183 protein-coding genes, 1 tRNA gene and 12 pseudogenes (1 of these 196 cut by a window edge) are annotated in these 230,686 nt (G+C 70.6%); 65 read left to right on the top strand and 131 right to left on the bottom strand.

Annotated elements, in window-relative coordinates; all coding sequences use genetic code 11:
* Nucleotides 1–606 precede the first annotated feature (606 nt).
* The 3 genes from F4558_RS06595 to F4558_RS06585 all read right to left on the bottom strand — a co-directional run bounded on the left by F4558_RS06595 (nt 607) and on the right by F4558_RS06585 (nt 3,715).
* Nucleotides 607–1,575 (bottom strand): ScyD/ScyE family protein, encoded by a 969-nt coding sequence (locus F4558_RS06595; RefSeq protein ID WP_167943520.1) that lies wholly within the window; start codon nt 1,573–1,575, stop codon nt 607–609.
* 53 nt (nt 1,576–1,628) lie between these two features.
* On the bottom strand, nt 1,629–2,426 hold the full coding sequence (locus F4558_RS06590) for a hypothetical protein (protein ID WP_167943519.1): 798 nt from the start codon (nt 2,424–2,426) through the stop codon (nt 1,629–1,631).
* Between the two features lie 62 nt (nt 2,427–2,488).
* Nucleotides 2,489–3,715, bottom strand: a complete 1,227-nt coding sequence (locus tag F4558_RS06585; protein ID WP_167943518.1) for an FAD-dependent oxidoreductase — start codon at nt 3,713–3,715, stop codon at nt 2,489–2,491.
* A 202-nt stretch (nt 3,716–3,917) separates the two neighbouring features.
* On the opposite strand from F4558_RS06585, the gene F4558_RS06580 reads away from it, so the two are divergent.
* Nucleotides 3,918–5,588: a B12-binding domain-containing radical SAM protein gene (locus tag F4558_RS06580; protein WP_167943517.1), complete on the top strand. Its 1,671-nt coding sequence runs from the start codon at nt 3,918–3,920 to the stop codon at nt 5,586–5,588.
* Nucleotides 5,589–5,600: 12 nt separating this feature from the next.
* Nucleotides 5,601–6,803, top strand: coding sequence for a pyridoxal phosphate-dependent aminotransferase (locus F4558_RS06575; protein ID WP_167943516.1), 1,203 nt, complete (start codon nt 5,601–5,603; stop codon nt 6,801–6,803).
* Nucleotides 6,804–6,923: 120 nt separating this feature from the next.
* Here the strand turns inward: F4558_RS06575 and F4558_RS06570 are convergent, their stop codons facing one another.
* The 7 genes from F4558_RS06570 to F4558_RS06540 form a co-directional block, all read right to left on the bottom strand.
* Nucleotides 6,924–11,852 carry a non-ribosomal peptide synthetase gene (locus tag F4558_RS06570; protein WP_167943515.1) on the bottom strand — a complete coding sequence of 1,643 codons (4,929 nt, stop codon included), beginning with the start codon at nt 11,850–11,852 and terminating at the stop codon, nt 6,924–6,926.
* 11 nt (nt 11,853–11,863) lie between these two features.
* Nucleotides 11,864–12,073 carry an MbtH family protein gene (locus tag F4558_RS06565; RefSeq protein WP_167943514.1) on the bottom strand — a complete coding sequence of 70 codons (210 nt, stop codon included), beginning with the start codon at nt 12,071–12,073 and terminating at the stop codon, nt 11,864–11,866.
* 35 nt (nt 12,074–12,108) lie between these two features.
* Nucleotides 12,109–13,344 carry an acyl-CoA dehydrogenase family protein gene (locus F4558_RS06560; RefSeq protein WP_167943513.1) on the bottom strand — a complete coding sequence of 412 codons (1,236 nt, stop codon included), beginning with the start codon at nt 13,342–13,344 and terminating at the stop codon, nt 12,109–12,111.
* A gap of 107 nt (nt 13,345–13,451) precedes the next feature.
* On the bottom strand, nt 13,452–16,694 hold the full coding sequence (locus tag F4558_RS06555; RefSeq protein ID WP_167943512.1) for a non-ribosomal peptide synthetase: 3,243 nt from the start codon (nt 16,692–16,694) through the stop codon (nt 13,452–13,454).
* Nucleotides 16,691–18,019 carry an aminotransferase-like domain-containing protein gene (locus F4558_RS06550; RefSeq protein ID WP_209273198.1) on the bottom strand — a complete coding sequence of 443 codons (1,329 nt, stop codon included), beginning with the start codon at nt 18,017–18,019 and terminating at the stop codon, nt 16,691–16,693. Before F4558_RS06550 ends, F4558_RS06555 begins: the two co-directional genes overlap by 4 nt.
* Complete coding sequence (locus F4558_RS32085) at nt 17,998–19,308, bottom strand: enoyl-CoA hydratase/isomerase family protein (RefSeq protein WP_209273197.1); 1,311 nt, start codon at nt 19,306–19,308, stop codon at nt 17,998–18,000. Before F4558_RS32085 ends, F4558_RS06550 begins: the two co-directional genes overlap by 22 nt.
* 2 nt (nt 19,309–19,310) lie before the next feature.
* Nucleotides 19,311–19,718: an SgcJ/EcaC family oxidoreductase gene (locus F4558_RS06540; RefSeq protein WP_167943511.1), complete on the bottom strand. Its 408-nt coding sequence runs from the start codon at nt 19,716–19,718 to the stop codon at nt 19,311–19,313.
* A 197-nt stretch (nt 19,719–19,915) separates the two neighbouring features.
* Between F4558_RS06540 and F4558_RS06535 the strand changes: the two genes are divergently transcribed.
* Complete coding sequence (locus F4558_RS06535; RefSeq protein ID WP_167943510.1) at nt 19,916–21,280, top strand: extracellular solute-binding protein; 1,365 nt, start codon at nt 19,916–19,918, stop codon at nt 21,278–21,280.
* A 49-nt stretch (nt 21,281–21,329) separates the two neighbouring features.
* On the opposite strand, the gene F4558_RS06530 is transcribed toward F4558_RS06535, so the two are convergent.
* From F4558_RS06530 to F4558_RS06520, 3 genes are read right to left on the bottom strand one after another with little or no spacing between them, the layout of a single operon-like run.
* A complete protein-coding gene (locus tag F4558_RS06530) occupies nt 21,330–22,148 on the bottom strand; it encodes a class I SAM-dependent methyltransferase (RefSeq protein WP_167943509.1) in 819 nt (272 codons plus the stop codon).
* Nucleotides 22,145–23,314, bottom strand: a complete 1,170-nt coding sequence (locus F4558_RS06525) for an epoxide hydrolase family protein (protein ID WP_167943508.1) — start codon at nt 23,312–23,314, stop codon at nt 22,145–22,147. The genes F4558_RS06530 and F4558_RS06525 overlap by 4 nt, the downstream gene beginning before the upstream one ends.
* Before the next feature lie 16 nt (nt 23,315–23,330).
* Nucleotides 23,331–24,704, bottom strand: a complete 1,374-nt coding sequence (locus F4558_RS06520; RefSeq protein ID WP_167943507.1) for an FAD-dependent oxidoreductase — start codon at nt 24,702–24,704, stop codon at nt 23,331–23,333.
* A 250-nt stretch (nt 24,705–24,954) separates the two neighbouring features.
* On the opposite strand from F4558_RS06520, the gene F4558_RS06515 reads away from it, so the two are divergent.
* The gene (locus F4558_RS06515) at nt 24,955–25,725 is read left to right on the top strand and encodes a helix-turn-helix transcriptional regulator (RefSeq protein WP_167943506.1); all 771 of its coding nucleotides are present in this window, start codon (nt 24,955–24,957) and stop codon (nt 25,723–25,725) included.
* A gap of 62 nt (nt 25,726–25,787) precedes the next feature.
* Here the strand turns inward: F4558_RS06515 and F4558_RS06510 are convergent, their stop codons facing one another.
* The 12 genes from F4558_RS06510 to F4558_RS06455 all read right to left on the bottom strand — a co-directional run bounded on the left by F4558_RS06510 (nt 25,788) and on the right by F4558_RS06455 (nt 41,189).
* Nucleotides 25,788–26,582, bottom strand: coding sequence for a TIGR03084 family metal-binding protein (locus F4558_RS06510; protein ID WP_167943505.1), 795 nt, complete (start codon nt 26,580–26,582; stop codon nt 25,788–25,790).
* 20 nt (nt 26,583–26,602) lie between these two features.
* Entirely contained in the window at nt 26,603–28,240 is a 1,638-nt protein-coding gene (locus tag F4558_RS06505; protein ID WP_167943504.1) for a GMC family oxidoreductase N-terminal domain-containing protein, read from the bottom strand.
* Nucleotides 28,237–28,797: a DUF5987 family protein gene (locus F4558_RS06500; RefSeq protein ID WP_167943503.1), complete on the bottom strand. Its 561-nt coding sequence runs from the start codon at nt 28,795–28,797 to the stop codon at nt 28,237–28,239. Before F4558_RS06500 ends, F4558_RS06505 begins: the two co-directional genes overlap by 4 nt.
* Before the next feature lie 10 nt (nt 28,798–28,807).
* Complete coding sequence (locus F4558_RS06495; protein ID WP_167943502.1) at nt 28,808–29,254, bottom strand: SCP2 sterol-binding domain-containing protein; 447 nt, start codon at nt 29,252–29,254, stop codon at nt 28,808–28,810.
* Complete coding sequence (locus F4558_RS06490) at nt 29,251–29,817, bottom strand: carboxymuconolactone decarboxylase family protein (protein ID WP_167943501.1); 567 nt, start codon at nt 29,815–29,817, stop codon at nt 29,251–29,253. The genes F4558_RS06495 and F4558_RS06490 overlap by 4 nt, the downstream gene beginning before the upstream one ends.
* A gap of 74 nt (nt 29,818–29,891) precedes the next feature.
* A complete protein-coding gene (locus F4558_RS32080; RefSeq protein WP_167943500.1) occupies nt 29,892–30,635 on the bottom strand; it encodes a 4'-phosphopantetheinyl transferase family protein in 744 nt (247 codons plus the stop codon).
* Nucleotides 30,632–31,627, bottom strand: a complete 996-nt coding sequence (locus tag F4558_RS06480; protein ID WP_167943499.1) for an enediyne biosynthesis protein — start codon at nt 31,625–31,627, stop codon at nt 30,632–30,634. The genes F4558_RS32080 and F4558_RS06480 overlap by 4 nt, the downstream gene beginning before the upstream one ends.
* Nucleotides 31,624–33,582, bottom strand: coding sequence for a CRTAC1 family protein (locus F4558_RS06475; RefSeq protein WP_167943498.1), 1,959 nt, complete (start codon nt 33,580–33,582; stop codon nt 31,624–31,626). The genes F4558_RS06480 and F4558_RS06475 overlap by 4 nt, the downstream gene beginning before the upstream one ends.
* Nucleotides 33,583–33,709: 127 nt before the next feature.
* Nucleotides 33,710–34,213: a flavin reductase family protein gene (locus tag F4558_RS06470; RefSeq protein ID WP_167943497.1), complete on the bottom strand. Its 504-nt coding sequence runs from the start codon at nt 34,211–34,213 to the stop codon at nt 33,710–33,712.
* Between the two features lie 19 nt (nt 34,214–34,232).
* The gene (locus tag F4558_RS06465) at nt 34,233–34,655 is read right to left on the bottom strand and encodes an acyl-CoA thioesterase (RefSeq protein WP_167947277.1); all 423 of its coding nucleotides are present in this window, start codon (nt 34,653–34,655) and stop codon (nt 34,233–34,235) included.
* 6 nt (nt 34,656–34,661) lie between these two features.
* Nucleotides 34,662–40,199: a type I polyketide synthase gene (locus tag F4558_RS06460; RefSeq protein ID WP_167943496.1), complete on the bottom strand. Its 5,538-nt coding sequence runs from the start codon at nt 40,197–40,199 to the stop codon at nt 34,662–34,664.
* Nucleotides 40,200–40,202: 3 nt separating this feature from the next.
* The gene (locus tag F4558_RS06455; protein WP_167943495.1) at nt 40,203–41,189 is read right to left on the bottom strand and encodes a DUF1702 family protein; all 987 of its coding nucleotides are present in this window, start codon (nt 41,187–41,189) and stop codon (nt 40,203–40,205) included.
* 320 nt (nt 41,190–41,509) lie between these two features.
* Here F4558_RS06455 and F4558_RS06450 point away from each other — a divergent pair, with 320 nt between their 5' ends.
* From F4558_RS06450 to F4558_RS06430, 5 genes are all read left to right on the top strand, one after another.
* Nucleotides 41,510–43,120 carry an FAD-binding oxidoreductase gene (locus F4558_RS06450; RefSeq protein ID WP_167943494.1) on the top strand — a complete coding sequence of 537 codons (1,611 nt, stop codon included), beginning with the start codon at nt 41,510–41,512 and terminating at the stop codon, nt 43,118–43,120.
* Between the two features lie 941 nt (nt 43,121–44,061).
* Nucleotides 44,062–44,292: a response regulator transcription factor gene (locus F4558_RS06445; protein ID WP_167943493.1), complete on the top strand. Its 231-nt coding sequence runs from the start codon at nt 44,062–44,064 to the stop codon at nt 44,290–44,292.
* Between the two features lie 97 nt (nt 44,293–44,389).
* Nucleotides 44,390–44,863 carry an acyl-CoA thioesterase gene (locus F4558_RS06440; RefSeq protein ID WP_167943492.1) on the top strand — a complete coding sequence of 158 codons (474 nt, stop codon included), beginning with the start codon at nt 44,390–44,392 and terminating at the stop codon, nt 44,861–44,863.
* Nucleotides 44,860–46,227: a cytochrome P450 gene (locus tag F4558_RS06435; RefSeq protein ID WP_167943491.1), complete on the top strand. Its 1,368-nt coding sequence runs from the start codon at nt 44,860–44,862 to the stop codon at nt 46,225–46,227. Before F4558_RS06440 ends, F4558_RS06435 begins: the two co-directional genes overlap by 4 nt.
* 82 nt (nt 46,228–46,309) lie before the next feature.
* The gene (locus tag F4558_RS06430; RefSeq protein ID WP_167943490.1) at nt 46,310–47,275 is read left to right on the top strand and encodes a DUF1702 family protein; all 966 of its coding nucleotides are present in this window, start codon (nt 46,310–46,312) and stop codon (nt 47,273–47,275) included.
* A gap of 30 nt (nt 47,276–47,305) precedes the next feature.
* Here F4558_RS06430 and F4558_RS06425 read toward each other — a convergent pair whose 3' ends face one another.
* The 8 genes from F4558_RS06425 to F4558_RS06390 all read right to left on the bottom strand — a co-directional run bounded on the left by F4558_RS06425 (nt 47,306) and on the right by F4558_RS06390 (nt 55,371).
* The gene (locus F4558_RS06425) at nt 47,306–48,163 is read right to left on the bottom strand and encodes a MaoC family dehydratase (protein ID WP_167943489.1); all 858 of its coding nucleotides are present in this window, start codon (nt 48,161–48,163) and stop codon (nt 47,306–47,308) included.
* A gap of 39 nt (nt 48,164–48,202) precedes the next feature.
* Nucleotides 48,203–48,895 (bottom strand): enoyl-CoA-hydratase DpgB, encoded by a 693-nt coding sequence (gene dpgB / locus F4558_RS06420; RefSeq protein WP_167943488.1) that lies wholly within the window; start codon nt 48,893–48,895, stop codon nt 48,203–48,205.
* The gene (gene dpgA / locus F4558_RS06415; protein WP_209273195.1) at nt 48,892–49,977 is read right to left on the bottom strand and encodes a 3,5-dihydroxyphenylacetyl-CoA synthase DpgA; all 1,086 of its coding nucleotides are present in this window, start codon (nt 49,975–49,977) and stop codon (nt 48,892–48,894) included. Before dpgA ends, dpgB begins: the two co-directional genes overlap by 4 nt.
* A gap of 120 nt (nt 49,978–50,097) precedes the next feature.
* Nucleotides 50,098–51,366, bottom strand: a complete 1,269-nt coding sequence (locus F4558_RS06410; protein WP_167943486.1) for an MFS transporter — start codon at nt 51,364–51,366, stop codon at nt 50,098–50,100.
* A 109-nt stretch (nt 51,367–51,475) separates the two neighbouring features.
* On the bottom strand, nt 51,476–52,657 hold the full coding sequence (locus F4558_RS06405) for an acyl-CoA dehydrogenase family protein (protein ID WP_167943485.1): 1,182 nt from the start codon (nt 52,655–52,657) through the stop codon (nt 51,476–51,478).
* A gap of 104 nt (nt 52,658–52,761) precedes the next feature.
* Nucleotides 52,762–54,081 carry a condensation domain-containing protein gene (locus tag F4558_RS06400; protein ID WP_167943484.1) on the bottom strand — a complete coding sequence of 440 codons (1,320 nt, stop codon included), beginning with the start codon at nt 54,079–54,081 and terminating at the stop codon, nt 52,762–52,764.
* A gap of 19 nt (nt 54,082–54,100) precedes the next feature.
* Entirely contained in the window at nt 54,101–54,382 is a 282-nt protein-coding gene (locus F4558_RS06395) for a phosphopantetheine-binding protein (RefSeq protein ID WP_245241282.1), read from the bottom strand.
* A 479-nt stretch (nt 54,383–54,861) separates the two neighbouring features.
* The gene (locus F4558_RS06390) at nt 54,862–55,371 is read right to left on the bottom strand and encodes a pyridoxamine 5'-phosphate oxidase family protein (RefSeq protein WP_167943481.1); all 510 of its coding nucleotides are present in this window, start codon (nt 55,369–55,371) and stop codon (nt 54,862–54,864) included.
* A gap of 393 nt (nt 55,372–55,764) precedes the next feature.
* On the opposite strand from F4558_RS06390, the gene istB reads away from it, so the two are divergent.
* From istB to F4558_RS06375, 3 genes are all read left to right on the top strand, one after another.
* Nucleotides 55,765–56,535, top strand: coding sequence for an IS21-like element helper ATPase IstB (gene istB / locus F4558_RS06385; RefSeq protein ID WP_167943480.1), 771 nt, complete (start codon nt 55,765–55,767; stop codon nt 56,533–56,535).
* 151 nt (nt 56,536–56,686) lie between these two features.
* Entirely contained in the window at nt 56,687–57,022 is a 336-nt protein-coding gene (locus tag F4558_RS06380) for a hypothetical protein (protein WP_245241281.1), read from the top strand.
* A complete protein-coding gene (locus F4558_RS06375; RefSeq protein ID WP_209273194.1) occupies nt 57,022–57,585 on the top strand; it encodes a copper resistance protein CopC in 564 nt (187 codons plus the stop codon). Before F4558_RS06380 ends, F4558_RS06375 begins: the two co-directional genes overlap by 1 nt.
* A 148-nt stretch (nt 57,586–57,733) precedes the next feature.
* Here F4558_RS06375 and F4558_RS06370 read toward each other — a convergent pair whose 3' ends face one another.
* The 3 genes from F4558_RS06370 to F4558_RS06360 form a co-directional block, all read right to left on the bottom strand.
* Nucleotides 57,734–58,009 carry a hypothetical protein gene (locus F4558_RS06370; RefSeq protein WP_167943478.1) on the bottom strand — a complete coding sequence of 92 codons (276 nt, stop codon included), beginning with the start codon at nt 58,007–58,009 and terminating at the stop codon, nt 57,734–57,736.
* Between the two features lie 340 nt (nt 58,010–58,349).
* Nucleotides 58,350–58,907, bottom strand: a complete 558-nt coding sequence (locus F4558_RS06365; RefSeq protein ID WP_167943477.1) for a dihydrofolate reductase family protein — start codon at nt 58,905–58,907, stop codon at nt 58,350–58,352.
* A 125-nt stretch (nt 58,908–59,032) separates the two neighbouring features.
* Complete coding sequence (locus F4558_RS06360) at nt 59,033–60,046, bottom strand: LLM class F420-dependent oxidoreductase (RefSeq protein ID WP_245241280.1); 1,014 nt, start codon at nt 60,044–60,046, stop codon at nt 59,033–59,035.
* A 141-nt stretch (nt 60,047–60,187) separates the two neighbouring features.
* On the opposite strand from F4558_RS06360, the gene F4558_RS06355 reads away from it, so the two are divergent.
* Nucleotides 60,188–61,831 carry a condensation domain-containing protein gene (locus F4558_RS06355; RefSeq protein ID WP_167943476.1) on the top strand — a complete coding sequence of 548 codons (1,644 nt, stop codon included), beginning with the start codon at nt 60,188–60,190 and terminating at the stop codon, nt 61,829–61,831.
* Between the two features lie 60 nt (nt 61,832–61,891).
* Here F4558_RS06355 and F4558_RS06350 read toward each other — a convergent pair whose 3' ends face one another.
* From F4558_RS06350 to F4558_RS06325, 6 genes are all read right to left on the bottom strand, one after another.
* Nucleotides 61,892–63,154, bottom strand: a complete 1,263-nt coding sequence (locus F4558_RS06350) for an IS256 family transposase (protein ID WP_167943475.1) — start codon at nt 63,152–63,154, stop codon at nt 61,892–61,894.
* 68 nt (nt 63,155–63,222) lie between these two features.
* A complete protein-coding gene (locus F4558_RS06345; protein WP_312877279.1) occupies nt 63,223–63,399 on the bottom strand; it encodes a LysR family transcriptional regulator in 177 nt (58 codons plus the stop codon).
* A 174-nt stretch (nt 63,400–63,573) separates the two neighbouring features.
* A complete protein-coding gene (locus tag F4558_RS06340) occupies nt 63,574–64,434 on the bottom strand; it encodes a hypothetical protein (protein ID WP_167943474.1) in 861 nt (286 codons plus the stop codon).
* A 153-nt stretch (nt 64,435–64,587) separates the two neighbouring features.
* Nucleotides 64,588–64,917 carry a GNAT family N-acetyltransferase gene (locus F4558_RS32315; RefSeq protein ID WP_376767591.1) on the bottom strand — a complete coding sequence of 110 codons (330 nt, stop codon included), beginning with the start codon at nt 64,915–64,917 and terminating at the stop codon, nt 64,588–64,590.
* Between the two features lie 224 nt (nt 64,918–65,141).
* Nucleotides 65,142–65,990 carry a sulfurtransferase gene (locus F4558_RS06330; RefSeq protein ID WP_167943470.1) on the bottom strand — a complete coding sequence of 283 codons (849 nt, stop codon included), beginning with the start codon at nt 65,988–65,990 and terminating at the stop codon, nt 65,142–65,144.
* A 362-nt stretch (nt 65,991–66,352) separates the two neighbouring features.
* The gene (locus tag F4558_RS06325; RefSeq protein ID WP_167943469.1) at nt 66,353–68,254 is read right to left on the bottom strand and encodes a peroxidase family protein; all 1,902 of its coding nucleotides are present in this window, start codon (nt 68,252–68,254) and stop codon (nt 66,353–66,355) included.
* Between the two features lie 507 nt (nt 68,255–68,761).
* Between F4558_RS06325 and F4558_RS06320 the strand changes: the two genes are divergently transcribed.
* The 4 genes from F4558_RS06320 to F4558_RS06305 all read left to right on the top strand — a co-directional run bounded on the left by F4558_RS06320 (nt 68,762) and on the right by F4558_RS06305 (nt 72,428).
* The gene (locus F4558_RS06320) at nt 68,762–69,631 is read left to right on the top strand and encodes an SDR family NAD(P)-dependent oxidoreductase (RefSeq protein ID WP_167943468.1); all 870 of its coding nucleotides are present in this window, start codon (nt 68,762–68,764) and stop codon (nt 69,629–69,631) included.
* Between the two features lie 226 nt (nt 69,632–69,857).
* Nucleotides 69,858–70,325 carry a sigma-70 family RNA polymerase sigma factor gene (locus F4558_RS06315; RefSeq protein WP_167943466.1) on the top strand — a complete coding sequence of 156 codons (468 nt, stop codon included), beginning with the start codon at nt 69,858–69,860 and terminating at the stop codon, nt 70,323–70,325.
* Between the two features lie 64 nt (nt 70,326–70,389).
* Complete coding sequence (locus F4558_RS06310) at nt 70,390–71,298, top strand: alpha/beta fold hydrolase (protein WP_245241279.1); 909 nt, start codon at nt 70,390–70,392, stop codon at nt 71,296–71,298.
* 38 nt (nt 71,299–71,336) lie between these two features.
* Nucleotides 71,337–72,428 (top strand): hypothetical protein, encoded by a 1,092-nt coding sequence (locus F4558_RS06305; RefSeq protein WP_157552220.1) that lies wholly within the window; start codon nt 71,337–71,339, stop codon nt 72,426–72,428.
* A 3-nt stretch (nt 72,429–72,431) separates the two neighbouring features.
* Here F4558_RS06305 and F4558_RS06300 read toward each other — a convergent pair whose 3' ends face one another.
* The 10 genes and pseudogenes from F4558_RS06300 to F4558_RS06260 all read right to left on the bottom strand — a co-directional run bounded on the left by F4558_RS06300 (nt 72,432) and on the right by F4558_RS06260 (nt 83,701).
* Nucleotides 72,432–72,752 carry a YbaB/EbfC family nucleoid-associated protein gene (locus F4558_RS06300; protein ID WP_167943465.1) on the bottom strand — a complete coding sequence of 107 codons (321 nt, stop codon included), beginning with the start codon at nt 72,750–72,752 and terminating at the stop codon, nt 72,432–72,434.
* Nucleotides 72,730–73,947 (bottom strand): annotated as a pseudogene (locus tag F4558_RS06295) (right-handed parallel beta-helix repeat-containing protein); the annotation flags it as partial. The gene F4558_RS06300 and the pseudogene F4558_RS06295, both read right to left, overlap by 23 nt.
* A 37-nt stretch (nt 73,948–73,984) precedes the next feature.
* Nucleotides 73,985–75,058: a LysM peptidoglycan-binding domain-containing protein gene (locus F4558_RS06290; protein ID WP_167943461.1), complete on the bottom strand. Its 1,074-nt coding sequence runs from the start codon at nt 75,056–75,058 to the stop codon at nt 73,985–73,987.
* An 11-nt stretch (nt 75,059–75,069) separates the two neighbouring features.
* Nucleotides 75,070–75,684 (bottom strand): helix-turn-helix transcriptional regulator, encoded by a 615-nt coding sequence (locus tag F4558_RS06285; RefSeq protein WP_312877278.1) that lies wholly within the window; start codon nt 75,682–75,684, stop codon nt 75,070–75,072.
* A gap of 352 nt (nt 75,685–76,036) precedes the next feature.
* Entirely contained in the window at nt 76,037–77,263 is a 1,227-nt protein-coding gene (locus F4558_RS06280) for a CapA family protein (RefSeq protein ID WP_167943457.1), read from the bottom strand.
* Nucleotides 77,264–77,395: 132 nt separating this feature from the next.
* Nucleotides 77,396–77,902 (bottom strand): cytochrome P450, encoded by a 507-nt coding sequence (locus tag F4558_RS31205; protein WP_209273193.1) that lies wholly within the window; start codon nt 77,900–77,902, stop codon nt 77,396–77,398.
* A gap of 150 nt (nt 77,903–78,052) precedes the next feature.
* A complete protein-coding gene (locus F4558_RS31200; RefSeq protein WP_209273192.1) occupies nt 78,053–78,640 on the bottom strand; it encodes a cytochrome P450 family protein in 588 nt (195 codons plus the stop codon).
* Nucleotides 78,641–78,721: 81 nt separating this feature from the next.
* Nucleotides 78,722–81,637, bottom strand: a complete 2,916-nt coding sequence (locus F4558_RS06270) for an AfsR/SARP family transcriptional regulator (protein ID WP_167943455.1) — start codon at nt 81,635–81,637, stop codon at nt 78,722–78,724.
* 400 nt (nt 81,638–82,037) lie between these two features.
* Complete coding sequence (locus F4558_RS06265) at nt 82,038–82,721, bottom strand: class I SAM-dependent methyltransferase (RefSeq protein WP_167943453.1); 684 nt, start codon at nt 82,719–82,721, stop codon at nt 82,038–82,040.
* Nucleotides 82,718–83,701 (bottom strand): alpha/beta hydrolase, encoded by a 984-nt coding sequence (locus F4558_RS06260; protein ID WP_312877277.1) that lies wholly within the window; start codon nt 83,699–83,701, stop codon nt 82,718–82,720. Before F4558_RS06260 ends, F4558_RS06265 begins: the two co-directional genes overlap by 4 nt.
* A 501-nt stretch (nt 83,702–84,202) precedes the next feature.
* On the opposite strand from F4558_RS06260, the gene F4558_RS06255 reads away from it, so the two are divergent.
* A complete protein-coding gene (locus F4558_RS06255; RefSeq protein WP_167943451.1) occupies nt 84,203–84,718 on the top strand; it encodes a ferritin-like domain-containing protein in 516 nt (171 codons plus the stop codon).
* On the opposite strand, the gene F4558_RS06250 is transcribed toward F4558_RS06255, so the two are convergent.
* The 4 genes and pseudogenes from F4558_RS06250 to F4558_RS06235 all read right to left on the bottom strand — a co-directional run bounded on the left by F4558_RS06250 (nt 84,705) and on the right by F4558_RS06235 (nt 89,931).
* Nucleotides 84,705–87,461, bottom strand: coding sequence for an AAA family ATPase (locus tag F4558_RS06250; RefSeq protein WP_209273191.1), 2,757 nt, complete (start codon nt 87,459–87,461; stop codon nt 84,705–84,707). The genes F4558_RS06255 and F4558_RS06250 overlap by 14 nt on opposite strands.
* 152 nt (nt 87,462–87,613) lie before the next feature.
* A complete protein-coding gene (locus tag F4558_RS06245; protein ID WP_167943449.1) occupies nt 87,614–88,513 on the bottom strand; it encodes an AraC family transcriptional regulator in 900 nt (299 codons plus the stop codon).
* Nucleotides 88,514–88,818: 305 nt separating this feature from the next.
* Nucleotides 88,819–89,416, bottom strand: a pseudogene (locus F4558_RS06240) (transposase family protein); the annotation flags it as partial.
* A gap of 203 nt (nt 89,417–89,619) precedes the next feature.
* Entirely contained in the window at nt 89,620–89,931 is a 312-nt protein-coding gene (locus tag F4558_RS06235; protein ID WP_157552217.1) for a hypothetical protein, read from the bottom strand.
* A 311-nt stretch (nt 89,932–90,242) separates the two neighbouring features.
* Here F4558_RS06235 and F4558_RS32310 point away from each other — a divergent pair.
* Nucleotides 90,243–90,464, top strand: a pseudogene (locus F4558_RS32310) (MBL fold metallo-hydrolase); the annotation flags it as partial.
* A gap of 223 nt (nt 90,465–90,687) precedes the next feature.
* Here the strand turns inward: F4558_RS32310 and F4558_RS06225 are convergent.
* Nucleotides 90,688–90,936 (bottom strand): AraC family transcriptional regulator N-terminal domain-containing protein, encoded by a 249-nt coding sequence (locus F4558_RS06225; protein WP_053652650.1) that lies wholly within the window; start codon nt 90,934–90,936, stop codon nt 90,688–90,690.
* A 10-nt stretch (nt 90,937–90,946) separates the two neighbouring features.
* Between F4558_RS06225 and F4558_RS31420 the strand changes: the two genes are divergently transcribed.
* On the top strand, nt 90,947–91,168 hold the full coding sequence (locus F4558_RS31420) for an alpha/beta hydrolase family protein (RefSeq protein ID WP_231639900.1): 222 nt from the start codon (nt 90,947–90,949) through the stop codon (nt 91,166–91,168).
* Between the two features lie 163 nt (nt 91,169–91,331).
* Here F4558_RS31420 and F4558_RS06220 read toward each other — a convergent pair whose 3' ends face one another.
* The 5 genes and pseudogenes from F4558_RS06220 to F4558_RS06200 all read right to left on the bottom strand — a co-directional run bounded on the left by F4558_RS06220 (nt 91,332) and on the right by F4558_RS06200 (nt 95,636).
* The gene (locus tag F4558_RS06220) at nt 91,332–92,216 is read right to left on the bottom strand and encodes an SMP-30/gluconolactonase/LRE family protein (protein ID WP_053652649.1); all 885 of its coding nucleotides are present in this window, start codon (nt 92,214–92,216) and stop codon (nt 91,332–91,334) included.
* A 132-nt stretch (nt 92,217–92,348) separates the two neighbouring features.
* Nucleotides 92,349–92,768: pseudogene (locus F4558_RS06215) on the bottom strand (SDR family NAD(P)-dependent oxidoreductase); the annotation flags it as partial.
* A gap of 263 nt (nt 92,769–93,031) precedes the next feature.
* The gene (locus F4558_RS06210; protein ID WP_167943445.1) at nt 93,032–93,436 is read right to left on the bottom strand and encodes an ester cyclase; all 405 of its coding nucleotides are present in this window, start codon (nt 93,434–93,436) and stop codon (nt 93,032–93,034) included.
* A gap of 13 nt (nt 93,437–93,449) precedes the next feature.
* Nucleotides 93,450–94,211 carry an SDR family oxidoreductase gene (locus F4558_RS06205; protein ID WP_167943443.1) on the bottom strand — a complete coding sequence of 254 codons (762 nt, stop codon included), beginning with the start codon at nt 94,209–94,211 and terminating at the stop codon, nt 93,450–93,452.
* 279 nt (nt 94,212–94,490) lie between these two features.
* Nucleotides 94,491–95,636, bottom strand: a pseudogene (locus tag F4558_RS06200) (IS3 family transposase).
* A gap of 300 nt (nt 95,637–95,936) precedes the next feature.
* Here F4558_RS06200 and F4558_RS06195 point away from each other — a divergent pair.
* Nucleotides 95,937–96,431 (top strand): cupin domain-containing protein, encoded by a 495-nt coding sequence (locus tag F4558_RS06195; RefSeq protein ID WP_053652676.1) that lies wholly within the window; start codon nt 95,937–95,939, stop codon nt 96,429–96,431.
* 207 nt (nt 96,432–96,638) lie between these two features.
* Here the strand turns inward: F4558_RS06195 and F4558_RS06190 are convergent, their stop codons facing one another.
* Both F4558_RS06190 and F4558_RS06185 read right to left on the bottom strand, forming a co-directional pair.
* Nucleotides 96,639–97,730, bottom strand: a complete 1,092-nt coding sequence (locus tag F4558_RS06190) for an IS630 family transposase (protein WP_312877276.1) — start codon at nt 97,728–97,730, stop codon at nt 96,639–96,641.
* A gap of 95 nt (nt 97,731–97,825) precedes the next feature.
* Nucleotides 97,826–98,269, bottom strand: a pseudogene (locus F4558_RS06185) (integrase core domain-containing protein); the annotation flags it as partial.
* A 665-nt stretch (nt 98,270–98,934) separates the two neighbouring features.
* On the opposite strand from F4558_RS06185, the gene F4558_RS06175 reads away from it, so the two are divergent.
* Nucleotides 98,935–99,726 carry a hypothetical protein gene (locus tag F4558_RS06175; RefSeq protein ID WP_167943441.1) on the top strand — a complete coding sequence of 264 codons (792 nt, stop codon included), beginning with the start codon at nt 98,935–98,937 and terminating at the stop codon, nt 99,724–99,726.
* On the opposite strand, the pseudogene F4558_RS06170 reads toward F4558_RS06175, so the two are convergent.
* From F4558_RS06170 to F4558_RS06150, 5 genes and pseudogenes are all read right to left on the bottom strand, one after another.
* Nucleotides 99,702–99,893, bottom strand: a pseudogene (locus F4558_RS06170) (IS5/IS1182 family transposase); the annotation flags it as partial. The gene F4558_RS06175 and the pseudogene F4558_RS06170 overlap by 25 nt on opposite strands.
* A gap of 24 nt (nt 99,894–99,917) precedes the next feature.
* Entirely contained in the window at nt 99,918–100,544 is a 627-nt protein-coding gene (locus F4558_RS06165; RefSeq protein WP_053652642.1) for a DUF6461 domain-containing protein, read from the bottom strand.
* Between the two features lie 210 nt (nt 100,545–100,754).
* Nucleotides 100,755–101,536, bottom strand: a pseudogene (locus tag F4558_RS06160) (transposase family protein).
* A gap of 313 nt (nt 101,537–101,849) precedes the next feature.
* Nucleotides 101,850–102,791 carry a TIGR01777 family oxidoreductase gene (locus F4558_RS06155; protein WP_167943439.1) on the bottom strand — a complete coding sequence of 314 codons (942 nt, stop codon included), beginning with the start codon at nt 102,789–102,791 and terminating at the stop codon, nt 101,850–101,852.
* Between the two features lie 437 nt (nt 102,792–103,228).
* On the bottom strand, nt 103,229–103,675 hold the full coding sequence (locus F4558_RS06150; protein ID WP_167943437.1) for a hypothetical protein: 447 nt from the start codon (nt 103,673–103,675) through the stop codon (nt 103,229–103,231).
* An 81-nt stretch (nt 103,676–103,756) separates the two neighbouring features.
* Here F4558_RS06150 and F4558_RS31415 point away from each other — a divergent pair.
* A pseudogene (locus tag F4558_RS31415) lies at nt 103,757–103,876 on the top strand (IS3-like element ISAar45 family transposase); the annotation flags it as partial.
* Here the strand turns inward: F4558_RS31415 and F4558_RS06145 are convergent.
* The 3 genes and pseudogenes from F4558_RS06145 to F4558_RS06135 form a co-directional block, all read right to left on the bottom strand.
* Entirely contained in the window at nt 103,860–104,066 is a 207-nt protein-coding gene (locus tag F4558_RS06145) for a hypothetical protein (protein ID WP_053652639.1), read from the bottom strand. The pseudogene F4558_RS31415 and the gene F4558_RS06145 sit on opposite strands and share 17 nt — an antisense overlap.
* Before the next feature lie 277 nt (nt 104,067–104,343).
* Nucleotides 104,344–105,237, bottom strand: coding sequence for an SDR family oxidoreductase (locus F4558_RS06140; protein ID WP_167943436.1), 894 nt, complete (start codon nt 105,235–105,237; stop codon nt 104,344–104,346).
* Between the two features lie 24 nt (nt 105,238–105,261).
* Nucleotides 105,262–105,997: pseudogene (locus F4558_RS06135) on the bottom strand (SDR family oxidoreductase).
* Nucleotides 105,998–106,092: 95 nt separating this feature from the next.
* Here F4558_RS06135 and F4558_RS06130 point away from each other — a divergent pair.
* Nucleotides 106,093–107,025, top strand: coding sequence for a LysR family transcriptional regulator (locus F4558_RS06130; protein WP_167943435.1), 933 nt, complete (start codon nt 106,093–106,095; stop codon nt 107,023–107,025).
* Nucleotides 107,026–107,498: 473 nt separating this feature from the next.
* Nucleotides 107,499–108,302 carry an inositol monophosphatase family protein gene (locus F4558_RS06125; protein WP_053652636.1) on the top strand — a complete coding sequence of 268 codons (804 nt, stop codon included), beginning with the start codon at nt 107,499–107,501 and terminating at the stop codon, nt 108,300–108,302.
* A 38-nt stretch (nt 108,303–108,340) separates the two neighbouring features.
* On the opposite strand, the gene F4558_RS06120 is transcribed toward F4558_RS06125, so the two are convergent.
* Nucleotides 108,341–108,517: a tyrosine-type recombinase/integrase gene (locus tag F4558_RS06120; RefSeq protein ID WP_197281411.1), complete on the bottom strand. Its 177-nt coding sequence runs from the start codon at nt 108,515–108,517 to the stop codon at nt 108,341–108,343.
* 117 nt (nt 108,518–108,634) lie between these two features.
* Nucleotides 108,635–109,522: a LysR family transcriptional regulator gene (locus F4558_RS06115; RefSeq protein WP_053652635.1), complete on the bottom strand. Its 888-nt coding sequence runs from the start codon at nt 109,520–109,522 to the stop codon at nt 108,635–108,637.
* Between the two features lie 84 nt (nt 109,523–109,606).
* Here F4558_RS06115 and F4558_RS06110 point away from each other — a divergent pair, with 84 nt between their 5' ends.
* Entirely contained in the window at nt 109,607–110,920 is a 1,314-nt protein-coding gene (locus F4558_RS06110) for an aspartate aminotransferase family protein (RefSeq protein WP_053652634.1), read from the top strand.
* A 1,077-nt stretch (nt 110,921–111,997) separates the two neighbouring features.
* Nucleotides 111,998–113,166, top strand: a protein-coding gene (locus tag F4558_RS06105; protein ID WP_167943434.1) for an IS3 family transposase whose coding sequence is annotated in 2 segments (ribosomal slippage) — nt 111,998–112,282 and nt 112,285–113,166 — 1,167 coding nt in all. Because the reading frame shifts where the segments join, the coding sequence is not laid out codon by codon here.
* Nucleotides 113,167–113,594: 428 nt separating this feature from the next.
* On the opposite strand, the pseudogene F4558_RS32305 reads toward F4558_RS06105, so the two are convergent.
* The 3 genes and pseudogenes from F4558_RS32305 to F4558_RS06090 form a co-directional block, all read right to left on the bottom strand.
* A pseudogene (locus F4558_RS32305) lies at nt 113,595–113,735 on the bottom strand (kinase); the annotation flags it as partial.
* Nucleotides 113,736–114,150: 415 nt separating this feature from the next.
* Entirely contained in the window at nt 114,151–114,414 is a 264-nt protein-coding gene (locus tag F4558_RS06095) for a DUF1883 domain-containing protein (protein WP_167943432.1), read from the bottom strand.
* Between the two features lie 33 nt (nt 114,415–114,447).
* A complete protein-coding gene (locus F4558_RS06090) occupies nt 114,448–115,284 on the bottom strand; it encodes an IS5 family transposase (RefSeq protein WP_167943430.1) in 837 nt (278 codons plus the stop codon).
* Nucleotides 115,285–116,266: 982 nt separating this feature from the next.
* Here F4558_RS06090 and F4558_RS06085 point away from each other — a divergent pair.
* Nucleotides 116,267–117,511 carry an IS256 family transposase gene (locus F4558_RS06085; RefSeq protein WP_167943428.1) on the top strand — a complete coding sequence of 415 codons (1,245 nt, stop codon included), beginning with the start codon at nt 116,267–116,269 and terminating at the stop codon, nt 117,509–117,511.
* A gap of 793 nt (nt 117,512–118,304) precedes the next feature.
* On the opposite strand, the gene F4558_RS06080 is transcribed toward F4558_RS06085, so the two are convergent.
* The 6 genes from F4558_RS06080 to F4558_RS06055 form a co-directional block, all read right to left on the bottom strand.
* Nucleotides 118,305–118,901: a hypothetical protein gene (locus F4558_RS06080; protein ID WP_167943426.1), complete on the bottom strand. Its 597-nt coding sequence runs from the start codon at nt 118,899–118,901 to the stop codon at nt 118,305–118,307.
* Nucleotides 118,832–119,392 carry a hypothetical protein gene (locus F4558_RS06075; RefSeq protein WP_167943425.1) on the bottom strand — a complete coding sequence of 187 codons (561 nt, stop codon included), beginning with the start codon at nt 119,390–119,392 and terminating at the stop codon, nt 118,832–118,834. The genes F4558_RS06080 and F4558_RS06075 overlap by 70 nt, the downstream gene beginning before the upstream one ends.
* Nucleotides 119,389–120,390, bottom strand: coding sequence for a nucleotidyltransferase (locus tag F4558_RS06070; RefSeq protein WP_167943424.1), 1,002 nt, complete (start codon nt 120,388–120,390; stop codon nt 119,389–119,391). The genes F4558_RS06075 and F4558_RS06070 overlap by 4 nt, the downstream gene beginning before the upstream one ends.
* A gap of 322 nt (nt 120,391–120,712) precedes the next feature.
* Nucleotides 120,713–121,804, bottom strand: coding sequence for a tyrosine-type recombinase/integrase (locus F4558_RS06065; RefSeq protein ID WP_245241276.1), 1,092 nt, complete (start codon nt 121,802–121,804; stop codon nt 120,713–120,715).
* Complete coding sequence (locus F4558_RS06060; protein WP_167943422.1) at nt 121,801–122,280, bottom strand: hypothetical protein; 480 nt, start codon at nt 122,278–122,280, stop codon at nt 121,801–121,803. Before F4558_RS06060 ends, F4558_RS06065 begins: the two co-directional genes overlap by 4 nt.
* A gap of 137 nt (nt 122,281–122,417) precedes the next feature.
* A tRNA-Leu gene (locus tag F4558_RS06055) sits at nt 122,418–122,504 on the bottom strand.
* A gap of 30 nt (nt 122,505–122,534) precedes the next feature.
* Here F4558_RS06055 and F4558_RS32300 point away from each other — a divergent pair.
* Nucleotides 122,535–122,909, top strand: a pseudogene (locus tag F4558_RS32300) (hypothetical protein); the annotation flags it as partial.
* On the opposite strand, the gene F4558_RS06050 reads toward F4558_RS32300, so the two are convergent.
* A complete protein-coding gene (locus F4558_RS06050; RefSeq protein WP_167943420.1) occupies nt 122,808–123,119 on the bottom strand; it encodes a hypothetical protein in 312 nt (103 codons plus the stop codon). The pseudogene F4558_RS32300 and the gene F4558_RS06050 sit on opposite strands and share 102 nt — an antisense overlap.
* Nucleotides 123,120–124,388: 1,269 nt before the next feature.
* Between F4558_RS06050 and F4558_RS32075 the strand changes: the two genes are divergently transcribed.
* The 5 genes from F4558_RS32075 (at nt 124,389) to F4558_RS06025 (ending at nt 132,827) form a co-directional block, all read left to right on the top strand.
* Nucleotides 124,389–125,378, top strand: a complete 990-nt coding sequence (locus tag F4558_RS32075; RefSeq protein WP_312877275.1) for a hypothetical protein — start codon at nt 124,389–124,391, stop codon at nt 125,376–125,378.
* Between the two features lie 225 nt (nt 125,379–125,603).
* Entirely contained in the window at nt 125,604–128,228 is a 2,625-nt protein-coding gene (locus F4558_RS06040; protein ID WP_167943419.1) for a fibronectin type III domain-containing protein, read from the top strand.
* A gap of 27 nt (nt 128,229–128,255) precedes the next feature.
* Entirely contained in the window at nt 128,256–129,251 is a 996-nt protein-coding gene (locus F4558_RS06035; RefSeq protein ID WP_053652626.1) for an AAA family ATPase, read from the top strand.
* A 13-nt stretch (nt 129,252–129,264) separates the two neighbouring features.
* Nucleotides 129,265–130,446, top strand: coding sequence for a DUF58 domain-containing protein (locus F4558_RS06030; protein WP_167943418.1), 1,182 nt, complete (start codon nt 129,265–129,267; stop codon nt 130,444–130,446).
* An 86-nt stretch (nt 130,447–130,532) separates the two neighbouring features.
* Complete coding sequence (locus F4558_RS06025; protein ID WP_167947263.1) at nt 130,533–132,827, top strand: transglutaminase TgpA family protein; 2,295 nt, start codon at nt 130,533–130,535, stop codon at nt 132,825–132,827.
* Nucleotides 132,828–132,872: 45 nt separating this feature from the next.
* Here the strand turns inward: F4558_RS06025 and F4558_RS06020 are convergent, their stop codons facing one another.
* Entirely contained in the window at nt 132,873–133,664 is a 792-nt protein-coding gene (locus F4558_RS06020) for an SDR family oxidoreductase (RefSeq protein ID WP_167943417.1), read from the bottom strand.
* Complete coding sequence (locus F4558_RS06015; RefSeq protein ID WP_167947261.1) at nt 133,661–134,644, bottom strand: LLM class F420-dependent oxidoreductase; 984 nt, start codon at nt 134,642–134,644, stop codon at nt 133,661–133,663. Before F4558_RS06015 ends, F4558_RS06020 begins: the two co-directional genes overlap by 4 nt.
* Before the next feature lie 171 nt (nt 134,645–134,815).
* On the opposite strand from F4558_RS06015, the gene F4558_RS06010 reads away from it, so the two are divergent.
* The gene (locus F4558_RS06010) at nt 134,816–135,679 is read left to right on the top strand and encodes a DUF1028 domain-containing protein (protein ID WP_167943416.1); all 864 of its coding nucleotides are present in this window, start codon (nt 134,816–134,818) and stop codon (nt 135,677–135,679) included.
* A gap of 38 nt (nt 135,680–135,717) precedes the next feature.
* On the opposite strand, the gene F4558_RS06005 is transcribed toward F4558_RS06010, so the two are convergent.
* On the bottom strand, nt 135,718–136,605 hold the full coding sequence (locus F4558_RS06005) for a phosphatase PAP2 family protein (protein ID WP_197281409.1): 888 nt from the start codon (nt 136,603–136,605) through the stop codon (nt 135,718–135,720).
* A 164-nt stretch (nt 136,606–136,769) separates the two neighbouring features.
* Between F4558_RS06005 and F4558_RS06000 the strand changes: the two genes are divergently transcribed.
* Nucleotides 136,770–137,477, top strand: a complete 708-nt coding sequence (locus F4558_RS06000) for a DUF3159 domain-containing protein (RefSeq protein WP_053652672.1) — start codon at nt 136,770–136,772, stop codon at nt 137,475–137,477.
* A 320-nt stretch (nt 137,478–137,797) separates the two neighbouring features.
* Here the strand turns inward: F4558_RS06000 and F4558_RS05995 are convergent, their stop codons facing one another.
* The gene (locus F4558_RS05995; RefSeq protein ID WP_167943415.1) at nt 137,798–140,707 is read right to left on the bottom strand and encodes a glycoside hydrolase family 48 protein; all 2,910 of its coding nucleotides are present in this window, start codon (nt 140,705–140,707) and stop codon (nt 137,798–137,800) included.
* Between the two features lie 842 nt (nt 140,708–141,549).
* On the opposite strand from F4558_RS05995, the gene F4558_RS05990 reads away from it, so the two are divergent.
* On the top strand, nt 141,550–142,893 hold the full coding sequence (locus tag F4558_RS05990) for a GH1 family beta-glucosidase (protein WP_167943414.1): 1,344 nt from the start codon (nt 141,550–141,552) through the stop codon (nt 142,891–142,893).
* A 77-nt stretch (nt 142,894–142,970) separates the two neighbouring features.
* On the opposite strand, the gene F4558_RS05985 is transcribed toward F4558_RS05990, so the two are convergent.
* From F4558_RS05985 to F4558_RS05975, 3 genes are all read right to left on the bottom strand, one after another.
* Nucleotides 142,971–143,393 (bottom strand): roadblock/LC7 domain-containing protein, encoded by a 423-nt coding sequence (locus tag F4558_RS05985; RefSeq protein ID WP_053652618.1) that lies wholly within the window; start codon nt 143,391–143,393, stop codon nt 142,971–142,973.
* Nucleotides 143,390–145,891, bottom strand: a complete 2,502-nt coding sequence (locus F4558_RS05980; protein ID WP_312877274.1) for a nitrate- and nitrite sensing domain-containing protein — start codon at nt 145,889–145,891, stop codon at nt 143,390–143,392. Before F4558_RS05980 ends, F4558_RS05985 begins: the two co-directional genes overlap by 4 nt.
* A gap of 132 nt (nt 145,892–146,023) precedes the next feature.
* Nucleotides 146,024–147,436 carry an FGGY family carbohydrate kinase gene (locus F4558_RS05975; protein WP_167943413.1) on the bottom strand — a complete coding sequence of 471 codons (1,413 nt, stop codon included), beginning with the start codon at nt 147,434–147,436 and terminating at the stop codon, nt 146,024–146,026.
* Nucleotides 147,437–147,697: 261 nt separating this feature from the next.
* On the opposite strand from F4558_RS05975, the gene F4558_RS05970 reads away from it, so the two are divergent.
* The gene (locus F4558_RS05970; protein WP_167943411.1) at nt 147,698–149,614 is read left to right on the top strand and encodes an anthranilate synthase family protein; all 1,917 of its coding nucleotides are present in this window, start codon (nt 147,698–147,700) and stop codon (nt 149,612–149,614) included.
* 90 nt (nt 149,615–149,704) lie between these two features.
* Here the strand turns inward: F4558_RS05970 and wrbA are convergent, their stop codons facing one another.
* The 4 genes from wrbA to F4558_RS05950 form a co-directional block, all read right to left on the bottom strand.
* Nucleotides 149,705–150,322 (bottom strand): NAD(P)H:quinone oxidoreductase, encoded by a 618-nt coding sequence (wrbA, locus tag F4558_RS05965; RefSeq protein WP_053652614.1) that lies wholly within the window; start codon nt 150,320–150,322, stop codon nt 149,705–149,707.
* Nucleotides 150,323–150,442: 120 nt separating this feature from the next.
* Nucleotides 150,443–150,811: a DUF3037 domain-containing protein gene (locus F4558_RS05960; protein WP_053652613.1), complete on the bottom strand. Its 369-nt coding sequence runs from the start codon at nt 150,809–150,811 to the stop codon at nt 150,443–150,445.
* Complete coding sequence (locus F4558_RS05955) at nt 150,808–151,566, bottom strand: HipA family kinase (RefSeq protein ID WP_167943409.1); 759 nt, start codon at nt 151,564–151,566, stop codon at nt 150,808–150,810. Before F4558_RS05955 ends, F4558_RS05960 begins: the two co-directional genes overlap by 4 nt.
* A 76-nt stretch (nt 151,567–151,642) precedes the next feature.
* Nucleotides 151,643–152,035 carry a DUF4190 domain-containing protein gene (locus F4558_RS05950; protein WP_053652612.1) on the bottom strand — a complete coding sequence of 131 codons (393 nt, stop codon included), beginning with the start codon at nt 152,033–152,035 and terminating at the stop codon, nt 151,643–151,645.
* A 121-nt stretch (nt 152,036–152,156) separates the two neighbouring features.
* Here F4558_RS05950 and F4558_RS05945 point away from each other — a divergent pair, with 121 nt between their 5' ends.
* Nucleotides 152,157–153,293, top strand: a complete 1,137-nt coding sequence (locus F4558_RS05945) for a winged helix DNA-binding domain-containing protein (RefSeq protein WP_245241274.1) — start codon at nt 152,157–152,159, stop codon at nt 153,291–153,293.
* Between the two features lie 57 nt (nt 153,294–153,350).
* Here F4558_RS05945 and malQ read toward each other — a convergent pair whose 3' ends face one another.
* The 5 genes from malQ to F4558_RS05920 form a co-directional block, all read right to left on the bottom strand.
* Nucleotides 153,351–155,393 (bottom strand): 4-alpha-glucanotransferase, encoded by a 2,043-nt coding sequence (gene malQ / locus F4558_RS05940; protein WP_167943407.1) that lies wholly within the window; start codon nt 155,391–155,393, stop codon nt 153,351–153,353.
* Between the two features lie 113 nt (nt 155,394–155,506).
* Nucleotides 155,507–156,715 carry an ABC transporter ATP-binding protein gene (locus F4558_RS05935; RefSeq protein ID WP_167943405.1) on the bottom strand — a complete coding sequence of 403 codons (1,209 nt, stop codon included), beginning with the start codon at nt 156,713–156,715 and terminating at the stop codon, nt 155,507–155,509.
* A 10-nt stretch (nt 156,716–156,725) separates the two neighbouring features.
* The gene (locus F4558_RS05930; RefSeq protein WP_053652608.1) at nt 156,726–157,562 is read right to left on the bottom strand and encodes a carbohydrate ABC transporter permease; all 837 of its coding nucleotides are present in this window, start codon (nt 157,560–157,562) and stop codon (nt 156,726–156,728) included.
* 1 nt (nt 157,563) lies between these two features.
* Complete coding sequence (locus F4558_RS05925; RefSeq protein ID WP_053652607.1) at nt 157,564–158,544, bottom strand: carbohydrate ABC transporter permease; 981 nt, start codon at nt 158,542–158,544, stop codon at nt 157,564–157,566.
* Nucleotides 158,545–158,658: 114 nt separating this feature from the next.
* Nucleotides 158,659–159,948, bottom strand: a complete 1,290-nt coding sequence (locus F4558_RS05920; RefSeq protein ID WP_053652606.1) for an ABC transporter substrate-binding protein — start codon at nt 159,946–159,948, stop codon at nt 158,659–158,661.
* Between the two features lie 339 nt (nt 159,949–160,287).
* Here F4558_RS05920 and F4558_RS05915 point away from each other — a divergent pair, with 339 nt between their 5' ends.
* From F4558_RS05915 to F4558_RS05905, 3 genes are all read left to right on the top strand, one after another.
* A complete protein-coding gene (locus tag F4558_RS05915; RefSeq protein WP_053652605.1) occupies nt 160,288–160,992 on the top strand; it encodes a VOC family protein in 705 nt (234 codons plus the stop codon).
* A 184-nt stretch (nt 160,993–161,176) separates the two neighbouring features.
* Nucleotides 161,177–161,608, top strand: coding sequence for a RusA family crossover junction endodeoxyribonuclease (locus tag F4558_RS05910; protein WP_053652604.1), 432 nt, complete (start codon nt 161,177–161,179; stop codon nt 161,606–161,608).
* A gap of 47 nt (nt 161,609–161,655) precedes the next feature.
* Entirely contained in the window at nt 161,656–161,934 is a 279-nt protein-coding gene (locus F4558_RS05905) for a hypothetical protein (RefSeq protein ID WP_053652603.1), read from the top strand.
* A 422-nt stretch (nt 161,935–162,356) separates the two neighbouring features.
* Here F4558_RS05905 and F4558_RS05900 read toward each other — a convergent pair whose 3' ends face one another.
* From F4558_RS05900 to F4558_RS05890, 3 genes are all read right to left on the bottom strand, one after another.
* Entirely contained in the window at nt 162,357–163,067 is a 711-nt protein-coding gene (locus F4558_RS05900; protein WP_167943403.1) for an HAD family hydrolase, read from the bottom strand.
* 85 nt (nt 163,068–163,152) lie between these two features.
* Nucleotides 163,153–163,731 (bottom strand): TetR/AcrR family transcriptional regulator, encoded by a 579-nt coding sequence (locus tag F4558_RS05895; protein WP_231639897.1) that lies wholly within the window; start codon nt 163,729–163,731, stop codon nt 163,153–163,155.
* Nucleotides 163,732–163,792: 61 nt separating this feature from the next.
* Entirely contained in the window at nt 163,793–164,653 is an 861-nt protein-coding gene (locus F4558_RS05890) for an SDR family oxidoreductase (RefSeq protein ID WP_167943401.1), read from the bottom strand.
* Nucleotides 164,654–164,775: 122 nt separating this feature from the next.
* Here F4558_RS05890 and F4558_RS05885 point away from each other — a divergent pair, with 122 nt between their 5' ends.
* Nucleotides 164,776–165,393, top strand: a complete 618-nt coding sequence (locus F4558_RS05885; protein WP_167943399.1) for a TetR/AcrR family transcriptional regulator — start codon at nt 164,776–164,778, stop codon at nt 165,391–165,393.
* Nucleotides 165,394–165,628: 235 nt separating this feature from the next.
* Here F4558_RS05885 and F4558_RS05880 read toward each other — a convergent pair whose 3' ends face one another.
* Nucleotides 165,629–168,334: an MGH1-like glycoside hydrolase domain-containing protein gene (locus tag F4558_RS05880; protein WP_053652598.1), complete on the bottom strand. Its 2,706-nt coding sequence runs from the start codon at nt 168,332–168,334 to the stop codon at nt 165,629–165,631.
* 42 nt (nt 168,335–168,376) lie between these two features.
* On the opposite strand from F4558_RS05880, the gene F4558_RS05875 reads away from it, so the two are divergent.
* From F4558_RS05875 to F4558_RS05825, 11 genes are all read left to right on the top strand, one after another.
* Nucleotides 168,377–170,320, top strand: coding sequence for an amylo-alpha-1,6-glucosidase (locus F4558_RS05875; RefSeq protein ID WP_167943397.1), 1,944 nt, complete (start codon nt 168,377–168,379; stop codon nt 170,318–170,320).
* Between the two features lie 137 nt (nt 170,321–170,457).
* Nucleotides 170,458–171,792 (top strand): glycosyltransferase family 4 protein, encoded by a 1,335-nt coding sequence (locus F4558_RS05870; RefSeq protein WP_167943395.1) that lies wholly within the window; start codon nt 170,458–170,460, stop codon nt 171,790–171,792.
* 134 nt (nt 171,793–171,926) lie between these two features.
* Entirely contained in the window at nt 171,927–173,687 is a 1,761-nt protein-coding gene (locus F4558_RS05865; protein WP_167947255.1) for a serine/threonine-protein kinase, read from the top strand.
* 119 nt (nt 173,688–173,806) lie between these two features.
* Complete coding sequence (locus tag F4558_RS05860; protein WP_167943394.1) at nt 173,807–175,480, top strand: serine/threonine-protein kinase; 1,674 nt, start codon at nt 173,807–173,809, stop codon at nt 175,478–175,480.
* Nucleotides 175,481–175,582: 102 nt separating this feature from the next.
* Nucleotides 175,583–176,392, top strand: coding sequence for a metal-dependent hydrolase (locus tag F4558_RS05855; protein WP_053652594.1), 810 nt, complete (start codon nt 175,583–175,585; stop codon nt 176,390–176,392).
* Nucleotides 176,393–176,693: 301 nt separating this feature from the next.
* Complete coding sequence (locus tag F4558_RS05850; protein ID WP_209273788.1) at nt 176,694–177,734, top strand: LacI family DNA-binding transcriptional regulator; 1,041 nt, start codon at nt 176,694–176,696, stop codon at nt 177,732–177,734.
* Between the two features lie 86 nt (nt 177,735–177,820).
* Nucleotides 177,821–179,125, top strand: coding sequence for an ABC transporter substrate-binding protein (locus F4558_RS05845; protein WP_053652592.1), 1,305 nt, complete (start codon nt 177,821–177,823; stop codon nt 179,123–179,125).
* Between the two features lie 67 nt (nt 179,126–179,192).
* Complete coding sequence (locus F4558_RS05840; RefSeq protein WP_053652591.1) at nt 179,193–180,155, top strand: carbohydrate ABC transporter permease; 963 nt, start codon at nt 179,193–179,195, stop codon at nt 180,153–180,155.
* A 1-nt stretch (nt 180,156) separates the two neighbouring features.
* Complete coding sequence (locus F4558_RS05835; RefSeq protein WP_167943392.1) at nt 180,157–181,044, top strand: carbohydrate ABC transporter permease; 888 nt, start codon at nt 180,157–180,159, stop codon at nt 181,042–181,044.
* A complete protein-coding gene (gene yicI, locus F4558_RS05830; RefSeq protein ID WP_167943391.1) occupies nt 181,041–183,281 on the top strand; it encodes an alpha-xylosidase in 2,241 nt (746 codons plus the stop codon). The genes F4558_RS05835 and yicI overlap by 4 nt, the downstream gene beginning before the upstream one ends.
* Nucleotides 183,278–184,687, top strand: a complete 1,410-nt coding sequence (locus F4558_RS05825) for a GH1 family beta-glucosidase (RefSeq protein WP_053652588.1) — start codon at nt 183,278–183,280, stop codon at nt 184,685–184,687. The genes yicI and F4558_RS05825 overlap by 4 nt, the downstream gene beginning before the upstream one ends.
* 84 nt (nt 184,688–184,771) lie before the next feature.
* On the opposite strand, the gene F4558_RS05820 is transcribed toward F4558_RS05825, so the two are convergent.
* Both F4558_RS05820 and F4558_RS05815 read right to left on the bottom strand, forming a co-directional pair.
* Nucleotides 184,772–185,365: a nucleotidyltransferase family protein gene (locus tag F4558_RS05820; RefSeq protein WP_053652669.1), complete on the bottom strand. Its 594-nt coding sequence runs from the start codon at nt 185,363–185,365 to the stop codon at nt 184,772–184,774.
* Nucleotides 185,366–185,536: 171 nt separating this feature from the next.
* Nucleotides 185,537–187,246: a bifunctional 3'-5' exonuclease/DNA polymerase gene (locus F4558_RS05815; protein ID WP_167943385.1), complete on the bottom strand. Its 1,710-nt coding sequence runs from the start codon at nt 187,244–187,246 to the stop codon at nt 185,537–185,539.
* Nucleotides 187,247–187,383: 137 nt separating this feature from the next.
* Between F4558_RS05815 and F4558_RS05810 the strand changes: the two genes are divergently transcribed.
* Together F4558_RS05810 and F4558_RS05805 are read left to right on the top strand one after the other, a co-directional pair.
* A complete protein-coding gene (locus tag F4558_RS05810) occupies nt 187,384–189,174 on the top strand; it encodes an ABC transporter transmembrane domain-containing protein (protein WP_209273785.1) in 1,791 nt (596 codons plus the stop codon).
* Nucleotides 189,175–189,224: 50 nt separating this feature from the next.
* The gene (locus F4558_RS05805; protein WP_167947253.1) at nt 189,225–190,928 is read left to right on the top strand and encodes an ABC transporter ATP-binding protein; all 1,704 of its coding nucleotides are present in this window, start codon (nt 189,225–189,227) and stop codon (nt 190,926–190,928) included.
* 108 nt (nt 190,929–191,036) lie between these two features.
* Here the strand turns inward: F4558_RS05805 and F4558_RS05800 are convergent, their stop codons facing one another.
* Genes F4558_RS05800 through F4558_RS05780 form a run of 5 tightly spaced genes read right to left on the bottom strand, consistent with a single transcriptional unit; the run spans nt 191,037 to nt 196,062 of the window.
* Nucleotides 191,037–191,963: a carbohydrate ABC transporter permease gene (locus tag F4558_RS05800; protein ID WP_167943382.1), complete on the bottom strand. Its 927-nt coding sequence runs from the start codon at nt 191,961–191,963 to the stop codon at nt 191,037–191,039.
* Nucleotides 191,963–192,871 (bottom strand): carbohydrate ABC transporter permease, encoded by a 909-nt coding sequence (locus tag F4558_RS05795; RefSeq protein WP_053652583.1) that lies wholly within the window; start codon nt 192,869–192,871, stop codon nt 191,963–191,965. The genes F4558_RS05800 and F4558_RS05795 overlap by 1 nt, the downstream gene beginning before the upstream one ends.
* A gap of 18 nt (nt 192,872–192,889) precedes the next feature.
* On the bottom strand, nt 192,890–194,326 hold the full coding sequence (ngcE, locus tag F4558_RS05790; protein WP_053652582.1) for an N-acetylglucosamine/diacetylchitobiose ABC transporter substrate-binding protein: 1,437 nt from the start codon (nt 194,324–194,326) through the stop codon (nt 192,890–192,892).
* Nucleotides 194,327–194,353: 27 nt separating this feature from the next.
* The gene (locus F4558_RS05785; protein ID WP_053652581.1) at nt 194,354–195,103 is read right to left on the bottom strand and encodes a sugar isomerase domain-containing protein; all 750 of its coding nucleotides are present in this window, start codon (nt 195,101–195,103) and stop codon (nt 194,354–194,356) included.
* Complete coding sequence (locus F4558_RS05780; protein WP_167943381.1) at nt 195,100–196,062, bottom strand: MurR/RpiR family transcriptional regulator; 963 nt, start codon at nt 196,060–196,062, stop codon at nt 195,100–195,102. Before F4558_RS05780 ends, F4558_RS05785 begins: the two co-directional genes overlap by 4 nt.
* Before the next feature lie 192 nt (nt 196,063–196,254).
* Between F4558_RS05780 and F4558_RS05775 the strand changes: the two genes are divergently transcribed.
* Nucleotides 196,255–197,241: an N-acetylglucosamine kinase gene (locus F4558_RS05775; RefSeq protein ID WP_053652579.1), complete on the top strand. Its 987-nt coding sequence runs from the start codon at nt 196,255–196,257 to the stop codon at nt 197,239–197,241.
* A gap of 334 nt (nt 197,242–197,575) precedes the next feature.
* On the opposite strand, the gene F4558_RS05770 is transcribed toward F4558_RS05775, so the two are convergent.
* The 4 genes from F4558_RS05770 to F4558_RS05755 all read right to left on the bottom strand — a co-directional run bounded on the left by F4558_RS05770 (nt 197,576) and on the right by F4558_RS05755 (nt 202,488).
* Nucleotides 197,576–198,475, bottom strand: coding sequence for a carbohydrate ABC transporter permease (locus tag F4558_RS05770; protein WP_053652578.1), 900 nt, complete (start codon nt 198,473–198,475; stop codon nt 197,576–197,578).
* Complete coding sequence (locus tag F4558_RS05765) at nt 198,472–199,380, bottom strand: carbohydrate ABC transporter permease (protein WP_053652577.1); 909 nt, start codon at nt 199,378–199,380, stop codon at nt 198,472–198,474. The genes F4558_RS05770 and F4558_RS05765 overlap by 4 nt, the downstream gene beginning before the upstream one ends.
* 60 nt (nt 199,381–199,440) lie before the next feature.
* A complete protein-coding gene (ngcE, locus tag F4558_RS05760; RefSeq protein ID WP_053652576.1) occupies nt 199,441–200,853 on the bottom strand; it encodes an N-acetylglucosamine/diacetylchitobiose ABC transporter substrate-binding protein in 1,413 nt (470 codons plus the stop codon).
* A 336-nt stretch (nt 200,854–201,189) separates the two neighbouring features.
* Nucleotides 201,190–202,488 carry an aspartate aminotransferase family protein gene (locus F4558_RS05755; RefSeq protein WP_167943380.1) on the bottom strand — a complete coding sequence of 433 codons (1,299 nt, stop codon included), beginning with the start codon at nt 202,486–202,488 and terminating at the stop codon, nt 201,190–201,192.
* A gap of 169 nt (nt 202,489–202,657) precedes the next feature.
* On the opposite strand from F4558_RS05755, the gene F4558_RS05750 reads away from it, so the two are divergent.
* On the top strand, nt 202,658–203,623 hold the full coding sequence (locus F4558_RS05750; protein ID WP_306270514.1) for a hypothetical protein: 966 nt from the start codon (nt 202,658–202,660) through the stop codon (nt 203,621–203,623).
* On the opposite strand, the gene murD is transcribed toward F4558_RS05750, so the two are convergent.
* The gene (gene murD / locus F4558_RS05745; RefSeq protein WP_167943379.1) at nt 203,611–204,969 is read right to left on the bottom strand and encodes a UDP-N-acetylmuramoyl-L-alanine--D-glutamate ligase; all 1,359 of its coding nucleotides are present in this window, start codon (nt 204,967–204,969) and stop codon (nt 203,611–203,613) included. The genes F4558_RS05750 and murD overlap by 13 nt on opposite strands.
* An 82-nt stretch (nt 204,970–205,051) precedes the next feature.
* On the opposite strand from murD, the gene F4558_RS05740 reads away from it, so the two are divergent.
* A complete protein-coding gene (locus F4558_RS05740; RefSeq protein ID WP_167943378.1) occupies nt 205,052–206,392 on the top strand; it encodes a MurL-like N-terminal domain-containing in 1,341 nt (446 codons plus the stop codon).
* 46 nt (nt 206,393–206,438) lie between these two features.
* Here F4558_RS05740 and F4558_RS05735 read toward each other — a convergent pair whose 3' ends face one another.
* Both F4558_RS05735 and F4558_RS05730 read right to left on the bottom strand, forming a co-directional pair.
* On the bottom strand, nt 206,439–208,325 hold the full coding sequence (locus F4558_RS05735; RefSeq protein WP_446685544.1) for a PucR family transcriptional regulator: 1,887 nt from the start codon (nt 208,323–208,325) through the stop codon (nt 206,439–206,441).
* A 53-nt stretch (nt 208,326–208,378) separates the two neighbouring features.
* Nucleotides 208,379–209,281 carry a TrmH family RNA methyltransferase gene (locus tag F4558_RS05730; RefSeq protein WP_370469112.1) on the bottom strand — a complete coding sequence of 301 codons (903 nt, stop codon included), beginning with the start codon at nt 209,279–209,281 and terminating at the stop codon, nt 208,379–208,381.
* A gap of 26 nt (nt 209,282–209,307) precedes the next feature.
* Between F4558_RS05730 and F4558_RS05725 the strand changes: the two genes are divergently transcribed.
* Complete coding sequence (locus F4558_RS05725) at nt 209,308–211,155, top strand: thiamine pyrophosphate-requiring protein (RefSeq protein ID WP_167943376.1); 1,848 nt, start codon at nt 209,308–209,310, stop codon at nt 211,153–211,155.
* 23 nt (nt 211,156–211,178) lie between these two features.
* On the opposite strand, the gene F4558_RS05720 is transcribed toward F4558_RS05725, so the two are convergent.
* From F4558_RS05720 to F4558_RS05705, 4 genes are all read right to left on the bottom strand, one after another.
* The gene (locus F4558_RS05720; protein ID WP_245241272.1) at nt 211,179–213,380 is read right to left on the bottom strand and encodes a transglycosylase domain-containing protein; all 2,202 of its coding nucleotides are present in this window, start codon (nt 213,378–213,380) and stop codon (nt 211,179–211,181) included.
* 184 nt (nt 213,381–213,564) lie between these two features.
* Nucleotides 213,565–214,332 carry a hypothetical protein gene (locus tag F4558_RS05715; RefSeq protein WP_053652570.1) on the bottom strand — a complete coding sequence of 256 codons (768 nt, stop codon included), beginning with the start codon at nt 214,330–214,332 and terminating at the stop codon, nt 213,565–213,567.
* A gap of 150 nt (nt 214,333–214,482) precedes the next feature.
* Nucleotides 214,483–215,589 (bottom strand): SPFH domain-containing protein, encoded by a 1,107-nt coding sequence (locus F4558_RS05710; protein ID WP_053652569.1) that lies wholly within the window; start codon nt 215,587–215,589, stop codon nt 214,483–214,485.
* A 4-nt stretch (nt 215,590–215,593) separates the two neighbouring features.
* Complete coding sequence (locus tag F4558_RS05705; RefSeq protein WP_053652568.1) at nt 215,594–216,067, bottom strand: NfeD family protein; 474 nt, start codon at nt 216,065–216,067, stop codon at nt 215,594–215,596.
* A gap of 109 nt (nt 216,068–216,176) precedes the next feature.
* Between F4558_RS05705 and F4558_RS05700 the strand changes: the two genes are divergently transcribed.
* Nucleotides 216,177–217,490: a serine hydrolase domain-containing protein gene (locus F4558_RS05700; RefSeq protein WP_167943374.1), complete on the top strand. Its 1,314-nt coding sequence runs from the start codon at nt 216,177–216,179 to the stop codon at nt 217,488–217,490.
* A 58-nt stretch (nt 217,491–217,548) separates the two neighbouring features.
* On the opposite strand, the gene F4558_RS05695 is transcribed toward F4558_RS05700, so the two are convergent.
* The gene (locus F4558_RS05695; protein ID WP_053652566.1) at nt 217,549–218,361 is read right to left on the bottom strand and encodes a DUF3097 domain-containing protein; all 813 of its coding nucleotides are present in this window, start codon (nt 218,359–218,361) and stop codon (nt 217,549–217,551) included.
* A gap of 282 nt (nt 218,362–218,643) precedes the next feature.
* Between F4558_RS05695 and F4558_RS05690 the strand changes: the two genes are divergently transcribed.
* Nucleotides 218,644–219,438, top strand: a complete 795-nt coding sequence (locus F4558_RS05690; protein WP_053652565.1) for an Rv1486c family protein — start codon at nt 218,644–218,646, stop codon at nt 219,436–219,438.
* 182 nt (nt 219,439–219,620) lie between these two features.
* Here F4558_RS05690 and F4558_RS05685 read toward each other — a convergent pair whose 3' ends face one another.
* From F4558_RS05685 to F4558_RS05655, 7 genes are all read right to left on the bottom strand, one after another.
* A complete protein-coding gene (locus F4558_RS05685) occupies nt 219,621–220,400 on the bottom strand; it encodes an HAD-IIA family hydrolase (protein ID WP_053652564.1) in 780 nt (259 codons plus the stop codon).
* Between the two features lie 37 nt (nt 220,401–220,437).
* Complete coding sequence (locus tag F4558_RS05680) at nt 220,438–221,466, bottom strand: ferrochelatase (protein ID WP_167943373.1); 1,029 nt, start codon at nt 221,464–221,466, stop codon at nt 220,438–220,440.
* A 126-nt stretch (nt 221,467–221,592) separates the two neighbouring features.
* The gene (gene fabI / locus F4558_RS05675; RefSeq protein ID WP_053652562.1) at nt 221,593–222,360 is read right to left on the bottom strand and encodes an enoyl-ACP reductase FabI; all 768 of its coding nucleotides are present in this window, start codon (nt 222,358–222,360) and stop codon (nt 221,593–221,595) included.
* Nucleotides 222,361–222,386: 26 nt separating this feature from the next.
* Nucleotides 222,387–223,091, bottom strand: coding sequence for a 3-oxoacyl-ACP reductase FabG (fabG, locus tag F4558_RS05670; RefSeq protein ID WP_167943372.1), 705 nt, complete (start codon nt 223,089–223,091; stop codon nt 222,387–222,389).
* A 618-nt stretch (nt 223,092–223,709) separates the two neighbouring features.
* A complete protein-coding gene (locus F4558_RS05665) occupies nt 223,710–224,660 on the bottom strand; it encodes a VWA domain-containing protein (protein ID WP_167943371.1) in 951 nt (316 codons plus the stop codon).
* On the bottom strand, nt 224,657–225,658 hold the full coding sequence (locus F4558_RS05660) for a DUF58 domain-containing protein (protein WP_082377191.1): 1,002 nt from the start codon (nt 225,656–225,658) through the stop codon (nt 224,657–224,659). Before F4558_RS05660 ends, F4558_RS05665 begins: the two co-directional genes overlap by 4 nt.
* Nucleotides 225,637–226,743 (bottom strand): AAA family ATPase, encoded by a 1,107-nt coding sequence (locus F4558_RS05655; protein ID WP_053652558.1) that lies wholly within the window; start codon nt 226,741–226,743, stop codon nt 225,637–225,639. Before F4558_RS05655 ends, F4558_RS05660 begins: the two co-directional genes overlap by 22 nt.
* A 241-nt stretch (nt 226,744–226,984) precedes the next feature.
* Here F4558_RS05655 and F4558_RS05650 point away from each other — a divergent pair, with 241 nt between their 5' ends.
* The 3 genes from F4558_RS05650 (at nt 226,985) to F4558_RS05640 (ending at nt 229,661) form a co-directional block, all read left to right on the top strand.
* Nucleotides 226,985–227,215, top strand: a complete 231-nt coding sequence (locus tag F4558_RS05650; RefSeq protein WP_053652557.1) for a hypothetical protein — start codon at nt 226,985–226,987, stop codon at nt 227,213–227,215.
* A 282-nt stretch (nt 227,216–227,497) separates the two neighbouring features.
* Nucleotides 227,498–228,100 carry a PH domain-containing protein gene (locus F4558_RS05645; protein WP_369814760.1) on the top strand — a complete coding sequence of 201 codons (603 nt, stop codon included), beginning with the start codon at nt 227,498–227,500 and terminating at the stop codon, nt 228,098–228,100.
* Between the two features lie 43 nt (nt 228,101–228,143).
* A complete protein-coding gene (locus tag F4558_RS05640) occupies nt 228,144–229,661 on the top strand; it encodes a PH domain-containing protein (RefSeq protein WP_245241271.1) in 1,518 nt (505 codons plus the stop codon).
* A gap of 45 nt (nt 229,662–229,706) precedes the next feature.
* Here the strand turns inward: F4558_RS05640 and F4558_RS05635 are convergent, their stop codons facing one another.
* Nucleotides 229,707–230,686: the 3' portion of a phosphatase PAP2 family protein gene (locus F4558_RS05635; protein ID WP_245241270.1), read on the bottom strand. 100 nt of this gene lie beyond the right edge of the window; 980 of the gene's 1,080 nt are visible here — the last part of the coding sequence; its start codon lies off the right edge, out of view; the stop codon is at nt 229,707–229,709.

Below are 230,686 nucleotides of genomic sequence, written 5' to 3'. Positions count from 1 at the left end.
CGCGGGTTCACGCCCCCTGATGGGTGAGACCGATGGCGTTAGGTGGCGGAGCGGGTTCCGATCGCGGAGCAACGCATGCTGTATCAGCTCGCCGGCAACATGTGCGCGTTCGCGCGTGCCGTCGGGAGCTGACAGCCGCAACTACCGAGCAGCACGGGTTCGTGGGCTTCAGCCAAGTGACGCTTCGTTGCCGACAGCCTGCAAGAAAGATGTGGTTCTCCGCGCAATCATCAACGGTGGCGGTCGCGTCGGCCTCCCGGGCGATCAGCACGGGGTGATGATCGCGTGCAGGTTGCGGAACTGCCGGCGCAGGTCCAGGCGGGGCCCGAGGCGGCCTGCCCGAGTTCCGCTCCGAGATCCTGGAACACGACCGCGTCGTCGTGATCCTGCGCCACGGCCTGCGGCGGGTCCTCGCGTCGGTCGGCACCATGCTCATCGTGAGCCGCAGCCACGCCGTCCTGACCGCGCCGGAGGCCGCTCGTCACGACACCGACGCCGCCCACGCCTGGCTGCACGCCCAGGTCCGTCCGATCGCCGGTTCCGGTTGGGAACCGGGCGCGGCCCAGCCGCGCGAGGCTGGCCGGGCCGCGCGGTGCAAATGTCCGGTCAGAGGCGAACGGTCCAGATCTCGCCGTTCAGCGTGACGATGTAGGCGGTGTTGCCGACGATCTGGAGCGCGGTCGGCTGGTTCAGGCCGGTGGCGACGACGGCGAACGTGCCGTCACGCTCGGCCCGCAGCAGCTCTCCGGTGTTGGGCAGGGCCGGCGACCCGTGCGGGTTGCCGGGCGGGAAGAAGCCCTGGGCCAGTGCGTAGAGGTCGTTGCGGCCGTACCGGACGTCGACCAGCAGGCGCCCGCCCGACGCGACCTCGTGCGGTCGCGGCGACCGGGGGTCGAACGCCACGATCTTGCCATCCTCGGGCAGGTTCGGGGCCGGACCGGCCTGGGCCAGGACCACCGTGTCGCGTCGGATGTCCATGCCGGTCGGGACGATGTTGGGGAACGCGACCACGATCGAGATCTGCCCGGTACGGGTCACGCGCAGCACCCGGTTGTGGTGGGCGTCGGTGACCAGGAAGTCGCCGCCGTACGGGATCATCGCGTACTGCATCCCGCTCGGCACCACCCATTCGGTGTCCGACGGATGCGCGATGGTCCAGGCGCCGATGTCGGCCACGACGGTGAACGTGCTCGGGCCGTCCATCCGGTAGAGGCCGACGACGCTGGTGCCGCCGATGTCGGAGCCGACGAGCGTCACGAGGACGTACGCCTTCCCGCCGAGGAACTCGATGTCCATCGAGCCGCCCGGTTCGCCCAGCGGGAGCGGCAGGCCGGTGGCATAGGTGGTGACGGCGCCCGTGTGGCGGTCCACCCGCGAGATCTCGCCGGACAGCCGCTCGGTGACGTAGAGCGCCCCGTCCGGGCCGATGGTGCTGCCGGCGCCGCCGGACAGACCGATGGCGAGCCGCTGGGGCCCGCTGTGCCGATCGGGCGGGGCCGCGCCGGCCACCGTCGGGGTGACGAGCAAGAGCAGGGCGGCGACCGCCGCCAAGAACAGCTTCCGATGCAGGTTCAACTTAGCCCTCCATGGCATGGATTTTCTATAGTGGACAACCACACACGGGCCGGTCAGCGGGGCGCGACGTAGGCGGCGACGTGCCCGGCCAGCTCGGGCGTGACCGGGCCGGCCGGTTGTGGCGACGGCAGCGCCACGATGTCGTACGCGGTGCGGTCGAGGCCCTTGACCTCGACGGTCGACGGCGAGTCGGACAGCACCGTCACCGCCGCCCGCCCGCCGGTCCGCCCGACCTCGACGTCGTTGCGGCAGGCCAGCAGGAACGCAAGCCAGCCGCGGTACCACACGAGCAGGTCGCCGAACGCGCCCATCGCGTCGGTGAGGTCCCGGCCGGCGGCCAGCCCGCTCATCTCGTCCCGGAAGATCTGCTCGATCTCGGCGACCACCAGCTCGGGATCCGCGTCGAGATCGGGGCACGGCCGGGCCGTCCGGCCGAACTTGCCGGCATATTCGGCGAACTTGCCGGCCACGAGCTCATCGTCCGGCCAGGCCGGCTGCAGCAGCACGGCGGTGACCGGGCGGTCGGCCGCCAACAGGTCCGCGACCCGCAGGGCGAGCGCCGAGGCGCTGCAGTGCCCGACGACAAACATGTGCCCGTGGTCGGCGCCGGACTTCCGGAACTGCTCGGCACAGGTCTCGGCCAGCTCCGGCAGCGACGCGTAGCGACACTCCCCCATGAGCACGCTGATCGGGTCGATCTGGAACACCGGCCTGTCCCCGACGCTCTCACTGAGCATTTCGCTCATGCGCGGGGCCAGCGACAGCGCCTGGAAGTCGGCGACCAGGATGGGGTCGGAGTCGCCGGCGCTGAGCCGTCGGAGGATCAGTTCGTCGAGATCTGAAGTGGTCATGTTGCCCCTGTCCTCTCACGCCGGCGCTGCTGACCATCGTGGCCCGGCGGCCTGGCGAAGTCTTATCTGCGCGTGCCGTCCAGCATGGACAGCTGGGCGAGCAGCTCGCGGGTGTAGAGCTCGTCCGGCGGTCGGATCCCCGCGACCACGCCCAGGTAGCGGTCGGTGAGGTCGGGCGAGTCCTGCACGACGCGCAGCGTGGCGATCCGATCGGGGGGCGAGTCGAGGCGCGCGGTGAGCAGGTTGGTTCGGTAGTTCGGCGTCATCAGCGCGTCACGGGCGGCGGCGAAGCGGGCGAGGGCGGCGTCCACCCGGGCACCGTCACCGAGATTCCCGCGGAGGTCGCCGCCGAGTTCGCCCGCCAGCAGTTCGGCCTGGACGAACGAGTCGGTGATGCCATGGGCGTTGATGGAGTCCTTGTGGTGCCCGGCGTCGCCGACCAGGGCCCAGCCCGGCCCGTACGCCTGCCGGAAGAAGTTGCGTTGGTCGCCGGTACCGTACAACCGTTCGGCGGGGGTCGCATCGGTCAGCTGCTGCCACAGGGCGGGCGCGGTGGTGGCGACCGTGGCCCGGTAGGCGGCAGGAGCGTCCCGCCGGACCCGGTCGAACTGGTCCTGCGGCAGGTAGGCGGCGACCAGCATGAGGTCGTCGTGGCTCCGCAGCCCGGCCACCCAGCCTCCCGGGCGCTCGTAGATCTGGAAGTCGGCCCCGGTCACACCGGCCCAGAACGTGTAGTAGACGCACGTGAGGTTGGGGTGGTGGGCGTAGCGCGGCGCGTCGACCAGCCTGGCCACGGTGGAGCGCATCCCGTCGGCACCGATGACGAGGCGGGCCTTCTCGGTCACTTCGGTGCCGCCGTTCGCGCGCAGGCGCACGCCGGTGACCCGGCCGTCGTCGTCAGTGGTCAGCCCGGTGACGGACGTGCGATCGCGTAGGTCGGCGCCGCCCGCCGCGGCCGCCTCGGCCAGAATCGTGTCCAGCACGTACCGGCGGGGCGCATAGGCGCCGTCCACGCCGGGCAGCGTCGGCGCGGGACCGCTCACGCGGACGTCAGCCACGTGGTAGCTGACGGTTCGCAGCGGCGGGCAGCCGGACGCGCGGATCCGGTCGAGCAGGCCCCAGCGGGCGAGCCGCTCGACGCCGGGCTGGTGGATGTACAGGCCGGACAGGGTGTCGCTCGGGATCGGGGCGCGGTCCACCAGGAGCACCCGGTGGCCGGCCCTGGCCAGCAGTAGTGCCGTGGGCGCGCCAGCGCATCGCGCCCCCACTACGACAACGTCATACGTCACCGCCTCATGGTTGGTCCGCGGGCATTGCCCGAGCCAACTTCCATCGTGCCCAAGACCGGATCCCGGCGCACAGGCCGCAAGTTCCGAGAGGCACCGCACTCCCCGCCGCGTCAACGATGGCCTTGGTCAGCACTAAGGAGATCGAGACGATGAGTACGCCCGGAGTTCTTCCGCGAACGGCCCCGGACGGAGGGTGCCCAGGATGAAGATGAGCCTTCAGCCCCTGCAAGAACTCGTCGGCGCCGACCCTCGCTACCAGTGGGACTACTCGCGCCGGGGAACGCCGAACCCGCTGCGCCGGGTCGGCTCGGTCTGGTATTTCGGGCTGCCGCTCACGTCCGCGCACCGCGACGCCCACAATGCCGGCGACGCCATGGCCGCGGATGTGACCGCCGAGCAGCGCTACCGCAACGAGGGATCGGTGTATCCGCACGCCAGCCTGGTCGAGATGATCACCTATCAGCAGGCGTGGTTCCCGGACGCCGACTGGCGCTACATCGACATGACGCACGTGCCGTGGCCGGAGGTCCGGGCCGCGATCAACGAGAACCCGCCGGACGTGGCGGCCTTCACGGTCTACACCGCCACCACGCTGTGGGCGATGATCGTGGCGGCCGAGATCAAGCGGGTGAACCCGAAGGCCGTCGTCGTGTTCGGCAACGACCACGCCGGCATCCTGTACAAGGAGACGCTGACCGGCAAGTACGGCAGCCGCCTGGTCGACTTCGTCAGCACCGGAAACAACGGCCCGTTCACGCTCATGGGTCTGCTGACCCACCTCGAGGGCGGCGTCGACCTGACGAAGGTGCCGTCGCTGGCCTACCGGACGAACACCGGCGAGGTCGTCAACCAGGAGGCGAGCACATTCCCGCTGAACCGGCGGATCCTGCCGGACTACCGGCTGATCCTGGACAAGCTCGAGCAGCACTACGACCCGGCGTTCAGCGTCTGGTACGCCAGGCACTACGACCTCAAGCGCATGGTCACGGTCCCGCTCGACGGCGGCTGCACGTGGGGCAAACGGCCGGGCCGCCGGTGCATGCACTGCTCGATCCAGGGTCTGACGCCCAAGACAGTCGACGTCCCATCGGCGATCCCGGTGCTCGAGACCATCGTCGGGGACATCGGTGCGAACGTGTACGCGTGCGGCGACTCGACGCTCGGCTTCTCGCGCGAGCAGTGGGACGGCAGCATCTCGTACCTCAACGACATGGCCGAAGCGTGCGCCGCGTCGCCGATCCTGCGGAAGCAGCGCTTCATGCTCGCGTACGGGCTGGTGTACGAGTTCCTCGACTCCGCCGAGTTGTGCAAGGGCTTCGTGCGTACGTGGAACGTGGGGCTCGAGGCGTTCGACCCGAAGCTGCTCAAGGCCGACTCCAAGGGCATCAACAAGGGCCCGGAACGGATCGGGGAGGCGCTGGAGCTGGCCCGGTCGCTCGACTACAAGCTGTTCGCCTCGGGCATCATGGGCCTGCCCGGCACGACGTTGAAGAACCTGCGCGGCGAGGTGGACAGCTGGCTGGCCATGGCCGCCGAGTACAAGGACCTGATCACCAGCATCTCGGTCGCGGCGCCCGGCATCATCCCCGGCTCGCGCATGTACTGGGACAGCTACAACACCCATTCCCAGGTACGCGCCTGGCACGGCGAGATCCTGCCGGCGCGCCGGCTCACCGAGCTCTACATCCGCGAAAACACCGAGGTCCAACTCGAGGACGTCGAGGCCGCGATCTCCGACCTGCGCAACGGCATCATCGAGCTGAATGGGCCCATGGAGCACATGAAGTTCGGCTACTACATGCTCGGCGGCCGGGACGAGGACGAAGCTCTGGAATACCGCATCCTCGACGAGATCTGCGACCAGCTCGACTAGGAGGTACCGATCATGTCGGTCACGCCGGACCTGCGACACGTGGTCAGGGCGCCCGCGAACATTCCGGCCGGCGAGTCGGTGATCCGCGGGATGACGCGCGCCTGCCTGGCCGCGAACGCCGTCAACCTGTCCCAGGGGATCCCGAGCTATCCGCTGCCTTTGGCCTTGGAGGAGGCCGCCGTCGCCGCCATCCGATCGCACGACAACCAGTACACCTCGCCGCGCGGCAGCCAGCCGTTCCTGCAGGCGATCAGCGCGTTCGAGCAGCACCGCTGGGGCCTGCCGGAGCCGTACGACCCGGAGACGCAGATCTGTGTGACATGCGGGGCGACCGAGGGCATGCTGGCCGCGCTGATGGCCGTGGCCGAGCCCGGGTCCAACGTCGTCGTCATCGAGCCCGCGTACGAGTCGTACGCGATCAACCTCCGGCTGATCGGCGTGGAGCCCCGCTACGTGCGGCTGAGCGGCCCCGACTGGCAGCTCGATCCGGCCGCCGTGGCCGCCGTCGCCGACCGCGACACCCGCGCGGTCGTCCTGAACTCGCCGCACAACCCCACCGGCCGGGTGTTCTCGGCCGCGGAGATGCACGGCCTGGCCGACGTGTGCCTGCGCCTCGGCATCGTCGCGATCCACGACGCCATCTACGACGAGCTCTACTTCACGGCCGAGCGGCCGGTCCGGATCGCCGACGTGCCGGGCATGGAACAGCAGTCCATCACGGTCAACGCGCTGTCGAAGATGTTCTCCGTCACCGGCTGGCGGGTCGGCTGGGTGACCGGGCCGGTGCACCTCATGGAGCGCGTCGCCCGGGTGCACGACTTCCTGACGATCGCCGCCCCGACACCGTTCCAGGCGGCCGGGGCGGCGGCGCTCTCGCTGCCGGCGGGCTACTTCGAGGAACTGCGTTCCGTCTACGCGCGGCGCCGGGATATCCTGGTGACCGGGCTCGAGAAGTGCGGCGTCGCGTTCGAGCAGCCGGCCGGCGCCTACTACGTCATGTGCGACGCCTCGTCGTTCGCGCGTCCCGGCGAGAGCGAGGACGACATCGCGAGCCGCCTGCTGCACGAGGGCGGCGTCGGCGTCGTACCCGGCCACTGCTTCTACGGCTCCGCCGGCCGGGCCGGCGCGCCGCAGATCCGGATCGCGTTCGCGAAGGACGACGAGACCGTGGCCGAGGGCGTCCGCCGCCTCGGCGCGTACCTCGGCACGGCCTGACGCCACAGAGCCGGGGCTGGGTGGCCCGTACGGGCGGCCCAACCCCGGCTCTTCGCGTGCCGTGACAGCGACGAGGGGCACGTCCCGTACGGGACGTGCCCCTCGCCAGCTCCGGGAGACCTATCCGGCCAGGACCGCCTGGCGGAGGACCCCGTTGACGCTGGGGTTGGTGAGGAACGTTCTGAGGGTCACCTTGATGTCGTGTTGATCCTCCAGCCGGGCCAGCAGGATCGCGGCGAGCAACGAGTGCCCACCGAGGTCGAAGAAGTTGTCATCGACCCCGACCCGCTCGACGCCGAGCGCCGACGCGAACAGCTCACAGAGCACAACCTCGCGAGGCGTGACCGGATCCTGGCCGCCGGTCGCGGCGCCGTAGTCCGGAGCCGGCAGCGCCCTGCGGTCGAGCTTGCCGTTGACCGTCAACGGCAGCGCGTCGACCACCATCACGGCCGCCGGCACCATGAAGTCCGGCAGGGCGTCGGTGGCCGCCTGTCGCATCGCCACCGGGTCGACCCGGCCGCCCGGCTCCGGCACCACGTAGGCGACCAGGCGGCGGTCGCCGGGCCGGTCCTCCCGGGCCAGCACCGCGACCTGGCCGACGCCGGGCTGCGCGATCAGCAGCGCCTCGATCTCGCCGAGCTCGACCCGGAAGCCCCGGATCTTCACCTGGTGGTCGGTGCGGCCCACGAAGACGAGAACGCCGTCCGCGGTCCACTGCACCAGGTCGCCCGTGCGGTACATGCGTTCCCCGGTCTGGAACGGGCACGCCACGAACCGCTCGGCCGTCAGGCCGCGCCGGTTCAGGTAGCCCCGGGCCAGTCCCGAGCCGGCGATGTAGAGCTCGCCCGTGGCCCCGACCGGGACCGGCTGCAGGGCGGTGTCGAGCACGTACACCTGCATGTTGGCCATCGGGCCGCCGATCGGCACCGGACGCGCCGCCTGTTCCTCGGTGAACTCGGGCATCATGTGCAGCGTCGAGTACGTCGTGGCCTCGCTCGGCCCGTACCCGTTGACCATCAGCAGGCCGGGGCAGCGTTCGACGACCCGCCGAAGGGCCACACCGGACACCGCGTCCCCGCCCACCACCGCGAAACGTAGCCCGCTCAGCGCCGCCGGCGCCTCGACCGACACGGCGTCGAACAGCGCCGACGTGAGCCAGGCGGCACTCGGCCGGGTGCGGGCGATCGTCTCGGCCAGGCCGGCGATGCTCGTCTCCTCGGCCGGCGCGGCCACGCACGTGCCGCCACGCAGCAGCGCAATCCACAGCTCGTAGGTCGAGATGTCGTAGGAGTGCGGCGAGTACACGAGCATCCGCTGGTGGGCGTCCTCGGGCCAGGCCGGGTCGAGGATCATGTCGACCACGTCGCGGTGGGCCACGGCCACGCCCTTGGGCACCCCGGTCGACCCGGACGTGAAGATCACGTAGGCCAGTCGTTCCGGGTGGATGGGCGTACGGGGAAACGCCTGTGGGGTTGATTCGAGGGCGTCCCCGGCCGTGGCCAGCACCGCCGGCGTGTCCGGGCTGACCTCGGCGGCGAGCTCTTGCAGATCGTGGTCGCACACAGTGGCCACGACGTTCGTGTCCTCCGCCACGAACGCGATCCGGGACGTCGGCCAGCTCACGTTGACGGGCACGTAGACCCCGCCCGCCTTCAACACCCCGAGCAGCGCGACCCACAGCTGCGCCGACCGTCTCATGACGACGAGGACCCTCGACTCCGCGCCGACGCCGGTGGCCGTCAGCACCGCCGCGAGCCGGTCGGACCGCTCGTCCAGCTCCCGGTAGGTCAGGCTGGTCCGGTTGTCCTCGACGGCGACCGCGTCCGGGGTCCGGGCCACCTGCGCCGCGAACGCCTCGGGAATCGTACGGGCTGGCGCGGGATGGGCGGTGTCGTTCCAGCGGTTCAGGATGAGGTCCCGTTCCGCGGGCGTGAGCAGGTCGAGGCGGCTGACCGGACGCGCCGGGTCGGCGGCGGCCCGGTCCAACAGGCGCGTGAGCCGCCCACCGAGCGTGCGCGCGGTCGACGGGTCGAACAGGTCGAGGGCATGCTCGATCGAGCAGCGGATCCCGGCGGGCGAGCCGTCGTCGCCGTACTCGGGGCGGAAGAACAGGCTGAGGTCGAACTTGGCGGTCGCGCCGGCCAGCGGTTCGGTGCGCGCCCGCAGCCCCGGCACCTGCCAGGCGGCGCTCGTGTCGTCGTCGGACGTGAGCATCACCTGGAAGAGCGGGTGCCGCGACGCCGACCGGGCCGGGTTGAGCTCCTCGACCAGGCGCTCGAACGGTACGTCCTGGTGGGCGAACGCGGACAGGTCGAGCTCACGCACCCGGTCCAGCAGCTCACCGAAGCCCGGATCCCCGGACAGGTCGGTGCGCAGCACGAGCGTGTTGCCGAAGAACCCGACCAGGTCGTGCATCACCTCGTCGGTGCGGCCGGCCACCATCGTGCCGATCGGGATGTCGACGCCCGCCCCGGACCGCGACAGCAGCACGGCGAGCCCGGCCTGCACCACCATGAACAGCGTCACGCGGTGCTCACGGGCCAGCTCCTCGAGCCGGGCGTGCGTCGCCGCGTCCACGTCGAACCGCACGAGACCACCGCGGTGGGTCGGCTGCGGTGGCCGCGGCCGGTCGGCCGGCAGCTCGAGCTGGTCGGGCAGGCCCGCCAGCGACGAGCGCCAGAACTCGAGCTGCCTGGTCAGCAGGCGGTCGTCCGCCAGCAGGCCGCGCTGCCACAGGGTGTAGTCGGCGTACTGCACCGGCAGCTCGGCCCAGTCCGGCGCCCGGCCCGCGAGCCGCGCCCGGTAGGCCGTGCTCAGGTCCCGGATCAGCACCTCGACCGACCAGCCGTCGGTCGAGGTGTGGTGCATCACGAGCGTCAGCACGTGTTCCGCGGGACCGAGCCGGAACAGCCCGGCCCGCACCGGCAGCTCGTCCGCCAGGTCGAACACGTGCCGTGCGGCCTGGGCGAGCAGCACCGGCAGACCGGCCGGATCGGCTACCACCATCGTCATCGTCGGCGCCGCCGCCGACCCGTCCACCACCTGCTGGTACGGCTGCCCGTCGGCGACCACGAACACGGTGCGCAGCGCCTCGTGCCTGACCACCACGTCACGCAGCGCCGCCGTCAGGGCTACCGCGTCGAGCTCACCGAACAGCCGCCAGGCGTACGGGACGTTGAAGATCGCGCTCGGGCCGTCGTACTCGTTCATGAACCACAACCGCTGCTGGGCGAACGACAGCGGCAGCCGCTCGGGCCGGTCGGTCACGCGGACCAGCGGCGGCCGCGCGCTGCCGGCCCCGGCCAGCGACCGGGCCAGCGACCGCACGGTCGGGTTCTCGAACACCGCCCGCAGGCCGAGCTCCACGCCGAGCGCCGCCCGGACCCGGCTGATCAGCCGCGTGGCCAGCAGCGAGTGCCCGCCGAGGTCGAAGAAGCTGGTGTCGACGCCGACCCGGTCGACCCCCAGCACCTGGGCGAACAGGTCGGCCAGCACGGCCTCGTGCGGGGTTGCGGGCTCGGGGTCGCCGGCCGCGGCGCCGAAGGTCGGGGCCGGGAGCGCCCGCCGGTCCAGTTTGCCGTTGGGCGACAGCGGCAGCGCGTCCAGCACGGTCACCGCCGCCGGCACCATGTGGTCCGGCAGCGTGCGAGCGGCCTGCCGGCGTACCTCGGCCGGGTCGACCGAGGCGCCGGGCCCGGCCACCACGTAGGCGATCAGCCGCGGGTCGCCCGGGCGGTCCTCGCGCATCACGACCACCGCGCGGTCCACCCCCGGCTGCGCGGTCAGCACCGACTCGATCTCGCCGGGCTCGATCCGCAGTCCCCGGATCTTCACCTGGTCGTCCGCCCGGCCCAGGAACTCCAGGCGGCCGTCCTCGGTCCACCGGACCACGTCGCCGGTGCGGTACATGCGCGCGCCCGCGTCGAACGGGCAAGCCACGAAACGCTCGGCGGTCAGCCCGGACCGGTTCAGATAGCCGCGGGCCAGTCCCGCGCCCGCGAGGTAGAGCTCGCCCGCGACCCCGGCGGGCACCGGACGCAACTGCGCGTCCAGCACGAACACCCGGGCACCGGGGAGCGGCTGGCCGATGGTGAGCGGGTCGTCGCCGGTCGCGTCGCCCGCCGTGGCGTACACCGTGGCCTCGGTCGGCCCGTACGCGTTGACCACCCGTGCACCGGGCACGGCGGCGTGCACGGCGCGCAGCACCGGCCCGGTCAGCGCCTCACCCGCCAGCACCACCGTGGACGCGGCCACCGTTCCGTCGGCCTCGGCCAGCACCGCCGCCATCGCCGACGGCGCCGTGCTGATCAGGCTTCCGGACCAGTCACCGCGGGCCAGCACCAGCACGTCGCGCACCAGCTCGATGCAACCGCCGCAGGCCAGCGGCCCGAACACCTCGAACACCGACACGTCGAAGCTGAGCGACGTCGACGCCAGCACGTGCCGGAACTGGTGCGGGCCGAACTCGGCGGCCGCCCACGAGGCCAGCCAGGCCGCCGAGCGCTGCTCCACGACGACACCCTTAGGCCGCCCGGTCGAGCCGGACGTGTAGATCACATACGCGGGATGCGCGGGCCGCAGCGGCGCGGTGCGCTCCGCGTCGGACAGGCCGGTGCCCGGCATCGCCGCCACCGCCGCCTCGACGGCCGGGTCGTCCAGCGCGATCACCCGTCCGGCGTCCGCGCCGAGCCCGATCGTGGCCCCGTCGCCGGCGGTCAGGACGGCCACCGGGGTGGCGTCGGCGAGCATGAAGGCGATCCGGTCGGCCGGGTAGGCGAGGTCGATCGGCAGGTAGGCGGCGCCCGACTTGAGCACCGCGAGCACGGCGACGATGAGGTCGGCCGAGCGTTCCAGGGCCACCGCGATCAGACCCTGCGGGCCGGCGCCCTGACCCACCAGGTAGCGGGCCAGGCGGTTGGCCCGCGCGTCCAGGTCCGCGTACGACAACGAGACGTCCCCGCACACCACCGCTATCGCGTCCGGGGTGCGGGCCGCCTGCGCCGCGAAGAGGTCGCCGAGGGTCAACTGTTCACTGCTGTGCGTCGTCACGATTCCCTCGCTCAGCCGCGTTCGGCGTCGATCAGGCTCTGGGGCCGCATGTCGGTCCAGTGCTCCTCCACGTACTGCAGGCAGCCGGCACGGGAGCTTTCCCCGTACGCCGTGGCCCAGCCCTGGGGCACGGCGATGGTCGCCGGCCACAGGCTGTACTGACCCTCGTCGTTCACGAGCACGAGGTACTGCGCGTCGGTGTCCTCGAACGGGTTCGTCATGGCATCTCTTTCCGCTCGTCGGTGCGAAAGGGGGATCAGCGGACGACGCTCTTGGCGAGCTCGCGCATGGCGATCGTCGGCAGCAGGATCGACAGGCCGGCGTGGGTACGCAACGTGGACAGGTCCCGCCACACGCGCTCCAGGCGCTCGCCGTGGCGGATCGCACTCGACCCGGCGGTGGGCAGGATGATCCCCTCCACCGCCGTCCAGGCCGTCGTGGCGACGTGCCGGCTGATGGCCGAGAGGCGCAGGTCCAGTTCCGGGGTCACCGCGGACGGCCCTCGGACGGCCGCGTCATGCCACTGCTGGACGGCGTTCATCAGCGCGGCCTCGGCGGTGCCGATCATTCCCACGGCTTCGCCGTACCAGACCTGATAGTCCGGGTCCAGATAGCGGGGCACCACCGGCGGGACCAGCGTCGTGCGCTCGCGCAGCAGATGCTCGTACGCGTCGAGCGCTCCCCTCGCCATGCCCACCATGATGGAGCAGTTGAGGAAGTTGATGAACGCGAGCGGGCCGCCGCCGTACTCCGGATTGCCGTGCAGGGTCCGCCCCGGGGTGCCCGCCGTCGCGTCGTACTGGACCAGCTGCACGCCGGGCAGTCCCATGTGCGGCGGGATGTGGACGTTCTCCATCGTGATGCCGTGCGAGCCGCTGCCCCGCATGCCCAGCTGCTGTCCCCAGTCGTCCAGCCGCTTCCACTGGCTGCGCGGGGCGACGAACAGCAGCTGGGTGGGGGGCTTCCCGTCCTCCGCGGGCAGCATCGAGTGCCCCATGAAGTGCGTCCCGTACGGCGATCCGGAGCAGTAGGACCAGGTGCCGTTGACCGTCCAGCCGCCGCCGGCCGCGGGCACCGCCGTACCCCTGGGGATGGCGGTGCCGGGGCAGATGAAGTCGCCGCCGGCGAACATCTCCTCCTGTGCCCGTTCGCCGAAGATGGAGGCGGCGACCTGCCCGTGCGAGGTCCCGAGGCCGAACATCCAGCCGGTCGAGCCGCAGCCGCGTGCCAGGGTGACGCAGACCCGGAAGAAGGTATCGATCCCGAGCTCGTAACCGCCGTACCGGCGCGGCACCAGAATGCGGTAGAAGCCGTTGCGGGCGAAGCGCTCGTGGGTGTCCTCCGCGTAGAAGCCGCGGGCCTCCGTCTCGGCCTGCCGCTCGATGAGCTCGTCGACCATCGCCTCGGCACGCGCGATCATCTGGTCCCCGGTGATGCCGGCTTCGGAGGAGGCGGAGGCGTGCCGTTCGACGGTGTCTGTGTTCGCGGTCATTGATGATCCATCCCTGCGTAGGTGGTGACCAGGTCACGGAGCGAGTCTCACCGTCACCCGGCCGGGCCAAGCCTGCCCACTTCGACCTTGCCTACCCCGGCCGCGCGTCAGCCCGTCCCGGCGACCGCGGACGCCAGGAGCGACCAGTCCATCGCCGCGCCGGGGTCCAGGGCCAGCAGGACGAGATCAGCGTCCCGCCACTCGCGAAGCAGCTCGCGGTCGCGGCTGATGATCCCCTTTGGACGGCGATCCGGTCGGGGCGGTCCCGTCGGCTCCACCGCCAGCACCCTCGGCGCGACGCCGATGCGCTCACGCAGTTCGTGGGCCGCCTCGACCGCCACCGCCACCAGATCGCCCCAGGCCAGCACCACGGCGGCGCCCGGCGCTTCGAGGGTGGCCAGCCGAGCGGCCACGTCCCGCGCGTTACCACCGGAGCCGTCGAGAATCGCCACCCGGAACCAGCGCTCGAACTCGGCCACGGCCTCGGTCGGCCAGGCCTCGTCGCCACGCAGCAACGCCAGCACGGGCCGGTCCTCGCGGCCGGTCCAGCGCAGCGGCCGGACGTCGGCGGCGAGCGGTTCCCGCATGAGCGGCGGGGCCTCGCGGTCCGCCGCGGCGCCGTTCGGCCGCGGGGGCCGAATCCGGGCCAGGGCCGCCCGGTCGACCTTGCCGGTGCTGGTCAGCGGCATCGCGCCCATCAGCGCGTACGAGGACGGCATCATGTATGCCGGTAGCGCCTGCCGGGCGTGCGCGGAGACCCGGGTCACCAGGTCCGGGCCGGGCTCCGGTTGCCGGGGCTGGAGGAACGCCACGATGCGTTTGCTGCCGCTGTCGTGGCCGGTCACCACGATCGCGGCGTACGCGATCTCGGGGTGACGGCCGAGGACGCTCTCGATCTCGTCCGGCTCGATCCGATGTCCGCGGATCTTGACCTGGCGATCGTTGCGCCCCCGCAGTTCCAGCCGGCCGTCGGCGCGCCACCGGGCCAGGTCGCCGGTGCGGTAGAGCCGGCCGCCCGCGCAGGTGGGGTCGGGCACGAAGCGCTCGGCGGTCGGCCCGGGCGCGCCGACATAGCCCCGCGCGACGCCGACGCCGCCGATGTGCAGCTCACCGATGACGCCCGGCGGCACCTGCCGCCCCGCGGCGTCGCAGATCCGCAGCCACACGCCGGGCAGCGGGCGGCCGACCGGCACGATCGACGTCTGCGGTTCCCGTGGCAGCCGCTCGCACACGGCGTACATGGAGGCCTCGGTGGGCCCGTACGTGTGCCAGAACTCCCTGGTGCAGGCGGTCAGGCGGCTGGCCAGTTCGGGTGAGACGACGTCGCCGCCGCACGACACGGTCAGACCTGGATCCCCCGGCCAGCCCGTGGCGAACAGGATGTGCCACGTCATCGGCGTGGCCTGCATGATGTCGGGCCGATGACGGGCCAGCACGGCCTGCAACTGCGGGCCGCTCCGGGCTTGGGCGGTGGTGGCCAGGATCGTCCGCCCGCCGCTGGTCAGCGCGAGATACAACTCCAGCATCGCGATGTCGAAGGAGATCGTGGTCACCGCCAGCAACGACCGTCCGGGCCGGAAGTCGAGCAGTTCCCGGGTGGCCACCAGGCAGTTGGCCAGGCCGCGGTGGGTCACTCCGACGCCCTTGGGACGGCCGGTCGACCCCGAGGTGTAGAGCACGTACGCGAGCGAGTCCGGGCGCGGCCGTCCTGCGTCCGGCTCGGGGTCGGCCGCCAGCAGGCCGGACAACGGGATCACGGGAGCACCGAGCGCGCTCACCTGATCGTCGGGCAGCGCACCGTCGCCGATCACCGCCCCGCATCCGCTGTCGCCGACGATGTGGGCCAGACGCTCGACCGGGTGGCTCGGATCCATCGGCACGGCGGCCCGGCCGGCTCGGGCGACGCCGAGCAGGATCGCCGGCAGCTCGACCCGGCGAGCCACGAGGATACCGACCGGCGACGCGGGCGGGAGCGCCAGCGCTCGCAACGCGGCGGCGATCCGGCTCGCCGCGTCGTCCAGCTCCCGGTAGGTGTGGACGGCGTCGGCCAGGATCACCGCCGGCTCGCCGGGCGTCCGGCCGATCCACTCGCCGACCAGGTCGACCACCGTGCGGCCACCGCTGACGGACGGGGTCGGCGCCTCCCACGCCGCCAGTCGCGCCTGGTCGTCCGGGTGGATCACGTCAAGGTCGCCGATCGGCCCGGCCGGGTTCCTGACAAGCTCCCGGATCAGGGTGGTGTAGCTGCGTCCCATCCGCTCCAGGGTCTGCTCGTCGAACAGCCCGGCCGCACCGCGCCACGCCCCGGCGATCAGGTCGCCCCGCAGGGCGACCTCGAGCTCGAGCTCGTACGGCGAGTGCGCGGCCGGCAGATCGACGTCGCATGCCACCCGGCCGGCCCAGGTCGCCGGCCCGGTGCCCGTGTCGCGGAAGCCGACCTGAAGTTCGGCCCCGGCGTGCCGTTCCGGCCGCGATGCTCGGGACAGCAACAGGTCCAGTGCGTCGGGGTGGTGGATCGGGTGGGCCGTCGCCGCGTGTTCGGCCCGGACCGCCTCGGCACCCGGAATCCGCGGGCCGAGGGCGTGCGGGAGGATCTGGATGTCCTCGGGTGTGACGGCGGCCTCGCCGATGTGGCCGGGCCGGGGCGAGCCGATCAGGATGTCGCGCTCGCCGGTCTCGCGGAAGAGCAGCACGCGCAGGGCACACCGCAGGACGGAGGCGACCGGAACGCCCACGTCGGCGGCGAACCGTTGCAGGAGCACGGTGTCGCCGTCCCCCAACGACCACGCCGTCGTGATCGATCGACCACGGCTGCGTCCGCGTCCGCGGCTGGTGGGCCAGGCGATCGGCTGACGCGCCTCGCTGGCGGTCGTGCCGTCGTGCGACACGGCGAGGGGCGGCGCCGGCTGCCCGCCCAGCTCCCAGAGCAGCCGTGCGGCCGCGGATCGGCCACCCACCGCGGCGTGCAGGGTCAGGACCACCAGCGTCCGGTCCCCCTCCACCGGGTACACACCGACCCGGAACCCGGGTCGCTCGCGCAGCTCGAAAGCAGAACTCGCGTCGGCCGCGGCCTCGGCGAGCGCGGTGACCAGCGATCGCGTGGCACCGGCGACGACCTCCGGTGGCCCGCCGTCGTCCGGGACAAGCCGCGGCTCTCCGCCGGTGTCGTCGAAACGCTGCCGCAGCGCGGCGTGGCGACGGCGCAGGCCGGCACACGCCGCGGCCACCGTGGCCGGATCGATCGCACCCTCGACCAGGACGGCCCGGCTGTGCTGCAGGCCGCCGGCCCAGAAAGCGGTCTGCTCGGCCCGGTAGAGCGCGAGCCGGTTGACCCGGATCTGCTCGCTCATCGGCGGTTCCCGGGCAGCGCGCCGACGAAGCCAACCAGCCGGGCGGCGCCGTCGACGATCTCCGTGTGCTCCAGAGCGGAACAGGACAGCCGGATCCGGCGTTCCCCGCCCGCGCCGAGGTAGAAGCCACGCATCGGGGTCCAGAGCACACCGAACGTCTCCGCGGAGTAGCGCAACAGCGCGTCGTCGGCCTCGACTGGGAGCTCCATCTGCACGAAGTAGCCACCCTCGGGCGCCTGCCAGCGAACTCGGGCGTCGGGCCGGTCCGGCTCGCCGAAATGGTGGACGAGCCGTTCGAGCAGGACGGCCCGGTTGCTCCGCAGCTGCTCCGCCTTGTGCCGGCCGAGCGCGGCGAGGGAACCGCCGTGCTCGATCAGGAGCCCGCCGATCACCGCCTGGGCCAGCGGGGAGGTGTTGAGGGTGACCGCGTTCTTGCCGGCTGCGATCATGGCGGCCAGGCGCACCGGCGGACCGAGGCGCGACTCGACCCACTGGTCGGCGACCACGTAACCCACCCGGGCGCCCGGCACCGCGACCTTCGAGAAGGTTCCGGTGTGCACGACGCGGCCCTCGCGGTCGAGCGACTTGAGGCTGGGAAGCCGATCATCTGCGGCGGCCGTGAACGCGTACGGGTTGTCCTCGATCACGATCAGGTCGAGGTCCGCGGCCGTCTCCAGCAGCCGGTGCCGGGCGGCCAGGGTGAGCCGGCTGCCGGACGGGTTGGCGAAGTCGGGCGAGACATACAGCGCGCGGAGGCGACGGCCGGCCGTCCTCTCCCGCGCCGCCGCCGCGCGGAGAGCGACCAGGTCCGGGCCGGCGCCGTCGTCGGGCACCGGGTGGACCGGGATGTTCAGCGCGTCGGCGGCGGCGGTCACACCGACGTACGACGGATCGGGAACCGCCAGGACGGAGCCCGGCGGGTGCAGCGTGAGCAGGGTAAGGAACAACGCCTCCTGACAGCCGACAGTCATGACGATCGCGTCGGGCTGGACGTCCATCGCCTCGTCGGCCCGCAGCGCGGCGGCGACCAGATCGTTGATGATTCCCTTGCTCGGGCCGTACTGGAACAGGTGCCGGCGCACCGTCTCCGGGCTGAGCCCGGCGGCCCGCCGGGCCGCGGCGAAGGTGTCCAGCAGCGGACCGACCTCGATGTCGGCGAAGAAGGGCTCGTACGGGGCGCCCGGTGCGAACGAGATCGCCGCGGGGAACTCGGCCACGATCTCGTTGAGGAAGGTCATGGCCGCGACCTGCCGGCTCGACACGCTGCGATGCAGGTCGTCGACGTGCAGGCGGGCTCCGGAGGTCAGTGTTGCCGTTTCGTCCACTGCTGCTCCAACCGATGCAGTACGTCCGGGCTGTACAGGCGCCGCGCCTGCACCTCGGCGAACTCGGCGACATAGCTCCGGAACTGGTCCTCGGGTTCCTCGGAGGCCGTGAGCATGTGCCGGTTGGCCACCACGGCCGGGCTGTCCAGGGCGCGGACCGCCCGCTCGACCGCGCCGTCGACGGCGTCCTCGCCCACCACGGCGTCGCAGAGCAGTGTCGCCAGCGGGTCGCGGGCGTCGATCCGCCGGCCGCCCAGCAGCATCTGCCGAGCCAGGCGGGCGCCGAGGGCGCGACCGAGCCGGAGGTTGGCGGCGCCGGGCACGATGCCCTCGCGCGCCGCCGGCAACGTGAAGTAGGCCGTGTCCGAGCTGATCACGTAGTCGAACGTCAGCATCAGCTGCAGGCCGCCGCCGATGGCGAACTCGTCGATCACCGCCACCCACGGTTTGCCTCCCCGGGCCGCTGGGTCGTCCGCCTGCCCGGGATCCCACAGGCCACGCCGGATCTTGCTCAGATAGCCGACCTCGCGCTGCAGGACGAAACCCAGGAACGGGATCTGCCCGGCGCACAGCAGGGTCAGGTTGATGCCCGGGCAGAAGACCCGCCGGCCGGCGTAGCGCGGGTGCTTCATGACGCCGCCGCGCACCAGGCCCACGCGCACGCCCGGATCGAGCAGGGCCAGGTCCACCGCGACTTCCAGCTCATGGCCGAGCACCGCGTCCTCGGCGTTGAGGTAACGCTCGTTGGCCACGGTTATCTCGGCCACCCCGTCCGTCCGCCGCACCGACACCACCGACATCTCCAGGACGGCGGTCCGCTGGAACTCGGGCAGTCGCGCGCACGCGTCGGCCGTCGGGCTCCGCTGGGAGCGCAGCAGGTCGACGCCTACGCTCGATCCGAACAGGGCGGAGTAGACGATGCCCTGATCGACCTCGAGGCCCTCCTTGGCGCTCTGGCGGCGGCCACGCTCGACCTCCATCTCCGCCCGGCTCGGAGCCAGGCCGGGAACGATGTCGGCCAGGTCGTAGGCCATGTCGGTCAGGGACCGGTACCGGCCCGGCCCCACCACCTCCCGGCCGAGCCGGTCCGCCTGAACGGCCAGCAGCCGGCGCCTCGCCGCCCGCGCGCGCTCATGGGCCTCGGCAGCCAGGGCCCGCTGGTCCGGGCCGCGCTCGGCTGGCGCGGGCAGGGCCGCCACCAGGTCTTCCAGGCGCGCGGCGGCGTCTCGGACCTCGGCCCGCAACCGGTCGGGGACGACGGGGATCGCGGGGGTGACGGGTGCGCTCACGGTCAGTCCCGCGGGCAGTTCTGGTAGACCGCAAGCTGCCACCGGCCCTCGCGCTTGACGAGAATCCACGAGGCCCGGATGGCCGCCTCGTCCGACAGCTCGGTCTCGCCGGGCGCCAGCACGCCGCCCTCGGTGAGCACCGCGACCGCGCCGTCCCCGAGCACCTTGACGTCGATCGGCGATCCGGTGACGCGCGTGCCCCGGTACCGCCCCGCGTACGCCGTGGCCATGAACTCCCGGATCTGGTCGCGCCCCTTCTGGTAGACGCCCGGCAGGATCAGCGTCCCGTCCGGTGCGAACAGGTCGGCGAAGGCATCGGCGTCGTGGGCGGCCCACGCCGCTACCATGCGCGCGGGAACCGCCGTGATATCGGCCCTGTCGGTGCCGGGAATGGCCGGTGCGGTGGACATGGGCTCACCTCTCGTCCTAGGGCTGGAGACCTTCGCCCGAGACGTTGGCATAGCCCGCGGGGCCCCACATCTTGCGAAGTGCTGCCGCCCGCCTGACAGGCGCCGCCCGGCCGGCTGAGCAAGCCCGGAGTCGCCGCCGGACGCGCCGTCCTGTGACGGTGGCGGGAACTGCGCCACTTCGCCGCTGGAGGTCTCGCATGGCAGTTCAATCCCGTTCCGGTGCCGGTCCGGACGACCCGCGGAAGAGGAGAATCGATGTCTGGCTGACGGATCCGACCAAATGGGCGACGGACGCGGTGGACGTCGCCCTGTCGGCGGCGGACGAGTTCAACCAGGCGCACCCGGAATATCACGTCGTCATCACGCGGTTCGACTTCCAGCAGATGCCGGCCGAGGTGGCCCGGGCGGTCGAGCAGGGCGCCACCCCGCACGTCGTCGAATACCACGACGCCGTCACCCGGGTCGCGCTCGACACCCTCGGGCCGGACGGATCGCCGCTGTTCACGGCCATCGGCCCAGCCATCGCCGGACGCGCCGAGATACTCGGCGAGCCCGTGGTGCTGGGCGACATGATGCCGGCGATCCGCGACTACTTCGGCTACGCCGGCGAGCAGATGTCGCTGCCCCGCACGGCCTCCACCATGGTGCTCTTCGCCAACATGGACCTGCTGGCCAGGGCTCGCGTGGCCGAGCCGCCGCGCACTTGGCGCGAGGTCACCGCGGCCTGTCAGGCGCTCGCGAAGGTTCCCGGCGGCCCTGCGCACGGCATCGCCTGGCCCAACTTCTACTGGCCCTTCCTGCAGGCGGCCGCGCAGCAGGGCGCGCTGATCGCCGATCACGACAACGGCCGGTCGGGCCGGGCCGAGCGGGTCGACCTGGCCTCGACCGCGATGCTCGCCTTCGTCGAGTGGTGGCGGCGCCTGCACCGCGACGGTCACTTCCGCTACTCGGGTGAGCTGCGGGATTTCCCGGACTGCTTCGCCGCGTTCGAGAATCAGGAGGTGGCATTCATGCTCAGCTCCTCCGTCGACGCCTCGCACATGCTACGGCGAGGAGAGCGGAACGGATTCACCGTCGGGTTGGGCCCGCTGCCGCACAACGACGAGGTGCCGCTGGCCGGGAACGTCCTGGGTGGCATGTCGCTCTGGCTTGCCGCCGGCCTCGACCCGATCGAGCAGGACGGCGCGCTGGCCTTCATGCAGCACCTGGAGAACCCGCGCAACGCCGCTGTCTGGGCCCGCGAACACTACCGCATCCCGGTCACCCGGACGGCCGCCGACCTGCTCGACCGGGAGGGCCGGCCCCCGCACCTGCGGGTGGCCGGCGACCAGCTCGAATCGGCGGACGGCTCCCCGGCGGCGCTCGGGCCCCTGCTCGGTGGGCACGCCGAGATCATGAGCGAGCTGACCGGCGCGATGCATGATGTCCTGACCGGCGGGGCCGAGCCGGTTGCCCGGTTCCGCGAGGCGAACACGCGGGCACAGAAGATCCTCGACGCCTACAACGCGTACTGCGCCGGGCCGCCGCGGCGCAGCCCCGACCTGCTGGCCGTCAGCATCTGAGCGCCGGGTGCGCCGTCCCGGCCCGAAGCCGGGACGGCGCACCGGCGGCTCAGCGTGCGTACGGCTTACGGGCGGACACGATGACGTACCCGACCTGGTCGCTGCGCGCCGCGAAGAAGCCTATGGTGTTGCGCGAGAAGCTGGCGACCGCGTCCTCGCCGAACTTCGCGACCACCTCGGCCCGCCGCGCCGTCGCGGCCTCCAGGAACTTCGCCTTCCGGCCGTAGACCCGGGGACCGCACTGGGTGTACTCCTCCACCTCGAAGCCGGCCGCCCGCACCCGCTCGGTCCACTCGGCCAGCGACGGCAGGGCGGTCAGCTTTATGCTGGCCATGAACGTGGCCAGCCGCCGCGGGTCGCTGTCCGACTCGCGGCTGAAGTCGGACAGGGTGAGCCGGCCGCCCGGGCGCAGCACCCGGTACAGCTCGCGCAGCACCTGGTCGAGGTCCGTCGCGTTCTGCAGCGACTCCAGCGCCAGCACCGCGTCGAACGTGCCATCCGGGTAACTCAGCCGCATGAAGTCGCCGAGCTCGAAGCGGGCAAGGCCGCCGACGCCGTTCGCCTCGGCCCGCTGGTTCGCCTTCTCGACCTCGAACGCGCTGACCGTGACGCCGGTTACCCGGACGCCGAGCTGCCGGGCCAGGGCCACCCCCGTCTTGCCGGGACCGCAGCCCGCGTCCAGCAGGTGCTCACCGGCCCGCAGGCCGAGCGTGTCGGTCACCTTGCGGCTGATCCGCTCGATCGCCTCGGGAAGCGTCGCCTGGTCCTCCCGGTCGTACCAGTAGTACATGTGGACCTGGCCGTCGCGGAACTCTGCCTCGATCGGCGACCGCTCGTCGTAGTGCCGGCCCATGTCGACGGGGTTCATCGCGTCACCCCCTTCAGCGAGCGGGCGAACCGGCGGATGTCACCGACCAGCAGCTCGGGCTGTTCCAGGGCCGGGAAGTGCCCGCCGCGGTCGAACTCGGTCCACTGGCTGAGCGTCGGCAGGATCAACTCGGCGAACCGACGGACCGGCCGCACCGCGTCCCGCGGGAACGACGCGACGGCGACCGGCATGGTCAACGGCCACGGACCGCCCCAGGTGCGGGCGAACTCGGCGTCCCCGTGGGACGACTCGTAGTAGAACTGGGCGCTGGAGCCGGCCGTGGCGGTCAGCCAGTAGATGGTGACTGCGGTGAGGATGTGGTCACGGCTCACCGCGTCCTCCGGCACCTTGGCCGAGTCGGTCCACTCCTTGTATTTCTCGGCGATCCAGGCCAACTGCCCGACCGGCGAGTCGGTCAGCGCGTAGGCCAGGGTCTGCGGCCGCGTCGACTGGATCTTCTGCCATCCCATGCCGTCCTGGATGAACCGCAGGCCGAAGTCGAGCCGGGCAAGGTCGGCGTCGTCCAGGCCGGCCATCGCCGCCGGGTCGGGCGGCGGGAGCGTCACGCACATGTTGATGTGCACGCCTGCGACGTGTTCGGGGTCGGCCAGGCCGAGCCTCAGCGAGATCGGTGAGCCCCAGTCCCCGCCCTGCACGGCGTAGCGCTCGTAGCCGAGTCGGCGCATCAGCTCCTTCCAGGCGCCGGCCACCCGGCCGGTGTCCCAGCCGGTCTCCCCGGTCGGGCCCGAGAAGCCGTAGCCGGGGATCGACGGGATGACAAGGTGGAACGCGTCAGCCGGGTCACCACCGTGCGCGACCGGATCGATCAGCGGGCCGATGATGTCGAGGAACTCGGCCACCGTCCCGGGCCAGCCGTGGGTCAGGATGAGCGGCATGGCCCCGGCCTCGGCCGACCGGATGTGCATGAAGTGCACGGTCGCGCCGTCGATCTCGGTGAGATGGTGCGGGTACTCGTTCAGCCGGGCCTCGACCGCCCGCCAGTCGAACTGGGTCCGCCAGTAGCCGGCGAGCTCCTTCACGTAGTCCAGTGGCGCACCGCGGTCCCAGCCGACGCCGGGAATCTCGTCCGGCCAGCGGGTGTGGTCGAGACGACGGGCCAGATCGTCGAGGTCGGACTGCGGGAAATTGATGCGGAACGGGCGCATCCGGCAACCTCCGGAATCAGTCGTGAGCCGCTACGAGCGGCGCGGGGGCGGGGGCGGGACGGCCGGATCGCCGCAACGTGCGCAGGATCCGGCCGGGGCGGAGCAGGGCCGTCGGCTCGTCGATGAGACCGGCGACCCGCATCAGGGCGTTCGTGAGGCTGGGGTCGTGCACCGCGGCCCGCTGCACGCGGGTGACGTACGCGTTGATGAAGCGGACCTTCGCGCTGCGGGGGCCCGGCACGCCGGCGTAGCCGAGGTCGGCCGTCGCCGCGAAGTCCCACGGCGAGTCGATCTCGCGGGCGATGTCGCGGAAGAACGCCACAGGCGACGGCACCGCGGACTTCGTGAGCTGCTCGGCCAGGGCGCGCGACTGGATGGCGGCGACGGCCATGCCCTGGGCGTAGACGGGGTTGAAGCTGCACACCGCGTCCCCCATCACCAGCAGGCCGTCCGGGAACCGGGTTAGGCGCTCGTAGCGGCGGCGGACGCTGGCCGGGAAGCGGAACATCACCGCGTCGTCGATCGGCTCGGCCACCCGGACGGATTCGTAGATCTCCGGCACCGGCACCGAGCGTACGAACTCGAGGAAGCCGTCGGGGTCGGTCGGCGGATGGTCGCCGAGCACGCCGGTGAGCGACAGCTCGACCAGTCCGTCGTCGCCGGGAAGCCGGTAGTAGAACGCGCCGCGCGGGTGCGAGGGCGTGGCCGCCGCGATGATGGCGATGTCGCGGCCGAACGGGTCGCGCGGCACCCGGAAGTGCCGCGTGGTGTACGCGAGGTCCACCTTCACCTTGTCCTCGGCGGGCCGGGCGTAGCCGAGCTCCTCGAGCCAGGCCGGGGTCCGCGATCCCCGGCCGGTGGTGTCGACGACCAGGTCGGCCGTCAGCAGCTCGACGCCGGAGCGACCGTCGCGGGGCTGCACGCGGACACCGGTGACCCGGCCGGCGCCGGGTGTCGTGGCCAGCCCGACGATGTCGTGCTGCTCGAGGAAGCGGATGCTGCGCACCTTCTCGACTCGGTTGCGCACGACCCGCTCGATGACCGGCCGGGTGCACGGCACCGACAGCAGGCCGGTGCGGGCCGGGCTGAGCAGCATGCCGTTGAAGTACCAGCGGATGTCGCCGCTGAAGTCGCCGGGCCGGATGCCGGCCGCCTCCATGTCGCCGAGGAGGCCGGGGAACTGCTTCTCCAGGATCTGCTGGCCGCGGGCGACCAGGCCGTGGGCATGGCGGCCGTGCGGAACGCCGCGGCGGGGACCGGCCACCCCCGCCAGCTCGTCGCGGTCCACCACCAGGACTTCCGGGTAGACGTCGGCGAGCACGTGGGCGGCGAGTAGGCCGGCCAGGCTGCCGCCGAGCACGACAGCGCGGGGTACGTGCTGCTCAGGCATAGCGATCTCGTCCTCACTGTGCGGACCGTGAACCCCGTGCCGAGCCAGGGGCCAAAGCCAGCATCGGAGAACGCGACGGGCCGGGCACCTTCCGCTGTGCTGCCGAAACGTGACGGGACGGCAGGAACACGACCGTGGCCGGGCTTGAGCGAGGCTCGACCAGGGCTCGATCCGTGTCCCCCTCGGGATGCGAGCCCGTCCGGGCAAGGTGTTATCTGCAAGTGTTCAAGCAATCACTGGGGGTGTCACATTGAACGGCGCCATCAAGTCCGCCATCGCGCGTATCTGGACAGATTACAGCGGGCCGTTATCGCTGGACGAGATCGCCCGAAGCGCTATCCTCAGCCGGTTCCACTTCTCCCGGGTCTTCCGCACGGCCACCCGGGTCTCGCCCGGGCGCTATCTGTCCGCCGTCCGCATCTACCAGGCCAAGCGCCTGCTCGCCACGACCACGCTGAGCGTCACCGACATCTCCTTGGCCGTCGGCTACAACAGTCTGGGCTCGTTCACCAATTACTTCACCGACAGCGTGGGCACCTCGCCCAGCCGGTTCCGTCGCATGTGGGTCGAGGGCATGCGCGGGACGCCGCAGCCCGACCGCCAGACGCAGGGCACCGGTGGCACCATCGTCGGAACGGTGACCCTGCCCTCCGGGTTCGCCACCGCCCAGGTCTACATCGGCGCCTTCGAGACGCCAATCATCCAGCGCCGGCCGGCGGCGTCGACCGTCGTCGAGGCGGAGGCCGGTCGGCACGCCCGCTACTGTCTCGCGGACGTTCCCCCGGGGCAGTGGTACATCCGGGCCGTGGCCACCGCCGACAGCGCCGACCCGGAACCATGGACGCGCCGGTCGATGCTGCTCGGCGACGTCGATCCGGTCGCCGTGTCCGACAAGTCGACAAGCGTGGTCGGCATCGCGCTGCGCCCCAGGCGGGTGACCGACCTGCCCGTCCTCTACGCGATCCCCGACCTGGAGACCGAGAGCCTGGGTCGGCCCACCCGGACCAGACGGAGCGCATGAGGCCACGGAGATGGGTCCGCCGCCACGAGCATCTCGTGGCGGCGGACCCTACTCCGGGTGTGTCACCGGGCGAACTGACCGGGCCGGCGCCCGGCCCCGGCAGGCCCGCGGTAGGCCTGGGCGACGTCCAGCCAGCGGTCGGCCTCCGCGCCCTTGGCGATCAGGGCCAGGTCGGCGCGGTGCCGGCGACGACTGACGAGCAGCGCGAAGTCGGCGGCGGGCCCGGTCACCCGCTCGGTCGCGTCGGCCGGCCCGAACTCCCAGACCACCCCGGACGGACCGGTCAGCTCGACCCGGAACTCCTCCTGCGGCGGCGTCAGGCCGTGCGCGTGGTAGCCGAAGTCGCGGGTGCGGACGCCGAACCACGCCAGGTGGCCGATCCGGTCGGTCAGCCGGCGGGTGCGCCCGAGCGCGTCGGCGATGTCCTGGCCGTGGCCGAACAGCTCCATCATGCCGGCCGCGGCCAGCACGCTCGGCGGCAGCGGCGTGACCAACCAGGGCACCGTGGCAGTGGGCTCCACGGCCGCGAGCGCCTCGGCCGCCGCGGTGCGCTCCTGCCGCCACCGGTCCACGAGCTCGTCCGGGGACAGCTCGAGATAGGGGGGAAGGGCCGCCTCCACCGCGCCCTGGAAGTTCCGCTTGGCGTCGGCCACGTGGGCGGCGAACGTGTCCGGCTCCCGGGCCGACAGCGCGGCCAGCCGGGACACGAAGGCCAGGTGGGCGATCTGGTGTTTGACCGTCCACCCCGGAGCGGGCGTGGGCGTCGACCACTCGGCGTCGCTCAGGCCGAGCACCAGCGCCTCGACGTCGTTGCCGTCGGCGGTCAGGTCGTCGTAGACGGTTGTCGGACTCGACATGGTTCCTCCAGGTGATTCGCCTATACCGAGGGGACGACCACGGGCCGTCCGGCCCGGGCCGCCGGCGGGAGTGACCCGAGATAGCGGACGTCGACGCCGCGGGCCCGGGCGGCCCGGACGATGCCGGGGACGGCCCGCTCGGCCAGGGCGGCGATGGTGAACGCGGGATTGACGGTCAGCGCTCCGGGCACGGCCGAGCCGTCGGTCACGAAGATGCCGGGGTGCTCGCGCAGCTCGTTCATGTCGTTCAGGGCCGAGGTCGCGGGGTCGTCGCCCATCCGGCACGACGCCAGCGGATGCACCGTGTACGCCCCGATGACGTCGTTGGTCCACGGCATCACCCGGGCCAGGCCGTCCCGCTCCAGGATGTCGCGGATGTCGGCGTCGGCCAGGGCCCATCCGTGCCGCGTGTTTGCCGTCGGTTCGTACCGCAGGTTGCCCCGGCTGAGCATCTGCATCGAGATGCGGTCGGCGTTGCCGGTCAACGGCGGCGGCCCGAAGACGCCTTCGTTGTCGTCCTCGGACATGATGAAGATGGTCAGCCACGACTGCCAGCGCCGCAGGATCTCCTTCTTGTCGGGCCCGAACCAGGTCGGTCCGACCGCGTCGGGTGCCTGCGCGAGAATCGTGCCGAAGCCCGGCGGGAAGTAGAGCTGCTCGAGCGAGTAGCGGCTGAACTCGGGCAGCGAGCCGTCGAGCCGGTCCCAGCTTGCCGCGGAGGGACCCCTGCCGATCTGGTTGGCCGCGTAGGCCAGGCCGTCGCCACGGTCGAGGCCGAGCACCTCGCGCACCCGGTCCTCGTTGAGCACGGCCGTGTTGAGCCGTTCCCCGTTGCCGGAGAAATAGCGCCCCACCGCGGCCGGCATGGCCCCCAGCTGCTCCTCGGAGCGCTGCAGGATGACCGGCGTCGCGGCTGCGCCGGCCGCGACCACGACCACCTTCGCCTCGATGACTCCGGCGGCTACCTGCACCCGGTAGTCGACCGGGTCGACCACCGTGTAGTGCACGCGGAAATCGCCGCCGGTGGTGCGCTCGATCCGCTGCACCTCGTGCAGGGGCAGGATCCGGGCGCCGTGTCCGACGGCGGCCGGCAGGTAGTTGAGCAGCAACGAGCGCTTCGCGTCGAACTTGCAACCGGACATCATCCAGTTGCAGTTCGTGCAAAGATCGGTGTCGATCGCCGCGGCGACCGGATTGGCCGTACGGCCGGCGTGGTCGCAGGCCGCGGCGAACACGCCGCCGGAATAGGTGACGTCGTCCCAGCTGCTGCAGGTGATCGGCAGGGCCTGGGCGACCCGGTCGTACCAGGGATCGAGCGTCTCCCGCGTGACGGCGGTAGGCCACATCCGACGCCCCAGGCTGCCCTGGCGCTCGAACACGAAACGGGGCGCGCGGGGCATGGCCGCGAAGTAGACGACGCTGCCGCCGCCGACGCAGTTGCCGCCCAGCACGTTCATGCCCTCGCCCATCGTGAACTCGAACACCCGGGTCGATGACGAACCGAACTTGAAGTCGTGCTCGAACTCGTCGGCGGCCAGCCACGGCCCTCGCTCCAGGACCGTGACCGAGGCGCCACCGGCGGCCAGGTGATAGGCGGGGATCGCACCGCCGAAGCCGCTCCCGACGACCACGACATCGGTCTGCCTGAACGCTGTCACTCGGGATCACCTCTCGGGGTCGTCCGCGGATGGATCGCGGCGAGGGGGCGGCCGTACGAGAATCGGGGGAACCGCCAGGCGCCGTCCGGATCGGGCGGCATGAAACCCATGGCGGTCAGGCCCGGGTGGCCCGCCGCCAGCGCCTCGGTCGTGTGCATGTGCGCGCCGGTGTCCCAGGCCATGGCGCTGAACATGGCCAGCGCCACCCACAGCTCCTGCTCCGGGTGTCCCGGGCTCAGCAGTTCCCGGGCCAGCGCGATCCGGTCGGCGAACGCCAGCGCCACGAACGGCGTCACCGCCGGCTCCGGAGTGAGGCCGACGCGGGCCGCATAGTCGCGCGCGTGCTCGTTCAGACCGTCGGCGAGGTCGTCCAGGGTGTCGGCCAGGCCGCCCTCCGGGGAGAGCATCAGCTCGATCGCCCCGGAGGCGACGGCCCCCCCGCCGGTCGCGGCGCCGGCGATCGCCCGGTCCTCCGGGCCCCGCTTCTCGCCGGGAATGATGGTGTCGGCGAACGCCTCCAGCGTGAGCACCTGGTCGGTCGTCAAAGTCGTGTCCATGGCCCCTCCCTCACGTCCGGGGCGTGTCGAAGAACGCCGGGAAGCGCGTGGTCAGGCCCAGATCGCCGCGGGCCTTCATCCGCCCTCGCAGGAACAGCATCCTCGGGCTCGCGTTGCCGGTGACCATCTTCAGGAAGTCGACCGGTCCGAGCGTGAGGGTCAGCCGGGGCGTACGGACCGGTTCCGCCGACACCGCGAGCGTTCCCCTCGAGATCACCAGTTCCAGCACGTCGGCGCCGCCGTCGGGCCGCCCGGTCACCCTCCAGTGCACGACCGCATCGAGATCGCCGGCACGCTCGGCCACGAAGACCGCAGGCAGGTCGGCGGCGATGTCGGCGACGAGCGGCGCGCGACGCGGCGATCGCATCAGTTCCAGCAGTTGCTCGTCGGTGGCCGCCTTGACCTGCCGGGCGAAGGCCAGGCGGTCGGCCAGTGGACTCGTGTCGATCGGGCTCATCCGTCGCCCCGCGTGCCGGGCGACACGTCGTAGCCGGTGGTGGCGATCAGCTTGGCCATCGCGGCGTACTGGCTGCTGTCCTGGCCGGGCCGCGTGCCCAGCCCGTCGACGTAACGGTTGAACATGCAGAACGCCGCGGCGATCAGCACCGTGTCATGGATCTCGACGTCGGTCGCCCCGGCCGCCTTGGCCCGGCTCACCAGGGACGGGGTCACCTCACGCCCGCCCTGCTGCACGGCGGCGGCGATCGGCAGCAGGGCCTTCATCAGCGTCGAGATCGGGGCTGAAGCGGGGTCCGCGTGCACGTCGGCCACCAGGCCTGAACCGCCCTCGAGCTGTTCCGCCGCGAAGGCCGAGTGCGAGTCACGGCAGAACTCGCACCGGTTCAGGCCGGACACGTACGCGGCGATCAGCTCGCGGTCGCCCCGCGACAGCGAGTTCGGCTCGACGAGCAGCGCGTTGGCCAGCTGTTGCAGGGGGCCTCCGGTCTGCGGCCGGTAGGCGAGGAGACCCATGATCCCGGGGAGTATGGTCTCGTCGATTCCAAGTTCGATGTGCGCCACGGATTTCACCGTCTTTCGTAGGCGTCGACGGGACGACGCGGTTGTCTTGACCGTGGCACGGCTGCCGCGACCGTTCAGCTTCCACCGTGCCGTTCCGCCGTGGCCGCGAACGCGTCCCGGCCGTCGAGCTCGATGACGCGTACGGGCCGCGCGGTGAGCACCGCGACCGCGCCGAGATAGCCCGGCTCGGCCCGCAGGTCGACGATCCGGGTCGTCCCCGGCAGCTCCGGCCGGCCAGGGAATCCGATCAGCCGGGCCGGGCCGTACGGCGTCCCGACCGTCACCTCCCGCATCGGAATCCGCAGCCCGTCCCCGGTCGCCTTGAGCACCGCCTCCTTCCGCGTCCAGCAGCGAAAGAACGCCTCGACACGAGCCTGTCGACTGCGCACCGCGCGGAACGCCGGCTGCTCCGACGCGCCGAGCACGAACGGCACCATGGCGTCGACGTCGATGCCGGCGTCGACCTGCTCGACGTCGACCCCGACGGGCGCGTCGGCGCACAGCGCCACCGCCACCCGGTCACCCGAGTGCGAGAGCGAGACGTACGGCGCGCCCCCGGCCAGCACGGGACGACCGTGCAGTCGCCGGCAGTCCGGGCAGGCGCGGCGGATCTCGACCCCGCCCGGACTGCCTCCGGACGTCACGGCCACCGCGACCTTGAGCAGCGCGGTGGCCGTGGTGAACCGCCGTCGCGCGGCACGGCGGTGGATCGACTCGGCGCGGGCCCGTTCCGGCTCGCTCAGCAGCTCCTCGCACCACCGGGGAGCGTGCGCCGGGTCGATCCACCACACCCGACAGTCGACGACGGCCGGCTTCACACCGGTTGCGGGGCGGGCGCCTGGCGGCGCTCCCGCAGCCACTTGATCCACCACATCAGGCCCCGGCCGAGACAGACCAGCGTCGTCGCGAAGAACAGCGTGTACACGACGTCGAAGATCATCAGGACGCCGTAGACGGTGCCGACACTCGCGCCGAACATGAACTGCGCCCGCGGCTTGCTCGGGGTCGTGCCGGGGTCGGTCACCATGTAGTTGGTGAACAACAGGAACGCCACGCCGGTCATCGGCACCAGGGCCGCGTACAGGGCGATGTCCCAGCCCCACCAGCGGATCAGCGCCTGGATCACGAACGAGCCGAGCCAGCCCAGGATCAACGGCACCTTCTTGGTCAGGACGGAGTTGAGGACCGTGCCGGCGGTCAGCAGGATGACCGGGATCATGATCCGGAACACGTCGGGCACGTGCTCGGTGAAGTGGTACGGCGGGGCGATGTTGACCCACGAGAAGAGGACCAGCGTCGCGGTAATGCCGAAGTTGGACGGGTTCATGAAGTGCCGCCAGCGCCCGTTGATCGGCGCGATGAGGACCGCCTTCTGGCCGACGCCGATCACGACGGCCAGGGCGATCGGCCAGAAGCGGTCGTTCGCGTACAGCAGCATGTTGACCGCGAGCGTGGTGATGTAGGCCGGGAGCAGATAGGTGTAGACCCCCCACGCCCCGTGCCCGGCGAACGCGGGGACTGTCCTGCTGGCCCACGCCGCGATCAGCCCGATCACGATCTCCAGGCCGAGGCCGATCGCCAGCGCGAAGAACGGCCACGACCACGGTTGCTCGAAGCCGAGAATCGTGTAGCCGAGAATATTGAAGATGCTCATCGAGATGGCGAAGTTGCGCAAGGCCAGGTAGCGCGGGTCACGACTGTCCACGCGGGGTGGCCGCGTGGCCCGCTTGTCCGCCGCCGCCTGCAGCACCGGCGGAATCGGGGCCGGTGAGACGGGGATGGTGGTCGTGACGCTCTCGGTCGTCGTCATTTCGCTGCTACCTCCTCGGCCTTGTCGGTCAGCATCAGGTTGTGCCAGCCGGGGGCCAAGCTGATCGTCTGCGTGTGGGCAACGCCGTCCAGGTCGCGCCAGCTGATCTCGGCCGACACCGGCTGCGCGCCCGCGTCGCCGAGGCCGAAGAACACGTCGAAGCTCCGCTTGCCGGAGTGACCGCCGCCGCCGTCGAGCTGGGCGATCTGCCGGCTGCCGTCGGTCCTGGTCAGGACGACCTTGGCGCCGTAGGCGGGCGTGCCGATCGCCGCCGCGCCGGACGTCACCGGGCGGTACAGGCGCAGGCCCAGGAAGTCACCGCGGTCGGCGGCGGTGTTGCGGTAGAAGGCCGGCGGTCCGAACTGGCGGGCGACCGCGAACTCCTGCCCGCCGTCACCGTCCGTGTCGCTCACCGCCACGCCCCGGGTCGGGGTAGTGTCGGCGTCCAGACCGAGGTCGGCGCTGAGGTTGGCGTACCGGCCGTTGCCGTCGCGGACCCAGAACGCCATGGGTTCGTGCCCGGCGATGTCGTCGCCCGGCTCGGCCTTGGGCCACATGTCCGGGTTCTCGAGCAGCAGGTCGTTGCTCATGGCCAGCTCCTGCAGCCAGTTGAACCGGTTGGTCGTGCCGCGCACGAACCCGCAGGCCTGCACGACGGCCAGCTGGCCACTGTTGTCGAAGTCGGCCATCTTGGCGTCCCAGCCCCAGCCGGTCCACGCCATGTCGAGGTCGGCGGCGTCGTTGCGGAACGGCGCCCGGCCGTCGGAGAGGTTCTCCCGGGCGGCGGCCGCGCTGCCCGCGGTGTTGACCCAGACGAAGTTGCTCTCCTCCAGGCCCCACGACGTGGTGATGTTGCTGACGAACGCGTCGAACCGCCCGGTCCCGCTCAGGTCGCCGAACTCGATGGACATGCCCTTGAACGAGTCGTGCCCAAGAACCAAGGACTTCGGGGTGAACGCGTCCCGCTTGCCCTCCACCAGCTCGAACCTGATGTTCCCGGGCGTCGACCGGTTGTGGAACATGCGGTCCTGACCGAAGTCGTTGGCCAGGTAGAGCTCGGGCAGGAGGTCGCCGTCGAGGTCCGCCGAGCTGGCACCGAGCGTCCAGCCGGTGGAGTAGCGGGGATCGATGGCCGGCTGCTCCTGGTAGGAGACCGAGGTCGCGGTGGCCCGGGTGAACCGCAGGAGGTGCGCGCCGCCGGCGTTGGTGGCCCGCGACATCGAGTGGTTCATCTGTACGTTGGGGTGCCCGTCGGGATCGAGAACGCCGCTCTCCGGGAAGTAGTTGAACACGCCGAGGTCCGGGTGCCCGTCACCGTCGAAGTCGGCCACCGCAACGGCGTTGGTGTTCCACTGCTTGCCCTGGTAGGTGCCGTCGGATCCGGTGGACGGCGCGATCAGCTCGATGGGCAGGTATTTCGCCAGGCTCGGCGGTCCCGCCTCGCCGCGGTGTAGGAACACCACCGGCGTACGGCCCCAGTAGTAGACCAGCAGGTCGGCCCAGCCGTCGCCGTTGTAGTCGCCGGGGACGCAGCCCATCGGCGCGATCGCGTCGTTCATGGGCAGCGGGGCCGGGTCGAGCACGAACGGCTGGTAGGTCTCGCCGCCTGCCGGGGCCGGGGTGACGATCGCCGCGTCGGACCGGGTGTCCACGAGGCACAGGTCGTTGGCCACGCCCTGACTGTCGAGGTCGTTGACCGAGATGGCCGCGCCGACCGACGAGATCCACGACCGGATGTGCTGGTACCGCGGGTTGACCACCCGAATCGACTTGTTCGGGAGGTTGTCCGGCAGCGCGATCGGCATCTCGGCGAACCGGAACTTCGAGCTCAGGGCGGCCCTCTCGGCCGCCGAGGCCGTGGGCCGCTGCGCCACCACGAACAACGTGGCGGCCAGGGCGAGGACGAAGAGCGCGGGAGCGAGTTTGCGGACCACCGCGACGGGGCTTGATCGCATTGGATCCTCTCATCTCTACGGAATTGGCGTCACCCGACGCCGGGCGGGGCAGCGAACACTGCCGTACGAATCGTGGATTCTGCGCGGGCCTGCTTTCTTCTCGCGCAATGCTCGATAGCGGCCGCGATCAGGCGGCGTGCCGCAGTTCGCCGTTCAGGAAGAGCAGTGCGTCATCCCCGGGCCGGCGCCACAGGGAGAGAAGCCGCCCGATGTAGATAGTGTGATCGCCGGCCTCGTGGGTCCGTTCCAACGCGCATTCCAGGTGAGCCAGCGAGCCGTCGATAAGGGGCGCGCCGCTGCACGCCCCGGACGACCACGGCACGGCGTCGAACTGGTCCCGCCCGATCGGCCGGCGCTTGTCGGCGAAGTAGCGCGCCACCCCGGTCTGGTCGGCGGCCAGGATCGACACCGCGAACGCGGTCCGCTGCCCGAGGACCTCGTGCATGAGCGCGTCGTGCCCGACACAGACCAGGATCAGCGGCGGATCAAGAGACACCGCGGTGAACGAGTTGGCGGTCATGCCGTGCGGGAACTCGCCACCCACCGTCACCACGGTGACCCCGGTCGCGAAGGCGCCGAAGACCCGGCGCAGGGATGTCTTCTCGAAGACGGTCTCCTGGAGCTTTTCCATGTTTGCCTCCACCGACCCCCTAGGCATAGGGCAGCAGCGCCTTGGCCAGCGTCTCCGGCACCCGAGCCGGAACCGTCCGGGTGTTGGGCCCGCGCATGCAGGCGACTCGCTGGCTACCGCGCGCGACAAGCGTCTCGCCGTCCCCGTCGCGCCGCACGTAGTCGAATCCGAACTGCACCTGGGTCTGGGCCAGCTCGGTCAGCCGCATCCGGATCAGCAGCTCGTCGAACGCGGCCAGCTCCGCGAAGAACTCGCAGTCGACCTTGAGCGTGAACAGTTTCAGATCGTTCCGCAGATCGTCGAGGACCGCCGGCGCCCTATCCTTCAGGAACATTTCCCGACACCGGCCCTGCCACCGCAGATAATTGACGTAATAAACGTTGCCCACCATGTTGGTTTCCTCGAACCCCACGGTGTGGCGGTATTCGTAGTATTTCTCCACGGCCATTCACGCCTCTCCGCTCGCCATAGCCACGGCGACCGTTTCCGGCCCCCCGGACAGTCGCGTGACCAGGGTGGCGACCCGCTTGTCGCCGTGGCCGAGCACGACCCAGCCGGCCGGCCCGGCCGCGATCACCCGCCAGTCCCCCGCCCCGGCCGCCTCGACCCGCGTCGCAGCGGTGTCCAGAGGCTCGCCGGTCGCCTCGGCCACCCGCTGGGCCGCCTCGAACCGCGAGCCGAGCCGATCGGCCCACTCCCGCGCAGTCCGGCCGATCATCGGCACGGGTTCCGCCCTGGCCACGACCGGCGACCCCAGCAGGTCCCCGGCCGCGCGTTCCACATAGCAGCCGAGCAGCACCGGGTGCCAGGGGCCGGAGCCGTCACCCTTGCGCACCGCGCGCAGGCGCAGCCCCTCCCACCGTTCGACGACCCGGCCGCCCTCATCCCGCAGCGCGACGTCGTAGACGTAGGTGTCGCCGTCGCGCGACCGTTCGGTGGCCTGGAACCGCAGCGCCGCGGCGTCGTGCATGGCCGCGCCGGCCGGCACGATCCGGTCGATCCCCTGCGGCAGCAGCGTGGCGTCGGGCACGCAGACCTGGTTGCCGTGCATCATCGCGTCCCGGACGCCCGGATCGCCGAGCAGCAGCGTCGACGGCAGGTAGGACGCGAACCAATCGGTCGCGAGGTCGGCGGTCACGTCGACGTCGACGTCACGGGCCTCGGCCCGGTGGTAGGTTCGCAGCCGCTGGAACCTGCGGCCCTGAAACAGGATCGGGCCGTAGAGGTCGGTCGCCGGGTCGAGCGGGACGGCGGGCCCGCCGGGCTCGACGGGCTCCGGCGACCCGGCCGCCGGGATCGTCGCGTCGAAGCGCAACCGGGCCCGGAAGTGGTCGGCTCCGAACGCGGTCTCCTCGCTGCGCAGCGCGACCTCGACGACCGGCCCGGTGTCCACGGCCGCGATCCGGATGCGGGTGCTGCCGTGCGGCGGCACGACGATCGGCCGCAGGAACTCGGCGTCGTCGACGACCGGCGCGCCGGTGTGGCCCGTGACGGCCGCCGCCACCTGGGCCATGGCCTCCATGCCGAAGACCGCCGGGAAGAGCTGGTTGCCGTCGAGCAGGTGGTCGGCCAGGTAGAGATCGGTGCCCGCGCTCAGCTCAACCTCGCAGACGAGCTCCACGCCCGGATAGCGTACGAGCGGGCGGTCGACGAACCGCAGCAGCGGCAGGTCGGGCTCGGCGTAGCGCATCGTGCCGATCCCGTGGGTCCGGCCGCTGATCACCACCGTCCCCGGGCTGTCCGGGTCGGACAACAGCCGCCGGAGCACGGCGAGGCCCTGATCGGGCGTAATGGCGCTGACCCCGTCGCGGTCGAGCGCGTCGACCACGTCCAGCTTCTCGCCCATGCCGACGCCCGACCACACCGACCACTCGAGGCAGAGCGTGCGGCAGTGCGGATGCAGCCGACCGAACTCGGCGGTGGCGTCGTCCAGCCACTCGTTCGCCGTGGCGTAGTGCGCCTCGCCGGGCAGCCCGGCGTGGCCGATGATGCTGCCCAGGGAGACCAGCAGCCGCAACTGCTGCGGATCGACCGCGGCCAGCACCGCGTGCAGGCCGTCGACCTTGGGCGCGAGCGTACGAGCGAACGCGTCCCGGTCCAGGGTGACCAGCGACGCCGGCTCGTTGCGGCCCGCCCCGTGCAGCACCGCGGTGATCGGGCCGAGGGCGGCGCTGAGCGCGCCCACCGCGCGCTGGACCGACGCACGGTCGGTGACGTCGGCCTGCGCGTACTCGACCACGATGCCGGCCTCGGTCATCCGCTGCAGATTGGCCGCCAGCTCGGTGTCGCGGGCTGGGTCGGAACGGCCCAGCAGAGCCAGCCTGGCCCCGCTGTCGCAGGCCATGGCCAGCGCGCACTCGGCGGTGATGCCCTTACCGCCGCCGGTCGCCAGCAGCACGTCCGCGGACGTGAGTGCCGGAACCGTCCGGGCCGGTTCGAACGGCAGCACCCGCAGCCGCGGGGTCCGGCGGGTGCCGTCGGCGTCGTAGAACACCTCGGCGAACGACTCCGTCGCCGCGGTCTCGGCCGTCACGCGGGCCACCGCGTCGTCGCCGGTGGCCAGGTGCACCACCGTGACCCGGGTCGGCGGCGACTCCAGGTGCAACGTCTTGGCCAGGCCGGCCGCGCCCCGGCCGTGCTGCACGAGCACGAACCGCCGGTCCGGCGCGCCCGCCAGCACCACCTTGGCTCCGCGCAGGGCCAGGTCGAGGTCGTCCGGGCCGCAGTCCGGCGGCAGGCAGACCAGGACGCCCGCGCCCACCCCGGCCCGGGCCAGGCTGTCGCTCAAGTCGCCGGCGAACGGGTGGTCGCCGGGCGAGAAGACCTGCCAGGCGCCGTCTGTCTCGGGTGCGACGCGCGGTGGGACCGGGGCGACGTCGAGGTCGACCGACCACGGCCGGACCCAGGGCGCCGCCCCTTCCGGCGCTGCCGAACGGGCTGGCGCGTCGGTCCCGGCGGTGTCCGACAGGGCCTCGTACGCTTTCGCGAGCTCCTGCACTGTCGACGTCGCGAAGTTCGGCGGCACCTGCCCGGCCGGCACGCCGAGTCGGCTGGCGACCTGGTTGACGATCTGGCCGACGGTGATCGAGCTCAGGTGCAGGTCGTCGAGCAGCCGGCTTTCCGGGCGCACCAGGTCGAGCGGCAGCTCAGCCCGTTCGGCGGCCAGCTGCCGCAGCAGTTCCAGGCCCGAAGCCGCAGGCTCGGCGGTCGTGACCGCCGGGGTGTCGGCCGGAGCCACGGGGGCCGGCGCGGCCGCCAGGGCCGCCGCGCCGATGCTGTCGGCTGGGGCCGCCTCGCACGGGCTGGCGAAGAACGACTGCTCGGCCCCGACCTTGAGGGGCCGGATCAGGCGGCCGTGGAACAGGCGCGAGTCGACCGCGGCCGCGCCGACCACGAACGCGGCCCCGACCACCCGCAGCACGCCGGTCAGCGACTCGTCGTCGGTGTCGAGCGCCACCGCGCGCAGGTCTGCCGAGGCGGCCAGTCCCGAGAGCACCTGACCCGGGCCAACCTCGATCAGCAGGTCGACCTCCTTGGCGGCCAGCGCGATCGCCTGCTGGAACAGCACCGGATCGGTGATCTGGTCGCGCAGCAGCCCGGTCAGGTCGGCGTCGGCCGGCACCGGTTCGCCGGTCACGGTGGAAATCACCCGCCCGGTCAGCGGCGCCCAGACGTGGTCGTCAATCGCGCCGCCGAACACCACGGCCGCCTTGGCGACCAGGGGCGAGTGAAACGCGTGCGACACGGGCAGCCGGCCGGCGTCGTACCCGGCGTTGCGAGCCCGGTCGCAGGCCGCCTCGACCGCCTCGACCGGCCCGGCGACGACGGTCTGCCGGGGTCCGTTGGCCGCGGCGATCACCACCCCCGCGCCGCGGATCAGCTCCTCGACGTCCGCGGCGGGCGCACTGATCCGGGCCATCCCGCCGGTCATTCCGTGCTCGCCCATGGCCCGGCCGCGCTGCACGGCCAGGCGCAGCAGCGCGTCCTCGTCCATGGCCCCGGCCCAGTGCAGGGCCGTGAGCTCACCGAGACTGTGGCCGACGGCCACCGTGGCGTGCACGCCGAGCGCGGTGAGGACCTGCAGGCCGGCGAGCGAGCCGGCGACGATCCGCGGCTGGGCCACCTCGGTCGCCACCATGTCGCCGTCGGTGGGCAGCGCGGCCTTGGCGAACACGGCGTCCGCCTCGGCGAACCGGCGCCGCATCGCGCCGCCGCTGGTGCCCCGGCCCGAGCCCTGGCCCGGGAACAGGAAGCCGAGCTGGCCGCACTTGGGGAAGTGGCCGAGCATGGTCCGGCCGTCCGCGCTGAACGCGGTGGTCTCCCCCGCCTCGACCTTGTCGAGCAGGCTGCGCAGGCGCTCCGTGGCGTCCTCGGGCGACCGGGCCACCACCGCCGCGCGGTAGGGCAGGTCGCGCAGCTGCCGGTGCAGGGTGGCGGCCAGGTCACCGAGCTGGGCGTACGACAGCACGGGCACGAACTCGGTCAGCTGCCGCAGGCGGTCAGCCAGCTCGGCGGCCGAGCCGGCGTCGACCAGCAACAGCTCGCAGTCCTGGATGGCCGCCGCGATCGCCCGGCTGCGGGCGTCGAATCCGTTGCGCCGCCGCGTGTTCTCGAGCACGACGTGGGTGTTGATGCCGCCGAAGCCCATGGCGGTCACGCCGGCCCGCACCGGGACGTCGGCCGGCCACGCCTCGGCCTGCCGCAGCACCCGCAGCGTCGCGTCCGGAGCGGTCAGCACGTCGTGGGGGTCGTTGCAGCCCAGCGCGGGCGGCAGCACCTGGTGACGCACGGCCATCGCGGCCCGGATCAGGCCCGCCACGCCGGCGGCGGCCTTGGTGTGGCCGATCATCGCCTTGGCCGAGCCGATCACGGCCGGCGTCCCGGTGGCCCCGGCCGAGCGCCGCGCCTCCGACAACGCCCGCAGCTCGGTCGCGTCGCCGACCGGGGTGCCGGTTCCGTGTCCCTCGAACAGGGCCACCGTCTCGAGGCCGAACCCGGCCCGCTCGTACGCCCGCCGCATCGCCAGCTGGTAGCCGCTGAGCTCGGGCCGGGTCATGCCGCCCTTGCCGTCCGACGACATACCCCAGCCGGCCACCGTGGCGATCACGCGGCGGCTGTCGCGCGCATCCTCCTCGCGCATCAGCACGACCATGCCGCAGCCCTCACCGGGCCAGAACCCATTGGCGCCGCGGTCGTAGACCTTCATCTCGCCACGGGCCAGCGCCCCGGTCTTGGCGAAGCCGATCATCTCGAACGGGTCGATCGACAGGTCGACGCCGCCGGCCACGGCCACATCGACCGTGCCGTCGACCAGGGCGTTGCAGGCCGTCGCGACGGACAGCAGCGACGACGAGCAGGCGCCGTCGACGGTGAAGCCGCCGCCGTTGAGGTCGAAGTAGTTGCAGATGCGACCGGCGATCGTGTTGGACAGGCCACCGGCCAGGGTGTCCTCGTCGACGCCAGGGAACGGTGCCTTGTACGTCTGTTCGAGCTCGGCCAGGAAGGTGCCGAGCCGGTCGTCGTCCCAGCCCTCCCGCCGCAGCGCCGCGGCCACCGTACGCCGGACGAACGGCCAGCGCAGGCGCATCTGCCCGGCCCGCGAGAACTCGCCGGTGAGGCTGTTGCCCACCACCACGGCCGTACGCTCCCGGGGCAGGCCCGCGCCGTCCGGGAAGCCGGCGTCGGTCAGCGCCTGCGCGGCGACGTCGAGGGCCAGCCAGTGGGTCAGGTCGGTCGACCGGTAGGTGCTGCCGGCCACCTTGAACGCCACCCTGTCGAATCGGTAGCCCTCGATGACGGCGGCCGTCCGGGCGTAAAAGCGGTCGGGCGCGGCCGGGTCGGCGGCCCAGTAGTCGTCGAGGTTCATCCGTTCCGACGGCAGCCGCCGGAAGGCGCGGCGCCCGGCGAGGGCGTTCTCCCACAGCTCGCGTGGGCTGTCGGCGTCCGGATAGCGGCAGGCCATCCCGACTATTGCGATGCGGGTCACGTTCTACTCCGTCGCGGTCAGTTCGAGGTGGCCGGATCGCACAAAGGCCTCCGAGACCCGCCGGCGCCAGACTTCGTACGCCGGCATCGGGCCGTCGGCCGGAAGACCCGTCATTGCCTCGTCGGTCACCTTCTGGGCCAGCGCCACCGGCTGGCCGCAGAAGATCTGGGTGGCCGTCTCGTTGTGCGGGCAGATCAGGTTCGCCCGGGCTCGCGCGCCGGCGGCGAAGGCCGCGCCCTGGGCCAGCTGCGCCCGGTAGTCGCGGCCGTGCTCCCAGAGCGCGGTCAGCTCCGCCTCGGTGGCGCCGCCGGCGTACGTGGCGGCCAGCCCGACCCCGCTCCAGAGGTCGGCCCGGCGGCGGCTCGGGAACCGCTCGACCAGGCCGGCCACGACGGCGGGGTCGGTGCCGCCGATGAACCACAGCGCCCGGCCGATGCCCTGGTCGACGGCGCGGGGCGCGTAGTCCCGCGACGTCGTTTCCTGCCACGGCGGCGAGCCGTTCTCGTACTGGTCGAAGACGTAGCGCCCGGTGCGGAAGTAGGCCTGGTGAAACCCGTAGCCGTCGAGCACCAGCCATCGCAGCAGCGGATCGGGGGCGTGCAGGGACGGCCACCGCATGCGGGGCACCCGCGCCATCGCCCATCCGACGCCGACGTAGGCCATGTAGACGTGGTCGGCGCCGGCGCCGTCCAGGAACCGCTCGACGTTGCGCCCGCCTGGGCGCAGCGCGTCGCGGACGGCGAAGGCCATGGCCGCGCCCTCGTGCGCGAAGCCGCGGAACCGGGTCGGCACGGCCGCCAGCGGCGCCTCGGCCTCGGCCGGCGTGCGCGCCTCGGCCGCGATCGCGTAGCCGTCGAGGAACGTGCCACCGATGGACTCCAGAAGCGTGCGGGCCTCAGTGCTCTTGACGTAGAAGCCGCGGACATCCAGCCCGGTGGCGGATCGGCTGGGTGTCATCACCTTACGGCGAATTGCTCGAAGAGCTTTCATCGGTGGGCTACTCCTGTGCCGCTAGTCGACAGATAAGGATCTCGATGCGAGTCGGCCAAGTGCCCCGAGCCTGACAAGGCGCCGGTGGAGTGTCTTCTTTGGTGTTGCCGGGAGCTACCGCGACGCCGGCCCGTCCCGCTACTGCCGCGCGAGTGATCGCCGGCCGCCAAGCAATCCGTGAGATGCGCCGGTCTCGATCACGTCACCATCGTGTATGCGGGTTGGCTGGCCGCATCGCATTCCTGACATCGCCGGACGGAACCAGTGACAGCTTGGGCCGACACCTCAGCACCACGCTCGCCATCAGAGGAGAATGCGCCATGTCCGAACACACTCGACGTCAGGTTCTGCGTACCGCCGCGGTGGCGGCCGGTCTGGCCGCCGCGCAGACCGTCGTGGCGCCGGCAGCCGCGGCCGGCGGCTTCCCGGCCGGCGGTGCCGCTGGCGGCTGCCCGCCCCCCATCGGGCCGGTGACCGTGCGCCCGGCCGACGTCCGCTACGAGGAACTGGTCCAGGGGCGCAACAAACGGTATGCGGCCAGTCCGGACTACGTGCGCGTGGTCGGCTCGACACAGCAGGTCGTCCAGGCGGTACACGACGCGGTCCGGGCCGGACAGCGGGTGGTGGTCCGTAGCGGTGGGCACTGCCTGTCCGACTTCGTCGACAACCCGGCTGTTCAAGTCATCATCGACCTGGCCGGGATGACGCAGGTCTACTTCGACCCGGCCCGCAATGCCTTCGCCGTCGAGGCCGGCGCGACCTTGGCCGAGCTGCACCGCCGGCTGTTCTTCGGCTGGGGCGTCACCGTTCCGGCCGGCTGGTGCCCGATGGTAGGCGTCGGCGGGCACATCGCCGGCGGCGGATACGGCGTGCTGTCCCGCGAATACGGCCTCGTCGCCGATCACCTCGACGCCGTGGAAGTGGTGGTGACCGACCGACGCGGCCGGGTCAGGTCCGTGGTAGCCACTCGGGATCCGGCCGATCCCCACCACGACCTGTGGTGGGCACACACCGGCGGCGGCGGCGGGAACTTCGGGATCGTCACCCGGTACTGGCTGCGCACACCCGGCGTCACCGGCACCGATCCCGGCACCCTGCTGCCGCCGGCGCCGGCCAAGATCCTCGACTACTCCTGCACGTGGCCGTGGGAGGGGATGGACGAGCAGAAGTTCGCCCGGTTGGTGCGCAACCACAGCCAGTGGTGCGAGGAGAATGCCGCACCGGGACTGGCCAGCAGCCGGCTCTACGGTGCGCTGGACCTCAACCGTCGGCAGACCGGTGCGCACATGCTGATCGGCCAGGTCTTCGGTCCGGACGCCGAGCAGCTGCTGGACGACTTCATCGCCGCGCTCAGCGACGGCGTCGGCGCGCCGCAGGACGTCCGCAAGGAGTGGAAGCCGTGGATGACCGCTGTGCTGGGCGGCGCGGACGACTCCCAGAGCGTCCGGTTCCGGATGAAGTCCGGCTACCTGCGGTCCCGGTTCACCGAGACCCAGGTATCGACGATCTACCGACTGCTCACCCAGCCGGGTGACGAGGGCCTGCTGGTCGGCACCGTCGGCCTGAGCACCTATGGCGGAAAGATCAACACCGTGCCGCCGACGGCTACGGCCACGTCCCACCGCGACGCCGTCATCGGACTGATTTACCTGGCGGCGTGGACCGATCCGGCGTTGGACGCGGCGCACGACGCCTGGATCCGCGACTTCTACCACCAGGTGTACGCCGACACCGGCGGTGTGCCTCACCCGCTGGACGGCGCCTACATCAACTACCCGGACAACGACCTCGCCGACCCGGCCGTCAACCGATCAGGCATCCCCTGGTCCACCCTGTACTACCAGGACAACTACCCCCGCCTGCAGCGGGTCAAGGCCCACTACGACCCCTTGGACGTGTTCCACCACGCTCTCGCCGTGCGGCCCGCCTGACAGCGGCCGGCCTGGCGTCGCGGGGATCAGCATCCGAGGACGTCCTGCGGTCCCCTGTCCCGCGCCGACCGGGGACGCCGTCAGCTCTTGCTGAGCACAGACCTCGGATCGGAGGCCCGGCGCGTTCCCGCCCGGCCCGGAAGGCGAAAAGGGCGACGTTCCCGCTTTGGGCGGACCCCGACCGGACCGGACGGGAAGGCCATTTATTACGTCGATGTTAATAGATGGTATTTAGCCGGCAGAACGGTCAGCCGGGCCTCGTGATTGCACCGATCGAAGCGACATTTTCCGGGACGAGCCGGACTTCAGCCGGTCGGCCTTCCCGACCAGGGCGACGGAGGCTCGGCACGGAGACGGCCGAACCGCTCGGCAAAAGATCTTCGCGAGCGCGCTGACCTGGCAACTCTGCCTCAATCAAAGGCTCACGTGCCGGAACGCGTGATCGCCAGGACTCGACGCGCCATCACGACGTGCACTACTATAGATTGATTCCTATCAATGAGGGAATTCAGTGCTGCACGGGGGGAGTCAATTAGTGCGTGCGGTTCCGACCGATCGTACGGCACACCGAAAAATCAGTCCGATCGGCTGAAAAATGATCTTGCATTGAGCGCTCCAGGCCGATCGAATAATCTCGCATATCCGACGTCGAACTAGGTGGAAAACGTATCACGACACCGGCTTGGGTATCAATCACTGGGAATCAGTTGAATCGGTTCCACCGACGGCCTAACACGCGGATTCACCTGTCTTACGGGCCACCTGATCTTCCTCGAACACCTGTTTCGGGAGTTTCCGCATGACCGCACCGGTGCGCGACATCGACCTGCCCCGCGCGGACGGCCTGTCGGCGGCGGCCCAGCTTCGCACCGAGCTGCCGGAGTGCCGCACCCTCATCCTCACGAACCTGGGCCGGTCCGGCACGGTCAGCCGCGGCGCAGGTGTCGGGTCTTCTGCTCAAAGACTCGCCGCCGGAGGAACTGGCCAACGCCATCCGCGCGATCGCCGGGGGCCGCCGGATGATCGACCCGGAGCTGGCCCTGTCCGCCTGGGACCGCCGTCAGAATCCCCTGTCCACCCCGCAATCGCGTCGATGCGGTCAAGACGGCGTACGACTCGGGCTGGCCACCCTGACCGCTGCCCGACAGAAACACCGCATCCTGTGCCGATGAGCAATGCCCGAGATGGACAGCGGCACGGATCCCGTCATCGTAGGACTTAGACAACGTGCCGAACACCTGCGTGAATGACGCTGACGGAGGCGGCCCTGTGAGAAAGCAGTATTTCGAGTACCGGCACGTCGTCGGCTTCGACGAGACCAACCTCTTGGGAACCGTCTACGACGTGAACTACATACGCTGGCAGGGCCAGTGCCGGGAGATGTTCCTGCTAAAGCACGCACCGGACGTGCTCGACGAGCTGAGCGGCGACCTGGTGCTGCGCTGCGTCGAGTCCGAGGCCGAACTCCTGGCCGACGTCTCCGCGTTCGACGAGGTCGCGATCCGGATGCGTCTGGAGGAGCTGACCCTGACCCAGATCCGCGTCGCCTTCGACGTGGTGCGCATGCGCGAGGGCCGGGAGGACGTGGTCGCCCGCAGCCGTCAGCGGGTGATGTGCCTGCGGGTTGCCGGGGGTGACACCACCCCGGCTCAGGTGCCGCCGCAGCTCGGTTCGGCCCTGGAGGCGTACGCGGTCGCTTCGGTCGGCTACCCCGTGGGCAGCGGCACCGGGGGCCGGGCATGAACCCGGCCGCCCCGGCAGTGCGCGGCCGGCGGTCCTACCCCGGGCCGCCGCCGTGGGCGACCCCCGGACTGTTGCGCAAGCTGTGGGGTGACCGGCTGAGGTTGCTGTCCGACGCGGCCGGCGAGTACGGCGATGTGGTCCGCTTCGCGATGGGGCCGAAGACCCTCTACTTCTTCAACCATCCGGATCACGCCCGGCACGTGCTCGCCGACAACGCCGACAACTATCACAAGGGGATGGGCCTGGCCGAGGCCCGGCGCCGGATCCTCGGCGACGGCCTGCTCACCAGTGAGGGCGAGGCGTGGCGGGGTCAGCGCCGCGCCATCTCGCCGGCGTTCCGCCGCGAGCGCATCGCGGGTTTCGCGGGTGTCGTGGCTGCGGCGGGCGACCACCTGACCGCGCGGCTTCACGCACGGACCGGCGACGTCGTCGACCTGTCCGAGGAGATGACGGCGCTCACGATGGACGTGCTCGGCCGGACCCTGCTCGACGCCGACCTGAGTCCGCTGAGCTTCCTCGGGCCGGCCTTCGAGGCCGCACAGGACCAGGCCATGTTCGAGATGGTCACGCTGGGCGTGCTTCCGCTGTGGCTGCCGTTGCCGCGTCACCGCCGCTTCCGGGCCGCCCGGCGCAGGATCGAGGGGGCGGTGCGCACGATCGTCAGCACCCGCGCGCCCGGGTCCGGCACGGACGGGTCCGACCTGATGTCGGTGCTGCTGCGCGTGGCCGGGAGCGAGCGGGACGCCGACATCCGCTGGCGCGGGCTGCGCGACCAGATCGTCACGATGCTCCTGGCCGGGCACGAGACCACGGCGAGCACGCTCTCCTGGGCTTGGTACCTGCTCAGCAGCCATCCGGAAGCAGCCGAGCGGGTGCGCGCCGAGGCCATCGACGTGCTCGGCGACCGCACGCCCGGGTTCGCCGACCTGATCCGCCTGCCGTACACCACGACGGTCATCCAGGAGACAATGCGGCTCTACCCGGCGGTGTGGGGACTGCCGCGCCGGGCGGTGGCCGCCGACGAGATCGGCGGTTACCCGATCCCGGCCGGCGCCGACGTCATGATCAGCCCTTATACGCTGCACCGGCACCCCGGCTTCTGGGACGCCCCGGATCAGTTCCGGCCGGAGCGGTTCGCGGCCGACGCCCCGCCCGTCGCGCACCGGTACGCCTACATTCCGTTCGGGGCGGGCCCGCGGGTCTGCGTCGGAAGCCATCTCGGCATGCTGGAGGCGGTCCTCGTGGCGGCCATGGTCGCCCGCCGCTTCCGGTTCGAGTTACCGGGGCCAGCCGCGCCGCAGCCCGAGGCCATGCTGTCGCTCCGGGTCCGCGGCGGCCTGCCGCTGCGGGTGCTCGCGGTCTGAGCGCCGGCCGTGAGCCGGTTCGGCACGATCCACGCCGGCTGATGACAAGTGACCGCCCGGCGTCAAACCGGAAGGTGGGCCAATGCCAACTGTCCTCGGCTCGGTGCGCAGGCTCGTGCTCTCGCCCAAGCTCATCGACGTGACCTTCGCCAGACGAGGCTTTCCGGCCCGGTCGACCCCGGCCGCACGGCGTCTGGAGGCCGTGCCCCAGGCCGTCATCTGCGGGTTCGAGTGGGGAATCGACGCCCGCGACCAGTGGGAGGTCGAGCGCCGGCTCGACCTGGTGGGCGCGGAGATGCGCGGCTTCGCGTACGAGGGGGCGACGATGGCGTTCACCGTCCTCGACGCGATGGGCGGCGGTCACCGGACCCGCGATCTGCTGCTCGGGCCGGGTCGGCGGCACATCTTCCTCGCCTACATCGGCATCGGCTTCGCCATGGCCCGGCTGCCCCGTCCGCTGTGGAGAAAGGTGGTCCCCGACCTGAGCGGCGACCCCTATCACCCGACGATGAGCTGGCTGGCAGTCGACGGCTACGGCTTCGACCGCGCGTATTTCCAGACCAAGCGCTGGGTCGACGAGCAGAAAATCCCTGCGGCGTACGGATGGGACGGCGCACCCGACTACTTCCTCCGCGCGATCGATCAGGGCATCGGCCGGGCCCTGTGGTTCATCGGCGGCGGCCACGCGCCCGACGTCGCCGCCGCGGTCGGACGGTTCGCCGGGCATCGCCGGCCCGACCTGTGGAGCGGCGTGGGGCTGGCCGCGACCTTCGCCGGCGGAAGCGACGTGGACGCCCTGGGTACGCTGCGGCGGGCCGCCGGCGACGATCAGGGGCAGCTGGCCCTGGGCGCGGTCTTCGCGGTGAAGGCGCGGTCCTACGCCGGCCTGGTGCCGGACTACACCGCCGCCGCCTGTCAGGCCCTCACCGGCCTGTCCGTCGACAAGGCGGTGGCCCTCGCCGACGACACCGCGGTAACCTCCGCGGCGGCCGAGCCCGCGTACGAGTTGTGGCGGCAACGGATTCGCGCGCATTTCGACGACGCCTGACCGGCCGCACCGAGCCGGTCGGCTGTTCGCTCAGCCGGCCGGCCGGTACGTCATCCGGCCGTGGTCGATGACAACGGTCCCGTCCTCCTTGGCCGTCCGGAAGACGGCCGTGCCGCCGGGCCCGCGCCAGATCGAGACGACCAGCGCCTCACCGGGAACGACCGGGGCGGTGAACCGGCCCGACATGGCGAGGAACCGGGCCGGGTCGGAGTCGCACAGCTCGTGCAGCAGCACCCTCCCGGTGAAGCCGTAGGTGCAGGGGCCGTGCAGGATGGGCCGGGTGAAGCCGCCCCGCGCCGCGCACCGGGGATCGGCGTGCAGCGGATTGCGGTCGCCGGAGAGCCGGTAGAGCAGCGCCTGCTCGGGGCGGGTCGGCTCGACGACCCGGTGGTCCGGATCGCGGGCGGGCGGCGCCCACGGCACGGAAACGCCCCGGGGGCCGCCGAATCCGCCCTCGCCGCGGACGAACATGCCGTACCGGGCGGTGACGAGGGGCTCGCCGCCCACCGAGTCCACCGCCACGCTCTCGAACTCGACCAGCGCGCCGGAACCCTTGTCATAGATCGCGGTGACGCTCGTCGAGGTGCGGACAGTGCCCGACACCGGCAGCGGCCGATGCAGCTCGATGGACTGCCCGGCCTGCACCAGCCGCGCGCGATCGAAGTCGCCGAGGCTGCGTGCCGTCCGGGCGCGGGCCAGCAGGACACCGTACGTGGGAAGGACCTTCTGCTCGATGCCTTCGCTGTTCTCGGTGGTGAACTCGAGTTCACGCAGCGGGTCACCGAACCCGGCCCCGACGCCGAGGGCGTAGAGCAGCGCGTCGGTGGAGGCCCAGGAGCGCTCCTGCGGGCGTCCGGGCACACCGATCAGGCTGTGATCGAGCGCCATCGCGGACTCGCGGATCGTGCCCGCCCGGGACCCGACACCTCACGGCGCCTTCGGGGCCGAGCGCCGCAGGGCCCGGTCGCAGGCGGCGAGGTGACGGCCGAGGGCCTCGTCGAAGCTGGTAGTAGCGGCATCGGCCATCAGCCGGCGGCGGACGGCCAGCTCCGAGCCGGTCAGGGCCGCCGCCCGCGCGGTCACCGCGGCCAGTGCCGTGGCCGGGTCGTCGGTCACCTCGTCGATCAGGCCCAGGTCGACGCCCTCGGATGCCTCGACGGGCGTGCCGAAGAGGATCGCCCGCCGCAGACGCATCCCGCCGGCCTGCTGGACGAGCCGGAAGACAGCCATGCCGGGCCAGGTGGCCTCCCCGTCGACCGGCAGCGTCAGGCGGACGTCGGGCGTCGCGATGCGAAAGTCGGTGGCCAGCAACACGTCCAGGGCCATGCCGCCGCAATCACCGGAGGCGATCGCGACGGTCGTCGCACCGAGCCGCTCGAGCCGGCGCACAAGACGCTCCCACTTGGACACCAGAGCCACATCCATGCCGCTCGTCCAAGCGGCGCCGGGCGTGCCGGACACGTACACGGGCAGGACAGCTCCGGCCCGACCGGCCTCAACCGCGGCGCAGGCCGTCTCCACGGCGGAGATGTGGGCGACGGTGAGGGGTTTCGAGCCATCGACGCGCAGCTCGATGTCGCCCTCCGGATTGCGTACGGCGAAGACGGTATCCGCTGTCACCACTGGATCAGCGCCGTCTCGATCGTGGAACCGGGACCCATGGTCATGAACACTCCGTAATCGCCCGAGGCAGTGACTTTCTCTCGCAGAAGACGTTCGTACGAGAAGAGGAACGAGCCGCTCGACAGATTGCCGAAGTCGCGCAGGACCCCGGTGGTGTGGCGGACGTCGTATCGGCTGAGGCCCAGATTCACCATCACGGCGTCGATCACCTTCTTGCCGCCAGAATGCACCAGCCAGTGCCTGATGTCGTTGCGGCACAGCCCCGTCCCGGCCAACAGGCGATCCGTCGCGAGTTCCGCGTGCGCGCCAACGACATAGGGCACCTGCGGATCGAGGAAGAAGCTGAAGCGGTTCTGTGCTCCGTCCCAGTCGTAGCGCATGGCGTCGATCGCCTCGGGAATGAGGCAGCTGGCGAACTTGAGGACGCGGGGGTGGTCGCTCGCGTCGGCGGCGCTGGGACTGCCGCCGCCGACCACCGCGAGCGCCGCCGCGCCGTCGCCGAACAGGCTGTTCACCACGGCGGTGCGCATCGTCGCGTCCAGGGTGTACGCGGCCGAGCAGGCCTCCGCGCACACCAGCACCGCCAGCTCACCCGGGTTGACCGCGGCCCAGCTGGACGCCGTGTTCAACCCGTTGAGGCCGGCGTTGCAGCCCATTCCGACGACGTCCGCGCGGGCACAGTGCCGGTCGATTCCCAGCTCCCGGATGAGCAGGGCGGTGAGGCCCGGCGTCAGGAACCCGGTCGACGTGACGCAGCACAGATAGCGGATGTCGGCGAGCGTCGCGCCCACGTCGTCCAGGCAGGCCCGCAGCGCGCGCACACCCATGTCGAGAGCCAACCTCTTGTGCTTGTCGAGCAGATCCGCCTGCGTCTCCGACGACGGTGTGCCGTCGTCGGCCATCGGCGGAAGCGAGAGGTGACGACGCTGGATGGCACTGTTGAGAAAGACCGAACGGATGCGGGGATCGGCGATGCCGAAGGTGTCCAGCACGTCCTGCTGTGAGTAGGACTCGGGCGACACCGCCGTGCCCACTCCGGCGATCGACGGGGCCGGCGCCCGGGCGACGTCGGCGCTCATCGGCATGTGCATGCTGCTCCCCCATCTCGGCCGGCCACGAGAACCATCGTCCGGGCCTGCGCCACAGCCGGCCATCTCCCGCTGTGCTGCGCCACCGACCGGCGTCGGCCGAGTCGCGCGTCAGGCCGGCGCATCGACGACCTTCGCGCCGGCGGTGTCCGGAACGGTCGGCCGAGTCCGCTCGCCCCACCGGGCCACGGCCGGCATCAACAGGCTGGTCAGGGCAAAGAACGCGCCCAGGACGGTCAGGCCGGTCCGGCCGCCCTCGAGGATCGGACCGAGCAGCAGGACCGGGGCCACCGCCGCTCCGATGCCGCCCAGGATGCTGCTGAAGCCGTCGTACTGACCCTGGGCGTGGGCCGGGGGCAGGCCCATGCCCAGGGCGAACCCGCCGGCCAGGTGCCAGATCTCGCCGACCGTGTGCACGCTGACGGCGGCAATGATCATCAGCAGCGCGGCCCAGCCCGGCAGACCCGCGGTGAAGCCCAACAGGACGCAGCTGCCCAGGAAGGCCAACCCGGCCCGCCGCCACGCTAGCCCGCCCTGCCGCAGCGTCTGCACCTTGCCGCCCAGCCGAACCTGGAATGCGACGACCAGGACGGTGTTGATCACCAAGGAGGCCGAGATGGCCCAGCCCGGCGCGTTCGTCTTCTCGGCCACCCAGACCGGCAGCAGCAACAGGAGCACGCTGAACTGCAGGCTGAAGGCGGCGCCGACCACCGAGAAGGCCACGAACGCCTTGTCGCGCAGCACGCCCCAGCGCAGCGACTCGTGCGGAACGGGCAGCGGATCGTAGCGCGGCATCGCGCGGTGCAGGACGATCCAGGCGCCGATGAAGGTCAGCGCGTTCACGACGATCACCGCCTGGAAGGCGGCCGGCGTGCCGATCTGGATCGCGATGCCGGAGCCGGCGAAGCCGAGCGAGAAGCCCACATTGGTGATCGCGTGGGTCAACGAGCGGAAACCGGCCGCGCTGTCGTCGGCCACGCGCCGCAGCAGCGCCCCTTCGGCGTTGACGATCGCCCGTCCCGCCACCATCTCGACGGTGACCACGACGACGAAGGTGGCGAAGTTGGTGATGAAGAGCAGGCCGATCGTCGCCGCGCACTGCACCAGCAGCATCGCCTTGGTCATCCCGAGCGGGCCGCGCCGGTCCGCCAGGTCACCGAGCGGCATGCCGGCCACCAGGGTGATCGTCGCGGCGATGGTCAGGCCAAGGCCGACCTCCATGGCCGACAGCTCGACGACACGGATCAGGTACAAGGGCAGGCTGACCATCAGCAGGCCAGTGCCGAAGGTGTTGATGAGCAGGGACAACGCGTATACGCGTCGGGGGCCGGGCTCCGGCATCGTGGAGCCGAGCACTCGGACCAGGTTCAACCGCGGCACGGGTCCACCTCCGATCTTCTCGTTGTTCTCGATGGGACCCGATGGAACGGGGTCACGCCCGGTCGCATCTGCGTCGATGCGACCGGGCGTGATGGTGCTTCGCCGGCTGCTAGATGTAGTGCGTGTTGGGCTCCAGACCGCAGATGATCCGGCCGTACAGCTCGAAGTTGGTGCTGGGGTGCAGGATGGCGTGCAGGTTGAGTGCCTGGACGTCACGCTGGACGCGCTGGATCGCGACGTCGCGGTAGATGGACGAGCCGCCGCTCGCGCCGGCCAGCACGTCGACCGCCTCCTTGGCCCGCAGGCAGGCGGCGCCCAGGTCGAGCCGGATGCGAGCCCGCTCCTGCAACGTCCACTGCTCGCCGGCCCGGCCCTTGGCGTCGATCAGGTCGGCCGCCCGGTGCGCGTGGAACCCGACCTCGTCGATCTTCACGATCGCGTCGGCCACCTCGAGGTGGGTGATCGGCGCCTCGGCCTGGTTCTCGTACGCGGTATAGGTGATCTTCCGGCCAGGCAGCCGCTCCAGGAACACGTCCTTCGCCCCCAGCGCAAGGCCGAGGGCGGGTGCGCTGATCGTCGAGCATGCCGTCGGCATGAACGGCGCCTGGAAGATCGGGGAGCCCGCGTTCAACCTGGAGTTGTGCTGCCCTTGCAGCACCGGCCCCATCTGCAGCACCCGCTCGTGCGGCACGAACACGTCCTGCGCGATGGTGGTGATGCTGCCGGAGCCGCGCAGGCCCGACGTGTGCCAGTCGTCGACGATCTGCAGGTCGGCGATCGGCACCAGAATCATGATCGGCGCGAACCCGCCGTCGCCGGTCGGGGTGACCGCCGCGTTCGTGTTCCACGCGCTCTGCTGGGCGCCGGAGTTGAACGACCACTTGCCGTTGACGAGATAGCCGCCGTCGGCGGGCACGGCCATCGCGCCCGGGCTGAGGATGCCGCTGATCCGCACGTCCGGCGTCGCGAACACCTCGTCCTGCACCTCGTCCGGGAACAGGCCCGTCATCCAGGTGCTGATCTGCCACACCGCGACCGTCCAGGCCGTCGAGCCGTCGCCCCGGCCGAGTTCGGCCAGCACGTCGACCACCGTACGCATGTCGGACTCGAAGCCGCCGTAGCGGACCGGAACCCGCATCTTCAGCAGACCGGACCCGGCGAGAGCTTCCAGCACGTCGTCGTGGATGAGCCGGTTTTCCTCCATCCACTGTGCCTTGTCCCGCAGCAGCGGAACGAGTTCCGAGGCGCGACGAACCAGCTCCGACCGGGGCGGCGCTTGGGTGATTTCCATTGTGCCTTCTCCTTAGACGCCGTCCTGACCGAATTGCATGCCGTAGACGCTATTGACCACGGCAGATCAGCTCTTCTCCCATCGTGCCGGCCCTGGCAGCGACGTCACGCCGGTCGCACGTCCCGGGCGATCCGGACGAACTCCTCGGCCATCGACGCGATGGTGTCCTCGCGGAAGAGATTCCGCTTGTAGGCGATGGCGCCGATACCGTCGCCGGACGACGGGTCGATGTTGACGTCCCAGAGCGCGCCGTCCGGTATCGCCGACGCCAGTTCCTGCGATCTCAGCAGCCGGGTGACGCGCACGAACCTCAGATCGCCAGGCCCGTCGATCACCGAATCCGTCGGGACACTCTCGAACACCATCGCGGTCGCGTTGTCGGTCATGACCGTCTCCATCAGCTGCGGCGCCTCGGCGAAGATCTGCATGGCCGGGATGTCGTGCGAGAAGGCCTCGAGACAGGTCTGCCGGACCCGCTGGAGCACGTCCAGGTACGACGTGCACCCGGTGAGGTCCGTCCGCAGCGGCACGAAGTTGTAGAGCGTGCCGACGGTCTCGTCGAACAGCCCGCCGCCCCGGCCGGGGGTGAAGGTCGCCATCACCACGTCCGTTGCGCCGGTCAGCCGCTGCACGAGCAGCTGGTAGACCGCGGCGAGGGCCATGAAACGGGTGGCGCGGTTCGACCGGGCCACCCGGTCGAGGGCGGCCATGACATCACCCGGGATCAGAAAGCGGTGCCGGGCCGACGACTCGGCGAGGCCGGCCGAGCGCGGCATGTCGGTGGGGATCGCGGTGAATCGGGCGCCGTCGAGCCGGCGGCGCCAGAACTCGCGGGCCTCGTCCGACGCGGCGGCCTCGCGCTCCCAGATGCCGTACTCGCGGTACTGCGGAGCAACCGGTAGGTCCGCACCCTCGTGCCCGGTGCGGGCGGCGTAGCAGTGGGCCAGGTCGCGAATGATCAGCGCCATCGACTGTCCGTCCACGCTGAGGTGATGGACCATCAGCACCAGCACGGCGTCCTGGCAGTCGAAACGGGCCAGCACGGCCCGCAGGAACGGCGCTTCCTGTGTGCTGATCGTCCCCGTCTCGACCTCGTGGATCAGCGTCTCCGCCCGTTCCGCACGCGATGCCATCGCGACGGCCGGGAAGTCGCGGACGTCCAGCCGGACCGGACTCGGCGGCAGGATCTCCTGGTGCCGATCGCCGTCCGGCCCGGCGATGCGCGTCCGGAGCGCCTCGTGTCGCCGCACGACATCGAGCAGCGCCTCGCGCAGCGCGTCGACGTCGATCGGGCGTTTCCCGGTGACGCGCCACCCGACGACCACATGGTTGCGGCAACCGAAGGGGCCGTCGTCGCCGCCGGCGTCGAAGAGGCTGTTGAAGGTCTGATTCAGGGACAGCGGAGCCCTATCGGTCGTCCTCATGCTTGTCTCCCGCAGATGCTCAGTCTCGGAGGTACTCGTCCAGCTCGGCGACGGTCGGGTAGTCGAACAGCTCGTCGATCGACAGCTCCCGTCCCAGCTCCTTGGTGATGAGGCTGATCAGCCGGACGCCGTTGAGCGACTGGCCGCCGAGGTCGAAGAAGCTGTCGTCCAGCCCCACCCGGTCCACGCCGAGAGCCTCGGCGAACAACAGGCACAGGGTCTCCTGCCGGCGTGTTCCGGGCGCGCGGTAGGCGGTGGGGCCGGTGAAGACCGGCTGTTGCTGGGCAGGACCAGGACCCATGGCTGTTCTCCGTTCGCGGGCGCGGGCTACAGCTCCCAACGTGGTCGGTGGCCCGTCGCGCCGCATCTCCGCAATTGCGGCCGCGTCTCGTGGCAACGCGAGATGCGCGACTCCGGCCGAGCCCGGACGATCCTCGGCTCCTGGCCAACCTCCGGGGACTGAGACATGACGCAGCAGGGACCCGGAGCACCATCGGCCGTGCGCTCAACGGCGCCGAGAAGGTGAATGCGCGCGACCTGCGGCGCCCCGGACACGAGTCCGCCGTCCGTCTTGCCGGTGAACCGCACATCGAGCGGCTTGACCGGCGAACAGGTGGGGCCCGCGCCCCGCCAGGCGGGGGTGAACCACCATCTCGTACTCGTCTGAGCTCGGGACGACGTACTTCTTCGCCTTGTCGATCGTCTGGCGAAGAATGTCGTCTCCTCCGGGAGCGATCCTGGATTCGTCGCCAAGCGGTTCGTCGGGCGTCGGCTTGTCGATCAGAAGCGGTACGTAGTGTGACCGTACGGGTCGCCCTTGGCGTGCCCGTGGGCCTTGACCGGCGTCACCTCGAAGAACCTCAGGTCGGTGCCGGGGACCCCGGAGATCACCTCGCCGTCCACGATCTCGAGGCGCCAGCGGCCGTCCCAGCGGTCGCGGAGGACGGCGGCGAGCCGGCGGAGCAGGGCGTCGTCGCCCACCATGGCGGCGGTGCCCTCGACGGCGACGTCGAGGCCGTCGTCCCAGGCAGTGTCACCGGCCAGCACGAGCACGTGGGGACTGGCCTGGAGGTTGGCGAATTTCACCTCCTCGGTGCCGGTGTGGAAGTAGATCTTTCCGTCCACGGTAGCCGGAACCACCGGCGTCGCGTGGGGACGGCCGTCGGGCCGCACGGTCACCACCCAGGCGACCTCCGCCGCCGCCAGCCTCGCCTCGGCGTCGTCCCAGGCGACCGGGTCGGCCTTCTCGTCGCTGTAGCGCCGGGCGACCCGCTCGCTGATCGGCCTCACTGTCTCCCCCACACTGATTGCGGACTAAAAGCGGTCCGAGGACGTTAACACGGCCCACCGCGAAGTGCCCCAAACCTGATGAATGCCGAACAAGAGAAGATCCGGTACAGCCTGATCAGCGCCAGCGTGGACCTGGTGCCGGTGATGGCGGCGCTCGGCACCTGGGGCCGGCAGCACATGCCCGCCGCCCACGAGCACCCGCGCGACCACCACCGGCGACACCCCGCAGGCACGCACGCGGCTCGCCCCCGGCGCCGGTCCGCTGCAGGCGCTGCTGAACCGGGCCGCCGCGGCTCAAGTCGTCGTCGACCGCCCGCCGCTGTCGGTCTATGACCAGATCGCCGGCACCAGCCCGTTCACCACCGCACGCCGCTACCCGAAGGGCACGACCTCGTGAGTGACCTCGTCGCCGACCGCATCCGCGCCACCGCCACCCGCCTCGGACTGCCGCACCTGGCCCGCACCTTGGCGGACCTGACCGCCCGCGCGGACACCGAAGCCATGGGCTACCTGGACTTCCTCGACCTGGTCCTCGAAGAAGAACAGGCCGTCCGCGACGAACGTCGCTTTCGCTCAGCGTTGCGCCTGTCGAAGCTGCCCCACCACAAGACCCTCGACGAATACGACTTCGCTTTCCAACCCGAGCTGGACCCCCGCAAGATCCGGGACCTGGCCACCCCTGCGTTCGTGCAGGCCAAAGCCAACGTCGCCCTGCTCGGACCGCCCGGCGTCGGGAAAACCCACATCGCCGTGGCCCTCGCCGTCGCCGCCTGCCGAGCCGGGTTCACCGTCTACTTCACCAGCCTCGACGACATGGTCCGCCACCTCACCGCCGCCGACGACATCGGACGCCTCGCCCGGAAACTGCACACCTACCTACGACCGAACATCCTCGTGATCGATGAGGTCGGCTACCAGCCCCTCGAACGCGCCCAGGCCAACCTCGTCTTCCAGGTCATCTCCAAGCGCTACGAGAAAGGCTCCACCCTCCTCACCTCGAACAAGAGCTTCGGCGAATGGGGCCAGGTCTTCGGCGACGAAGTCCTCGCCACCGCCATCCTCGACCGGCTCCTGCACCACTGCGACGTCGTCGCGATCAACGGACCCAGCTACCGACTCAAGAACCGCCTCACCGCCATCGACGGCCACGCCAACGTCGCCTGACCTGGCCACGTTCATCCGTACCTACCTGGGGACGCACACCCGTACGCCGACAGGCCTGAGCTGGAGCCGACCGGAGGCCAGGGGCCTCCTCGGCATTCCGTTCCCGTGGCTCATCAGCTCCGAATGGCTCCACTACGGATACGCCATAGTGATGCTGGCCGGGTTCGCCCTGCTCCGGCCCGGCTTCACCGGCCGCGCCCGCACCTGGTGGACCGCAGCGCTGATCATCCAGTTCTGGCACCACATCGAGCACCTACTGCTCCTGATCCAGGCGCTCACCGGTCAATATCTGCTCGGCAGGCCGGTGCCGACGAGCATCGCGCAGCTGGTCTTCGCCCGTGTCGAACTGCACCTGTTCTACAACGCGGTGGTCTTCCTGCCGATGGTCGTCGCGATGTACCTGCACCTGCGCCCCACCGCCGAGGAGCGGATGGCGGCGGCGTGCAACTGCGGCGGGTCTGAGCAGCGAATTCCGGCGACCGCCTGATGGCGGCCCCTGCCGTCGTGATCCGGCGCACGATGGCCATCGTCATCCTGACGGTGGCCGTCGGCGTGCTGGCCGCTCCCCTGTTCCGTGCCCCCGCCCGCATCGACGTCGCCACCTGGCCGGCCGACGGCGCGTCGCTATCGGCCGGGCCGGCTGCGGTGAGGCTGAGCGCCCCCGCCCCGGTCCGGCCCGGCGAGGTCCACATCACCGTGGTTAACGCCGCCGGCCAGATCATGTCCGTGGGCGCGCCGCGAGTCTCGGGGGCCGAGGTGTCGCAGCCGATAGGCAGGTTGCCGACCGGCAGCTACCGCGTCGCGTACCACCTCGAGCTGGAGAATCTCACCCAGGTCTCCGGCAGCACCGCGTTCGGTGTCGGAACGGCGGCGCAGCCGGCCGGGTGGGACGAGGCGGAGGCCCGCGATCGGTCCGGGGCGCCTGCGGCGGGCGGTCACCAGCACGTCGCCGACGGCCTCGACCCGCTCACCGCGCTGGCGCTCGGGGCGAACGTGATCGTCCTGGCGGGCATCGCGGTCCTCGAGGTCCGCCGACGCCGCGCGGTGTGACCGCCGTCAGCCCCGGGCCCCGGGTAGGGCCACGTCATGCCCGGCCCGCGTCGCCGGGCACCGGGCCGCGCGCCGATCGGCCGCCAGCCCGGAGCACGGCCCGGTGCCACGGCCGGACGCGGCAACCGGGCCGGCTCGTCGACCAGGTTCAGCACGCGGAGAAAAGCGTTTCCCTGCGCCGGATCATCTCGGTCAGCTCCGGCACGCCGAGCGACTCGGCGAACCGGGCATAGCCCTCGTCGTCGCCGGGCGGCTGCTCACCGAGCACCCCGCGCATCCGATAGCCGAACCGGTGAACCTCCGCGTTGAGGTCGACCAACGGGGCGCCGGCGCGGGTGAGGTCGTCCGAGAACCCGGGGAAGATCTCGTCGAGCGCCAGGCGCCCGCGGGCCAGCAGGACATGCAGCTCCCGGGACTGCGGCACGCCGCGGCGGGGGCAGCACGGCGTCCGGCGGGGTATCCCGGTCGACGACCGTCACGGTGTCGTAGAGGTCGCTGAGCACCTGGGCGGTGATCAGGCCGGCGACGCTGGACGGCGGCGAACGCCGAGGGCGATCAGCTCCCGCTCACCGGCGGCAGCGAGTGGGCGCGCGCAGCAGCACCTCGGCCAGCTCATTCAGCGGCGCCACGGTCTCCGGGCGGTAGTGCACCGGTCTCTTCCCGTGCGGTGCCGGGTTACGCCTCTCCCGGCACACATCAAGCCGCTCCTCCCCTGCGGAGAGAAGCGGCACCGATGTGCTGCTCGGAGAGTGGACCTCGATGATTCAGCGTGCGCGGCGGTAGTGCATGGACATCACGCCGTTGCTCATCGGCTCGGCCGAGAGCAGCTCGAGCCGGCGAGTGGCCGGCAGCCCGCCCTGATACAGCGTCGGGCCGTCGCCGGCGATCATGGGATGAACAAGCAGCTTGTACTCGTCGATCAGGTCCAGCCGGTCGAGCTCGGTCGCGAGCTTGCCGCTTCCGAGCAGGACCCCCTCCGGGGTCGCGTCCTTGAGCTTCTCCACGCCCTCGCGCAGATCGCCAGCGATGTGGTAGCTGTTGGACCAGGGGAATTCCGTGCGCGTCGACGACACCACGTACTTCGGTTGAGCGTCCAGCTTGGCCGCCCAATCACGCTGGGCCTGCGGCGCCTCCACGTCCCCGCGGGCGACGGCCGGCCAGTGGCTCTCCATCATCTCGTAGGTGACGCGGCCCCACAGCATCGCCCCGCTCTCCTCCAAGAGACGGGTGAAGAAGGCGTGCGTCTCGTCGTCGGCGATCCCCTTCTCATGGTCGATGCAACCATCCACAGTGACGTTGATGCTGAAGGTGAGCAATCCCATGGCCGTGGAGTCTAGCGTCACCACGACGTCAAGACCACCATCCGTAACCCCTCAGCTACAGCCGGCCGAGGAACCGGATCGAACATCACACGATGGGGTGACACGGCGTTCTCGGTTAAGAGCCGTCAGGCCAGTTCCGGAATCACCTTGTTGGCGAACAGGTCGATGCTGGTCCGGTCGAAGGCCGCGTCGACGAATCGGACGATCAGATACCCGAGGCCGGACTTTCCGGCCTTCGCCAGCCGCTCGACGATCTGTTCGGGCGTGCCGACCAGGTTGGGCGCGGAGTAACGCATGAGGAGCTCGAGCTCCTCGGCCCGCAGCAGCGGCTCGTAGTGGGCCCGGGTCCAGGCCACCTTGTCGGCGACATCCTTTTCGGTCTCACCGATGGCCACGTTGAGGGTGATCGACCGGACAATCGCGTCGAAGTCGGTGCCCACATCCTTGCAGTGCTCGGCCAGGACCTTGGACTTGTGTGCGAACTCGTCAAGCAACACGCCGAAGTGCGAGTACTGCGCGTACTTGGCCGCGATCCGCAGCGTCTTCTTCTCACCGCCGCCTCCGACCCACAACGGGATCCCGCCCTCCTGCGCGGGCAGCGGCCGGCAGGACGCACCGTCGACCTGGTAGTGCTTTCCCATGAGGGTGGCGGTGCCGGTCGTCCACATCTGCCGCATGATCTGCACCCCCTCGTCGAGCATGCCGAGCCGATCGGCGGTACTGGGAAAGCCGTAGCCGAAAGCACGCCATTCGTGCTCGAACCAACCGGCGCCGACGCCCACCTGCAGCCGGCCGCCGGACATGACGTCGATGCCGGCGGCCATCTTGGCCAGGTAGGCCGGATTGCGGTAACCCACGCATGTGCAGAGCTGCCCCAGCCGCACCCGCGACGTGCAGACGGCGAATGCCGCCATCATCGACCACACTTCGAACACTGATTCGGCCGACGGCGGATAGGTGACGAAGTGGTCGTCCACCCAGATCGAATCGAACGGCCCGGCGTCGGCGGCCTGGGCGAGATCACGTATCGCATCCCACTGCTCGGCCGCCGGGATGCCGACGAGCTCGAACCCGCTGCCCTGGGGTACGGAAAGACCAAATCGCATGTCTCGGAGGCTATTGGCCACCAGGTACGTCATCTTCTCCCATCGTGCCGGGCACCCCAGCTCCGACGCCGGGGTAGCAACTCGGGAGGTGCGTGGCCGGCGGGGTGGGGTGATCCTCGGGCTCTGGCCGGTGCGGTTCGCCAGCCCCTTTCCCGTCATTCCCGAGGAGTGGACATGAGGCAGCAAGAGGCTTCGGAGACCGTCGGCACCGACGTGTCCGATGTTTCCCCCCAGGACCGCCCGCGCGGTGACACGGAGGTCATGGTCGAGCGGGTCTTCGCCGAGCTGCTCGAGGTCGCCGGGCTGCCGCGTACGACGTCGGTCTTCGATCTCGGGCTCAACTCGGTGTGGGTGACGGTGGCCTGTGCCCGGCTGGAGCAGCTCACCGGGGTGCGGGTCAGGTTCACCCAGATCTTCCGGACCCCCACTGTGGCGCAGCTCGCCGCGTGGATCGACACCGCCCGCGGCGGGTCAGCCGGCGACCGGCCCCTTCCCGGCAGGTCGTCGGCCGCCGAGGGTGACCAGCTGGTGGCGATCACTCCGGTGCAGGCCGAAACGGTTCCGCAGAAGATTGTGGCCGAGTTCTCCTGGTGGTTCGACGGCCCGATCGACGCGGTGGCGCTGGAGCGCGCCGCCACCGATGCGCACCGCCGTCATCAGGCGCTGCACGCCCGGTATCTCGACGGGCCGGAGCTCGGGCTGGCGGAGGTGCCGGCCGATCCCGGACAGGCGGAGTTTCATCACCTGAGCGAGCAGGCCGGTGACGAGGCGGCGATCGAGGCGCTCCGGCAGACCCTGCGGATGCCGCTGCCGATCGAGCAGGGCAAGGTGTGGCGGTGTGCGCTCGCCCGTAGCGGGCGGCGCACCCTGTTCGGGGTGGCCCTGGACCACTCCGGGTTCGACGGCCGCTCGTGGGGCATCCTGACCGCGGAGCTGTCCGCGGCCTACGCGGCGCGGCTGGCCGGCAATCCACCGCAGTGGCCGGGCCGCACCGCATCACTGGCCGAGATGGCGTGCGACTTCCGGCACCAGCTCGCATCGGCCGACATCGAGAAACAACGCCAATACTGGCACGACGAACTGCGTGACCTACCGGCCTGCCGGCTTCCCGCCCGCAGCGACGGGTCAGCACAGATCCCTCCGATGCCCGACAATTCCCGGTACTCGCTTCCCGGCCCGGCCGTCATGCGCAGCTTCCTCGTGTCACAGAAGCAACTGCAACCCTGGGACGAGTACGCCCGGGTCCACGGCATGCCACCATCGGTTGGTATCGCGGCGGTCTACCAGGAGTCCCTCATCCGGGCCGGCGCAGCACCGGACTTCGCGGTGATGGTCCCCATCGCGAACAACTCCGGCGACGTGATCGACCGAACCATCACCAACCGGGTCGGCACCATCCTGCTCCGCCCCAACGGCCCATCCCACTCAGGTCCCCACCTGCTGGAGCGAACCCGCGAAGCATACCGGCAGGCCATGGCTGCCCGCGACGTGCTCATCGTCCCCGAAGAGCTGGGAGCCGCGCTCAGCGGGCCCGAGAAATTGATCCAGCTCGACCGGGTGGTGTCACTCAACTACAACGCCACACCCGAGCTCAAGCTCGGCGACATCACCGGAACACTCATCGCCGAAGGCGCCGCACTCGCCACCAAATGCTCCTTCCCCGTCATGCTGATCATCTCGCCCACCCCTGAAGGCCAGGACATCGGCCTGCAAGTGCGCACCGACATGCACGACGCCACCCTCGCCGACGACATCGAAGAACACTTCGTGAACATCATCGACAACGGCCCCGAAGGACTCGAACAACAGACCACGTGAAACGGGAACGACGGGAGTGTGTCGATTTCCGTGTTTGGGCCTGTGGTGTGATCGAGATTCTTAGATGGTGATCCGGTCGCCGTAGGCGAGGATCAGGGCGTTGAGGGCCTTGGCCCAACCGTAGACCCGGCCGGTGATACTCCCGCCACCCCGGCGTTTCTGCTGGACGACGAGGTAGAGGACCTTCATCGCGGCCTGCTCGGTCGGGAAGTGCCCGCGCCGACGGGCCGCTTGCCGGAACCGGGCGTTCAAACTCTCGATGATGTTGGTCGTGTAGAGGACCTTGCGGACTTCGTGGTCGTAGTCGAGGAACGGCACGAACTGCGGCCAGGAGGTGCGCCACAGCCGGATCACGGCCGGGTACTGGTCACCGAACTCGGCGGCGAACGCCTCGAAGCGTGCCTCCGCCGCGGCGACGGTGGGGGCGGTGTAGATCTCCCGCAGGGCGGGGGTGATCTTCTGCCAGTCCTTGCGGTTGGTGTACCGCAGCGACGCCCGGACGAGGTGCACGACGCACTGCTGGTGCACCGCCTGCGGCCAGACCTGCTCGATAGCGTCGGTCATGCCTTTCAAGCCGTCGGAGCAGACCATGAACACGTCCTCGACGCCCCGGTTACGCAGTTCGGTGAGGTAGCCGGCCCACTGCTTGGCGCCTTCCCCGCCGGTGCCGGCCCACATACCAAGCACGTCGCGTTCCCCGTCGAGGCTGATGCCGACAACGACGTAGACAGGCCGGTTCGCGACCTGCCCTTGGCGGATCTTCATCACCAGCGCGTCGATGAACACCACCGGATAGATCCTGTCGAGGGGCCGCTGCCGCCAGGCTTCCATCTCGTCCACGACGCTGTCGGTGACCCGGCTGATCAGCTCCCGGGACACCTCGGCGTCGTACACGTCCGCCAGATGCGCGGAGATCTCACCGGTCGTCAATCCTTTCGCGTACAGCGACAGGATCGCCTCGTTGAACCCGTCCAGGCGGCGGGCGTGCTTCGGCACGATCCGCGGCGTGAACGACCCTGCCCGGTCCCGCGGGACCTGGATCCGCACCGGCCCGACCTCGGTCTGCACCGTCTTCGCCCCGCGACCGTTACGGACGTTGGCCCGCCGGCCGGTGGCCTCGTCGACACCGGCCTCGTCGAGGTGCGCGTCCAGCTCCGCATCGAGCGCTGACTCGAGAACCGTGCGGGTGATCCCCGCGAGGAGCCCACCCGGCCCGACCAACGACACGCCGTCGGCCTTCGCCCGCTCGACCAGTTGCTGCGCGAACTCCACCTCCACCGCGGTCGGTTCAGGAAGCCGAGCAGCGTTCTTCTTGTCTGCCATGACGTGGTCCTTTCCGGACAGGATCAACGTCCTGTCCAACGGACCACACCCAGGTCAAACACGGAAATCTACGCAGTCCCCCCCCGCCCGGCCCGGGTGAACAACGGAGTACCGGCCGCGCGCTCGAGCGCCTTCATCTGTTGGGTGATCGCGGGCTGGGTATAGCCCAAGGTCCGTGCTGCCGTCGTATATGACTGAGTACGCACCACTTCTTGAAACGTCCTAATATGGCGAGAGTCAAACACGGTCAGGATTCCGTCCAGTTCCTGGAGTAGCCGATATGAGGAGAACGTCGGCCTCGGATTTCACATCCGGATGCTCGCATTGTAGCACAGCGCCCACTCCTCTACCTGGGAGAACGTACGATCCCCCTGGCCGTTCAACGGTCACCTCAGAAGCCAGACGACCTCGTGGGGGCCCTACGCGCTGGACGCGTTCCGCACCTCGTCGCGGGTGACGGCGTTACCGAGGTGCGGCCAGTCGAGGACCGCGCGAGCGGCATGCCGGTCGAATGTCGCGAGTACGTCGATGACGTTGCCGAACGGCTGGGCAGGGCCCCGCAGGAGAGCGACGACGCCCCGCAGAGCGGTCGTGTCGGCCGACTCCCACAGCCGGCGCGCGAGGATCTGCAGTCCGAATTGGAACCAGACATAGTTTGTGCCGTCGCCTGCCAGCGAATCCGCCATACAGTGGAGATCACGCACCGGCCAGGGACCGGGCCCCGTCTCCCAGATCACGTCGTAGACGGTTTCCAGCACGGGCATCGATTCCGGCTCGACCTCCGCGACGTACCCGTGCAGACACAGATTCGCCGCAAGCTCGCGCAGCCAGAAGCCGACCGAATGGCCTGGCCAGCCCTCGCCGTGGGTCACGTGGCCCAGTTCGTGCACTACCAGTAAATCCGCGAAGGTGCCGAGATCCGGTGGCTCGCCGTAGACCGCGGCAAGCCGTTGCCGCGACTCGGCAGGCAGACCGGGAGCGGCAGCGTCGAGAAGGGTCTGCCAGAAAGGCCCCGGACGCTGCCCGACCACGATGCGCCCGTCCTCGACGTGCGGCATGCCGTACGGCAGACCGAGGGCGATCCCATCCCACTCCTCGGGGCCCACCACGAACAGCGCCGGAACCGACGGCGTGCCCACTTGTCCGTCGAGCCACGCCACAGCGCGTTCCATCCGCTGCGCTACCGCACGAGCACGCGTCTCACCGCCTGCGGTGCAGGAGACCGGAAACGCGAAGCCGTCGAGACCGGAAAGCCGGTGCTCTTCGCCACGTTGGGACACGAGATCTCCGTTCGACGTTGTGGAGAAGGCCGCTAATGGACACCAACGGACTTCGAGTTGGATGATTCAACCCGGCTGTCGGCAGCAGGGCGGGTGGCGGCCTGTGGGGATGGCCGCCACCCGATCTCTACAACGTCACCACGACCGGTGTCTTCAGTCAGGCGCCACGAGACGTCTATGAACGAGGTCACAGCCGCCGCGGTGCCGAGTGTTGGAGGTCAACGACCCCACGAGGGTCCCCAGCGTGGCGTTCGAAGCCACGTAGTCGAGGTTGAAAACAACCAGTCCTGCACTCAGGCACCGACGCACAAGCTCGCGAAGCACCCTGCGTCCGAGGCCACGTTGCTGCCACGCGTCGGCAACCATGACGGCCAAAGCCGGTGACTGCGGGTTTGCTGGATCCCAGCCGCACTCCGCGAGCGCGACCAGCCGATCTCCATCGACCGCCACCTGCCCCATCCAACGGCGCCCGCGCGCGGACATCTGCCCCGACACCCTGAGATGGAGCGGCCGCAAGCGACGATCACCAGCAAGGAAGCGCCGAGGGTACGTCTCGGGCGAGAAGATCGACTCGGACGCCTGCAAAAGGTCCAGGTCACCGTGCCGCCACGGCCGTGTCTTCAGATTGTCAGCCCTATCGATACAGAAGGATGGCAACGGCCCGAGCTCAGTCTGACCACCGAAAATGGAGGTCGACGTGTCCGGCGTCACGCCTTCCCGGGCTCGTCACCGATGGCGATCGGTACGCCGATGAGCGAACCGTACTCGGTCCACGAACCGTCATAGTTCTTCACATTGGCGTGGCCAAGGAGTTCCTTGAGCACGAACCACGTGTGCGAGGAACGCTCACCGATCCGGCAGTACGCGATGGTGGCCCTGCTACCGTCCAGGCCGGCGGCGCCGTAGATCTCGGCGAGCTCATCGTCGGACTTGAACGTGCCGTCCTCGTTGGCCGCCTTGCTCCACGGCACACTGATCGCGGTCGGGATGTGCCCACCGCGCTGCGACTGCTCCTGCGGCAAATGCGCCGGCGCGAGCAGCCGCCCGGCGAACTCGTCCGGGCTGCGTACGTCGACCAGATTCTTCACCCCGATGGACTGCACGACCTCGTCGCGGAACGCGCGGATCGACAGATCCGGCACCGATGCCTGGTACCGCGTCGCCGGCCGGCCCGCGACGTCCGTGGAATACGGGTGGGCGTCGAGTTCCCACTTCTTGCGGCCACCGTCGATCAGCCTCACGTCGCGGTGGCCGTAGAGCTTGAAGTACCAGTACGCGTACGCCGCGAACCAGTTGTTGTTACCGCCGTACAGGATCACGGTGTCGTCGTTGGCGATCCCCTTCTCCGACAGGAGCTGGGCGAACTGCTCCTGGTCGACGAAGTCACGCCGGACCGGATCCTGCAGGTCAGACTTCCAATCGATCTTGATCGCGCCCGGAATATGGCCACCGTCGTAGGCGGTCGTGTCCTCATCGACCTCGATGAAGACGACCCCGGGAGTATCGAGATTCTTCTCGGCCCATTCGGCAGAGACGAGTACGGTGTCGCGGCTCATCAAATTCCTCCTCAGCGGTCCCTACCGTGAGAAGACGTAAGGATGAAGCCAAGCTTCACCGGCGCCGCACGGCACGACCGATCATCCGGTCCAGCGGTGCGGACCCAATGCGATCGTGTCGACGTCTCGTCCCGGCTTCGCTCCTCATTCTGGCCATCCGAGCCGGTACAGCCATCGAAAGATTGCCCGGCCACCCGCCGCGTGCGGCGATACCACGGCCGCTTTCGGACTGGTGCCGACCGGGCTCCGGCGCAGGCGCTGGTGGCCCCCGGAAAGGGGCGTGTTCGGGGTCGACATCCGTCGGACGCCGGTCCGCTTCCCGGCGCCTCGGGCGGCGCCGGGAAGCAGCCGGAAGGGGCCTTTCAGTGACGGCTGGTCAGGAAGACGTTGCGGGGAAGCTCGGCACGCTGCACGTCGGTGTTGAGCACGATGAGATCGGCCAGCGTCCTGCGATAATCGATCCCGTACGCCCGCCGGATCTTGGTGAGCGTGGGGTCGTTCAGGTAGAAGAACCGGTCGCCGTCACGTGTCGCCTCGAACTGCCGCTTCCAGATCGCCAGCTGCAGCTCACCCAGCTCGGTGCCGGGCACGTGCGGTTCCGAGACCATGCCGGTGACGGCGTCCAGGTCGGCCGTCGTGTCGTAGATGGCGGCGAGCCGGGCGGCAAGGGTTGTACGCCGTACCCCGGCCACCGCACGCTCGCTGCCGGGCGGCACCGCGTTGCCCTCGCGGTCGAGGACACGAAGGAAGTCGAGACTGTCCGGATCGTTGATCTCATCGCCGGGACTCAACTCCGGGTCCGCGGGGAACGTCTCACTCGCCTCGCCGGTGATCGACCGGAACGTCGGCTTCGGCGCCAGTCCGTACGCTCGGCGCAGCTCGTTGTAGGACGGCATGCCGTGATCCCGTCCCCGGGCGATGTCGATCGCGGAGATGTCGAAGATCAAGATCTGGCAGCCCGCCGACGGCAATTCGCACCCGACCGGGTTGTGTACCCGGATGTTGCGGGTGATGTCGCCGATCTGCTCGTCGTTCTTGCCCTGCGGCCGCTCTCCCAGGCCCTGCAACAGCGGGCCGAGGCCGAGCTCACCGACGAACTCGGGATTGAACGCGGCGGCCTGCGGCGGCACGGTCACCGTCACCGTGCCGTGGTCGGCGGTGACGACCAGGCCGCGTGCGCGGAAGGCGTCGAGTTGCGCCGCCGAGTAGCGCTTCTCGGCGACCCGAACCGCGAAGTCGCCACGGACCATGCTGTGTGCCCGGAATCCCACCGTGGCGAACTCGTTGCCGAGCCCTGCGTTGACCTGTGGCCGGTAGCCGCGGTACTCGGCCGGCCGCACGCCCATCGCCGGAAGGAAATCCTGGTACGTGATGTACTGCTCGGTCGCGATCACCACGCGGCGGGCGATCTGGAACTTCTCCTCCTCGCTCAGCGTGGACGGCAGCTCGGCGACGATCCGGTTGTGCTCCCGGGCGAACAGGGTCTGCACCGCGGTGAGCCCGACGTTCTCGCCGGCCCGGATGTCGCCGGCCACCACACCCTTCTCGAGGAGGAGGGCGCCAGGCGAGTCCACAATGGGCGCTGCGCCGGCATCGCCCCGCGCGTCCCGTCTGGGCAGCAGGTTGCCCGGCATCAGCAGCCGGGCGCCGTTGTTGCCCAGGTCACCGTCGACCGGGCCCTCCCGCATCCACTCCAGCCGCTCCGCGGTGCCGCCGTAGACCGCAAAGGCGTCGAGGTATGAACTGTTGAAGTTCACCGCCTCCCGCGGACCGGTGACGCCCGTGCCGGGAACGACCTTACTGCGGCCGGCCGGGACGAACGGGATGTTGGTCTCGGCGGTCTCCAGCGGATCCGTGACGTCCAACGGAATGTTCAGGGCTTCGTCGCTGTCCTCCCGCAGGCCGACGGTGTGCAGGACGTACTGCCCCCAGACCTGGGCCCACTGACTCACGCCGCGCTCGGAGTACAACTGCTGCCCGGTGTCGTTGAAGATGCGGTTGCTCACGTACCGGGGTGACGGCCCGCCGACCGGCTCCCCCACACCGTCGACGTAGCGAGCCGGCGCCACCCGCGGATACTCGGTCCCCACCCGTCCCCAGCCGGTGTGCGCCCGGTTGTTGCCGCTGCCGTCCAGGGTCTGCAGTTCTACCCCGTCAAGCGGGCTCCGGCGGCCGGCGTTGTCGTCCGCCGCGGCCGGCGAGCCAGGCACCGAACACAGCAATGCCGCCACGCTCACCGCGGCCGTCCATCGTCGTCTCGTCATGGACACGAGATCCCCTTCCATCGAAGTACGTTGCCCACTACGACGCACAACTCCGCAGCCCCTTCAACAGCTTGATGGTCAACCTGCGGAGCAGGTCTCGCGGCCCGCTCAGTCACGGGTTCACAAGTCCATCTCTACTCGCAGTGGGTGGGGCCCAGTGACCGGAGCCGTGGCGAACCTCCTCGCGGCCCACGCCGACCATGACGAGTAATTCAGCCCCGCCCGGCCCCTGGCGACGTCTCCGACGTTCTCGGCACGCTCGAACCGAGGGTCAGCCGGGCCATCCTGAAGTGGCCCAACCTCGCCCGGTGACATGAATCTCGGCCCGCTCGGCACGTCTGTATCGATGCCCCCCACCGTGCGGAGATCCACGATGATCAGCAACGATCCGGCAGCCGGAGCCCAAGGCGGCAGACGCTGGACGGCCCTGCTGATGGAGCCGACGTCGCGTCCGATCAGGTCGGCAGCCAGGCCGGCCCTCGCGCCGGACAACAAGGAGAACACCTCATGACCAGGCTTGCCCGGTACCGATTCGACGGCCGCACCGCCGTGCTCACCGGCGCCGCGAGTGGCATCGGTGAGCAACTCGCCTATCTTCTGGCCACCCGCGGCAGCGACCTCGTGCTGGTGGACATCGACGAGAGCCGGCTGGCGGCCGTCACCCGGCGGATCCGCGCGGACCACCCCGAGCGCAACGTCGAAGCGATCGTCGCCGACCTCTCCGACCACGCCGAGGTCGACCGCGTCGCCGTCACGGTCCTCGCCCAGTACCCGTCCGTAGGGCTGTTGATCAACAACGCCGGCATCGCCCTCAGCGGCCGGTTCGACCAGGTGACAGTCGAGGAATTCGACAGGGTGATGAACGTCAACTTCCGGGCGCCGATGCTGCTCACCCACCAACTCCTGCCCGCGCTCACCGCCACACCCGGCAGTCACCTGGTCAACGTCTCCAGCCTGTTCGGACTGATCGCCCCGGCCGGGCAGAGCGCGTACAGCGCCAGCAAGTTCGCCCTTCGCGGGCTCAGCCAGGTGCTGCACAGCGAACTCACGGACAACGGCGTCGGCGTCACCACCGTGCACCCGGGCGGCATCCGGACCCGCATCGCCCGCAACGCGCGCATCGGCAGCGGCGTACCGACGGCAGAGATCGAGGCACACGGCCGGCGCGCAGCCGCGCTGCTCACCTATCCCCCGGAAAAGGCCGCGTGGCAAATCCTCGACGCCGTCGCCAGACGCAAGGCCCGCCTGCTCATCGCCGGCGGCGCGAAAATGCCCGATGCCCTCGCCCGTCTGATGCCGGTCGGTCACATCTCGCTGATGCGGGCGGTCACCTCCACCTTCAGCCGGACCAGCAAGTCGGACACCCTCACTGGATGAGCCTGCGGGTGGCCCCTTCCACGATGCCTACGACACGTTGTTGTTACACAAAACCAGTGGCCCATCACAGAATGCAACGTCACTCATTCATCACAAAAAGGTGTGTGCGTCCTCCCTAGCGTCTTCGGCGAGCCGCATTCCGTCGGCCGTTCACCAACGACAGGAAGCACCTTCGATGTCTTGTTTGGCAGCAGTTCAACTCGATCCCGATACCCGGATACGGCACATGCTGGCCGAGCACGGCACGCCATTGACCCGGTTCGTCTACGGCTTGACGCGGGGGCATCGTCAGACGACCGAAGACGTCGTGCAGGAGACGATGGTTCGCGCGTGGCGAAACCTCGACACGTTCCCGCCCGACGAAAACGGCAGCCGACGGTGGCTCTTCACGGTGGCTCGCCGTCTGCTCATCGATGAGGTACGCAAGCGCCAGGCTCGGCCCGCAGAGGTCGCATCACTGGAGAACGACCTCGCCGGCACGGGCGACGGGACGGCCTCGGCGGCGCTGGCGAACCACGCCCTTCGCGAAGCAGTCGCGAACCTGAGCGAGGCGCATCGCGACGTGTTGCGCGAGGTGTTCTTCGAGAATCGCACGATTCCCGATGTCGCGGTCCGACTGGGCGTGCCGGTCGGCACCGTACGGTCGCGAATTCACTACGCTCTCCGGTCCCTGCGGGAAGCCGTATTGGCCTGAGCACCGAACGTGGCGACTTGCGATACGTCGCCACCCGAGCGTTACATAAGAGATAGGACTAGCAATGCCCAGCTGGCGCGACACCCTGATGACGCCCGTCCGATTCATGACGGTGAAGACACTGCGTACGACATTCGGCATGCTCGAACGTCTCGCCCCGACAATCGGCGCGGCGCTGGCCGAGCGCCTGTGGAGCACCGTCCCTCAGGGGCCGGTCCGGCCGGCCGATCCGCCTGGTCACCGTTTCGAGATCCTGGTGAACGGCCACTCGGTGTCCGCCCAGAGCTGGGGCGACGGACCGGCGGTGTACTTGATGCACGGTTGGGGCGGCTGGAGCGGTCAGCTGGACGTATTCGTACCCCCGCTCGTCGGTGCCGGCTTCAAGGTGGTCGCCCTCGATGCGCCGAGTCATGGCGCGTCGGGGCCCGGAGTCCTCGGGCGCCGACGGGCGCTGCAGTCCGAGTTCGGCGACGCGCTCACCGCAGCCGTCCGGGCGCTGGGACCCGCGTACGCGATCGTCGGGCATTCGGCCGGTTCAGCCGCGACGGCCGTGGCGGTGCTCGACGGCCTGCCCACCGAGCGTCTGGTACTCGTCGCCCCGGTGGCGGATCCACGGACCTACACCCGACAATTCGCACACCTGATGGGCTTCCGCGACCGCGTTCACGATGGCCTGGTACGGCGGCTCGAGGAGCGGTCGGGTCGCCAAATGTCGCACTTCGACCTTGTTGCCCGGGCGACGGGCCGGACCGACCTGCCGCCCCTGCTTGTCGTGCACGACAGGAAGGACAAGGAGGTCCGGTACAGCGATGGAGAGGCGATCAGCGGCGCGTGGCCCCGTGCGGAGCTAAGGACCACCTCGGGGCTGGGCCACCGGCGCATCCTCCGCGATCCCGCCACGGTGACGGCTGTCGTGGACTACCTGTCCAAGGCGCCGGTCACCAACACCGCTGTTGCCGAGAGTGTCTCGTAACCCGCTGGCGGTCCGGCGCGCTGATTGAACGGGACGGGTTGCGGTACGTCGTCCCCAAGGGGATGCACCTCTACCGCACCACGGACCGGACGGAGCAGATCGTCGTGACCGACGTTGCCGGCAGCCTGCCGCTACACCTTCATGAGCTGCTGCTGCGGGTCGCCGGCTGGGCGTCCGACGCGGTTCTCACCACGGCGCGTGACCACCTCGCCGAGGGGCGGCTCGCGGAGGCGGCCGGCGCGGTGCTGACGGCCGCCGGCCGTGACCGGATGCCGATGAGCGAGTCGGACCTCGAGCTACTGGCCGCGCTCGTCCCCGATGAGCGCACCACGATGTGGCCCGAAGCCGCGCCTCCGGGCGCCACCCCCGAGGCCGACTTCGCGCCACAGCTGGCCGGGTCGGCGGGCACCGCGCCGCTGGTGCTCGACCTGACCGGCGACGCGGACCGGCTGGACGGACCGGACCGGGCCGCGGTCGCCGCCGTACGCGAGGTTGCCGGCGGGGTCGCGCTCTGGCGAACCTGGCGCAGGGCTTCCCCCGGACCGGACCTGGACCGTCCAGTTCGCGTCTACCTGCTGTTGGCCGGCGGCGACCCGGGCGGCCTGCCGGTCGCCTGCGCAAGGGTGCAGCGTGCCCTCGCCGACGCCGGCATCGATCATCCGCAGGTGGAGGCGTTCCACCACCGGACGGCCCTGCCGCCCTACCAACGGCTGGCCCGCGGCCGCTCCGCGCTGCTCTGGGCCGCCACCGAAGCCCAGCCCATCACGGTCGCCCGGGTCTTCGACGCCTACCACCCCGCGACCGGCGGGCAGTTCTCCGCCGACCGCCCGGCCCTGTCGCACGGCGACACGTTGCAGCGGACACTGCACTACCTGGACAGCGGCGCCGTGCTGCTCGCCACCGAGGCACGGGAGGCCGACCCGTTCGACGAGGACGCCGGCCCGGTGGTGCCGCTGAGCTTCCGCACCGACGGGTCGTGGATCTGGACGGACGCGGTGTCGTACTTTCTGCGTACCTATGCTCTCAGCCCCGATGACGCGCTGCTGGCGCACATCCGTACGCGCGAGTACCGGGTCCCCGAGGTGGACCCGGTCGCCGAACATCGCGCTCTCGCCGCCCTGCTGACCTGAACGTCAGGTGGCCGACGCCTTCTCCACCGCCGCCGCCATGATGGTGTCCAAGACAAGCTGGCGGCCGGACTCGAAGGCCGCGCGGAGCGCCTCCGAGAAGGCCGCCTCCAAGGCTGTCACCTCGCTGAGATGCAGCGCCCGGGGGTCGACGCGCACGGCACGCACGTCGCCGAGTCCGCCGACCACGATGGTGACCAGGCCGTCCGCGGACCGGCCGGTGGCCGTCGCACCGGCCAGCCGCTCCTCGAGTTCTGCCGCGTTCTGGTCGAGTTGGGTTGCATGATGTTCTCCTTCGTGGGGGTCAGCCGACCGCCGACAGGCCACCGAACATCGAGGCCGGAGCGGATCCGGTGAGGTCGGCCAAGGCCAGCGTCCGAGACGCGGCGGTGCGGGTCAGGGCGTACGAAAACTGGTGAGCAGCGCGGACCGTCGGCTCGGGCAGGTTCGCCGCCAGGTCGACGATGGCTGCCCGCACATCCTCGGGGACGAGGTGCCCGCGGCGCAGCAGGTGTCGCACCGCGATCTCGCCGAGTTCCGGTGCGGAGTAGAACGGAACGGTCCACTCCCGAGCGAACGCTTCCGCGATGCTCGGCACCGCGGAACGCAGAACGGCCACGTCGGCGGGCTCCCCGACCAGCACGACAACCGGGCCGCCCGAATCCGCCCGGATCTGCTCGACGAGCGCGCCGACGACTTCGACACCCTGGTCATCACCGGCGACCTCGACAACAAGAATCCCGCCCGCCGCGTCCTGCAACGCCGCCCGGACCAGGGCCCCGGACTGCCCGCCCCACTGCGGCGCGAGCTCGTCGCGGGTGGACACCCGGACCTGGTGGCCGACCGGAACCAGGTTCAGCTCCGACAGGGCCATCGCGTAGAGACGGGCGAATTCGGTGCGTCCGGTGCCCGGCCGACCGGCGATGACGACGTTGCCGACCCGGCCGTACGCCCGGCGGCGGCCGTGCAGCTCACAGAGCTCCAAGACGGTGTCAGCGACGGCCTCCCGGACGGACGGGGCGCCGACCAGACCGGCGATACGCGCCCACGAACTGGAGGCCGCCACGGCTCCGCGCGGGTCGGTGGCGGCGTCCGGCTGCGCCGTCTGCTCGACCGGCAGCTCGGCGAGGGTGGCGAGCTCCGGCTCGACGTCGGCGGCGGTAAGCCGGTTGAGCTGGGTCTCCGTGGACGCCGGCGCGGCGGCCAGGCGGGACGCCTGGTTGTTGATCATGGCCTCGAAGAGCTTGCGCGCCACCCGGCCGTTGCCGAACGTCGCGTTCTTCGGGATGCGTTCGAAGTACGTGGTGAGTGCTTCCACCGCGTCGTCGGTCAGCTCGTAGTAGTGCTTCCCGCACAGATTTGAGGTGATGGTGACCAGTTCCTCGACGGAATAGTTCGGGAACTCGACGGTGCGCGTGAAGCGGGAAGCCAGACCGGGGTTCGAGGCAAGAGACTGCTCCATCAACTCGGAGTACCCGGCGACGATGACGACCAGCTCGTCACGGTGGTCTTCCATCATCTTGTGCGGACGGTGAGCGTGGTCGTCACTGCGGATCCCTTCATGTCGTGACCGATCGGACCCGGTTGACCGTCACCGACCAGCGGGCGCGGATCACCTCGCCGATCAGCACCGGCACTGCCCGGTGCCGGGTCCGTGCCGCCAGCCCGCGGGCCGCGGCGAGCTGTGCACCACGCAGGCCGCCGCAGACGATCACGACGGGCCCGGGGAGCTGGTCGACGACTGCCGAAGCCGACGCGAAGTCCGCTGTCGCCGTGGTGCCGGCGGGTGCGTCGCCGCCCAGTACGTCGCCGACCACGACCACCGTCACGCCGGCCCGGCTCACCTGCTCGACCAGGTCGATCGCCTGCGGCCGAGCCAGCGCCGGCCTGCCGGTGATCGTGAGGACGTCCGGCACGGCGGCCAGGTCCAGCACCAGGAGCCGTCCCGTACGGCGGCCGAACACGACCGGCAGTTGCGCTTCCGGCGGAGGGTCGCCCTCCATCACCCAGCGGTACGGGATCGCCCTCGTCTCCTGGTCCGCGCCGAGCAGCCGTACGTCGAGCCGATAGCCCGGCTCCGCCGTCAGCGACTCGAGGACCGTGGTGAAGTTGACGGGCCCGGCCGGTGGCGTCTCCGGGGCCACCGCGACGGGCGGAGCCGCCGGTGCGGTGCGGCGGGAGCGGCGGAACAGACCCACTGCGACCACCACGGCCGCCACGCCGGTGGCCGGGAGCAGATAGGCGAGGGCGCCGCCGCGGCCGGTCGAGGCGTTCGCGCCGCCGCGATCCGGCATCGGCGGGACACCGATCCGCACTCCCGGACCTCGGGCGTCCGGCGGCAGTTTCAGGATCCAGCCGGGCCGCAGCGGTGTCAGCGCATCGGTGAGCCGGCCGCCGTCCGGCTGGGGCCGGTCCCGGTTGAGGGCGAGAATCTCGGGGTAGCGATTTCCGTCGCCGAGGGTATGCATGGCGATCTCGTACAGATATTCACGCTGGCCGTCCCGTGGCTCACCCACGACCCAGTAGTGGACCGGCGCCGGGCTGGCCGGTCCCCCGGACGCGGGCATCAGCGCGACGCCCTGCCCGAACAGCAGGGCAATACCGAGCACGACCAGGAGCCGGACCAGCCTCATTCGTCGAAGCCTCAGATCAGCCCGGCGCGCACCGCGTACGCGACCGCATGCGACCGGTTGCGAAGCTTGTGCCGGTCCATGACGCCGTAGATGACCGACTTCACCGTACGGACGGAGTACCGCATCTCTTCGGCGATCTCCGCGGTGTCCAGCCCGTCGGCCATCAGGCGCAGCACCTCGATCTCGCGCGAGGTCAGCCCGGACAGGGTCAGGCCGTTGGGCAGCAGCACCTCCTGCTGCATCTGCCGGAAGTGTGCGAGCAGTCTGCCGATGAGTTGCGGTGGCATGATCCCACCGCCGGCTGCGACCGCCAGGACGCTGCGCACGAGCCGGTCGCGGTCCACCGATGCTCGGGGCAGGATGGCTACCACCTGGCACTCCACCGCGGTGATCAACTGCGACTCGTCGATGTCCGGGATCACCAACACCACCGGCCGGTCGGCGGTCGCGGCCATCAGGCGGAGCGTCGTGACCACTTCGGCGGTGAAGCGCTCGGCCTGCACGACGATCACGTCGCAGTCCCCCGCGGTCACCACCACGATGTCAGGATGCGTGGCAAGATGGCTGGACAGTCCCGCTCCCACCAGCGCATCGGCCGCCTGCACCAGAACGCGCGTCTCGGCCACGACAACCTCTCCCGACGGTGGATGCCCGGCGCACCCCTCACCTGTGCTGACGCAGAGAGGATCGCGTTCTTCAGATGGCTCTCGAAATTCGGTCAGCCGGGAACCCATCGAGGGCCACTACCGCAGGCTGAGTCGCTTGCACCGACCAGCACTCTTCAGGCGTGAAACCGCCCGCGGGCCGATAGCCCGCGCGACACAGGAAGGCGCCCTCCCGTCCAGGTCCCCCAACCAAGCCCGGTTCCCCAGCCGACCGGACTCCCCAACCCGGTAGAGGACGGGAGGGCACCGGTTGCGTCCGATCGGAGCGATCAGAGGCAGCCACATAGGTACGACGTGCGGCTGCGCGGCTGGTTCAAGCGAAGACGTCGACTTCTTTACCCGTCGACCGGGTTGTCCCGTCCGGGGGCAGGAGCTGGACGCAGCCCGGTGGCAGCCCAGAGTCCGCCTCGGGTGTGCCGAATCTGACCCGTAGGCCCTGGCTCGTGCAGCATTCCTTCAGGTAGTCGAGGACTCGGCGTCCTTCGTCGCTGTCGGGTGCCACGGCGATGGGTTCGTTGGCCTGGTTGATGACGGCCGGCGCGAAGCCCACGGCGCCCACGCCATCTCGACCGGCACGGACTATGGCTACGCCGGTGAGCCGGCCGTCGGGATGGAACGGCAGCAGCGGATAGCCGGCGCGATGACCGAGCCGGTAGCTGCCCGAATACCGGTCCAACCCGGCGTCGTCGGCCGGCCCGATCGGGGGAATGGCGTCACCGTCTGCGGCTATCCGCTTCTCGATGTCGGGCAGGTCGAACAGGTGGTGCCCGAGGCCGTACCAGATCGGCTTGCCTCGATAGAACTCCATGCCGCGCCACATGTGGTGGTGGTGCCCGAGCACGACATCGGCGCCGGCGTCGATCACGAGCCGCGCGATCCGCCGCTCGTGGTCCCGCAGCACGAACGGCTTGTACATGTCGCCCCAGTGCACGCTCACCACGACCACGTCGGCCCGTTCGCGGGTGGCCGTGATGTCGTCGATCAGGGCCTCGGCGTCCTCGGGGACCTCCTCGGTGGTGATGCTCGGCGCGGCGCCCGGGTCCCAGAGATTGTCGGTCGGCGGGTTGTAGTGGGTGTAGGAGCGGATCGGAGCCAGCCCCGGCACCGATCCCCGCGCCTCGTAGCCGTAGGGGAACACGCTGGCGTAGGCGAGGAAGCCGACCCGGATCCCGTCCCGTTCGACGATGGCCGGGCTGCGCGCCTCGGCGATGTCACCGCCGGCCCCCACAGTTGCTATGCCCAGGCCGTTGAGCGCTCGGATGGTGTCCCGCAGACCCCTGTGGCCGCCGTCGCCGATGTGGTTGTTGGCCAGGGACAGCACATCGAATCCGGCCCGCGCCAGCGGGTCCGCGTTGGCGGCAGGTGCTACCACCGGCGGTCCCGAGCTGGGCGCGCGATCCCAGTCGTCGCTGAACACCCCTTCGCAATTGCCGAACAGGATGTCGCCCCGTCGCAGATATCGGGCACCGTCGCGGTACGCCTGTTCAGGATCGGGACGGTCGATGAATACGTCACCGACCGCGAAGAGGGAGATGCTCATGTCCGGGTGCTCCTTGCCGCGCGGGAGGGTACGCACCATACGACGTACCAGCCTTCCGCCGGTTCATCCGATCGCGGCACTCGCAGCACCCGACCATCTCCCGGGACCGGTGGCGGGCGGCCGCCGGGACCGTCAGCGGAGCCGGACCGGGAGGCTGCGCGGGCCGCGCATGATCCCCGCCGGGATCCACGGCACCTCGTCGAGCGGTACGGCCGGGCGCAGCTCGGGGAACCGCCGAAGCAGGGAGGCGATCGCGATGCGGGCCTCGAGCCGGGCGAGCGGCGCACCCAGGCAGTGATGGATGCCGTAGCCGAACGCCAGGTGCCGGGCGCCCTCCCGGGCCACGTCCAGGACATCCGGGTCGCCACCGTCCCGCTGGACGACGTCGCGGCTCGCCGAGCCGAGCATGACCACCACGACGTCGCCCCGGCGGATCCGGGTGCCGCCGAGATCGAGGTCCTCCGCGGCGTAACGCATGGTGGTCTGCTCCACCGAGGGGTCGAACCGCAGGAACTCCTCCACCGCCCCGGGCATGAGCTCCGGCCGGGCGCGCAGCAGGTCGGCCTGGTCCGGCCGGCGGAGGAGGCTGACCATGATGGTGCCGAGCAGGTTGACCGTGGTCTCGTGGCCCGCGACCACGAGCAGTACGGCCGTGCCGAGGAGTTCCTCGTCCGACAGCGCCTCGTCGCCCCGGAGCCGCGCCCCGACCAGCGCGCTGAGCAGGTCGTCGCCCCGTTCGGCGCGCCGTCGTTCGAGGTCGGGACTCGGCTCGGTGAGGCGCAGCTGGATCTAGTCGCTCATGTATCGGTTGAGGCTGAGCGCGCCGGCCCGCTGCGCGTCGGAAGGCGGGCTCAGCGCCGCGGCGGTCCACTCCCGGAAGTGGTGACGGTCGTGTTCCGGCACGCCCAGCAACTCACTGATCACGGCGATCGGTAGCGGCGCGTTGTACGCCTCGACCAGGTCCACCTCGTCCCCCATCGCGTCGAGCAGCTCGTCGGCGATCTGCTGGATGCGCGGGGCGAGCTGCCGGGTACGCGCGGGGCTGAACGCGCCAGCCACCAGCCGCCGCAGCCGCGTGTGCGCGGGCGGGTCCGACTCCAGCATGTTGCCGCCCAGCCCGACTCCGGGCCGGTTGGTGGTGAAGCCGACGGCGGCGAGCGCTTCCTCGGCCGGGGACGCGTCCTTGCGCAGCGCCGAATGCGTCAGCGCCCGCCGGGCCTCCTGCTCACTGAGCACCATCCAGGCCTGTAACCCGCTCGCGAACTGGGCGCGGTGCACCGGGCCGAGCGCCCGCAGCTCGGCCAGCCGGCGGGGCGAGTGGGCCTTGAACTCGGGCGTGAAGGTCAGCACCGGCGTGGATGTCACGTCACCCGACATGGGGTCTCCTTCGATCAGGCGGGGTCGTCCGTCATCGGGCTGACGGGACGCGGCCGCCGGAATTCGCCGCCGTGGCGGGTGTCACACGAGCCGATCCGCGCTCGAGATGCTGCGACGGTTGCCGCTGCCGCTGCCGCTGCCGCAGACCGCGGACGTCGATGCAAAACTGGCGCGGCTGCTCCCGCTCGACCCCCCGCCGGCCCGCGCCGCGGACAGCAGTTCGTCGATGGGCGAGAGCAACCACCCGCCGGAGCCCAACTCGACGTAGATCCGCCGCGCCTCCTGCCAGGCCCGGATCGCCTCGAGCGGCCGGCCGGCCCGCAGATACAGGTCCCCGAGCGCGCGTTCGTTGTTCGCGACGTCCCACTCGTTGCGCGCCTCGCCGAGCCGGCGGCGGGCCCGGTGGCGCCACTCGATGGCCTCGTCGAGGCGGCCCATGTCTTCCAGGGCCTTGCCGATCAACATGGCGCAGACACCGACGCCGTTGGGGTTGTCGATCTCCGTGAAGATGCCCGCCGCCCGGTGGAGTCGCTCGACAGCCTCCTGTGCGTCGCCCGCACGGGCGAAGCAGTCGCCGATCCCGCGGAGCGTCATTGCCTGGCCGGGCCGATCACCCTCACGCGCGAAGAACTCCCACGCGAGCTCGTAGTAGCGCAGGGCATTGGCGGTCGATCCGTGGGTGAGCCAGGCATAGGCCAGATTGCAGAGGACGAACGCCCGCTCGAACGGCTTGCCGAGCTCGTCGAAGATCGCCAGGGCGCGCTCGAAGTGGTTGATCGCCGACGAGCCGCGTCCCTGCAACACCTTCGCCCCGGCGATCATCCGGTGCATGTGCGCCAAGCCCTCGCGGTCGTGGCAGGAGCGCGCCGTGCGCAGCGCGGACGCGGCCACGATCTCCAGCGCCCGGAACATCCCCGAGCGCTGATAGAACGGCAACATGCTCTCCACGATCCGCCACGCCGGGAAGTCCGCGACCGGGTTCTCCGCCACGACCGCCTCCAGCACGGCTCGCTCGGTGGCGAACCACGTCATCGCCTCGGCGATGCCGGTGATCGGCTCGGGCGTGACCCCGTCCCGCGGATCCGGCGGCCGGGAGTGCAGTTGCGGCATCAGCAGACAACCGGCCACGTACGCCGTCTGCCGCAGGTGGTCCAGCAACCGGGCGAGGGCGGCCTGACGCTCCGCCGCGCCGTCGACCTGCTCGCCCAGCTCAACGGCGTACAGATGGATCAGGTCGTGGAAGACGTACCGGCGCGCCTGGTGGCGGATCAGCAGCCGGGTCCGGGTCAGCTCCTCGATCAGCGCCTGCGCCTCCCGCGGCGGAACACCGGCGAGGGCGGCCGCGGTCGCGGGGCCGAAGCTCGGGCCGGGGTGCAGCGCCAGCAGCCGGAACAGGCGCGCCGCCGGCCCGGTCAGCATGCGGTACGACCAGGAGAACACACTGCGCACGTCGCTGCGGGGGTCATCACCGTCGAAGACATCCAGCGACCGGGCGTCGCGCAGCTCCCGTGCGATCTCGCCGAGCCGCCAGTCGGGGTACGCCGCCGCCCGCGCGGCCACGACCGCGATCGCCAGCGGCAGGCGGCCGCAACCCTCGATGATCTCGTCCAGGGCGGCGGGATCGTCGGCGTCACGGCCGGCCCCCAGCCGGGTGCGCAGCCCGGCGCGCGATTCGTCCAGAGTGGGCAGTTCCAGCGCCAGCCGGTGGGCGCCCTGGTGCACCACCAGGCCGGTGAGCGGGTTGCGGCTGGTCACGACGACGAAGCAGCCGGGTGCGGTCGGCAGGAGCGGACGGACCTGCTCGGCGTCCCGCGCGTTGTCGAGGATCACGAGCATCCGGCGGCCGGCCGTCAGCGTCCGGTAGAGCGCGGCCTGCGCCTCCACCGTTGCCGGAATCTCCGCGCGAGGGCCCGCGAGCGCGCTGAGGAAGTAGGTCAGCGCCTGCTCGGTGTCCACCGCTTCCTTGGCGTCGTAGCCCTGTAGGTCGATGAAGAGCCGGCCGTCCGGGAAGCTCTCCGCGACGGTGTGCGCCCAGTGCACCACCAGGCTGGTCTTGCCGATGCCGGGCAGGCCGTCGACGGCCACCATGACCGGGCCGGCCGGCGCCCGGCAGGCGGCTGAGAGCACGTCGGACAACCAGCCGATCTCGCGTTCCCGCCCGCTGAAGAACCGGGTGCTCAACGGCACCTGGGCCGGAGGCGTGCGGGGAACCGGCTCTTGCGGGGTTGCCGGCCCGGCTGTCGCCTGTTGCTGGCGGAGCACCTGGTCGTAGGCCGCCCGCAGCTCCGCGCCGGGAGTCACGCCCAGCTGCCCGGAGAGACCGAGCCGCACCTTCTCGAAGGCCGTGACCGCCTCCGCCTGCTTGCCGTCCGCCGCGAGCACCAGCAGCAGCCGCGCCTGCAACGCCTCGTCGAACGGATGCCGGTCGGCGATCGGCCGCAGGAGCGGCACCAGCTCGGTCACCCGCCCACCGGCCAGGGCGACGTCCGCGGCCGCGCACGCGGTGGCGGACCTCTCGTGGTCGAGCGCCACGAACTCGGGCAACAACGCCGGCGCGGGATCCAGGCCCGCGGCGCAGTGCCCGTGCCACGTACGCAACGCGGCGAGGTAGTGGGCCCCGGCGGCGTCCCGGTCACCGGCCCGGGCGGCCTGCCGGGCCGCGTCGGCCCGCGCGCGGAACCGCATCACATCCGAGGACTCCGCGTCCACGTGCAGGCGGTAGTCGCCGCCCCGCCCGTCCACCCACCGGCCGGGCGCGCGCGGCGCGAGGCCGGGCTCCAGGATCCGCCGCAGCGCCCCGATGTGGCGGTGGACGATGTTCACGGCCCGGGCAGGCGGGTCCTCGTCCCACAGCAGCGCCACGAAATCCGCGACCGCGACCGGGCGGCCCGCGCGCACCAGCAACAGGGCCAGCATGAGGCGGAGCTGCCGGGGCCGAAGGTCGAGCTCTTCCGTCGCGCGCCAGGCGCGGACCGGTCCGAGCACGGCGAAGCGCACCCTCGCTCCTCACTACTGGCCGACGGATGATCCTGCCCCAAAGTACCGGTCGGCGCGGGTTGAACCCCGGAACCGGATCTCCGTTGGACGGTGGTGTGGAACACGCATCGAACGATCCGGCCACGTCCGGATGATGCGGGCGTCCACTTCCGTGTTCCCCAGGACCCGGACATCGGACCGCGCGGATCACGCACAAAGACCGAGACATCCCTTAGGCGACACTCGTACGGCGCCGGCCCGGGAAGAGGTCACTCCCGGCGGCATATCTGCGATGAGTCACGCGCCAATTCGCGGACAGGCTTCTGAGAAGCGTCCACAGACCCACGCATGCTGTCCCCGTCGTGCAGGTAGGGCGAGAGCGACGGGGCCGCGTGAGGTTGACGCGCGGCCCCGTCTGCGGTCAGCGGTTCGGTGGCCGCGTGACCTGCAGTGTCCGTGTCGGCCGGCGCCACGACAGGTGCGGAGGCAGCCCGGTCGTCGCTCGGCGTGCTGGTGTGTACGGCCTGCGGCAGGAGTAGACGAACGCGGGTGGCACGTTTGCCCGCTCCGTGCGGCCGCGTACCACTTCCTCGAACCGTTCACCGAGGCTGTGCCGGAGCCGCCTGGCCGGCGGCATCCAGCGCGTGTGGGCGTACGCGAAGGTGGTGAAGGCGCCGTGCGGGGCGAGTACCGCGGTGACCGCGGCGAGCAGATCGTCCTGTCGCCCTGGTGTGAAGGCCGCCCACGGGAGCCCGCTGACGATGACGTCAGCGTGATCGAGCCCCCGTACCGTCAGTATCTCGCGAAGGTTGCGGGCGTCGGCGATGGCGAGGTCGACGCACGGGAAGCGCCCAGCGAGCAGATCAGCGAACCGTTCGTTGATCTCGATGGCCACGTGGTGGCCTCGGCCGGCCAGCCGCCGCTGGATGGCCTGCGTGAACGCTCCGGTGCCAGGCCCAAGCTCCACCACGACGGGGTCGCCGGTGAGTGGAACCGGTGCGACGACCGCGTTGGCGAGTGCCTGGCTGCTCGGCGCGACCGCGGCAACCGTGAACGGATCGCGGAGGAACTCGCGGAGAAACTGGCGACGGTGGTCAACGGTCATTGCCTGCCCCCTCGTTCGACGGACATGCCGTCCAATGTGCGGGTCAGCCATTCGATACGGGCCCGTCGGGCGATGGCGCCGATGCGCGTCTCTGGGAACCCTAAGTCGAACCCGTGCACGCCACCCGCCCAGACGTGCAGTTCGGCCTGGCCGCCGGCAGCCCAGATCCGGCTGGCGTAGTCGACATCTTCGTCGCGGAAGACCTCGGCGGTGCCGACGTCGATGTAGGTGGTCGGCAGGTTGGACAGATCCTCGGCGAGCGCCGGCGAGATGTACGCCGAAACGTCCTCGGGCTGGTCGCCGAGGACCAACCGCCATGCGAACTCGTTTGTCTCCCCCGTCCAGACAGCGGGTACGCCGGTGAACTGGCGGCTGGAGGTCGTGCTGTTGCGATGGTCGAGCATCGGGCAGATCAAGATCTGCGCGGCGATCGGGACGGTGCCCCGGTCGCGGGCCAGCAGCGTCACCCCGGCCGCCAGCCCGCCGCCCGCACTGGCACCGGCGACGATGATGCGGCTCGGATCGATGCCGAGCGCGTCGGCATGCTCGGCCGTCCACAACAGGCCCCGGTAGCAGTCCTCGACCAGCGTCGGGCCGTGCGCCTCGGGCGCCAACCGGTACTCGACGGAGACGACCACGGCGCCGAACCGGTCGAGCCATTCCAGCGGGATGTCGATGTTGGCGACCCGGTCACCCATGATCATGCCGCCGCCGTGAATCCAGTAAATGCATGGCGCGAGTGCGGTACGGTCACCGGTCGGGCGGAAGACCGACAGCGCGATCTCCGCGCCGTCGTCAGCGCGGGTGATGAACTCACTGCGGTCGATGAGACGGCCGGCCAGCAGTGGCTCGACGGGAGCCGAGGAGAACGGGCGCATGTGAGCGAGGGCGTCGGCGTTCAGGATGGATGTCAGCGGCATCTCGGCGAGCAGCGCCGCCAGTTGGGGATCGACGCCGGGACGCGATGCAGTGGTGATCACGATGGTTCGTCCTCTCAGAAGGTGGCCTTGCCACCGACGGGATCTCGTCGGTGGAGGTCGACTCACCGGCCAGCAGTGTCTGGAGCCGGGTGACCAGGGTCTGCGCGGGCTCACTGGTGACTAAGCCGCTGTGGGCTTCGGGGCTGGTCCAGCCCTCCGCGTGGAAACCGTGTCCGATGGTCATGGTGTGCCCTTTGGTGGATCTTGCTCGTTCAGGACCAGAACCAATCTCGTCCCAGCGACAGGGGCGGCACATCTGTCATACGACCTCATGGTCATCGCCTGGCAGTGGCCGGGTTACCTAGCCGTCGATGATGAAAATGGCAGGCGCGGCCCTTCTGGGCGGAGCCCGCGCGGCGACCGGGTAACGCGGTGGCCGGGCCACGCCTCAATGGCGTCCGTTAGGTCAGTTGACAGATGTGCCCGGGCGGGCGGCTGACAGACCATGGGTGTGTGCCAGGAGAACCGGGGTTGCGCAGACGCGAGGTACGCGACCGTGCGGTGTGGGACCCGGACGACGGGCCGATCACGCCGTCGAACCGGGCCGACCTGAGCGCGGTGGCACGGCTGCTCAACGTCTTGCTGTCGAGCGTGATCGTGTCGTCGCTGCAGTACGAACACCACGCCCTGTTGGTGCGGGGTCTGTCGGCGCAGCCGGTCGCCGCTTATCTGCGCACCTGCGCCGACGACGACCGAGTCGAGGCCCGTGCGCTGGCAGCCCGCATCCGTGACCTCGGGTTCGCCGCCGACCACGATCCACAGCACATTGCCGGACGGTCACGGATCAGCTTTCAGAGCTTCGCCGCTGGCGACCTCACCGGGATCGTGGCGCAGAATCTCGTGGCTGCCCGGATCCTCGTCCAGACGCTGCAGGAGGCCGTGCGCTGGGTGGGCGACGCGGACCCGACCACCCGCCGCCTGCTGGAACGGCTGCTTGAAGCGAAGGAGGCGCAGGCTTGGGTGCTTGCCGCCGAGTCTGCTCCGGACCGTCCGGCCGAGCAGATCACTGGGGCTTAGGAGGTGACGAGAGGGCATCCCTGAGACCGGCCCGGGTCGTCACACCGAGTTTGGGAAAGATCCGATACAGGTGCGCGCCGACCGTGCGGTGCGAAAGGAACAGACGGTGGGCAATCTCCTTGTTGGTCAGGCCGCTGGCGGCCAGCTGAGCGATCTGCGTCTCCTGCGGCGTCAATGCGACCGCGCCGGGGGCGCGGCCGTCGGCCAGCGGGTACTTCGCGGCGCGCAGCTCGCCAACCACACGGTCGAGCCACGGCCCGGCTGTCATCGCGGCGAACCCCTCGCGCGCGGCGAGCAGGTGAACGCGGGCTTGCGTGACATGTCCGGCTCGCCGGAGCTTCTCGCCATACGCCAGCCGTACGCGCGATGCGTCGAACAGCCACCGGTCGACAGCGGTGTCGCCGAGCAACTGCTCAAGCTTTTCCGCGGACTCGGGGTCGTCGGAAACCAGGGCCTCGGCACCCGCCTGGATCAACGCCATCCGGCTGGACAGCCGCGACAGTCGGGCCGCGCGCATCGCCTCGACGTGTGCCCGCGCCTCCACCGTCCGCCCAGTCCGTACAGCCGCCTCGACCAGGTCGAATGCGACCCAGGTGCAGTGCGGCACGAACGGGGCGAGCGTACCCGGCGGGCTCATCGCAGCGGCGTGGGCATATGCGGCGTCGAAGTCCCCAGCCGCGGCGGCGGCGAGGGTACGCGGATGGTGGGCGAACAGGACTGCAGCCGATACCCCGCGAGGATGCGCCCAGTTGGTGATCTCGTCGGCCAGCTTGTACGCCTCGTCGGCCTGGCCTCGCCCGGCGGCGACGATCGCCCTGTTGTACCAGAAATACCACGAAAAGAAGGGGAAGCCGCCGGTGTCGCAGGTCTGCTGCCCCTCCCATGCCAGCTCTTGCGCTTCGTCCCATCGACCGATGAGGAAGTCGTCCAGGCACAGGTGCATCAGCGCTCCGATGTGCCGGCGAGCCGCCGCTCCGTCGCGTCCCTGATGCACCAGCCGCCACGACCCTTCGCGGAGTTCACCGAGCCGGTCCAGATACACGGAGGCGGTGCCGATCCGCATGACGCGCGTGGGGTCGGTCTCCTCGGCGAGGGCGCCTAGAATCGTTTCCGCCTCGGTGAGGGCGGACACGCCGGTGCGTACGGGGTCGGGAAAGGCCTTGCTGGCCATGGCGAGGATCTGCGGCGGTTCAGGCCGCAGCCGCCGCAGCGCGCGGAAGAACGGCTCCCAATACTGCGGTGCGCTGCCGTACCAGCTCACCAGCAGCAGGGCGTGCATTGCCTCGATCAACGCCGAATCGTCGGCGCGGTACCCGTGATCGCCGGTCTCGATGGCGCCGACGAGCAGGCGATGGGCCGTGTTCACATCGCCCTCGCCGTCGAGCATCAGGAACGCGGCGGCGTTGGCCGCGTGCAGCGACCCCGTCGAGTCCGGCGCCGCCCGGCGGGCATCGGCCAGCAGAGTGCGCGCGTCCGCGGTCGATCCGTCCGCCTCCGCGCCGATGTAGGCGGCCTCGGCAAGCCGCCGGCCCCGGTCGGCGCTGGTCACGCTCAGTTCAGCGGCGCGTACCAGGGTTGCGATCGCGGCGATGGCGTCGCCGCGCAGCATGACACGACGCGCGGAGGTTTCGAGCAGTTGCGCGACGGCCTCGTCCGGAGCCACCGCGGCTGCGGCCAGGTGCCACGCCCGGCGCTCCTCGTCGTGGACCAGCACCTCGGCCAGGGTGACGTGCGCGGTACGCCGCTCCTCGTGTGTCGACATCGCCACGATCGCCGATCGGATGAGCGGATGCCGGAATGCGATCCGGGCGGTCGCGTCATCCACATACACCAACTGCGTCCGCTCAGCGGGAGCCAGGTCGGCCAACCCGCCACGGTCGGCACAAGCGGCATGCAGCACCCGCACGTCACCGGTGCCCTCATACGCGGCCAGCAGTAGCAGTCGGCGGGTCGGCTCTGGTAGCTCCGCGATGCGGGTCGCGAACAACGCCTGCAGCCGCTCGTTGAGCGGAACAACCTCGGGCTGAGCCGCCACCCGCTGGACGGCACCTGACAACGTGGACGGCAACTCCATCAATGCCAACGGATTGCCTTGGGCAAGATCCAGCAGCCGCCGCCGGACACGGGACGGCAACTGGCAAAAGGAAGCCTCCACCAATTGCTCCGCAGCGGCCTCGTCCAACGGTGCCACCACGACCTCGGCCAGCCCGCGCCGGTCGAGGTAACTGGCCGCACCTGTTCGCGTCGACACCAGCAGACCGGCTCGGGAGCCCGCCAGGCGGCGAGCCACGAAGCCGAGAACGACAGCGCTGGCACGATCGATCCAATGAACGTCGTCGACCAGAAGCACCACCGGCGCCTCGGCGGCAAGATCTTGCACGAGCAGAAGGGTGGCGTTGCATACCAACAGGGCGTCTGGTGGCATACCGACACCGAATCCCAGTGCCACCTCCAACGCTTCCCGCGGGCCGGCGGGCAGCCGCGAAATGCCACCCTGAGCGGACAGCAGCAACTGGTTGAGTGCCGAGTAGCTGACATCGGCCTCGAACTCGGACCCCGAGGCCCGCAGCACCTGCATGCCCTCCGCGAGGGCACGTTCCGCCGCGGCGGCCATGAGCGAGGACTTGCCCACACCGGGCTCACCCGTCAGCAGCCGCGCGGCGCCTTCGCGCCTCGCCTGGCCCAGAAACGTTGAAAGCTGCTCTAGCTCGGCAGCTCGACCGAAAAGCCGGATATCCCCCACGTACACCTCACGTTGCCTGCCCCTCAGCCAACACGAGCACGTATGCGAGGCGGAAGGGGCAATGCTCTCGCGTTCTTGCCTGATCCTCTTGCGCCCCCCGGACGGTGGCAGGAGATGTTCTGCTGAACCGCCCCAGCCGGATTCGGGACGGTTCAGCCGGAAAGTGCCGCCGGCGCGGGCTGCTGCAGGCGCATTGCGTCGAGTCTCGGCGGCGCCCCGAACTGGCGACGATACTCGCGACTGAACTGCGACGGGCTGTCGTAACCCACAAGGCGGCCGGTCCCGGCGATGTCCGTGGCGTCGCAGGCGAGCAGAAGCCGAGCCTGATGAAGCCGGATCTGCTTCTGATACTGGATCGGGCTCAGCGACGTGAGCGCCTGGAAGTTGCGGTGAAAAGCCGAGACGCTCATTCCCGCCTGCCGCGCCGCCATCTCTACCCGGAACGGCTCGCGGTAGTTGTCGCGTATCCAACGGACAGCGCGGGAGATGTGGCTCAAAATGCCGTCAGGTTGCCCGAGCTGCCGGATGATCGGGCCCTGTTCGCTGGTAATCAGCCGCCAGAGAATCTCGCGCTTGATCATCGGCGCCAGCACGGGAATGTCGCGTGGGGTGTCGAGCAGCCGCAACAGCCGTAACACCGCGTCGAGCAAGTCGGCGCCGGCCGTGCTGATCGCCAGCCCGGCAGGCGCACCCTCGTCGCTGTCCGGCAAGATGTCGGCCGGCGCCTGCAGCAGCAGATCAGCGATGACGGTGGGATCGGGCGTCAACCCCACCCCGAGCCCTGGCTGGTCCGGGCTCGCGCCGCTGAAGTGCGCCGTGACTGGCAGATCCACCGACACGACGAGGTACTGCCCTGCCCGGTACTCGTAGATCTGGTCGCCGAGCCCGAAGCGCTTCGTCCCTTGAGCGACGAATGCGAAAACCTTCCCATACGTTGTTGGCCTGGGGGGAAACGGCTTGTCGGCTTTGAAGATCAGCACGTCATCTATGGCCGTACGAAGATCGGGCCTGACGTGCCGGGCGATCAGGTCGCGCACCTCGTCAAGGGACATGAGCCGATTGTTCCAAAGGCCCAGCGCCAACGCCAAAACAGTTGATCATGGCCGGGGTGGGCTGAGCAAGGCGGGATTAGCCGGCAGCTTCCGCAGGCTCGCCGGAGCCCGGCCCCTGCGCCAGCCCGGATCTGGCGACAAAGCAAGGATTGGGAAAGAAGTCGCGAGGACTTCCCTAACAACCTCGTGAGACCTTCGGGTTGGCTGGAGAGGTGAACACGCAGACAGCCAGCCGAGCAGTAACGGTGGTGAGCCCTTTCATCGTGGGTTTCGGCTGGTCTGGACGATCGTGCTGGCGCGTCGGGGCAGCGGAGCTTGGTCAGGACTTTCCAGCCGTTGAGGGTGGCGACGGCGCGTTCACCGACGGCTCGGATCTTGGCGTGGTGGTGGTTGACGGTCTTCTGCCGTCGGGACAGTCGGGACAGTCGGGGCCGGTGCGGACGGCGTTTGAACGGCGTGCGAAGGGTGCCGCCGGCGCCTTGGTATGCCGTGTCGGCGAAGGTCATGACGTTCGCGCTGCTCAGCGCGTTGGTCAGGCCGTGGGTGCGGGCGAGGCCCAGATCAGGCGACTCGGTCGATGGGGATCAGGGTGCCGTCGAGAATCGCGTAGGCGAGCCGGCCCACGCGCCGTATGGCCGCGTTCAGGGTCTCGGCGTGTACGGCGGGTAGGTCGATGGCTTCCCGGGCGTACCGCCAGGCCGTGGTGACGCTGACCGCGCAGCCGCAGGCCAGACGGGTGATGGTGTCACCGATGCGGAGCTGGGCCAGGGCGAGCAGGGCCTGCCGGCCGGCGTCGAGGCGCCGCCACCGACCTCGGCGCCGCGCGCGTTCGGCGCGGATGAGGTCGGCCAGGTGGTTCAGGGCGCGGCTGGACAGCGCGATCGCGGACGGGTAACACAGCACAGCGAGGCTCCCGGTTGGGCATCGGACTGCTGTCTCACCGGGTGTCCCGTCCTATGTCGACACCAACAATTCTCTGCGCCTACCGTGACCCGGCACATCACGATGAAAAGGGCTCATGGTTGAGCGTCCGGGGTCATCCGTCGGACGACAAACGCGTCGAGGGCAGGCGGGCGCGGACGACCACCTGCCCCCGTCGTCGTGAGTCAGAAGGCGCGGAAGCTGAGCCATCTCCCGGCTTCGTAGGTGCGGAGCGTCCCCACGCCGGTCGCTTGACCGGTGCAGTCTGTGGTGCGGTAGAAGATGACGTCGCGGAAGCCGCTCCAACCGATGTGGCTGTCCGCCGTCAGAGGCAGCGCCGCACAGGCGATGGGGGCTGCCGGGAAGTTTGCGACTTCGGTGGTGAAGGCTCCGCTGTAGAAGGTGAGGCCCGACGGCTGAGCCGAGGCGGGCGAGGCTGCCAAACTGAGCCCGGTGACGGCGAGGACGGACGCGATCAGCGCCGACCCGATCCTCATTGACGCCCTGGTCATAGATAACCTCCACTACATCCATACGCAGACGGGTTCGCGCCACGTGCAGTTGATTGTGCAATCTTCTGGATGCAAAGACACAGCTGCGGTGAAATGCGGCAGGAACGGGCAAGGGACCGCCACTCTTGAGCAAGTGGCTCATTCATGTGACTGATACGTAGCACGCGTGCGCCCGGCGACCCGACCGACGCCTTCGCTGCCACGCCACGGTTCTGGTCGAGATTGAACGTCGCCGCATAGTGCTCGACCCACTGTGAAGCGACCCGGGATCGCAGGTCCCGGGCGTCGGTCCGAAGCGGCTGCGGTTGCACCCGATGCCGGTGGCGCTGGCCGACCTGCCCCGGCTGGACGCGATCATCATCTCGCACGACCACTACGGCCACCTCGGCATGCCGACGATCCGGGCACTCAACCACTCAGGAGGCGATACTCGCGGCTCACCCTCGCCGCCACCGAGTCTCGCCACTCAGGTCGCGCGTTCATTGGCAGCAACGAAACCCTGTGGAGTTCGTGAATGATCGCCGGCAGCATCGGCTGGTCTTCTACACCGGCGATTCCGGTTCCTTCGACGGCTCGCCGACGTCGGCGAGCGGCATGGTCTTTTCGACGTGACGCTGATGCAGATCGGCCCGTCGATGCCGGCACCCCAACCGAAGTAGCCCCCCTGGTGGCAGGCCCTGTCCTGACGCCGCACCAGCTTCGGAGCCTGGGAAGCTGCGGAAGCCTCGCGAACGCCGGCGGTCAGACGACCGCCGGCACCTCGGCCCGGGTGATGCCGTGCAGGCGGGCGGCGTCTTGGCTGGGACGCACGCCGAACTGGCGACGTTCGATCAGGGGCGCGAGCACCCTGACGTCCCGGGGCCGGTCCAGCAGCCGCAGCAATCGGATCACCACATCACTGGATTCGTCGGGAGCGTCGCTGACCACCATCCCCGACCGCGTCGTGCCGGCCAGGGGCGGCAGGTCGCCCGGCGCGGCCTGCAGCAGCATCTCCGCGATCGTGGGCGGGCGCGACGAGGACGTCGCGTACGCGACCCGACCCTGGGCCGCCGGTGGCCAGGCGGAGCTGCACCTGTGGGGCTTCCACAGCATCTCGGCGCTGCTCCCGCACATCCGCGTCTCGGCCGCGGCACGGCGTACTCAGGCCGACTGGCTCGCCCGCGTCCTGAAAGCCAGCCCCCGAGCACAAGGACTGAGCCGGGTCCGTCGGCGAGGATGGTGACCTTCTTCAGCCCGACCGGTGGAACGTCCAGACAGGTCCGGACGATGTTGTCAGCCGACGGCAGGGCCGGCCAGTCCGGCCCCTGCGCGGCGCACGTCGGCCGCGGGTTACGCCAGCTTCTCGGCGCTCTCGGCTCCGTTGAACACAGCGTGCGTGAACCAGATCAGGCTGCCGGCGTCCGGACTGCAGCGGCAACGATTGTGCCCTCGCGGGCGGCGCGCCGGGCGTGCTCATCGAAGTCGGGGGCCATGCAAATGAACAGGGTCCGTCCGGTCTCGCCGCCGAGGGCGCAGGCGTAGGCGTTCGCGCCTGGCCGGATCTCGTCGGTGATCTGCCCGCCCTCGATGACCCGGATCACACGTCCACCGATGGCGTCAGCCACCCACAGGCCTCCGTCTGCGTCCAGGCACGAGCCGTCCGGGGCGACGTCGAGTTGTTCCAGCGCACCGGCGACCGCACGGTCGGTGGGTACCGGTCCGAACTGGGCCCACACCCGCTGGTTGGTGAGCTGACCATCCTCCGTGAGATCGAACGCGGTGATCCGATTGCCGAAAGTCTCGTTGACCAGCACGACACCGCCTGAGGTGAGGGAGATGGCGTTCGGGAACCAGAGCCCGGAGGCCACTTCGGTCACCGTGCCATCGGGATCGGCGCGATGAAGGGCCGCCGTTTCGAGCGGCGCCCCGTTCATCAGGTCGAACCCGAAGTTGCCGACATAGGCGCGGCCTTCGGCGTCCACCGACATGTCGTTGAGATGGCCGGTCGCGTGCTGACTCAGGTCAGCGTGAGCGACAAGGCTTCCATCGGCCTCGCGGCGCAGGATCCGCCGGTCATGCATGGATACGACGAGCAGCCGCCCGTCCGGCAGCCAACCGATGCCGGACGGCTGCCGCTCCACGACGGCCTCGACCCGGCGATCGGTGCCGTCCGCACGAACGGACATCACCCGGCAGGTGTAGAAGTCGGAGAACCAGAGCCGGCCGTCATGCCAGCGAGGCGCTTCGGTGAACGTAAATCCGTCGAGGATGGTTGTGACACGGTGCGACATTCTCAGACCTCCTGCCGCCTCTCGAGCGACGTCAGTGTAGGGCCGGGCTGGCGGTTCCACACCCAGGGCTTCGACGGTGGCTGGGTCGATCGCTTCAAACCGCGGGTACGGGTGGGCCGGGCGACATGCTGTTCACCTGGAGCGGCACGGGGCCAGCTCCTTGGCCAGGTATTGGGTCCTCGTGATCAGGCCGCCCTTCACACTGACGTACACGGAGTAGCCCGCAGTCAGGCCGGTCGGGAGGGCGGAGTTACTCGTCGTGTTGACGATCGCCCCGTCGTCGGCGATGAGCGGGAGGAACGTCTGCGCCAGGAAGTACGGGCCGCGCATGATCACCCGGAAGGAGGCCTCGAACAGGTCCTGCGTGACGTCGGGAAAGAAGTCCTGCTTCGCCATGCCGGCGTTGTTGACCAGGTAGTCGAACGAGTCGCGCTGCCATCGGTCGCGCAGCTCCCTGCGCACTTGCTCCGCGAACTCGGGAAACGTCTCCGTGAGGCCGACGTCCAGCCTCACCGCGATCGCCGACCCTCCGTCTGCCTTGATGGGTGGCCACCGTCTCCTTGACGCCCTGGGGTTTGGTGTTGTAGGTCAGGATCACGCCGATGCCGCGCTCGGTGATACGGATGGCTGGAGCCTGTCCGATGCCGAGCTTCCCCTGTCAGAACCGCGATACCCATTGCGTTCAACGTCGGGCGGGTCGTCCGGCGATTTCACAGAACTACCTGGGTCTTGTCTATTCACTCCGAGCCAGGTGAGGACCATTTGGTCCTCACCCGGCTCGAGTTCCGCCGCGCGACGGCGGCCGGACGACCGTGCTACGAGGGAATGGCGCCGATCTGCTGCATGATGGTCATCCGGTCCGGCGACACCCAGAACTCGGCGATCTTGCCATCCGCTACGCGCATGACGCCGATCCCGACCGCGGACACCTGTCGCCCGGTCGCCGGCACGCCCATGAGCTCCCCGTCGTGCGTGCCCTCATACCGGCAGCGCAGCGCCACGAGGTCACCGTCGGCGATCAGCTCATCAAGCGGGTGCTGCAGGTCGGTCATGCCGGTGAAGAACGCGTCGCCGAACACCTTCACGCCGTCGATGTCCAATGTTGGCAGTCCGGCCGGGTGGAACCGGAAGTCCTCGGTGCACAGGTGCACCGGAGTGGTCCGGCCGCCGTCGAGCTCCTCGAAGTAGTTGCGGACGATCCGCTTGTTCGCCTCGGACATGGCGGTGTTCCTCTCACTTGGCCTGGTCGAGCTGGACCGCGTCGGGTCCGGCGGGGAATCGCAGCTGGCCGGTCGTGTCGTGCACGGCCCGCCACACCGTCTCGGCGACGTCGCTCTCCCGCGTGAACAGGTCCTGCTCGACGAACCGGCCGAGGGCCCGCTTCGCGAACGGCTCGTAAAACGGGGGGACCAACTTGTCCAGCGGGCCGCTCAGGTCGGTGTTGTCGGTCGCCCTGGCAGCGAAGCTGGTCGTGAGGCAGGTGCCCGGCTCGACGGTCTTGGCGCGTACGCCGAACTCGGCGAGCTCGAGGGCGAGCGACGAAGTGAATCCCTCGATGGCCATTTTACTGGCCTTGTACACGGCTGATAGCGGCATGTGCCCGAGCACGACGCTGGAGGTCACGTTGATCACGACGCCGGAGCCACGCTCACGGAACTGGGTCAGCACCGCTTGAGTGGTGGCCATGACGCCGAAGGTGTTGGTCTCGAAGATCTCCCGCACCCGGCTCATGGGGGTGCCTTCATACACGCCGATCAGCCCAATTCCCGCGTTGTTGACCAAGGCGTCGATGGGGCCCGCCGCAGCGAACGCGGCAGCGATGGAGTCGGAGTCGGTGACGTCGAGTTGGAGGATGCGGAGCCGGTCCGACTCGGGCAGGACATCCGGGCGGGGGGTCCGCATGGTGGCGATGACGTTCCACCCTTGCGCGAGGAAATGCCGTGCGGTCTCCCGTCCGTAGCCGGAAGCGGTGCCGGTGATCAGTACGGTGTTCATGGTGGAAAGGTGCTCCTGTAGCTCGTTCGGATGTGTGCTGAATCCACAATGCGTGGCCACCGACGTCAGACACATCTGTCATCTGACTCCCCAGCTCGAGCCAATTCGAGCGCCTATGACTTAAGCCGCCTCGACCTGGCCACCGCGCACCTGCACGCCACCAACCCAGACCTCCAGGAAGCAAGCGCGCTTGCGGTGGAGGCGCTTACCCTCACCGCGGACCAGCGTTTCGAATCGAGGGACTGCCCCGGGTTTGGTTGACTCGCGGGGTTGAGTGGTTCAGGCCGCGTGTGCGTGCCTGTTGATTGTCTCAAACTCGATGGGAGTGAGCCGTCCGAGGCGTCGTTGCCGTCGGCGGCGGCGGTAGGTCCGTTCGATCCAGGTCACGATCGCCAGGCGTAGCTCCTGGCGGGTTGCCCAGCGCTGCCGGTCCAGGACGTTCTTCTGCAGCAGCGCGAAGAACGACTCCATCGCGGCGTTGTCGCCGCAGGCGTCGACCCGGCCCATCGACCCGACCAATCCGTTGCGGCGCAACGCTTTCACGAACTTCCGGGACCGGAACTGACTGCCTCTATCCGAGTGCACCACCGTCCCGGCCGGGTCCCGTAGTCGGATCGCGTTACGCAGCGCCGCGACAGCCAGGGAGGCTTTCATGCGGTGGTCAATGGAGGTAGCCGACGATCCGGCCGGAGTACACGTCCTTGATCGCGCAGAGGTAGAGCGTGCCCTCGGCGGTGGGGTGCTCAGTGATGTCGGTCAGCCACACCGCGTTCGGTGCGTCGGCGGTGAAGACCTTCTTCACGTGGTCGTCGTGCACCGGCGGTCCGGCCCGGCGGGTCAGGCCCCGTTTCTTCGCGAAGACCGACCAGATGCGCTGCTGTGAGCAGAGTCTGGCCACCCGGTTGGCGCCGGCGGTGATGCCGTGCGCTGGCAGTTCGTCGGCGATGAACCGGTAGCCGAACGCCGGATCGTCGCGGTGGATGTCCAGCGCGGCGTTGATCAGATGCGCGTCGTTCCAGTCCCGCTGCGACACCGGATTCTTCCGCCAGGCGTGGAAGGCCTGCGGTGTGAAGCCCAGGACCCGGCAGGTCACCGCGACGGGGATGCCGTCCACGGCCAGGTCGAGGACCAGCGGGTAAGTCATTTTGGGGCGATCTCCCGGGCGAAGAACGCCGCCGCCCGGCGCAGGATCTCGTTCTCCTGCTCCAACAGCTTGGACCGCTTGCGCAGCTCCCGCAGCTCCGCGGACTCGCTGCTGGTCGTGCCGGGGCGGACCCCGTCGTCGACGTCGGCGATCTTCAGCCAGCGGTGCAGACACGACTCGGAGATCCCGAAGTCGCGCCCGATCTGCGACAGCGGCGCCTCACCCTTGCGGGCGACCGCGACCACGTCACGGCGCAACTCCGGCGGGAACGCTTCCGGCATGGCAGACATCCTTCCAGCGAGGAACGCATCCTCACAGGTCAGGAGTCAAGCGAACCGGGTGCAGTCCCCTTCTACTCGTGTACGGGACAACCCGCTCGGCTTCGACGGACCGGCGCATTCCGGCTTACTTGCAACGGATAGGGACCATGTCAGTTCATTGCCTGCGCGGTGCGACTTCTCACCCCGATCGGCATTCGTGGAGGCTAGCTGTCGACTGCTCCTACGACTACCGTCTTGGAGGAAATTTGCCGGTCCACTGTCGGCGCATTCTCTGCTAGGGGGAGTCTCGTGAGCCTTTCAATGTCCGCAGTTGACCTAAATCCACGCGGTGCCGCCGGTGGCTTGCATGTGGCTGCCGGGCACGGAGTGACCAAATGGTTTTCCGGCGACGTCTACACCATGCGCCTTCAGGCAGCCCAGACTGGCGGGTCCATCGGAATCGTAGAGGCCAGTGTGCCGCCGGGCGGTGGCCCCGTCCCGCATACCCACGCTGAGCAGGAGGAGACGTTCTATCTACTGTCGGGTGAGTTGGAGTTCCTGGACGGCGAACGGACTTTTACTGCGGTGACTGGCGATATCGTTCATATTCCGCGTATGGTCCGTCACAGGTTCAAGAACGTCGGTATGCATACCACGAGGTTGCTTTTTATCTACACGCCGGGCGGCGCGGAGGGACTCTTTGTAGAAGGGGGAGATGAACCCCGACCTGGTGTGCAGGTAGACAACTGGGGGCCCGAGCGTTTCGACGAGCGGATGTTGGGATTGTTCCACAAGTACGGTGTGCAGGCTGTGTAGCTTCTCCGGCATCGAATGTGCGGACAATCCGCCGTGAGGGTTCGCCTGGCCTTGCCACAAGCAAGGCGAGGCGACCGCGCGGTGACCCGCAGCCCGACGAAGCGGCGGTCGCTTGCGTCGTACGGTCGCTGACTGCGTGGGCGGATGTCACCAGGTGCTGATGGCGCTGAACTGTTCGTCCGCGAAGTGCTCGGGCCTAGTGCCTCGTCATGCGGCCTTGAACGGGTAATCGGGATGGCGGATCTTGGAGTTGATCGCGTATCCGGTTTTGGGTTGGGCGTGTTGGTTGCGCCAGCGGATGTAGGCGCCGATGGCGGTGTCTTGCTCGGCGTGGGTGCGGTGGTCGGTGCCGTTGAGGGCGAAGTAGCGTACGGCGGCGAATTCGGCCTCGATCCAGTTCAGCCAGGAGGCGTAGGTCGGTAGGAACACCAGGTCGATCTGGTTGGCGGTGCACCAGGCGCGGACCTCGGGGTGCTTGTGTGGGGAGAAGTTGTCCAGGATCAGGTAGAGCCGGTCATCGGGCCACCGGGCGCGCAGTGTCTTGAGGAAGCTGAGGAACTCCCGCCATCGTTTCCGGTCGCGGATGCGGTAGTGCAGCTTGCCGGTGGTCAGGTCCAGGGCGGCGATCATGTGTCGTACGCCCTGGTCGCGGGTGTAGGTGGCCCGCAGTCGCACCGGGTGTGCGACGGGCCGCCAGGCCCGTCCGGGTCGGGGTTGCAGGTTCAGCGGCCCGAACTCGTCGACGGACAACACCCGACCATCTGCTGGTGGGTGGTCGTAGAGGTCCAGGATCCGGCGCATCTTCGTGGTGAAGTCGGGGTCGGTGCTGGCCTTCCACGTCTTGGTGGCCTGCCACGTCACGCCGCGTTCGTGCAGGATCCGGCGGACGGTCTCGACGCTGATGGTCGTGACGTGGCCGGCGGCGATGAGGTAGTCGCGCAGCTTGGTCAGGGACCAGCAGGAGAAGGGTCGGCCGAGGAAACGGGGGTCGCACCGGGCGATGACGCAGATCCAGTCGCGGGTCTGCTCATCGATCCGTCTCGGTGCGCCCCCGCTCCATTTTGGGTCCAGGGCGTCGAACCCCCGATCGTTGAACGCGTGGATCACGTCGCGGACGTAGTCCTCGCTGGCCTTGAGCAGATGAGCGATGTCCGGGGCCGGCTGTCCCTGGGCGGACATCAGCACCACGATCGCCCGCCGCAGCTTCACCGGGTCCTTCGCCGTCCGAGTGATCCGCTGCAACCGTTGACCCTCGACCATCGACACCTGCCGGACGAACACCTCCGGGCGCCTACCCACGCCACCACCTCCCAGACCAGAAACGATGGGAGACAGCCTGCCCGACACATCCTCAGAACCCACGGATTACACGATCAACGTTCAAAGACGAGGCACTAGGTGTTCTGTCCAGAGAAGTTGGGGACGCGGCTGGCGGGTGGGCCGCCGAGTGCGGTGTGGTGCCGGTGATTGTTGTAGGTGTGGAGCCAGGCGGGCAAGGCCGCGCGTCGTGCGGTCTCTGAGCGGTAGGGCTTGGCGTAGGCCCATTCGTCGGTCATGGTCCGGTGGAAGCGCTCGACTTTGCCGTTCGTTTGTGGCGGGTAGGGGCGGGTCTTCTTGACGGTGACACCGAGTTTGGTGCAGGTGTCGTGCCAGAGGTGGGACTTGTAGCAGGAGCCGTTGTCGGTCAACACCCGGGCGATGGTGATGCCGTGGTCGGTGAACCAAGCGTGGGCGCGTTGCCAGAACGCGGCTGCGGTTTCTTGACGTTCGTCGGGAAGGATTTCGGTGTAGGCCAGCCTGGAGTGGTTCTCGATCGCGGTATGCAGGTAGGCGTAGCCGACGACCAAGCAACCCACGACCTACGCGCACTCGTCCGGGCGGACATGCTCGAACAGCACGGCGAGACCCGAGGCAGGTTCTACCTCACCTCGCCGACGCTGCGCGACCTCGCCGCCCCCGCGCTGCGCCCAAAGGAAATCATCGACCCGTACCGACGGTGAGGCGCCGGCCCCGGCACTGCCAATCTCCGACGGTCAGCGCGCCGCGAACGGACGCCATTTCCTGTCTACCGAATTGGACCCATGCGGCCGGTCATACCAGTAGGCATTCCAGACTCACAGTATTTGGGCGTAGATATGCCCAAATGGACAGTCAACCTGTCCCATTTATCGTGATTTTCACGAAATTTGGTGTCCGAGGGGCGACACGACCCTTTGCCCCACCGTCGATGACGCTCAGCGCAACTCTGAAACTCACGCAAGTCTAGCTGTGCTGGTGACCTCTTCGGTTCCGCCGAGGTCACCAGCCTGAAAGACTCTCAGGACGTTGCCTGCGGGATCGTCGCCTCAGCTGGCGGATCCGCAGCGCACTTCCGCCCGCTCACCTGCAACGCTTACGTCGATCTACAGCACTTCTGCAGGCGTGGTGTGAGGCGACCCGAGGCGCCGGCCGGCGCCAGCCATCCCGCAGCTCAGACCTGTACGTGGCCATAAGATCCACGTCTATGGTCCGCACCACGCCCCCACGTCCTCTGGACATCACGGCGCTCTTCCCTGAACTGCGGGAACATTCCATCACCGCTACCCGTCTGCATCCCCGACCCGGCGATCCGACCGTTGCGGACAGTCCGGTGGGCGGACCGCTGTTGTGGCCGGCCGACGAGGAATGGCCGGTCTGCGACGACGCCGGGGCGCACGAGCCATGGAACCTGACGACCCCGGCCGCCCTGCACCGCGGGCGGGAGATCCTCGCGACGGCGGAAGCCCGGGAGCCGCTGCCGGGCGGGGACTTCTTGACTGCGAAGGAGCGGACCGAACTCGATGCGGCCGACGCTCTGGACCTGGACGACCTGATCGAGGATCCCATCCCGTTGGTTCCAGTCGCGCAGCTGTACCGACGAGATATCCCGGACTACGTCGGTCCGGACGCCACCGACCTGCTCCAGATGCTGTGGTGCCCGGTGGACCACTCGGACCGGCACCACAGCCCTCGCGTCTTCCTCTACTGGCGCAACAGTTCCGCCGTCGGCCCGCTACTCGAAGCGCCTCCCGAACCGCCAGTGATCAGCGACATGTACCTGCCGCTTCCGTGCGTGGTGCACCCCGAGCAGGTCCGCGAGTACCAATACGCCGACCTGCTCCCCGATGACCTACGCGAACGGCTCCACGACTGGGATGACTGGGATGACGACGAAGACGAGAGCCGTCCCCACTCAGCCTTTTTCATTCTGAGTAGGCCGGGTTCTCGATGTGGGTGCAGGACGAGGATGGCCTACACGATTGGGGTTGTCCGGTGAGGGCTGCAGCGGAGTTTAGTCAGGATCTTCCAGGTCTAGAGGGTGGCGTTGGCGCGTTCGCCGATGGCACGAATCCGGGCGTGGGCCCGGTTGACCTTCTTCTGCCAGGCGGCGAGTTTTGGCCGGTAGCGGTGCCGTTTGAACAGGGTTCGGATGCTGCCGCGGGCCGCCGGAGCATCCATCACGGGCGGCTATCGTGTCATCCGGTTGAGGGCCAGGTCCGCGGTCAGTAGCGGGCCGGCCAGGTCGGCGAGGGCCGGCAGCCGCCCGACGATCCGGGCAGCCAGATGCAGCGCCGCCGCGACCGGGCGGTCCGGACCCCCGTCGTTGGCGTCGGCGTCGAGCGGCAGCCCGACCGCCGCCATGCTGGCGGCCAGCCGGTCGGCGTCGTCGCCCTGCCGCCGCCACACCGCCTCCGGCGGGAACTCGGTGATCAGAGCGCCGTCGACCGCGTAGGAGAACGAGTGTGACGCCGCATAGTCGTGCCGCATGACGCCCACGGCCCGGCACCCGCGGGAGACGGCTACTACCCGGTCATCCTCGGCGACCTCGTAGGTGCCCACCACCATCGTCCACCCCGCCAGGGCCGTGGCGAACGCGATCGGTCGCGTATCCCAATGACCGACGATCTCACAGGCCAGGTCGAGGAACTCGTCGAGGCTGCGCTGCTTCACCGTCTCCGGCCGGGCCGCGAACCGGGTCAGCGCGGTGGCCGGGTCGACGCCCTCCACGAACACCATCCCGACGATCTCGCCGAGCAGCTCCTCATCGACGACAGCGGCGACGAACTCGGCTTCGGCCGTACCGATTTCATCCATGGCTTCTGACCCCCGCGTCGGTGAAGCGTCAGACTGTAGCGTCTTCACCGGGCCTTCGTGACCCCCACCGCGGCGATCTGGCCCGCCCTTGCGACCGAGCCTGGAACGCTGCGGTCAAGCACCCGACCGGCGCGGCTGTACTCACTGCCGCGATCGACGTCCGGTGATTCGGCATCCGCCGGCCATTGGTCCTTTTTCATGGAGCCATTCTCATCCTGCGTAGCGGTTCGTTTCGACGTCGTGCAGGACGAGGATGGCTTGGACGGTCGCGGTGGCTCGGCGTGGGCAGCAGCGCAGCTTGGCCAGGATCTTCCAGGTCTTGAGTGTGGCGATCGCTCGTTCTCCGCGGGCGCGGATCTTCGCGTGGGCCCGGTTCACGGCCTTCTGCCTGCGTGAGAGCTTCGGCCGGAAGCGGCGCCGCTTGAGCGGCGTGCGCAGGCTGCCGTAGGCGCCCTGGTAGCCGTTGTCGGCGAAGGTCATCACGTCCGCGCTGGTCAGGGCATCGATGATGCCGTGACTGCGTGCGGCGCCCAGGTCGTGTGCCGAGCCGGGCAGTGCCGGTGATGCCCACACGATCCGGCCGGCGGCGTCGGAGATGACTTGCACGTTCACGCCGTGGCGTTTGTGCTTGCCGCTGTAGTAGGGCTTCTGCTCGGCGATTCGGTCGATCGGGATCAGCGTGCCGTCCAGGATCGCGTATGCCAGCAGCCGGATGTCGCATCGCGGTGTCCAGGTCGTCGACTGCCGAGCTGAGCAGGGTTATCGCTTCCTGGACGTAGCGCCAGGCGGTGGCGACGCCGATGGCGAAGCCGGCAGCGAGTCGGGTGTAGGTGTCGCTGTTACGCAGGTGGGCCAGGGCGAGCAGCGCCTGCCGGCCGGGCGCAGGGCGCCGCCACCGGGACCGGCGCTGCCTAGGGGTGACCGCGGATACGTTCGGCGAGGTGGTTCAGGGTCCGGCTGGACAACGGAATCGTGGCGGGGTAGGACAGCATGGCGAGGCTCCCGGTCGGGGCTTCGAGTCTTGGTCGACAGCTGTCCTACCTGGAGCCTCGTACCCATCGACCATCGGGCCTGCCGCACACGCCCGAACTGCAAGATCAGCCTGGAAAAGGCTCACTGATCGTGAGCTGACACCCCGCGCATGCTGTTACCAGCGGTGGCTTCCGCAGCCACATCGGTCGCTTGGAGCACCGTCACGGACGCATTGCCTCATCGGCGGCAGAGGAATGAACCGAGCACTTCGTTCGCGAGAACGGGTTCCGTCACTGGAAGTGTGACCGTCGCCTCGGCTTTGGCGCGAGGTCGCTAGCCTCGCCGACGCCGTAACGCCAGATCTGCGGCCGCGGCCCGCCACTGCGGATAGCCGAATGTGAATCCGGCATCAGAGAGCCGTCCCGGGGTGACTCGCCGGCTCTTCAGCAGCAGTTCGGTGTCCGACCGCATCGCGAACGCGCCGACCTCAGCCATTCGTCTGGTGGCAGGCAGGCCGACCGGCATCCGCCAAGCCGAACGCAACTCCCGCATGAATTCTCGCTGTGGCAACGGGCCGGGTGCGGCTAGGTTCACAGCCCCGGTGAGGTCGTCGCGTTCGATCAGGAATCGGATAGCGCGGGCGAAGTCCTGGTCGTGGATCCACGAGACATACTGCCTGCCGCCCGCGACCGGTCCACCGAGTCCGAGCCGCGCTAGCCAGCTCAGCACGTCGAACACGCCGCCACGGTCGGGGCTCATCACCATGGCCGACCGCAGCGCAACCTTGCGGGTATCCGGAGTTGCCGCCTGCTCCTGCGCAACTTCCCAATTCTGAGCGATCTTGACGCTGTACGCCCAGTACCCGGGCACGCCGCGCTCACCACCGCCGATCAGACCCCTGTACTCATCGTTGGCCGCATCAAAGCGGTGCGCATAGATCGTCGCGGTGCTCATCTGCATCCACACCTTGGGTGGCCGGGTCGCCTCGGCGATGGCCTCGCCGACAACCCGCGCCGACTCCACACGTGAACTCATCATGGCTTCGAGGTTCTCCGCGGTGTACCGGCAGCTCACACTGCGCCCCGCTAGATTGATGACCACATCGCTGCCGTTGATCTGCTTGGCCCAATCGCCAAGCGTGGAGCCGTCCCAGTGAACCTGACGCTCACCCTTAGGCGAGCGGGTCAACAGCACAACGTCGTGACCCTCCGCAGTCAACGCCCGATCCAAAATCGTGCCGATCTGCCCAGTCCCACCGGGAATGACGACCTTCACAGCCCCTCCTCATCCGCCGCCTCATTCTGAACATGTTCAACCATGCTGTGGGCGTACGGCTATGGCGGGCCACCAATCTCACGCGTCGCCAAGGCGATCCAGAACGCTGCCTACGGGACGACTGGGGAGATCAAAATCAGCGGGAAGATCTCGGCCCTCCATACCCATCCCCTACCTGGAATCAGGTGATGCCGAGCAGTGCCAGCGGGCGGTGCTGTCGGAGCGTGATGTCGGTTGGCGGCGATGTTGGCGACTCCGGCGGTGCGCAGGGCGCCGATGGCGGCGTTACTGAGCGCGACCATGACCTGGGGCCCGGTCTCGGTGCGGCTTCCGCTCCGCACCCCGACGAGGTCGCGGCCGCCGCCTGACTCGCAGAGCTCGTCGCCCGCACGTCCTGCGGAGCCATCAACCATCTGCAGGTGATCCGGGACTCCGTGTCACGCGTCGGGCAGATGGTCCGGGGTGGTGGGCTCGGGGTTGCGGCGCAGCAGCTGCTGCCACTCGGCCTCGCGACGGTCATGCAGTTCGGCGATGGTGCGCATCAGGGACTCGGCATCCTTCCTGCTGTACCCATGGAGGTCAGTGACCGTGCGGTCGCTGACCTCCACCCGGACTCGCCTGCCCACGTGTCGGCCGATGAACGCACCCACGGCCCCGCCCGTGGCCACCCAGACCTCCGGGGTGCTCACCGCGACGGAGATCAGTTCCATCGCGGCGCTGCCGGCAGAGAATCCCAGCGCAATGCTGTTGTCGACGTCGGCCTCTGTGAGCAGACTCTGCAACTGCTCACGGTAACCAGGAGTGATGCGGATCTTCGCGTACCCGGTGCCCGCCCACGGCTCGATCCGGACCACGACGTCGGCATCCTGTTGGACAGTTGGCATGCGCTCCAATGTGGCACGCCGGTGCAACAACATCCGCGCGGCTACCCTGCCCAGTGACGGCCCGAGTTCGATGTCCGGGCCGCGGTCGTGAACTGGATCGAACGGACCTGCCACCGCCGCCGACGACAGCGATCCCTGTCCCGGTTGACCCCTATCGAGTACGAGACCATCATGACCCGACCGATCAGTCAGACCGCGTGACTGAAACTTCGCGCTTTCCGGCGTCGTACTGGTTGGAGACATACGCGGTGGCCTGATCGTTGAGCCACCACGGCGGCGAACCCATCGCCTCCGCCACGTTGCGCGCTTCCTTCAAGACGATGCCATGCAGTAGGAATGTGGCATCCACGTCTCGCGTCACCCGGTCAGTGTCGTAGGCGAGCGCGCCCACAGTGCTGGAAGGTCGACTGCGCGATCAGGCCGGGGCGGGCTGTTTGCTGGTCACGTCGGGACAGGCGTCGAGGAGGCGTCGGCAGGCGGCACGCCTCCCCCGGAACCGGCGAAGTTCACCCTGGCGTCCACGCTCGGACGCAGTCACACTACAAGAAGCGGCCACCTTGTCCTCCCTTGAGAAGATTCACCGTCTCCTCACAGAGTGGCCAGGTGGCCGCCTCATGCCATTCCCTCAAACGACCGACTGATCTCCTACCGGACGTTAAACGCGAAGCTTAGATCTGGGCGACGTGCAGGACCTGGTCGAAGCCCATCCGCCGGACGAAGTCGGTGCGGGCGGACAGCACCGCGGCGTTGGCCTCCTCGACCATCGAGTTGGTCAGGTCCACGACGCTGCGGAAGGGCCGTTCGCCGAAGGGCAGCGCCAGGATCCTGGTGATCTCCTCGGCGACCACGATCGGGTCGGCCGAGGTGCCCGGGGTGAACAGGCTCTCGGTGGCCTCCTCGTTGCGGGCAGCCAGCGGGTCCAGTGCCCGGTAGCCGGCGGCGACCCCGGTGGTGTCCTCAGGGCGCCCGGCCTTGGGGAAGTGGTCGGTGCCCTGGGTGAAGGGGCCAGGCATGACGATCACGGTCTCGATGCCGAGCGGCGCCACCTCGTAGGAGGTCACCAGCGCGAGCGAGTCCATGGCCGCTTTCGAGACCACGTACGGGCCAAGAAAGGGTGGTGTGGTGACCGGGATGGTGCTGCCCACGTAGAGCAGGGTGCCGCGGCCCTGTGCGCGTAGGTGCGGCAGGGCCGCCCGGTTGAGCCGCTGGACGCCGAGCGTGTTCACGTCGATCAGGTGCGCGATCTCATCCGCGGTGAACGCCTCGACGTAGCCGGTGAGCAGGTGCCCGGCGTTGTGGATGACCACGTCGAGCGCCCCTGCGTCCTCGATCACGGCCGCCACCGCCCGGTCCGCGGAGTCCTGCGAGGCGACGTCGAGTTCGACCACGTGCAGGTCGAGGCGCTCGGTCACGGCGAGATCGCGCAGGTCGCTCGCATGGGCGGCGTTGCGGGTCTCGGGAGCCCGCATCGAGGCGTAGACGCGGTGGCCGGCGCGGGCGAGTGCCTGCGCGGTGAGCTTGCCGATGCCGGTGCCGGCACCGGTGATGAGCACGGTAGACATGATGGTTCTCCGATCACGAGGGGGTTATGCGATGCCGCCGTTGCTGAACAGGACCTGGCCGTTGACCCAGCGGCCGCCGGGCCCGGTCAGGAAGGCGACGGCCTCGGCGATGTCCTCGGGCGTGCCGAGACGTTCCAGGGGCGCGGCCCCGGCGATCCGGGCGATCAGCTCCTCGCTCTTGCCGTCGAGGAAGAGCGGGGTCGCGGTCGGCCCGGGCGCCACCGCGTTGACGGTGACGTCGCGGCCGCGCAGTTCGCGGGCCAGGATCAGGGTCATCGCCTCGACCGCGCCCTTGGTCGCCGCGTAGCCGCCGTACGTGGGCTGCTGGAGCCGGGTCACCGAGGTGGAGAAATTGATCAGCGCGCCCCCGGCGCACAGGCGCCGGGCGGCGAGCTGCGAGACCACGAAAGTGCCGCGTACATTCACCCGGTGCATCCGGTCGAAGTCGTCGAGGTCCATCTCCGCGATCGGGGTGAGCAGCATGATCCCGGCGGTGTTGATCACGGCGTCGACACCGCCGAAGCGCTCCTGCACGGTGTCGAAGAGCCGGGTCATCTCCTCCGGCTCGGCGACGTCGCCGGGGAGCGCCACCGCCGCCCCCCCCGCCCGCGGTGATCGAGGCCGCGACCTCCTCGGCCGGTGCCGCACGGCCCGCATAGTGCACGACCACGGCCATGCCGTCCGCGGCCAGCCGCCTCGCGACCGCCCTGCCGATGCCGCCCGAGCCGCCGATCACCACGGCCACCCTGTTCTGATTCATGACTGCTCCTGACTCGCCGTGTTTCCCGAACGAGATCCAGCGTCATTCACCAGCTATTATTTGTCCAATGCATGAAAAATATATACCGTATGCGCGTGGCACATATTGAACGCGTCGACCTCAACCTGCTGGCCCCGCTGGCCGCCCTATTGGCGGAGCGACACGTCTCCCGCGCCGCCGAGGTCGCCCGCCTGAGCCAGCCGGCGATGAGCCGCGCACTGCAACGGCTCCGTGACACCCTCGACGACGAGTTGCTGGTCCGCACACCGCGCGGCTACCGCCTCACCCCACGGGCCGAACGCATCCAGCGGCAGCTGCAGACCGTCCTCCCCGGGCTGGAGAGCATGTTCGCCCCGGAGCAGTTCGACCCCGCCGAGGCCGCCGAGTCCTTCCGCATCGCGGGCACCGACTACGCCCGGGTCTTCGCCCCCGCGGTCTTCCAGCGCGTCTTCCGCGAGTCACCCCGCTCCACGCTGCACTTCCGCCCCTGGCACGACAGCATCTACGACGAACTCGACCGGGGCCTGGTCGACCTGGTCTTCTACGCCAAGTCGGAGCACCTCTCCCCGCTGCACACCGCGGAGCTGTTCGAGGACCGCTTCGTCTGCGTCCTCTCCGCCGACCATCCCCTGGCCGCCACCACGGCGATCACCCTCGACGCCTACCTGGCGGCAGACCACATCATCATCGGCACCATCGACGAACGCCAGACCGCCATCGACTGCCGCCTCGACGACCTCGGCAGCCGCCGCCGCGCCGCACTGACCGTGCCCTACCACTCCATGGCCGCCGACGCCGTCCCCGGCACCCCGCTGATCCTCACCGTCCCCGAACGCCTGCTCGACCACCACGCCGACCCCGGCATCCACATCCTGCCCGCCCCACCCGAGATCCACCCGCTCCGCTACCACATGACCTGGCACCCCCGCCTCGACGGCGACCTAGGCCACCGCTGGCTGCGAGACGTCGTCCGCACGGTCACCGCCGACATGCCCGGGCGCGCTGGCCGACAGGCTCCATCGATGTGAGCGACCTCGATGACGTGGATGATCCGCGCCGGGATACCGACCCGACAGATATCACCGGGTGCGAGGCGCAGGGCAGGCGGGTCGGTTACGTACAGCTCGTCCGGATCGGCACGGCCCAGGGCCACCACGCCGTTCCAGCACGAGCCCTCCGCGTCCGGGTCGATCTCCCACCAGGGCCAGCGGACGCTGACGTACGCCTCGTCGACGCCGATGACAACCGTTGGCGTGAACGGGCAGGAGATGCGCAGCACGTCCCCGACGCGGTAAACCATGCGCGGCAGGTTAGCGCGGTGCCGGGCAGGACGCCGGCCGTGGAAGGGGCCAGGGACCAGCGGTCGGTGACTGCACGAAGCGCTTCGCCCGGCCGTACGGACGGCGCCGCCGTGTTGCCCGACGAGCACGCTGTCCGCGGCCAGGTCGGGATATCCGATCGCGGCCCGCAATGTAGCCAGGACGGCATCTATCGTGCGTGCATGTCGATCACCGACCGAGAACTGGTCATCAAAGCCGCGGAAGCCGGCGCAGCGATCGTGCGCTCGCACTACGGGTCATCGCTGACACGCTTCGAGAAGTCTGCCGGAGACTTCGCCACGACGGCCGACATCGAAGCAGAGCGCGCCATCCTCGACGTCTTGCACGCTGCCCGGCCGGACGACCTCGTGGTGGGAGAGGAAAGCGGACGCACGGGAACCGGCGGGAACGGACGCATTTGGCTAGTCGACCCGTTGTGCGGGACGCTGAACTACGCCGTACACAACATGCTCGTCTCGGTCAACGTAGCTCTGCGAACCGGAACGCAGGTCGGCGTGGCAGCCTCGGCGGACCCGTTCACCGATGAGGTGTTCTGGACCGACGGTGCTGGGGCACACGTGCGTCACGGCGGCGCGGACGAGCGACTTGCCCCGTCGGCCGCGTCGAGGCTGGTGGACGTCAATCTCGATCCACCGTTCCCCAATGAGCGCGTCTTCCGGGCCGCGCGGTTACTTGCCGATCAAGGGTTCATCCGGCAGTTCCGCCCACGTGTCGTCTCCACCACCCTGGCGGTGGCTTGGGTCGCTGCCGGCCGACGAGCCGCTTACGTAACCGATGGCCACCTGAGCGACAGTGTCCACTTCGCGGCCGGCATCGCCCTCTGTCAGGCAGCCGGCTGTGTGGTGACCGGGATCGACGGCCAACCTCTTCACACTGGCGCGGGCGGTCTCGTCGTGGCGGCCGACGAGCAAACACACGCAGCCCTGCTGACCCTGGTCGGAAACCAGCGTGCAAGAAGGGATTGATCGCCTATCCGCTTCTCGGCAAAGCCGTGAGCGGCTGATCATGTTCCGGGGGCCATGTACGCGGCGAGGATGTAGTTGGGGTGCCGGTCGAGGTTCTTGCGGGCCCGGTCATAGCGCATGGTGGTCCGTGGGTCGGCGTGGCGGGCGGCGATTTGCACGTCGCGGAGGCTGACGCCGGGGTCGAGCATGGTCGTCACGAACGTGTGCCGCAACATTTGGGATGCATCCTCGGCATGCACCACGGCGGCGGCCGGTGCGGAACAGCGCCTCTGCGCATCGCCCTGGTACGCAAGGGGTGCTACCAGCACACTACGGAGACCGTCCGGCCAAGGTCAGTCACCTGCTCTCAGGGCATTGAGCACGGCCGTCACCTCGGGGCGTGACGCGGCCGGTCGCCGGACCCCGGCAGTGATGCGCCGGGTCAGCGGCGGGCTCAGTGGTCGGGTCACCACCCGGTATCGCGGGTCCACCGCCAGCTTCGGCAGCATGGTGATCGAGCGGCCGTTCTCCACGTGCTGGAGGGCCAGCATGTAGTTGTTGAACCGACAGATCACCACGGGCTCGAAGCCGGCCTCCCGGCACAGTCGGGTGGATAGCTCGGACATGTACGAGCCGGCGACGTCGAACGTCCAGCGCTGCTGCGCGCACGCCTCCAGTGCGACCGACTCGGCGCTGGTCAGCGGATGCCCCGGGGGCAGCACGAGCACGACCGGGTCGGTGGCGAGCGGCACTAAATGGATCTCCGGGGAGAGCTCGGCGCCGGCGAAGTCGGCCGTCGTGATGATCAGGTCGACGTCGCCGCGACGCAGCGCCGGCATGCTCTCGTGTGGCTCCAACTCCAGCAACACCACGCTCACATCCGGGTGTCGGGCCGCGAGACGGACAAGTGCGGGTTCGGCGAGGGCTTGCACCGCACTCTGGAACGCGGCCACGGTGACCGTGCCAGCCGGCTCGTCGGCGAGGCGGCGCAGCTCCGCCTCGGCCGCGTCCATGGCCGCGAGGATCTCCCGAGCCCGGGCGGCAAGCAACATTCCGGCCGCAGTGAGTCGCACCCGCCGCCCGGTGCGTTCCAGCAGCGCGGTCCGGGTCTCCCGTTCCAGCGTGGTCAGCTGCTGCGACACCGCCGACGGGCTCAGGTTGCCGCGCTGCGCAACGGCCCGGACGGTGCCGTAGGTCGCCAGGTCGGCGAGCAGGCGCAGCCGCCACGGATTCAGCGTCATGACCGCCGACTGTACGGCTTTGCTTAACAGCGACAGCGGAAATGTGCGATGGACGTGTCTGTTCGGGCTGCCTAGCGTCGGTCCGTGGCTGATTCGTTCTGGTCCGACGCCGATCGTCACCTGGTCCGCTACATCGGCGCGGGCAGCTTCGTACGTGAAATCATCGAACGCGCCGAGGGCAGTTTCGTCTTCACCGCCGACGGCCGCCGCCTGCTCGACTTCACGTCGGGGCAGATGAGCGCGATCCTTGGCCACTCTCACCCGGCCGTAGTAGCAACGATCCAGCGGCAGGCAGCCACTCTCGACCACCTGTTCAGTGGCATGCTGAGCCGGCCCGTGGTCGAGCTGGCACGCCGCCTCGCCGGCTCGCTGCCTGCGCCGCTGGATAAGGTCCTGCTGCTCACCACCGGCGCGGAGTCCAACGAGGCGGCAATTCGGATGGCGAAGCTGGTCACCGGCCGACACGAAATCATCTCGTTCGCCCGGTCCTGGCATGGAATGACGCAGGCTGCGGCGAGCGCCACCTACAGCTCGGGGCGCAAGGGGTACGGGCCCGCGGCGCCCGGCAACTTCGCCATCCCCACGCCGAACGCGTACCGGCCCGACTTCACCCTTCCGAGCGGCGAACTGGACTGGCGGCACCAGCTGGAGTTCGCGTTCGAGCTGTTCGACGCCCAGTCGGTGGGCAGCCTGGCGGCGTGCGTCGTCGAACCGATCCTCAGCTCCGGCGGGGTGATCGACCTGCCGCCGGGATACCTCGCGGCGCTGCGCGACAAGGTGCACGAGCGGGGCGGGCTGTTGATCCTCGACGAGGCGCAGACCGGTCTGTGCCGCACCGGAGAGTGGTACGCGTTCCAGCGGGACGGCATCGTGCCGGACATCCTGACCCTGTCCAAGACACTCGGCGCCGGCCTGCCGCTGGCCGCTGTGGTGACCAGCCCGGAGATCGAGCAGACCGCGCACGAGCGCGGCTTCCTCTTCTTCACCACGCACGTCTCGGACCCGCTGGTGGCTGCGGTCGGTAACACGGTCCTGGACGTGCTGGAGGCCGACCGGCTCGATGAACAGGCTGCGCAACTGGGCTCGTACCTGCGGAAGGGCCTTCAGGAGATCAGCCAACGGCACCCTGTGGTCGGCGACGTACGGGGCCGCGGGCTGCTGGTCGGGCTCGAGCTGGTCAGCGACCGCGAGTCGAAACGACCGGCCGACGCGCTGGGCGCGGCAGTGACAGGGCGTTGCCTGGAACTGGGCCTGCACATGAACGTGGTGCAGCTGCCGGGCATGGGCGGCGTCTTCCGCATCGCACCAGCGCTCACCTCCAGTCACGCGGAGCTGGACCTGGGCCTGGAAATCCTCGACCATGCACTCGCCGACGTGGTGCCGCAGTTCATACCTTGATACGCCAGCCAGGGGTCATGATCATGGAAGTCTTGGGGGCGTTCAGCCTGCGGCATGGGGGAATCGATAAGGGCGCGGCTGCCGGCGTCGTGGAACAGGTCGGTCAGCGGGCGGGTGACACCAGAACCCCACAGATAGGGCGGCTCCTCACCCGGGCCGACCCGTGCAGGGCAGACTTCCACGCCTCAAAGGGCGGTACGAACCTCGGGCTGCGCCAAGGTCCGGGGCGGCGAGGCGGCGTCCGGGTGTCTCGGATTCGACGAGCAGCCGTTTTCGTCAGCAGCGCCGAGCCGAGGTCGGCCAGTTGCCGGTCGTCCCAACCGTTTTAGCGCAATAGGTTCTGCTCGGTCGGGTCTGGCAGCACCATGACTTGCAGATGCAGCGACGCTTCGGGTCGGTTCAAACCGAGCCGGGCAGCGATCCGTTCGACGGTATCCGGCGCGGACAGCAAAGCGTTTCTGGCCGTACGCGCCAGCGGGCAAACCACTCGTCAACTCACCGATACTCGTCGTCAACCGGCAGTCCTCACGTCACGACCACGTGCATCCATCGTCTGCATTATGAGTTGCCCTGCCGACATCTGCAGACGCGCTCATCTGCCCGAAACGGTCGCGCGCCCGTGGTGCCCATCTCCTCGAATGGAAGTCGTACTTTTGCGATGAGCTATCCAACCCCTCGTGCGCAGGTGATCGGCCATCGCCCAGCCCACGACGGCGGGAGTAGGTGTCTACCACGACCGCGAGGTAGCTGATCAGCTCACGCGGTCTCTCTCGCGCAGACCCGCGCCGCTATGAGCGCTGAGCGACGTGGGGGTTCGAGTCGCCGGCCAGCGACTCGCCGTCAATGTCTGCCTGACCTGCGGTGTGGGGCCTGGGGCAATTCGGGGGGCGACACGACCCTTTACCCCACCGCCGATGATGCTCAGCGCAACCCTGAGGCTCGCGCAAGCCTAGCTGCGGTGGTGACCTTTTGGCTCTGTGGGGTGATGCACGGTTCGTGTCAGTCCAGGGGGTCTGCTGCACCGATAGGTGACATCTGAGATGGCTTGCCCTGGTGGCGGGCTGGAAGGATGTCGCTGTGCCCAAGCCCTACCCCCGAGAGTTCCGCGATGACGTCGTGCGGGTGGCCCGTGACCGTGATCCGGGCGTGACGATCGAGCAGATCGCGAAGGACTTCGGAGTTCATCCGATGACGTTGTTCAAGTGGCTGCGCCAGGCCGACGTAGACGCCGGGACCAGACCGGGTGTCAGTGGCAGCGAGTCAGCCGAGTTGCGGGAGGCCCGTAAGCGGATCAAGCTGCTGGAGCAGGAGAACGAGGTCCTGCGCCGGGCCGCGGCGTACTTGTCGCAGGCGAACCTGCCGGGAAAAAGCTCTACCCGCTCGTGAGCGAGCTGGCCGCCGACGGGATCCCCGTGGCGGTGACGTGCCGGGTATTGAACATCGCTCGTCAGCCCTACTACCGGTGGCTCGCCCAGCCGGTCGCCGACGCTGAACTGGCTGCGGCGTATCGGGCGGACGCGTTGTTCGACGCCCATCGCGATGACCCGGAGTTCGGCTACCGGTTCCTGGCCGATGAGGCCCGCGCTGCCGGCCAGCCGATGGTCGAGCGCACCGCCTGGAGAATCTGCTCTGGCATGGGCTGGTTCAGCGCGTTCAGCAAGCGCAAGCGTCGGGGCAAGGGCGGCAAGGTCGGTCCGCCAGTGCACGACGATCTGGTGCGCCGCGACTTCACCGCCGACGGCCCGAATCGGTTGTGGTTGGCCGACATCACTGAACACCGCACCGCCGAAGGCAAGCTCTACCTGTGCGCGATCAAGGACGTGTGGTCCAACCGGATCGTCGGCTACTCCATCGACTCACGGATGAAGTCCCGCCTGGCCGTCAACGCCCTGCACAACGCCGTAGCCCGCCGTGGTGACGTGGCCGGCTGCGTGCTGCACACCGACCGCGGGTCGCAATTCCGAAGCCGGACATTCGTCCACGCCCTCAACCAGCACCACGTGACCGGGTCGATGGGCAGAGTCGGCGCCGCCGGCGACAACGCCGCCATGGAATCGTTCTTCGGCCTGCTACAAAACAACGTCCTCGACCGCCGAACCTGGACGACCCGGCAACAGCTCAGGACCGCGATCGTGACCTGGATCGAGCGGACCTACCACCGCCGTCGACGCCAACGAACCCTGACCCGGTTGACCCCTATCGAGTACGAGACCATCATGACCCCACCGGCCAGTCAGGCTGCGTGACTGAAACTGTCACCTATCGGTGCAGCAGACCCGGTCGCCGCAAAACTGAGCGACGCGTTCACACGATGCGTGCGAGACGCCAAGTCGGCTATGCCGGCTGGATGCCCCGAATGGAGTCCGCCGTCGGGCGCCGAGAAGATCAAATGGTCTTCTACGGGCGATCCACTCCTGACCGCTCGCGCTACCTTCGATCCGAAGTTCGCGATCTACCGCGTCAAGGGCACGTACGAGTTGGCCGTGCGCTACACCTGGCTTGGTACCACGAAGACCGACACTCGCAATCCCACCTACGAGGCTTGGATCGCTCCAACAGCGGCAGGGCCCGTGGTACTCCAGATCAAGGACACGACCACGGTCTAGGTCTCATCGTCATTTTTGCGCTTGAACGACGACCTGGTCGATGCCCGGCCGAGTCGATGCTGTGCAGGCGGGCTTGTCCGATCCCGCAGCACGATGGGACGCAGGTAGTCCTGCTCGACCAACCGACAGCCTCGGCCGTGCCGGCGCCACAACTCAGAAGCGAAGCTGCTCTTACCCCAGCAGGAGTTACCCCGAACGCAGACGAGAATCGTGCGCGCTGCCGGTCGGGACGGAGTCGCGGCCCCGGCGCTCCCTCGCAGTCGGCGGGCGTGCAGGGTCATGGGCGAAGTACCGCAGCCTGCGGGCGGACACCCTGGCATGAACCCATGCCCGCACTACGGACACCGCAACGCCACACGCGGCCGAGTGCTGTGCACCGCTGACCAGGTCAGGTCGCAGCCGATGTCGGGCAAGTTGGCATCGATGCGGCGAGCCTCGGGATGGATCGCCGCGAAGGCCCTCTCATCGCTGCCGTCGAACCTTGCCGCTTACAACCGGGCCGCTGTTGGTGGCCATGCGGGTCTCGCCCACGCGGACCTCTCACCGATGATTATGGAAACGCGTGTACGTCGAGCACGGCGGAGCGGTGCGACAACACCACTGCTCGTACGTGTCCTCCAGCGGTCAGTTGAAGACCTGGTTGACCGTGATTCGGATGCGGTCAGGGTTGCTGTCGACGATGAGCCACCAGTGGTCGTCGCAGGGCACTTCTAGGACCACGGGAGTGAGGTCGTAGAAGCCGCCGAAGAACTCGTACTCGTCGCCGTCGACGTACGCCTGGTACTCGTCGTCGTCCATGAGGCAGACCCTGGCGGTCGAGCCGCGCAGCCCGATCTCGAACAACGCGCCGGTGGCGCACTCACCAAGGTCCCAGTAGAGGTGATTCACACACCCTGTGTAAGAGCGCGTTTCACATTGCTGTCAGTCGGGTGTGTTGAAGGTGAGCCGTTGTTGGCGGGTGGCGGGTTCGCCTCGGGTGAGGCGGCGGAGCATGCCACCGAGGGCGGCCCATCGGATCATGGCCTCTGACGTTGTGCGGTGGGTTTCGTAGTCGCGGGCCAGGCGGCGGTGCGCGGTGATCCAGGCCAGGGTCCGCTCCACGACCCAGCGGCGCGGGTGTACGACGAAGCCTTTCTGGTCGGCGGGTTTGCGGACGATCTCGACGGTGGTGCGCAGCAGGTCGCGGGCCCAGTCGACGAGGCGACCGGCGAAACCGGAGTCGGCGAAGACATGCCGGATCGGCGTGGCTGCGTAGGTGGCGAGCAGGGCGCCTTTGGCGCCGTCGCGGTCCTGCCAGGACGCGGCCAGGACCCAGACGGTGACCAGCAGACCGAGGGTGTCGGTGACGATGAACCGCTTCCGGCCGTTGATCTTCTTCCCGGCGTCGTAGCCGCGGGTAGCGCGGGGCACGGTGTCGGCGCCCTTCACGCTCTGCGAATCGATGACCCCCGCCGTCGGCTCCGGGTCACGGCCGTGAGCCACCCGGATCTGTTCACGTAGTTCGGTCAGGATCCGCTCGGTCGCGCCGCGGCTGTTCAGCCGGGTGAAGTACGCGTACACGGTCTGCCACGGCGGGAAGTCGACCGGCAGGTACCGCCACGCGCAACCGGTGCGCACCACGTACAAGATGGCGTCGATGACGGCCCGGCGGGAATGCTTCTCTGGTCTGCCCATCCACTGCGGGGAGGGCAGCATCGGCTCGATGATCTCCCACTCCGCGTCGGTCAGGTCAGACGGGTACCGCCGCACTCGATCCATACCTGTCTACCGACCGAGTTCCATCCATCGACCGGACCCACTGTGCGACACACCCGACCGACTCACAAACCAAACGCGCTCTAACGGATAGGGACGCCCCGTAGAAAGTCCTCCCAAGCGTGGCCTTGTCCACTCCGCAAACCACGGCCGCTCGGGCCCCGCTGACCGACGGAACCCGACGCACGGTGAGGCGGGCGATGACTGGGCGGTGTCAGCCGGGAGGAGAGACAAGCCTTCTGAGCAGACCGTCCATCGACTAACCGCTCGGTGCCTCGACCAGGCTGGCCGCGAGTAGCAGCGGAGGGAACAGGGCTTGCTCGAAGCCGAACACCGACATCAGTGCCCCGGCGCCGGCGAGTCGCCGCGAGAAATTCTCCTGTGGATGCAACCGGTCACGGTGATCCCTCGCGATCAAGGGGGTGTCCCAGCACCGCCGTCCGATACGGTCGATTCATTGATCAAAGAATGGGGTGACGTCAGAACCTTAAGCCTCCCGGCCCAGGACGGGCAGCCTCTCAATCCCTGCAACAGCGGAGCTAAAGGCTGCCTGTCGCATCCCAGTCCGCATCCAACCGCTCGTTGGCCAACCGGCGCTCCTCCTCAATAACCTCTTGCCGCCGCTTCCAGTCCTCCACGACGTCATCGCTCGGCAGGAGCCGGACCGGCTCCTGCTCACCGTTGCGGCGCCAGCGAGCCCTGCGGTATCGGTAAACACGAACTCAAGGTCGAGGTGGCAGGGGTGACCAGGACAACCAGGGCCGATGTGCATCACGTGCCAAAGCTCTGGGGCATCAAGCCAGCCGTTGCGCTTCGACTTGCCGGGTCCGATCGTCCCGAAATGCAGGGGCAATCCTCGTTCTGGAAGGTTGCGTCCAGGGAAGTGGTGTACGACTTGCCCGTGATGGGCGTGTTGCGTAGATGAGAGACGGCCATCGCGTCGATCCTTCAAGACGACCAAGTCAGAGAAGGAAGAGAGAACGCGATGGCCGCATCTGAGAGTGTGAACCCTGTTGACCTGCTGCGCGAGCAGATCGAGGGCGCGTCGCCGGACGTGTTGCAGGCGATGATCAAGACGTTCGTGCAGGCGGTGATGTCCGCGGAAGCGGACGCGATCTGCGGCGCCGGCTATGGGCAGCGCAGCGACGAGCGGGTCAACTCCCGCAACGGTTATCGGCCGAGAGAGTGGGACACCAGGGCCGGCACGATCGACCTGGCCATCCCGAAGCTGCGGCAAGGCAGCTACTTTCCGGACTGGTTGCTGACGCACCGCCGTCGGGCCGAACAGGCGTTGGTCTCCGTGGTGGCCACGAGTTACCTGCTCGGGGTGTCGACCCGCCGGGTGGAGAAGCTGGTGGAGCAACTCGGCGTCAAACAGTTGTCGAAGTCGCAGGTGTCGGAGATGGCCACGCACCTCGACGCCCAGGTCGAGGCGTTTCGTAACCGGCCGCTGGACGCCGCGCATTACCCGTTCGTGTGGATGGACGCGTTGACGATGAAGGTCCGCGAACACGGACGGACGGTCAACGTCCACGCGCTTGTCGCGGTCGGAGTCAACGCCGACGGTCAACGCGAAGTCCTCGGCGTGGATGTCGCCTCGGATGAGGACGGCGCCGGCTGGTTGGCGTTCCTACGGTCGTTGACCGCCCGCGGCCTGTCCGGCGTTCAGCTGGTCATCTCCGACGCCCACCGCGGTCTTGTTGGCGCGATCGGCGCCGCCCTGCCCGGCGCCGCCTGGCAACGCTGCCGCACCCACTACCTGCGCAACCTGCTCACGAAGGTTCCGAAGTCGGCCCAGCCATGGATCGCCACCCTTGTTCGGACGATCTTCGACCAGCCCGACGCCGACGCTGCCCGAGCCCAGTTCGACCGGGTCGTCGCCACGATCGAGGCGAAGTTCCCCGCCGCCGCCGAACACCTCGACCACGCCCGCGACGACCTCCTCGCGTTCACCGGCTTCCCTCGCGAGATCTGGCGCCAAATCTGGTCGAACAATCCGCAGGAACGGCTGAACAAGGAGATCCGCCGGCGCACCGACGTCGTCGGGATCTTCCCAAACCGGGCGGCGATCATCCGCCTCGTCGGCGCCGTCCTCGCCGAACAAACCGACGAATGGACCGAAGGACGCCGCTACATGGGCCTGGAACTCCTCGCCAAAGCCCGCCTCGTCATCGTCGAGCCAGACCAACACGACACCGACCAGACCGATCCCAGCCCAATCGCCGCCTAACATCAAACCGGATCCCGCGATGGCCGTCTCCTACACCACCAGCGCGGACGTGACCTTCTGGAAGAAAGACCATCACGGATGAGATTGGCTCGCCGCTGTGGTTGTCCACCTGAACGATCACCTGGTCATACTCGCGAGGCGGGGCGTTGGCAGGGCGTGGCAGATGGTCGTTGTCCCAGTGCACATTCGGCTCAGAGACGATGTCTGCGGTCACAAGCCGGGCAACCTGCCGCTGTGTCTCCTCCGCCTCCGCCCGAGCCCGATCACGGGCACGCAAAGCCGCCACCCCCGACACGACCACTGCGGCGAGACCCGCCGCGCCGGCAAGTATCGACCCGATCGAATCATTGATGTCCCAAAATCCCATGCACCGAGGATGCCACCATCATGTTGATCTCCAGCAGTGCCCGGTGAAGGCCAGCTCAGATGAGATTGGTGACGGGCCGAGCCGTCGGGTCATGTTCGGAAAATCTTTTCGGAACGCGGCGAGGTCGCCGTTGTCGACAACAGACTGCTGTCGCACGACAGGCCCTGACCGCCCGCGGCGAGCAAGCCGTCTCCGTCCGCGGGCACCATCCCGGGTAGATCATCCCTGGAACTCGAAGGTAGGCGGCGCGCCCGGCGCGAGTTCGCGCAGACCGTCGGCCCATCCCCTCATCACGAAGCGTCGGTCGGGTCCACACCGTCTAGCGCTCCCACGTATACCCCCGTAAGTCACCTTGCCAAGAAAGCACCGATCGTCGCCTTGCACAGCTACGGCGGACAAGCCGAATGCGCGCCCTCGACGCGCCTATTAGTGATCGCCTTCGCCGGCCACGCGGGGGATCTGGGGTTGGTCGCTGTTGGCGGTGGGGAGAGTGGGTGCGTGGCGGGCCCGGTGTCGTCGGAGGGCGTTGCGCATGCTCGAGATGCAGGTTCCGCGGGCGGCATCGACCTGGTTTCGGGGGTAGCGGACCTGCAGGTTCATGTCGGCGTCGGTGGTGAGGACGGGCTGCTGCCATGCTTGCCGCATCTGCCCGCCGGCTTGGATCTTGGTGGCGCGGACGAGTGCGGCGTAGCTGGCGGCGACCTCGGGTGCCTCGATCTGCAGGAGGGCCTGGTGGTAGGCAAGCCGGGACTGGATCTTGCTGACCTCGTCGGTGAGGTCGTAGCGGGCTTCGGGAGTGTCACGGCGGCGGCGGATCCGGTACGGCATCTCGGCGTAGTCCTCGACCGCGTTGAGGGCCTCGGCGAACGTCTTGGCCTGCCGCTCCCGGCGGGTCGCGCGCTGGTTCAGCGTGTAGGTGACCGAGGCGGAGACGACGCCGCCGAGGATCGCGATCACGGCGACGACGACGACCGCCGTCTGCGCGGCCGTCCAGCCGCTCTGCGCGGCTTGGGCGTCGACCATGTGCTGTCACCTCCCTGGGTTCGAGGAAGTCCGTGGGGTGCGTCCTCGAGCAGCCACACTCCGTCGTTCTGTCGCCAGTAGTTCTCGAGGAACAGGTGCTGGCGGGTCAGCTCGATGAGTTCGAGCAGCCCCTTGTCGTGGGTCCACCGCCGCTGCGGCGGGTCCAGCGGCATCCACATGCACAAGGCCCCGTCGGGCATGCGGTGCTTGGAAGTGGCGCCCCGCTTGGCAAAAACCCGAGGATAGTCCTGCGGAGGCAGTCCGTACGTGTCGTACGGCGGCAACTTGTGGAAGCGAATCGTCACGTCGACCGGCTCTGGGTCGCCGACGACCTCTAGCGCCGCGATGTGGTAGGCGAGGATCTCGCACTGGCCGGTATAGCAAGCCGGGTCGAGAATGTGCTGGTGCGACAGGGTGGGCCCCAGTCGGCGTTGGGCGGCAGCTTCCAGCGGGACCCACCACGACGCTCGCCGGCCATACCAGTCGGTCACCGGGGCGACCACGCCCGCGCCGGGGTGTCCGGCCGGGGGACGAAAAGGCTGGCAGACGACGCGCCGGTGGTCAGTAGCGCCTGCTCGGCCATCTGCGCGCGCTGGTCGCTGTCGGCGACCACGTGCGGCAGCACGCTGTGCAAGGCGTGCTGGGCGAGAGCGCTCCGGCCGGCCTGCTCGTGGTCGATGGCCACGGCCACCTTGTCCCGTGCCAACCCGAGCCGCCAGGCCGCGCCCTCGCGCGTCATCCCGGACGGCAGCTTGATCGTGCCCGCGACGTCCGCAGGGTCGTCGGTGAGCCCGGCGTCCATCTCGTCGGCGGCATACGTGAAGAAAACTTGCAGCGCCTGCAGCAGGGGCCGCTCCTTGTCCGCGATGCAGCCGAGCGCCAATGCCTTGATGTTCCACGAGCACAGCGGCTTGCCGTGGTGAGCACGCCAGTGCTTGAGCAGCCGCACGGTACGGGCGAACACGTTGTCAGTGTCCTCGTTGGCCTGCAGCACCAACTCGGTGTGCTTCTCCGGGTGCGCCCGGTCCCACCCAACCTTGATCGTGGTGTTCGGGATCCACAACCCCTCATCGGGATGGTCCAACGCCACGATCACGTCGGCGGTGAAGTCCCTCTCGCCCGCCGTCACCGGGGCGCCGAACCGCACCAGCACGGACCGCTTCTGACCCTCGACGGTGACCGTCAGGTTGTCGAACTCATCGTTGAGATGCTCGCGGATCGCATCGCGGGCCTGCTCCAGCAGCGGCAACGGTCCCCCGGCGTCCGGCCCGTACCCGGCCACGTCGACCACGACGCCGAGGTCGACGTCGGTCAGCGGCGTGTTCGCGTCGCCGTGCGCGACGGACCCGTTGATGTAGGTGCGGGCCCCGGGAAACGCGTCGAGCAACGCGGCACCCAGCAACCCTCGCCGTCGGCGGGCCTCACGCAGTTCGTCCAGCGTGACCTCAAGGGTCTTACGGCCCTCATCGAGCTGGTCATCCAACGACATCGCGGTCCTCCTCTCGGCCGGAATCCGGCCGTGGCGGTACCTCGCAGGCACAGCACAAGGAGGCGCGGGTAAGCAAGTTTGACCGTCGCGACATCATCTGCCGCCGAGGACCTTCACCGGGTATGTTCCTGGGTGCGAATCAAGGAACGGCCCCGTAGCCCGTCGCCCCCGTGCGCGAGTAGCTGCGGGGCTTCTTGTGACCGTCAGCCTAACCAGCACCCCCGACACTTCCCCGCTGCTGCGACCCGGGCGGTCATCGCATACCACGGGGGGTTGTGCCGTGAGCCGGACGCAGAGCACCGGGCCCCCATCCGTCGGCGCTTCACGACCCGTCTAGCGGCGGGTTCCACCGCGGTATGCGGCCGCTCCTATCCTCCACATCCTGGGCGGGGAACCGCTGCTCGCTCTCAGCTACAGCCAGCGGGTGTGGCTGACCGGTGAGGGCTGCCAGCGCGACGGCGACGGCGTGCAGGTCAGCCTTGATGTAGGTGGTGGTGGCGGGTCCGCGGCTGTCGGTATGTCCGGCGTAGGCGCGGGCCACACCGTAGCCGGAGTGGCGTTCGACCCAGGTCAGGGTGGTGTGGCGCAGCCAATGGATGGAGATGCCTTGGACGGCGACCCACGGCAACTGCCGGCCGATGCGTTTCCACATCAGGTCGTAGCGCCGATAAGTAGCGGGTTGGCCGTTGCGGTAGCGCAGCAGCGCATCGGTCGGGACGACGGCGCCGCGAGCTCGGGCGTGGTCGTTCAGTCGGCTGGCGAGCATCGGTGTGATGGGCTGCCAGCGTTGCGTGCCGCCCTTCTCGCGCAGCCGGATGAGAGCGTGGTCGGTATCGAGGTCGGTCAGGCGTAGCGCGAGGGCGCCGGCGCGTCGGCAGGCCGTTTCGGTGTGCAGGCGCAGCAGTAGAGCGTCGAGCACGATGTCTTTGCCGCCGCTGCGGGCCGCAGCGTTGATATCGGACAGTTCGTCGGGGGTGAGGGCACGGCGGGTGTTGGGCAGTCGGCGGGGTTTGGGGACTTTGTGGGCGGGGCTGTCCACGATGGTCAGGTATCCGTCGGCGATGGCGCGGTTGTAGAAGGCGCGGGCTGCGGCGATGAGGTGCTCGCCGGCGTGTCGACCATGGCGCGAGTTTCGGCGAGGGCGGGCGCTGGCGGCGGCCTGTCGCATGAGGGCTTCGATGTCGCTGGCCCGCACTGCGTCGATGCGCCGATCGCCGTAGGCGGCGGCCATTCGTCGCCAAGAGCTGCCGTAGGTGCGTCGGGTGGCCGGGCTCGCCGCCGCGACAACAGCAGGAAGGTACTCGGCGACTGTCGGCACGGCGGGCCGGTTACTGTCGGTGAGGTCGGCGGCAGTAACGCCCAGGTGCTTGAGCAGCGCCCGGGCGGTGGCGACACGATCGGGATCCATGGTCATGAGGGCTCTCCGAGGATGCGGACGTGCAGGTCGGACAGGACCGCCGCGATGGTGTTTGAGGGGTGCGCGACAATGCGGTTCTGGCGGGGCAGGGCAGCCAGAAGCACGGGTTCGCCGGGAGCGATGCCGCACAGGTGTCGGGCGGCGGCCGGTAGGGGCAGTTCCTCGCGGGCGCCCACGGCGTGCGCGCCTTCGGCGGCCGGGGTGATCAGGATTGCGCCGGTCACGACGTCGACGTGCAGGGTGAGGCCCGGTGTCCAGCCCAACGCCCGCAGCAGCGCACGAGCGGTGACGCGGCCGGCGGCGTCGGGGCGCGCCACGTCGAACAGCAGGCGGCCATCGCCACTGCGGGCGACGGGCGCGGGCAATGTCGGCAGCGGTGCCGGCTCCGGTACCGCGACGGGCAGCGGGGTTGGCACGAGGGCCTCGACGAGCTGCTCGTCGGGCTGACGGGGACGCGGGCGGCCGGAACTCACCTAGGCCCCCGCCAGGGCGGACGCAGCGGTGTCAGCGCAGGGAGAAGCCACTCCCGGCGTTTGAATGCACGTATGCCACGTACCGGTTCTCGTCCCCACGCGAGGGGAGTTGATCTCGCGTGGATCTCCACGAAAACTGGTGTCCGAGGGGGGACTTGAACCCCCACGCCCTATACGGGCACTAGCACCTCAAGCTAGCGCGTCTGCCATTCCGCCACCCGGACCTGCTCGTTCAGCCTACCTTGCCACCCCGGATGATCTTCCATCGGAGGTCGGCACAGCGGGCCGCACGGGGAGTTACTGTACACGGCACTCGTGGATCATGCACATCGCGTACCAGCGGCTGCCTCGTGGCCTTCCCAGCGCTGCTCGGGTCGGCTCGCCGACGGTCAACAAAGCCGTGTCGGAGGCGCGTCCGGGTAGCGTCGGCGGCTCTCTGCCGGCAGCATTGCCACGTGTCCCATCCCTCTCCTCTGGCTGCCGTCCAACGTCGGGCTCTCGCCCTGCGCACCGCGGGCGACCTCAGTTCAGCCCGGCAGCTGCTCGCGGGGGCCGTCGAGTCCGCCCGCCCGCCGTGTGGCGAGGACCACCCCGAGATGCTGCACACGGCGCACCTGCTTGCCCGTTTGCACCGCGAGGCGGACGACCCGCTTGCCGCCCGCCGGGTTCTGGAGGTGGCGTTCGCGGCCGGTGAGCGGCGCTGGGATCATGGCGAGCCGACGATGCTCGCGCTCGCCCTGGAGCTGGCCGAGGTCGCCGAGGAGTTGGGCAACCGGCACGAGGCCCGCCGCAACTACACCCGCGTCGCCACCGCCGGGCCCGCCGTGCTCGGGGAGCACCACCCGGCGGTACGCGCCGCCCGCCAGTACCTCGGCGCGGCCAGCCCCAGCCCCGGCGGCCCAGCCCACCCTGTCTCGACCCCTCCCAGCCCCAACCTGGCCCAGCCGCACGACACACCGCCGACGTACACCCCAGCCCCAGTCCCAGCCCCGACGCCGGCCCCGAGCCCGACAAGCGGGACCGACTCCGGCGCCCGCGCGGCGTTGTCCGGCCCGACGCTGTCGCTGGCGACCCTGGCCGCGATGCGCCCGGCGGCCGACGGCTCTCCCCCGCCCACGTCGCCTTGGGCGCCCGTACCACCGACGCCTCCGCAGGACCCCCCGACGGTACGCATACCCCCCACCTCGGCAGCGCCAGCCGTCGGTGAGGGTCAGCCAGCGCCGACACACGCCACGCCGACATCCTCTGCCCGACTCGCCCCGCCCGAGTCCCACGCTCGACGTGCGTCGACGTCTGCCGCACCGGTCCCACCGCCGCGTACTCCATCCCAGCCCTCGGTGCCTTCCACGTTGCCGGCGCCAACCCGGTCCCCCGCTACCTCGACTCCTGCGGCATCAGCCGCGTCTGTCCCGCCCAGCACCACGCATCCGGTACCGCCGCGCCAGCGCGCCGCACAGCAACCGTCCGGGTCGCAACGGCCACCGGCGGGGATCCCTGCCGACGAACAGCCGACGCCGCAAGCACAACAACGGCCCACGGCCGTACCGCCGCGCCAGCGGTCCGGAAGCCAACCGGCCCATCCTGACGCCGAAGCGCCGACGGCACGGCTGCCGGCCGCACCGCCTCCGCCCACGCCGTCGGTAGCGCCGCGATGGGACAACCCGACGATCCAGGTACGGCAGATCGAACCGCTGCTGGCCGAGGAGGCTGCCCGGGTGGCCGCCTCCGGCGCTGGTGGGCCCGGCAACGCCGTCGACAGTTCGGGGCCATCGGGGGCGATCCCGGTGAGCACCGGTTCTGCGATCACCAACGTGATGGGCGGGTCAGCCGCAAACCAGCCGGTCAGCGCCATGCCTCCTCGGCCCGTCTCGGCACCTCCCGGGGGTTCCCGACCGGTCTCCGGCCCGCCTGGCCGTCATTCCTCTCCGACGGAGGCTTCACCTCACCACGGCCAGCCCGTCTCCAGCCCGCCCGACCACACCCATCCGAGCCCCGGACCACCAGCGCACGTCCACCCGGTATCCGGACCACCCGGACACGCCTACCCCGTGTCCGCGCCACCCGGGCACGTCCACCCCGTATCCGCGCCACCCGGACACACCAACCCCGTGTCCGGGCCACCGGTGAGCGCGCCGTCGTGGGGGCCGGCCGCCCCGGCGTGGAGCAGCAGCGCCCCGCCGCAACCGACGCCCTCCAGCGAACCGACCGCCCCGCTCGCCGCAGACCCGGAGGCGACAATGGTTCGCGGCGAAATGACGCCGGAAGCGGGGCGTCCGGACGGGTACGAACCGGCACCGGGCAGCGCTTCCGCGCCGACCGAGGTCTTCCCGACCGTCCAGCCGACGACCGAGGCCGGGCCGTTGTCCCCGGCCCCGGTCCCGTCGCCCCGCCGTGAGGCGGCGACACCGGCCTGGGCGCCGCGCTCCGATGCGGGCCCGAGCCCCGAACAACAGGCACACCAGCGGGGGTACGCGCCCCAGCCGCACCCGCCGGCCCCGATCCCCCACGCGGCACCGGGCCAGTGCCCGACCCGCCAGCCGTACCCGGGTCAGCAGCCGTACCCGGGTCAGCAGTACCACCAGGGCCAGGAGGCGTACCCGGGCCAGGGGTACCCCCAGGGCGGGTACCCCTCGACGTACGCCCAGGATGGCGGCACTTCGGGACGTCACCGGGGGGTACTTATCGGCGCGGTGGTGGCGGTCGGGGTGGCCGTGGCGGCCGTGGCCGGGCTGGGCGTCGTGCTGCTGAACCGCGCCGATGCGCCGCCGCCTTCCGGGGCTGCGACGACGTCGGCCGCTCCGACGGCGGCCGGGCCCGCACCCGGTGACCTGAACCTGCGGGACGACTCGGCCACGATCACGCTGACCTGGACGGATCCGTCGGGAGGTGCGGTGCCGTTCATGGTGGCCGGCGGTCGGGCGGGGCAGGCGCTGGGGGTGCTGGCGACTGTGGATCCGGGTCGAACGAGCTACACGGTGAGCGGGCTCAGTTCGCGAGTGGACTACTGCTTCACGGTGCTGGCTGTCTACTCCACTGACAGCTTTGCGACCTCCGGGCAGGTCTGCACCGAGCGGGAGCGGTCCACCCCGCCGACCTGAGCGGCATCCGCCTCCGCTCGGTCGGGCTTGACGAGGTCGGAACAGCCGCACTCGCATCTGCCGTCGTGCTGAGCTGGGCGTCCACAACGCACACGCTCGGTATCCACAGGGGTGACGGTGCGGGTTCCCCCGCCAGCGACCGGGCCATATGATGGCACCCGGCTCTGGGGAGGGGTCGCCGCGAGGCGGACGCCACCTGCCATGACTCAGGAGAGGCAGCCGGCTGTGGCCAGCATCGACGACGCCGAGCGGACCGACGCCCCCCGTTCCCGCTCCCGTCTGCGGGGTGGGCTGGTGACCGTCGGCACGGTGACAGCGCTGCTAGCCGCCATGGGGCTGACAGTCCTCGGGTTGGGTGCGGCGGACAACGCGGTGGCCAACTATGACGCGAGTTCCTGGCTGTGGAGCGCGGCGCGCAGCGAGCTGGCCCGGGTCAACGGGGTGACGGCCCGGGTGGACACCCGCACCGAGCTTCCTGGTGCCCGTCGGCATCCGATGCAGGTCACCCAGACCGATCGGCTGTTGATCCTGCGTGATCTTCAGACCGGGCAGGTCAGCTCACTGGACCTGGCCACCCTGCAACTCACCGCGACCACCCCTACCACCCCTGGGCTGGGTGTGAGCGTCGCCCTGCACGAGGACGCGGCGTTCATCGTCGACGCGGTGCAGGGTGTCGTGCGTCAACTCGACCCACGGTCGTTGAGTCCGGTCGGCGAGCCGGTGCGCTATCCCCCGGGCATCACCGGCGGCACGTTCGACGGTAAGGGTCGGCTCTGGATCGCGGTGCCCAGCGAGGGCACCGTCTCGGCGGTCACCGCCGCGAAGTTGCCGTCGGCGCCGGCTTCGGCCGCGCCCGCGAACGGCGGGCTCAGCCCGGAGCGGGTCGAGACGTACGACGTGGCCGAAGCCAGTCACGAGCTTGTGGTCTCCACCCTGGACGACGGGGTGGCGGTGCTGGACCGTACGGCCGGGCGGCTGGTGCGGGTGCAGGGCGGTGAGGTCCGGCGGACGTCGTTGACGCTGTCCGGCCCGGCGGCGCTGCCGGCGCGCACCTCGGGGCCGCGCGTGCCGGTGACGGTGCCCGCCGAGCGGCGGGTGCTGGTGGTGGGTGACGCCGGTGCGGAGCAGTCGTTCACGGTGCCGGGCGGCGGCGATCGGCTGAGCCCGGCGGTGGCCTGGGCGGACCGGTTCTACTGCGCGGACGAGGCCACCGGCACGATCTACTCGTTCGACGCTGGCGGTCAACTGGTCGGCACCGTGCAGGGCAAGACGCCCGGGCCGCTGGAGCTTGAGGTGCGGGAGAACCACCTCTTCATCAACTCGCCCGACTCGGCGACCGCCCGGGTGGTGGACGACAAGCACCAGATGCGCGAGGTCGACAAGTACGCGAACGACGTGCTGGGTGGTGACCCGTCGCCGGCTCCCCCGCCGCCGCCTCCGCCGAAGAAGCCGCAGGTGGGCAAGCCGAGCGCGCCGCGCAGCGTCACCGCCGCCGCCGGCAACGCCCAGGTCCGGGTGAGCTGGCGGCCGGCCGCCGCGAACGGCGCCGAGATCATCAGGTACGTGGTGGAGGGCGCCGGTCAGCGCCTCCAGGTGGGCGCCAACCAGCGTTCGGTGGAGGTCAAGGGCCTGACCAACGGCGAGACGTACCGGTTCGCGGTGCACGCCGAGAACGCCAAGGGCAAGGGTCCGGCGCGCAACAGCAACCCGGTGACGCCGACCGCCTCGGTGCCCGATCCGCCGGCGAGCGTCACCGCGCAGGAGCGGCCGGACGGCACGGTGCTGGTCAAGTGGCCGGCCGCGAACGGGCAGGGCAACAAGATCGCCAGGTACGCGGTGACTGCCAGTTCGGCGGGGACGAACGCGCCGGCCGGTGAGTCGACGAAGACGGAGCTGGTGGTGCCCGCCGGGGAGTTGGAGTTCGGCACGCAGTACGCGTTCACCGTGGTGGCGGTAAACGACAAGGGCGCCGGCTCGGCGGCGTCGCCGGTGAGCAACACAGTGGTGCCGTACGCGGCGCCCGGTCGGCCGCTGGACCTGCGCGCTGCCACTGTCGCCGACCAGCCGGGTGCGGTAACTGTGCAGTGGTCGCCGGCGGACGCGAACGGCCGCGCGGTGACGAAGTACCTGGTGGACGTCGGCGGCAAGGTCCGTGAGGTGACCGATACCCGCGCGACGGTCACCGGCCTGGGTGATGGTCAGAACGTCGCGGTGAAGGTGAAGGCCGTCAACGAGGCGGGTCCCGGCCCGGAGGCGACGGCCACGGCACGGACTGTCGCCGTGCCCCGGGTCACTGTGACCGGCTCGTCGGCGACCGCCACGTCGGCGACTGTGACGTTCACAGTGGACGCTGGCGGTGGGAAGGCCACCTGCTCGGTGAGTACGCCCGGTGAGCCGGCCAAGGCGGGCGCGTGTTCCAGCATCACGATGCCGGGGTTGACGCCGGGTACGGCGTACACGTTCACGGTGACCGCGAGCAACGCGGCCGGCAAGAACACCGCGACGAGGGCTCAGCGGACCGACGCGCTGTACGGCATCGCGACGTGCCGCAACGGCGCCTCCGGCCCGGAGTCGACCTACTGCGACAAGGATGTCGACGGCCGCAACGGCAACGAGATCTTCTCGGTTCCCCGCCAGGACAACGACAAGCAGGTGGGCTGGGCGAAGCCGGGCAAACGACTCCAGGCGTACTGCAAGAAGTCCGGCGAAGAGGTGTACGCCTACATCTACAACAACGACAAGCGCAGCACCTGGTGGGTGCAGGTTGACTACGAGGGGAAGAACTACATTCCCTGGGCCTGGCTCAACCTTGAGGGCGGCGACAACATCAACGTCCTGCCCACCTGCTAGACCTGCCAGGCAAGGAGCACCGCGACCGTGAACACCCACGAGCCGCTCACCCAGCCGGAGGTGCAGGGTTTCGCCGCCCTGGCCGCCCGGCTGGCCGAGAACGTCAACGCGGTGGTGCTCGGCAAGCCGCAGGTGGTCCGGCTGGCGTTGACAGCGCTGTTCGCCCAGGGCCATGTGCTCCTGGAGGACGTTCCGGGGGTCGGTAAGACGACGCTGGCGCGGGCCATCGCCGCGACCGTGAAGGGTGAGTGGCGGCGGATCCAGTTCACCCCCGACCTGCTCCCCTCGGACGTGTCCGGTGTGACGATCTTCAACCAGGCGAGCAGGGACTTCGAGTTCCATCCGGGGCCGGTCTTCGCCAACATCGTCATCGCCGACGAGATCAACCGGGCGTCGCCGAAGACCCAGTCGGCGCTGCTTGAGGTGATGGAGGAACGCACCGTCACAGTGGACGGTGTGCGCCATCCGGTGCCGGCGCCGTTCCTTGTGGTGGCGACCCAGAACCCTGTGGAGATGGACGGCACCTACCGGCTGCCGGAGGCGCAACTGGACCGGTTCCTGGTGAAGCTCTCCGTCGGCTACCCGGACGAGGCGGTCGAGGTGGAGGTGCTGCGCGGGGCGACAGTACGCTCCCCCGAGGCGCTCGCCCCGGTCACCGACACCGCCACCGTCGGGGAGATGGTCCGGATGGCCCGGCGGGTGCACATCGCCGAGCCGCTGTATGCGTACGCGGTCCGGCTTGCCGCCGCCACCCGTACCCACCCGCAGGTACGGGTCGGGGTGAGCCCCCGGGGCGTGATCGCGTTGACGCGCGCGGCGTGTGCGTACGCGCTGATCGACGGTCGAGGGTGGATCATGCCGGAGGACCTGAAGGCTCTCGCCGAGTCGGTGTTCGCGCACCGGCTGCTGCTCACCCCGGAAGCCCAGGTACGCGGGATGACCGCCCCGGAGGTGCTGCGCCAGGCCATCGCCTCGGTGCCCGTGCCGCTGCCGTCGGGGCAGCCCGCCCCGGTGCAGGGCTGACCGGCAGCAGGTCATGGGGATCACCGCCCGCGGGGTCGGTCTGCTCGTCGCCGCCGTCGTCCTGCTCGGCGTGGGCTTCCGGTTCGCGTACCCCGAGTTGACGGTGTTGGGCGCGGCAGCCGGCGCGGCCGTCGGCTACGCGGCGCTGACCGCGGCCTGGCGGCCCCGGCTGCTGGTGACCCGCCATGCCGATCCGGACCGGGTGGCGCGCGGCGAGCCGGCCAGCATGACGTTGACAGTCCGCAACGGCGGGCGGCTGCGCTCGGCGAACCTGCTGGCCGAGGACCGGTGCGGTGAGCGCTCGGTGCCGGTGCCGCTGCTGCGGTTGCGACCCGGGCGGGACACCGAGGTCCGCTACGACGTGCCGACCCACCGTCGTGGGGTGGTGCCGGTGGGGCCGCTGCGGGTGACCCGGCGCGATCCGCTGGGGTTGGTGGCGCTGGCCCGCCCGTACGGCGAGACGACGCCGGTCTGGGTGCACCCCCGGATCCATCCGTTGACGGCGGTGCCCACCGGCGCGGGGCGCAGCCTCGACGGCCGGGTCGACGGGGTGCCACACGGGTCGATCACGTTCAACTCATTGCGGGAGTACGTGGTCGGTGACGAGTTGCGGCGGGTGCACTGGCGCACCAGCGCCCGGGTCGGCGAGCTGATGGTCCGCGAGAACGTGGACACTAGCCTGCCCCGCCTTGTCGTACTCCTTGACAACCGTGCCGTGGCGCACCCGGATCGGGTGGACGGGGTGGCCGAGTCTTTCGAGGCGGCGTGCGAGGCGGCGGCGTCGGTCGTCACCGCGGCGCACCACGCGGACCTGCCGGTGCTGCTGCTCATGGTCGGTCCAGAGACGGCCGGCACGGAGGCGAGCAACCCGGAGGCCATCGAGCCGCGCAGGTCGGCCGGACCGCTGGACCGGCTCGCCGCCGCCGAGTTGTCCGGCGACGGCGACGCGCTGCGGGCAACCACCACCCGGCTGCGCCAGGACCGGCTCGGCGACACACTGATCTTCCTGACCGGTCCGGCTGGTCGGGGCGAGCTGGGGCATGTCGGGGCGCTGCGCGGCGCGTACCCGTCGGTGGTGGTGGGTGTTTTCGGCGCGGCCGAGCCGACGCCGGCGGGCGCGACGGGCCTGGTGGTGATCGACGCGGCGGACGGCGCGGCGTTCGCCGCCGAGTGGGACGGGGTGCGCCGGTGGTGACGGACCTCGGCCAACAGCGGCAGGGCGGTCCGGGCACCGGCGGCGCGGCCTCGCCGCCGGACGGTTCGACATTCCGGGGCATCGGCATGGTCGTGCGGGCGGCCGTCGTGCCGTTGGCGCTGATCGGATTGACCGCGCTCGCCGGAGTGGTGCTCGGCCGGGTGTACGCGGACGACCTGCTGACCTGGCTTGTCGTCGGCGCGGCGGCGGGGTCGGTGCTGGTGAGCGTGGCCGCTCGGCGGCTGCCGTCCTGGCTCGTCGCGCCGGTGTCGGTGGCCGCGATGGCCGGTTGGACGCTCTGGTCGCTGCGGCTGGCCGCTGCCCGCGCCGACCTTCCCGGCGACCTGTTGACGGTGGGCGCGGACGCGGCGCGCAACGGCATCCCGCGGCTGCTCACCGCGATGATTCCGGTGGAGCCCACGCCGGACACGGTGCTGGTGCCGGTGGTGGCGGCCTGGCTGGCCGGCCTTGCCGGTGCGGAGGTGGCGTTGCGCACCGGCCGGGTGCTGCTGGGTTACCTGCCGGCGGCGGGGCTCTACGCTGCCGCCCTCTACGTGGTCGGTCCGAACGCCGAGCCGGCGATCGGCGCGACGCTCGCGTTCGTCGCTGTCGCGGCGGTCGGCCTGGCAGCACCGTCGGGCCCGCCGCCGGCCGCCGGCGATCCGGTCGCCGGCCTTCCCCGAGGGGTACGCGCAGCGGTGCGACTCCGGTTGACGGCCACGGCGGCGCTCGGTGTGGCGCTTGTGGTCGGGCTTGTTGCGCTACTCAGTCCCATGATCGCCGGGCAGGTCGACGGCCGTCCTGTGGATCCGCGGCGGTACGTGGAGCCTCCGCAGGTGGAGACCCTCGACGAGAACCCGCTGATCCGGATCTCCGGTTGGGCGCTGCACCCGGAGCAGAAGCTCCTCGACGTGAGCACGGTCCGCGACGGCACGCCGACCGGCGGGAGTTCACCGATCCCGGGCGGCATCGCGCCGGACGGCGACGATGCATCCGGCGGCCCGGACGCCTCCGGCAGCAGCGTGCGGATCCGGTTGGCGGTGCTCAGCGACTACGACGGGGTGACGTGGCGGGTCGGCGCGACGTACCGCAACGCGGGCCGGATCCTGCCGGCCACGGCACCGGCACGGGACAGCACTGTGGAGACCATCCGGCAGGAGATCACCGTCGCCGAGCTGAGCGGCGGGTTGCTGCCGGCCGTGGCGACGCCCCGGGAGGTAAGCGGCGCGCGGGTGGCGTACGACCCGGAGACCGGGACGCTGATCCGGCCGGAAGGGCTCACGCCGGGGTTGCGGTACACGGTGACGTCGGCCCGGGAGCGCCCGGACAACAACCTGCTGGCGACGGCGAACGTGCCCGCCGGCGAGGAGGTGGCCCGGGTGCTGCGGGTCGCCGACGGAGCACCCGACCAGCTGCGCCGGCTGGCCACGCAGCTCGCCGAGGACAACGGCGCACCGTACGCGCGGGCCACGGCGATCGAGCAGTTCCTTGCCGAGCACTACCGGGTGGCGGCGGACGCGCCGAGCGGTCACGCGTACCCGAATCTGGGTTTCTTTCTCTTCGGACCGCGCAACGGCGGCGGGCAGGAGGGCACGTCGGAGCAGTTCGCTGCGGCGTTCGCGGTGCTCGGGCGACTCTCCGGGCTGCCGACCCGCGTGGTGGTGGGCTTCGAGTCCAGCGGGCAGGGGCCGGTGCGGGCCGGCGACGCGTACGCCTGGCCGGAGGTGCTGTTCGACGGTCTGGGGTGGGTGGCGTTCGACCCGCTGCCCCGCCCGGACAACGAGCCGAGGCCTGTGGAGGAGGACTTCCGCCCGACGCCGGATGATCCCCCGCCCTCGGAGGCGCCGGCGCCCACTGTCGAGCCGACCGCGTCGCCGGAGCCGGTGACAGCCGCCGACGGGCCGGACGGGTCCGGCGTGTCCACCCCGGTGCTCGTCGCCGGTGGCAGTGGCGGCCTTCTGTTACTGGTCGGCGGCGTGCTGCTCGCTCTGCTGGCGATGCGCCGTTCGCTGACCCGCGCCCGGCTCAGCCGGGGCGACCCCGGTGAGCGCATCGCTGGCGCCTGGCGGGAGGTCACCGACGCGCTTGGGCTGGCCGGGCGCCCGGTCGGCGACGACCTGGCGGCGACCGAGGTGGCGAACCAGGCTCGGCAGGCGCTCGCCGACGCCCGCAGCGGACGGTCCGGCGGTGGTGTTGCCGATGTCGACGACCTGGCCGCCCTGCTCAACCAGGTGGCTTTCGCGCCCGGTGCCGCCACCGCCGCCCAGGCCGACCGTGCCGGTGCGGCGGCCACCGGCTACGTGGCTGGGTTGCGCGCCGCCCGCCCCTGGTGGCGACGACTGCTCTGGTCCATCCACCCCGGCCCGCTGCGCCGCCGCTGACCGGCCGTCGCCGCCCACGAATCCGGCACGATACGCCAGGCCAGGTCAGGCGGTCAGGCGGCGGACGAGCTTGCGGAGCCCGGCCTGCCAGCCGTCCGGGTCCTCGGCGCGGCGGCGCGCGTAGTCGGCGACCTCCGGGTGCGGCAGGATCAGGAAGCGCTCCTCGGCGAGCCCGGCGATGGCGGCGTCGGCGACCTGGTCGGGGGTGAGGACCGCGCCGGACGCCTCGATCACGCGGGCGCCCAGGTGGCCCTCGCGGATGCCGTCGGCGAGCATCGGGGTGTCGACGCCCTGCGGGCAGAGCGCGCTGACCCGGATGCCCCGATCCCGGTAGGTGATGGACAGCCACTCGGCGAAGCCCACCGACGCGTGCTTCGTCGCGGTGTACGCGGCGTCGCCGACTGCGGTCAGCACTCCCGCCGCCGAGCAGGTGTGCAGCAGGTGCCCGCCGCCCCGGGAGAGCATCCCGGGCAGCACCGCGCGTGCCGAGTAGACGTGAGCGAGGACGTTTACCCGCCACGCCCGGTCCCAGCCGGCGTCGTCGACCTCCACTCCCCCGCCGGTGGTCACGCCCGCGTTGGCGCAGAACAGGTCGATGCGGCCGAAGCGTCGTTCGGTGTCGTCGACGATCGCGCGGACCTGCTCCTCGTCGGTGACGTCGAGGCCGGTGGCGTGGGCGACCGGGCCGATGCTCTCGGCGACCGCCCGGGCGGCGTCGGCGTCCAGGTCGGCGACGACCACGGCGGCGGCACCCTCGGCGGCGAACCGGCGGGACAACGCGGCACCGATGCCGCCGGCACCGCCGGTGACGACCACGATCCGGTCGGTGAGGTTCACGCGGACGCTCCCGAGGGCTCGGTGCCCAGTTGGGCGATGAGGGTGGTCAACGCGGCGGCGCCCCCGGCGGTCACCTCGGGCGTGGGCAGCAGGGCGATGATGGGTACGGCCACTCCGGCGTCGGCGTAGCGGCGCACCTGGGCGCGGCAGTGCTCCGGTGAGCCGTGCAGCACCAGCGCGTCGACCACCTCGTCGGGCACCGCCGCGCTGGCCCCGCGCCGGTCACCGGCGGCCCACGCGTCCCACATCGGCGCCAACACCTTGTCGCGGCCGAGCCAGCGGTGGAACTCGGCGTACGCGGGGACTGTGAGGTAGCTGGTGATCAGCCGCCGGCCGAGCGTACGGGCGTAGGTGGCGTCCTCGGTGGGGCAGACGAAGATGCGGGCGGCGATTTCGAAGCCGGGTCGGCGTTCGCCCAGTTCGGCGAGGGTGCGGGGCACGTCGTCGGCGCTGAGCCAGTTGAGGATGACTCCGTCGGCCTCGGCGCCGGCCAGCCGGAGCATTCCGGGGCGCAGCGCGGCGAGCACGATGGGCGGCGGCACGGCCGGCGGCCGTTCGAGTGTGAACCGGCGCACGGTGAAGGTGTCGTAGACCTCGTCGACGGTCTCCCCGCGCAACGCGGCGCGCAGGAAACGCAGGACGTCGCGCGTACGCCGGAACGGCTCGTCGAACCGCACCGCGTTCCAGTCCCGCACGAGCACCGGCGAGGACGCGCCGATGCCGAGCGAGAACCGGCCCGGTGCGGCCTCGGCGAGCGCCGAGGCGCTCATCGCGAGCAGCCCGGGCCCCCGGGTGAAGACGGGGGTGATCGCGGTGCCCAGCCGCAGGCGGGGCTGCCAGGCCGCCGCGAGCGCCAGCGGGGTGAACGCGTCGGCCCCGGCGACCTCGGAAGACCAGACGTCCGTGAATCCGGCGTGGTCGAGCGTCGCGTAGACGGCCGCGTGGTCGGCCAGCGGGACTCCGTTCAACGGCACTGTCATGCCCCATCGATTCGTCACCGATCGATCGTGCCCGCTGACGGGGTGCGCGAGCAAGATCCCCGTCCTGGGCAGAATCGCCGGTTCCGCCTGCGCGGCGGTCGCGTCGAGCGCCCTGTTCGCGGCATCTGCGCGGGCCGATGTGCTGTCCGCCGCGCAGGCTAATCTCGGCTGGTGACCTTCTCCCTCGTCGCCCGCTCCGCCGACGGCCGCCTGCACGGCGTGGTCGTGGCCAGCAAGTTCCTGGCGGCCGGGGCGCTCGTACCGGCCGCGGAGGCCGAGATCGGCGCGCTTGCCACCCAGGCACACGTCAATCTCGCCTACCGGCCGCAGGGGTTGGCCCTGCTGCGTACCGGGATTGCCGCCGCCGATGTGGTGGCCGGTCTGGTCGCCGCCGACGGCGACCGCGCGCACCGCCAGCTCGGTGTGGTGGGGGCCACCGGTCCGGGCGCGACCTGGACGGGCCCGGCCTGTCATCCGTGGGCCGGGGGCCGAGTCGGCGATGGCTGGGCCGCGCAGGGCAACATCCTCGCCGGCCCGGAGGTCGTCGACGCGCTGGCCGATGCGTGGCTCGCCGGGTCGGCGCTGCCGTTCGCCGAGCGGCTCGTGGCCGCGCTGCGCGCCGGTGACGAGGCCGGCGGCGATCGGCGCGGCCGGCAGAGCGCCGGCCTGCTCGTGGTCGAGCGCGGCGGTGGGTACGCCGGCACCAGCGACGTGCTTGTCGACCTGCGGGTGGACGACCACCCGGACCCGGTGGCGGAGCTGGAGAGGCTGCTCGCCGTACACAGACTGCTGTTCAGCCGGCCCGACCCGGCGACCCTGCTCGACCTGAGCGGCGCGGTCGCCGACGAGGTGGCGGCGCTGCTCGCCGCGCTGGGTCATCAGGTTGCCGCCGACGGCCCGGAGGAGGCGTTGTTCTCCTGGGCCGCTCTGGAAAACCTGGAGGAGCGGCTGGTGCCGGGGCGCATCGACCCGGTGGTGTTGACGCACCTGCGCAGCGTCGCGCCGCACGTGCCCGCCCCTCGACAGGCGAGCTGACCCGCGCCCGGGTTGGCGAGCTGACTCCCCCGGCCAGCTCAGCCCTTGACGCGGGGCACCAGCCGGTGCACGACGGTGAGCACCAACGCCATGACCACCGCCATCGTGCCGGCGATGCCGGCGGCGCTGCCCGCGTACGCGACGAAGAGGGGCCGACGGCTCAGCTCGGTCGGCCAGGTGTCGCGCAGGCCCACCAGCCACGCCAGGGCGAGCCCGCAGACGATCAGGGCCAGCACGCCGGCCACGCCGAGCACCGCGCTGGCGACCCGGTGCGCGTCGCCGGGGGCGACCTCGGCCTGTTCCCGCTGGGTGACCAGCAGCACCAGCCCGGCCAGCGCCGCCCAGACGCCCACCACCAGGTACGCGGCGACGGCGTCGCTGGGTCGGTGCCAGCCGGCCGAGAGGGTGGCGACCCCGGCGGCAGCGGCGTAGGTCGCGCCGATGAACGCGCCTGCGGCCCGTACCTTGCGGGGCAGGACGAGCATCAGCGCGAGGGCCACCGAGGCGGCCACTGCGGTGTGCCCACTGGGGAGGCTGTTGCCGACCCCGGCGCGCTCCGGGTCGATGCCGTAGTCCGGGCGGGCCAGCCCGTACTTGAGCAGTTGGGTGGTGACGTTCGCGCCGGCGATGAGCAGGGTGGCGGTGACGGCAAGGGCGATGCGGCCCCGGATGAGCGCGATGAAGCCGATCATCGCGGTGGCGGCCAGCAGGGACACCACCGACATCGCGTTGAGGAGCCGGTCCACCGGACCGTCGATGCGATCCTGACCGATCTGGTTGCCGGTAAGGGCGACCGTGTCGACCCACTGGCCGATCCCGGTGTGTACGGCCACCCGCCAGACGGCGAGGAAGGCGGCCGCCTGAACGAGGGCCAGTACGACCAACCAGACCGCGGTCCAACCCCTTGCCGTCGCGCGCATCCGCACACCGTAGCGGCCGTCGCGGACCGGCCGGTTGGTGGCCCACCGCCTGTCGACGGTTAGGTTGAACCAGGGTGGAGGAGGTTGCTGTGGACGGCACACCGGAGCGGAAGTCCGGCCAGGTCAGGCCCGCCTCCGAGCGGCGGGAGGCGGCGGAGCCCGGTGGGCAGGTGCGCGGCGAGTCGTTGGCGGACCTGCTGGGCGGCCGGCGCGGGGCCATCGACGCCACGCTTCCTCCGGTGGCGTTCGCGGCGGGCTGGCTGATCGGCGGCGAGTCGCTGTGGGCAGGGGTCGGCGCGGCGCTTGTCGTCGGCGCGGCGGTGGCGGGCGTACGGCTGCGGCGGGGTGACCGGCCACGTTCGGTGCTGATCGGCCTGCTCGCGGTCTGCGTCGCGGCGCTCGTCGCGGTCCGGACCGGCCGGGCCGAGAACTTCTTTCTGATCCAGTTGCTGTCGAACGCGGCGAGCGCGCTGGCCTGGGCGGTGAGCATCGTGGTGCGCTGGCCGCTGCTCGGGGTGGTGGTCGGCACGGCGCTGGGTCAGCGTGGCCGGTGGCGGCGCGACCCGGCGCTGCTGCGCGGGTACGGCCGCGCCAGTTGGGTGTGGACGGCCACCTATGTGCTGCGGGTGGCGGTGTTCGTTCCGCTGTACCTGGGCGGGCAGGTGCTCGCGCTCGTGGTGGCCCGCGTCGCGTTGACCTGGCCGCTGGTGGCGGCGGCGCTGGCGGTGAGCTGGGTGGTGCTGCGTCGGTCCTTGCCGGCCGGGCACCCCGGTCTGCGGCATCCGGTCCCGCCCGACGCCGCCACCGAGGCACCCGACGCGCCGAGCGGCACCCCTGCGCACGAACCGGAGCCAGGGCAAGCGCCGGGGCCGGGCTGAAAGTCGGCGGGCGGCAGCGCTCATCGGGCAGAAAAGTGGAGAGGCCGCCACGGGGGGAGCGGCCTCTCCGATCAGGTACGTTACTCCGTCGTACTCGTCGGCGTGATCCCACGAGAGCCCGAATTTCTGGGCTTTTTCGCGACTGTCTCCACTCCGGGCGGTGGGGTGGGCCGGTCGACCCGCTGCGTTGGCCGGATGACCGGCCCACCCCGGCCTGACCGTGGGTGTCAGGCCGTTCCGCCGGCCGGGTCCCTCAGTTCCCCCGAACCCGGCCGAACCCCGAGGTGGGCGGGGGCACGCTCGCCCACCCCGGGTCGTTGTCAGCCGTTCGGGAACAGCGTCCCGTAGTCGGCGTACGCCATGGCCACGTCGGCCTGCGCCCAGAAACGGTGGTAGTTGAAGCTGGGCTCCGGACCGCCGTCCAGGTACGCCTGGACCTTGGGCCAGTCCGGGTCGTTCTTGTAGAAGGACCGGATGTCGATGAAGCTCTTGCCGGCGGCGATGGCGTCGCCGTTTGGCATCTTCCCGGTCCAGCCCGGCGGGACGTAGAGGCCCTGCCCGCTGGACGCGTCGTAGGTGTCGTCGAAGCGCCGGTAGTCGCCACGCTTCTCGGTGGTGGAGACACCCTTGGCGTCAGCGGCTGCGGAGAGGGCGTCGAGCAGCCCCTTGGCGGTGTCCTTGGCCGCCACGTTGCCGGACTTGGCCGCGTACGCGATGAGGGTCCGGGCGTAGGCGGCGGCGACGCCGACGTCCTGGCCCTTGACGGTGACCTCGACGTGCAGGTTGGTGTTGGGCTGTGGGTTGCTCGGGTTCCAGGTGGTCGGCTGGCCGGTCCACTTCATGTCCGACGGGATCGACCAGTTGGTGCCGACAGTGGTGTTGGCGATCGCCCAGGGCACCCACTTGTCCAGCAGGGCCTTGGCCTTCGCGTTGCCGGTCTGGAGGTACAGCTCGGCGATCCGCTGCATCGACCAGGCCTGCATGCCGAACCACTGGTTGGACGGCGGGTCGTTGTAGACCGGGTCGACGTCGTAGAACATGCCGTAGAAGGTGCTGGTGCCGGCCGGCGGCTGGGCGTAGCTACCGTCCCAGCTGTTGGTGGCGCCACCGGCGATGCCGCCCTCGGCGGACTGGAGCCAGGTGTAGAACTCCAGCTGCCGCTCGAAGCTCTTGGTCCAGTCGGCGACAGCCGTCGACGACTGCGGCTTGAGCTCCGGGGTGTTGGTCAGCGCCCAGGCCGCGAACGGGTTCTGGTAGCCGAAGTGGTTGTGGCTGGAGCCGATCCGCCAGGACCAGTTCTGGCTGGCGTCGTACGCGCCACCCCAGGCGTAGTACCAGGAGAGCAGGTAGTGCGCCGAGTCCTTGCCGCTGCCCGCGGGGCAGGTGCTGGCACCGACGCAGTTGCCGATCTTCTTGAAGTACTTGTCGAACATCGCGTACCGCAGGTAGTCGCCCATCTTGGCGGCCTTGGCCACGGTGGCCGCGACGTCGGCCTGCTTACCCTGCGCCTTGGACCAGGTCAGCGCCCAGTACGCGGCCTGCACTGCGCGGGCGTCGGCGTCCGGGGCGTTCGTGTACTTCCACTGCTTGGCGGGAGCGCCGCTGTCCTTGACGAACAGGTCGAGGTAGCCGTACTGGCCGCCGTGCTTGAAGGTGTCGCAGGACGGCTGCGGGATGGTCTCCCACACCGACTCCTGGGTGCCCCGCTGGAAGGTGTTGATGTAGGCCGGCTTGGTGGTGCCGTCGCCGCAGTGGCCGAAGCCGTAGGTGTTGTCGACGTCCAGCAGCCAGTGCATGCCGTAGATGTCGCCGGTGCCGTAGGTGGACTGCAGCTCCGAGCGCAGCGGGTCCTGTCCGACGGCGACGTTCGGGTTCAACGCCGAGGGGTACTGGCTGGGCAGGTTGTATTCCGCGGCGTACTGCGGGGTGCCCGCGGAGCCCGCGGTCGGCTGGTCGGCGTGCGAGGGGATGATGTACTTCTCCATCACCGTCCAGGCGTTGTTGAACGGTGCCCAGTTCTGGGTGACCTGGCCGTAGTAGGCCTCAAGCCAGAGCCAGAAGCTGAACGCCTCCGAGGTGGTCTCGTGCCCGTGGTCGGGCGCCTCGACGATCAGCGTCTCCACCGAGTGGTACGGCACGCCCTCGGGGCTGAAGTAGCCCGAGTTCTTGATCTTGCCGTACTGCTCGAGGAACTTCTTGATGTAGGCGTTGTCGCCGCCCGGTGTGTCGTTGTCGATCTCGGTGGCGGCGACCGCCAGCGAGGCGATGCCGGTGGCGGCGGCGGCGGTGATGGTGGCGCTACCGCCGACGGTGTCGGTGTCCTCCGCCGCGGCGACCGTGATGGTGACCCCGGTGTTCCAGTTGGCCGGCGTCAGCGTGACGGTGGCCGGCGTGACAGTGATGTCGGTGTCGCCCGTGCGGGTGAGAGTGACCGGCACGTTCGCCGTCGGCGCGGCGCTGAGCTTGAGGTTGAAGGTGCTGCTGCCGCCCTCGTTGACGCTCACCGCGGACGGGGTGGCGACAAGCGTCGGGCCGGTGGCGGCGCCGACGGTGAACGCCTTCTCGGCGACACCGATGCCGTTGGCGTTGTCGTACGCCTTGGCCTGGACGGTGTAGCTGCCGGCCGGCAGGTCCTCCTGCGTGTACGCGTACGGCGCGGTGGTGTCGGTGTTGATCAGCAGGCCGTTGCGGTAGAACTCGACCTTGCTGATCGTGCCGTCCGGGTCGCTCGCGGTGGCGGTCAGCGGCACGTCGGCCGGCGCGGTGAACGGCCCGGCCGGCAGGTCGAGGGAGACCGTCGGCGGCTGGTTGGCCGGGGTGCCGTTGCACGGGGTGCCGTTGAGGGTGAACGAGGTCGGCTTCGGGTTGCTGCCCGTGTGGGAGCCGTTGAATCCGATGGTGGTGGAGGCCCCGGTGCCGAGATTGCCGTTGTACGACTCGTTCGTCGCGGTGACCTCGCTGCCGGACTGGCTGAACCTCGCCGACCACCCCTGGGTGACCCGCTGGCCACTGTTCGGGAAGGTCCACTTGAGCGTCCAGTTGCTGACCGGGTCGCCCAGGTTCTTGATGGTGACGTTGGCGGTGAAGCCGGTGTTCCAGTCGTTGGTCGCGTAGACCACGTCGCAGGCCGGTGCGGCCTGCGCAGCGCCGGCCGGCAGGGTCACCCCGCCGACGGCGAGCGCGGCGGCGGCGAGGATCGCCACTCGGCGGCGTCGTGCCAGTTGTCTCATGTGCGCGGTGTCTCCTCGGACCAGGCCGGGACGGACCCGGCGAGGCGCCTGCCCGCAGGTGTGGTGGTGTGCGGGGGATTCGAGGCGCCGGAATGGTGGTCGCCCCGGGCCCGGCCGGGGGTGCGGCGGTGCGGCCCGCGCGGGAGGGGGTCCCGTCGGCTGCGATCGGGTGCCGCGACCGGCGATGATGCTGCCGGCTGCCCTCGGCGGACCCACGCCACGCGATCTGGCTCTGTCGCGTTGAATCGACAGTGTGCCATGGAAGCGCTCCCACGACAAGCGCACAGGAGCCTGAATCAGACACTTGTTTCGATCTCGTTTTGGGTCTTTCACAAAGGCGTGACGGGCGTTACAGTCGCAACATCGGTCGATGGGAGCGCTTCCATCGACAAAGGTTCCAACTAGAAGATCACCGAGGTTGTCCTCGCGACGACTTCGGGGAACCAGCCCGAAGGCTGACGGCGGGCCAGCCCGGACGCCGCCGTCAGCCATCGTCCCATCACTGGGAGGGAGGTGGAACCAGAGCCACTCGCGTGGCCCGGCTCCCGCGCGACACGCACGGCAGGACCCAAATTCCGCCCGTGCGTGTGCAGTTACAGTGGGGACGGGGGTTGCCCTCCCCCGTCCCCACACACTAAACCCCCGTACACGATGGGAAAAGAGGCCGACGGACAGGCGCGACGCGCCGCCCGGTCGGCCTCGTTCGCTGTCCGGGGCCCCCACCCGCCTCGACCTGGTAGCCCGAGCCGCCAAGCGGCCGGCTGACTGGGCGGGGCGCTCCTGACCTATCCTGGGAGCGCTCCCGAATCTCGGCGGTGGCCCCGTACCCACGAGGAGAATCCATGTCGATACCCACCGGGCCCACCGGCCCGCTGCGCTTCCCCAGCGACTTCGGCTGGGGTGCCGCCACCTCCGCGTACCAGATCGAGGGCGCCACCAAAGAGGACGGCCGCGGCGAATCGGTCTGGGACACGTTCAGCCGCGTCCCCGGGCGCACCCGAAACGGCGACACCGGCGATGTGGCCGCCGACCACTACCACCGGTACGCCGAAGACCTCGACCTGATGCGCGACCTCGGGCTGCGCAGCTACCGCTTCTCCATCTCCTGGCCGCGCATCCAGCCCGACGGCACCGGCGCGCCCAACCAGCGCGGACTGGACTTCTACCGCCGGCTGATCGACGGCCTGCACGAGCGTGGCATCGAGCCGATGGCGACCCTCTTCCACTGGGACCTGCCGCAGGCGTTGCAGGACGCCGACGGCTGGGAGTCCCGCGACACCGCCCACCGCTTCGCCGACTACGCCGACTCCGTCTTCTCCGCCCTCGGCGACCGGGTGTCCGTCTGGCTCACCATCAACGAACCCAAGACCGTCGTGCAGAACGGCTACCTCATCGGCCACCACGCACCCGGCCGGCAGGACCCGGACGCCGCCTACCTCGTCGCCCACCACCTGCAACTCGCCCACGGTCTCGCGGTCCGCGCGCTACGCGCCGCCAACAGCACCAGCCGGATCGGCCCCGCGCTCAACCTGCACCCCTGCTACCCCGCCGACGACTCGCCCGAGGCGACCGCCGCCGCCCAGCTCTACGACGGCTACGAGAACCGCCTCTACCTCGACTCCCTGCTCAAGGGCAGCTACCCGCAGGACGTGCTCGCCGACCTGGGCTCGCGCAGCCGGATGGTCCGCGGCATCCGCGACGGCGACCTGGCGGTGATCTCCTCGCCGGTCGACCTGCTCGCCGTGCAGTACTACACGCCGATCTACGTCACCGCCGACGGCCGCAGCGAGCAGCGCTGGCCGACCTCCGAGGCCGAATGGCAGCAGATCTACCCCGACGGGATGTACGACATCCTGACCCGGGTCACCCGCGACTACGGTCCGATCCCGCTCACGGTCACCGAGAACGGCCTGCCCACCCCCGACACCCTGGGTACCGACGGCACCGTCGACGACGCCGGCCGGATCACCTTCCTGCGCGACCACCTCGCCGCCGCGCACCGCGCCATCGCCGCCGGAGTGCCGCTGGAGAGCTTCCACGTCTGGTCACTGCTCGACAACTTCGAGTGGGCCGAGGGCTACGACCAGCGCTGGGGTCTGGTCTATGTGGACTACGCGACCCAGCGACGCGTGCTCAAGCGCAGCGCCCACTGGTACCGCTCCGTGATCGCCGAGGGCGGTTTCTGAACGGGGCGCCCGGACAGCCGGGCCCGGACGGCTCGGCTCCGGTGAGCCGGTGACCGTCCGGGTCACGCCCGGACCACTCAGCGAGGCAACGCCTGCTGCAACTCCGCCCGCAGCGCAGGGGTGAGCATCTCCCCCGCCTGCTTCGCGAGCCGCGCCATCTCGTAACCCACCACGCCGATGTCCGCGTCACCAGCGGCCAGCGTGGCCAGGATCGAGCCGTCACGCACCTGCATCACCAGGAAGTAGCCCCGGCCCATCTCGACCACCGTCTGCTTGACGATGTCACCGTCGAACATCTGCGCCGCGCCGGCCGTGATGCTCATCAACCCCGAGGTCACCGCGGCGAGCTTGTCGGCGTGGTCCCGCGGCAGGTGATCGGAGATCGCGACCAGCAGCCCGTCCGAGGAGACCACCACCGCGTGCGCCACACCGGGCACCCGCTCCGCGAACGCGCTCACCAGCCAGCTCAGATCCCGTGCCTCCTGGCTCAACGTCGTCACTGTCGTCGTCCCCCTTCGTCGTGCCCCCACGAGGATGACACGGGTATCTCGGTGGTGTCCTCGGCCTCCGCACGCCGTACCCCGCTGTAGAGCCGGGAAAGCATGCCCCCCACCGCCGCCGGGTCCAGATCGACACGTGTCGGCGTCGAGCCCGGCTGCGCCGGGCGGGTGACCGCGGAAAGCTGCGCCATCGGCACCCGTACCGGCAGGCCCCGCTCGTTCGTTCCCGCGGTCACCGGCGTCGCGGGCGGCACGGCCGGACCGGTGACCGCCGGGCCGGCCGGTCCCTCACGGGACCACCAGCCGCTGCCGTCGGACGCAGCGGCCGGCGCGGCCAGCACATCCTCGGCGCGCACCGGCACCGGGCGAGCCTGCTGCGGCGCAGCCGCCGGCGGACGACCGGCGAACGGCAACTCCATCGGCGCGGCGGCCGGCGCGGCCACTCGGGAAGCCCTGGCCATCCGCTGCGCTCCAATGCCGCGCGCCGCGCCAGCCGCCAGCATCCGGGCCGGCATCGGCGGATCCAGCTCCACAGTGCCCGCCGGAGCCAGCAGAGAGGCGGGCAGCACCAGCCGGGCGACCAGGCCGCCGCTCTGCCCACCGTCGAGCCGCACGAGTACGCCCAGCCGGGCGGCCAGGTGGCTGACCACGAACAGGCCCATCCGCTCGACCGCCGCGACGTTCGCAGCCGGCGGGCTCGCCAGCACCGCGTTCGCCTCGGCGAGCGCGGCCTGGGTCATGCCGAGGCCGTTGTCGGCGATGTCGATCTGCACGGCCGACGCCTCGACCCGGGCGGTCACCACGACCGCCGTGTCCGGGCGGGAGAACGCCGTAGCGTTCTCCAGCAACTCGGCCAGCATGTGCACCAACTCGCCCACCGCGTGCCCGACCACGTTGACGTCGCCCGCCGGTTCCAGGCGGACCCGCTGGTACTGCTCGATCTCGGCGGCCGCGGCAAGCAGCACGCTGCCGAGACCGACCGGGCGGTTCCGCCGGCGGGTGGATTCCGAGCCCGCCAGCACCAACAGGCTCTCGTCGTTGCGGCGCATCCGGGCGGCCAGGTGGTCGAGCTTGAACAGGTTCTCCAACTGGTCCGGGTCGCTCTCCTCGCGCTCCAGATCGTCAAGCAGCTCCAGTTGGCGCTCCACAAGCACCTGGCTGCGTCGGGCCAGGTTGACGAACATGCTGTTGACGTTGCGGCGCATCCGCGCCTGCTCGACGGCGACGCTGACCGCGCTGCGGTGCACCGCGACGAACGCCTCGGCCAGCTCGCCGATCTCGTCGAGCGAGCGCACCACCGGCGGCGCGACGTCGATGTCGGTCACCCCGCTGTTCACCGTACGTAGCCGGTCCAGCGCGTCCGGCAGCTCGATCTGCGCGATCCGCAGCGCCTGACTGCGCAACAGGCGCATCGACCGGGCAACCGACCGGCCGACGAGCAGCGAGATGAGCAGGGCTGCCAGCAGCACCGTGACGATCCCACCGACGACAAGCAGGGTGTCCCGCAGCTGGCTGGAGCTGACGTCGTCGGCCTGCCGCACAGCGTCGTCGAGCACCCCCGCTTCGAGCTGACGCAGCAACTCCTGACGCTGCTGGCTCGCCGACCACCACTGCTCCGAGGGCAGCACCTCCGGCGTCGCGTCACCAGTGGGCAGGCTGCGTTCCTCCAACTGGGTGGCGACCTGGAACATCGGGTTCACCGAAGCCGCGTCGTACCGGCGGATCTGGTCGATGGTGGCGGCCACCCGGAACGCCCCCAGCGCGGTGAGCTGCTGAGCGCGCAGGTCGGAGAGCAGGACCCGGTCGTCGGTGCCGTACCGGCCGGCGCGGGAGGCGGCGTAGAGCTGGGCGCGGATCCGGGAGGACAGCTCCTTGACCCGGGCCAGCTGGACGTAGCGCAGCACCGCGTCGCTCAACGCCGGTCGTTCCTGACCCGGCGTCGGCTCGTCGAGCAGATCGAGCAGCGCGTCGATGGCCCGGTGGTAGTTGCTCAGGATGGTGTCGTTGCTCAGCACCGCCGGCGGGACAGCCGCCCGGATGTCGACCACCTTGTCGTACGCCTCCAACGCATCGGAGTAGGCGACCCGCCAGGATGCGTCGGCGTTGGCGAGCGGTTTCGCGGCCCGACGCAGGTCGTCGATGGCCCGGTCGGTGGCCGACTGCAACGGCCTCAGGTCGCTGGCCGCGGCCTGCCGGTCACCACCCCGGCGCAGTTCGCCGAGCTCACCTGCCGACCGGTCGCGCTCCTGCTGGAGGTGGTGCACCACGGCGGTGATCTGCCTGCCGATGCCGACCTGCCGGGCGAAGTCGTTAAGCTCGGTCGTCCGCCCGACGAGAGCGCTGGTCTGCACGCTGGCCAGCACCAGGAATGCCACCGACGGCACCACCAGGACGGTGGCCAGCTTGGTGCTCATCCGCCAGTCGCGCAGCCGGAACGGCGAGCGGCGCCGGTGCGGAACGACCCGGACGTCGAAGCGACGCCGACGATGGTTCGACACCGAACCGCTCGTCGGATCGGGACCTGCCGCCACCCTGCATCCTCCGTCCTGCCGCGTCCACCGCGACCCGGGGAGCGCAGTCCATCCAACCAGGCCCGGAAGCCCTGTCAACGGTCCGGTCAGACCGAAAGTTCAGGAAGGATACTGCGGGTGCGGCCGACCTGTCGTCGTCGGTGGAACCAGCTCATCCGTCCGGCCGATGTCGGCGAGCTCGGTCGCGTCGCAACAGCGGCCCATCGCCACCAGCGCGGCACCTGTGGCACCGACCTCCGGGTTGCGTTGGTGCGACACCGGTCGCGGCGCGAGCGTGGAGGCGAACGCCTGACGCCACCACACCGAGGCGGCCACCGCGCCACCGCCCAGCACCACATCGACAGGACTGTCGATGGTGGACTCCAACACCGCGAGGTCGTCGGCGACGAGCCCACAGAGACCCTGCATGAGGCCGGCCAGGATGTCCACGGCCGTCGTGCCGAAGCTCAGCCCACGCAACTCGCCAGTGCCCGCCGGCGCGACCCCGGGCGCCCGGTCACCGCCGAATCGGGGATCCGCCGGCTGGCCACCGCCGGGCGGCACCAGCGCCAACGCCGCGTCCAGCTCGTCGCCGGCAGGCAACCGCAACTCCCGCTGAGCCCAGGCGAACAGGTTGCCGCCACTGGAGTACGCCGCCCCGGTCACCACATGCTCGTGGTCGACCCGGTAACGCCAGAGCCGTTCGGGCAGCCGGGGCATCGGCTCGCCGGCCGGGATCCGCTGCATCAGGCGTACGGCGGCGGAGGTGCCGACAGTGATCGCGGCCCGGCTCGGGTCGACGCAGCCCGACCCCACGTTGGACGCCCCACCGTCGCCGACCGGCGGCGCCCAGCGCGCCTCGGCCAACTGGGGCCAGCGTCGCGCCCAGTCGGACCGGAGCCGACCGTGCCAGTTCAACTCCCACAGCGGCGGCAGCTCACCGGGACGTGCCCCGGCCAGCACCAGCGCCTCCTCGTCCCAGCGCAGGCTGCCCAGGTCCAGCAGGCCGGTGCCGGACGCCTGGGAGATCGACATGGGCGCCGCCTCCAGCAGCTCACCCAGGACGTACTCGGGCAGGCCGACGAACCGGGCGATCGAGGTACCGGACTGCGCACGCAGCCAGGGCAGGCGCATCGACCAGTAGGAACGGTGCCACCAGCAGCCGGTGCGCTGGTGGAAGTCGTCCGGGTCGACCGGGCCCGCAGCGCCCTTGGCCGCCGTGGGCCGGGTGTCCAGCCAGGTCACCACCGGACCGAGCGGAGCGCCGTCGCGGCCCAGCGGGAGCACCGAGTGCCACTGCGCGGAGATCGCCACCAGGCCGATGTCCCGCAGCTGTCCCGACTCGGCCAACTCGTCCAGGCACTCGACGAGCAGCGTGCGGTAGTCGGGCCCGGACAGCGTGCCGGTGCCGTCGTCGCCGCTGGCGAGGTTGACCTTCCGTCGGGCCAGCACGCCGGGCATTGGCTGGGCGTCACCGCTCAGCACCAGCCCGCGTACCGAGGATGTGCCCAGGTCGAGCGCGAGAATGTTCATCGCCGGTCAAGTTACCCGGTGCCGGCCGGACAGCAACGGCGGTCACGCCCAGCACACCCGTACACCTGAACAGGTTCCGGACCCGAGCACGGACGCGTAGGGTGGTCGCATGCTCGCGCACCTGACCTGCTGGTGGCCCGCCAACCTGGCGGCCACCCCCCGCGCGTAGCTTCACTCACGCGGCCGCCATCGAGGCGGCCGCCGGATCTCCCGGCCCGGATGGCCGCCCCCGCTGGCGGCGCCCGGCCTACGGAGACTCCGATGACCCACCTGACCGATCTGCTCGCCGCCGTCGCCGACGGTGTCGACCCCGGCCCTTTCGCGCTGGTGCGCCGCGAGGGCGCCGACGAGCTTGAGCTGTTCACCGGCCCCGTCGACACCGTCGAACGGCTGGCGGACATCCCTCTGCCGCCCGGCACGCCTGGAGCGCGGACGCTCGCCGTGGTGCCGTACCGGCAGATCGCCGAGCGCGGCTTCGCCTGCGTCGACGACGGCGCGCCGCTGGAGTGTCTCCAGGTCCGCGAGCACCGGCGGATCCCCCTGGCCGAGGCTCTGGCCGCGCTGCCCGACCAACCGGTCCGTACTGAGGGTGCCGCGTTCGACGTCACCGACGAGGAGTACGCCCGGATCGTGCAGCGGGTGCTCGCCGAGGAGATCGGCCGGGGCGAGGGTGCCAACTTCGTCATCCACCGCGTCCTGAACGCCACCGTGCAGGGTGCGCCGCTGCTTGCCGCGCTCGCCGCGCTGCGCCGGCTGCTGGTCGCCGAGCGTGGCGCGTACTGGACGTTCGTGGTGCACACCGGCACCCGGATCCTGGTCGGCGCGAGCCCGGAGCGGCACGTGAGCGTCGACGACGGCCTCGTCATGATGAACCCGATCAGCGGCACCTTCCGATCCTCCGGCGAGGCACCGGACACCGCCGCGCTGTTGCGGTTCCTCGCCGATCCCAAGGAGGTCGAGGAGCTGTACATGGTGCTCGACGAGGAGCTGAAGATGATGGCCACCGTCGCAGAGCACGGCGGCCAGGTGATCGGCCCGTACCTCAAGGAGATGTCGCACCTGGCGCACACCGAGTACCTGCTCGCCGGGCGGGGCACCCGCGACGTGCGGGAGGTGCTGCGCGAGACGATGTTCGCGCCGACCGTCACGGGCAGCCCCATGGAGAACGCCTGCCGTGTGATCGCCCGGCACGAGGGGCGCGGCCGGGGCTACTACGCGGGGGTGCTGGCCCTGCTCGGCCACGACGAGGCGGGCCGGCAGACCCTGGACGCCCCGATCCTGATCCGGACCGCCGAGATCTCACCCACCGGCCAGCTGCGGGTGCCGGTCGGCGCGACACTGGTCCGACACTCGACGGCTGCCGGCGAGGTGGCCGAGACGCACGCCAAGGCGGCCGGTGTGCTGGCCGCGCTGGGTCTCGGCCCGGCGGCGCCCGCCGGCGCGGGCGGGCAGGTCGCGCGGCTGGCCGACGACCCGGCGGTACGCGCCGCGCTCGCCGCGCGCAACGCCCCGCTGGCCCGGTTCTGGCTGGACCAGCGGGCACCGGACGCGCCGGGCCTGCCCGGTCTGGTGGGCCGGCGGGCGTTGATCGTGGACGCCGAGGACACCTTCACCGGCATGCTGGCCCACCAACTGGGCGCGTTGGGGCTCGCGGTCACGCTGCGGCCGTGGCACGCCTGCGAGCCGGTCGACGGGTACGACCTGGTGGTGGCCGGGCCGGGACCGGGCGACCCGGGAAGCCCGGACGAGCCGAAGATGGTGGCGTTGCGAAGGCTGCTGACCGGGCTGCTGGCGGCCGGACGGCCGACTCTCGCGGTCTGCCTCGGGCACCAGGTGCTGGCCGGGCTGCTGGGGCTGCCGATGCACCGCCGTCAGGCGCCCTATCAGGGGTTGCAGCGGGAGGTGCCGCTGTTCGGCCGGACCCGCCGGGTGGGGTTCTACTCGACGTTCACCGCGCTCGCCGACGGGGACCGTCTGGAAACCGCGTACGGGACTGTGGAGCTGGCCCGGGACGTCAGCGACGGCGCCGTGCACGCGCTGCGCGGGCGCGGCTTCGCCGGCGTGCAGTTCCACCCGGAGTCGGTGCTCAGCCCGGACGGACTCGCCGTGCTGTCCGAGCTCCTGGCCGACCTGTTGCCGGCCGCGCCGGCGGGCATAGCGGCCACCGTGCGGGGGTAGGGCTGGTGTGGCCGGTGGCGCGGGCGGGCCGAGAGCCCCCGCCCGCGCCACCGGTACCCAGGCGTATCGGAGGTCCGGTGCGGCTGCGGGTCAGCCGGCCATGCCCTGCTTCAGCGCGGCACCGATCAGCACGGCCCGGCGGGCGGTGAGGGCGCAGGCGCCAAGCGCCACGGCGTCCGGGGCGATCTCACCGTTGTTGCTGACGTGTGAGGCCCCGTACGGGTTGCCGGCGATGAACTGGCTGGAGTCGGTGTAGCCGGGGGTGACCACGATCCCGCCCCAGTGGTAGAAGACGTTGAAGAGCGCGGTAAGCGTGGTCTCCTGCCCGCCGTGCAAGGTCGCCGTCGAGGTGAACGCGGAATAGACCTTGTTGGCCAGCGCGCCCTTGGCCCAGAGCGGGCCTGTGGTGTCGATGAACTGCTTCAGCTGGGCGGCGACCATGCCGTACCGGGTCGGCGCACCCATGATCACCACGTCGGCCCAGGACAGGTCGTCGACCATCGCCTCGGGGACGTCCTGGGTCTCCAGGTGATGCGCCTGCCAACCGGAGTTGGAGCGGATCGCCTCGTCCGGCGCCAACTCCCGCACCTTGCGGAGGCGTACGTCGGCGCCGGCTTCGCCCGCGGCCTCGCAGACGGCCTGCGCCATCTGGTACGTGATGCCTGTGGCGCTGTAGTAGATCACCGCCACCTTGGTCTGAGCAGCCATAAGTCGTGTCCCCTCTTGATTCGGCTCAAGCTCTCGCGACTACCCTCCCGATCGCACGACAAACGACAGCCGGGCTGCAGGGCTGTTCTGGCGCTCGTCAGAGGGCCCGTGGTCACGCCGTCAGCGGACCAGCGCCGCCATCAGCCGGTCCACCTCGGCCGCCGGGTCGGCAGTGAGCCCGGTGTGCACCGGGCCGGCCTGGATCATCGTGCTGCGCGGTGCTGCCAGCCAGTGGAACCGTTCACCGAGCCGCATCCGGGTCGCCGGTCCGTCACCGGCGCAGGTCCGGTCCCAGGAATCGAGGACCGCTGCCACGGCCGGCAGGTCGACGTCGGGGGCCAGCGCGCGGACCCGGTCGGCATCCAGGTGTGTCCGCGCGGCCAGGAAGTCGCGCTGCTGGCAGTAGAGCAGCACACCGACGTTGATCTGCTCGCCGCGCTCGATGCGGGGCACCAGCCGGATGATGGCGTACTCGAAGGGGTGTCTCACGCGGCGTCCCCCGCCGGTAGCCAGTCCACCGACCGGGCGACCCGCTGCGACAGGTGCGCCACGTACGCCTCCCGGGCCGCGTCGGCCGAGTCGAAGTCGGCAGCGGTCAGCCACTCCGGGGGCACCAGCGCCAGCACCTCGGCGAGCAGCTCCGGGGTGATCCGGGGCGCCAACTCGGCGTCGGCTTCGGCCATCCGGTCGGCGTACGGCGCCAGCACGTGATCCTCGGCCCGGTAGGGCCGATGCACCGCGGCTTCGGCGCGGGGCCAGTTGTGGTGGAAGTACAGGGCAGCGCCATGGTCGATCAGCCACAGGTCCCGGTGCCAGATCAGCAGGTTCGGGTTGCGCCAGCTCCGGTCGACGTTCTGCACGTACGCGTCGAACCAGAGCACCCGGGACGCCATCGTCGGGTCCACGGGGTGCGCGACCGGGTCGAAGCCCAGCGCCGCCGGCAGGAAGTCCATCCCCAGGTTGGCGCCGCCGCTGTTGCGGAGCAGCTCCTGCACCTCCTGGTCGGGCTCGGCCCGCCCGATCACCGGGTCGACGTCCAGGACCACGAGTGACGGCACCCGCAGCTCCAACCGGCGGGCCAGCTCGCCGCAGATCACCTCGGCGACGAGCGCCTTCGGCCCCTGCCCGGCGCCCCGGAACTTCGCCACGTACGTGCCGAGGTCGTCGGCCTCCACCACGCCCGGAAGCGAGCCACCCTCGCGCAGCGGGGTGACGTAACGGATCGCGGTGACCTGGCGGAGCACGCCGACCACCCTACTGTGGCGGCCGTTCAGTCATCCCGTTCGGCCGGCCACCCGGTGCGCGTGCCTCGACGTGCCGTCAGTCGAGCTTGTCGCGCAGGTCGTCGACCTGCTGCTGGAGGCGGTCCACCGCGCTGTCGTTGTTGACGAAGGTGGTGATGCCAGCGGCCAGACCCAAGCCGATCAGCACGGCCAGGATGCTCAGCACGAGGCCGCCGATGGCCACCCCACGGCCGGTCACTCCGGGCCGCCGGCTCATCTTCAGCCCGAAGATGCCGAGGATGACGCCGATGATGCCGAGGATCAGCCCGATCCAGGCGAGGATCGCGGTCAGCACGCTGAGCAGGCCAGCCACGCCGAAGACGAGGGCGAAGGTGGCGGCCGCGCTGGTCTTGGCGTTGACGGACGCCCGATGGGTCCGGGACCCGGCCGGTTCACCGGCGCCCCGTGCCGGCTCGCTTGCGGCAGTCATGGCACTCCCTTCCGTACGCGCGGTACGCGTACTTCCGGCGGCGCATTCCCACTCCGGCGACCGTTAAGCCTGCTGTCGTACGGCGAGCCTAGGCTGCGCGACGACGACCGGGAAGGGTGCCATGAATGCTGACCTCGGCGCGGCCGACGCGCTGGCGCTACGGATGACAAGCCTGCTGCTGCGCCCGCATCCGAGCACCCGCCCCGGGAGCGTCGCCGCTGTGGTCGAGTGGTTCGGCGCGATGCAGGCACAGGATCTGGCCAGCGGGCTCTGGTCGCTGGGGGCGCGGCTGCCCGGCCGGAGCATGGCCGACGTGCAGGCGGCGTTGGAGCGTCGCGAAGCCCTGCGCACCTGGCCGATGCGCGGCACCGTGCACCTCGTCCCGCCCGCCGACGCCCGCTGGATGCTGGAGCTCACCGGCGTCCGCTCGCTGGCTGGCCTGGCGACCCGTCGAGCCCGCCTGGGGCTCACCGACGACGACGCGGAGCGGGCCGTGGACGTCCTGGGCGCCGCGCTGGCCGGCGGCGGCCGACTCACCCGGGCACAGTGCCTGGCGACCCTCCGCGCGGCAGGGGTGGCGACCGACGGCCAGCGGGGTTACCACCTGCTCTGGTATTCGAGCGTGCGCGGGGTGACCTGCGTGGCACCGAACGTCGGCACCGAGCAGACGTTCGCGCTGCTCGACGAGTGGGCACCGGCGCCACGACGGCCCGAGCGGGACGAGGCGCTGGCGATGCTCGCCCACCGCTACGTGCGCGGGCACGGCCCGGTCACGGCCCGCGAGTTCGCCGGCTGGAGCGGCCTCACACTCACCGACGCGCGGCGCGGCCTGGCCGCCGCCGAAGGTCTGAGCACGGTACGCGTCGACGGCGAGCCGATGCACGTGGACGCGGCGCTCGTCGACGCCGCGCTGGCCGGCCCGGTGGCAGCCGACGAGGCAGGCTCGTCGCTTGACGACGTGCTCGTGTTGCCGGGCTTCGACGAGTACCTGCTCGGCTACCGGGACCGCACGCTGATGCTCGACCCCGCGCACCAGCCGGCAGTGGTGCCGGGCAACAACGGCATCTTCCAGGCCACAGTGGTCCGCGCCGGCCGGGTGGTCGGCGTGTGGAAACGCAAGATCGGCCGGACCGCGGTGACCGTGACGATCCAGCCGCTGGCGACGCTCGACGCCGCCGCCCGGGCAGGCGTGGAGCGGGCTCTCGGGCGGTACGCGGACTTCCTCGGTCTGCCTCCCCGCTTCGACTGGCGTACGTGACCGCTCGCCGCGAGCGCCCGGCCAGCGTCACCACCGACCGGGCACCCGGATGAGGCGTCAGTCGTCGGCGGGACGCGCCGACCCGGTGGCCGGCTGCACGGCGGCCGACCGCGCGGAACCCGAGCGCGGGCGGGCAGCGGTGAGCAGATCGGCGACCCGGGCAACCCGGGGATCCTCGCGGATCTGCGCCACGGTGGCCGGCAGCGGCAGCCGCCAGTTCGGATACTCGTCCACAGTGCCCGGCATGTTGGGTTGGCGCACCTCGCCCAGCACGTCGTAGAGCGAGACGCCGAGCAGGCGGGCCGGGCTGGCCGCGAGCGCGGCGTGCATCGCGACCACCACGTCGCCGTCGTCGGGTCGGGCCGGCCCATCGGTCGACGCCGGGTCGGCCGACTCGACCGGCGACGGCAGCAGCGCTTCGTCGCGCAGCATCGCCACCAGCCGATCCCGGTCGGTGGCGGCCCGGGCCCGTTCCACAGCCACGTCGGTGCCGAGCAGCTTCAACTCGTCGCGTACCCGGACGTGCTCGCCGGTCAGGAAGCCTGGCGCGGTCGGCAGGTCGTGGGTGGAGATCGTGGCCAGCGCGTTGCGTGGCCAGCGCGACGGCCTGACGAAGTCGCCGTCGTCGTCGCGGGCGAACCACAGCACCGTCGAGCCGAGCATGTTGCGCCCCCGCAGCCCCCGTGTCACGGCGGGTTGGACGGTGCCGAGATCCTCACCGACCACCACCGCGCCGGCCCGGTGCGCCTCCAGCGCGAGGATGCCGAGCATCGCCTCCGCGTCGTAGCGCACGTAGGTGCCCTCGGCGGCACCGGCGCCCGGTGGGACCCACCACAGTCGCCACAGCCCGGCGACGTGGTCGACACGCAGGCCGTCGGCGTGCCGCAGGGTCCGCCGCAGCATGTCGCGGTACGCCGCGTACCCGGTCTCGGCAAGCCGGTCCGGCCGCCACGCGGCGAGCCCCCAGTCCTGGCCGAGCTGGTTGAAGTCGTCCGGTGGGGCGCCGACCCGCACGCCCTGCGCCAGCACGTCGGCGAGTTGCCAGCCGTCCGCGCCGCCCGGGTCGATGCCGACGGCCAGGTCGTGCACGACGCCGACTGGCATCCCCGCCGCGCGGGCCGCCGCCGTGACGGCGTCGAGTTGCTCGTCGCAGAGGTGTTGCAGCCAGGCGTGCAGGGCCACCCGGTCGGCGAGCTGCCGGCGCTGCTCGGCGACCGCGGGCGCGTCGGGGTGGTGCAGCTCCGCGGGCCACGCCCGCCAGTCGTTGCCGTGCCGCTCGGCGAGCGCGCACCAGGTGGCGAAGGTGGTAAGCGCCGGGTCCGCGGCGAGGTCCGCCCGCTGGGCGTACGGGTACAGCAGCTCCAGGGCGTGCCGCTTGGCGGCCCACACCTCGTCGTAGTCGATCAGATCGCCACGGTCGGGGCGCAGCGCGTCGACAACGGCACGGGTCGCCGGGTCAGCCGCCCGGTACGCGGCGGTGTCGCTGACCCGCAGGTAGAGCGGGTTGACGAAGCGCCGGCTGGCCGGTGAGTACGGTGAGGTGGCCACCGGATGTGCCGGGCCGACCGCGTGCAGAGGGTTGAGCAGCACCAGCCCGGCGCCGTTGTCGCCGGCCCAGCCGGTGAACTCGGCGAGGTCGCCGAAGTCGCCCATGCCCCACGACCGCTGCGAACTGAGCGCGTAGAGCTGGAGCATCCAGCCCCAGGTGCGCGGCGGCACGGGCAGCCGGCGGGGCACCACGACGAGCGTCACGTCCCGGCCAGCGCAGGCCAGCCGGTGCCAGCCCAGCGGCAGGTCGCCCGGCAGCTCACCGTCGACCGCGCGGCGACCACCGTCCTCCAGGCTCACCACACCCGGGCCGGGAAGTGGCCGGGAGGTGCCGTGGGCCAGCACCACGGTCGCCGGCAGGGCGGCACCGTCGACAGCGCGGGCGGCGGCGAGCGCGTCGGCCACCGCTGCCGGGCTGGTGGCGTCCACCCCGAGAAGGCCGAGCACGCCCACCACTGTCTCCGGCGCGACCTCGACGCGGCGGTGCCGCCAGTCCTCGTACCAGGTGGACACCCCGTGCGCGTTGGCCAGCGCGGCCAGTCGTCGATTCATCCGTCCCCCGCCTCACGACGCGACCTGCGACCACCTTGCCACGGTCGGACGCTCCACGCAGGACAGGACAGGGCCGGCGGGTCTCCCCGTCGGCCCCGTCACGATGGACGCTGTCAGTCGGCGAGCGCGCCGGCCGCCCGGCCCTCGTGCAACGTGAGGTTGCGACCGTTGGACGGATCGAACAGGTGGATCTTCTCCAGGTTGAACCAGACCCGGCGCGACTCCCCCTCGGTGACCGGTGACTCCGCGGACAGCCGGGTCACCAGGTTGCCGCCAGCGCCGGCGAAGTCGGACGCGCCGGCCTCGGCGGCCAACTCCTCCAGCTCGGCGGCGCTCGCCTTCTCGCCCTCGACAGTGAAGTAGACGTACTTGTCCGAGCCCATCGACTCGACGATGTCCACCGGCGCCTCGAACTCGATGCCCCGGCGACGGGTGTCGTCGTCGACAAGTTCGGCGTCCTCGAAGTGCTCGGGACGGATACCGAGGATCAACTCGCGGGGCGCGTCGGCGGCCTCCAGTTCGCGGCGTACCCGGTCGCCGAGTGGGACGTCGCCCAGCGCGGTGTGCAGCCCGCCGTCCTGCACGGCGGCGTGCAGGAAGTTCATCGACGGTGAGCCGATGAAGCCAGCCACGAACAGGTTGCGCGGGTGGTCGTACAGCTCCTGCGGCGGGCCGACCTGCTGGATCGCCCCACCCCTCATGATCACCACGCGGTCGCCTAGGGTCATCGCCTCGGTCTGGTCGTGGGTGACGTAGACGGTGGTGGTGCCGAGTTGCTTCTGCAGACGGGACACCACAGTCCGCATCTGCACCCGCAGTTTGGCGTCGAGGTTGGACAGCGGCTCGTCCATCAGGAACGCCTTGGGCTTGCGTACGATCGCCCGGCCCATCGCCACCCGCTGCCGCTGGCCACCGGAGAGGTTGGCCGGCTTGCGGTCCAGCAGCGAGGTCAGCTCCAGCACCTTCGCCGCCTCGTCGACCTTCGAGTTGATGGTCTCCTTGTCGAGCTTGGCCAACCGCAGCGGGAAGGCCATGTTCTCCCGCACCGTCATGTTCGGATACAGCGCGTACGACTGGAACACCATGGCGATGTCCCGGTCCCGGGGAGCCTTGTCGTTGACCCGTTGGCCGCCGATGCGCAGCTCACCGGAGCTGATGTCCTCCAACCCGGCGATCATGTTGAGGGTGGTGGACTTGCCGCAGCCAGACGGGCCGACCAGGATCACGAACTCGCCGTCGGCGATCTCCAGGTCGACGTCCTGCACGGCGACGGTCCCGTCCGGGAAACTCTTGCTCACCTTGTCGAGCACGATGTCAGCCATGACTTTCCACCTATCCCTTGACTGCGCCGGAGGTCAGACCGGACACGATGCGGCGCTGGAAGAAGAGAACGAACAGGATGATCGGAACGGTGATCACCACGGCGGCGGCGCAGATCGCCCCGGTGGGGTCCTCGAACTGCGACTCGCCGGTGAAGAACGACAGGGCGACCGGCACCGTACGGGCGCGTTCGGTGGAGGTCAGCGTGATGGCGAACAGGAAGTCGTTCCAGCAGAAGATGAAGACCAGGATCGCCGTGGTGAACAGGCCGGGCGCGGCCAGCGGGGCGATCACGCGCCGGAACGCCTGCGCCTGCGTGGCGCCGTCCATCTTCGCCGCCTTCTCCAGGTCCCACGGGATCTGCTTGAAGAACGCCGACAGCGTGTAGATCGCCAGCGGCAGCGCGAAGGTGATGTACGGCAGGATCAGCCCGGGCCAGGTGTCGAAGAGGCCGAGCTGACGCTCGATCTCGAACAGCGGCGACACCAGTGACACCTGCGGGAACATCGCGATCAGCAGGGACACCCCGACCAGCAGGCGCTTGCCGGGAAAATCCAGCCGACTGATCGCGTACGCGGCCATCGCGCCGAGCACCACGGCGATCAGCGTGGCGATCAGGGCGATACCGATGGAGTTGATCAGCGCCCGGACGAACTGGTCGGTGTTGAAGATCGACTTGTAGTTGTCGAGCGTCCACTCGCGGGGGATGAACTTCCCGTCGGTGAGAGTGGCAGGCGTCTTGAACGACAGCGACGCGATCCACAGCACCGGGACCAGCGCGAAGACGATCACCAGGATGTCGAGCAGGCCCCAACGCACCTTCGCCCGGGTGGTGGTTTCGACGGCCATGTCAGCGCCTCTCCCCGTCGTCGCTGCCCGGGGCAGCGGTGCCGAACAGCTTCACGAAGACGAACGCGATGATCGCCACGGTGATGAAGATCAGCACCGACATCGTCGAGCCGATGCCGAGGTTCAGACCCCGGATCAGGTTGTTGTAGGCGAGCATCGACACCGACGACGTCTCGTTGCCGCCGGCCGTCAGCACGAAGATGTTGTCGAAGACCCGGAACGCGTCCAGGGTGCGGAACAGCAGCGCGACAAGGATCGCCGGCTTCATCACCGGCAGCATCACCTTGGTGAACCGCTGCCACGCGGTGGCGCCGTCGGTGGAGGCGGCCTTGAGCAGGTCCTCCGGCACCAGCGCCAGCCCGGCCATCAGCAGCAACGCCATGAACGGGGTGGTCTTCCAGATCTCGGCGAGCATGATGATCGCCAGGGAGCTGGCCCGCTCGGTAAGCGGCGCGCCGTCGCTGAACAGGTTGGCCAGGTAGCCGGTGCCGGGCGTCCACGCGTACCGCCAGGAGAACGCGGCGACGACAGTGACGATCCCGTACGGGATCAGTGCCGAGGTCCGCACCAGGCCGCGACCGACAAGGGTGCGGTGCATGATGATCGCCAAGCCCATGCCGAGCACCAGCTCGACGGCCACGGTGACCACCGTGATCAGCATTGTCACCCCGAACGCTGTCCACCAGAACTCGTTGGTGAGCACCGTGATGTAGTTCTCCAGCCCGATGAACTCGCGCTGGTCGGGGAAGCGCAGGTCGTAGCGCTGCAACGACAGCCATACCGAATAGATGATCGGGTACGCGGTAACCGCGACCATTACCAGCGCGGCGGGCGCGCAGAGCAGCCAGCCGAGCTTGCGTTCGGCCTTCTTGTTCTCGCTCAACGGCGGCTTGCGGCGACCGCCCCGCTGGGCGGGGACTGTGGCTGGCTTGGTCTCCTCGGCGACGGTGTCAGTGCCGGCAGGTGTGGCGTTGACGCTCACGGCGTCACCTTCCTTCGCGACTGCGGGGCTCGCAAACCCGGCTCACTCCTCGCGCTCACGGCGTCACCTTCCTTCGCGACTGCGGGGCTCGCAAACCCGGCTCACTCCTCGCGCTCACGGCAGCACCCCCTTCGATTCGAGGGCGTCGGCGATGGCGCCGCGCAGCTCGTCGGCGGTCTGCTGCGGGCGGATCGCCGACGGCGGCGACAGGATCGCCGACGTCACTGTGGAGATGCTCTGGTAGGCCGGGGTCAGCGGGCGGGTCGCCGGGTCCTTCAGCTGCTCCAGGATGGTGTCCTTCATCGGGTACGCCTCGGCCATCTCCGGGTCGTTGAAGACCGCCTCGATGGTCGGCGGCACGCCGTCGTTGATGGCGGAGAACTTCTGGTGCTCGGCGCTGCGCAGACACCGCGCCGCCTCGAAGGACAGCTCCGGGTGCTTGGAGTACGAGCTGACGGCCAGGTTCACCCCGCCGATCGTGACCTTGCTGGGCGTGCCCTCGTCGACGCCGGGCACGCGCGCCCAGCCGACCTGCTTGGCAAGCTCCGGGTTCGCCTCCTGAAGCGCCGGGTAGACGAACGGCCAGTTCACCTGGAACGCGCCCGAACCGCCCTGGAACTCCAGCCGCACCGGGTCCTCGGTGGCGTTGCTCAGCGACGGCGAGGTCACGCCGGACGTGGCGAAGCGCTGCAACTGCTCCAGCGCCCGGACCGCGCCCTCGTCCATCACCGCCTGCTTGCCGTCATCGGAAAGGATCTTGCCGCCGGCGCTCGCGGCGAGGGTGTTGTAGAGCACCACGAGACCCTCGTACTGGGCGCCCATCGTGAGCACCTGGTGGGGCTTGCCCTGGTCCTTGAGCTCCCGGGCCATCGTGATCATCTGGTCCCAGGTGGTCGGCGGCTGCGGCACGAGGTCCTTGCGATACCAGAGCAGCTGCACATTCGTGTTCTTCGGCGCGGCGTACAGCTTGCCCTCGTAACGGGCGGTGTCCAGCGGCCCGGACAGGGTGCCCTGCTCGGCCTCGGCCTTGTCCTGGCCGGTCCACTCACGGATCCACTTGGCGCTTGCGAACTCCTGCGTCCAGGTGACGTCCAGACCGAGCACGTCCATGCCGCTGTCCTCGGCGGCGAGCCGGCGCACCATCTGCACCCGCTGGTCGTCGGCCTGCCGCGGCAGCACCCGGTAGGCGATCTTGTAGCGCCCCTGGGCCTGCGCGTTGCAGTCGTCGACGACCTTCTGGAGGTTCTGCTCGGGCGGGTAGTACAGGTTGATCGTCGGCGTACCGCCGTCACCGCCGCCGCTGCCGCACGCGGCAAGCGGCGCGGCCAGTGCGAGCGCAGCAGCCGCCGCCCCCAGCCGGACGGCCGGCCGACGCCGGTGTCGAGCCGTTTCGGGGTCCGTCATCGCCCTCCCCCTCTCTTCGGCGAAAGACCGGGGAGGCATCCGCGCCCCGGTGCGCGGCGAGCCGCTTCCAAGCCGACAAGCTGCGGAAAAGGCCGACTCGGGATGCTCTGTGCGGCTACACTGCCCCACCCGCGAAGCCACGAAACCTGCCCGCCGGTCGACGCGGCGGAGGCTCACAACGCCTGGACGATCGCCGGTCCATCGGTGACGGTTGGGAATCTTGGACACTTTCCGTTCGATACGAACGGAAAGTGTCCAAGATCTACCGCCGTCGGCGCGGCGACCCGTCGGCACCGGGCAGTACTGACGGGGTACGTCCGGAGCAGGCATGCTGGGGCCGTGATCGCGAGATTCAAGGACCTGTGTCTGGACGCCGCCGACCCGCACCGCCTGGGCGCCTTCTGGGCGGCGACACTCGACGCCGAGGTCGTGGATCTCGGCGACGGCGACACGCGCGTCGACCCCCGCTCGGCGGGCTCGGACGCCGAGTCGATCTGGGTGAACCGGGTGCCCGAGCCACGGGCCGGCAGGACGCGCGTACACCTGGATCTGCGGCTGGCCGGCGCGGACCCGGCGGCGCTGCTCGCGGCCGGCGCCCGATTGGTGGGCGAACCGGCCGGCGACGCCGGCTGGTGGGTGCTGAACGACCCGGAGGGTAATTCGTTCTGCGCGTTCCCGGTCGGCGCGGGCACCCAGCCGGGCCCGTCCGCGCTGGTCGTGGCCTCGGCCGACCCTGCCGCCCAGGCGGCCTGGTGGGCCCGCGTGGTCGGCGGCGCTGTCGAGCACGGGCCGGGCAACGCCTCGGTGGTCGGCGCGGCCGGGTTCCCCTGGGACCGCTGGAGATTCGACGGTGTGCCCGAGCCCAAGACGGTGAAGAACCGGCTGCACTGGGATGTCGACCTGGTTGCCCCGGAGCCGATGGCACTGATAGCGGCCGGCGCGACGCTGCTGCGCGAACCGCTCGACGAGGCGCACTGGTGGTGGGTGCTGGCCGACCCGGAAGGCAACGAGTTCTGCGCCTTCGCACCCCGCCCTACCGGGTGAACGACCGACTACCGGGAGCGGGCCGCATCGACTAGCGTTTTCCCAGCGCCGCAGCCAGCGCGTTCGCCGCCGCCGTCGACACGCCTCCGGCCGACCCCGCCTGCCCGATCGGTTGGTAATCGCGGGAACGTCGCACCGCCGCTTCCCCGGTTCGGCAGGATCCTTCCAACGAGGAGGTGCCGTCGTGCAGGACACCCGCGCTCTCGCCCTGACATTCGAGGTGAGCGGCCTGCCACCGGTCAAGACCGAAGCGCTGTCCATCTTCGCCGCCGGGCACCGGCAGGCGACGAGGGTCCGCGCCCTACTTCAGGCCGCCCTGCAGGCGGCTCAGCGCACCGGCTGGACGCCGCTGCCCGGGCCGATCGCTGTCGACCTGGTCCTGCGCTGCCCACCCGGGCACCGTACGTCCGACGCCAGCACCCTGCTCGGCGGCGTCTGCGCCGTGTTGCAGGACAAGAAGCGGGTGTCCAACATCGGCCTGGCGCACCTGGGCGTCCTGGTGGACGTCGCCCTCTACGACGACGACAGGCAGATCCGCCGTTTGTCGTACCAGGAGGAGCCCGCGGAGGAATTCTCGTACCAGGTGCGGGTTGCCGCCGTACCCACTGGCGTTTGACCGACGGCCGCGGTGGGGTATCGCGGACGCCGACGAAGGGAGCACCGATGTCGGAACCACATGTCACGCTCGACCCGCGCGGGCTCGACGCTGTGCAGCAGAAGTTGCGCGGTCCTCTGGAGGACCAGCTGACCTCGGCGCTCCAGGCGGCCACCGACCGGGTCCGTGCCAACTACGGCGGCGAGCCGGTGGAGCAGGTCTGTCAGCGTTTGCTGGATGAGACCCGCTCCGGGTTGCACCCCGACATCGCGGCCGGCTTCAACCCGGACATGGACGAGTTCTGCCGCGTGGCGGTGGCCATCGTCCGCGGCGGCGAGGCGTCCTGAGCGCGAAAACGGTGTCGATGCCGGCCGCCAGCGCGGCCGGCATCGTCCGGTCGGCCGTGTCCGCATCGAGGGGAGCGTGGTCAGGGCCGGGTCCGCAACTACCCGGCCCTGACCCCCGGCGGACCGGCAGGGAGCGGACAGCTCCGGCACCCCGTCATGCCCGGACGTGGCACGACGCCGCGCAGCTCGACGGAGAGAGCCGGCCGCTTCAGCACTCAGCTCCACGGTGCCCACCCGCCGGACGCCGGTACGCCCCCGGCACACCCCGAAGGACCGTGAGCGCCGGCCCAGGCTAGGCCGGCCGCGACGGACCGACAAGCCGCGACGGACCGTCGGCGGGCGTGACTGATCTCAAAGGGGAAAAGCGGCACGTCGGCGTAACGCACCCATCGCCGCCAGCGCTGTTCAGATTCCTGGGGCGCTCAGAAGTGCCGCAGCAGATCGCGGAACTCGGCAAGCCGCAGGATGCCCGCGTCGGTCGGATCCAGTTCGTCGTGCTCCAGCACCCAGGTGTTCTCGTTCGGAATGAACACGGCGTTCAGTCCGGCCGCCCGGGCCGGCAGGATGTCCGACTTCGGGGAGTTGCCGATCATCCACGCGCCAGCCGGGTCGAAGCCGTGCTCCCCGATCAGCCACCGGTACGTGTCGACCTTCTTCTCGGCGACGATGTGCGCGGCCCGGAAGTGGTGCAGCAGCCCGCAGGCGTCCAGCTTGCGCTGCTGTTCCTCCCGCTCGCCCTTGGTGAGCAGCAACAGCTCGTGCCGACCGGCCAGCTCGTCGAGCGCCTCGGCGACGCCGGGCATCAGCTCCACCCGGTGCTCCACGAGCGCCAGGGCCAGCCGGTCGATCTCCTGCCGTTCGGCATCGGTGGCCGGTCGTTCGCGCAGCCGTTCCAGGCAGTCCGCCAGGCTGCGCAGGAAGACCTTGCTGCCGTACCCGTGCGCGACGGCGTTGGCCCGCTCGATGTCATCGAGGATGGCCCGGATCTCCGTCCGGTCCAGGGTGGGATGGTCGAGCCACCCGAGGAAGTCGTCGATCACCCGCTCGAAGACGACGTTGTTCTCCCAGAGCGTGTCGTCCGCATCGAAGATCAACACCTGTGCACCCCGCCGAGCCGCCGCGTCCACCGTCATACCGCCACCTCTCGCGCTGACTCCGTCGACGATCCGAGACTCTAGGGCGTGCCCGGCACCGGACCCAGCGAGTTTCCGCCAGCCGTCACGGCCACCGCAGCAGCCTCTCCGCGATCATCGCTTCCCGCTCCTCCTGCCCCTCGGGCCGTAGTCGGCCACCCCTGGTAAGCATGACGACGCCGTGCAGCAGGCTCCAGCCCACCTCGGCGAGGGTGTCCGGGTCCCGGCCCCCGGCAAGCGGGGCGAGGGCAGCCCGCAGCTCGGCGAAGACCGCCCGCGGCGCGGCCGGAACACCATCAACACCGAGGGCGAGGTCCGGGGTCATCGCGAGCATCGCGTCGTAGACCTCCGGATTGGCGTACGCGAAATCGAGGTACGCGCTCGCGACGGCCGGCCAGGCGCCCTCGGCGCTGCCGGCGGCCTCCGCGTGCGCCTCCGCCAGATCGGCGGCCAGGTCGACGAGGGCGCACGCGGCGACGGCGGCGAGCAGCGCCTCCAGATCCGCGAAGTGTCGGTAGAGGTCACCGAGGTCGACGGCGGCCCGCTCGGCGAGACGCCTGGTGCTCACCTCCGGCCAACCCTCCGCCTCGGCGAACTCTCGTGCGAACGCGACGATGCGGTCGCGCCGCTCCTCTTCGGTGGCCTTTTCGGTGGGTCCGGGCACGCACCCGAGCGTACGGCCGAACACCTTAGGTAGTCGCTTGGTGACGGATTGGTGACTAGCGTCAGGGCGTGCCCCCAGGGGCCGGGGCGGCGTGCTCAGCGGCCCTGCTCACCTGCTCCCAGCCGGCCCAGGTGTCCATGCGGCGGCGCGAGATGTCGAACGCCAGGTCGTAGACCATGCTGCCGAGCAGGAGCCGCAGCGGCGGTTCGTCGCTGTCGACGAGTGTCAGCAGCGCCTCGGCGGCCAGCCGGGGCTCACTGTCGATCGAGCCTTCGGCCCACTGCCGCTCCAGTTCGGCGCGCAGTGGCCCGTACTCCTCCATCGGGCCTGCGGAGGTCGCGCTTGTGTACAGGTCGGTCCAGTAGCCGCCGGGCTGCACGATGCTGACCTTGACCCCGAAGGTCGCAGCCTCCATGGCCAGCGCCTCACTCATGCCCTCCAGCGCGAACTTGCTCGCGCTGTACATCCCGGTGCTCGGGAAGCCGCCCAGTGCGGCGATGCTGGAGATCTGCACGATGTGGCCGGCCCGTCGGGCCCGCAGGTGCGGCAGCGCGGCCTGGCTGACCCAGAGCGCGCCGAACACGTTGACCTCGAACTGTGCCCGCGCCTGCGCCTCGGTGAACTCTTCGAGCATGCCCAGCGACATGGTGCCGGCGTTGTTGACGACGATGTCGAGCCCTCCGAAGTGCTCGGCCGCGGTGGCGACGGCGGCGAAGACCGCCGCCCGGTCGGTCACGTCGAGTGGCAGGGCGAGCAGACGGTCGCCGTGACGCTCGTCGAAGTCGTCCCGGGCTATGGTCCGGGCAGCGCCGACCACCCGATCGCCGCGTTCGAGAGCGGCGATGGCGAACGCGCGACCCAGGCCGCGGCTGGCGCCGGTGATGAACCAGGTACGCGATGTGGTGCCGGGCGGGGTGCGCACAGTCGATCTCCATTCGATCACCGAGACGAGACGGACCGTCTCGTCTGCGTCCGACGGTAGGTCTCGCCTACCCCGCCCGTCAAGACGAGACGGTCCGTCTCGCACCTGGTATCTTTCGGCCCATGGCGACGCAACACCGGGCCGCGCCCAACGCCGCCCGCCGGAAGGAGACCTCGCGCCAGGCCATCCTCGCGGCGGCGTTCGACCTGCTCCGGGAGGTCGGCTACGCCAAACTCAGCATCGAGGGCATCGCCGCGCGCGCCGGCGTGGGCAAACAGACCATCTACCGCTGGTGGCCGTCCAAGGGCGCTGTCATCTTCGATGCCTTCCTCCTGCTCAGCGCCAGCGAGGGCGAGCCCCCGGTGCTGCCCGACACCGGCGACTTGGAAACCGACCTGCGCCTGGTGCTCCGCGCCACTGTCGAGGAGTTGAACGATCCCCGCTACGACCAGCCGATGCGGGCGTTGGCCACCGAGATCGCGCACGATCCGGACCTGGCTGCCGTCTACGCCGAACGGCTGGACGGGCCGCTGAAGGAAGCCAAGCGCCAACGGCTGCGCAGCGCCCAGCAGGCGGGGCAACTCGCCGAGGACCTCGACCTCGACGTGGCCGTGGAGATGATCTGGAGTCCCCTGCTCAAGAGGTGGCTGCACCACAGTGGCCCCCTCACCGCCGAGTACGCCGACCGTGTCCTCACCACGGCCCTCAACGGCCTGCGCCCACGCCAGCCCGACAACTGACTAGCGCGTCCCGGGCGTCAGCCGCGCTGCCCCGCGATCAGCGCGACGGTGTCCGACCTCCCTACCCAGGATCGAGCACGATCATGGGCGCGGAGGTGCGGGCACAGGCCCGCAAGATCCGCGCACTTTCGGTGATACTGCTGTCTCACGCTGGCCGGAGGCAGCAGCATCCCTGATGTTGCTCGGATCTTGCGGGCGGGGCGGGGCGGCACGGTCGGGGCGAGGGCGGGGTGGGTCAGCGGCGCAGGGTGAGGATCAGGTCGGCGACAAGCGCCGTCCAGCCGGTCTGGTGCCAGGCGCCCAGGCCGGCGCCGTTGTCACCGTGGAAGTACTCCGGGAACGCGATCAGGTCCCGCCAGTCCGGGTGGGTCTGGAACAGGCGCGCCGCGCCGTAGATCGGGCGGCGGCCCCAGTCGTCCTGGGTGAACAGCGAGATCAGCCGGGCCGAGAGGTCGTCGGCGATCTCGTCCAGGGTGCGCTTCACCCCGGAGCGGGTCGGATACTCCACCTGGAGGTCGTCGCCGAAGAACGCCGCGTAGTCGCGCAACGCGCTGATCAGCAGGAAGTTCGTCGGCATCCAGATCGGGCCGCGCCAGTTCGAGTTGCCGCCGAACAGCCCGCTTGTCGACTCGGCCGGCTCGTAGCCGACGGAGAACTCCTGTCCGCCGAGGGTGACCGAGAACGGCTTGTCCAGGTGCGCGCGGGACAGCGTACGAAGGCCGAAGTCGGAGAGGAACTCGTCGGAGTCGAGCATCCGGGCGAGCAGCCGGATCACCTGCTCCGGGCCGACCATGGACAGCAGCCGCTGCTGGCGTCCGTCCGGGCCGAGGCGGCGGGTGCCGATCACCTGCGCGTACTCCGGGCGGTTGGTGAGGAACCAGCGCAGCCGGGCGCCCAACTCCGGCAGCCGGTGCAGGGTCTTGGCGGTCAGCCTGGTGGTGGCGGCCAGCGGCAGCAGCCCGACCACCGAGCGGACCTTCAACGGCACCTTCGTGCCGTCGGCGAGGCGCAGCACGTCGTAGAAGAAGGCGTCCTCGTCGTCCCAGAGCCCCTGCTCGTACGCGGCGGCGGCGATGTACGCGAAGTGTTCGAAGAACTTGGTGGCGGTGTCCACCCAGGTGCGGTCGTGTTCGGCGAGCACTATCGCGATGTCCAGCAGGTTGAGGGCGTACATGGCCATCCAGCCGGTGCCGTCGGACTGCTCCAGCACACCCGCCACCGGCAGCGCCGCCGAACGGTCGAACGGCCCGACGTTGTCCAGCCCGAGGAAGCCGCCCTCGAAGACGTTGTTGCCGCCGGTGTCCTTGCGGTTGACCCACCAGGTGAAGTTCAGCAGCAGCTTGTGCATCACCCGGGCCAGGAATTCGAAGTCCCGGCCACCGTCGATCTCGAACACCTTCAGCGCCGCCCAGGCGTGCACCGGTGGGTTCACGTCGCCGAACGCCCACTCGTACGCGGGGATCTGCCCGTTGGGGTGCAGGTACCACTCGCGCAGCAGGAGCAGCAGTTGGTCCTTGGCGAAGCCGGGGTCGACGCGGGCGATGCTCACGCAGTGGAAGGCCAGGTCCCAGGCCGCGTACCAGGGATACTCCCACGGGTCGGGCATGGAGATCACGTCGAAGCTGGTCATGTGCCACCAGGCGCTGTTGCGTCCGTGGCGGCGCCCGGCCGGCGGCGTCGAGCCCGGGTCGCCTTCGAGCCAGCGCTTGACGTCGAAGTGGTAGAACTGCTTGCCCCACATGAGCCCGGCGATGGCCTGCCGGGCGACCAGTGCCTCGTCCGCTGTGGCGGCCTCGGGGATCACGCTTGCGAAGAACCGGTTCGCCTCGGCCCGCCGCGCCCACACCACCGCCTCGAAGCCGTCGCGAAGGTCGGCCGGGGGCGGCGGGGCCGACGCCGGAGGCGACGCGGTACGGGTCAGCCGCAACCGGATCTGGCGCTGCCCGCCGGCCGGCACGTCGAGGACGTAGTGCAGCGCGCCCTTGGTGCCCTCCCGGGCCGGGTTGACGGTGGGCGCGCCGTTGACCACGTGGTCGTTGATGCCGTCCTTCGGGTACTTCGAGCGGCCCGGCAGGCCCCAGAGCCGCTCGGCGTTCGTGTCGTTGTCGCAGAGCAGCGGCACCGGGCCGCCGTCGCCCTCCAGCAGCAGTTGGCCGAGGACCCGGTGCTCACCGACGAGCCGGGTGCCGTCGCCGGTCAGCCGGGGAATCCGGTCGCCCCCGGGCAGACCCCACGCCCACGTGTTGCGGAACCACAGCGTGGGCAGCACGTGCAGGGTCGCCGCCCGGTCACCCCGGTTGGCGACCGTCACCACCATGCACATGTCGGTCGGGGACGCCTTGGCGTAGTCGACTGTCACCGCCCAGTACCGGTCCTCGTCGAAGATGCCGGTGTCCACCAGCTCGTACTCGGTGTCGTCCCGGCCGCGCAGCGCGTTCACTGCGACGAGTTCGTCGTACGGGAAGGCAGCCTGCGGGTAGTGGTAGCGCCAGCGCATCCAGGAGTGGGTGGGCGTGGAGTCCTCGTACCACCAGTACTCCTTGACGTCCTCGCCGTGGTTGCCGCTGTCGCCGCCCAGGCCGAACATCCGCTCCTTGAGGATCGGGTCCTTGCCGTTCCACAGCGCGAGAGCGAAGGCGAAGGTCTGCCGGTCGTCGCAGACGCCTGCCATCCCGTCTTCATTCCACCGGTAGGCTCTGGACCGCGCGTGGTCATGCGGGAAGTAGTCCCAGGCCGTACCGTGCTCGCTGTAGTCCTCCCGTACCGTCCCCCACGCCCGTTCGGACAGATAGGGACCCCATGCGCGCCAGTCCTGCTCCCCCGAGTCGGCCTGGGCGAGCCGGAGCCGCTCAGCGTCGGGTGGCGAGGCGTCGGAGGACGATCGGTCAGTGATCACGTACACATCCTTGACGCCGTCTCCGTACTTGACCACAGCAGCCATTGTCGTCGTGGCGTGTTACACCTTGCCGTCGGTGGAGGAAAGTTGATCGACATTCACTTCGGCCCGCAGGTCTGTGGCGATCTGGCGAGCGCGTCCAGCCGGGAGTGGCTGGTGCCTGACGGTGTCGGCGGGTACGCGATGGGCACGGTCTCCGGACTGCGCACCCGCCGGTACCACGGTCTGCTGGTGGTCCCGGGCGAAACTCCGGCGTCCCGTCAGGTGGGACTGGCAAGTCTCGATCCGGCGGTCACCCTGCCCTCGGGCGCGCGGGTCCGGCTCGGCGCGCACGAGTGGGCCTCCGGTGACGTCGACCCGCGCGGCTTCGAACTGCTCGAACGCTTCGACCTGGTCGACGGGCTGCCCCGGTGGCGGTGGCGGATCGGCGGCGTCGTGATCGAGCGGGAGCTGGCCATGCTGCCTGGCCGGTCCTGCGTGGCGGTGGTGCACCGGCTGATCGCCGGCGGCCCGGTCCGGCTGGAGCTGTCGGCCGCCTGCACCTGGCGCGACGCGCACGGCGAGCGGCGGGCCGACGGCCCCACGCCGCAGGTCGAGACGGTCGGCGACGGCGCTGTGGTCGAGGGCGCGTACCGGCTCGCCGGCCCGGGCTGGACCCCCGAGGGGCAGTGGTGGCTGGGCGTGCACCACCGGGAGGAGGCAGTCCGAGGGCTACACCCGGACGAGGACGTCTGGTACGCGGGACGCTTCGTCGGTGAGCTGGAGCGCCCCGGCGACACGGTGTCGGTGCGGGCGTGGGCGGGCCGGCTGGACGAGGAACCGCCGCCGGCCGCGCAGATCGTGGAGACCGCCCGGCGACGCAACCGTCAGGTGGTGGCGGCCGCGAACCCGACGGATGACGTGGAGGCGACGCTCACGCTTGCCGCCGACGCGTTCGTGGTGCGCCCGGGCGGCGGGGCTGTCGACGTGGTCGCCGGGTACCCGTGGTTCGGCGCGTGGTCGCGGGACACGATGATCTCGTACGAGGGTCTCTTCCTCTGCACCAACCGCGCCGCCGAGGGCCGGGAGCTGCTGCGGGCGTACGCGGCGACGCTGTCCGAGGGGATGCTCGCCAACACGGCCGACACCGGGCGGGTGGAGTACAACACCGTCGACGGCACGCTGTGGTTCCTGCACGCGGTGAGCCGACACGTCACCGTCACGGGTGACACCGACCTCGGCGACGAGCTGCTGCCCGCGCTGCGGACAGTCGTCGACGCCCACGTGGCGGGCACCCGCTACGGCATCGGCGTCGACCCGGCCGACGGGCTGCTCGCCCAGGGCGCCCCGGGCACGGCCCTGACCTGGATGGACGCCCGCGTGTACGGGGTGCCTGTCACTCCGCGTACCGGCAAGCCCGTCGAGGTCAACGCGCTGTGGATCAACGGGCTGGCCGGGCTCGCCGAGCTGACCGAGCTGGCCGGTCAGGACGCGGACGAGCTGTGGCGGCGGCACGGGCAGGCGGCCACCTCGTTCCGGGACCGCTATCCGGCCCCGGCCGGCTGGCTGTACGACGTGCTCGACGCGCCCGCGCCCGCGTACCCGCTTGGTGGCGCGGCCCTGCACGACGACGACGCGCTGCGGCCCAACCAGCTGCTGGCCTGGTCGTTGCCGTTCGCGCCGTTGGAGCCGGACGAGCCGACGTTGCGGCGGGTCGCGGCCGGGCTGCTCACCCCGCTCGGGCCGCGCAGTCTCGCCCCGGATTCGCCGGAGTTCGTGGGCCGGCACCGGGGTGGTCCGGCGGAGCGGGACGGCGGCTACCACCAGGGCACTGTGTGGCCGTGGCTTGTCGGCCCGTACGTCGACGCGTGCCGCAGGGGCAAGATGTCGGTCGATGACGTATTGGTCGGCATTGAGGCACATCTGACCGAATATGGGTTAGGCTCGGTGAGCGAGACAGCCGACGGCCTCGCGCCGCACGCCGCGACCGGATGCCCTTTCCAGGCATGGTCGGTCGCCGAGCTGCTGCGGGTGCGCCGAAAGGGCCAGTAGCGCTTTACATGACCGCAACGGCGGTGTCTCCGCTGGTTATCTCGGCCCCGGCAGGATGGGGCCCGATCCAGACGCGACGGCGGCACCGATTCGGTGCCGGTCGGCGCGCGCCCGGGGACAACTCAAAGGGGGCCGCAATGTCACCCGACGCCCACGTGATCGACATCCACTCCGCCCGGCACCTGCGGGTGCTGATGCTGTCCTGGGAATATCCGCCGGTGCTCGTCGGTGGCCTCGGCCGACACGTCCACGCCCTCTCCGTCGCACTGGCCGCCGCCGGCCACGAAGTCACAGTCGTCACCCGCCACGCCGACGGCGCACCCCTTGAGGAATACGCCGACGGCGTCCGCATCCTGCGCGCCCCCGAAGACCCCGTCACCTTCCCCCTCGCCACCGGCAGCCTGCTGGCCTGGACCATGGCGTTCAACCACACCCTCACCCGCACCGCCCTGCGCGCCACCGAAGCCGGCACCTACGACGTCATCCACGCCCACGACTGGCTCGTCGCCCACACCGCCATGACCCTCTCCGACCACCTGGACCTGCCGCTCGTCACGACCATGCACGCCACCGAGGCGGGCCGGCACCAGGGCTGGCTGCCCGAGGAGATGAACCGCACCATCCACGGCGTCGAACACTGGCTCACCGGGGCCTCCACCCGCGTGATCACCTGTTCGGGTTACATGCGCGACCAGGTGGGCGCGCTCTTCGACGTACCCGCCGAGCAGGTCGACGTGGTGCCCAACGGCGTCGACGACCGGGCCTGGCGGGCCCGGCCCCGCGCGGTCGCGTCTGCCCGTGCCCGGTTCGCCGCCGACGGCCCCCTCGTCGGGTACGCCGGACGGCTCGTCTACGAGAAGGGCGTGCAGCACCTCGTGCACGCCGTACCCCGGCTGCGCGAGCAGCACCCCGGGCTGCGCGTCGTGATCGCAGGCGACGGCCCGTACCGCCCCGAGTTGGAGGCCGAGGCCCGCCGCCTGGCGCTCGGCTCGACAGTCAGCTTCACGGGCTTCCTCGACGCCACCCAACTCCCGGCGGTGCTGGGCGCCACCGACGCGACAGTGGTTCCCAGCCTCTACGAGCCGTTCGGCATGGTGGCGCTGGAGGCGGCGGCTGCCGGTGCGCCCCTGGCCGTGGCCCGCACCGGCGGCCTCGCCGAGATCGTCGAACCCGGCGTGACAGGCGTGACGTTCCCGCACAGCGACCCGGCCGCCCTCGCCGGCGCTGTCGGTCAACTCCTCGGCGACGAGATCTTCGCCAGGCGGGTCGCCCGACGTGCCCGCGCCATGGTCGGCGAGCGGTACGGCTGGGCCACCATCGCGGCCCGCACCGCCGCCAGTTACGCCAGCGCTCGCCGTGAGCACGGCCCCCTCCAGGCCCGACGCGCCGCTGCCCAACTGGCCGGCGGCCGTACCCGGATCGCCGTCCCGGAGGGCAACCTGCTCGCTGCCGCCGACCACGCCGCCTGCTGAGGTAGGTCGGACGACCGATAGGTGACTTCCGATCCGCTGGATAGGGTGTACCCCGGACAGCGGCTGAGGAGGAGCGTGCGCAGGTGCTGATTGCCGGTCGATACCGGCTGCTCGACCTGGTGGGTCGCGGGGGCATGGGTCGGGTGTGGCGAGCCCACGACGAGATGCTGCACCGCGAAGTCGCCGTCAAGGAGGTCGTACCGCCGAACTGGCTGACCGACCACGACCGGGCCGAGTTGCGCTCGCGCACCCTGCGGGAGGCCCGCGCCGCGGCCCGACTCAACCACCCCGCCGTGGTCCGGCTCTACGACGTCGTCCCGGTCGAGGGCAGCCCGTGGATCGTGATGGAGTACGTCCCCTCACGCACCCTTCAGGACGTCCTCGACGACGAGGGGCCGTTGGCGCCGATCCGGGCCGCCCGGATCGGCCTTGCCCTGCTCGACGCGCTGCGGGCCGCGCACGCGGTGGGGGTGCTGCACCGCGACGTCAAACCGCAGAACGTGCTCATGGCCAACGACGGGCGGGTGATGCTCACCGACTTCGGGCTGGCCACCTTCGACGGCGGCGACGGCGCGATGACCCGTCCCGGGATGGTCCTCGGCTCCCCGCAGTACGTCGCCCCGGAGCGCGCCGCCGAGGGTGTGTCCTCAGTGGCCGCCGACCTGTGGTCGCTCGGCGCCACCCTGCACACCGCTGTGGAGGGCCGCTCCCCGTACGCCCGCAGCACCGCGATGGCCACCCTCAGCGCGTTGGCCGCCGGCCCGCCGGACCCGGCCCCGCACGCCGGGCCGCTCGCGCCGGTGCTCGCCGGACTGCTGTGCCGCGATCCACGGCGGCGCCTCGGCCACGACGAGGCCCACCGGTTGCTCGACGCCGCCGCGACCAGCGACGCCGCAGCGCCGGCCGACAGCTCGGGTGCCGGGAGCCCGGGCGTCGCCGGTCCGGCTGACGCAGGCTCCGGTGCCACCGGCCGGGGTGATGGCGGCCGGGGTGATGGCGGCCGGGGTGATGGCGATCGGGGCGACACCGGCCCGGTCTCGCCCAGCGCCGGTGACGGCGGGCCCGACCGTCGGCCGTCGGCGGAGGTGGCGGTCGGCGCGGCGGCGACAGCCGCCCGATCGGGACGGCGACCGACGGGACGCCAGGCGGCGCTTGTCGGCACGGCGCTGCTGGTGGCGGTCGCCGCCGGCATCGGCACCGCGCTGGCGTTCGCCGGCGATGGCCCGAGCGACACCGCCGCCCGCCCCACAGCGTCGACGGATCAACTGCCTGACGGCGACCCGGACGGGCAGTACGGCGATGACGGCCCGAACGACGGTGGCGGGCCGGGCAGGCCGCCCGGCGACGGCCGTGGCCGACCCGCCCCGCCCCTGGGCGGACAGAACATCGCCCCTCCCCCGTTTCCCTGCGTACGCCCGGACATCGTCGGTACGCCGGTGCCGGCCTGGTCGCCGCCGCCGGGCGAGCGGCTGCGACTTCCACCCGGCTGGGTGTGGCACGCGGACACCGCAGGTTTCCGGATCTCGGTGCCGGCTACCTGGCGCTACTCCCGCGACGGGGCAGTGACCTGCTTCCAGGACCCGGCGACCGGCCGGGCCCTCAGCGTCACCGAGGGCGGCGCGCCCGACCCGCTGACCCGGCTGCGCGCGCTCCGGGACGCGGCCGCCGCGGCCGGCGCTCTCGTGGGGTACGACGAGGTGCGCCTCGCCGACACCGGCGCGGGCGCGGAGTGGGAGTCCCGATGGCGGACACCGCACGGCGGAGTGCTGCACGCGCGGCAGGACGTCGTCGGGGGCGGGCGCTGGACGCTTGGCTGGATCACCCACGACGAGGACTGGACGGCCGCCGATGCCGACTGGCCGGTGATCCGAAGTAGTTTCCGACCACCCCCCTGACCTGCGCCGTACGGCCGTGGTTGACCCCTCTGTCCGTCGTGGATCGAGGCCGCTCAGCGGATGAGAAAACCCGCATCGGTGGTTATCGTGTAACTCGGGGTGACCGAGGGGGAGCGACCGTGCAGCAGTTGCTGATCGCGGGTCGGTACCGGCTGCTCGACCTGGTCGGCACCGGCGGGATGGGCCGGGTCTGGTTGGCTCGCGACGAGATGTTGCACCGCGACGTCGCGGTGAAGGAGGTCGTGCCGCCGTCCTGGCTGGCCGAGCCCGACCGCGCCGAACTCCGGTTCCGGACGCTGCGCGAGGCGCGTACGGCCGCCCGGCTCAACCACCCCAACGTGGTGCGCATCTACGACGTCGTGCACGACCGGGACAGCCCGTGGATCGTGATGGAGTACGTGCCGTCCCGATCGGTGCAACAGATCCTCAGCGCCGAGGGCCCACTGAGCCCGCAACGTACGGCCCGGATCGGGTTGGCGGTGCTCGCCGCGTTGCGGGCCGCGCACACCGCCGGCGTACTGCACCGTGACGTGAAGCCGCACAACGTGCTCGTCGCCGACGATGGGAGGGTGGTGCTCACCGACTTCGGGTTGGCGACGTTCGACGGCGGCGACGGGACGATGACCGGCCCGGGCACTGTGCTCGGCTCACCGCAGTTCGTCGCCCCGGAGCGGGCCCGCGAAGGTGTCTCCGATCCGCGTACCGACCTGTGGTCGCTGGGCGCGACGCTCTACGCGACGGTCGAGGGGCAGTCCCCGTACGCCCGGTCCAGCGCGATGGCAACGCTCAGCGCGCTGGCCGTCGAACCGCCGGACCCGATGCGCCGCGCCGGGCCGCTGCGTCCGGTGCTCACCGGGCTGTTGCAGCGCGACCCGTGGCGGCGGTTGACAGCTGCCGAGGCCGAGCCACTGCTGCGCGCCGCTGCTGTTGCGGCCCACGACCAGCCCGCCGGACCGGCCCGCTCGGCGGCGGTGGCGGCGCTGCGTCACGCCGGCCGGTCGACGTCGCCTCCCGCTGAGCTGCCCGTCGACCTGTCCCCGGCGCAGCCGGCCGACCTGTCCCCGGCGCAGCCGGTCGAGCCGCCCGTGCCGCCCGCCCGGTCGGCGGGCCGCCGGGCCGTACGGCGCGGGCGGTTGATCGCTGCGGCTGGGGCGGTCACCGCTGTGGCGCTGCTGGTCGCCGGAGGCGTCACGGCGGTGCTGATGAGCCGCCACGACCAGCGGGCGACACCGTCCGGCGTCGGCGGCGGCGCGACCGCCGCCCGACCGGCGGCGTTCGCCTGCGCGACGCCCCCGCCACCCGTGGCCACGCCGGTGCCGTCGATGTCCCCGCCGGCCGACTCACGCTACCGGCTGCGGACCGGCTGGACCTGGCACGACGACCCCGCCGGCTTCCGGATCGCGGCGCCGGTGGGCTGGGCGCACTGGACCGAGGAGGCGGTGACCTGCTTCCGGGAGCCCAGCGGGGCCCGGGTTCTCAGCGTCGAGGTCGGGCCGCGACGGGCCGACCCGGTGGCGCACTGGAAGGCCGAGGAGACCCGGCTCGTCGCTGGCGCGGCACTTCCTGGCTACCGGAAGGTGGACATCTCGGGGCTTGATTTCTTCGACGGCGCCGCGCTCTGGGAGTGCAGTTGGGAGAACGCCGCCGGGGAGCGGGTGCACAGCATCCGGCTGCTCGCCAACACCTCTGCCGGGCAGGCGTTCACCGTCTCGTGGTTGACAAAAGAGTTCGACTGGCAGGTCAACGCGGCATACTTCGTGATGATCCGGCAGAGCTTCACACCCACCCTCTGACACCGTCCGTTGTAGACGGTTTGGCTGATGCCCCTGGGGCGCGGCCGCTGACTACAGTGGCGTAGTTTTGGCGCTCAAGATCCCTGGGGAGGGTGAGCCGAGATGATGGGACCGTCGCACGCGCTGTCCGGCGCGGCGGTATGGCTGGCCGGGTCCTGGGCGCTGGACCAGTTCGCCGACTACCAGCAGTCACCACTCGCGTTGGCAGTGGGCACCGCGGTGTGCGCGGGCGGGGCGCTCTTTCCCGACCTCGACCTGTCCGGCAAGGTGACCCGCAACCAGGGCGGCGCCACAGTGGCCCGCACCTTCGGGGTCTTCTCCCTCTTCGTCGCCGAGGTCATGGAGAAGATCTCCCTCGGGGTCTACTACGCGACGAAACTCAGCAAGGATCCACGCCGCAACAACGGGCACCGGACGCTGACCCACACCATCCCGTTCACGCTGCTTGTCGGCTGGGGCACCACCGCGCTCTGCGCCGCGTACGGCAAGTGGGCGGTGATCACGATCCTGTTCTTCATGTTCGGCCTCGCCCTGCGAGGGCTCTTCGACAGGTGGGCCGAGCGGGCAGGCTGGGTGATCGTGACCCTCGCGTCGGCCGGCGCGGCCTGGTTCACCTTCGCCAACCTGCCCGGCGGGCGGGGCTATCCGCTGATCGGCACGGCCGTGGGGGTGGGCTGCTTCGTGCACATCCTCGGCGACATGATCACCAGAGCCGGGGTGCCGATCCTGTGGCCGATCCCGATCAAACGTCGGATGTGGACGATGATCGGCCTGCCGAACAGCATCGCGCTGCGCACCGGCAGCAAGACCGAGGTGGTCGTGCTGCGCACCGTACTCACGGTGGTGTCGGCGCTCGCCACCGCCGGCCTGATCGCCCCGTCGGTGCTGCAACGGTTCAACATCGAGATATAAGCGGCCCGACCGCGGCCATCACCGCGACCGTCGTCATCACCGCCGCCGCCCCCGGGCGGTCGGCCGGGCCAGACCGCCGCCGTCAGCAGGGCGGGTCGCCGCGCCAGTGAAGGGCGCGGATCGGCGCCGGCGAAGGGCGCGGGCCCGGACCGCCGGAGTACTCCGACTTCATTTCGACATCGGCTATTGACGACGCCGTAACAGGTGCCCTAGCGTCTGTCGAAACGCTTAGTCGAAACGCTTCGACGCTCACCTCGGGGTGACTCCCCCACCGGGCCGAAGGAGGTACGCGGTGGCCACCATGCACGACGTCGCCCGCCTCGCGCAGGTGTCGGTAAGCACCGTGTCGTACGTGCTCACCGGCACCCGGCCGATCTCGCAGGCGACCCGGGACAAGGTCCTCGCGGCGATGGCCGAGCTCGACTACCAGCCCAACGCGATGGCCCGTGGCCTGGCCAGTCGACGCAGCCGGATCCTCGGCCTGCTGATGCCCATGGACGAGCGCGGCCTGGGTGCGACCGAGACCGCGTTCGTCACCGGGGCTGCCGCCGCGGCAAGCGTCGCCGGCTACCACCTGATGCTCTCCCCGATCGGCGGCGGCGGTGACCTCGACGACCTACGGCGGCTGGCCACCCAACGGATGCTCGACGGCGTCGTGCTGATGGAGGTGCAGCTCGCCGACGAGCGGGTCACAGTGCTCCAGGAGGCCGGCGTGCCGCTGGTGCTGATCGGCCGCACCGGCGACGCCGACGCGCTCTCCTACGTCGACATCGACTTCGAGCAGACCGTGCGGGAGGCCGTCGAGCACCTGGTCGGCCTGGGGCACCGGCACATCGTGTACGTCAACCACTCGGCCGCCACCTTGGCCAGCGGTTACGGCCCCGCGCTGCGTACCCGGGACGCGTTCGTGGCGGCGATGACCGACTACGGCCTGGACCCGGTGATGATCCCCGCCGAGGACAGCGCCGCCGGCGGCCGGGCAGCCCTTGCCGCCGCGTTCGCGCGGACGCCGGAGCTGTCCGCGGTGCTGGCCATGAACGAGACCGCGATCTTCGGCATCCTCGGGGAGTTGACCGGTCGCGGGCTGTCGGTGCCCGACGACGTCTCGGTCGTCTCGCTGGTCACCTCGCCGCAGGTCGCCGAGCTGGCCACCCCGGCGCTGACCGCCATGACGTCGCCCGGATCGGCCCTGGGCCGGATCGCGATCGAGGCGTTGGTGCGGCACCTGGACGGGCCGGGCAACGAACGCCACCAGCAACTGCTGCCGTGCGCGCTGGAGATCCGCGGATCGACGGCCCAGCGGCGGCCTGCCATTTCCGAACCACCCCGACGAGGGGACTGACCAGCTAAAACGGCCCGCCGCCGCGCTGCAACGCGACGACGGGCCCAGTGAGATACCGGGCTCGATACTCAACGAGGAGGATAGCAATGCAGCGAATCCGTCGGATCGTCGCCGCGATCGCCCTGGCGGCGACCGCGACGACCACCGTGGCCGCCTGCGGCGGTGGTGACAGCGGGGACGACAGCGGGGCCAAGACCCTGAAGCTGTGGCACTACGAGAGCGCCAACAGCGCCATGGGGGTCGCCTGGGACCGGGCGATCGAGATCTTCAAGACGGAGCATCCGGGCGTCGAGGTGCGCTTCGAGCGCAAGGCGTTCGAGCAGATCCAGCAGAACGCCGGGATGATCGTCAACTCGTCCGAGGGCCCGGACATCATGGAGTACAACAAGGGCAACGCCACGGCCGGGCTGCTCTCCTCGCAGGGTCTGCTCACCGACCTGACCGCCGAGGCCGAGAAGCGCGGCTGGGCCGACAAGCTCAGCACCAGCCTGCAGACCACCGCCCGCTACAGCGACAAGGGCGTGATGGGCTCGGGTAACTGGTTCGGTGTGCCGAACTACGGCGAGTACGTCACTGTCTACTACAACAAGGACCTGTTCCAGCAGAACGGCGTGCAGGTGCCCACCACCCTCGCCGAGATGACCGCCGCAATGGACACCTTCGTCGCCAAGGGCGTCACCCCGCTGGGCATGGCCGGTGCCGAATACCCGGCCGGGCAGCTCTTCTACCAGCTGGCGCTGGCCAAGGCCGACAGGCAGTTCGTCGACAACTACCAGCTCTACAAGAACCCCGTCGACTTCAAGGCCGACCCGCTGAAGTACGGCGCGGACACCTTCGCCGACTGGGTGAAGAAGGGCTACGTCGCCAAGAACTCCGCGAGCCTCAAGGCCGAGGACATGGGCACCGCGTTCATCGGCGGCAAGACCCCGATGATCGTCTCGGGCAGCTGGTGGTACGGCCGGTTCAAGGCCGAGATGAAGGCCAACTGGGACACGTTCCTCTTCCCGGGCAACACCCTGCAGGCCGGCTCGTCCGGCAACCTCTGGGTCGTCCCGACGTCGAGCAAGGCCAAGAGCCTGGCGTACGACTTCATCGACATCACACTGCGCCCGGAGATCCAGGACCTCATCGGCAACAACGGTGGCGTACCGGTGGCCGGTGACCCCGCGAAGATCACCGACGCGAAGGACCGCAAGCTCATCGAGGACTTCAACACCGTCAGCAAGCAGGACGGCCTGGCGTTCTACCCGGACTGGCCGGTGCCCGGCTACTACGACGTGTTGGTCGGCGGCTTCCAGGGCCTGATCAACGGGTCGAAGTCTCCCGACCAGGTGCTCGACACGATCGCCAAGCCGTACGCCGATGGCGTCAAGGAGATCACCGGCAAGTGATGCGGCGGGCGGCGGGCGCGGCCGGCGCAACCGGCGCGTCCGCCCGCCCCACCGGGAAGGATCTTCCATGGCAGTCTCCGAGACCGTCGCCGCCCCGGCCGCGACACCGACCCCTCCCGCACCCCGCCGCGCACCCCGCGGCCGAAATGCGGCGTACTGGCTCTACCTGCTCCCCGGAGCGGTCCTGTTCGTCCTGGTCATCGGCGCGCCGCTGGTCGGCACCGGTTACCTGTCACTGACCAAGTGGTCAGGGGTCGGTGACCCCACCTTCATCGGGCTGGACAACTACCGGCAACTGCTGCACGACGAGGTGTTCTGGGCGTCGTTCCGCAACACGGTGGCGATGCTCGTGGCCATGGTGGTGGCGCCGACAGTGCTCGGGTTGCTGCTCGCCTCGGTGCTCTTCGACATCATCGGCCGCCGGTTCAAGCCCCGCACCGCCGCCGCCCTCCGGGCCGCGTTCTACCTGCCGCAGGTGCTGCCCGTCGTGGTGGCCGGCATCGTCTGGGGCTGGATCCTGCGTCCCGACGGCGCGTTCAACAGCCTGCTCGACGCGGTCGGGCTCGGCGCGCTGCGCCACGACTGGCTCGGTGACCCGGGCACCGCCCTGCCCAGCGTGATGGCGGTGATGATCTGGGTGCAGATCGGCTACCCGGTGGTCGTCTTCATGGCGGCGCTGCAGCGGGTCGACCCCGAGTTGTACGAGGCGGCCGAGGTCGACGGCGCGAACTGGCTGCACCGGTTCCGGGCGATCACCCTGCCGCAGATCCGGCCGGAGACGTTCGTGGTGGCGCTGACCTGCACCATCGCCGCGTTGAAGGTGTTCGGGCCGATCTTCGCCCTGACCCGGGGCGGCCCCGAGAACGCCACGAACGTGCCGTCCTACTTCGCCTACTACACGTTCTTCAAGAAGCTCCAGGTCGGCTACGGCTCCGCGATCTCGACAGTGCTCACATTGATCATCGTGGTGGTGGCTGTGGTCTTCATCTGGATGCAGGCTCGCAGCGAGCGCCGGGACCGGGGGTTCTGACATGTCCGTCACGCTCACTCCGACACCCGCGCCGGTAGCGCCGCGCCGCCCGGTACGCGACAGGCACCATCGCGGCGCCGGCCGGTGGATCGTGCTCGTGCTTGTCACGCTCGCCGCGCTCGTCATGCTCGTGCCGTTCGCGTTCATGCTGCTCAACGCGTTCAAGTCGCCAGGCGACTACTCGTCGAGCGGGCCGCTGAGCTGGCCGAGCGAGTTCTACACGACGGGCCTGCGGACGTACTGGACCGAGGTCAACTTTCCGCTGAAGCTGTGGAACTCGGCGCTCATCGCCGGGTCCGTGGCGGTGCTCGGCGTCGCCGTCTCGCTGCTCAACGCGTACGCCCTGGGCATCGGCCGGGTTCGGGGCCGGCTCTGGATCGTGGGGCTCTTCCTGCTGGCGAACATGCTTCCGCAGGAGGCGCTGATCTACCCGCTGTACTACGTGGCGAAAGAGGTCGGGCTCTACAACACGCGGCTCGCGGTGATCATCATCTTCACCGTCATCCAGAGCGCGTTCGGCACGTACCTGCTCGCCTCGGTGATGAGCACGTTCCCGCGTTCCCTGCTGGAGGCCGCAGCGCTCGACGGCGCCGGCAAGTGGACGGTGCTCTGGCGGGTGGTCTTCCCCAACCTGCGGCCCACCCTCGCGGTGCTGCTCATCTTCTTCTTCATCTGGACCTGGAACGAGTTCCTCATCCCGCTGGTCATGCTCATCGACAACCAGACGCAGACCATCCCGGTCGCGATCGCGTCGTTGCAGGGCGACCGGCTGATGGACGCCCCGACGACGAACGCGGGCGCGTTGATCAGCCTGGTGCCGGCCATCCTCTTCTTCCTCATCTTCCAGCGCACTCTGGCGCGCGGCATCACGGCAGGAGCCGAGAAGTGAAGTTCACCGACGGGTACTGGCAACTGCGCCCGGGGGTCAGTGTCCTGCGCCCCGGCACAGTCGAATCGGTGGAGCCGGACGAGCGCGGTTTCACCGTCTTCGCGCCGTCCGGTCAGATCACCGGTCGGGGCGACACCCTCAACCGGCCGGTGGTCACGGTCCGGTTCTTCTCCCCCGCTGCCGGCATCGTCGGGGTGACCATCGGCCACCACAGCGGCGGGCTGCCCCGCGAGCCGCACTTCGGGCTGACCACCGACGACGGGTTCCCGGTCGCCGTCGACATCACCGGGATCACCGCCTCGCTCACGACCGGCGAGTTGACCGCCCGGGTCGCGCTCGTCGACGGCTGGCGGGTCGAGTTCCTGCACGGCGACCGCCTGGTCACCGCGTCCACCGCGCGTAGCGTCGGCATCGTGACCGACGGCGAGGGCCGCCGGTACGTGCACGACCGTCTCGCGCTGGGCGTCGGCGAGACGGTGTACGGGCTGGGCGAGCGGTTCGGCCCGTTCGTGAAGAACGGTCAGACCGTCGACATCTGGAACGCCGACGGTGGCACGGCCAGCGAGCAGGCGTACAAGAACGTGCCGTTCTATCTCAGCAGCGCCGGCTACGGGGTCTTCGTGGACCACCCGGAGCACGTGTCGTTCGAGGTCGGCTCGGAGGTCGTCGCGCAGACACAGTTCAGCGTCGAGGGCCAGTCCCTCACCTACTACGTCATCGACGGGCCCACCCCGAAGGACGTGCTGCGCCGCTACACGGCGCTGACCGGCCGACCGGCCAAGGTTCCCGCCTGGTCGTACGGGCTGTGGCTGTCGACGTCGTTCACCACCTCGTACGAGGAGAAGACCGTCACCGAGTTCGTCGACGGGATGGCCGAGCGTGACCTGCCGCTGTCGGTGTTCCACTTCGACTGCTTCTGGATGCGCCAGTTCCACTGGGTCGACTTCGTCTGGGACCCGGCGATGTTCCCCGACCCGGAGGGGATGCTGCGCCGGCTGCACGAGCGTGACCTGAAGGTGTGCGTCTGGATCAACCCGTACATCGCGCAGCGGTCGTACCTCTTCGAGGAGGGACGGCAGGCCGGCTACCTGGTCCGCAACCCTGACGGGTCGGTGTGGCAGTGGGACAAGTGGCAGGCCGGCATGGCCCTTGTCGACTTCACCAACCCGGACGCGGTCCGCTGGTTCACCGGCAAACTCAAGGTCCTGCTGGACATGGGCGTCGACTGTTTCAAGACCGACTTCGGTGAGCGCATCCCGACCGACGTGGTGTGGCACGACGGTTCGGACCCGCAGCGGATGCACAACTACTACTCCTACCTCTACAACAAGGCCGTCTTCGAGCTGCTGGAGGCCGAGCGCGGCAAGGGCGAGGCCGTGCTGTTCGCCCGCTCGGCGACCACCGGCGGGCAGCAGTTCCCCGTGCACTGGGGTGGCGACTGCGAGTCGACGTTCGTGGCGATGGCGGAGTCGCTTCGCGGCGGACTGTCCCTGGCCGCGTCGGGCTTCGGCTACTGGAGTCATGACATCGGCGGGTTCGAGGGCACCCCCGACCCGGCGGTGTTCAAGAGGTGGATCGCCTTCGGGCTGCTCTCCTCGCACTCCCGGCTGCACGGCTCCGGCTCGTACCGGGTGCCGTGGGCGTACGACGAGGAGGCCGTCGAGGTGCTGCGGCACTTCACCCGGCTCAAGCTCAGCCTGATGCCGTACCTCGCCGCCGCCGCGCAGGAAGCGCACCGCGACGGGATCCCGATGATGCGTCCGATGGTCGTGGAGTTCCCGGACGACCCGGCCACGGCACAGCTGGACCGCCAGTACATGCTCGGCTCCGACGTGCTCGTCGCACCGGTGCTCAGCGCCGACGGTCAGGTCACCTACTATGTGCCCGCCGGCACCTGGACGCACCTTGTCACCGGCGCGCAGGTCACCGGCCCGGCGTGGGTCACCGAGAAGCACGAGTTCGACAGCGTGCCGGTGCTCGCACGGCCGGGCGCGGTCATCCCGTTCGGGGCACGCTCCGACCGGCCGGACTACGAATGGGCGGACGGCGTGCAGTTGCGGCTCTACGCACCGGCGCCGGGGCAACGCCAGCGGGTGCGGATCCCGGCGCCCGGGGACGGGCCCGGCGCGGAGTTCGACGTGAGTTTCCGTGACGGGGTGGCCACCGCCGAGTTGGTGGCGGGCACCTCGTCGGGATACGACTGTGTGGTGGCTGGCGCGGAGGTGGTGGGGCGATGACAGAACGTAGCTTCCCGGAGAGTTTCCTCTGGGGTTCTGCGACGGCGGCGTACCAGATCGAGGGCGCCGCGACGGAGGACGGCCGTGGCCCGTCCATCTGGGACACCTACAGCCACACCCCGGGGCGGACGCTCAACGGCGACACCGGTGACGTGGCAGCCGACCACTACCACCGCTGGCCGCAGGACCTCGACCACATCGCCGAGCTGGGTCTGGGCGCGTACCGTTTCTCGATCTCCTGGCCGCGGGTGCAGCCGGGCGGTTCCGGGCGGTTCAACCAGGCCGGCCTGGACTTCTACTCCCGCCTGGTCGACGGGCTGCTGGAGCGTGGCGTCCGCCCGGTCGCCACCATGTACCACTGGGACCTGCCGCAGGAGTTGGAGGACGCCGGCGGCTGGCCGGTGCGGGACACCGCGCTTCGCTTCGAGGAGTACGCGTCGGGGATCGTCGCCGCGCTCGGCGACCGGGTGCACACCTGGACGACGCTCAACGAGCCGTGGTGCTCGGCGTACCTGGGCTACGCGTCCGGCGTGCACGCGCCGGGGCGTACCGAACCGGCGGCAGCGCTGGCGGCGGTGCACCACCTGAACCTCGCCCACGGCCTCGCCGGCCGCGTGGTCCGGGCGTTGGCCCCGAGCGCCGAACTGTCGGTGACGCTCAACCTGCACGTGGTCCGGCCGGAGTCGGACTCGGCGGCGGACGCGGACGCGGCGCGGCGCATCGACGCGCTTGCCAACGGGGCGTTCCTCGGCCCGATGCTCACCGGCGCGTACCCGGTGGATCTGCTGACCGACACCGCGAGTGTCACCGACTGGTCGTTCGTGCGGGAGGGCGACGAGAAGGTGATCGCCGTGCCACTGGACGTCCTGGGTGTCAACTACTACTCCAGCACGCTGGTCCGCGCCTGGGACGGGCATTCGGCCCGCTCGGACGCCGACGGTCACGGCGCCTCGGCGCACTCACCGTGGGTCGGCGCCGACAACGTCGACTTCCTGCCGCAGCCCGGCCCGTACACGGCGATGGGGTGGAACATCGACCCGGCGGCGCTGACCGGGCTGCTGCTGCGGCTGCACCGGGAGTACCCGAGCCAGCCCCTGATGATCACCGAGAACGGCGCGGCGTTCGAGGACGTCGTCTCGGCCGACGGCCGAATCCACGACGAGCGGCGCGTCGACTACCTGCGCCGCCACATCGGCGCGGTGGCCGACGCCCGCGCGCAGGGCGCGGACGTCCGGGGCTACTTCGTCTGGTCGCTGCTGGACAACTTCGAGTGGGGTTACGGCTACGACCGTCGCTTCGGGATCATCCGGGTCGACTACGACACCCAGGAGCGCATCTGGAAGGACAGCGCCCACTGGTACCAGCGACTCGCCGCCACCGGCGAGCTGGACCAGGCTTCGGAGTAACCGCACCACGACGCGCCGCCGACTGCCCGGGAGGGCGGCCGGCGGCGCGCCTGTGGCCGGCTGCCGGGCCGCCGGGCCAGCTGACTAGACGCCCACCCGCTGCGGCGGGACGGTGAGACCGTAGAGCGCCATCAGCTCCGGGGTGTCGACGCGGCTGCCGTCGGCGACCGAGTCACAGGCGATGTCGACGATCTGGTCCTTGTGCGCCAGGAGGTACGGCCGGGCGCCCACGTCGGCGCTGGCCAGAGTGGCGATGCCAGGCCAGTGCCGACGGCCGAACAGCATCGGATAGCCGCGCAGTCCGTCGTAGGTGGCGCAGACCAGCACGTCCGGGTACGGCAGCGCGGCCACCCGGCGGACCGCTGCGGCTGTCAGGCCCGGCATGTCGACCGGGACCACCACCACCGCCTCGATCCCCTCGTCGTCCATGGCTGCCAGGCCGGCCCGGATGGACGAGCCGACCCCGGTGCCCCACGCCTTGTTGATCACTACGGTGGCTTTGTCGAGGTCGGCGGTCTGTCGGACCTGCTCGGCGGCGGCACCCAGTACGACCACGATCTGCTCGCAGCCCGCCTCGGTCATCGTGTCGATCATCTGGTTGACCAGAGGCTTCTCCCCCTGGTGCAGCAGCGCCTCGGGACCGCCGATACGGCGGCCACCACCGGCGGCGATGATCATTCCTGCGATCCGGTTCAGCTGCGCCCCCTCAAGCACGGGACCGACCGTGACCGGCCGGCCCCTCCTACGGACACTGCAACGAGGACGGCGGGGCGAGGGTGGCGGGGCGAAAAGGAGAAATAGCGCAACCGTTACACGTCCGGCATCACCTGAAGCGGGCCGGGCGACCGGTCAGGCCGCGTCGGCGTAGCAGTCGACGATGGACAGATCCAGCGGAAACCGCACCGGAGTCTCGCCGAACAGCAGCGCGGTGGCCCGCTCGCCACTGCGCTCCACCGCGGCCGCGACCGCCTCGGCCTGCTCCGCCGGAGCATGCACGATCACCTCGTCGTGCTGGAAGAAGACCAGCTCGGCGTCGGTGCCGACCAGCGCGGTGCGCAACGTGGCAAGCAGTGTGGACGCCCACTCCGCAGCGGTGGCCTGGATGACGAAGTTGCGGGTGAACCGCCCCCGCGACCGCGCGGCGCGCGCCCGCGGGCTCTGGCGGTCGGCCGCGCCGTCCGGGTCGACCGGACCGTCGTCCGGGTCACCCAACCCGAACGAGCCGGGCGGACACGTCCGCCCCAGCCAGGAGCGCACCAACCCACCGGCCTCACCGGTGCGCGCCGCCGCCTCCACGTAGGCGAACGCCGTCGGGTAGCTGCGTTTCAGCACCGCCAACGCCGGCAACGCCGCCCCGCCGGTCTGCCCGTACATCGCGCCCAGCATCGCCAGCTTGGCCCGATCCCGGTCACCGGCGAACGAGTCCCGGGCCAGCGCGGCGTAAAGGTCGCCGGCACCGCCCGCCGCCGCGAGCCGCGCGTCGCCGGAGACCGCCGCCAGCACCCGGGGCTCCAACTGGCCGGCGTCGGCGACCACCAGACGCCAACCCGGATCGGCCACCACCGACCGGCGGATCACCTTGGGAAGTTGCAACGCGCCCCCGCCTCGGGTGGCCCAGCGGCCGGAGACCACCCCGCCCGGCACGTACTCCGGCTGGAACCGCCCGTCGCGCACCCACTGCTCACGCCAGGACCAGCCGTGCGCCGTCCAGATCCGGTAGAGCTCCTTGTATTCCAGCACCAGTGGCACCGCCGGGTGGTCCACCCCGCGCAGCACCCACGCCCGCGTGTTCGGCAGCTCCACCCCTGCCCGGGCGAACGCCTTCAGCAGTTCGGCCGGCGAATCGGCGTGCAACTGCCGGACGCCGAGCGCGTCCGCGATCTGGGTGGCCAACTCGGCGAGCCGGCGCGGCGGACCTCCCACCGGGGACGGCTCGCCCAGCAACTCGCCGAGGACCGCGTCATGCACCTCAGCCCGCCAGGGCAGCCCTGCGACACCCATCTCCACAGCGATGAGCGCTCCGGCCGACTCGGCGGCCACCAACAGCCGGAACCGGCCCGGATGTTCGGTGTCGGCGACACGGGCGAGCTGGTCGGCGTACACCTGGATCAGGGCGTCGATGCCCGGCCCCGGCGGGCCGGGCAGAGTGTCGAAGAGCGCCACCTGGCCGTGCCCGGGCGGCGCGACCGGGCGCGGCGGCGGATCCGGCGGGACCTGCGCGCCGGTGAGCCGCGCCCAGGCGGCGGCGAGGGAACGTGGCTCACCCCAGAGGCCGGCATGGCCGAGCAGCAGCGCCTCGGTCAGCTCCACGTCGTGACAGCGGTCGACGCGCACCCCGGCCCGCAGCAGCGCCGGATAGATGGTGCTGGCGGTCGGCCAGACCCAGCGCGGGCGGTCGGCGGCCTCCCGCGCGGCCACCGCGGCGGCCAGGTCGGCGACGGTCTCGGCCGGGCCGGTGGGCCGGCCAGCAGCGTCAAGAGGGCGCAGGTCGCCCCCACCGCGCTCATCGGACACCACCGCCACCAGCACGGATGTGATTCTGCCTCGCCCGTCCGACATCGACCGAGCCCACCCTACGGAAGCGGGCCGACGCAGGCGAAAACGGGTCGGTGAATGGCGTGAAGGCTCGGTAGCGTGACCAGGTGCCCCCACAGATCCCCCATCCCGAGCCCGGCATTCCGGACACGAGGGGGCCGATGCGCTACCTGTGGTGGCTGGTCCGGCGCCAGCCCGGGCGCGTGCTTCGCGGGAGCCTCCTGGGTACGGCCTGGATGGTCGCGCTGTCGCTGCGGCCGTACCTGATCGCCCGTGCTGTCGACGACGGGCTGCGCGCACGCGACATCCGCGCCCTGGCCCTCTGGGTCGTGGCGATCGTCGTCGCGGGGGTCGGGCTGTCGTACCTGGGCATCATGCGGCACCGCACCATGACGTTCATCCGGGAGGACGCCAAGGCCCGCTCGGCGGCTGTCGTGTCGCGCCAGGTGTCGCGCATCGGCGCGGCGCTACCGCGCCGGGTGGCCGCCGGCGAGGTGGCCACCATCGGCGGCTCCGACATCGACTGGTCGGCGCAGGTGCTGACGCTGACCGGGCCGGGTGTCGGCGCGGTCGTCGGGTACGCCGTCATCGCCGTGCTGCTCTGGTCGATCTCCCCGCTGCTCGCGCTCTGCGTGCTGGTGGGCGTGCCGGTGGTCGGGCTGGTCGTCGGGCCGCTGCTGCGCCGCCTGGAGCGGGCCGAGTCGGTCTACCGCAAGCAGCAGGGCGCCCTCACCGCCCGATCCGGCGACATCGTGGCCGGGCTGCGCGTGCTCGCCGGGGTGGGCGGCCGGGACCTGTTCGCGCGGCGGTACGCGGCAAGGTCGCAGAACCTGCGCGCCGAGGGATACCGGGTCGGCGCGGTAAACAGTTGGATCGACGCGGCCACCGTCGCCATCCCCGGATTGTTCCTGGCGGCGGTGGTGTGGCTGACAGCCCGGATGACGGTGAACGGTGACGTCACGGTCGGTGAGCTGGTCGCCGTCTACGGCTACGTGGCGACCCTGATCGTGCCGGTCTGGTTCCTGATGGAGGGCAGTTACCAGCTGATCCGGGGCCGGGTCGCCGCCCGGCGGATCGTCGCCCTGCTCAGGCTGACCCCCGACGATGTCGGCGGCCCCGGCCGGCGCCAGCCGGGCACCGTGCCCGACGCACGCCGACCCGACACCGTGCCCGACGCACGCCAGCCCGCCAGCGTGCCCGACGCACGCTGGCCCGGCGTGCTGGCCGCGCCGGCCGGGCCCGCCGACCTGTACGACCCGGTGACCGGGCTGACAGTGCGCGCGGGCCGGCTGACCGGTGTGGCGGCGGACGATCCTGCAGCGGCCGTCGCGCTGGCCGACCGGCTCGGCCGCTACGTCGTCAGCGAGACCACCTGGGGCGGCGTGCCGCTGACCGGGATCGCCCTGGACGAGGTCCGGGCCCGGATCCTGGTGGCCGACCACGAGTCCTACCTCTTCGCCGGAACCCTGCGGGACATCCTGCACACCGCCGACGCCGACGACGACCGGACGAACGCGGCGCTGTGGGTCGCCTCAGCCGAGGACGTCGTCGACGCCCTGCCCGCCGGGCTGGACACCCCGATCGACGCCCGGGGCCGGACGCTCTCCGGGGGCCAGCGCCAGCGGGTACGCCTTGCCCGGGCGCTGCTCGTCGAGCCGGAGGTGCTGATCCTCGTCGACCCGACGTCGGCGGTGGACGCGCACACCGAGGCGCGGATCGCCGAGCGGCTTCGTGCCGCGCGGGCAGGACGGACCACAGTGCTGATCGCCACGTCGCCACTGCTGCTCGGTCGCGCCGATCTTGTCGCGCACCTGAGCGGCGGCCGGATCACCGCCACCGGCAGCCACGCCGACCTGCTCGACCGGGATGTCGACTATCGACACCTGGTGGCCCGGGGCAGCGACGACCCCGACCTCGACAAGCCCGCCGACACCGAGGAGGCGTACCGGTGAGCCGGCTGCCGGTGGCCGACCGCGGCACCGTACGCAGTGCCCTGCGGGACATGATCAGCCGTCACCGCCGCGCCGTCGGGATCGTGCTGGCGCTGCACAGTGCCGCCGCCGTCGCCGGACTCGCCCCGCCCTGGCTGCTGGGCACCATCGTCGACCGGGTCACCGCGGGCGCGGGCGTGGCCACCGTGGACCGGCTGGCGCTGGCCATCACCGGCTGCGTCCTGGTGAGCGCGCTGCTCTCCCGCTACGCCCAGTACGCCGGTCACCGGTTCGGCGAGCGGGCCGTCGCCGAACTGCGCGAGGAGTTCGTCAACAGGACGCTCGGGCTGCCCGTCTCGGTGGTCGAGCGCGCCGGCTCCGGGGATCTGGCGACCCGCAGCTCGGTCGACGTGGCGACGGTCGGCACCACAGTGCGCGACGTGGTGCCCACAATCGTCATCGCGACGGTCCAACTGACGTTGCTGTACGGGGCGGTGTTCCTGCTGCACCCGCTGCTCGGGCTGGCCGCGCTGGCCGGGTTGCCGTCGATCGTGGCGGTGACCCGCTGGTACCTGCGCCGGGCCGCCCCCGCGTACCTCGCCGAGGGCGCGGCCTCGGCCGAGCTGACCGAGACCCTGACCACCACCGCCGAGGGCGCGCGCACTGTCGAGGCGCTCCGGCTGTCCGACGAGCGGATCAGTCACGGCAGCACACGCATCGCCCGGTTGTGGTCGGCCCGACGGGCCACACTCGCGCTACGTACGGTGTTCTTCTCGGTGGTGGAGGCGAGCTATCCGCTGCCGGTCGCCCTGGTCCTGCTCGTCGGGGGCTTCCTGCTCTTCCGGGACGCTGTCACGCTCGGCGCGGTGGTCGCCGCCGCCCTCTATCTGCAACAGGCGATCGAGCCGTTGGACCGGCTGTTGCAGTGGACGGAGCAGGCGCAGCGCGGCTTCGCGTCGTACGCCAGGGTGCTCGGTGTCGGCATGGTCCCGCCGGAGCCGCCCGGCAGGGCTGCCGCGTCGCGGGGTGAGCGGCTCGTCGTGCGGGGCGCGCGGTTCTCCTACACCGACGGGCAGGACGTGCTGCACGGCATCGACCTTCAGGTGCAGCCGGGTGAGCGGCTGGCAGTTGTCGGTCCGTCAGGGGCCGGCAAGTCGACGCTGGCCCGGCTGCTGGCCGGGATCGACGCACCCCGGCAAGGTGTGGTCAGCATCGGCGGTTGCCCCGTCACCGAGCTTGACCCGGCCGAGCGGCGTCGCCGGATCGCCCTGGTCACCCAGGAGCACCACGTGTTCATCGGCTCGGTGCGCGACAACCTCGCCTTCGCCGCACCCGACGCGTCCGACGAGCAGATGCGCGCCGCGCTGGTCACTGTCGGCGCCGACTGGTACGCCGACCTGCCTGAAGGGCTGGACACGGCGCTCGGCGACGGTGCCCGGCAACTCGGCGCGGCAGAGGCGCAGCAGTTGGCGCTGGCCCGGTTGGTGCTCGCCGATCCGCACACGCTGATCCTGGACGAGGCGACCGCCGCACTGGACCCGACCACCGCCCGGCGTACCGAACGGGCGTTGGCAGCCGTGCTCGTCGGGCGGACCGTCATCGCGATCGCGCACCGGCTCAACACCGCGCACGACGCCGACCGGGTCGCCGTACTCGCCGACGGTCGGATCACCGAGATCGGCAGTCACGACGACCTGGTCGCGGCCGGCGGGGCGTACGCGGCGCTCTGGCACTCCTGGCACACCCGGGCCGAGGAGCGCCAGCCCCCGAGGTGAAAGGAAGGGCCCCTTGTTAACACCTCGTCTGTGCACGGTGTTAACAAGGGGCCCTTCCTATACACCAGGCGTTAATAAGGTGCCCTTCCTTACTTCGCGGCGCCTTTACTACTTCACCGCACCGGAGGTGAGGCCGGCCTGGATCTGGCGCTGGAACACCGCGTACACGATGATCATCGGGAGGATGGCGATTGTCAGCGCGGCGAACAGCCCGGACCAGTCCGCCTCGTAGCCGGCGTTGACCGAGATATCGGCGATGCCCTGGGTGAGCACCCACTTGTCCTTGGCGTTGGACAGCAGCACCAGGGGAAGTTGGTACTGCGCCCACTGACCGATGATGTTGAAGATCGCCACGCTGATCAGGCCGGGCTTCGCCATCGGCATCATCACCTGGAAGAACAGCCTGGTGTGCCCGCAGCCGTCGATCATGCCGGCCTCGGCGACCGACGACGGCAGCGTCTTGAAGAACGCGGCCAGGAAGAACACGGTGAACGGCAGCGAGTAGGCGATGTAGACGAGCACCACGCCGGTGTGGGTGTCCAGCAGACCCAGGTTGCGCACCACGAAGAAGAGCGGCACCAGGGCCAGGAAGACCGGGAACGCCAACCCGGACACGAACAGGTAGTAGATGGCCCGGTTGCCCCAGAACTTGTACCGGGCCAGCACGTACGCCGCCATCGAGCCGAGCAGCATGGTGCCGAACGTGCTGAAGCCGACGACGATGACGCTGTTGAGGAAGTAGCGGCCGACGTTGGCCTTGGTCCAGGCCCGACCGAAGTTCTCCCAGCGCAGCTCCGCGGGGAGCGTCCACGGGCTGCTGAAGATCTCGCTGGTGTTCTTGAACGCGGCGAGGAACGTCCAGAGGATCGGCACGATCACGATGACCGCCCAGACGGCGAGCGCGATGTGCCCCATACCGGCCAGGAGCCGTACCTCCGAGCGTGGGCCCTTGCCCCGCCGGCCGGTCGCGTCCGGGTCGCCGGTCTTCGGCGGTAGCGCCGCAGGTGTGGGCGGCAGCGTCGACTGCGGGTTCATCAGTACTCCACGCTTTCCCGCTTGGTGAGCCGCAGCGTCAGCGCCGCGAACGTGATGGTGAGGAAGAACAGCGCCACGCCCATGGCGGAGGCGTAGCCGTACTTCGAGTAGACGAACGCGTTGCGGTAGATCTCCATGGCCAGGACGGTGGTGGCGCCGTCCGGGCCGCCGCTGTCCACCGAGAGCACTGCGACGATGGCGAACGCGTCGAACGCCGCGATGCCCAGGTAGACCCAGGCCACCTGGAGGGTGTCCCAGAGCAGCGGCAGGGTGACCCGGAAGAACAGCGTCACCTTTGTCGCGCCGTCCATCTCGGCGGCTTCGTAGATCTCGCCCGGGATGGAGGCCATCCCGGCCGAGAAGAGCACCACGTAGAAGCCGACTGCCTGCCACACCAGCACCGCGATGATCGACCAGAGGGCCAGGTTCGGCTGGACCAGGAACAGGATCGGTTCCATGCCGAACTTCATGAGTACGCCGTTGATCAGGCCGGACTCGTTGGGCCGGTACACCATCTGGAACAGCACCGCGATGATGGCCACCGCCAGGACCTGGGGGAAGAAGAACACCACCCGGTAGAACTTCGACCCCCAGACCCCCTGGCGTTGGCCGCCACTGCTCCTGCCACCCACGTTGAGCAGGAAGGAGAAGAACAGCGCGATGGCGATGGTGATCAGCGGCAGGGCAAGCAGCAGTACGCCGTGGTGTTGGACCGCCTTCAGGAAGCTGCCGTCGTCGAGCAGCCTCCGATAGTTGTCGAAGCCCACCCACTGCGGGGCCGACAGCCCCCGCCAGTTGGTCATCGAGATCTGGAACGCCTGCGCGTACGGCGCGATGACGAAGACCACGTACAGCGTGACCGGGGCGAACAGGAACCCGATCACGAATGGATACTTGCCGTGCCGCATGACCCTAGCTCCGATCGATCAGCGCTTGAACTTGGCGACGGAGCTGTCCTTCTTGATCGCGTCGGCCTTCTTCTGGATGCGCTCCACGAAGGCGTCGGCGTTGATCCGGCCGAACATCAGCTCGTTGGTGGCGGTCCGCGCCTCCGTGTCGAGCTCCTTGTACCAGCCGTCGAAGTACAGGTTGAACACGTCCTGACCGGCCGCCTTGAGCGCGGCCTGCGAGCTGGCCACACCGGGCGGGAAGGCGAAGCCCTCCGAGCCGGCGGTGACAACCGTCGGAGCCTTTACCACCTCGGTGAAGCCCTTCGCGCCCGCAGTGGACAGCATCTGGCGCATGTACTCCAGGCCGCCCTTGGGGTTCTTGCTCTTCGCCGAGACGAAGTAGCCTTCGCCTGCGGTGGCCCGCAGGGCGGTGGCCGGCATCTTGTCCGACGCGGTCAGGCTCGGCACCGGCATGAGCTGGTAGTCGAAGCCGGGCGGGGTGTCCTGCTTCTGCTCGCCCTCCAGCCAGTCACCGCTGGGGTACAGGGCAACCTTGTACTGGTTCTGCCGCAGCTGCACGTCGGTGTGCTTGAGCCCCTCGAAGCTCTTGTCGCTGAACTTCGCGCCGACCTCGGCCCACGCGGCGGCGGCCTGCTTGACGGCGTCCTGCTTCCAGGCGCCGTCCTCCAGGTTGTCGATGTTCTTGAGTACGTCCGTACCGCCGATCTTGGCGGCCTGGGTGAGGATCACGTTCCACTGGTAGTAGGCCGCGTTCGACCCGGCGTACCCGTAGGGCGTGATGCCCTTGGACTTGATGGCGGTGAGCAGGGCGATGAAGTCGTCCCAGGTCTTGGCCGGCGTCCAGCCGTTGTCCTTGAAGAGCTTGCCGGAGTACCAGATGCCGAAGACGGTGGAGACGTAGTACAGGACGTACGGCTTGCCGTTGAACGAGCCCGCCTCGACGGTGCCGGGCACCACCGTGTCGCGGACCTTCTTGGCCGGATCGTCGACCGACGGGGCGTCCCACAGCTCGGTGAGGTCCTGGAGCTGGCCGTCGGCGACAAGCGCGCCGAAGTCCATCAGCTTCTCGCCCGAGTTGTTCACGAACTCCGGCGGGTTGCCGGACGCGAAGCGCGGCTGGAGCACAGTGGAGACGGCCTGCGTGGCCTGGTGCTTGACCTCCGCCTTGGGGAACGCCTTCTTGTACAGCGGCTCGTGCACGTCGGTGGCGTACTTCTCGCCGTACCCACCGTTGAAGATGATCACCTCGATCGGGGCGTCCTCCTTGACGCCCAGCGGGTTGGTGGCGCTCTTGGTGCCCTCGGCGGCCTGCTCGTTCTTCTCGTCGCCGCCGCTTGTGGCGCAGGCGCTGAGCAGGCCGATGGCCGGAGTGGCGAGCATGCCCACGGCGGCGGCGCGACGCAGCACAGTGCGACGGTCGAGTGCTGCCGGGTGCTCGGGGGTAATCGACATCGTCGTCTCTCCTTGTGGAATTTCGGGTCAGGCGGTGCGCCGGAGACGCCCGGCGTACCGCGACTCGAGGGCGAGGTTGTGCTCGTCCCCACCGGGGACGTTGGCGGAGAGGTAGATAGGGGGTACCTCCCCGGCCTGGTGGAACCGTCGTACGACCTCCGCGGTCAGCAGCTGCGCCAGCAGCGCCGTGGTGACCGAGGAGACCGCACAGACCGCGCCGCCGCCCTCGAGCGGCAGCAGTGCATCGCCGTACGGCGCGCCGTTGTCCAGTACGACGTCGGCGAGGTCGGCGAGTCGGTGACCGGACGGGTGCCGTGGGGCGACCCGTGCGGTGTGCTCGACGGAGGTGACTGCGATCAACGGGTGACCGCGCTCGGTGACCAGCGCGGCCAGCTCGACGACCGAGCCGTTGATGCCGGACTGGGACGCCACCACGAACACGTCACGCGGCTGAGGTGCCGCGAGGTCGTAGATCTGGTGGGCGATGCAGGGGTCGCGCTCCAGCTTGGGGTCGGCGAGCACGTCGCGCGGGGCGTCGCCGTGCACCACCAGGTCCCGTACCGAGAGTCGGTTGGTGGGGACCAGCCCGCCGGCCCGGGCGACCAGTTCGGCGGCGAACCCCTCGGAGTGCCCGGCACCGAACGCCTGGAGCACACCACCGGCGCGCAGGCTGTCGGCGATCAGGTCGGCGGCCCGGGTGATCCCGTCCGCCTCGGAGTCGAGCAGCCTGTCGAGCACCGGGCGGACCGCGTCCGCGTACCCCTGGGCACTGATCATGAAGTGGCTCCCTTCGCGGCCTTGTGCCCGTCGACGGCCTGCGCGGTACGCCGGAAGGCCGCGTGGGCGCGGTCGTGGGTGCGCTGGGCAACGGCGATGTAGAGCAGGTCGAGCACCACCAACTGGGGGTGGCGGGCGGAGAGCGCGTCCGGCCGGAAGGTGGTGGCCTGGCTGGCGGTGAGCAGCACGATGTCGGCCAGTTCGGCAAGTGGTGAGCGGGGGAAGCCGGTGAGGGCGAGGGTGGTGGCGCCCCGGCTGCCGGCCTCGGCCAGCATCTCGATGGTCTCCCGCGTCTGCCCGGTGTGGGAGATGCCCAGCGCCACGTCGCCGGTACGCAGCAGCGCCGCGCTTGCCAGGCCCTCGTGCACGTCGTTCCAGGCCCACGCGGCCACGCCGATGCGGTGCAGGCTGAACTGCATCTCCTCGCCGACCAGCGCGCTGCCGCTGGCGCCGAAGATGTTCACCCGGTTGGCGCCGGCGATCGCCACCGCCGCCCGTTCCACCTCGACGAGGTCGAGCAGCGCGGCGGTGTCGTGCATGGCCCGGGTGTCGGCGGCCATGATCTGGTCGAGGACCCGCGCGAGGGGGTCGCCCGGCTGGATCTCCCGGCCGATGTCGACGGTCCAACCGGCGGAGCGGGCCCGGCCGGTTTCGGAGGCGATGCCGAGTCGCAAGTCCGCGTAGCCCTCGAAGCCCATTGCCCGGCAGAAGCGGGTGATGGTGGCCGGCGAGGTGCCGCTGCGCTCGGCGAGCTCCACGATCGTGGATCGGGCGGCAGCCTCCGGGTCGCTCAGCACGTGCTCGGCGACACGGCGCAGCGCGCCGGTCAGCTCGCCGAGGCCGCTGCGGACCCGGGCCAGCACCCCGTCCGAGGCGGACCCGAGCGTGCCGCGCCTGTCGAACACGTCGGCATCGACCACCGCGGTCCCCGCGGTGGTGTCCACCTCGTGTTCACTCATCGACGCCTCACCTTTTCGAAAAGACTGTTAACTGTTAGTGGTAAAAGTTCTTACTGAAGGGCCCTCTGTGTCAAGACCGTGGGCGAAGTTTTCAAACTGTTACCTGGCGCACTCGCCGGGTCTTGCCCCGGGCGACGGCGCCGACCAGCATGAACAGGCCCCGACACCGCGCAACGCAAGGAGGCCGTGCCGATGTCCGACACCGTCGTGATCGGGCTCGACATCGGCGGTACGTCCACCCGGGCGACCGCCCTGACCCTCACCGGTGAACGCCTCGGCACCGGCCGCGCCGGCGGTGGAAACCCCACAAGCCACGGTGCCGAACAGGCCGCCACCGAACTGCTGACCGCGCTACGCGGGGCGCTCGCCGGCACCGACCCGGCCCGGGTCGCCGCCGGCACCATCGGGCTCGCCGGAGCCGCCCGCCTGCACGCCGACCCCGCCGGCCGGGCCGCCTTCGACAGGGCCTGGCACGACGCAGGCCTCCGCTGCCCGTACGCCGTGCACGGCGACGCCCTCGTCGCGTACGCCTCCGGCACCGCCGACCCCGACGGAACGGTGCTCATCGCCGGCACCGGGGCCATCACCGCCCAGGTCCGCGACCTGCGGCTGGACCGCGTCGCCGACGGCCACGGCTGGCTGCTCGGCGACGCAGGATCGGGCTTCTGGCTCGGCCGCGAAGCCGTCCGCCGGCTCCTCGCCGACCTGGACACCGGCCGTACCCCCGGTGAGCTGACCACAGCGGTGCTCATCGAACTGATGGGCAGCGCCGACATCGCCGCCCGCCCACGGGACACAGTGGACGCCACCATCCAGGCCGTCACCCGACGACCCCCCGTCGAGCTGGCCCGACTCGCCCCGCTTGTCGTCACCGCCGCCACCGCTGGCGAGCCCGTGGCGAACGCACTGATCGCCGAGGCCGCCGCGCACCTGGCGGCCAGCGTCGGACGGATCCGCCCGGCCGGGGCCACGACACCCGTCGTGCTCGGCGGCGGTCTGCTCACCGGGGACACCCCGCTCGGCACGGCCGTCCGCGCCGAGGTCGCTCGACGTTGGCCGGACGCGCCGCTACGCACCGCCGGCGACGGCGCCGCCGCGGCGGCGTGGCTGGCCGCCCGCGACCTGGCCGAAGTGACCGACCCGGCCGCCCTGCACGCCCGCCTCTTCCCGATCCCCTGACCGCCCGCCGCCACCCCGCGCCTCCGCCCTGCGCCTCCCCCGCCCGCCGACGCCCTGCGCCGCCCCCTGCCCCTGCGTGTCCCCAAGATCCGCGCAACTTCGGCGAAGTTGCTGCCTCACCGCGTCGCGAGGCAGCAACTTCACCGAAAGCGCGCGGATCTTGGGAAGAGAAGGCAGGCCCGCCGACTGCCGTGCGCACCGCGATCGGGCGGTGATTGGGATCGGTCGGCAGTGGACAGGGCAGCAGGCACCGAGCGCCGGACAGCGGCAGCGAACAGCGAGCAGCGAGCAGCCGGGCAGCGGTGACGGGCAGCGAGCAGCCGGGCGGGTCGGGCTACTTGAGTTGGCCTGCGGTGAGGCCGGCTTGAACCTGGCGTTGGAAGGCCACGTAGACGGCGAGCACCGGCAGCACCGCGATGCTCAACCCGGCGAAGAGCCGCGCGTAGTCGCCGGCGTAGCCCTGGCTGACCGACAGCGCGAACAGCCCCTGCGCGAGCACCCACTTCGACTCGTCGCCCTGCATCAGCACCTGCGGCAACAGGAACTGGTTCCAGTGGCTGAGGAAGTTGAAGATCGCCACACTGATCAATCCCGGACGCGCCATCGGCAGCATCACCCGGAAGAAGAGCCGGAAGTGGCCGCAGCCGTCGACCATGGCGGCCTCCGCCACCGAGGTGGGCAGGGTCCGGAAGAACGCCGTAAGGAAGAACACGGTGAACGGCAGTGAGTACGCCGAGTACACGAGGATCAGGCCGGTCCAGGTGCCGAACAGCCCGGCATTGCGGACCACGAAGAACAGCGGCACCAGGGCGAGGAACACCGGAAACATCAGCCCGCCCACGAACAGGTAGTAGACGAACTGCCGGCCGCGGAACTCGTACCGGGCGAAGACGTACGCGGCGGTGGCGCCGGTCAGCATGGTCAGGCTGACCGAGCCGGCGACCACGACGAGGCTGTTGAGGAAGTACCTGCCGATGTGCGCGCCCGTCCAGGCCCGCGCCCAGTTGTCCCAGTGCAGCGCCCCGGGCAGCCCCCACGGGTCGGCGAGGATCTCGCCGTTGCTCTTGAACGAGCTGAGGAACATCCACAGCAGCGGCAGGACTGTGAGCAGACCCCAGAGCAGCAGGAAGCCGTGCGAGAGGGTGTTGGCGATGCCGAGTTCCCGCCGCACCGGGCGGTCCCGCCCGGTGGTCGGCGTCGGCGTGGAGACGGTGGGCTGATCCAGAGTGGTCACGAGTACTCGATCCGATCGCGCCGGCCGACCCGCAGCGACAGCACCGCCACCGAGAGGGTCAGGAAGAACATCACCACGCCGATCGCCGAGGCGTAGCCGAACTTGGTCTCGCTGCCGAACGCGGTGTCGTACATCCGCACGCCGATCACGTCGGTGGAGAAGTTCGGCCCGCCGTTCGTCATCAGCTGTACGAGGATGAACCCGTCCAGGGCGAAGATCGCCAGGTAGACCCAGGCGACCTGCACGGTGTCCCAGAGCAGGGGCAGGGTGACCCGGCGCAGCGTCGTGAACCGGGACGCGCCGTCGAGCAGCACCGCCTCGTAGATCTCCTTGGGCACCGCCGACATCGCGGCGCCGAACAGCACGACGTAGAAGCCGACGTTGCTCCACACCATCACCGCCAGCACGCACCAGAAGGCGGTGGCCGGGTCACCGAGCCAGGTGGGAGCGGGCAGGCCGAGCCCGTGCAGGGAAGCCGTGAGCAGGCCCTTGTTGGGGTGGTAGACCTCCTTCCACAGCAGCGCGATGATGACCACGGAGAGCACCTGCGGGAAGAAGTACACAGTGCGGTACAGCGCGCCGCCTCGTACACCCGTCACGCCGGCGCGGCCCTTGCGGCCACCAAGGGCGAGCATCGTGGCGAAGAAGAGCCCGAGCACGATTGTCAGCACGGGCACCAGGGCCAGCAGGATCGCGTTGTTCTTCAGCGCGTTCCAGACGTAGTCGTCGTGCCACAGGGCCTTGAAGTTCGCCAGACCGACCGGGTTGGCGTCGGCCGAGTAGCCGAGCCAGTCGGTGGTGGAGATCTGGAAAGCCTGAAGGTACGGCGAGACGACGAAGACGACGTAGAGCAGCACCGGCGGCACCAGGAAGGTGACGATCAGCGGCCACTTGCCATGTTTCACTGTGGACCTCTCCCGGGGTGCGGCCGGCGAGGGCTGGCGCGCCCCCGCCGGCCGGGCTGTTCAGGCCGCTCGCTTGTACTTCTTGATCGAGCTGTCCTGGGCGATGGAGTCGGCACCCTTCTGGCACTGTTCGAGGAACTCCGCCGGGCCGATCCGGCCGCTGAAGAACTCGCCGCACGCGGCGTCGACGAGGTTGCGCTCCAACTTGCGGTAGTAGTTGTTGTAGACCCAGTTGAAGCCGTTGGCGCCGGACGCGTCGAGCGCCTTGACCACGCTCGTCAGCCCGTACGGCAGCTCCACGCCCTCGGTGGCGCCGGCAACGACGGTGAGGCTGGCGACCTTCTTGGTGAAGTCCTGTGCGCCCTTGCGGGACAGCATGGTCCGGAAGTACTCCAGGCCACCGGCGACGTTGCGGGCCTTGGCGGGCACCATGAACGGCTCGCCGGCGGTGCCGCGGATCGCCTCGTACGGCAGCTTGTCGCCGCTGCCCAGGCTCGGGGTCGGCGCGATGGTCATGTTGAACCCGGCCGGGGTGACGTCCTTCTGCTCGCTCTCCAGCCAGGAGCCGCAGGAGATGAACGCGGCCTTGCCCTGGCACCAGGCGGTCTGGGACTGCTTGTGGTCGAGGCCGGGCGAGCCCTCCAGGATGAACTTGTCCTTGACGATCTGGTGCCACGCGTCGGCGGCGGTCCTCATCGGCTCGGACTTCCAGGCGTTGGGTTCCAGGTTGTCGATGGCTGTCGCCACCGACGGGCCGCCGAGCTTGATGGCGGTGGCGATCACCGGCCAGCTCATGTAGCGCGGGTGCAGGCCGGCGTACGTCCAGGGGGCGATGCCTGCGGCTTTGATCTGCTTGCACAGGGCGATGTGGTCGTCCCAGGTCTTGGCGTACTCCCACTTGCGTTCGGTGAACAGCTTGTCGGAGTACCAGATGCCGTACGCGGTGTAGGTGTAGTTGAGCACGAGGAACTTGCCGTCGTACGACCCGACCTCGACGGCGCCGGGCAGCAGGGTGTCCTTGACGGTCTTGCCGGGCACGTCGAGGCTCGGCGCGGCGAGCAGCTCGCCCAGGTCGGCGATGGCGTTCTGGCTGACCAGGCCGTTGAAGTCGATCTGGCCGGCGCCGGAGTTGTTGACCACGTCCGGTGGGGTGCCGTCGACGAAGCGCGGCTGGAGGGTCTTGCTGATCTCCTGGGTGGCGGAGTGCTTGATCTTCGCTTTCGGGTACTTCTCGGTGTACATGGCCTCGTGGGCCTTGGCGTACTCCTCGCCGAACCCGCCGCCGAAGATCACGACCTCGAGTGGCGCGTCCTCCTTGACGCCGAGCGGGTTGTCGGCGCTCTTGGTGCCCTTGTAGGTCTCGGTATCGTCCTTGTCGCCGCCGCCGGTGGCGCAGCCGGCCAGCAGGCCGGCTGCGGGGGTGGCCAGCAGGCCAGCCGCGGCGCTGCGCCGCAGAATGTCACGCCTGTTCATGAGGTCTCCTCGGGTCGGGTCGGGCGGACCACCGGTACTGGGGGAAGGGCGTCCGCCGCGCGAGGCACGTCGATTCTCTTCAGCTCACTGGTTGTTGCTGAAGAATTTCTACGACAGCCGGCCCCGGACTTCAAGTCCTGACTGTCGAACCGTTATCGCCAACTGCGGCAATTCGCCCCACGCTCAGCCGACGTCATGGTCGTTATCGGTCACCGAGGAGTGCCCGCAAACGGCGACACGCCCGCCCCGGCACCGCTTGGCGGTCTGACCGGGACGGGCGTGCGAGGGCTGTTCAGGTCGACGCATCCGGCCAGAACCGGGACGCGCGGGCGATGGTCAGGCCGGCACCTCCGCCGACGAGCGGATCGCGTCGACGAGGATGGCAAGGCCCTCACGGGCCTCCTCCTCGGTCAGCGTCAACGGCGGGCCCATCCGCAGCACGTTGCCGTACAGGCCGCCCTTGCCGGCGAGCAGGCCACCGGTACGGCACGCCTCGAAGACCCGGTTGGTCAGCGCCGGGTCCGGCTCACTCGTGCCCGGCACGACGAACTCGACGCCGAGCATCAGCCCCTTTCCGCGTACCTCGGCGACGCAGTCGAGGCCGCCCACGGCGGACCGCAGGCCGTCGGCGAGGATCGCGCCGACGCGGGCCGCGTTCGCCTGGAGATCGTGCGCGATCAGGTAGTCGAGCACCGCGTTGCCGGCCGCCGTCGAGATCGGGTTGCCGCCGAACGTGGAGAAGCTGATCCCCGGCACCGACTCCAGCACCTCGGCCCGACCGACCACCCCCGCGAGGGCGAACCCGTTGCCGACGCCCTTGGCGAAGGTGAGCAGGTCAGGCGTGATGCCGTGGGCCTGGTAGCCCCAGAAGTGCTCACCGGTACGTCCCCAGCCGGTCTGCACCTCGTCGGCGATGAACAGGATGCCGTGCTCGTCGAGGACCTTCTTCCAGCCCGCGAAGAGCCCGTCCGGCGGGTGCACGAAACCACCGACGCCCTGGATCGGCTCGGCGATCAACGCGGCCACGTCGCCAGTGGTCTGGGTGGCAAGCACCTCGCGCAGATCCTCCACCGCCGCGTCGACCTGCTCCCCCGCGCTCAGCCGGGCCAGCAGACCACGCACCCGGTCACCCGAGTGCAGCCAGGCCACCTGGAGCGGGTTGAGGCCACTCGCCGACCAGGTGCGGTTGCCGGTGACGCCCATCGCCGCGTACGACCGGCCGTGGTAGCTGTTGCGCACCGCAAGGATCTGGTGCGAGCGGCGGTAGTTGGTGGCCACCAACAGCGCCGCCTCGTTCGCCTCGGTGCCCGAGTTGGTGAAGAAGACCCGGGCGTCCGGGATGCCCGAGCGCTGCGCGATCTTCTCGGCCAACTCGACCTGCTGGCGGATCAGGTAGAGCGTCGAGGTGTGCACGATGCCTGTCGCGAGCTGGCGCTCGACCGCCTCCCGGATCTCCGGGATGTCGTAACCGACCATGTTGGTCAGCACCCCGCCGAAGAAGTCCAGATAGGTACGCCCCTGCGCGTCGGTGACCCGGCGGCCCGAACCGGAGACCAGCTCGATCGGCTCGGCGTAGTAGAGCGGCATCCAGGACGGCAGGACAGCCCTGTGCCGTGCCAGCAGGTCATCGGTCATCGGGGGCACCTTTCGAAGGCGTACGCGGATACCGCACGGTCCCACCGCCGGCCAGTATGGACAACTGCCACTGTGTAGCGCAGCGGACGCGCGCTCCTGACAGTGCGTCAGGCATCCGGTCCGCGCCGGGCAGCGCCGACGTACGCCGCGGCACCGGTACGATCCGGCGGTGCCCGAGTTGCCCGTACCGCTGCCCGGCGGGGCGCCGGGCGAGCCCACCGCCGGCATCGCCGCGTGGGTGTACGCGGACCCGCTCCGCCGGTTGGTCGCCCACTTCGGCGGCACCTGGCCCGACGGCGACCTCACCGAGGTGCTCCGCTTCCTTGACGAGTTCTCCGCCCGGCACTGGGACTTCCGCGCCGGCCGGGAGCGGCCCGACGCCCGGGAACCCGACCTCGACCCGGCCGCCGCCGCGCTTGTGCTCGCCTCGGCCGCCGCCCTAGGGCTGATCCACCCGGTGCGGCCCGTCCGCAGCGCGTACGCCCACCTGGTGGTGCTCGGCGGCCTGGCGCATGCCTGCGTGCGCCGCGTCGCCTACGCCGCGCACCTGCTGCGCGCCGGGCTGACAGTGGACGGCGAGGTGGCGGTGCTGGGCAGCTTCCGACCGCTGTCCGACTGGGAACGCGCGACACTTACCGACGCCGACCTGCCGGTCGACGACACCGAGGTGGACGTGCTGGACTCGACGGTGCGGCGGGTGTTCGGTGTGGCCGAGCCTGCGGAGCACGACGGAATCGACGCCGGGCACCCGCACCACTCCTGGTCGTCGCGGACCTACCGGCCGGCGGGTCTGCCACCGGTGCGGGTGCTCGCCGCGCCGTCGAGCGAACCGCACCGGCGGCGGGCGCACACCGCCGACACGCAGCGGTTCTGGGCCGGGCACGCGCAGCTCGCACCGGGCGACGAGGTGCTGATGGTCACCGCGCCGCTCTACGTGCCGTTCCAGCACTGCGACGCGCTGCGCACCCTGGCGATCCCGTACGGCTGCCACATCGACACCGTAGGGGTGGACCCGGCGCTGACCGACCCGGCGGCGCTACCCGAGCAGACCCTCACACCCGGGCGCTATCTCCAGGAGATCCGCTCGGCGATCCGCTCGATGCGCGCCCTGCACTCCCCGCTTCACGCGCGCTGACTGCCTGCGGTGTCGGCGACAGCCTGAGCGAAGACCTCCGAGCGGTGCTCGAAGTTACGGAACCGGCCGTAGCTCGGCGCGGCCGGCGACAGCAGCACCACCCCACCGGCCGGAGTCAGCTCCCGGGACAACCGGACCGCGTCGACCAGATCGTCGACCATCTCGGCACGCACCTTGGGCAGGCCGGCGAGCGCCTCGACGATGCGGGCGCCGCTGTCCGGGATGCCGATCACCGTCAACTCCCGCTCGGCGAGGTGCTCGGCCAGCGGCGTGTAGTCCAGACCCCGGTCGGTGCCGCCGACGATCACCGTCAACGGCCGCCCCTCGTACGCGTCGATGGCGTGCATTGCCGCGTACGGGCTGGTGGCCAGTGTGTCGTCGACGAACGTCAACCCGGACGGGTCGGCGATCTCGGTGAGCCGGTGCGCGAGCCCCTGGAACTCGGCGACGGCGATGGCGAGGCTGTCCTTCTCGGCCACCACGTCGATGCCGAGCGCGTCGAGCACGGCCAGGGCCACGCACAGGTTGCCCTCGTTGTGCCGGCCGACGAGCGGCAGCACGGCGCGCGGGAAGAGCGGCTGGTCGCCGAAGTGGAACCAGGGAGTGCCGTCCAGGCCGGCGGCGACGTGGGTGGTGTCCGGGCGACCCGCCCGTACCGCCGGCAGCTCTCCCAGCTCGGCGGCGAGCCGGGGGTCCGCGCCGTTCACCACTATCGTCTGCGGGTCGTGGGCGAGCAGGTTGAGCTTGTCCCGGTAGTACTCCCGCTCCCCACCGTGCGCGTCCAGGTGCTCGGGGAACAACGCCGTGACCACCGCAACCCGGGGCGAGTCGGTGAGGTCGCTGCACTGGTAGCTGGACAGCTCCAGCACGTACAGCTCCGACTCGGGCAGGTCGAGGGTCGGTACGCCGATGTTGCCGCCGAAGACGTTCGGCCGGCCCATCGCGGTGAGCAGGTGGCTGATCAGGCTGGAGGTGGTGCTCTTGCCCTTGCTGCCGGTGACCCCGACGGTGCGAGCGGCGTGGTCGGCCATCCAGAGCGCGGTGCCCTGGGTGACCGGAACGCCCCGTCGGCGCAGCTCGACAAGCCAGGGATGCGTCTGCGGCACACCCGGCGAGCGGACCACCACGTCGGCGGCGGCCAGGCGGACGAAGCCCGCCTCGCCGGTGACCAGCGGCGCCGCCTCGGCCAGCGGGCCGTCCCACGGCAGCGACAGGAAGTTGGCGCTGTCGTCGACGGCGACCAGCTCGGCGGGGCCGTGCGCGGCGATCGCTGTCACAGCGGCCCGGCCCTCCCGACCGGCCCCCCAGACGGCGACGGTACGTCCGCGCAGGTCAGACAGGCGCAAGGGACTCTCCTCAGGGATCGCGGCGGCGACTGGACGGGCCCGGTCCGGACACGGCCGGACGAACCAGGGCCTAGTATGGCGTGTGCCCAACGAGCAACTCCGGCGGATGGACGCCTTCACCTTCCCGTCCTACTCGATCGACTTCGTCACCGGCGAGGTGTTGTTCGACTACGCGTTGACCGGCCCAGCCGGCGAGCAACGATTCACCGAGGTGATCACCCTCCCGCTGCCGACGGAACCACCGTCGGACGAGACGGCGGCCACCCTCAGCCGGGTGTTGGAGCTGCTGCACCTGGTCGCCGGGGTCAGCTACTACAAGGCCGCCGCGCCGCCCCGCCTGGTGCTGCCGGCGCCGCTGGGCGCGGCCACCGTCGACTACGTCACTGCCGTCTACACCAAGGGCCTCGCCGAGTACGCGTACCGCAACCAGCTGCCGCACGTGCTCGACCTGCGCCCGGAGGTGCCGGCGGGTTCGCCGGAGCCGCCACGGGTGTACGACAACTCCGACCGTCGCCCGCTCTCCGCAGTCGGTGGTGGCAAGGACTCCATCGTCAGCCTGGAGGCGCTGCGCCGGGCCGAGCTGGAGCCGGTGCCGTTCTCGGTCAACCCGAACCACGTGATCGTCTCGGTGAACGAGGCGTCCGGGCTGACCCCGCTCGCCGCCCGGCGGCGCATCGACCCGGTGCTGTTCGACCTGAACGCGGCCGGCGCGCTGAACGGCCACATCCCGGTCACCGCCATCAACTCGCTCATCGCGGTCGCCACTGCCGTCCTGCACGGGCTGGGTCCGGTGGTGATGTCGAACGAGCGCTCGGCGTCCGACCCGAACCTCGTCTGGGACGGCCACGAGATCAACCACCAGTGGTCCAAGGGCGTCGAGGCCGAAGGGCTGCTGCGCTCGGCGCTTGCCGAGCACGCTGGCCTGACCGAGCCGTACTTCTCGCTGCTGCGCTCGTTGTCCGAGCTGCACATCGCCAGGTTGTTCGCCGAGTTCACCCGCTACGACGACGTGGTGACCAGCTGCAACGCCGCGTTCAAGCTGCGCGACGCGAGCGAGCGCTGGTGCCGCAACTGCCCGAAGTGCCGGTTCGTGTTCCTGGCCATGGCGCCGTTCATGCCACGCGAGCGGGTCACCCACATCTTCGGCGGTGACCTGCTGGCCGACGAGTCGCAGATCCCCGGCTACCGGGAGCTGCTGGGTGTGGACGGGCACAAGCCGTTCGAGTGCGTGGGCGAGGTCGAGGAGTCGGTGGTGGCCCTCGGCCTGCTCGCCGAGCAGGACCAGTGGCGCGACGCCCCGGTGATCCGGGCCCTGGTGGAGGCCGTCCCCGCGACAGCCTGGTCCGCGGTGGCCAACTCCGACGTCTTCACCCCCGGAGGCCCCAACCACATCCCTCCGGCCTACGCGAAGACCCTGCCCTGACGCCCTGACGCCCTGACGCCTGCCCTCAACCGATCGCGGTTGGGGGTCAGGGGGTTCGGACTGCCTCCAGGGCCAGGAGGGCCACGTGGAGGGAGAGGCAGGCTTCCACGGAGTCGAGGTCGACGTCGAGGATGCGGGCGATGCGGGCCAGGCGCTCGTAGAAGGCCGGCCTCGACAGGTGGGCGGCGGCGGCACCGGCGGTCTTGTTGCGCCCCTGCTCCAGGTACGCGCGCAGGGTGTCGAGCAGCTGCTCCCGGGGGTGCCGGGCGTCGTACTCCAGCAACGCGCCGAGTTCCCGCTCCACGAACGTCTGCAACCGGGGCTCGTCGCGCAGCAGGTGCAGCAGCCCGGCCAGGCCGACGTGCGGCAGCCGGAAGACCGGCAGGTCACGCCGGTCCCGGCGGGCCGCCTCGGCGATCTGCCGCGCCTCGACGAGCGACCGGCGTGCCTCCCGCAGGCTGCTCACCCCGGACCCGGCCGCGACGATCAACCCGTTCGGGGCGCCGCCGGCAGTCCGGGCCGGATCGACGGCGTTCGCCACCCGGGCGCCCTCGCCGCCGAACGCCGCCCGGGGCACCTCGAAGCTGGCCGCCGCCCGAGGCAGCTCCGACCCGGACACCGTCCGGGACACCTGACCGCCCGCCCGCGCGGAATCGGCGCTGGACGTCACCCGTGTCGGCTCGACGCCAGCGGTCGCGCGGACCGCGCCGGTGTCGAGGCGTACCCGACGAAGGGCACTTGCGAACGCGGACAGCGCGCGGTCCTCGGCGGCCGGGTCCGGCAGTGCCAGCAGGGCGCCCACCGAGTTGTCGTCGACGGCGCTTGTCAGCCCGGTCAGCTTCGCCTCCCGTAGCGCCTGGCCCACGGCCTCGGACAGGTCCCGCAGTCGGGCCTGCCCGTCCTCGGGGCGGCCCTCCGCGGCGGGGTCGTCGGCGCGGTGCCGGACCAGCACGCCGACGAGGTGCCGACGGTCGAGCACCACGCCGAGCGCCTTGGCGCGCAAGGCGACCTCGTCCACCGGTCGGGAGTGGTCGAGCAGGGCGGTGAGCAGGGTGCGGTGGATCTGCCGTTCCAGCCCTTCGGCGTCGCGGCGGATCAGCCGGCCCAGCGCGAGGGTGGACGCGGCCCGCTCGATCAGGATGGTGAGCCGGGTCGGAGGTCCGGCGTTCGGTGGGGTCGACTCACCGGCCGGTCGGGTGGGCAGTTCACCGCTGGCCGGCCAGCGCATCAGCAGCCGCCCCCAGTCCTGTCCCCGGGCGCCGACGACCGTCACGAGCCAGCCGCTGTCCGGGTCGTACGCGGTCCGCCCGGCAGGCCGGATCCGGCGGGAGTGCTGCTCCCAGCCGTCCAGCAGCAGCTCGGCGCTCTCCCCCGCCGGGTCGTATCCGAGGACCTGCCGGGACAGGTTCTCCAGCACCACCGGGCACCCGGACAGGTCGGCGGCCTGCCGGATCACCTCGGCGGCGTCGGCGCCCTCGACGGAGAGGTCGGTGAACCGCTGGTGGATCTCCTCGGTGGCCCGCAGTTCGGTGAGCTGCGCGTCGACGATGAGCGCGTGCACCGCCTCGGTGATCCGCACGAACGGGGTGGCCCGGCGTAGCTCGACAAGAGGCAGCCCGCGCCGCTCGGCGGCGGCGATCATCACCCGGGGCACCCCGCTGCCGTAGCGGCGGCCCAGCTCGACGACGAGCCCGGACACACCGACGTCGGCGAGGTCGCCGATGAACGCGCGCAACCCCGCGTCGTCGGCGGGCAGCCCGATCCCGGTGGTGAGCACCAGCTCACCGCCGCCGAGCAGGCTCGCGATGTCGGGCACCTCGGCGACGTGCACCCAGCGGACCCGACCGTCCAGCCCGGCCTCCCCGGCGACCACGCGCGGCGTACCGTGGCGGACCGGGTCCAGGGAGAGAACCTCACGGACGGTAGGGAACACGGCCGACACGCTACCCTCCGTGACCCCAGATCACGACACCTGACGGACGGTCGTCACCAAGGGTCGTCGCGGCTCAACTCCCAGCAGGCGACGGCGGTGGCGGCTGCGACGTTGAGCGAGTCGACGCCACGGCGCATGGGAATGACCACGCGGGCGTCGGCGGCGTCCATCGCGGCCCGGGTCAACCCGGCGCCCTCGGCGCCGAGCAGCAACGCCGAGCGGGCACGCTGGGCGGCGTCGAGGCGTTGGATCGGCACGGCGTCCGGCGCCGGCGTCATCGCCAGCACGGCGAAACCGGCCGCCCGGACCTCGGCGAGCGCGTCCGGCCAGGGGTCCAGCTTCGCGTACGGCACGGCGAACACCTCACCCATGCTGACCCGCACGCTGCGCCGGTAGAGCGGGTCGGCGCAGCTCGGTGAGAGCAGCACGGCGTCCACGCCGAGCGCCGCGACAGCCCTGAAGATGGCGCCGAGATTCGTGTGGTTGTTGACGTCCTCCAGGATCACCACCCGGCGCGCGGCGGCGAGCACCTCGGCAGCCGTCGGCAGCGGCCGGCGGTGGAACGACGCCAGCACCCCCCGGTGTACGTGGAAGCCGGTGGCCTTCTCCAGCACGTCCTGCGTTGCCGCGTAGACGGGCGCGTCGCCGGTGTCCAGGTCGGCGAGCTGGTCTATGCGTTTGGCGTCCACCAGGTACGACCGGGCCGGGTAGCCGGCGCGCAGCGCGCGGCGCAGCACCAACTCACCCTCGGCGATGAACAGGCCGTGCGGCGGTTCCCAGCGGGTGCGCAGCTCGACGTCGGTGAGCGCGCGGTAGTCGGCGATCCGGTCGTCGTCGGGGTCGGTGATCTGGTGGACGGGCACCCGACGATTCTGCCGGACGGCCACCCGGCCGCTCCGTCGCCCGCCTTTCGGGGCGTTTTGTCCGGCAGAGAACGGGAATGGCCGGCGGAGCATCGGGCCCGACGGGAAGGACCAGTCAGGTGAGCGCTGATCACCCGCCGCCGGGCGAAGCGGGCACTCTGCCACGCCGCCCGACCGTCGCGGACCACATCGTCTCCCGCCTGTTCAGCTGGGGCGTGCACCGCTACTTCGGCTACCCCGGCGACGGCATCAACGGCCTCACCTCCGCGCTGCAACGCACCAGCGGGCGTGCCCAGTTCATCCAGGTGCGGCACGAGGAGACCGCCGGGTTCGCGGCGTCCGCGCACGTCAAGTACGGCGGTGGGCCGTTGGGCTGCGCGCTTGTGACAAGCGGGCCCGGGGCCATCCATCTGCTCAACGGCCTGTACGACGCCAAACTCGACCACCAGCCGGTGGTCGCCCTGGTCGGGCACACGGCTGTCACCGCCGAGGGCGGCGGCTACTACCAGGAGGTCGACCTGCTGGCCCTCTACAAGGACGTGGCCTCGGGCTTCCTGGCGCAGCTCGACCACCCGGCGCAGGTCCGGCACCTTGTCGACAGGGCGTGCCGTACGGCGCTGGCCCGTCGTACCGTCACGGCGCTGGTGCTGCCCTCGGACCTCCAGGACGAGCCCGCCATCCCGGACCCACCGCACGCCCACGGCTACTACCACACGAGCAACGTGCCAAGCAGCACTCCGACGGTGCCGCCCGAGGCGGACCTGCGCCGGGCCGCCGAGGTGCTTCGCGGCGGGCAAAGGGTCGCGATGCTGGTCGGCCAGGGCGCGCTCGGGGCGCAGGAAGAGGTCCGGGAGATCGCCCAGCGACTCGGCGCTGGGGTCGCCACGGCGCTGCTCGGCTTCACCGCAGTGGACCACCGGGAACCGTGGGTGACCGGCGCCATCGGACTGCTCGGCACCCGGCCGAGTTGGAAGTTGATGAACGACTGCGACCGGCTGCTGATCGTGGGCAGCAACATGCCGTACTCGGAGTTCTATCCACCGCCCGGGCAGGCCCGTGCCGTGCAGATCGACCTGGACGGCTCCCAACTCGGGCTGCGGTACCCGACCGAGGTGAACCTGACCGGCGACGCCCGGCCCACCCTGCGGGCGTTGCTGCGGGAGCTGGGCCCCGGCCCCGGGCCGACCGCCTGGCGGGCGGAGATCGCCACTGCCACCTCGGCGTGGCGGCGGGCGCAGCGGGACCTGGCCGAGCAGAGAGCCGACCCGGTCAACCCCCAGTTGCTGTTCAGCGCCCTCAACGACCGGCTGCCCGACGACGTGATGCTCGCCGTGGACTGCGGCACCGCTACCGCCTGGTACGCCCGGCACGTGCAGGTCCGGCCCGGCATGTTGGCAAGCCTCTCCGGCACGTTGCTGTCAATGGGCGGCGCCATGCCGTACGCGCTGAGCGCGAAGTTCGCCCACCCGGACCGGCCCCTTGTGGCGCTTATCGGCGACGGCGCGATGCAGATGAACGGAGTAAACGAACTCATCACGGTTGCCAAGTACTGGCGCGGCTGGGCCGACCCGCGATTCGTGGTGCTGGTGCTCAACAACCGGGATCTGGCGTTCGTCAGTTGGGAGCAGCGCTCAAGCGAGGGAACGCCGATGTTCCCGGACAGCCAGCAGTTGCCGGACATCGGCTACCACCAGTGGGCGCAGGTGCTCGGGCTGCACGGCGAGTTCGTCGACGACCCCGCTCAGGTGCCGGACGTCTGGGACCGGGCGCTCGCCGCCGACCGACCGGTGGTGATCAACGCGCTTGTCGACCCGGCCGAACTGATGCTCCCGCCGCACTTCACGCTTGAGCAGGCGCGCAACACGGCGTCGGCGGTGTTGCGGGGCGACACCGACTGGGCCGGGATCATCCGGCGCGGCCTGCCATCGACGATCAGCACCTACCGTCCTCGCCGTCGGGAGCGCTGACCGGGGTCGACAGGGCTTCGCTGTCAGCCCCGACGGTCGAGCCAGCGTTGCAGGGCCGAGCGGGGGTCCTGGCTGGGCTCGCGCTCGCGGTCGGGAGTGGCCGGGGCGCGCGGCACCGGGCGGCGAGGCTCGCCGGCCAACTCACGGCTGGGAGCAGTGAACGCCTTCTCCGGCTGACCCTTGACGGCAGTGCCGATGACCCGGGCAACCGCGTCGATCACCCTGGCCTGCACGGCGGACCCCACCGAGTCGGTCGGGTCGTCCGGGTTGGCGGCGATACCGGCGACCGCCACCTGCGGAGTGAAGCCGACGAACGTCTCGGTGGCGTTCTCCTCCGAGCTACCCGTCTTGCCGGCCACCGGCCGACCGTCGAGGATGCGGTTCACGGCAGTGGCGGTGCCGCCGTTGCACTGCCCGTACGGCGACTGCTGGCCCACTGGGCAGCGGGCTGCGTCGGTGGCGGCGCGGGCCACGTCGGCGTCCAGTACCCGCTTGCAGGACGGCTCCCCGACCGGCACCTTCGCGCCTGTCGCGTCGGTCACCGAGACCACCGGCACCGGCGTGCAGTAGGTGCCTTCGGCGGCAACGGTGGCGTAGGCGTTCGCCAGGTCCAGCGGGGTGGTGGCGGCAACGCCCAGCGTGAACGAACCCCAGTTGGCGGCGTTGTTCTTGGCGAATGCGGCGTCCGACTCGGCACGGAACGTGATGCCGAGGCGCTGCGCCATCTCCACAACCTTGTCCTGGCCGACCTGCTCGGCGAGCCAGACGAAGTAGGTGTTCACCGAACGACCGAAGCCGTCCCACATCATCCGGTAGCCGTCCATCCAGTCCGGGTTGGCGTTGACCGGGCACCAGCGGCCGTCGCAACTGCCCGGCCCCTCGGCCGCGTACCGGGTGGGCAGCCTGGCGGGCGCGTCGAAGCCCGTGGACAGGGTTCGGCCCGACTCCAACGCCGCGAGCATGGTGAACAGCTTGAACGTCGAGCCTGCCTGGTACCCGTCCACGCTGGCCCCGCCGGAGATCAACGGGTTGACCGTGTTCGGGTAGTTGGCCTGCCCGTCCGGGTTGTCGGCCAGGCTGTAGTGCCTGTTGACAGCCATCGCCAGTACCTGCCCGGTGCCCGGCTGCACGGCCGCGATCGGCAGGGCGCGCTTGTTGTCGTACCCGTAGACCTTTGTGGCCTGCTGCTGCGCGGTGGCCTGGACCTCCGGGTCCAGGGAGGTGACAACTCGGTAGCCGCCCGAGCGCAGCGCCTGCTCGCGTTCCGCGGGCGTGGCGCCGAACGCCGGTTGGGTGAGCCACCACCGGCGCAGGTAGTCACAGAAGAAGCCCCAGTCGTCGTGCCCCTGCGCCACGGCGGTGCAGCCGTTGGGCTGCGCGGTGGGCTTCAAAGTCAGCGGCTCCGCCTTCGCCTGCGTGGCCTGCGCGGCGGTGATCGCCCCGGTGGCGGCCATCGAGTCCAGCACGTATTCCCGGCGGGCCAGCGCCGCGTCCTTGTCACCGTCGATCGGGCTGTACGCGTCCGGGGACTGCACAAGGCCGGCGAGCAGCGCCGCCTCGGCGAGCGTCAAACGGGCCGGAGGCTTGCCGAAGTAACGCTGGCTGGACGCCGCGATCCCGTACGCGCCGGAGCCGAAGTAGGCGATGTTCAGGTACCGGTTCAGGATCTCGTCCTTGCTGAGGCTCTGCTCCAGCGCGCTCGCGTACCGGATCTCCTGGACCTTGCGGCCGATCGTGGGGTCGGTGGCGGCGGCCCGCTCCTCGGCGCTGCGCGTGGGGTCGGTCTTGAGCACGTTACGGACGTACTGCATGGTCAGCGTCGAGCCGCCCTGCTCATTGCCACCGCCCTTGACGTTTGCCACCAACGCCCGGAGCAGACCCCGCACGTCCGCGCCGCCGTGGTCGTAGAACCGCCGGTCCTCCGATGCCACGATCGCCTGGCGCATCACAGGTGCGATGTCCGCAAGCGCGACGTCCGTGCGGTTCACGTCGTAGAACGTCGTGATCAGCGTCTTGCCGTCGTTCGCGTAGAGATACGAACGCTGCGGCGTGGCCGGGGTACGCAGAGCCTCGGGCAGCGCGGCGTACGTGCCGATCGCGGACTGGGCGGCGAACCCGAGCAGCAGGTTGCCCGGCAGGGCGGCCACGGCCAGGACGAGCCCGGCCAGCAAGCCTGCGAGCAGCACTGTGAACAGCCGCGACAGCGGCGAGCGAGAGGCGGCCATGGTCCCCAGGATTGCCACGAAAGCCGCCAACCGACCACCCTCACAACCCAACTGTCAGCAAGTTCACCGCCCCTGACCAGCGCTCGGCCAGTTGATCATGAGGTTGGCGGTGCGCCACGCCGGAACCGAGCACGCCAACCTCATGAGCACCGGGCGGGCGGCAGGCCGCCGGCGGGCGTGGGCGTCAGGGATTGGGGGTGGTTAGGCTGGCGCTTGCGGCGTCGCGGACGGTTTCGCGGGGCATCAGGCGGCCGGAGCGGTAGCCGATGCCAATGCCGGCGACCAGCACGAAGATCGCGCCGAACGTCTGCAGCGAGCCGATCAGAGCGCCGCCCAGGCCCAGCAGCGGTGCCGCGATGATCAGCATGACCCCGTCGCCGAGGCTGAACGAGCCGGAACGGGCCACCGCCCACCCGGTGAGGAACCAGCCCACGCTGTAGAAGGTGGCACCGACCAGTACCAGCGAACGCGCGGTGGTGCCGAAGACCGGCGTCTGCTCGGCCAGCCCGGCGAAGGGCAGCATGAGCACGGTGCCCGCGATGCTGACCATCAGCCCGGCCACCGCCACCCGGCGGCTGCGCGTCGCGGCCAGCAACCCGGTGAGCGCCAGCAGCGCGAGCAGGCCCAGCCAGACCGCCGCGACCCAACCGATGAGGTACGCCGCCTGGCCGTCGGCCGGATACGGATCGTTGCCCACCCCGCCGTCGCTGGCCATCGCGACCACGCCGTAGAGGATGGCGTACGCGGGCAGCAGCCACACCGCGGCCCGCGCGAACCTGCGCAGCGACCAGGCCCAACTGGCGTTTGTCGCCGGCCCGGGCGGGGTCGGTTCGCCGACGAAGGGCAGTACGCCGAAGCCGCCGCCGCTGCGCCGGGAGCCCAGTGGGGCGATCGGGTCGTGCGCGCCGGGTATCGGGGCCGAGGACCACGTTCGGTTCACGGGATCCTTCATGCGTCACCTCGCTCGTCCACGAGCGGTGCGAGACGCGCCGGGGCGCCCCGATCACCTGGTCACCACCCGTCCTAGGACCGATCGTGGCAGGCTACGGAGCGCCCCATGAGTCTTTTTCGTATTTACCCGGCCGGCTGGCCGGTGTACGGATCAGCCGCGCTCGCGCTGGTCCGCCGGGTCCTCCACGAGACTGGTCGGGGACACCGGCTCCGGGGCCGGCAACCCCTTCGGCTTGTTGCCACCGGTGGCCTGAGCCTCGGCGACGCGTACCTCGTCGTGGATCTGCTGGGCGGCGTCTGACGCGGCCTGCGCCGCCTCCGCGGCCTCCCGCTCGACCTGGCTCGCGTGCTCGGCTGCCTCCGGTGCGGGCAGGTCCCCCACCATCTGGCTCAGCCCGCCGAGCGCGCCGCCCATGCCCTCCAGGGCCTTGGTCAGCTCTGCCGGCACGATCCAGACCTTGTTGGCGCTGCCCTGGGCGATCTGTGGGAGTGCCTGCAGGTACTGGTAGGCGAGCACCTTCTGGCTCGGGTTCGCCTGGTGGATGGCGTCGAAGACGGTGCGGATAGCCTTCGCCTGACCCTCGGCCTGCAGGATCCGGGCCTGCCGGTCACCGTCGGCGCGCAGCACCGCCGACTGCTTGTCACCCTCGGCAGTGAGGATCACCGACTGCTTGTGACCCTCGGCGGTGAGGATCGCCGCCCGGCGGTCACGCTCGGCGCGCATCTGCTTCTCCATCGAGTCGCGGATGCTTGCCGGCGGCTCGATCGCCTTGATCTCGACCCGGGTCACCTTGATGCCCCAGCGGCCGGTGGTCTCGTCAAGCACCCCGGAGAGGTGCCTGTTGATCTCGTCGCGGCTGGTAAGCGCCCGCTCCAGGTCCAGCGAGCCGATCACGTTACGCAACGTGGTGACGGTCAACTGCTCGATGGCCTGAAGGAAGCTGGAGATCTCGTAGGTCGCCCGGACCGAGTCGACCACCTTGAAGTAGAGAACCGTGTCGATCGAGACAACGAGGTTGTCCGAGGTGATCACCGGCTGCGGCGGGAAGCTGACCACCTGCTCGCGCATGTCGACCTTCGTGCGCACCGCGTCGACGAACGGCACCAACAGGTTGAGGCCAGGGTTGAGGGTGCGCTTGTACTTGCCGAGCCGTTCCACCACATCCTGGCGCTGCTGCGGAACGATCCGCACCGCCTTCGCCAGCGTAATCACGGCGATCAACGCCACCGCGAGTATCAGCACACCTATAACCGTCATCCGTTTACCCTCTCGCTTCCGGCAGCTCGCCGGCGGACGAAACATCGTCCTGCCAAACCAGGGCCGTCGCGCCCCGGACCTTTATCACCCGAACCCGTTGACCGGCTTCGAAAGTCTGCGTCGTGTCGTACGCCCGCGCGGTCCACAACTCCCCGTCGATCTTGACGAGGCCCTGCTCGGCGTCCACCCGTTCCAGCACCAGCGCCGTGGACCCCTCGATCGCCTCCACACCGAACGGCTGCTCACCGCTCTCCAGCGCGGAGCGGCGGTGCCGCCTGACGACCGGCCGGGCCATCACCAGGCTCAACGCCGACACCACAGCGAAGACCAGCGCCTGCACGGAAACCGGCGCGCCAAGAGCCGCGGCGCCGGCAGCGGCGAACGCCCCGACCCCGAACATGATCAGGAAAAGCGTCGTCGTAAAGATCTCGGCGACCGCCAGAACCACACCCAATACGATCCACACCACGGCGTCCACACCACGATCGTGACACGGAAATGCACGAGCAGCCCACCCGTGATGATCAGTAGGCTCGGCGGAGGCAACCGCACGGCCCGTATCCGACCGGTCAAACGAGGAGTTTTCGTTGACGCTGCTGCCCGAGACCGCCCGGCAGATCGACACGCGGGTCGCCCGCGCTCAGGCCGACGGCCACGTCCCGTCACTGGTGCTGGGCGTCGTCCGTGACGGCACGCTGGCGCACCTCGCCACCGCAGGCGAACACCCCCGCCCCGGCGTCGACCTGCAATACCGGCTCGGCTCGATCAGCAAGACCATGACCGCCACGCTTGTCATGCAGCTGCGCGACGCCGGCCGGCTCTCGCTTGACGACCCGCTGGAGCGCCACCTGCCCGGCACCGGCGTCGGCGAACTCACAGTGCGCCAGATGCTCGCGCACGCCAGCGGTCTGCAACGCGAACCCGACGGCGACTGGTGGGAGCGGGCCGCCGGCGTCGACCTGGCCACCCTGCTCGCCGGCCTCATCGCCGACAAGATCGCTCACCCGCCGCACGCCACGTACCACTACTCCAACCTGGCGTACGCGCTGCTCGGCGGAATGCTCGAACGACTCACCGGTACACCCTGGATCGACCTCCTCGACGAGCGGATCCTCACCCCGCTCGGTATGCGCCGCACCACCTACTCGGCCTCCGAACCGTTCGCCCGCGGTTACGTCGTCCACCCCTGGCACGACACGCTGCGCGAAGAGCCCCGCACCGACACCGGTGCGATGGCCCCCGCCGGGCAACTCTGGTCGACAATCGAGGACCTGGGCCGCTGGGCCGCGTTCCTCGCCGACCCCGACCCGTCGGTACTGGCCGCCGACACCCTGACCGAGATGTGCTCCCCCGTGGTGATCAGCGACCACACGGCATGGACGCACGGGCACGGTCTCGGCCTCGAACTCCACCGGGAAGACAACCGGGTGTACGTCGGGCACGGCGGCTCCATGCCCGGCTACGTCGCCTCGCTGGCCGTGCACCGACCCAGCCGTACCGCAGTTGTCGGCTTCGCCAACTCGTACGGCTTCCGTACCGGGCACATCGGCGCGCTCGGCCGGCAACTGCTCACCCTCGTGCTGGACGCCGAGCCGGCGCCGGTCACGCCGTGGCAGCCGGCCGAGGCCGCGCCGCCCGCCGACCTCGCCGAGTTGACCGGCCGCTGGTGGTGGATGGGCACCTCCATCGAGGTGTACGCCGACAGCGCGGGCGACCTGCACGCCGGCCCTGTCGGCGCACCCGACCTGCGCTTCGTGGCCGCCGGCCCGGACCGGTGGCGGGGCCGCGCCGGCGAACAGGACGGCGAGATCCTCACCGTCCTGCGCGACGAGCGGGGCCGTGCCGTCTCGCTGGACATCGCGACGTTCGTCTACACCCGCGACCCCGACGACGAGCCCTGAGTCGCGCCTATGTCCCGGCGGCGGCTGGTCGCCTACGTCCCAGCGGCGGCGGTGGTTGTCAGGCCGGCTCGGTGACGAAGTCGATGAGGCGTTCCATCGCGTTGATCAGGGGCGTCTCCACGTCGGCGAAGCTGTTCACCCGGGACAGGATGTGCCGCCACATGTCGGCCGGCTCGGCCACACCGAGGGCAGCGCAGACGCCCTCCTTCCACGGGCGGCCCGGGGGCACCACCGGCCAGGCCGTGATACCCAGCGCCGCCGGCTTGACCGCCTGCCAGACGTCGACGTAGGGGTGCCCGGTCACCAGCACGTACGGCGAGTTGACCCGGGCCACGATCCGGCTCTCCTTGCTGCCGGGCACGAGATGGTCGACGAGCACACCGAGCCGACGGGTCGGCCCCGGGCCGAAGTCGCGCACCTCGGCGTCGAGTTCGTCGATGCCGTCCAAGGGCTCCACGACCACGCCCTCGATCCGCAGGTCGTCGCCCCAGATGCGCTCGACCAGCGCGGCGTCGTGAATGCCCTCCACCCAGATGCGGCTGGCCTTGGCGACCTGGGCGCGGACGTTCGCCACCGCCACCGAGCCGGACGCGGTCCGTCGACGGGCCGTGGGCACCGGCGCGCGGGTCGGGCGGCGCAGCGTCACCGGGCGACCGTCGAGCAGGAACGCCGCCGGTAGCAGGGGGAAGTTGCGCCGCTTGCCGTGCCGGTCCTCCAGGACGACAGCTCCGGAGTCGAAGCCCACCACCGCTCCGCAGAACCCGGAGTCGGCGTCCTCCACCACGAGATCCGGTTCGGCGTCCACCTCGGGAGTGACCTTCCGCCGCCGCCAGTCCCCCGCCAGCACGTCCTCGCCGTATCGCCCCGCCATGTCGATCACGCTAACGCCGCCAACCCCAACCCCCCACCCCAACACGCCATCACGGTCAAAAGCCCACCGCCCAACCCCGTCGATCATGGAGTTGTGGTGCCCCACGAACCATGACCAAACATCATCTTTCGGCCACCACAACCCCATGATCGACGCTGGGGGTGGGGTGAGGGCTCATGGGGCAGGGCCGGCGGGGGTGGGCGAACGGGGTAGTTCGGGGCAGGGCGGGCGGTCGGAGCGGCAGCCGAGACAGGGCCGGTCGTGACCACGTACCCTTTCGGCATGTCCACCCCCGCAACGGGCGCGGCCACACTCGCGCCGCGCCGGTCGAGCCGGTTCGTTGCCTGGGTGCGCGCGTGGCGCGCCGGGTTGGTGCCGTTCGACGAGGTCGCCGACGCCATCGCCGGCGACGAGGAGCACCTCGTTGCGGACGCCCCCGGCACCTGGACCGACGTCCCGCTCGGCGCCGCGCTGCCCACCCTGGCCAAGCTCTCCCCGGACGAGATCCGGCTGGTGCTGCCCGCGCCGGGTGACCCCCGCGGCCTGCCCGGTCCTGGGGACTTCGCCGGTGCGGCGCTGGTGACAGGCGAGGCGGTGGTGGCCGGTGGGCTCGGGTTGATCCCCCAGGTCCGCAACCACACTTCGGGCTCGGGTGACTGTTTCGAGACGGTGCTGTGGCGCGTCTACCCGCTGCCCGCAAACGCGCCCGCCGCCTCCCTCGCACTGCCCGGCGCCGCCGAGGCCGAGGCGGAGCTGGCTGCCGCGCTGGCCGAGACCACCGCCGCGCTGACCCGCCTCGACGTCGCCCAGTGGCGGCCCGAACTGGCCGGGGCGCTTGCCGCGCTGCGCCGCCCCGACGGTGCCACCGACCTGCCGCCGGGCTTCGACCCGCGGGCACGCCGGCTGTTCGCCCGCGCCGCGGTGCTCGACCGGGTGCTCGCCCTGGCCGGGCACGCCGCACCCGGCGGCGCGATCAACAACTACGAGGCGCAGCAACGCGACGCGGCGCTGCGACCACTCACCGCGGCCTGCCGGCAGGCCCTCGTCGCCGCCTGCAACGCCCCCCTGCGCCCCTGACCGCTCCGCCGCGATGCGGCACCACCGCGCGACGCCACAGGCATGATCGTGCTCGATCCAGGATGTAGTGGTGTCCACGTAGGAGCGTTACCACTACATCCTGGTTACCGCGCGATCAGCGGCAGCGACCAGCGGTCGCGATCAACGCAGCGCGGTCAACGACGCGCCACCCAAGCTGACGGTCAGACCTCGTCGAGCAGGTCGGCGACCGAGTTGACGATCCGGGACGGGCGGTACGGGTAGCGCTCCGCCTCGGTGCGGCTGCTGATTCCGGTGAGCACCAGGATGGTCTCCAGGCCGGCCTCCAGGCCACACAGGATGTCGGTGTCCATCCGGTCGCCGATCATCGCGGTGCTCTCCGAGTGCGCGTTGATGGTGTTCAACGCCGACCGCATCATCATCGGGTTGGGCTTGCCGACGAAGTACGGCTCCACCCCCGTCGCCTTGGAGATCATCGCGGCGACGGATCCGGCGGCGGGCAGGGCGCCCTCCACGGACGGGCCGGTCACGTCGGGGTTTGTGCAGATGAACCGCGCCCCGTCGTTGATCAGCCGAACCGCCTTGGTGATCGCCTCGAAGCTGTAGGTGCGGGTCTCGCCGAGCACCACGTAGTCCGGGGCGAAGTCGGTGAGCACGTAGCCGACAGCGTGCAGCGCCGTGGTCAGGCCGGCCTCACCGATGACGTACGCGGTGCCGCCCGGCCGCTGGTCGGCGAGGAACTGGCCGGTGGCCAGGGCGGAGGACCAGATCGCCTCCTCCGGGACGTCCAGCCCCATCCGGCTCAACCGGGCCGTCAGGTCACGCGGCGTGTAGATCGAGTTGTTGGTGAGCACCAGGAACGGCTTGCCCGAGGAGCGCAGCCGGTTGACGAACTCCGGCGCGCCGGGCACCGGCTGGCCCTCGTGCACCAGCACGCCGTCCATGTCGGTCAGCCAGCTCTGCACCGGCTTGCGGTCCTGCATCGATGATTCCCCGGGGTGTCGGTGGGCGGTTGGGTCGTCAGGGGCGGCGGGTCGGCACGCAGCAGACAGTGGGGCAGGTGTCCCACATCGGCAGCTCACCCAGGCGGCGGCGCAGCTGCGCACCGTCCGGGTCGGCGCGCTCGGTGACCAGCTCACGGACCATCGCCACGAAGCGCGGGTCGGTGCCCGGCGTGCCGGCCCGGACGAAGTCCAGGCCGAGCTGCTTGGCGGTCTCCAGCGCCTCGGTGTCCAGGTCCCACACCACCTCCAGGTGGTCGGAGACGAAACCGATCGGGCTGACGACCACGCTTGTCGTGCCGTTCTCGGCGAGGGTGGCGAGGTGGTCGTTGACGTCCGGCTCCAGCCACGGCACCTGCGGCGGGCCGGAGCGGCTCTGCCACACCAGGTCGTACTCCAGGTCGGGGGCGGCAGCCGCCGCGACCAGTCGGGTGGCCTCGTGCAACTGCGCCTCGTACCGGCCGCCGTGCGGGCCGGCGCTTGCCGCCATCGAGGTGGGCACCGAGTGGGCGGTGAACACCAGCCGGGTGGTGTCCCGCCGGGCCGGGTCGAGCTGGGCCAACGCGGCCCGGACCGCGTCCACGTGCGGCTCGATGAAACCGGGGTGGTCCCAGAACTGGCGCAGCTTCTCGATCACCGGGGCGTCGGGGCCGACGGCGGCCCGGGCGGCGGCGATGTCCTCCTGGTACTGCCGGCAGGACGAGTAGCCGCCGTACGCGCTGGTGACGAAGGCCAGCGCGCGGGTGACGCCGTCGTCGCGCATCTGCGTCACGGTGTCGGCGAGCATCGGGTCCCAGTTGCGGTTGCCCCAGTAGACGGGCAGGTCGACACCGTTCGCGGCGAAGTCGGCGCGGACGGCTGCCAGCAGGTCACGGCACTGCTGGTTGATCGGGGACACCCCACCGAAGTGCTGGTAGTGCTCGGCGACCTCGGCCAGCCGCTCGGGCGGCACGCCCCGGCCGCGTGTCACGTTCTGCAGGAAAGGCATCACGTCCTCGGGCCGTTCCGGCCCGCCGAAGGACACCAGCACCACCGCGTCGTACGACATGGCCCCATTGTTCCTCGCCAGCCGGCACACCATCCGGTCGGGGCGGTGACCACTGGATCGCGCCGTGTTAGGAAGGGCCCCTTCCTATGCCTGAGGCGTTAAGAAGGGGCCCTTCCTTACACCAGGTCAGGCGCCGATGGCGTGGTAGCCGCCGTCGACGTGGACGATCTCGCCGGTGGTGGCCGGGAACCAGTCCGACAGCAGCGCGAGGCAGGCCCGGGCGGCCGGCTCCTGGTCGGTGAGGCTCCAGCCCAGCGGCGCCCGCTCGGTCCAGGCGTCCTCGAACTGGTCGAAGCCCGGGATCGACTTCGCGGCGATGGTGCGCAGCGGCCCGGCGGCGACCAGGTTGCTGCGGATGCCCTGCTTGCCCAGGTGCAGCGCCAGGTAGCGGGATGCGGACTCCAGGCCGGCCTTGGCCACGCCCATCCAGTCGTAGACCGGCCACGCCTTCGTGGCGTCGAAGGTCAGGCCGACCACCGCGCCGCCGGGCGACATCAGCGGCAGCGCCGCCATGGCCAGCGACTTGTACGAGAAGGTGGAGACGTGCAGGGCGGTCGCCACGTCCTCCCAGGGCGCGTCGAGGAAACCGCCGCCGAGGCAGCTCTGCGGGGCGAAGCCGATCGAGTGCACCACGCCGTCGAGCCCGTCGACGTGCTCACGGACCCGGTCGGCGAGGCTGGCCAGGTGCTCGGCGTTTGTCACGTCCACCTCGATGACCGGCGCCGGCTCGGGCAGCCGCTTGGCGATCCGCTCGACCAGGGATAGCCGTCCGAAGCCGGTCAGCACGACCTGCGCGCCGTTCTCCTGGGCGAGCTTCGCCACCGAGAAGGCGATCGAAGCGTCGGTGATGACGCCGCTGACGAGCAGCCGCTTACCGGCGAGCAGTCCGGACATGCAGGTTTCCTCCGTAATCAAAGGGGTCAGTGGCCCATACCGAGGCCGCCGTCGACAGGGATCACGGCGCCGGAGACGTACCCGGCGCTGTCGGAGGCCAGCCAGGTCACCACGGCGGCCACCTCGTCCGGGGTGGCCATCCGGCCGGCCGGGATGGACTTGCGGATCTCCGCCTTGCGGTCCTCGGACAGACCGGCGGTCATGTCCGTGTCGATGAAGCCGGGTGCCACCACGTTCGCGGTGATGTTGCGGCTGCCCAGCTCACGGGTGATCGACCGGGCCACGCCGACCAGGCCGGCCTTGCTCGCGGCGTAGTTGACCTGCCCGGCGCCACCGGAGAGGCCGACCACCGAGGAGATGAAGATCATGCGGCCCCACTTGGCCCGGAGCATCTTGCCGGAGGCCCGCTTGGCGACCCGGTACGAGCCGGTGAGGTTGGTGTCCACCACGCCGGTGAACTGCTCCTCGGTCATCCGCAGCAGCAGCGTGTCGTCGGTGATGCCGGCGTTGGCGACGAGCACCTCGACCGGCCCCAGCTCGGCCTCGACGGCGGTGAACGCGGCGTCGACGGAGGCCGCGTCGGTGACGTCGGCGCGGACGCCGAACAGCCCGTCCGGCGCCTCGCCGCTGCGATGGGTAACCGCAACCCGGTCACCTTGCTTGGCGAAGGCCTGCGCGATGGCCAGGCCGATCCCCCGGTTACCCCCGGTCACCAGCACGGTTCGGGCCACTGTTCCTCCTTGCAAATGGTCAGCACAGACGCGTCGGAGCCTAGGCGCTACCGACAGGTAAGCGCTAACGGGGACACGTCACACCCAGCCCTGCGCGGCGGGTGACCCGCACCGGGTGGTGGAGAGGTCCCGGACCGGTCGGCCGAGTGCGTCCTGTCGACACCTCGGGTGTACGATCATCGACGTTCCGGCCCGCCCGACTTGCAGGAGGTGATCGCTGTGCGAGATAGCGATCCTCCCAGTCGTGGCCGGGCCGATGGTCAGTCCCGCTGAGCCACGACTCAGTCTGGTGAGCTGACCCAGCTCCGCTCCCTCGCCACCCCGGTTGACGCCGGGGTTGGCCGCGCGCCGTCCGATGACCGGACGGTTGCCGGGAGCCGCCCGGTCACGACTTCGCGTGCGCGTCCCCACCCCACTGCGGTCCGCCCTGCCCCGCGGACCGTCCAGCCGCCACCCGGAGTCATCAATGAGCCGCTACGTCGCCCCCCTGGGCTTCACCCTCGCCGCCGTCTGGGTGGCCGTCATCTTCGTCCTGGCCGGCGGCGGCGGCCACTGACCCGGCCGGCCAGCCACCGAGCCCTGCCCGGCGGCGGCCACTGACCACCGCCGGCCCTTCGCTCAGAGCATCCGGGACGACCAGAGCAGGCTGAGCGAGCCGGCGCAGAGCGCCAGGAGCAGCGCCAGTCCGGCGTACCACTGGGTCACCTCGCGTGGCTCGGTGCGGAAGCCGATCGAACTGCCCATGTCCTGGTAGACCTGCTTCAGCTCGCTCACCGACGCCGCCTCGTAGAAGTAGCCCTCGGTGGTCTCGGCCAGCTCCGCCAGCGCGAGCCGGTCCACTGGCACCCGCTGGAGTTGCCCGCCGATGTCGACCTGGCCCGTGTCGGTGCCGAAGGCGATGGTGGACACCGGCACGTTGGCCGCCTGCGCGGCGGCCGCCGCCTCCTCCACCGATCGACCCGAGGTGCGGAACCCGTCGGAGAGCAGCACGATCCGTGCCGGTGGGATGCCCGCCGCACCGTCGGCCGGCACCGACCTGATCGCCTCCAGGCAGGTGAACACCGCCTCACCGGTGGCTGTCGCCTCGGCCAGCACCAGCCCGTCGATCGCGGCGGTCACCGCCTCCCGGTCCTTGCCCGGCGGCACCAGCACGTTCGCCGCCTTCGCGAATGACACGAGGCCCAGGTTGTAGCTCTCCGGCAGCTCGCCGACGAACTGCTTGGCCGCCTCCTGCGCGGCCTCCAGCCGGTTCGGCCTTACGTCGTCGGCCTGCATCGACAGCGACACGTCGATGGCCAGCATCACTGTCGCCCGCTCCAGTGGCTCCTTCCGGTCCATCGCCGGGCGGGCCAGCGCGGTGGCGAGCACCAACAGGCAGAGCAGGAACGCCGTCGCCGGGACGTGCCGCCGCCAGCCCAGGCCTTTCGGCGCCACGGTCCGCAGCAGGTCCACGTTCGTGAACCGCATCGCGTAATCCCGGCGGTGCAACTGCCGCCAGACGTAGAACGCGGCGAGGGCGAGCACCGGCAGCACGGCCAGCAGCCACCACGGTTGCAGAAAACGGATCATCGTGTCGTCCCCCGGGTGCGGGCGTGCCGCTGCGCGGCAACGAAACGCACCATGTCCAGCAGCCAGTCTCGGTCGGTACGCAGACGCAGGTGGGCCGCGCCGGCGCCGCGCAGCGCGGCGGCGATCGTGGCGCGCTGGGCGGCGGCAGCCTCGGCGTACCGCTGACGCAGGCGCGGGTCGGCGGTCTGCACCTCGTGCAGCTCACCGCTTTCCGGATCGACCACCGGCAACACCCCCACGTCGGGCAACTCCAGCTCGCGCGGGTCCACCACCTCGATCGCCAGCACATCGTGGCGCACCCGCAGCTTGCGCATCGGCCGGGCCCACTGCTCGGCCGGCGCGAGGAAGTCCGAGACCACCACGGCCACCCCACGTCGTCGGGGTGGCCGGTTGAGCATCTCGATGAGGGCGCCCAGATCGCCCCGGCCGGGCTGGATCGCGGTGCCGGCCACCGTACGCAGCAGGCCCTGCGCCTCCTTGCGGCCCGAGCGGGCCGGCAGCCGGGTGAGCACCCCCGGCCCGGGCGGCGGTGGGCCACCGCGCCACCGGCGGGTCGGTGTGAGCGCGCCACCGCCGGTGCCGATCACCGCGCCGATCCGGTTACCTCCGCGCACTGTCAGGTGGGCGATGGCCGCCGCGGCGGCGACCACGACCTCCCGCTTGAGCCACTGCCCGGTGCCGAAGTCCAGGCTTGCCGACAGGTCCAACGCCAGCCAGGTCTCCAACTCCCGGTCGGCGACCGTACGCCGCACGTGCGCCGTCGTGGTCCGGGCCGTGACCGGCCAGTCCATCCGGCGTACGTCGTCGCCGGGGCGGTACTCCCGCGACTCCCCCGCCTCGCTGCCCGGCCCCGGCAGCAGGCCGGCGTAGTCGCCCTGGAGCAGGCCGTCGAGCTTGCGGGTGACGAGCAGTTGGAGGCGGGACAGCACCGCTTCGCTGCGGTCGCCGAGGAGGGCGGGACGAGGGGTGGGTGAGGTCACGGCCGCTGCCCGGGCCAGCCTGCACCCGGCGGCGCGACGGTGGGCGACGGGGTGGCCTGCTGCCGGGGTGCGACCGCCGGGAGCGGGATCGTCGACATGACCCGGTGCACGATGTGGTCGGCCGGTACGTCGTCGGCGAGCGCGTCGTAGCTGAGCACCAGCCGGTGCCGCAGGATGTCCGGGGCGATGTCCTGCACGTCCTGCGGGAGCGCGTAGTCCCGGCCGCGCAGTAGCGCCAGCGCGCGGGTGGCCCGCACCAGGCCGAGCGAGGCGCGCGGGCTGGCCCCGTACTGGATGAGCTGGGCGACGTCCGGCATGCCGTGCTCTGCCGGGGTACGGGTGGCCAGCACCAGCCGGACCGCGTAGTCGACGAGCGCGTTGTGCACGAACACCTGGTCCGCCTTGCGTTGCAGGGCGATCAGGTCGGGTGTGTCGAAGACCGCCGCCGGCTCCGGAGCGGCCACGCCCATCCGGTAGACGATCTCGCGTTCCTCGGCGTCGGTCGGGTAGCCGACCACGATCTTCATGAGGAACCGGTCCCGCTGCGCCTCCGGCAGCGGGTAGACGCCCTCCTGCTCGATCGGGTTCTGGGTGGCCATCACCAGGAACGGCTCGGGCACCCGGTGGCTCTCCCCGCCGATGGACACCTGCCGCTCGCTCATCACCTCCAGCAGCGCCGACTGCACCTTGGCCGGCGCCCTGTTGATCTCGTCGGCGAGCAGGAAGTTGACGAAGACCGGGCCCAACTCGACGTCGAACTTCTCACTCGACTGCCGGTAGATCCGGGTGCCCATGATGTCGGCCGGCACCAGGTCCGGTGTGAACTGCACCCGGGCGAACGAGCCGCCGACAACCTTGGCGAGGGTCTCCACGGCCAGGGTCTTTGCCACCCCGGGCACCCCTTCGAGCAGGCAGTGACCCCGGGCGAGCAGCGCCACGAACATCCGCTCCACCATCCGGTCCTGCCCGACGATCACCCGTTTGATCTCGAACAGCGCCTTCTCCAACAGGGTGGCATCCTGCGCGGGCGTCGTCACCGGCGCGGGCGTCTCCGGTGCCGCCCCGTTCGGCGTCGGGGCATCGGGCGTGGTCGGCTGGGCCACCGGTCCTCCACAGCGTTTGTCGGTCGTCGCGGCTGGTGCGGTATCAAGACTCGCACGCCCGGCTGAGTGTGGTGGTGGGGAGAAGCCGATTTTCGCCACGTCGTCCCCGCCAACCGAATCGCCCGTCACGGGTGGACACCGACCCGCCCGTGGTGTGTACCATTCATCCCGTCGCCGGGCGGCTCCCCCCGTGGCCGCCCGGCGCTCAAACTTCCTCTCCGGCCGCCCTAGACTGGCCGTGATGAGCATCCCCTCCCCTGCCGACGAGGCCCTGGTCTGCTCGGCCCGCGGCTGCCGTGCCACAGCCGTCTGGGCCCTGGAGTGGAACAATCCGCGCCTGCACGACGCCGAGCGACGCAAGACCTGGCTCGCGTGCGCCGACCACCGGGGCAGTCTGGGCGACTTCCTGGACGCTCGCGGCTTCCTGCGTACCGTCACTCCGGTGCCCGCATCACCTACCCTCGACATGTGATCAGCGCAGCGAGGAAACGATGAGGCACAGCAGCGTGACGTCGCGCGCCGTCCACGCACGGCGTGGAACGGCAGCGCCGTACGCGCGGAACGGGTCCCGTCGGTGAGCGCGGAGGACCGCGCCGGACCGCCGAACCCCACCTCCCCGTCCTGGCCGCCCACGCCGGCCGCCGCGCCGCCCGGTGTCCCACCGCCGCCCGGCACGTTCCCGGCGCCGGGCACGCTCGGCCCGGAGCCCACCCCGCCCGACGCATCGTCGCCGGCGCCGCTACCGCCGCAAGCGCTGCCTCCCTCCGGGGGGTACGACGCCAGCTCGCGCCCACCCGACCTGCCGCCTCCCGGCCTCCTGCCGCCACCGGGCGCCGACCCGCTTTCCGCCTCCGGCGCGCCCGGCGGACGAGGCCCGTTGGACCCGTGGCCGGACTCCGTCCAGTGGCAGCCGATCTCCACCGACCTGATCTGGGTGGAGCTGATCCGACTGGCGATCGTGGTGGCCGTCGGGCTGGCGGTGACAGCGTTCGGCTGGGCGCTGAGCGGCCATGGGCTGTTCGGGGTCGCCTTCGCCGCCGTACTCGTGTTCGGCGCGTGGCGGGCCACGGCCATCGTCCGCGCGGTCCGGGCCTGGGGGTACGCGGAACGCGACGACGACCTGCTCGTGCGGCACGGGCTGCTGGTCCGACGGCTGTCCATCGTGCCGTACTCCCGGATGCAGTTCGTCGACGTGAGCGCCGGCCCTCTGGAGCGCGCCTTCAACCTGGCCACCGTGCAGTTGCACACGGCCGCCGCCGCGAGCGACGCCCGGGTGCCGGGGCTACGCCCGGCGGAGGCGTCCCGCCTGCGTGACCGGCTCACCGCGCTCGGCGAGGACCGGGCGGAGGGGCTGTGACCGCCCGGCCGGGCACCCGTCGGCGACGCCGAGGGTCGGCCCGATGAGCGAGAGTCCCACCGAGCCGGGCACCCGCCCGTCCATGCCGTCCGGCGACGCGCCTCCCGCCGGTCCACCGCCCCAGTACCCCGCCGCAGGCCCTTACGGCGCTCCGCCGCCGGGCGCAGGGCCCTACGGCCCGCCGCCGGGACCATACGGGGCGATCCCGCCGGGCGCTGTTCAGCCGTTGCCGGGGCCGCCGGGAGACGGCGAACCGCGCCAGCGGCTGCACCCGCTCAGTCCGGTGCTGCACGGCGCCAAGTCGTTGGTCGTGGTGATCGCCGGGCTGTCCTGGTCGACGCTGTCCCGGGTCGGCTTCGGCTGGTTCGCCGCGATGGTGGTGGTGCTGGCGCTCGGCGCGACAGTGCTGTCGGTGGTCAGTTGGTACAACACCGGCTACCACGTGGTGGGCCGCGAGCTGCGCGTGTACGAGGGGCTGCTCTGGCGGCGTACCCGGGCCATCCCGCTGGAACGGTTGCAGGCAGTGGAGGTGGTCCGGCCGCTGCTCGCCCAGCTCACCGGCCTGGCCGAACTGCGTCTGGAGGTGGTCGGCGGGGGCAAGACCGAGGCCCCGCTGGCGTACCTCGGGGTGGCCGACGCGGCCCGGCTGCGCGAGCGGCTGTTGGCGCTGGCCGGACGGACGACGCCGGCCGCGCCCGGCGTCACGGTGCCGACGGCCGTCGGTGGTGCGCCACCGCAGGCGCCCGCGCCGGGCCGGCCACTGCACGCGGTACGCAACAGCAACCTGCTGATCAGCCAGCTGCTCACCCCGCAGGCGTTCCTGCTTCCGTTCGGCCTGGCGTTCGTCGTGGTGCAGTTCGTCACCGCCGAATCGTGGTCGTTCATCGCGGTGGCGAGCACGCTCACCGCGATGGCAGGTGTGCTGCTGCAACCGATCCGCCGGGTCCTCGACGACTGGAACTTCCGGCTGGCCCGCGACGACGGCACACTGCGGGTGCACAACGGGCTGCTGGAGACGCGGGCGCAGACCGTACCGCTGCACCGGGTGCAGACCGTGCGGGCCACCTGGCCGCTGCTCTGGCGGGTCAAGGGTTGGCTGCGGCTGCGCCTTGAGGTGGCCGGCTACTCCGTCGGCGAGGCCGACGACCGCAACCGTCCCGACCGGCTGCTGCCGGTCGGTGACCTGCCGACAGCGACGATGATCGTCGCCGAGGTCCTACCGGGTGTACGCCTCGACGCGCTGACGCTGCACCGCCCACCGTCTCGGGCGCGCTGGCTGCACCCGCTGGGCCGGGGCGCCCTCGGCACGGCTCTGTTCGACAAGGTCTTCGCCACCCGGTCCGGGCTGCTCACCAGGCAGTTGGCGATCGTGCCGTACGCCCGGATCCAGAGCGTCCGGGTCGTGCAGGGGCCGGTGCAGCGCCTGCTGCGGTTGGCGACAGTACACGCGGACACGGCGGGCGGATCGGGAGCGGCAGCCGAGGACCGGGACCTGGCCGAAGCGTGGATCCTGGCAGCCGAACTGACCACCCGAGCACAGTCCGCCCGCCGCGTCGCCTGATCCACCACCGAACGACGACGCCCCTGATCACCCCAGGGGTGGTGGTCAGCGGTCGGCGGGTACCGCTGGTGCCGTGGCCGGCGGTCCGGCGACGCTGTCGGGGTCGGTCGTCGGCCCCGGTGGTTCCGCGCCCGGAGGTTCCGTGTCTGCGGGTTCCGCCCGGGCCTTCGGGTGCTTGGCCCGCCACGCCGCCCACGCGCGCTCGGCCAGGCCGACCACGAGGAAGGTCAGGCCGACGTACGCCCAGCCCACCAGCACGTCGATCACGTAGTGCTCACCCGAGTAGACCAGGGTGAAGGTCATCGCCAGCGGGTACGCGAACAGCAGCGGCCACCAGCGGCGGCGGGTCGTACGCAGGAAGAACACCACAACGAACAGCGCCCACGCGGTGTGCAGCGACGGCATCGCGGCCACCGGGTTCGAGGCGATCTGGCCGGCGTTGAGCAGGTTGCCGGCGCCGTGCATACCGAACGCCTTCCAACCCCTCGTGGAGATCCGGAGCACCTCGGTGAGCAGGCCGTTCTGCGCGGCCCACCACGGTGGGGCGGCGGGGTAGATGAAGTAGGTCGCCAGGCCTGCGGCGCAGAGGAAACCCCAGCGGCGCATGTACGCGGCCCACCGGTGCCGATCACGCAGCCAGAGCACCGCGGCCGCGGCCAGGGCCACCACGAAGTGCGAGAAGTACACCCAGCTCGCCGCGATGTCCCACCACTGCACCTGCGGGCGGTAGAGGTGCTCCTGCAACCAGATGGTGGGCACCTCACCGCCGGTGGCCCAGCCGAACATGAACCGGTCGGCGACGATCAGCTCCATGGCGTGCGGGGTGGCCCCGTTGTCGGCGAACCCACGCGACAGGTTGTACGCGGCCAGTAGCAGCACCACGGGCACCCAGTCCCGGGCGAAGCGCAGGTGGCTGCGCCACGGCCGGTCGCTGTTCCAGGCGATGGTTCCGGCCCAGATCCACACGAAGGCGTACGCCGGGTCGGTGGGCAGCCCGATTCCGAGCCAGGCGGCGACGAATGCGA

Origin of the sequence: Micromonospora profundi, from assembly GCF_011927785.1 — a bacterium.
Classification (GTDB): Bacteria; Actinomycetota; Actinomycetes; order Mycobacteriales; family Micromonosporaceae; genus Micromonospora; species Micromonospora profundi.
Note: the sequence above shows the minus strand (reverse complement) of the source record. Positions and strands in the feature narration are given on the sequence as shown.

What these genes read in the sequence shown, in the direction of transcription:
- F4558_RS06590 (WP_167943519.1), bottom strand. Translation starts at nt 2,426, where the DNA reads ATGACCACTTCAGATCTCGACGAACTGATCCTCCGACGGCTCAGCGCC.
- F4558_RS06580 (WP_167943517.1), top strand. Translation starts at nt 3,918, where the DNA reads ATGAAGATGAGCCTTCAGCCCCTGCAAGAACTCGTCGGCGCCGACCCT.
- F4558_RS06575 (WP_167943516.1), top strand. Translation starts at nt 5,601, where the DNA reads ATGTCGGTCACGCCGGACCTGCGACACGTGGTCAGGGCGCCCGCGAAC.
- F4558_RS06565 (WP_167943514.1), bottom strand. Translation starts at nt 12,073, where the DNA reads ATGACGAACCCGTTCGAGGACACCGACGCGCAGTACCTCGTGCTCGTG.
- F4558_RS06560 (WP_167943513.1), bottom strand. Translation starts at nt 13,344, where the DNA reads ATGACCGCGAACACAGACACCGTCGAACGGCACGCCTCCGCCTCCTCC.
- F4558_RS06555 (WP_167943512.1), bottom strand. Translation starts at nt 16,694, where the DNA reads ATGAGCGAGCAGATCCGGGTCAACCGGCTCGCGCTCTACCGGGCCGAG.
- F4558_RS06540 (WP_167943511.1), bottom strand. Translation starts at nt 19,718, where the DNA reads ATGTCCACCGCACCGGCCATTCCCGGCACCGACAGGGCCGATATCACG.
- F4558_RS06535 (WP_167943510.1), top strand. Translation starts at nt 19,916, where the DNA reads ATGGCAGTTCAATCCCGTTCCGGTGCCGGTCCGGACGACCCGCGGAAG.
- F4558_RS06530 (WP_167943509.1), bottom strand. Translation starts at nt 22,148, where the DNA reads ATGAACCCCGTCGACATGGGCCGGCACTACGACGAGCGGTCGCCGATC.
- F4558_RS06525 (WP_167943508.1), bottom strand. Translation starts at nt 23,314, where the DNA reads ATGCGCCCGTTCCGCATCAATTTCCCGCAGTCCGACCTCGACGATCTG.
- F4558_RS06520 (WP_167943507.1), bottom strand. Translation starts at nt 24,704, where the DNA reads ATGCCTGAGCAGCACGTACCCCGCGCTGTCGTGCTCGGCGGCAGCCTG.
- F4558_RS06510 (WP_167943505.1), bottom strand. Translation starts at nt 26,582, where the DNA reads ATGTCGAGTCCGACAACCGTCTACGACGACCTGACCGCCGACGGCAAC.
- F4558_RS06500 (WP_167943503.1), bottom strand. Translation starts at nt 28,797, where the DNA reads ATGGACACGACTTTGACGACCGACCAGGTGCTCACGCTGGAGGCGTTC.
- F4558_RS06495 (WP_167943502.1), bottom strand. Translation starts at nt 29,254, where the DNA reads ATGAGCCCGATCGACACGAGTCCACTGGCCGACCGCCTGGCCTTCGCC.
- F4558_RS06480 (WP_167943499.1), bottom strand. Translation starts at nt 31,627, where the DNA reads ATGACGACGACCGAGAGCGTCACGACCACCATCCCCGTCTCACCGGCC.
- F4558_RS06475 (WP_167943498.1), bottom strand. Translation starts at nt 33,582, where the DNA reads ATGCGATCAAGCCCCGTCGCGGTGGTCCGCAAACTCGCTCCCGCGCTC.
- F4558_RS06470 (WP_167943497.1), bottom strand. Translation starts at nt 34,213, where the DNA reads ATGGAAAAGCTCCAGGAGACCGTCTTCGAGAAGACATCCCTGCGCCGG.
- F4558_RS06455 (WP_167943495.1), bottom strand. Translation starts at nt 41,189, where the DNA reads ATGAAAGCTCTTCGAGCAATTCGCCGTAAGGTGATGACACCCAGCCGA.
- F4558_RS06450 (WP_167943494.1), top strand. Translation starts at nt 41,510, where the DNA reads ATGTCCGAACACACTCGACGTCAGGTTCTGCGTACCGCCGCGGTGGCG.
- F4558_RS06435 (WP_167943491.1), top strand. Translation starts at nt 44,860, where the DNA reads ATGAACCCGGCCGCCCCGGCAGTGCGCGGCCGGCGGTCCTACCCCGGG.
- F4558_RS06430 (WP_167943490.1), top strand. Translation starts at nt 46,310, where the DNA reads ATGCCAACTGTCCTCGGCTCGGTGCGCAGGCTCGTGCTCTCGCCCAAG.
- F4558_RS06425 (WP_167943489.1), bottom strand. Translation starts at nt 48,163, where the DNA reads ATGGCGCTCGATCACAGCCTGATCGGTGTGCCCGGACGCCCGCAGGAG.
- dpgA (WP_209273195.1), bottom strand. Translation starts at nt 49,977, where the DNA reads ATGAGCGCCGACGTCGCCCGGGCGCCGGCCCCGTCGATCGCCGGAGTG.
- F4558_RS06405 (WP_167943485.1), bottom strand. Translation starts at nt 52,657, where the DNA reads ATGGAAATCACCCAAGCGCCGCCCCGGTCGGAGCTGGTTCGTCGCGCC.
- F4558_RS06400 (WP_167943484.1), bottom strand. Translation starts at nt 54,081, where the DNA reads ATGAGGACGACCGATAGGGCTCCGCTGTCCCTGAATCAGACCTTCAAC.
- F4558_RS06395 (WP_245241282.1), bottom strand. Translation starts at nt 54,382, where the DNA reads ATGGGTCCTGGTCCTGCCCAGCAACAGCCGGTCTTCACCGGCCCCACC.
- F4558_RS06380 (WP_245241281.1), top strand. Translation starts at nt 56,687, where the DNA reads ATGCTGGCCGGGTTCGCCCTGCTCCGGCCCGGCTTCACCGGCCGCGCC.
- F4558_RS06375 (WP_209273194.1), top strand. Translation starts at nt 57,022, where the DNA reads ATGGCGGCCCCTGCCGTCGTGATCCGGCGCACGATGGCCATCGTCATC.
- F4558_RS06365 (WP_167943477.1), bottom strand. Translation starts at nt 58,907, where the DNA reads ATGGGATTGCTCACCTTCAGCATCAACGTCACTGTGGATGGTTGCATC.
- F4558_RS06360 (WP_245241280.1), bottom strand. Translation starts at nt 60,046, where the DNA reads ATGACGTACCTGGTGGCCAATAGCCTCCGAGACATGCGATTTGGTCTT.
- F4558_RS06355 (WP_167943476.1), top strand. Translation starts at nt 60,188, where the DNA reads ATGAGGCAGCAAGAGGCTTCGGAGACCGTCGGCACCGACGTGTCCGAT.
- F4558_RS06350 (WP_167943475.1), bottom strand. Translation starts at nt 63,154, where the DNA reads ATGGCAGACAAGAAGAACGCTGCTCGGCTTCCTGAACCGACCGCGGTG.
- F4558_RS32315 (WP_376767591.1), bottom strand. Translation starts at nt 64,917, where the DNA reads ATGTCCGCGCGCGGGCGCCGTTGGATGGGGCAGGTGGCGGTCGATGGA.
- F4558_RS06330 (WP_167943470.1), bottom strand. Translation starts at nt 65,990, where the DNA reads ATGAGCCGCGACACCGTACTCGTCTCTGCCGAATGGGCCGAGAAGAAT.
- F4558_RS06325 (WP_167943469.1), bottom strand. Translation starts at nt 68,254, where the DNA reads ATGACGAGACGACGATGGACGGCCGCGGTGAGCGTGGCGGCATTGCTG.
- F4558_RS06320 (WP_167943468.1), top strand. Translation starts at nt 68,762, where the DNA reads ATGACCAGGCTTGCCCGGTACCGATTCGACGGCCGCACCGCCGTGCTC.
- F4558_RS06315 (WP_167943466.1), top strand. Translation starts at nt 69,858, where the DNA reads ATGCTGGCCGAGCACGGCACGCCATTGACCCGGTTCGTCTACGGCTTG.
- F4558_RS06310 (WP_245241279.1), top strand. Translation starts at nt 70,390, where the DNA reads ATGCCCAGCTGGCGCGACACCCTGATGACGCCCGTCCGATTCATGACG.
- F4558_RS06290 (WP_167943461.1), bottom strand. Translation starts at nt 75,058, where the DNA reads ATGAGGCTGGTCCGGCTCCTGGTCGTGCTCGGTATTGCCCTGCTGTTC.
- F4558_RS06280 (WP_167943457.1), bottom strand. Translation starts at nt 77,263, where the DNA reads ATGAGCATCTCCCTCTTCGCGGTCGGTGACGTATTCATCGACCGTCCC.
- F4558_RS31200 (WP_209273192.1), bottom strand. Translation starts at nt 78,640, where the DNA reads ATGTCGGGTGACGTGACATCCACGCCGGTGCTGACCTTCACGCCCGAG.
- F4558_RS06265 (WP_167943453.1), bottom strand. Translation starts at nt 82,721, where the DNA reads ATGACCGTTGACCACCGTCGCCAGTTTCTCCGCGAGTTCCTCCGCGAT.
- F4558_RS06245 (WP_167943449.1), bottom strand. Translation starts at nt 88,513, where the DNA reads ATGTCCCTTGACGAGGTGCGCGACCTGATCGCCCGGCACGTCAGGCCC.
- F4558_RS06235 (WP_157552217.1), bottom strand. Translation starts at nt 89,931, where the DNA reads ATGAGGATCGGGTCGGCGCTGATCGCGTCCGTCCTCGCCGTCACCGGG.
- F4558_RS06225 (WP_053652650.1), bottom strand. Translation starts at nt 90,936, where the DNA reads ATGCTGCTGCAGGCCGCGCCGGGCGACCTGCCGCCCCTGGCCGGCACG.
- F4558_RS06220 (WP_053652649.1), bottom strand. Translation starts at nt 92,216, where the DNA reads ATGTCGCACCGTGTCACAACCATCCTCGACGGATTTACGTTCACCGAA.
- F4558_RS06210 (WP_167943445.1), bottom strand. Translation starts at nt 93,436, where the DNA reads ATGTCCGAGGCGAACAAGCGGATCGTCCGCAACTACTTCGAGGAGCTC.
- F4558_RS06205 (WP_167943443.1), bottom strand. Translation starts at nt 94,211, where the DNA reads ATGAACACCGTACTGATCACCGGCACCGCTTCCGGCTACGGACGGGAG.
- F4558_RS06195 (WP_053652676.1), top strand. Translation starts at nt 95,937, where the DNA reads ATGTCCGCAGTTGACCTAAATCCACGCGGTGCCGCCGGTGGCTTGCAT.
- F4558_RS06175 (WP_167943441.1), top strand. Translation starts at nt 98,935, where the DNA reads ATGGTCCGCACCACGCCCCCACGTCCTCTGGACATCACGGCGCTCTTC.
- F4558_RS06165 (WP_053652642.1), bottom strand. Translation starts at nt 100,544, where the DNA reads ATGGATGAAATCGGTACGGCCGAAGCCGAGTTCGTCGCCGCTGTCGTC.
- F4558_RS06150 (WP_167943437.1), bottom strand. Translation starts at nt 103,675, where the DNA reads ATGCCAACTGTCCAACAGGATGCCGACGTCGTGGTCCGGATCGAGCCG.
- F4558_RS06140 (WP_167943436.1), bottom strand. Translation starts at nt 105,237, where the DNA reads ATGTCTACCGTGCTCATCACCGGTGCCGGCACCGGCATCGGCAAGCTC.
- F4558_RS06125 (WP_053652636.1), top strand. Translation starts at nt 107,499, where the DNA reads ATGTCGATCACCGACCGAGAACTGGTCATCAAAGCCGCGGAAGCCGGC.
- F4558_RS06120 (WP_197281411.1), bottom strand. Translation starts at nt 108,517, where the DNA reads ATGTTGCGGCACACGTTCGTGACGACCATGCTCGACCCCGGCGTCAGC.
- F4558_RS06115 (WP_053652635.1), bottom strand. Translation starts at nt 109,522, where the DNA reads ATGACGCTGAATCCGTGGCGGCTGCGCCTGCTCGCCGACCTGGCGACC.
- F4558_RS06090 (WP_167943430.1), bottom strand. Translation starts at nt 115,284, where the DNA reads ATGGATCGAGTGCGGCGGTACCCGTCTGACCTGACCGACGCGGAGTGG.
- F4558_RS06085 (WP_167943428.1), top strand. Translation starts at nt 116,267, where the DNA reads ATGGCCGCATCTGAGAGTGTGAACCCTGTTGACCTGCTGCGCGAGCAG.
- F4558_RS06080 (WP_167943426.1), bottom strand. Translation starts at nt 118,901, where the DNA reads ATGGTCGACGCCCAAGCCGCGCAGAGCGGCTGGACGGCCGCGCAGACG.
- F4558_RS06070 (WP_167943424.1), bottom strand. Translation starts at nt 120,390, where the DNA reads ATGTCGTTGGATGACCAGCTCGATGAGGGCCGTAAGACCCTTGAGGTC.
- F4558_RS06065 (WP_245241276.1), bottom strand. Translation starts at nt 121,804, where the DNA reads ATGACCATGGATCCCGATCGTGTCGCCACCGCCCGGGCGCTGCTCAAG.
- F4558_RS06030 (WP_167943418.1), top strand. Translation starts at nt 129,265, where the DNA reads ATGGGGATCACCGCCCGCGGGGTCGGTCTGCTCGTCGCCGCCGTCGTC.
- F4558_RS06025 (WP_167947263.1), top strand. Translation starts at nt 130,533, where the DNA reads ATGGTCGTGCGGGCGGCCGTCGTGCCGTTGGCGCTGATCGGATTGACC.
- F4558_RS06015 (WP_167947261.1), bottom strand. Translation starts at nt 134,644, where the DNA reads ATGACAGTGCCGTTGAACGGAGTCCCGCTGGCCGACCACGCGGCCGTC.
- F4558_RS05995 (WP_167943415.1), bottom strand. Translation starts at nt 140,707, where the DNA reads ATGAGACAACTGGCACGACGCCGCCGAGTGGCGATCCTCGCCGCCGCC.
- F4558_RS05990 (WP_167943414.1), top strand. Translation starts at nt 141,550, where the DNA reads ATGTCGATACCCACCGGGCCCACCGGCCCGCTGCGCTTCCCCAGCGAC.
- F4558_RS05975 (WP_167943413.1), bottom strand. Translation starts at nt 147,436, where the DNA reads ATGAACATTCTCGCGCTCGACCTGGGCACATCCTCGGTACGCGGGCTG.
- F4558_RS05970 (WP_167943411.1), top strand. Translation starts at nt 147,698, where the DNA reads ATGACCCACCTGACCGATCTGCTCGCCGCCGTCGCCGACGGTGTCGAC.
- wrbA (WP_053652614.1), bottom strand. Translation starts at nt 150,322, where the DNA reads ATGGCTGCTCAGACCAAGGTGGCGGTGATCTACTACAGCGCCACAGGC.
- F4558_RS05950 (WP_053652612.1), bottom strand. Translation starts at nt 152,035, where the DNA reads ATGACTGCCGCAAGCGAGCCGGCACGGGGCGCCGGTGAACCGGCCGGG.
- F4558_RS05945 (WP_245241274.1), top strand. Translation starts at nt 152,157, where the DNA reads ATGAATGCTGACCTCGGCGCGGCCGACGCGCTGGCGCTACGGATGACA.
- malQ (WP_167943407.1), bottom strand. Translation starts at nt 155,393, where the DNA reads ATGAATCGACGACTGGCCGCGCTGGCCAACGCGCACGGGGTGTCCACC.
- F4558_RS05935 (WP_167943405.1), bottom strand. Translation starts at nt 156,715, where the DNA reads ATGGCTGACATCGTGCTCGACAAGGTGAGCAAGAGTTTCCCGGACGGG.
- F4558_RS05930 (WP_053652608.1), bottom strand. Translation starts at nt 157,562, where the DNA reads ATGGCCGTCGAAACCACCACCCGGGCGAAGGTGCGTTGGGGCCTGCTC.
- F4558_RS05920 (WP_053652606.1), bottom strand. Translation starts at nt 159,948, where the DNA reads ATGACGGACCCCGAAACGGCTCGACACCGGCGTCGGCCGGCCGTCCGG.
- F4558_RS05905 (WP_053652603.1), top strand. Translation starts at nt 161,656, where the DNA reads ATGTCGGAACCACATGTCACGCTCGACCCGCGCGGGCTCGACGCTGTG.
- F4558_RS05900 (WP_167943403.1), bottom strand. Translation starts at nt 163,067, where the DNA reads ATGACGGTGGACGCGGCGGCTCGGCGGGGTGCACAGGTGTTGATCTTC.
- F4558_RS05885 (WP_167943399.1), top strand. Translation starts at nt 164,776, where the DNA reads ATGGCGACGCAACACCGGGCCGCGCCCAACGCCGCCCGCCGGAAGGAG.
- F4558_RS05880 (WP_053652598.1), bottom strand. Translation starts at nt 168,334, where the DNA reads ATGGCTGCTGTGGTCAAGTACGGAGACGGCGTCAAGGATGTGTACGTG.
- F4558_RS05870 (WP_167943395.1), top strand. Translation starts at nt 170,458, where the DNA reads ATGTCACCCGACGCCCACGTGATCGACATCCACTCCGCCCGGCACCTG.
- F4558_RS05865 (WP_167947255.1), top strand. Translation starts at nt 171,927, where the DNA reads ATGGGTCGGGTGTGGCGAGCCCACGACGAGATGCTGCACCGCGAAGTC.
- F4558_RS05855 (WP_053652594.1), top strand. Translation starts at nt 175,583, where the DNA reads ATGATGGGACCGTCGCACGCGCTGTCCGGCGCGGCGGTATGGCTGGCC.
- F4558_RS05850 (WP_209273788.1), top strand. Translation starts at nt 176,694, where the DNA reads ATGCACGACGTCGCCCGCCTCGCGCAGGTGTCGGTAAGCACCGTGTCG.
- F4558_RS05845 (WP_053652592.1), top strand. Translation starts at nt 177,821, where the DNA reads ATGCAGCGAATCCGTCGGATCGTCGCCGCGATCGCCCTGGCGGCGACC.
- F4558_RS05840 (WP_053652591.1), top strand. Translation starts at nt 179,193, where the DNA reads ATGGCAGTCTCCGAGACCGTCGCCGCCCCGGCCGCGACACCGACCCCT.
- F4558_RS05835 (WP_167943392.1), top strand. Translation starts at nt 180,157, where the DNA reads ATGTCCGTCACGCTCACTCCGACACCCGCGCCGGTAGCGCCGCGCCGC.
- F4558_RS05825 (WP_053652588.1), top strand. Translation starts at nt 183,278, where the DNA reads ATGACAGAACGTAGCTTCCCGGAGAGTTTCCTCTGGGGTTCTGCGACG.
- F4558_RS05820 (WP_053652669.1), bottom strand. Translation starts at nt 185,365, where the DNA reads ATGATCATCGCCGCCGGTGGTGGCCGCCGTATCGGCGGTCCCGAGGCG.
- F4558_RS05815 (WP_167943385.1), bottom strand. Translation starts at nt 187,246, where the DNA reads ATGTCGGACGGGCGAGGCAGAATCACATCCGTGCTGGTGGCGGTGGTG.
- F4558_RS05810 (WP_209273785.1), top strand. Translation starts at nt 187,384, where the DNA reads ATGCGCTACCTGTGGTGGCTGGTCCGGCGCCAGCCCGGGCGCGTGCTT.
- F4558_RS05805 (WP_167947253.1), top strand. Translation starts at nt 189,225, where the DNA reads ATGATCAGCCGTCACCGCCGCGCCGTCGGGATCGTGCTGGCGCTGCAC.
- F4558_RS05800 (WP_167943382.1), bottom strand. Translation starts at nt 191,963, where the DNA reads ATGAACCCGCAGTCGACGCTGCCGCCCACACCTGCGGCGCTACCGCCG.
- F4558_RS05795 (WP_053652583.1), bottom strand. Translation starts at nt 192,871, where the DNA reads ATGCGGCACGGCAAGTATCCATTCGTGATCGGGTTCCTGTTCGCCCCG.
- ngcE (WP_053652582.1), bottom strand. Translation starts at nt 194,326, where the DNA reads ATGTCGATTACCCCCGAGCACCCGGCAGCACTCGACCGTCGCACTGTG.
- F4558_RS05785 (WP_053652581.1), bottom strand. Translation starts at nt 195,103, where the DNA reads ATGATCAGTGCCCAGGGGTACGCGGACGCGGTCCGCCCGGTGCTCGAC.
- F4558_RS05780 (WP_167943381.1), bottom strand. Translation starts at nt 196,062, where the DNA reads ATGAGTGAACACGAGGTGGACACCACCGCGGGGACCGCGGTGGTCGAT.
- F4558_RS05775 (WP_053652579.1), top strand. Translation starts at nt 196,255, where the DNA reads ATGTCCGACACCGTCGTGATCGGGCTCGACATCGGCGGTACGTCCACC.
- ngcE (WP_053652576.1), bottom strand. Translation starts at nt 200,853, where the DNA reads ATGAACAGGCGTGACATTCTGCGGCGCAGCGCCGCGGCTGGCCTGCTG.
- F4558_RS05755 (WP_167943380.1), bottom strand. Translation starts at nt 202,488, where the DNA reads ATGACCGATGACCTGCTGGCACGGCACAGGGCTGTCCTGCCGTCCTGG.
- F4558_RS05730 (WP_370469112.1), bottom strand. Translation starts at nt 209,281, where the DNA reads ATGCTCCGCCGGCCATTCCCGTTCTCTGCCGGACAAAACGCCCCGAAA.
- F4558_RS05720 (WP_245241272.1), bottom strand. Translation starts at nt 213,380, where the DNA reads ATGGCCGCCTCTCGCTCGCCGCTGTCGCGGCTGTTCACAGTGCTGCTC.
- F4558_RS05715 (WP_053652570.1), bottom strand. Translation starts at nt 214,332, where the DNA reads ATGAAGGATCCCGTGAACCGAACGTGGTCCTCGGCCCCGATACCCGGC.
- F4558_RS05710 (WP_053652569.1), bottom strand. Translation starts at nt 215,589, where the DNA reads ATGACGGTTATAGGTGTGCTGATACTCGCGGTGGCGTTGATCGCCGTG.
- F4558_RS05695 (WP_053652566.1), bottom strand. Translation starts at nt 218,361, where the DNA reads ATGGCGGGGCGATACGGCGAGGACGTGCTGGCGGGGGACTGGCGGCGG.
- F4558_RS05690 (WP_053652565.1), top strand. Translation starts at nt 218,644, where the DNA reads ATGTCCACCCCCGCAACGGGCGCGGCCACACTCGCGCCGCGCCGGTCG.
- F4558_RS05685 (WP_053652564.1), bottom strand. Translation starts at nt 220,400, where the DNA reads ATGCAGGACCGCAAGCCGGTGCAGAGCTGGCTGACCGACATGGACGGC.
- F4558_RS05680 (WP_167943373.1), bottom strand. Translation starts at nt 221,466, where the DNA reads ATGTCGTACGACGCGGTGGTGCTGGTGTCCTTCGGCGGGCCGGAACGG.
- fabI (WP_053652562.1), bottom strand. Translation starts at nt 222,360, where the DNA reads ATGTCCGGACTGCTCGCCGGTAAGCGGCTGCTCGTCAGCGGCGTCATC.
- F4558_RS05665 (WP_167943371.1), bottom strand. Translation starts at nt 224,660, where the DNA reads ATGATCCGTTTTCTGCAACCGTGGTGGCTGCTGGCCGTGCTGCCGGTG.
- F4558_RS05650 (WP_053652557.1), top strand. Translation starts at nt 226,985, where the DNA reads ATGAGCATCCCCTCCCCTGCCGACGAGGCCCTGGTCTGCTCGGCCCGC.
- F4558_RS05640 (WP_245241271.1), top strand. Translation starts at nt 228,144, where the DNA reads ATGAGCGAGAGTCCCACCGAGCCGGGCACCCGCCCGTCCATGCCGTCC.